General features: G+C 38.5%; 237 protein-coding genes, 1 tRNA gene, 3 pseudogenes, 4 riboswitches and 1 other annotated feature (1 of these 246 only partly in view). Of the genes and pseudogenes, 159 read left to right on the top strand and 82 right to left on the bottom strand.

Annotated elements, in window-relative coordinates:
• The 3 genes from AC1DEF_RS04685 to AC1DEF_RS04695 all read left to right on the top strand — a co-directional run.
• Positions 1-500, top strand: the 3' portion of a protein-coding gene (locus AC1DEF_RS04685) for a glycosyltransferase family 2 protein (protein ID WP_043978303.1). 490 nt of this gene lie to the left of the window's left edge; only the last 500 of its 990 coding nucleotides appear in the window; the start codon falls outside the window, past its left edge; it ends in the stop codon at positions 498-500.
• Positions 501-609: 109 nt separating this feature from the next.
• Positions 610-1050, top strand: a complete 441-nt coding sequence (locus AC1DEF_RS04690; protein WP_097824430.1) for a hypothetical protein — start codon at positions 610-612, stop codon at positions 1048-1050.
• Positions 1051-1131: 81 nt separating this feature from the next.
• Entirely contained in the window at positions 1132-1578 is a 447-nt protein-coding gene (locus AC1DEF_RS04695) for a GNAT family N-acetyltransferase (protein ID WP_477727306.1), read from the top strand.
• A 12-nt stretch (positions 1579-1590) separates the two neighbouring features.
• Here the strand turns inward: AC1DEF_RS04695 and AC1DEF_RS04700 are convergent, their stop codons facing one another.
• Positions 1591-1887 carry a hypothetical protein gene (locus tag AC1DEF_RS04700; protein ID WP_043978310.1) on the bottom strand — a complete coding sequence of 99 codons (297 nt, stop codon included), beginning with the start codon at positions 1885-1887 and terminating at the stop codon, positions 1591-1593.
• Between the two features lie 121 nt (positions 1888-2008).
• A riboswitch (SAM riboswitch) is annotated at positions 2009-2110 on the top strand.
• A gap of 63 nt (positions 2111-2173) precedes the next feature.
• Between AC1DEF_RS04700 and AC1DEF_RS04705 the strand changes: the two genes are divergently transcribed.
• The 4 genes from AC1DEF_RS04705 to AC1DEF_RS04720 all read left to right on the top strand — a co-directional run bounded on the left by AC1DEF_RS04705 (position 2174) and on the right by AC1DEF_RS04720 (position 5578).
• Complete coding sequence (locus AC1DEF_RS04705) at positions 2174-2518, top strand: hypothetical protein (RefSeq protein ID WP_237074190.1); 345 nt, start codon at positions 2174-2176, stop codon at positions 2516-2518.
• Between the two features lie 100 nt (positions 2519-2618).
• On the top strand, positions 2619-2777 hold the full coding sequence (locus AC1DEF_RS04710; RefSeq protein WP_016765258.1) for a DUF1540 domain-containing protein: 159 nt from the start codon (positions 2619-2621) through the stop codon (positions 2775-2777).
• A gap of 317 nt (positions 2778-3094) precedes the next feature.
• Complete coding sequence (gene alaP / locus AC1DEF_RS04715) at positions 3095-4498, top strand: alanine permease AlaP (protein ID WP_028410948.1); 1404 nt, start codon at positions 3095-3097, stop codon at positions 4496-4498.
• Positions 4499-4738: 240 nt separating this feature from the next.
• The gene (locus AC1DEF_RS04720; protein ID WP_097824428.1) at positions 4739-5578 is read left to right on the top strand and encodes a GNAT family N-acetyltransferase; all 840 of its coding nucleotides are present in this window, start codon (positions 4739-4741) and stop codon (positions 5576-5578) included.
• Between the two features lie 29 nt (positions 5579-5607).
• Here AC1DEF_RS04720 and AC1DEF_RS04725 read toward each other — a convergent pair whose 3' ends face one another.
• On the bottom strand, positions 5608-6006 hold the full coding sequence (locus AC1DEF_RS04725) for a GNAT family N-acetyltransferase (RefSeq protein WP_097824427.1): 399 nt from the start codon (positions 6004-6006) through the stop codon (positions 5608-5610).
• Between the two features lie 112 nt (positions 6007-6118).
• Here AC1DEF_RS04725 and pdxR point away from each other — a divergent pair, with 112 nt between their 5' ends.
• Positions 6119-7522, top strand: coding sequence for a MocR-like pyridoxine biosynthesis transcription factor PdxR (pdxR, locus tag AC1DEF_RS04730; protein WP_097824426.1), 1404 nt, complete (start codon positions 6119-6121; stop codon positions 7520-7522).
• Between the two features lie 136 nt (positions 7523-7658).
• On the opposite strand, the gene AC1DEF_RS04735 is transcribed toward pdxR, so the two are convergent.
• Both AC1DEF_RS04735 and AC1DEF_RS04740 read right to left on the bottom strand, forming a co-directional pair.
• Positions 7659-8378 (bottom strand): poly-gamma-glutamate hydrolase family protein, encoded by a 720-nt coding sequence (locus AC1DEF_RS04735; RefSeq protein ID WP_097824425.1) that lies wholly within the window; start codon positions 8376-8378, stop codon positions 7659-7661.
• Positions 8379-8433: 55 nt separating this feature from the next.
• A pseudogene (locus AC1DEF_RS04740) lies at positions 8434-8532 on the bottom strand (class I SAM-dependent methyltransferase); the annotation flags it as partial.
• A gap of 112 nt (positions 8533-8644) precedes the next feature.
• On the opposite strand from AC1DEF_RS04740, the gene AC1DEF_RS04745 reads away from it, so the two are divergent.
• Positions 8645-9307 (top strand): MgtC/SapB family protein, encoded by a 663-nt coding sequence (locus tag AC1DEF_RS04745; RefSeq protein WP_097824424.1) that lies wholly within the window; start codon positions 8645-8647, stop codon positions 9305-9307.
• Positions 9308-9350: 43 nt separating this feature from the next.
• Here AC1DEF_RS04745 and AC1DEF_RS04750 read toward each other — a convergent pair whose 3' ends face one another.
• Positions 9351-9533 carry a hypothetical protein gene (locus AC1DEF_RS04750; RefSeq protein WP_097824423.1) on the bottom strand — a complete coding sequence of 61 codons (183 nt, stop codon included), beginning with the start codon at positions 9531-9533 and terminating at the stop codon, positions 9351-9353.
• Positions 9534-9707: 174 nt separating this feature from the next.
• Here AC1DEF_RS04750 and AC1DEF_RS04755 point away from each other — a divergent pair, with 174 nt between their 5' ends.
• Together AC1DEF_RS04755 and AC1DEF_RS04760 are read left to right on the top strand one after the other, a co-directional pair.
• Complete coding sequence (locus tag AC1DEF_RS04755) at positions 9708-10349, top strand: NAD(P)-dependent oxidoreductase (protein WP_097824422.1); 642 nt, start codon at positions 9708-9710, stop codon at positions 10347-10349.
• A gap of 67 nt (positions 10350-10416) precedes the next feature.
• Positions 10417-10812 (top strand): GNAT family N-acetyltransferase, encoded by a 396-nt coding sequence (locus tag AC1DEF_RS04760; RefSeq protein WP_230184491.1) that lies wholly within the window; start codon positions 10417-10419, stop codon positions 10810-10812.
• Between the two features lie 120 nt (positions 10813-10932).
• Here AC1DEF_RS04760 and AC1DEF_RS04765 read toward each other — a convergent pair whose 3' ends face one another.
• Positions 10933-11682, bottom strand: coding sequence for a sulfite exporter TauE/SafE family protein (locus AC1DEF_RS04765; RefSeq protein WP_097824421.1), 750 nt, complete (start codon positions 11680-11682; stop codon positions 10933-10935).
• Positions 11683-11837: 155 nt separating this feature from the next.
• On the opposite strand from AC1DEF_RS04765, the gene AC1DEF_RS04770 reads away from it, so the two are divergent.
• The 4 genes from AC1DEF_RS04770 to AC1DEF_RS04785 all read left to right on the top strand — a co-directional run bounded on the left by AC1DEF_RS04770 (position 11838) and on the right by AC1DEF_RS04785 (position 15633).
• Complete coding sequence (locus tag AC1DEF_RS04770; RefSeq protein ID WP_025750140.1) at positions 11838-12737, top strand: LysR family transcriptional regulator; 900 nt, start codon at positions 11838-11840, stop codon at positions 12735-12737.
• Complete coding sequence (locus AC1DEF_RS04775; protein WP_097824420.1) at positions 12734-13372, top strand: hypothetical protein; 639 nt, start codon at positions 12734-12736, stop codon at positions 13370-13372. The genes AC1DEF_RS04770 and AC1DEF_RS04775 overlap by 4 nt, the downstream gene beginning before the upstream one ends.
• A 119-nt stretch (positions 13373-13491) precedes the next feature.
• Complete coding sequence (locus AC1DEF_RS04780) at positions 13492-14058, top strand: TetR/AcrR family transcriptional regulator (protein WP_097824419.1); 567 nt, start codon at positions 13492-13494, stop codon at positions 14056-14058.
• A gap of 348 nt (positions 14059-14406) precedes the next feature.
• A complete protein-coding gene (locus AC1DEF_RS04785) occupies positions 14407-15633 on the top strand; it encodes a DUF819 family protein (RefSeq protein WP_097824418.1) in 1227 nt (408 codons plus the stop codon).
• A gap of 42 nt (positions 15634-15675) precedes the next feature.
• Here the strand turns inward: AC1DEF_RS04785 and AC1DEF_RS04790 are convergent, their stop codons facing one another.
• Positions 15676-17046: an amino acid permease gene (locus AC1DEF_RS04790; protein WP_097824417.1), complete on the bottom strand. Its 1371-nt coding sequence runs from the start codon at positions 17044-17046 to the stop codon at positions 15676-15678.
• A gap of 67 nt (positions 17047-17113) precedes the next feature.
• Positions 17114-17345 (bottom strand) — a binding site (T-box leader).
• A gap of 237 nt (positions 17346-17582) precedes the next feature.
• Here AC1DEF_RS04790 and AC1DEF_RS04795 point away from each other — a divergent pair.
• The 7 genes from AC1DEF_RS04795 (at position 17583) to AC1DEF_RS04825 (ending at position 24931) form a co-directional block, all read left to right on the top strand.
• On the top strand, positions 17583-18467 hold the full coding sequence (locus AC1DEF_RS04795) for a DUF4405 domain-containing protein (protein WP_477727307.1): 885 nt from the start codon (positions 17583-17585) through the stop codon (positions 18465-18467).
• Between the two features lie 108 nt (positions 18468-18575).
• Complete coding sequence (locus AC1DEF_RS04800; protein WP_034649488.1) at positions 18576-18761, top strand: Fur-regulated basic protein FbpA; 186 nt, start codon at positions 18576-18578, stop codon at positions 18759-18761.
• Positions 18762-18955: 194 nt separating this feature from the next.
• The gene (locus AC1DEF_RS04805; RefSeq protein ID WP_097824415.1) at positions 18956-20083 is read left to right on the top strand and encodes an NADH-dependent flavin oxidoreductase; all 1128 of its coding nucleotides are present in this window, start codon (positions 18956-18958) and stop codon (positions 20081-20083) included.
• A gap of 151 nt (positions 20084-20234) precedes the next feature.
• On the top strand, positions 20235-21134 hold the full coding sequence (locus AC1DEF_RS04810) for a DMT family transporter (RefSeq protein ID WP_097824414.1): 900 nt from the start codon (positions 20235-20237) through the stop codon (positions 21132-21134).
• 52 nt (positions 21135-21186) lie between these two features.
• Entirely contained in the window at positions 21187-21546 is a 360-nt protein-coding gene (locus tag AC1DEF_RS04815; RefSeq protein WP_097824413.1) for a cupin domain-containing protein, read from the top strand.
• Between the two features lie 406 nt (positions 21547-21952).
• Positions 21953-23875, top strand: a complete 1923-nt coding sequence (gene ltaS, locus AC1DEF_RS04820; RefSeq protein WP_047930691.1) for a lipoteichoic acid synthase — start codon at positions 21953-21955, stop codon at positions 23873-23875.
• 324 nt (positions 23876-24199) lie between these two features.
• Positions 24200-24931, top strand: a complete 732-nt coding sequence (locus AC1DEF_RS04825; RefSeq protein WP_425262922.1) for an LCP family protein — start codon at positions 24200-24202, stop codon at positions 24929-24931.
• Positions 24932-24968: 37 nt separating this feature from the next.
• Here AC1DEF_RS04825 and AC1DEF_RS04830 read toward each other — a convergent pair whose 3' ends face one another.
• Positions 24969-25550 (bottom strand): YitT family protein, encoded by a 582-nt coding sequence (locus tag AC1DEF_RS04830; RefSeq protein ID WP_097824412.1) that lies wholly within the window; start codon positions 25548-25550, stop codon positions 24969-24971.
• 200 nt (positions 25551-25750) lie between these two features.
• Here AC1DEF_RS04830 and AC1DEF_RS04835 point away from each other — a divergent pair, with 200 nt between their 5' ends.
• On the top strand, positions 25751-26248 hold the full coding sequence (locus AC1DEF_RS04835) for a GNAT family N-acetyltransferase (RefSeq protein ID WP_097824411.1): 498 nt from the start codon (positions 25751-25753) through the stop codon (positions 26246-26248).
• A gap of 26 nt (positions 26249-26274) precedes the next feature.
• Here the strand turns inward: AC1DEF_RS04835 and AC1DEF_RS04840 are convergent, their stop codons facing one another.
• Together AC1DEF_RS04840 and AC1DEF_RS04845 are read right to left on the bottom strand one after the other, a co-directional pair.
• Positions 26275-26988, bottom strand: a complete 714-nt coding sequence (locus tag AC1DEF_RS04840) for a YoaK family protein (RefSeq protein ID WP_097824410.1) — start codon at positions 26986-26988, stop codon at positions 26275-26277.
• A 123-nt stretch (positions 26989-27111) separates the two neighbouring features.
• A complete protein-coding gene (locus AC1DEF_RS04845; protein WP_097824409.1) occupies positions 27112-29154 on the bottom strand; it encodes a catalase in 2043 nt (680 codons plus the stop codon).
• Between the two features lie 172 nt (positions 29155-29326).
• Between AC1DEF_RS04845 and AC1DEF_RS04850 the strand changes: the two genes are divergently transcribed.
• A complete protein-coding gene (locus AC1DEF_RS04850; RefSeq protein ID WP_013084601.1) occupies positions 29327-30298 on the top strand; it encodes an NAD(P)H-dependent flavin oxidoreductase in 972 nt (323 codons plus the stop codon).
• Between the two features lie 70 nt (positions 30299-30368).
• Positions 30369-30764 carry a hypothetical protein gene (locus AC1DEF_RS04855; protein WP_097824408.1) on the top strand — a complete coding sequence of 132 codons (396 nt, stop codon included), beginning with the start codon at positions 30369-30371 and terminating at the stop codon, positions 30762-30764.
• A 26-nt stretch (positions 30765-30790) separates the two neighbouring features.
• On the opposite strand, the gene AC1DEF_RS04860 is transcribed toward AC1DEF_RS04855, so the two are convergent.
• Both AC1DEF_RS04860 and AC1DEF_RS04865 read right to left on the bottom strand, forming a co-directional pair.
• The gene (locus AC1DEF_RS04860; RefSeq protein WP_097824407.1) at positions 30791-32143 is read right to left on the bottom strand and encodes a cation:dicarboxylate symporter family transporter; all 1353 of its coding nucleotides are present in this window, start codon (positions 32141-32143) and stop codon (positions 30791-30793) included.
• Positions 32144-32376: 233 nt separating this feature from the next.
• The gene (locus AC1DEF_RS04865) at positions 32377-33141 is read right to left on the bottom strand and encodes a sulfite exporter TauE/SafE family protein (protein WP_043978369.1); all 765 of its coding nucleotides are present in this window, start codon (positions 33139-33141) and stop codon (positions 32377-32379) included.
• A gap of 271 nt (positions 33142-33412) precedes the next feature.
• On the opposite strand from AC1DEF_RS04865, the gene AC1DEF_RS04870 reads away from it, so the two are divergent.
• From AC1DEF_RS04870 to AC1DEF_RS04900, 7 genes are all read left to right on the top strand, one after another.
• A complete protein-coding gene (locus tag AC1DEF_RS04870; protein WP_097824406.1) occupies positions 33413-34687 on the top strand; it encodes an ATP-binding protein in 1275 nt (424 codons plus the stop codon).
• A gap of 147 nt (positions 34688-34834) precedes the next feature.
• Positions 34835-35851 carry a LacI family DNA-binding transcriptional regulator gene (locus AC1DEF_RS04875; protein WP_097824405.1) on the top strand — a complete coding sequence of 339 codons (1017 nt, stop codon included), beginning with the start codon at positions 34835-34837 and terminating at the stop codon, positions 35849-35851.
• Between the two features lie 85 nt (positions 35852-35936).
• Positions 35937-38057: an amylo-alpha-1,6-glucosidase gene (locus AC1DEF_RS04880; RefSeq protein ID WP_097824404.1), complete on the top strand. Its 2121-nt coding sequence runs from the start codon at positions 35937-35939 to the stop codon at positions 38055-38057.
• A 72-nt stretch (positions 38058-38129) separates the two neighbouring features.
• Positions 38130-39371 carry an ABC transporter substrate-binding protein gene (locus AC1DEF_RS04885; protein ID WP_097824403.1) on the top strand — a complete coding sequence of 414 codons (1242 nt, stop codon included), beginning with the start codon at positions 38130-38132 and terminating at the stop codon, positions 39369-39371.
• Between the two features lie 23 nt (positions 39372-39394).
• Positions 39395-40297 carry a carbohydrate ABC transporter permease gene (locus AC1DEF_RS04890; protein ID WP_097824402.1) on the top strand — a complete coding sequence of 301 codons (903 nt, stop codon included), beginning with the start codon at positions 39395-39397 and terminating at the stop codon, positions 40295-40297.
• 15 nt (positions 40298-40312) lie between these two features.
• Positions 40313-41134 carry a carbohydrate ABC transporter permease gene (locus tag AC1DEF_RS04895; protein ID WP_013058617.1) on the top strand — a complete coding sequence of 274 codons (822 nt, stop codon included), beginning with the start codon at positions 40313-40315 and terminating at the stop codon, positions 41132-41134.
• Between the two features lie 127 nt (positions 41135-41261).
• Positions 41262-41396 carry a hypothetical protein gene (locus AC1DEF_RS04900; RefSeq protein ID WP_290368874.1) on the top strand — a complete coding sequence of 45 codons (135 nt, stop codon included), beginning with the start codon at positions 41262-41264 and terminating at the stop codon, positions 41394-41396.
• A gap of 78 nt (positions 41397-41474) precedes the next feature.
• On the opposite strand, the gene AC1DEF_RS04905 is transcribed toward AC1DEF_RS04900, so the two are convergent.
• The gene (locus AC1DEF_RS04905; RefSeq protein ID WP_043978374.1) at positions 41475-42377 is read right to left on the bottom strand and encodes a TetR/AcrR family transcriptional regulator; all 903 of its coding nucleotides are present in this window, start codon (positions 42375-42377) and stop codon (positions 41475-41477) included.
• Positions 42378-42642: 265 nt separating this feature from the next.
• Here AC1DEF_RS04905 and AC1DEF_RS04910 point away from each other — a divergent pair, with 265 nt between their 5' ends.
• Positions 42643-44166 (top strand): DHA2 family efflux MFS transporter permease subunit, encoded by a 1524-nt coding sequence (locus AC1DEF_RS04910; RefSeq protein WP_097824401.1) that lies wholly within the window; start codon positions 42643-42645, stop codon positions 44164-44166.
• 34 nt (positions 44167-44200) lie between these two features.
• Here the strand turns inward: AC1DEF_RS04910 and AC1DEF_RS04915 are convergent, their stop codons facing one another.
• On the bottom strand, positions 44201-45253 hold the full coding sequence (locus tag AC1DEF_RS04915) for an aromatic ring-hydroxylating oxygenase subunit alpha (RefSeq protein ID WP_097824400.1): 1053 nt from the start codon (positions 45251-45253) through the stop codon (positions 44201-44203).
• 210 nt (positions 45254-45463) lie between these two features.
• Between AC1DEF_RS04915 and AC1DEF_RS04920 the strand changes: the two genes are divergently transcribed.
• The 5 genes from AC1DEF_RS04920 to AC1DEF_RS04940 all read left to right on the top strand — a co-directional run bounded on the left by AC1DEF_RS04920 (position 45464) and on the right by AC1DEF_RS04940 (position 50012).
• Positions 45464-45536 (top strand) — tRNA-Thr (locus tag AC1DEF_RS04920).
• 265 nt (positions 45537-45801) lie between these two features.
• Entirely contained in the window at positions 45802-46752 is a 951-nt protein-coding gene (locus AC1DEF_RS04925) for an ABC transporter ATP-binding protein (protein WP_014458647.1), read from the top strand.
• Positions 46752-48275, top strand: coding sequence for an ABC transporter permease/substrate-binding protein (locus tag AC1DEF_RS04930; protein ID WP_043978380.1), 1524 nt, complete (start codon positions 46752-46754; stop codon positions 48273-48275). Before AC1DEF_RS04925 ends, AC1DEF_RS04930 begins: the two co-directional genes overlap by 1 nt.
• Before the next feature lie 331 nt (positions 48276-48606).
• On the top strand, positions 48607-49353 hold the full coding sequence (locus AC1DEF_RS04935; RefSeq protein ID WP_097824399.1) for a YwaF family protein: 747 nt from the start codon (positions 48607-48609) through the stop codon (positions 49351-49353).
• A 140-nt stretch (positions 49354-49493) separates the two neighbouring features.
• Positions 49494-50012, top strand: coding sequence for an NAD(P)H-dependent oxidoreductase (locus tag AC1DEF_RS04940; RefSeq protein WP_097824398.1), 519 nt, complete (start codon positions 49494-49496; stop codon positions 50010-50012).
• A 27-nt stretch (positions 50013-50039) separates the two neighbouring features.
• On the opposite strand, the gene AC1DEF_RS04945 is transcribed toward AC1DEF_RS04940, so the two are convergent.
• Both AC1DEF_RS04945 and AC1DEF_RS04950 read right to left on the bottom strand, forming a co-directional pair.
• Complete coding sequence (locus tag AC1DEF_RS04945; protein WP_477727308.1) at positions 50040-50405, bottom strand: cupin; 366 nt, start codon at positions 50403-50405, stop codon at positions 50040-50042.
• Between the two features lie 213 nt (positions 50406-50618).
• A complete protein-coding gene (locus tag AC1DEF_RS04950; protein ID WP_371264487.1) occupies positions 50619-51575 on the bottom strand; it encodes an LCP family protein in 957 nt (318 codons plus the stop codon).
• Between the two features lie 312 nt (positions 51576-51887).
• On the opposite strand from AC1DEF_RS04950, the gene AC1DEF_RS04955 reads away from it, so the two are divergent.
• The 3 genes from AC1DEF_RS04955 (at position 51888) to AC1DEF_RS04965 (ending at position 54540) form a co-directional block, all read left to right on the top strand.
• Complete coding sequence (locus AC1DEF_RS04955; protein WP_097824397.1) at positions 51888-52562, top strand: hypothetical protein; 675 nt, start codon at positions 51888-51890, stop codon at positions 52560-52562.
• A gap of 75 nt (positions 52563-52637) precedes the next feature.
• Positions 52638-53738 carry a M24 family metallopeptidase gene (locus AC1DEF_RS04960; protein WP_406884516.1) on the top strand — a complete coding sequence of 367 codons (1101 nt, stop codon included), beginning with the start codon at positions 52638-52640 and terminating at the stop codon, positions 53736-53738.
• A 223-nt stretch (positions 53739-53961) separates the two neighbouring features.
• Positions 53962-54540, top strand: a complete 579-nt coding sequence (locus AC1DEF_RS04965; RefSeq protein ID WP_013084584.1) for a suppressor of fused domain protein — start codon at positions 53962-53964, stop codon at positions 54538-54540.
• A 41-nt stretch (positions 54541-54581) separates the two neighbouring features.
• Here AC1DEF_RS04965 and AC1DEF_RS04970 read toward each other — a convergent pair whose 3' ends face one another.
• From AC1DEF_RS04970 to AC1DEF_RS04980, 3 genes are all read right to left on the bottom strand, one after another.
• Positions 54582-55523, bottom strand: a complete 942-nt coding sequence (locus AC1DEF_RS04970) for a DMT family transporter (protein WP_377576667.1) — start codon at positions 55521-55523, stop codon at positions 54582-54584.
• Positions 55520-56200, bottom strand: a complete 681-nt coding sequence (locus AC1DEF_RS04975) for a GntR family transcriptional regulator (protein WP_097824395.1) — start codon at positions 56198-56200, stop codon at positions 55520-55522. Before AC1DEF_RS04975 ends, AC1DEF_RS04970 begins: the two co-directional genes overlap by 4 nt.
• A gap of 75 nt (positions 56201-56275) precedes the next feature.
• Entirely contained in the window at positions 56276-56794 is a 519-nt protein-coding gene (locus tag AC1DEF_RS04980; protein WP_034649541.1) for an acyl-CoA thioesterase, read from the bottom strand.
• 150 nt (positions 56795-56944) lie between these two features.
• Between AC1DEF_RS04980 and cuyA the strand changes: the two genes are divergently transcribed.
• Positions 56945-57937 (top strand): D-cysteate sulfo-lyase, encoded by a 993-nt coding sequence (cuyA, locus tag AC1DEF_RS04985; protein ID WP_097824394.1) that lies wholly within the window; start codon positions 56945-56947, stop codon positions 57935-57937.
• Positions 57938-57972: 35 nt separating this feature from the next.
• Here the strand turns inward: cuyA and AC1DEF_RS04990 are convergent, their stop codons facing one another.
• Positions 57973-59322, bottom strand: coding sequence for a sensor histidine kinase (locus AC1DEF_RS04990; RefSeq protein WP_097824393.1), 1350 nt, complete (start codon positions 59320-59322; stop codon positions 57973-57975).
• Complete coding sequence (locus AC1DEF_RS04995) at positions 59319-59990, bottom strand: response regulator transcription factor (RefSeq protein WP_097824392.1); 672 nt, start codon at positions 59988-59990, stop codon at positions 59319-59321. The genes AC1DEF_RS04990 and AC1DEF_RS04995 overlap by 4 nt, the downstream gene beginning before the upstream one ends.
• Positions 59991-60212: 222 nt before the next feature.
• Here AC1DEF_RS04995 and AC1DEF_RS05000 point away from each other — a divergent pair, with 222 nt between their 5' ends.
• Both AC1DEF_RS05000 and AC1DEF_RS05005 read left to right on the top strand, forming a co-directional pair.
• Positions 60213-61487, top strand: a complete 1275-nt coding sequence (locus tag AC1DEF_RS05000; protein ID WP_013084577.1) for a S1C family serine protease — start codon at positions 60213-60215, stop codon at positions 61485-61487.
• Positions 61484-62386 carry a peptidyl-prolyl cis-trans isomerase gene (locus AC1DEF_RS05005; protein ID WP_097824391.1) on the top strand — a complete coding sequence of 301 codons (903 nt, stop codon included), beginning with the start codon at positions 61484-61486 and terminating at the stop codon, positions 62384-62386. The genes AC1DEF_RS05000 and AC1DEF_RS05005 overlap by 4 nt, the downstream gene beginning before the upstream one ends.
• A 274-nt stretch (positions 62387-62660) precedes the next feature.
• On the opposite strand, the gene AC1DEF_RS05010 is transcribed toward AC1DEF_RS05005, so the two are convergent.
• On the bottom strand, positions 62661-63116 hold the full coding sequence (locus AC1DEF_RS05010) for an Lrp/AsnC family transcriptional regulator (protein WP_097824390.1): 456 nt from the start codon (positions 63114-63116) through the stop codon (positions 62661-62663).
• A 120-nt stretch (positions 63117-63236) separates the two neighbouring features.
• Here AC1DEF_RS05010 and AC1DEF_RS05015 point away from each other — a divergent pair, with 120 nt between their 5' ends.
• The 4 genes from AC1DEF_RS05015 to AC1DEF_RS05030 all read left to right on the top strand — a co-directional run bounded on the left by AC1DEF_RS05015 (position 63237) and on the right by AC1DEF_RS05030 (position 66468).
• Positions 63237-63695, top strand: a complete 459-nt coding sequence (locus AC1DEF_RS05015) for a carboxymuconolactone decarboxylase family protein (protein ID WP_097824389.1) — start codon at positions 63237-63239, stop codon at positions 63693-63695.
• A gap of 115 nt (positions 63696-63810) precedes the next feature.
• Positions 63811-63955, top strand: a riboswitch (cyclic di-AMP (ydaO/yuaA leader).
• 124 nt (positions 63956-64079) lie between these two features.
• Entirely contained in the window at positions 64080-64739 is a 660-nt protein-coding gene (locus tag AC1DEF_RS05020; RefSeq protein ID WP_013058591.1) for a potassium channel family protein, read from the top strand.
• A 3-nt stretch (positions 64740-64742) separates the two neighbouring features.
• Positions 64743-66062, top strand: coding sequence for a TrkH family potassium uptake protein (locus AC1DEF_RS05025; RefSeq protein WP_043978418.1), 1320 nt, complete (start codon positions 64743-64745; stop codon positions 66060-66062).
• 325 nt (positions 66063-66387) lie between these two features.
• Complete coding sequence (locus AC1DEF_RS05030; protein WP_016765202.1) at positions 66388-66468, top strand: YjcZ family sporulation protein; 81 nt, start codon at positions 66388-66390, stop codon at positions 66466-66468.
• A 187-nt stretch (positions 66469-66655) separates the two neighbouring features.
• Here the strand turns inward: AC1DEF_RS05030 and AC1DEF_RS05035 are convergent, their stop codons facing one another.
• On the bottom strand, positions 66656-66742 hold the full coding sequence (locus AC1DEF_RS05035; protein WP_016765201.1) for a YjcZ family sporulation protein: 87 nt from the start codon (positions 66740-66742) through the stop codon (positions 66656-66658).
• A 174-nt stretch (positions 66743-66916) separates the two neighbouring features.
• Here AC1DEF_RS05035 and AC1DEF_RS05040 point away from each other — a divergent pair, with 174 nt between their 5' ends.
• The 5 genes from AC1DEF_RS05040 (at position 66917) to AC1DEF_RS05060 (ending at position 72903) form a co-directional block, all read left to right on the top strand.
• Positions 66917-67414 carry a tetratricopeptide repeat protein gene (locus AC1DEF_RS05040; RefSeq protein ID WP_230184466.1) on the top strand — a complete coding sequence of 166 codons (498 nt, stop codon included), beginning with the start codon at positions 66917-66919 and terminating at the stop codon, positions 67412-67414.
• A 408-nt stretch (positions 67415-67822) separates the two neighbouring features.
• The gene (ggt, locus tag AC1DEF_RS05045) at positions 67823-69901 is read left to right on the top strand and encodes a gamma-glutamyltransferase (protein ID WP_080781592.1); all 2079 of its coding nucleotides are present in this window, start codon (positions 67823-67825) and stop codon (positions 69899-69901) included.
• Positions 69902-70046: 145 nt separating this feature from the next.
• The gene (locus AC1DEF_RS05050; RefSeq protein ID WP_141425881.1) at positions 70047-70247 is read left to right on the top strand and encodes a hypothetical protein; all 201 of its coding nucleotides are present in this window, start codon (positions 70047-70049) and stop codon (positions 70245-70247) included.
• A 90-nt stretch (positions 70248-70337) separates the two neighbouring features.
• On the top strand, positions 70338-71237 hold the full coding sequence (gene rocF, locus AC1DEF_RS05055) for an arginase (protein WP_097824387.1): 900 nt from the start codon (positions 70338-70340) through the stop codon (positions 71235-71237).
• A 232-nt stretch (positions 71238-71469) separates the two neighbouring features.
• Positions 71470-72903 (top strand): amino acid permease, encoded by a 1434-nt coding sequence (locus AC1DEF_RS05060; protein ID WP_043978423.1) that lies wholly within the window; start codon positions 71470-71472, stop codon positions 72901-72903.
• A gap of 51 nt (positions 72904-72954) precedes the next feature.
• Here AC1DEF_RS05060 and AC1DEF_RS05065 read toward each other — a convergent pair whose 3' ends face one another.
• Positions 72955-74130 carry a hypothetical protein gene (locus AC1DEF_RS05065; protein WP_097823174.1) on the bottom strand — a complete coding sequence of 392 codons (1176 nt, stop codon included), beginning with the start codon at positions 74128-74130 and terminating at the stop codon, positions 72955-72957.
• Positions 74131-74294: 164 nt separating this feature from the next.
• Positions 74295-74519 carry a YczF family membrane protein gene (locus AC1DEF_RS05070; RefSeq protein WP_097823173.1) on the bottom strand — a complete coding sequence of 75 codons (225 nt, stop codon included), beginning with the start codon at positions 74517-74519 and terminating at the stop codon, positions 74295-74297.
• Positions 74520-74832: 313 nt separating this feature from the next.
• Between AC1DEF_RS05070 and AC1DEF_RS05075 the strand changes: the two are divergent.
• Positions 74833-75159 (top strand): annotated as a pseudogene (locus tag AC1DEF_RS05075) (GerAB/ArcD/ProY family transporter); the annotation flags it as partial.
• 28 nt (positions 75160-75187) lie between these two features.
• Here the strand turns inward: AC1DEF_RS05075 and AC1DEF_RS05080 are convergent.
• Positions 75188-76597, bottom strand: a complete 1410-nt coding sequence (locus tag AC1DEF_RS05080; protein ID WP_097823172.1) for a polysaccharide deacetylase family protein — start codon at positions 76595-76597, stop codon at positions 75188-75190.
• Between the two features lie 158 nt (positions 76598-76755).
• Here AC1DEF_RS05080 and AC1DEF_RS05085 point away from each other — a divergent pair, with 158 nt between their 5' ends.
• The 3 genes from AC1DEF_RS05085 (at position 76756) to AC1DEF_RS05095 (ending at position 78846) form a co-directional block, all read left to right on the top strand.
• Positions 76756-77256 carry an RNA polymerase sigma factor gene (locus tag AC1DEF_RS05085; RefSeq protein ID WP_043978734.1) on the top strand — a complete coding sequence of 167 codons (501 nt, stop codon included), beginning with the start codon at positions 76756-76758 and terminating at the stop codon, positions 77254-77256.
• A complete protein-coding gene (gene rsiV, locus AC1DEF_RS05090) occupies positions 77253-78116 on the top strand; it encodes an anti-sigma-V factor RsiV (RefSeq protein WP_043978433.1) in 864 nt (287 codons plus the stop codon). The genes AC1DEF_RS05085 and rsiV overlap by 4 nt, the downstream gene beginning before the upstream one ends.
• A gap of 196 nt (positions 78117-78312) precedes the next feature.
• Complete coding sequence (locus tag AC1DEF_RS05095; RefSeq protein ID WP_013084563.1) at positions 78313-78846, top strand: HTH-type transcriptional regulator Hpr; 534 nt, start codon at positions 78313-78315, stop codon at positions 78844-78846.
• Positions 78847-78886: 40 nt separating this feature from the next.
• Here the strand turns inward: AC1DEF_RS05095 and AC1DEF_RS05100 are convergent, their stop codons facing one another.
• Entirely contained in the window at positions 78887-80176 is a 1290-nt protein-coding gene (locus AC1DEF_RS05100; protein WP_097823170.1) for a globin-coupled sensor protein, read from the bottom strand.
• Between the two features lie 185 nt (positions 80177-80361).
• Here AC1DEF_RS05100 and AC1DEF_RS05105 point away from each other — a divergent pair, with 185 nt between their 5' ends.
• From AC1DEF_RS05105 to AC1DEF_RS05140, 8 genes are all read left to right on the top strand, one after another.
• Positions 80362-81036 carry a C40 family peptidase gene (locus AC1DEF_RS05105; RefSeq protein ID WP_097823169.1) on the top strand — a complete coding sequence of 225 codons (675 nt, stop codon included), beginning with the start codon at positions 80362-80364 and terminating at the stop codon, positions 81034-81036.
• 246 nt (positions 81037-81282) lie between these two features.
• Positions 81283-81630, top strand: coding sequence for a DUF2642 domain-containing protein (locus AC1DEF_RS05110; protein ID WP_097823168.1), 348 nt, complete (start codon positions 81283-81285; stop codon positions 81628-81630).
• A gap of 18 nt (positions 81631-81648) precedes the next feature.
• Positions 81649-81849: a hypothetical protein gene (locus AC1DEF_RS05115; RefSeq protein ID WP_097823167.1), complete on the top strand. Its 201-nt coding sequence runs from the start codon at positions 81649-81651 to the stop codon at positions 81847-81849.
• 2 nt (positions 81850-81851) lie between these two features.
• Complete coding sequence (locus AC1DEF_RS05120) at positions 81852-83378, top strand: glycosyltransferase family 2 protein (protein ID WP_097823166.1); 1527 nt, start codon at positions 81852-81854, stop codon at positions 83376-83378.
• The gene (locus tag AC1DEF_RS05125; protein WP_097823165.1) at positions 83371-84594 is read left to right on the top strand and encodes a nucleotide sugar dehydrogenase; all 1224 of its coding nucleotides are present in this window, start codon (positions 83371-83373) and stop codon (positions 84592-84594) included. The genes AC1DEF_RS05120 and AC1DEF_RS05125 overlap by 8 nt, the downstream gene beginning before the upstream one ends.
• Before the next feature lie 44 nt (positions 84595-84638).
• Positions 84639-86060: a glycosyltransferase family 2 protein gene (locus AC1DEF_RS05130; RefSeq protein ID WP_097823164.1), complete on the top strand. Its 1422-nt coding sequence runs from the start codon at positions 84639-84641 to the stop codon at positions 86058-86060.
• A 160-nt stretch (positions 86061-86220) separates the two neighbouring features.
• Complete coding sequence (locus AC1DEF_RS05135; protein WP_097823163.1) at positions 86221-86616, top strand: DoxX family protein; 396 nt, start codon at positions 86221-86223, stop codon at positions 86614-86616.
• 169 nt (positions 86617-86785) lie between these two features.
• Positions 86786-88000, top strand: a complete 1215-nt coding sequence (locus AC1DEF_RS05140) for a cytochrome P450 (protein ID WP_043978453.1) — start codon at positions 86786-86788, stop codon at positions 87998-88000.
• Between the two features lie 23 nt (positions 88001-88023).
• On the opposite strand, the gene AC1DEF_RS05145 is transcribed toward AC1DEF_RS05140, so the two are convergent.
• Positions 88024-88392, bottom strand: a complete 369-nt coding sequence (locus tag AC1DEF_RS05145; protein WP_013084552.1) for a winged helix-turn-helix transcriptional regulator — start codon at positions 88390-88392, stop codon at positions 88024-88026.
• Positions 88393-88634: 242 nt separating this feature from the next.
• Between AC1DEF_RS05145 and AC1DEF_RS05150 the strand changes: the two genes are divergently transcribed.
• From AC1DEF_RS05150 to AC1DEF_RS05165, 4 genes are all read left to right on the top strand, one after another.
• On the top strand, positions 88635-89150 hold the full coding sequence (locus tag AC1DEF_RS05150) for an enoyl-CoA hydratase/isomerase family protein (RefSeq protein WP_043978456.1): 516 nt from the start codon (positions 88635-88637) through the stop codon (positions 89148-89150).
• Positions 89151-89289: 139 nt separating this feature from the next.
• Positions 89290-89415, top strand: a complete 126-nt coding sequence (locus AC1DEF_RS05155; protein ID WP_016765178.1) for a hypothetical protein — start codon at positions 89290-89292, stop codon at positions 89413-89415.
• Positions 89416-89659: 244 nt separating this feature from the next.
• Positions 89660-91978: an RNA polymerase recycling motor HelD gene (gene helD / locus AC1DEF_RS05160; RefSeq protein ID WP_043978457.1), complete on the top strand. Its 2319-nt coding sequence runs from the start codon at positions 89660-89662 to the stop codon at positions 91976-91978.
• A 230-nt stretch (positions 91979-92208) separates the two neighbouring features.
• Positions 92209-92622 carry a lysostaphin resistance A-like protein gene (locus AC1DEF_RS05165; RefSeq protein ID WP_368484538.1) on the top strand — a complete coding sequence of 138 codons (414 nt, stop codon included), beginning with the start codon at positions 92209-92211 and terminating at the stop codon, positions 92620-92622.
• A gap of 101 nt (positions 92623-92723) precedes the next feature.
• On the opposite strand, the gene comJ is transcribed toward AC1DEF_RS05165, so the two are convergent.
• A complete protein-coding gene (gene comJ / locus AC1DEF_RS05170; RefSeq protein ID WP_097823162.1) occupies positions 92724-93131 on the bottom strand; it encodes a competence protein ComJ in 408 nt (135 codons plus the stop codon).
• 35 nt (positions 93132-93166) lie between these two features.
• Complete coding sequence (locus AC1DEF_RS05175) at positions 93167-93541, bottom strand: NucA/NucB deoxyribonuclease domain-containing protein (RefSeq protein WP_223269005.1); 375 nt, start codon at positions 93539-93541, stop codon at positions 93167-93169.
• A 292-nt stretch (positions 93542-93833) separates the two neighbouring features.
• On the opposite strand from AC1DEF_RS05175, the gene AC1DEF_RS05180 reads away from it, so the two are divergent.
• Both AC1DEF_RS05180 and AC1DEF_RS05185 read left to right on the top strand, forming a co-directional pair.
• A complete protein-coding gene (locus tag AC1DEF_RS05180) occupies positions 93834-94094 on the top strand; it encodes a metal-sensitive transcriptional regulator (RefSeq protein ID WP_013058561.1) in 261 nt (86 codons plus the stop codon).
• 156 nt (positions 94095-94250) lie between these two features.
• On the top strand, positions 94251-96200 hold the full coding sequence (locus AC1DEF_RS05185) for an FUSC family protein (protein ID WP_318331439.1): 1950 nt from the start codon (positions 94251-94253) through the stop codon (positions 96198-96200).
• Between the two features lie 35 nt (positions 96201-96235).
• Here AC1DEF_RS05185 and AC1DEF_RS05190 read toward each other — a convergent pair whose 3' ends face one another.
• Positions 96236-97054, bottom strand: a complete 819-nt coding sequence (locus tag AC1DEF_RS05190) for a squalene/phytoene synthase family protein (protein ID WP_097823160.1) — start codon at positions 97052-97054, stop codon at positions 96236-96238.
• A 325-nt stretch (positions 97055-97379) separates the two neighbouring features.
• Here AC1DEF_RS05190 and AC1DEF_RS05195 point away from each other — a divergent pair, with 325 nt between their 5' ends.
• From AC1DEF_RS05195 to AC1DEF_RS05220, 6 genes are all read left to right on the top strand, one after another.
• Positions 97380-98051: a response regulator transcription factor gene (locus AC1DEF_RS05195; protein ID WP_097823159.1), complete on the top strand. Its 672-nt coding sequence runs from the start codon at positions 97380-97382 to the stop codon at positions 98049-98051.
• Position 98052: 1 nt separating this feature from the next.
• Complete coding sequence (locus AC1DEF_RS05200; protein WP_097823158.1) at positions 98053-99087, top strand: sensor histidine kinase; 1035 nt, start codon at positions 98053-98055, stop codon at positions 99085-99087.
• 87 nt (positions 99088-99174) lie between these two features.
• Entirely contained in the window at positions 99175-99531 is a 357-nt protein-coding gene (locus tag AC1DEF_RS05205; RefSeq protein WP_097823157.1) for a DUF1093 domain-containing protein, read from the top strand.
• Positions 99528-100295, top strand: coding sequence for an ABC transporter ATP-binding protein (locus AC1DEF_RS05210; protein WP_043978480.1), 768 nt, complete (start codon positions 99528-99530; stop codon positions 100293-100295). The genes AC1DEF_RS05205 and AC1DEF_RS05210 overlap by 4 nt, the downstream gene beginning before the upstream one ends.
• On the top strand, positions 100282-102192 hold the full coding sequence (locus AC1DEF_RS05215; RefSeq protein WP_097823156.1) for an ABC transporter permease: 1911 nt from the start codon (positions 100282-100284) through the stop codon (positions 102190-102192). Before AC1DEF_RS05210 ends, AC1DEF_RS05215 begins: the two co-directional genes overlap by 14 nt.
• 127 nt (positions 102193-102319) lie before the next feature.
• A complete protein-coding gene (locus AC1DEF_RS05220) occupies positions 102320-103252 on the top strand; it encodes a patatin-like phospholipase family protein (protein WP_013084539.1) in 933 nt (310 codons plus the stop codon).
• Positions 103253-103263: 11 nt separating this feature from the next.
• Here the strand turns inward: AC1DEF_RS05220 and AC1DEF_RS05225 are convergent, their stop codons facing one another.
• Complete coding sequence (locus AC1DEF_RS05225) at positions 103264-103629, bottom strand: DUF3221 domain-containing protein (RefSeq protein WP_097823155.1); 366 nt, start codon at positions 103627-103629, stop codon at positions 103264-103266.
• 174 nt (positions 103630-103803) lie between these two features.
• On the opposite strand from AC1DEF_RS05225, the gene AC1DEF_RS05230 reads away from it, so the two are divergent.
• From AC1DEF_RS05230 to AC1DEF_RS05240, 3 genes are all read left to right on the top strand, one after another.
• A complete protein-coding gene (locus AC1DEF_RS05230) occupies positions 103804-104412 on the top strand; it encodes a hypothetical protein (RefSeq protein WP_013084537.1) in 609 nt (202 codons plus the stop codon).
• A 136-nt stretch (positions 104413-104548) separates the two neighbouring features.
• Positions 104549-104809, top strand: coding sequence for a hypothetical protein (locus tag AC1DEF_RS05235; protein ID WP_016765166.1), 261 nt, complete (start codon positions 104549-104551; stop codon positions 104807-104809).
• 195 nt (positions 104810-105004) lie between these two features.
• Positions 105005-105343: a hypothetical protein gene (locus AC1DEF_RS05240; protein ID WP_097823154.1), complete on the top strand. Its 339-nt coding sequence runs from the start codon at positions 105005-105007 to the stop codon at positions 105341-105343.
• Positions 105344-105386: 43 nt separating this feature from the next.
• On the opposite strand, the gene AC1DEF_RS05245 is transcribed toward AC1DEF_RS05240, so the two are convergent.
• Positions 105387-105860: a YtxH domain-containing protein gene (locus AC1DEF_RS05245; protein ID WP_097823153.1), complete on the bottom strand. Its 474-nt coding sequence runs from the start codon at positions 105858-105860 to the stop codon at positions 105387-105389.
• A 327-nt stretch (positions 105861-106187) separates the two neighbouring features.
• On the opposite strand from AC1DEF_RS05245, the gene AC1DEF_RS05250 reads away from it, so the two are divergent.
• Complete coding sequence (locus tag AC1DEF_RS05250; RefSeq protein ID WP_097823152.1) at positions 106188-107663, top strand: glycoside hydrolase family 32 protein; 1476 nt, start codon at positions 106188-106190, stop codon at positions 107661-107663.
• A gap of 50 nt (positions 107664-107713) precedes the next feature.
• On the opposite strand, the gene AC1DEF_RS05255 is transcribed toward AC1DEF_RS05250, so the two are convergent.
• The gene (locus tag AC1DEF_RS05255) at positions 107714-107995 is read right to left on the bottom strand and encodes a hypothetical protein (RefSeq protein ID WP_028414975.1); all 282 of its coding nucleotides are present in this window, start codon (positions 107993-107995) and stop codon (positions 107714-107716) included.
• Positions 107996-108081: 86 nt separating this feature from the next.
• On the bottom strand, positions 108082-108270 hold the full coding sequence (locus AC1DEF_RS05260) for a hypothetical protein (protein WP_013058545.1): 189 nt from the start codon (positions 108268-108270) through the stop codon (positions 108082-108084).
• 122 nt (positions 108271-108392) lie between these two features.
• Here AC1DEF_RS05260 and AC1DEF_RS05265 point away from each other — a divergent pair, with 122 nt between their 5' ends.
• Positions 108393-108683 carry a hypothetical protein gene (locus AC1DEF_RS05265; protein WP_016765164.1) on the top strand — a complete coding sequence of 97 codons (291 nt, stop codon included), beginning with the start codon at positions 108393-108395 and terminating at the stop codon, positions 108681-108683.
• A gap of 49 nt (positions 108684-108732) precedes the next feature.
• Here AC1DEF_RS05265 and AC1DEF_RS05270 read toward each other — a convergent pair.
• Positions 108733-109977: pseudogene (locus AC1DEF_RS05270) on the bottom strand (MFS transporter).
• Complete coding sequence (locus AC1DEF_RS05275; RefSeq protein WP_097823151.1) at positions 109974-110717, bottom strand: MerR family transcriptional regulator; 744 nt, start codon at positions 110715-110717, stop codon at positions 109974-109976. Before AC1DEF_RS05275 ends, AC1DEF_RS05270 begins: the two are co-directional and overlap by 4 nt.
• 83 nt (positions 110718-110800) lie before the next feature.
• Here AC1DEF_RS05275 and AC1DEF_RS05280 point away from each other — a divergent pair, with 83 nt between their 5' ends.
• Both AC1DEF_RS05280 and AC1DEF_RS05285 read left to right on the top strand, forming a co-directional pair.
• Positions 110801-111481, top strand: coding sequence for a CPBP family intramembrane glutamic endopeptidase (locus tag AC1DEF_RS05280; protein WP_097823150.1), 681 nt, complete (start codon positions 110801-110803; stop codon positions 111479-111481).
• Positions 111482-111708: 227 nt separating this feature from the next.
• Positions 111709-112671: an aldo/keto reductase gene (locus AC1DEF_RS05285; RefSeq protein WP_097823149.1), complete on the top strand. Its 963-nt coding sequence runs from the start codon at positions 111709-111711 to the stop codon at positions 112669-112671.
• A gap of 36 nt (positions 112672-112707) precedes the next feature.
• On the opposite strand, the gene AC1DEF_RS05290 is transcribed toward AC1DEF_RS05285, so the two are convergent.
• The gene (locus tag AC1DEF_RS05290; protein WP_043978502.1) at positions 112708-113094 is read right to left on the bottom strand and encodes a MerR family transcriptional regulator; all 387 of its coding nucleotides are present in this window, start codon (positions 113092-113094) and stop codon (positions 112708-112710) included.
• 184 nt (positions 113095-113278) lie between these two features.
• On the opposite strand from AC1DEF_RS05290, the gene AC1DEF_RS05295 reads away from it, so the two are divergent.
• From AC1DEF_RS05295 to AC1DEF_RS05320, 6 genes are all read left to right on the top strand, one after another.
• Complete coding sequence (locus AC1DEF_RS05295; RefSeq protein WP_162871439.1) at positions 113279-113449, top strand: hypothetical protein; 171 nt, start codon at positions 113279-113281, stop codon at positions 113447-113449.
• A gap of 62 nt (positions 113450-113511) precedes the next feature.
• Positions 113512-113670: a hypothetical protein gene (locus tag AC1DEF_RS05300; RefSeq protein ID WP_162213596.1), complete on the top strand. Its 159-nt coding sequence runs from the start codon at positions 113512-113514 to the stop codon at positions 113668-113670.
• Positions 113671-114094: 424 nt separating this feature from the next.
• A complete protein-coding gene (locus AC1DEF_RS05305) occupies positions 114095-114574 on the top strand; it encodes a hypothetical protein (protein WP_477727309.1) in 480 nt (159 codons plus the stop codon).
• Positions 114575-114638: 64 nt separating this feature from the next.
• Positions 114639-115157 carry a GNAT family N-acetyltransferase gene (locus AC1DEF_RS05310; RefSeq protein WP_097823148.1) on the top strand — a complete coding sequence of 173 codons (519 nt, stop codon included), beginning with the start codon at positions 114639-114641 and terminating at the stop codon, positions 115155-115157.
• Complete coding sequence (locus tag AC1DEF_RS05315; protein ID WP_318331445.1) at positions 115154-115642, top strand: DinB family protein; 489 nt, start codon at positions 115154-115156, stop codon at positions 115640-115642. The genes AC1DEF_RS05310 and AC1DEF_RS05315 overlap by 4 nt, the downstream gene beginning before the upstream one ends.
• Positions 115626-115793 carry a hypothetical protein gene (locus tag AC1DEF_RS05320; protein WP_176521208.1) on the top strand — a complete coding sequence of 56 codons (168 nt, stop codon included), beginning with the start codon at positions 115626-115628 and terminating at the stop codon, positions 115791-115793. Before AC1DEF_RS05315 ends, AC1DEF_RS05320 begins: the two co-directional genes overlap by 17 nt.
• Positions 115794-115804: 11 nt before the next feature.
• Here the strand turns inward: AC1DEF_RS05320 and AC1DEF_RS05325 are convergent, their stop codons facing one another.
• Both AC1DEF_RS05325 and AC1DEF_RS05330 read right to left on the bottom strand, forming a co-directional pair.
• Positions 115805-116446, bottom strand: coding sequence for a pyridoxamine 5'-phosphate oxidase family protein (locus tag AC1DEF_RS05325; RefSeq protein ID WP_097823146.1), 642 nt, complete (start codon positions 116444-116446; stop codon positions 115805-115807).
• A 124-nt stretch (positions 116447-116570) separates the two neighbouring features.
• Entirely contained in the window at positions 116571-116816 is a 246-nt protein-coding gene (locus AC1DEF_RS05330; protein ID WP_013058531.1) for a hypothetical protein, read from the bottom strand.
• Positions 116817-117122: 306 nt separating this feature from the next.
• On the opposite strand from AC1DEF_RS05330, the gene AC1DEF_RS05335 reads away from it, so the two are divergent.
• The 3 genes from AC1DEF_RS05335 (at position 117123) to AC1DEF_RS05345 (ending at position 119468) form a co-directional block, all read left to right on the top strand.
• Entirely contained in the window at positions 117123-118133 is a 1011-nt protein-coding gene (locus AC1DEF_RS05335; protein ID WP_043978513.1) for an aldo/keto reductase, read from the top strand.
• A gap of 197 nt (positions 118134-118330) precedes the next feature.
• Positions 118331-118434: riboswitch (purine riboswitch) on the top strand.
• Positions 118435-118531: 97 nt separating this feature from the next.
• Positions 118532-118669, top strand: a complete 138-nt coding sequence (locus tag AC1DEF_RS05340) for a hypothetical protein (RefSeq protein ID WP_477727310.1) — start codon at positions 118532-118534, stop codon at positions 118667-118669.
• The gene (locus AC1DEF_RS05345; protein ID WP_477727311.1) at positions 118635-119468 is read left to right on the top strand and encodes a 5'-methylthioadenosine/S-adenosylhomocysteine nucleosidase; all 834 of its coding nucleotides are present in this window, start codon (positions 118635-118637) and stop codon (positions 119466-119468) included. The genes AC1DEF_RS05340 and AC1DEF_RS05345 overlap by 35 nt, the downstream gene beginning before the upstream one ends.
• Before the next feature lie 139 nt (positions 119469-119607).
• On the opposite strand, the gene AC1DEF_RS05350 is transcribed toward AC1DEF_RS05345, so the two are convergent.
• The 5 genes from AC1DEF_RS05350 to AC1DEF_RS05370 all read right to left on the bottom strand — a co-directional run bounded on the left by AC1DEF_RS05350 (position 119608) and on the right by AC1DEF_RS05370 (position 122829).
• Complete coding sequence (locus tag AC1DEF_RS05350; protein WP_097823145.1) at positions 119608-120342, bottom strand: class I SAM-dependent DNA methyltransferase; 735 nt, start codon at positions 120340-120342, stop codon at positions 119608-119610.
• Between the two features lie 251 nt (positions 120343-120593).
• Positions 120594-121319, bottom strand: coding sequence for an AbrB/MazE/SpoVT family DNA-binding domain-containing protein (locus tag AC1DEF_RS05355; protein WP_097823144.1), 726 nt, complete (start codon positions 121317-121319; stop codon positions 120594-120596).
• Positions 121320-121787: 468 nt separating this feature from the next.
• On the bottom strand, positions 121788-121943 hold the full coding sequence (locus tag AC1DEF_RS05360; RefSeq protein WP_014458731.1) for a hypothetical protein: 156 nt from the start codon (positions 121941-121943) through the stop codon (positions 121788-121790).
• 144 nt (positions 121944-122087) lie between these two features.
• Positions 122088-122288: a hypothetical protein gene (locus tag AC1DEF_RS05365; RefSeq protein WP_141425866.1), complete on the bottom strand. Its 201-nt coding sequence runs from the start codon at positions 122286-122288 to the stop codon at positions 122088-122090.
• Positions 122289-122310: 22 nt separating this feature from the next.
• Entirely contained in the window at positions 122311-122829 is a 519-nt protein-coding gene (locus AC1DEF_RS05370) for a ferritin (protein WP_097823143.1), read from the bottom strand.
• Positions 122830-123110: 281 nt separating this feature from the next.
• Here AC1DEF_RS05370 and pgaC point away from each other — a divergent pair, with 281 nt between their 5' ends.
• From pgaC to AC1DEF_RS05395, 5 genes are all read left to right on the top strand, one after another.
• On the top strand, positions 123111-124367 hold the full coding sequence (pgaC, locus tag AC1DEF_RS05375) for a poly-beta-1,6-N-acetyl-D-glucosamine synthase (protein WP_097823142.1): 1257 nt from the start codon (positions 123111-123113) through the stop codon (positions 124365-124367).
• Positions 124325-124786 (top strand): poly-beta-1,6-N-acetyl-D-glucosamine biosynthesis protein PgaD, encoded by a 462-nt coding sequence (gene pgaD, locus AC1DEF_RS05380; RefSeq protein WP_097823141.1) that lies wholly within the window; start codon positions 124325-124327, stop codon positions 124784-124786. The genes pgaC and pgaD overlap by 43 nt, the downstream gene beginning before the upstream one ends.
• Positions 124783-125649 carry a polysaccharide deacetylase family protein gene (locus AC1DEF_RS05385; RefSeq protein ID WP_097823140.1) on the top strand — a complete coding sequence of 289 codons (867 nt, stop codon included), beginning with the start codon at positions 124783-124785 and terminating at the stop codon, positions 125647-125649. The genes pgaD and AC1DEF_RS05385 overlap by 4 nt, the downstream gene beginning before the upstream one ends.
• Before the next feature lie 378 nt (positions 125650-126027).
• Positions 126028-127743, top strand: a complete 1716-nt coding sequence (locus AC1DEF_RS05390) for a putative bifunctional diguanylate cyclase/phosphodiesterase (RefSeq protein ID WP_043978537.1) — start codon at positions 126028-126030, stop codon at positions 127741-127743.
• Between the two features lie 82 nt (positions 127744-127825).
• Positions 127826-127975 carry a hypothetical protein gene (locus AC1DEF_RS05395; protein ID WP_016765142.1) on the top strand — a complete coding sequence of 50 codons (150 nt, stop codon included), beginning with the start codon at positions 127826-127828 and terminating at the stop codon, positions 127973-127975.
• A gap of 24 nt (positions 127976-127999) precedes the next feature.
• On the opposite strand, the gene spoIIP is transcribed toward AC1DEF_RS05395, so the two are convergent.
• Complete coding sequence (gene spoIIP, locus AC1DEF_RS05400) at positions 128000-129184, bottom strand: stage II sporulation protein P (RefSeq protein WP_097823139.1); 1185 nt, start codon at positions 129182-129184, stop codon at positions 128000-128002.
• A 189-nt stretch (positions 129185-129373) separates the two neighbouring features.
• Between spoIIP and AC1DEF_RS05405 the strand changes: the two genes are divergently transcribed.
• The gene (locus AC1DEF_RS05405; protein WP_013058513.1) at positions 129374-129526 is read left to right on the top strand and encodes a hypothetical protein; all 153 of its coding nucleotides are present in this window, start codon (positions 129374-129376) and stop codon (positions 129524-129526) included.
• Between the two features lie 26 nt (positions 129527-129552).
• Here the strand turns inward: AC1DEF_RS05405 and AC1DEF_RS05410 are convergent, their stop codons facing one another.
• Positions 129553-129939: a VOC family protein gene (locus AC1DEF_RS05410; protein WP_043978541.1), complete on the bottom strand. Its 387-nt coding sequence runs from the start codon at positions 129937-129939 to the stop codon at positions 129553-129555.
• 172 nt (positions 129940-130111) lie between these two features.
• On the opposite strand from AC1DEF_RS05410, the gene AC1DEF_RS05415 reads away from it, so the two are divergent.
• A complete protein-coding gene (locus AC1DEF_RS05415) occupies positions 130112-130639 on the top strand; it encodes a YcxB family protein (RefSeq protein ID WP_097823138.1) in 528 nt (175 codons plus the stop codon).
• A 62-nt stretch (positions 130640-130701) separates the two neighbouring features.
• Here AC1DEF_RS05415 and AC1DEF_RS05420 read toward each other — a convergent pair whose 3' ends face one another.
• The 3 genes from AC1DEF_RS05420 to pruA form a co-directional block, all read right to left on the bottom strand.
• Positions 130702-131505, bottom strand: a complete 804-nt coding sequence (locus AC1DEF_RS05420; protein ID WP_097823137.1) for a YwqG family protein — start codon at positions 131503-131505, stop codon at positions 130702-130704.
• Positions 131506-131677: 172 nt separating this feature from the next.
• The gene (locus AC1DEF_RS05425) at positions 131678-132592 is read right to left on the bottom strand and encodes a proline dehydrogenase family protein (RefSeq protein WP_097823136.1); all 915 of its coding nucleotides are present in this window, start codon (positions 132590-132592) and stop codon (positions 131678-131680) included.
• Between the two features lie 73 nt (positions 132593-132665).
• On the bottom strand, positions 132666-134234 hold the full coding sequence (pruA, locus tag AC1DEF_RS05430) for an L-glutamate gamma-semialdehyde dehydrogenase (RefSeq protein ID WP_097823135.1): 1569 nt from the start codon (positions 134232-134234) through the stop codon (positions 132666-132668).
• Positions 134235-134766: 532 nt separating this feature from the next.
• Here pruA and AC1DEF_RS05435 point away from each other — a divergent pair.
• From AC1DEF_RS05435 to AC1DEF_RS05445, 3 genes are all read left to right on the top strand, one after another.
• The gene (locus AC1DEF_RS05435) at positions 134767-136161 is read left to right on the top strand and encodes an amino acid permease (protein ID WP_028409796.1); all 1395 of its coding nucleotides are present in this window, start codon (positions 134767-134769) and stop codon (positions 136159-136161) included.
• A gap of 40 nt (positions 136162-136201) precedes the next feature.
• On the top strand, positions 136202-137590 hold the full coding sequence (locus AC1DEF_RS05440) for an amino acid permease (protein ID WP_016765133.1): 1389 nt from the start codon (positions 136202-136204) through the stop codon (positions 137588-137590).
• A 372-nt stretch (positions 137591-137962) separates the two neighbouring features.
• Positions 137963-138076, top strand: a complete 114-nt coding sequence (locus AC1DEF_RS05445) for a YjcZ family sporulation protein (protein WP_080781593.1) — start codon at positions 137963-137965, stop codon at positions 138074-138076.
• A 40-nt stretch (positions 138077-138116) separates the two neighbouring features.
• Here the strand turns inward: AC1DEF_RS05445 and AC1DEF_RS05450 are convergent, their stop codons facing one another.
• Positions 138117-138791, bottom strand: coding sequence for a hypothetical protein (locus AC1DEF_RS05450; protein ID WP_097823134.1), 675 nt, complete (start codon positions 138789-138791; stop codon positions 138117-138119).
• A gap of 97 nt (positions 138792-138888) precedes the next feature.
• Between AC1DEF_RS05450 and AC1DEF_RS05455 the strand changes: the two genes are divergently transcribed.
• The 4 genes from AC1DEF_RS05455 to sigH all read left to right on the top strand — a co-directional run bounded on the left by AC1DEF_RS05455 (position 138889) and on the right by sigH (position 141245).
• Positions 138889-139449 (top strand): histidine phosphatase family protein, encoded by a 561-nt coding sequence (locus AC1DEF_RS05455; RefSeq protein ID WP_097823133.1) that lies wholly within the window; start codon positions 138889-138891, stop codon positions 139447-139449.
• 326 nt (positions 139450-139775) lie between these two features.
• Complete coding sequence (locus AC1DEF_RS05460) at positions 139776-139976, top strand: cold-shock protein (RefSeq protein WP_013058502.1); 201 nt, start codon at positions 139776-139778, stop codon at positions 139974-139976.
• A 77-nt stretch (positions 139977-140053) separates the two neighbouring features.
• A complete protein-coding gene (locus tag AC1DEF_RS05465; protein ID WP_162837669.1) occupies positions 140054-140209 on the top strand; it encodes a DUF3934 family protein in 156 nt (51 codons plus the stop codon).
• A gap of 385 nt (positions 140210-140594) precedes the next feature.
• Positions 140595-141245 (top strand): RNA polymerase sporulation sigma factor SigH, encoded by a 651-nt coding sequence (gene sigH, locus AC1DEF_RS05470; protein ID WP_013058500.1) that lies wholly within the window; start codon positions 140595-140597, stop codon positions 141243-141245.
• 21 nt (positions 141246-141266) lie between these two features.
• Here the strand turns inward: sigH and AC1DEF_RS05475 are convergent, their stop codons facing one another.
• Positions 141267-141695, bottom strand: coding sequence for a hypothetical protein (locus AC1DEF_RS05475; protein WP_230184428.1), 429 nt, complete (start codon positions 141693-141695; stop codon positions 141267-141269).
• A gap of 252 nt (positions 141696-141947) precedes the next feature.
• Here AC1DEF_RS05475 and AC1DEF_RS05480 point away from each other — a divergent pair, with 252 nt between their 5' ends.
• The 3 genes from AC1DEF_RS05480 to AC1DEF_RS05490 all read left to right on the top strand — a co-directional run bounded on the left by AC1DEF_RS05480 (position 141948) and on the right by AC1DEF_RS05490 (position 144998).
• Complete coding sequence (locus AC1DEF_RS05480) at positions 141948-142400, top strand: MarR family winged helix-turn-helix transcriptional regulator (RefSeq protein ID WP_013058498.1); 453 nt, start codon at positions 141948-141950, stop codon at positions 142398-142400.
• On the top strand, positions 142369-143568 hold the full coding sequence (locus AC1DEF_RS05485) for an MFS transporter (RefSeq protein ID WP_075419291.1): 1200 nt from the start codon (positions 142369-142371) through the stop codon (positions 143566-143568). Before AC1DEF_RS05480 ends, AC1DEF_RS05485 begins: the two co-directional genes overlap by 32 nt.
• A 179-nt stretch (positions 143569-143747) precedes the next feature.
• Positions 143748-144998, top strand: a complete 1251-nt coding sequence (locus AC1DEF_RS05490) for a C40 family peptidase (RefSeq protein ID WP_097823131.1) — start codon at positions 143748-143750, stop codon at positions 144996-144998.
• Positions 144999-145036: 38 nt separating this feature from the next.
• Here AC1DEF_RS05490 and AC1DEF_RS05495 read toward each other — a convergent pair whose 3' ends face one another.
• A complete protein-coding gene (locus tag AC1DEF_RS05495; protein ID WP_097823130.1) occupies positions 145037-145576 on the bottom strand; it encodes a DUF2199 domain-containing protein in 540 nt (179 codons plus the stop codon).
• A 152-nt stretch (positions 145577-145728) separates the two neighbouring features.
• On the opposite strand from AC1DEF_RS05495, the gene AC1DEF_RS05500 reads away from it, so the two are divergent.
• The 3 genes from AC1DEF_RS05500 (at position 145729) to AC1DEF_RS05510 (ending at position 147794) form a co-directional block, all read left to right on the top strand.
• Positions 145729-146394, top strand: a complete 666-nt coding sequence (locus AC1DEF_RS05500; protein WP_097823129.1) for a sigma-70 family RNA polymerase sigma factor — start codon at positions 145729-145731, stop codon at positions 146392-146394.
• A 29-nt stretch (positions 146395-146423) separates the two neighbouring features.
• Entirely contained in the window at positions 146424-147005 is a 582-nt protein-coding gene (gene clpP / locus AC1DEF_RS05505; RefSeq protein ID WP_013058493.1) for an ATP-dependent Clp endopeptidase proteolytic subunit ClpP, read from the top strand.
• 144 nt (positions 147006-147149) lie between these two features.
• Positions 147150-147794: a Bax inhibitor-1/YccA family protein gene (locus AC1DEF_RS05510; RefSeq protein WP_097823128.1), complete on the top strand. Its 645-nt coding sequence runs from the start codon at positions 147150-147152 to the stop codon at positions 147792-147794.
• A gap of 39 nt (positions 147795-147833) precedes the next feature.
• Here AC1DEF_RS05510 and AC1DEF_RS05515 read toward each other — a convergent pair whose 3' ends face one another.
• Positions 147834-148076 carry a hypothetical protein gene (locus AC1DEF_RS05515; protein ID WP_074893018.1) on the bottom strand — a complete coding sequence of 81 codons (243 nt, stop codon included), beginning with the start codon at positions 148074-148076 and terminating at the stop codon, positions 147834-147836.
• 121 nt (positions 148077-148197) lie between these two features.
• On the opposite strand from AC1DEF_RS05515, the gene AC1DEF_RS05520 reads away from it, so the two are divergent.
• Positions 148198-148740 carry a hypothetical protein gene (locus AC1DEF_RS05520; protein ID WP_477727312.1) on the top strand — a complete coding sequence of 181 codons (543 nt, stop codon included), beginning with the start codon at positions 148198-148200 and terminating at the stop codon, positions 148738-148740.
• 148 nt (positions 148741-148888) lie between these two features.
• Positions 148889-149566 carry a hypothetical protein gene (locus tag AC1DEF_RS05525; protein ID WP_097823127.1) on the top strand — a complete coding sequence of 226 codons (678 nt, stop codon included), beginning with the start codon at positions 148889-148891 and terminating at the stop codon, positions 149564-149566.
• A gap of 106 nt (positions 149567-149672) precedes the next feature.
• Here the strand turns inward: AC1DEF_RS05525 and AC1DEF_RS05530 are convergent, their stop codons facing one another.
• The 3 genes from AC1DEF_RS05530 to AC1DEF_RS05540 all read right to left on the bottom strand — a co-directional run bounded on the left by AC1DEF_RS05530 (position 149673) and on the right by AC1DEF_RS05540 (position 152375).
• Positions 149673-149834 carry a hypothetical protein gene (locus tag AC1DEF_RS05530; protein ID WP_165575905.1) on the bottom strand — a complete coding sequence of 54 codons (162 nt, stop codon included), beginning with the start codon at positions 149832-149834 and terminating at the stop codon, positions 149673-149675.
• A gap of 67 nt (positions 149835-149901) precedes the next feature.
• Complete coding sequence (locus tag AC1DEF_RS05535) at positions 149902-151218, bottom strand: CitMHS family transporter (protein WP_013084478.1); 1317 nt, start codon at positions 151216-151218, stop codon at positions 149902-149904.
• Positions 151219-151514: 296 nt separating this feature from the next.
• Positions 151515-152375: a LysR family transcriptional regulator gene (locus tag AC1DEF_RS05540; RefSeq protein ID WP_025750019.1), complete on the bottom strand. Its 861-nt coding sequence runs from the start codon at positions 152373-152375 to the stop codon at positions 151515-151517.
• A 184-nt stretch (positions 152376-152559) separates the two neighbouring features.
• Here AC1DEF_RS05540 and AC1DEF_RS05545 point away from each other — a divergent pair, with 184 nt between their 5' ends.
• A complete protein-coding gene (locus tag AC1DEF_RS05545; protein WP_097823126.1) occupies positions 152560-153687 on the top strand; it encodes a 2-methylaconitate cis-trans isomerase PrpF family protein in 1128 nt (375 codons plus the stop codon).
• 102 nt (positions 153688-153789) lie between these two features.
• Complete coding sequence (locus AC1DEF_RS05550) at positions 153790-154632, top strand: GNAT family N-acetyltransferase (RefSeq protein ID WP_097823125.1); 843 nt, start codon at positions 153790-153792, stop codon at positions 154630-154632.
• A 27-nt stretch (positions 154633-154659) separates the two neighbouring features.
• On the opposite strand, the gene AC1DEF_RS05555 is transcribed toward AC1DEF_RS05550, so the two are convergent.
• Complete coding sequence (locus AC1DEF_RS05555; RefSeq protein ID WP_097823124.1) at positions 154660-155244, bottom strand: YjgB family protein; 585 nt, start codon at positions 155242-155244, stop codon at positions 154660-154662.
• A gap of 332 nt (positions 155245-155576) precedes the next feature.
• Here AC1DEF_RS05555 and AC1DEF_RS05560 point away from each other — a divergent pair, with 332 nt between their 5' ends.
• The 3 genes from AC1DEF_RS05560 to AC1DEF_RS05570 all read left to right on the top strand — a co-directional run bounded on the left by AC1DEF_RS05560 (position 155577) and on the right by AC1DEF_RS05570 (position 158558).
• Positions 155577-157187, top strand: a complete 1611-nt coding sequence (locus AC1DEF_RS05560; RefSeq protein ID WP_097823123.1) for a putative polysaccharide biosynthesis protein — start codon at positions 155577-155579, stop codon at positions 157185-157187.
• 13 nt (positions 157188-157200) lie between these two features.
• Entirely contained in the window at positions 157201-157569 is a 369-nt protein-coding gene (locus AC1DEF_RS05565; protein WP_097823122.1) for a hypothetical protein, read from the top strand.
• 144 nt (positions 157570-157713) lie between these two features.
• Positions 157714-157820: riboswitch (SAM riboswitch) on the top strand.
• 75 nt (positions 157821-157895) lie between these two features.
• Positions 157896-158558: a sulfite oxidase-like oxidoreductase gene (locus tag AC1DEF_RS05570; RefSeq protein ID WP_097823121.1), complete on the top strand. Its 663-nt coding sequence runs from the start codon at positions 157896-157898 to the stop codon at positions 158556-158558.
• Positions 158559-158591: 33 nt separating this feature from the next.
• On the opposite strand, the gene AC1DEF_RS05575 is transcribed toward AC1DEF_RS05570, so the two are convergent.
• Both AC1DEF_RS05575 and moaC read right to left on the bottom strand, forming a co-directional pair.
• On the bottom strand, positions 158592-159104 hold the full coding sequence (locus tag AC1DEF_RS05575) for a MogA/MoaB family molybdenum cofactor biosynthesis protein (RefSeq protein ID WP_097823120.1): 513 nt from the start codon (positions 159102-159104) through the stop codon (positions 158592-158594).
• A 12-nt stretch (positions 159105-159116) separates the two neighbouring features.
• On the bottom strand, positions 159117-159605 hold the full coding sequence (gene moaC, locus AC1DEF_RS05580; RefSeq protein ID WP_477727313.1) for a cyclic pyranopterin monophosphate synthase MoaC: 489 nt from the start codon (positions 159603-159605) through the stop codon (positions 159117-159119).
• Positions 159606-159719: 114 nt separating this feature from the next.
• On the opposite strand from moaC, the gene AC1DEF_RS05585 reads away from it, so the two are divergent.
• A complete protein-coding gene (locus AC1DEF_RS05585) occupies positions 159720-160985 on the top strand; it encodes a molybdopterin molybdotransferase MoeA (protein ID WP_097823118.1) in 1266 nt (421 codons plus the stop codon).
• Positions 160986-160997: 12 nt separating this feature from the next.
• On the opposite strand, the gene AC1DEF_RS05590 is transcribed toward AC1DEF_RS05585, so the two are convergent.
• Positions 160998-161141, bottom strand: a complete 144-nt coding sequence (locus AC1DEF_RS05590) for a YvrJ family protein (protein WP_308115066.1) — start codon at positions 161139-161141, stop codon at positions 160998-161000.
• 678 nt (positions 161142-161819) lie between these two features.
• Here AC1DEF_RS05590 and AC1DEF_RS05595 point away from each other — a divergent pair.
• Positions 161820-162092, top strand: coding sequence for a WGxxGxxG family protein (locus tag AC1DEF_RS05595; protein ID WP_028409822.1), 273 nt, complete (start codon positions 161820-161822; stop codon positions 162090-162092).
• Positions 162093-162499: 407 nt separating this feature from the next.
• Here the strand turns inward: AC1DEF_RS05595 and AC1DEF_RS05600 are convergent, their stop codons facing one another.
• Positions 162500-162643: a hypothetical protein gene (locus tag AC1DEF_RS05600; protein ID WP_427075080.1), complete on the bottom strand. Its 144-nt coding sequence runs from the start codon at positions 162641-162643 to the stop codon at positions 162500-162502.
• 253 nt (positions 162644-162896) lie between these two features.
• Between AC1DEF_RS05600 and AC1DEF_RS05605 the strand changes: the two genes are divergently transcribed.
• Complete coding sequence (locus AC1DEF_RS05605; RefSeq protein ID WP_097823117.1) at positions 162897-163160, top strand: DUF3973 domain-containing protein; 264 nt, start codon at positions 162897-162899, stop codon at positions 163158-163160.
• A 47-nt stretch (positions 163161-163207) separates the two neighbouring features.
• On the opposite strand, the gene AC1DEF_RS05610 is transcribed toward AC1DEF_RS05605, so the two are convergent.
• Positions 163208-163849, bottom strand: a complete 642-nt coding sequence (locus AC1DEF_RS05610) for a DUF1232 domain-containing protein (RefSeq protein WP_097823116.1) — start codon at positions 163847-163849, stop codon at positions 163208-163210.
• A 119-nt stretch (positions 163850-163968) separates the two neighbouring features.
• Here AC1DEF_RS05610 and AC1DEF_RS05615 point away from each other — a divergent pair, with 119 nt between their 5' ends.
• Together AC1DEF_RS05615 and AC1DEF_RS05620 are read left to right on the top strand one after the other, a co-directional pair.
• Positions 163969-164550, top strand: a complete 582-nt coding sequence (locus AC1DEF_RS05615) for a manganese efflux pump (RefSeq protein ID WP_043978600.1) — start codon at positions 163969-163971, stop codon at positions 164548-164550.
• 425 nt (positions 164551-164975) lie between these two features.
• Positions 164976-165545, top strand: coding sequence for an MEDS domain-containing protein (locus tag AC1DEF_RS05620; RefSeq protein ID WP_097823115.1), 570 nt, complete (start codon positions 164976-164978; stop codon positions 165543-165545).
• Positions 165546-165682: 137 nt separating this feature from the next.
• On the opposite strand, the gene AC1DEF_RS05625 is transcribed toward AC1DEF_RS05620, so the two are convergent.
• Both AC1DEF_RS05625 and AC1DEF_RS05630 read right to left on the bottom strand, forming a co-directional pair.
• Positions 165683-166135, bottom strand: coding sequence for a DUF4288 domain-containing protein (locus AC1DEF_RS05625; RefSeq protein ID WP_097823114.1), 453 nt, complete (start codon positions 166133-166135; stop codon positions 165683-165685).
• Positions 166136-166150: 15 nt separating this feature from the next.
• Positions 166151-166336 carry a hypothetical protein gene (locus AC1DEF_RS05630; RefSeq protein WP_097823113.1) on the bottom strand — a complete coding sequence of 62 codons (186 nt, stop codon included), beginning with the start codon at positions 166334-166336 and terminating at the stop codon, positions 166151-166153.
• A 109-nt stretch (positions 166337-166445) separates the two neighbouring features.
• Between AC1DEF_RS05630 and AC1DEF_RS05635 the strand changes: the two genes are divergently transcribed.
• The 3 genes from AC1DEF_RS05635 (at position 166446) to AC1DEF_RS05645 (ending at position 167527) form a co-directional block, all read left to right on the top strand.
• The gene (locus AC1DEF_RS05635) at positions 166446-166631 is read left to right on the top strand and encodes a hypothetical protein (RefSeq protein ID WP_025749995.1); all 186 of its coding nucleotides are present in this window, start codon (positions 166446-166448) and stop codon (positions 166629-166631) included.
• A gap of 80 nt (positions 166632-166711) precedes the next feature.
• Positions 166712-166993, top strand: coding sequence for a hypothetical protein (locus tag AC1DEF_RS05640; protein WP_025749994.1), 282 nt, complete (start codon positions 166712-166714; stop codon positions 166991-166993).
• A gap of 15 nt (positions 166994-167008) precedes the next feature.
• Entirely contained in the window at positions 167009-167527 is a 519-nt protein-coding gene (locus AC1DEF_RS05645) for a YfiT family bacillithiol transferase (protein ID WP_097823112.1), read from the top strand.
• A gap of 204 nt (positions 167528-167731) precedes the next feature.
• Here the strand turns inward: AC1DEF_RS05645 and AC1DEF_RS05650 are convergent, their stop codons facing one another.
• The 5 genes from AC1DEF_RS05650 to AC1DEF_RS05670 all read right to left on the bottom strand — a co-directional run bounded on the left by AC1DEF_RS05650 (position 167732) and on the right by AC1DEF_RS05670 (position 171028).
• A complete protein-coding gene (locus tag AC1DEF_RS05650) occupies positions 167732-168202 on the bottom strand; it encodes a hypothetical protein (RefSeq protein ID WP_097823111.1) in 471 nt (156 codons plus the stop codon).
• Positions 168203-168206: 4 nt separating this feature from the next.
• Positions 168207-168995: a hypothetical protein gene (locus AC1DEF_RS05655; RefSeq protein WP_097823110.1), complete on the bottom strand. Its 789-nt coding sequence runs from the start codon at positions 168993-168995 to the stop codon at positions 168207-168209.
• Between the two features lie 523 nt (positions 168996-169518).
• Complete coding sequence (locus AC1DEF_RS05660; RefSeq protein ID WP_013058453.1) at positions 169519-170031, bottom strand: DUF3231 family protein; 513 nt, start codon at positions 170029-170031, stop codon at positions 169519-169521.
• A 286-nt stretch (positions 170032-170317) separates the two neighbouring features.
• Positions 170318-170527, bottom strand: a complete 210-nt coding sequence (locus AC1DEF_RS05665) for an alpha/beta-type small acid-soluble spore protein (protein ID WP_013058452.1) — start codon at positions 170525-170527, stop codon at positions 170318-170320.
• A 345-nt stretch (positions 170528-170872) separates the two neighbouring features.
• The gene (locus AC1DEF_RS05670) at positions 170873-171028 is read right to left on the bottom strand and encodes a hypothetical protein (RefSeq protein WP_477727314.1); all 156 of its coding nucleotides are present in this window, start codon (positions 171026-171028) and stop codon (positions 170873-170875) included.
• 126 nt (positions 171029-171154) lie between these two features.
• Here AC1DEF_RS05670 and AC1DEF_RS05675 point away from each other — a divergent pair, with 126 nt between their 5' ends.
• The 7 genes from AC1DEF_RS05675 (at position 171155) to AC1DEF_RS05705 (ending at position 174841) form a co-directional block, all read left to right on the top strand.
• The gene (locus AC1DEF_RS05675) at positions 171155-171361 is read left to right on the top strand and encodes a hypothetical protein (RefSeq protein WP_025749973.1); all 207 of its coding nucleotides are present in this window, start codon (positions 171155-171157) and stop codon (positions 171359-171361) included.
• Positions 171362-171900: 539 nt separating this feature from the next.
• On the top strand, positions 171901-172644 hold the full coding sequence (locus tag AC1DEF_RS05680) for an HAD family hydrolase (RefSeq protein WP_097823109.1): 744 nt from the start codon (positions 171901-171903) through the stop codon (positions 172642-172644).
• A gap of 130 nt (positions 172645-172774) precedes the next feature.
• Positions 172775-172963, top strand: coding sequence for a hypothetical protein (locus tag AC1DEF_RS05685; protein WP_097823108.1), 189 nt, complete (start codon positions 172775-172777; stop codon positions 172961-172963).
• 186 nt (positions 172964-173149) lie between these two features.
• Positions 173150-173488, top strand: a complete 339-nt coding sequence (locus AC1DEF_RS05690; protein ID WP_097823107.1) for a CotD family spore coat protein — start codon at positions 173150-173152, stop codon at positions 173486-173488.
• Between the two features lie 201 nt (positions 173489-173689).
• On the top strand, positions 173690-173797 hold the full coding sequence (locus tag AC1DEF_RS05695) for a YjcZ family sporulation protein (protein WP_016766356.1): 108 nt from the start codon (positions 173690-173692) through the stop codon (positions 173795-173797).
• A 287-nt stretch (positions 173798-174084) separates the two neighbouring features.
• Positions 174085-174234, top strand: a complete 150-nt coding sequence (locus tag AC1DEF_RS05700) for a YjcZ family sporulation protein (RefSeq protein WP_097823106.1) — start codon at positions 174085-174087, stop codon at positions 174232-174234.
• 190 nt (positions 174235-174424) lie between these two features.
• Positions 174425-174841: a helix-turn-helix domain-containing protein gene (locus AC1DEF_RS05705; protein ID WP_097823105.1), complete on the top strand. Its 417-nt coding sequence runs from the start codon at positions 174425-174427 to the stop codon at positions 174839-174841.
• Between the two features lie 11 nt (positions 174842-174852).
• Here the strand turns inward: AC1DEF_RS05705 and AC1DEF_RS05710 are convergent, their stop codons facing one another.
• Together AC1DEF_RS05710 and AC1DEF_RS05715 are read right to left on the bottom strand one after the other, a co-directional pair.
• Entirely contained in the window at positions 174853-175032 is a 180-nt protein-coding gene (locus AC1DEF_RS05710; RefSeq protein ID WP_097823104.1) for a hypothetical protein, read from the bottom strand.
• Positions 175033-175072: 40 nt separating this feature from the next.
• Entirely contained in the window at positions 175073-175243 is a 171-nt protein-coding gene (locus tag AC1DEF_RS05715) for a hypothetical protein (RefSeq protein WP_477727315.1), read from the bottom strand.
• 126 nt (positions 175244-175369) lie between these two features.
• On the opposite strand from AC1DEF_RS05715, the gene AC1DEF_RS05720 reads away from it, so the two are divergent.
• Complete coding sequence (locus tag AC1DEF_RS05720) at positions 175370-175840, top strand: DinB family protein (RefSeq protein ID WP_097823103.1); 471 nt, start codon at positions 175370-175372, stop codon at positions 175838-175840.
• Between the two features lie 92 nt (positions 175841-175932).
• Positions 175933-176346, top strand: a complete 414-nt coding sequence (locus tag AC1DEF_RS05725; protein WP_097823102.1) for a general stress protein — start codon at positions 175933-175935, stop codon at positions 176344-176346.
• Positions 176347-176429: 83 nt separating this feature from the next.
• Here the strand turns inward: AC1DEF_RS05725 and AC1DEF_RS05730 are convergent, their stop codons facing one another.
• The 3 genes from AC1DEF_RS05730 to AC1DEF_RS05740 all read right to left on the bottom strand — a co-directional run bounded on the left by AC1DEF_RS05730 (position 176430) and on the right by AC1DEF_RS05740 (position 178708).
• Positions 176430-176711 (bottom strand): YrhK family protein, encoded by a 282-nt coding sequence (locus tag AC1DEF_RS05730; protein ID WP_097823101.1) that lies wholly within the window; start codon positions 176709-176711, stop codon positions 176430-176432.
• A gap of 238 nt (positions 176712-176949) precedes the next feature.
• Positions 176950-178119: an MFS transporter gene (locus AC1DEF_RS05735; RefSeq protein ID WP_097823100.1), complete on the bottom strand. Its 1170-nt coding sequence runs from the start codon at positions 178117-178119 to the stop codon at positions 176950-176952.
• Between the two features lie 40 nt (positions 178120-178159).
• Entirely contained in the window at positions 178160-178708 is a 549-nt protein-coding gene (locus AC1DEF_RS05740) for a cyclophilin-like fold protein (RefSeq protein ID WP_097823099.1), read from the bottom strand.
• Between the two features lie 178 nt (positions 178709-178886).
• Here AC1DEF_RS05740 and AC1DEF_RS05745 point away from each other — a divergent pair, with 178 nt between their 5' ends.
• The 8 genes from AC1DEF_RS05745 to AC1DEF_RS05780 all read left to right on the top strand — a co-directional run bounded on the left by AC1DEF_RS05745 (position 178887) and on the right by AC1DEF_RS05780 (position 185967).
• Entirely contained in the window at positions 178887-179789 is a 903-nt protein-coding gene (locus AC1DEF_RS05745) for a LysR family transcriptional regulator (protein ID WP_097823098.1), read from the top strand.
• Between the two features lie 293 nt (positions 179790-180082).
• Positions 180083-180238 carry a hypothetical protein gene (locus AC1DEF_RS05750; protein ID WP_025749955.1) on the top strand — a complete coding sequence of 52 codons (156 nt, stop codon included), beginning with the start codon at positions 180083-180085 and terminating at the stop codon, positions 180236-180238.
• A 279-nt stretch (positions 180239-180517) separates the two neighbouring features.
• Positions 180518-180847, top strand: coding sequence for a PadR family transcriptional regulator (locus AC1DEF_RS05755; protein ID WP_014458816.1), 330 nt, complete (start codon positions 180518-180520; stop codon positions 180845-180847).
• Positions 180834-181397: an HAAS signaling domain-containing protein gene (locus AC1DEF_RS05760; protein ID WP_097823097.1), complete on the top strand. Its 564-nt coding sequence runs from the start codon at positions 180834-180836 to the stop codon at positions 181395-181397. Before AC1DEF_RS05755 ends, AC1DEF_RS05760 begins: the two co-directional genes overlap by 14 nt.
• Positions 181387-182250: a DUF4097 family beta strand repeat-containing protein gene (locus tag AC1DEF_RS05765; RefSeq protein WP_097823096.1), complete on the top strand. Its 864-nt coding sequence runs from the start codon at positions 181387-181389 to the stop codon at positions 182248-182250. The genes AC1DEF_RS05760 and AC1DEF_RS05765 overlap by 11 nt, the downstream gene beginning before the upstream one ends.
• 376 nt (positions 182251-182626) lie before the next feature.
• Positions 182627-183793, top strand: a complete 1167-nt coding sequence (locus tag AC1DEF_RS05770; protein WP_097823095.1) for an alanine dehydrogenase — start codon at positions 182627-182629, stop codon at positions 183791-183793.
• Positions 183794-183814: 21 nt separating this feature from the next.
• On the top strand, positions 183815-185233 hold the full coding sequence (locus AC1DEF_RS05775) for a sodium/glutamate symporter (protein ID WP_097823094.1): 1419 nt from the start codon (positions 183815-183817) through the stop codon (positions 185231-185233).
• Positions 185234-185580: 347 nt separating this feature from the next.
• Positions 185581-185967, top strand: a complete 387-nt coding sequence (locus tag AC1DEF_RS05780; protein WP_097823093.1) for a hypothetical protein — start codon at positions 185581-185583, stop codon at positions 185965-185967.
• Positions 185968-186120: 153 nt separating this feature from the next.
• Here AC1DEF_RS05780 and AC1DEF_RS05785 read toward each other — a convergent pair whose 3' ends face one another.
• Both AC1DEF_RS05785 and AC1DEF_RS05790 read right to left on the bottom strand, forming a co-directional pair.
• Positions 186121-187233 (bottom strand): type II asparaginase, encoded by a 1113-nt coding sequence (locus AC1DEF_RS05785; RefSeq protein WP_097823092.1) that lies wholly within the window; start codon positions 187231-187233, stop codon positions 186121-186123.
• A 552-nt stretch (positions 187234-187785) separates the two neighbouring features.
• Positions 187786-188619, bottom strand: coding sequence for an STAS domain-containing protein (locus tag AC1DEF_RS05790; protein ID WP_097823091.1), 834 nt, complete (start codon positions 188617-188619; stop codon positions 187786-187788).
• Between the two features lie 338 nt (positions 188620-188957).
• Between AC1DEF_RS05790 and AC1DEF_RS05795 the strand changes: the two genes are divergently transcribed.
• From AC1DEF_RS05795 to AC1DEF_RS05815, 5 genes are all read left to right on the top strand, one after another.
• A complete protein-coding gene (locus tag AC1DEF_RS05795; protein ID WP_043978700.1) occupies positions 188958-189155 on the top strand; it encodes a hypothetical protein in 198 nt (65 codons plus the stop codon).
• A 17-nt stretch (positions 189156-189172) separates the two neighbouring features.
• Positions 189173-189463 (top strand): spore coat protein, encoded by a 291-nt coding sequence (locus AC1DEF_RS05800; protein WP_060747271.1) that lies wholly within the window; start codon positions 189173-189175, stop codon positions 189461-189463.
• 217 nt (positions 189464-189680) lie between these two features.
• Positions 189681-191258 (top strand): FAD-dependent oxidoreductase, encoded by a 1578-nt coding sequence (locus AC1DEF_RS05805; protein WP_097823090.1) that lies wholly within the window; start codon positions 189681-189683, stop codon positions 191256-191258.
• 393 nt (positions 191259-191651) lie between these two features.
• Positions 191652-191852, top strand: a complete 201-nt coding sequence (locus AC1DEF_RS05810; RefSeq protein ID WP_097823089.1) for a hypothetical protein — start codon at positions 191652-191654, stop codon at positions 191850-191852.
• Positions 191824-192039: a hypothetical protein gene (locus AC1DEF_RS05815; RefSeq protein WP_368484537.1), complete on the top strand. Its 216-nt coding sequence runs from the start codon at positions 191824-191826 to the stop codon at positions 192037-192039. The genes AC1DEF_RS05810 and AC1DEF_RS05815 overlap by 29 nt, the downstream gene beginning before the upstream one ends.
• Before the next feature lie 198 nt (positions 192040-192237).
• Here the strand turns inward: AC1DEF_RS05815 and AC1DEF_RS05820 are convergent, their stop codons facing one another.
• Positions 192238-192822 carry a YitT family protein gene (locus AC1DEF_RS05820; RefSeq protein ID WP_080781595.1) on the bottom strand — a complete coding sequence of 195 codons (585 nt, stop codon included), beginning with the start codon at positions 192820-192822 and terminating at the stop codon, positions 192238-192240.
• Between the two features lie 522 nt (positions 192823-193344).
• Positions 193345-194058 carry a hypothetical protein gene (locus AC1DEF_RS05825; protein WP_097823088.1) on the bottom strand — a complete coding sequence of 238 codons (714 nt, stop codon included), beginning with the start codon at positions 194056-194058 and terminating at the stop codon, positions 193345-193347.
• Positions 194059-194991: 933 nt separating this feature from the next.
• Between AC1DEF_RS05825 and AC1DEF_RS05830 the strand changes: the two genes are divergently transcribed.
• From AC1DEF_RS05830 to AC1DEF_RS05845, 4 genes are all read left to right on the top strand, one after another.
• Positions 194992-195912 (top strand): CPBP family intramembrane glutamic endopeptidase, encoded by a 921-nt coding sequence (locus AC1DEF_RS05830; protein ID WP_097823087.1) that lies wholly within the window; start codon positions 194992-194994, stop codon positions 195910-195912.
• A gap of 43 nt (positions 195913-195955) precedes the next feature.
• Positions 195956-196102, top strand: a complete 147-nt coding sequence (locus AC1DEF_RS05835) for a hypothetical protein (protein ID WP_169305188.1) — start codon at positions 195956-195958, stop codon at positions 196100-196102.
• A gap of 333 nt (positions 196103-196435) precedes the next feature.
• Positions 196436-196819, top strand: coding sequence for a hypothetical protein (locus AC1DEF_RS05840; protein ID WP_097823086.1), 384 nt, complete (start codon positions 196436-196438; stop codon positions 196817-196819).
• Between the two features lie 198 nt (positions 196820-197017).
• Positions 197018-197185: a hypothetical protein gene (locus tag AC1DEF_RS05845; RefSeq protein WP_176521207.1), complete on the top strand. Its 168-nt coding sequence runs from the start codon at positions 197018-197020 to the stop codon at positions 197183-197185.
• 397 nt (positions 197186-197582) lie between these two features.
• Here the strand turns inward: AC1DEF_RS05845 and AC1DEF_RS05850 are convergent, their stop codons facing one another.
• A complete protein-coding gene (locus AC1DEF_RS05850) occupies positions 197583-197774 on the bottom strand; it encodes a hypothetical protein (RefSeq protein ID WP_013058411.1) in 192 nt (63 codons plus the stop codon).
• Between the two features lie 715 nt (positions 197775-198489).
• Here AC1DEF_RS05850 and AC1DEF_RS05855 point away from each other — a divergent pair.
• From AC1DEF_RS05855 to AC1DEF_RS05870, 4 genes are all read left to right on the top strand, one after another.
• Positions 198490-198828 (top strand): hypothetical protein, encoded by a 339-nt coding sequence (locus AC1DEF_RS05855; protein WP_097823084.1) that lies wholly within the window; start codon positions 198490-198492, stop codon positions 198826-198828.
• 31 nt (positions 198829-198859) lie between these two features.
• A complete protein-coding gene (locus tag AC1DEF_RS05860; RefSeq protein WP_097823083.1) occupies positions 198860-199390 on the top strand; it encodes a GNAT family N-acetyltransferase in 531 nt (176 codons plus the stop codon).
• Between the two features lie 155 nt (positions 199391-199545).
• Positions 199546-200055, top strand: coding sequence for a GNAT family N-acetyltransferase (locus tag AC1DEF_RS05865; RefSeq protein ID WP_097823082.1), 510 nt, complete (start codon positions 199546-199548; stop codon positions 200053-200055).
• A 67-nt stretch (positions 200056-200122) separates the two neighbouring features.
• Positions 200123-201325 (top strand): iron-containing alcohol dehydrogenase, encoded by a 1203-nt coding sequence (locus AC1DEF_RS05870; RefSeq protein ID WP_097823081.1) that lies wholly within the window; start codon positions 200123-200125, stop codon positions 201323-201325.
• A 180-nt stretch (positions 201326-201505) separates the two neighbouring features.
• Here the strand turns inward: AC1DEF_RS05870 and AC1DEF_RS05875 are convergent, their stop codons facing one another.
• Positions 201506-202453 (bottom strand): DMT family transporter, encoded by a 948-nt coding sequence (locus AC1DEF_RS05875; protein WP_097823080.1) that lies wholly within the window; start codon positions 202451-202453, stop codon positions 201506-201508.
• Between the two features lie 157 nt (positions 202454-202610).
• Here AC1DEF_RS05875 and AC1DEF_RS05880 point away from each other — a divergent pair, with 157 nt between their 5' ends.
• Positions 202611-203453 carry a TrmB family transcriptional regulator gene (locus tag AC1DEF_RS05880; protein ID WP_097823079.1) on the top strand — a complete coding sequence of 281 codons (843 nt, stop codon included), beginning with the start codon at positions 202611-202613 and terminating at the stop codon, positions 203451-203453.
• A 152-nt stretch (positions 203454-203605) separates the two neighbouring features.
• Here AC1DEF_RS05880 and AC1DEF_RS05885 read toward each other — a convergent pair.
• A partial coding sequence (locus tag AC1DEF_RS05885) for an IS3 family transposase (protein WP_477727317.1) occupies positions 203606-203723 on the bottom strand: 118 nt, incomplete at its 5' end.

Genomic DNA, 203723 nt, shown 5'->3' on the forward strand with positions numbered 1-203723 from the left:
CCGATTTTCGTCTCATGAGCAAACGTGCTCTTGGTGAACTTATGAAATATAAAGAAGGCAACGTCTTTTTACGAGGCCTTGTACCATTAGTAGGATTTCGCTCCACGGAAGTCACATATGACCGCAAAGAACGGACAGCGGGCGAATCAAAATATCCGTTAAAGAAAATGCTTGCTTTTGCATTTGATGGAATTACATCTTTTAGCGTAGCGCCGATACGCTTATTGACGCTGCTTGGAGGAGCTTCTTTTCTCTTTAGTATTGCGTTTGGTATTTATGCGCTGATTCAAAAATATTTAGATCATACGCAAATCGGCTGGACGTCTCTTATTTTATCAATTTGGCTTGTAGGCGGCTTGCAGCTAATGGGAATGGGTCTTGTCGGAGAATACATTGGCAAGATTTTTAACGAAGTGAAACAGCGTCCTAAATATGCGATTGAAAGAGATTTATATACAAAACACTCATTAGACAAACAAAAAGATTTGCTTATGCATTAATTTAAGAAGCTTCTCCTAAATGGAGAGGCTTTTTTTGTTAAAGCGTTTATCATAATTTTTGAGTGAACAGGAAATGCTACTACTAAAATTTCTAAGGAGATCAAAATCTATGAAAAGACTATTTTATACAGTCAGCACTTTTTGTTTTGTTTGGCTTGCTTTTGCAGCCATTCATGTCAGCGCTCTTTCGATTGAGAAGCTTCCAATGAAGAAATCATCTGAACAATGGTCGGTTGAACTGACAAAAGCGAGCATGACGGGAGATAATCAGCTAAAGTGGAAAAATAACGTCTATCATACATATGGATTAACCGTTGAAAACATTGGAAAAGACGTAGAGCGCGTGCAGGTCCAAGCTTTTCGGCACGAAGGAAAAAACAAGGCGAAATACAGCTTGTTTTCTCCTATTGAAAGGTCTAACTTAAGCAAAAGCGGTCAGCGTTTTCGCTACGCGAATTTTGCTGTTCCTGGAAAAGCGGCAAGTTTAGACATTATGATTAACTGGACGGACGAACGAGGCAATCATCAACAACATTTTGAATTTAAATAAAAGTCTTCGCTTAGGCGAAGACTTTTTTTGCAGGAATTTATCCTCGCATGTGGAAAACGAACACGAAAGGAGAGATCCATAATGATTGCAAAAGCTACTGAAGAAGAATTACAGGAAATTCGGATGAAATCTGCTGATGCGCTGTTTGAAGGAACGATGAAGCAGTTTCATCCGTCAGCTGAACGCGTAAATGAACTAGTTGGTAGTGCCTTTGAAAAAGGCTGTTATTATTTAGTTTCAAGACAAGAAAATAAACTCGCAGGCTGGGGTCTTATCGGCCCATCTACCGACTTCTTTTCAAAAGAAGAAATTGGCTTTATCTACGAATTATATGTTGTACCCGAATACCGCGGGCAAGGTTTAGCCAAGCCGTTAATGCAAAAAGCAATTGATGAATTGTCTATCAAAGGATACCCTGAAATCAGACTCAGCGTTCATGCTGGGAATTTTGCACAGCATGTGTATCGTGAACTTGGCTTTGTAAATAAACAAATATCAATGAGCTTCCAAGTGGCAAAACGTCCGTAACGTTGATGAATGTCAGCGAGTCCATAAAACATAAGATGTTATACATGCGATGAGGTTCGGTAATGAAAGTAAAAGTAAATAAGTAGCCCAAACAGCGCCTTTATCTAGTACTTCAACGGCTCCTCCAGCTGTATTGTCTGAGGAGGGGGGGGCTTCAAGCGCGTTCATAATCAAAGCCGCTGCTGCTAAAATAATCCCTCCAATACTTCCGGTTGTTTTGACAATTGCAATATGGAAAGTAGATGAAAAGGCAATGCTGAGAAGCAGCAGCAAGCTTCCCAAAAAAGCAGATAACATATATCGTTTCATGTGCTCACCATCCTTTATGAAAGCATACCATATTTTACTTCTTTTTTCTTTTTATTGAAAAGCTATTGACGTAACCTATAAAACATATTAGAATAGTCAGAAATAATTTAAAAACGAAATATTCTTATCTAGAGAGGTGGAGGGACTGGCCCTTTGAAACCTCAGCAACCACAATTATTGAATGGTGCTAATTCCAGCATAGCCTAGCTCTGACAGATAAGAAGAGGAATCTTTTTCTATGATGAAATCCTCTTCTTAGGAAGAAACATTTCGTATAGAAAAGGTGATGACATTGAATAATACACAAACGAATTTATGCATTAATGATTATTTAGATCTATACTTATTAGCAAAAGAAATAAAAGACGAAACGTGGCAGCAGGAAATTTTAGCCGCGCTAAAAACGCATCAAAATCGTTCATTTGAAGAAAAACAATCCGCCCTAGTTCAAGAGATATGGGAAGATTTTAAACAGTTAAATGAAGATATTTCTTTTACGTATCGCTTAATTCAAGAAGAGCCAACTAACGAACAATTTCAGGCTAACTTAAGGCACTTGAGAGAACGGCGGATTACGCTGAGCCGTGAGTTATATTTAGCTAAAAAACAGTATGTTGAACACACGCAATAAAAAGATCCGCTTGAGAAACAAGCGGTTTTTTTGCGTAAAAATGTTAGAATCGTTATATTTCGGGTAGTAAATAGATAAGACAAGCAAAGGAGGGATAGCAGTGGCCCAAGGTGTATTGTGTGAAGTGAATGAGTGCATGTATTGGAAATCCGGAAATAAATGCAGTGCAGAGTCCATTTACGTTGTGAGTCCTGAAAGTAGTCACCATGTTTCTGAAACGGAAGAACCTGGCTGTAAAACTTTTGAACCCGCGAGATAAATGCTAGTTTTTATAAAAAAGCATAAAATGAACGATGCGCTGACGGAATTGAGTCGGCGTTTTTCTATTTTTTTAAAATACTATTACTTAGGTGCAATAATAAATACATAGTAAAAAAGCAGTGCCTATGTCTAATTGTGCGTTTAAACAAAATGATAAGATAATTTTTTTGTTTTTCGACAAAAGAAAAGTGAGAGAAAGGTGATAGAATACAAATATACAGCCTAGCTGTCTTTTAGCACAAATTTATATGAAAGCGCTAACAAAAAAGGCTGTGTTCATCTCGTTTTGACAGATTGGAAAAAGGGGAGACGTTTATGCAGGGGAAAACTCAGGGGAAAGAATTGAAACGCGGGTTAGAAGAAAGACATGTGACGCTGATGTCCTTAGGAGCAGCCATAGGGGTAGGACTGTTTCTTGGATCTGCATCTGCTATTAAATTAGCAGGGCCAGGAATATTATTGGCGTACGGATTTAGCGGAATGATTATGTTTTTTATTATGAGAGCACTTGGAGAAATGGCGATTCAAAAACCTGTTGCAGGTTCATTCAGCAAGTACGCACGCGACTACTTAGGGCCGCTTGCTGGTTATTTAACAGGTTGGAACTACTGGTTTTTATGGGTTGTAACATGTATGGCTGAAATTACAGCCGTTGGTATTTATATGGGGTATTGGTATCCGGATGTACCAAACTGGATTTGGGCGTTATCGGCGCTTGTCATTATGACAACGGTTAACTTCTTAGCTGTTAAGGCATATGGTGAACTGGAATTTTGGTTTGCACTTATTAAAATTTTAGCGATTGTATTAATGATTGCCGTTGGATTATTAATGATTGTGTTCGGAATCGGCAACGGCGGCGTTGCGACTGGTATCAAAAACTTGTGGGACAACGGCGGACTGTTCCCGAACGGATTCAAAGGTATTTTGCTGTCGCTGCAAATGGTCATGTTTGCGTATTTAGGAATTGAAATGATCGGCGTTACCGCGGGAGAAGTGAAAAATCCCGAAAAATCTCTAGCAAGAGCGATTGATTCTGTCTTTTGGCGTATTCTGATTTTCTACGTCGGTGCGTTATTTGTCATTATGTCCATTTATCCGTGGCAAGAGATTGGTTCACAGGGAAGCCCGTTTGTATTAACATTTGAAAAAATCGGCATTCCAGCGGCGGCTGGTATCATTAACTTTGTTGTACTAACAGCAGCTCTTTCTTCTTGTAACAGCGGTATTTTTAGTACAGGCCGTATGCTGTTTAACTTAGCAGAACACGGAGAAGCACCAAAAGGATACGGTCAGCTTACAAAGGGCGGCGTACCGGGAAAAGCTGTTTTGGCATCAGCAGGTGCGCTATTAGTCGGAGTAGCGTTAAACTACATTGTGCCTGCCAAAGTATTTACGTGGGTAACAAGTATTGCAACATTCGGTGCGATTTGGACATGGGGAATTATTTTGCTTTCTCAAATTAAATATCGCAAAACGTTAAAAACAGGTGAAGAGGCAAAGCTGAAATATAAAATGCCTTTATTTCCGTTAACATCTTATGTGTCACTTGCGTTCCTAGCGCTGGTAGTGGTTCTCATGGCATATAATCCAGATACAAGAATTGCAGTTGTCATCGGACCATTATGGTTTATCGGTCTTATTATCGCGTACTACGCAAAAGGATTTCATAAACGAAGTCAAAGTTCAGCTGCAGCTGAGCAAAAGCTAGTGAAATAACAGAAAAGACCTCTTTCTTGGAAAGAGGTCTTTTTTTATTAGTTTATGTGTGAATGATTAGTTTATTTTAAGGGATCATTGGTACGGATAAATAATGTAGAAAATATTCTATTTATTCTGTACTATTTAGTTAGAGAATTCGTTAATGATTAAACGGTAATTGAAAGTGGATGAGTATGTTAGTTTTATGCTTTTTAACGCCACACAGTGCATCGAAAAGTTGGGAGGACATATGCAGAAATGATTGAAACATTTAGTGAAAAAGACATAAAAGGTTTGCTGCTGTTATCGCAGCTGGAAAAATGGGATTATAGTGAAGCAGATTTACATACGATTTTTTCATCTGGAGACGTATTTGGTCATAGAAATGAGAACGGAGACATCGTATCAAGTGTGGCCGTAATTTCGTACAAAAATCAGTCAGCTTTTATAGGAATGGTGATTGTGAGAAAAGATTACCGAAAACAAGGGTTAGCCGGGCAGCTCATGAAGCATTGTCTGCAAGTTCTTTCCCCTGAGATGAATGCCTACTTAATTGCGACAAAAGAAGGTGAGCACTTATATCAAACAGCAGGGTTTAAAACCGTGGACTATGTAAGTAAATATATAAGCAGTGAATACACACCAAGAGCATTTAAAGTTTCAGGATTGTATACACGACCCTTAAAGAGAAGTGACTTCAAAGGGATTGTAAAGCTTGATGAAGCAGCATTTGGAGATAATAGAAAGCTATTTTTAAAAAGTAGAATTCAGCAAGCTGAAAAAGCAGTTGTCTTACAAAACGAACAAAATAAAATGACGGGCTATGGTTTAGCGGTTCGTACGCCGAGCAATATCGTGATTGGTCCCGTAGTTGCTCCAAACGCTGAAGCAGCGATGCTAGTCATTGATGAACTAGCGAAGAATTACAAAGAAAAGCTGAGAATTGACCTGTCTTCTCATGAGGAAACGTTAAAGAAACTTGTGGAAAATCACGGATTTCAGCTTCAAAATGAGCCTCCTGTTATGGCGTATGGTGTCAATCCTCTCCCTGCTAGACAGGGCAATCTTTTTGCTATAGCAGCTCAGGCGTTTGGATAAAAAGAAAGGAGAAGCTCCTTTCTTCGCGTCTACCGAATTCTATCAATTTTAAATCCATTATCAATGTGATGAAAGCCGGCTTTTGGATAGTAGTTCATAGCAGAAGGAGCGGAAAGTAAAATCAGCGCGGTTTCTTCGCCGATTTCTGATTGAACGTGTTTGATGAGCTGTGTACCGATTCCTTGCTTTTGATAGTCTTTTACAACAGCTAAATCCGATAAATAGCAGCAGTAGCTAAAATCTGTTAACGCTCTGGCTATGCCAATGAGTTCGCTGCCGTTCCAAGCGGTAATAGTAAGAGAAGCATGATCGAGCATTCTTTGAATGCGATCAAGATCTTGTACAGGACGTTTAATACCGGAATGTACAAATACTTCAGCAGCTTGTTCCGCACGGATTAAGACGTTGGTTTTATAAATAATGGTCATTGCGTCATCTCCTTGATTTATAAGATATAGTCTAGTATATGAAGAACCTGAACTGAGAGTAAGTGTCAGAAACAGCGAATTTAATAGTATCAGTTAGAAAGGAAAAAACACTATGTTAGAGCTAATGCCTTTGCTTGATAAAAGAAAAACAGATCCCTTATACATGCAGCTTTATATCTACATAAAAAAACAAATTCAAAAAGGTACCATTCCGCCTCATGAAAAATTGCCTTCCAAACGAAAGCTAGCTCTTCATTTAAGCATTAGCCAAAATACGGTTGAAGCAGCTTATATACAGTTAGAAGCTGAAGGCTATATCGAGATACTAGCCAGGAAAGGAGCATTTGTAAAAGAGATAAAAAATGAAGTCGTGCTTCAAAAACAGCCTCCCGCCTATGTCTCTTTCCCGCAAGAAGAACGGAAATCGACTGCTATTGATTTTAGCCACGGAAAGATAGATGTGGAGAAATTTCCGTATAATACATGGAAAAAACTAACGGTGCAAGCTATTTATCATGGTGAAAGCCAGCTTTTTTACAGCGGACATCCACAGGGCGAACTGCTTCTTCGCCAAGAAATTGCAGCATACCTTTACCACTCAAGAGGAGTGCGTTGCACAGCGGAGCAAATTGTGATAGGTGCAGGTACGCAGTATCTTATGTGGCTGCTTTCTGTCACGTTGGGGAAAGAAAAAATAATTGGGTTTGAAAATCCGGGTTTTCACCGGACGAGGCACGTTTTTCAAAAGCAAGGTATGTCAGTGATCCCTGTTTCTCTTGATGATTCTGGCTTGAAAGTGAAGGAACTGAAAGAAAGCGGAGCGGATGCCGTATACATTACGCCGTCTCATCAATTTCCCATTGGTATGGTCATGCCGATAGCAAGAAGACTTGAACTACTAGAGTGGGCGGCAGAAACGAATGGCTATATTATAGAAGATGACTATGACGGGGAATTTCGCTATAAAGGAAAACCCATTCCCGCACTTCAAGGATTAGATCAAGACGATCGCGTTATTTATACGGGAACGTTTTCAAAGTCTTTGATGCCTTCTCTTCGAATAAGCTATGCCGTGCTGCCACACCGGCTTCGTCCAAGCTATGTAAAGCACTGTGAACTTTTTAAACAGCCTGTTTCAAGACTTCATCAGCATACGCTTTTTCTGTTTATGAAAGAAGGACACTGGGAACGTCACTTGAATAAAATGAGAACAGCATACCGCAAAAAACAAGCGCTGCTGCTAGATTGCTTGACTACTACTATGGGAGAACGTGTAGATGTTATTGGAGAACATTCTGGGTTGCATATTCTTCTTAAGGTGAAAAACGGAATGAATGAACAGAAACTAATTGAAGCAGCTGCCAAGCAAGGGGTATCAATTTATCCAACGTCTATTTATTATCATAGTGCCGGTGGCAACAACACGCCTTATGTATTGCTTGGATTTGCCGGACTGTCTGATGAAGAGATAAAAACGGGCATAGATTCGCTGTTTAAAGCTTGGTTCGTCCAATAAGAAGTGAAATTAAAGAGTTCTTTAAACAAAAAGACTTTAAACGGTCTATTTTAGCGAGAGAAATAGATAAAAACCAGCGCGTTTGATTACACAGACTGCGCTGGTTTTTTGTCTGAAAATCGAGAGTTTGTGAAAATTAGTGAATCTGTAGGTAGAGGAAAGTTTGATAGGAAGAAGATGCTTCTTGTAAGGAAGATACAAATGTATGAAAAAGCGGCGTTACATTCATGCGGTTGTTTCTGGACCAGTCATGGTTTGCGAAAAATGATTTTCTTAGTTCGGCCGTCAGTTCAAGCTGTACTCCGGCTTTTAGCAGATTATCATTCACAATATTTTGTTCGCTTGTTCCGGCAATGTCAGAAGGGGCGTCACGGACTGTAAAGCCGTGTTTGCGCAGCGATTGCTTTACCAGCTCTTTATAAAGCTGATTTTTTCCGCCTACATATACGATAGGCTGACTACCGCTATAGCCGTGAATCGTCATGACGGACATACTTTGCTGAGCCATTTCTCTAGCAATCGGTTCGTCAAAGTTTTCTGAGGTTATGTGCAGAACTCCGTTGTTAGTGGACTTGATGCCTTCGAATAAATAATAAGAAGCGGAAAAACGATCGGCGAGTTCTTTGACGACTTCTGATGTGCCCGGTTCAATTCCTCCGCCGTGAATAGCCATAATGGATAGATAGCTAAAGCGCTGTTCGTAGCGAATATCATAGTCTTGATGGAGAATCTCGTGCTGCTGCAGTTCTTCATAGGAAGAGTAAGAGTCACTGCTTGCATAAGAGGGAGGGAGAATCAAAAAGTAGCACATCAAAAGCAACAAAATGCTTGTACTCCATTTCAATAAACGGTTCATTAATAATCACCTCTATTTATCCTATGATAAATAGAGGTGATTATTAGTGTTTTCGCTTTTTGATAAAATGCCAGTTTACTTGAAACTCAATAGGCTCGCGTTCTAATCTTCCCCACTCATCAAATCTGCTGTAATAATCGATAACTTTATCCACTTTGATTAGCCTCCACTTCAAAAAAAAAGTTATAGTAAATTATAACGAAAATAGAAATAGTTAATAGGTGCGTTTATGAAAAAATGAAGATTAAGAGAAAGGAGGGGGGAAAATGACCGCAGCTTTTATTAGTCGTCTCGCCCTATCAGGTCTGTTAGGAGCTTTGGTTGGATTAGAAAGAGAATTTAGAGCAAAAGAAGCGGGCTTTCGCACTCATTTTTTAGTTGCTGTCGGTAGCACGCTGATTATGCTAATTTCGAAATATGGCTTTTCAGATGTGCTTCATCAAGATCATATGGCCCTTGATCCGAGCCGGGTTGCAGCACAAGTAGTAAGCGGTATTGGTTTTTTAGGAGCAGGTATGATTATTATTCAAAAGCAGCATATTAGAGGGCTCACAACAGCCGCAGGCGTATGGGCAACGTCGGGAATTGGTTTAACCATTGGGGCGGGTATGTATACAGTCGGCATTAGCGCAACTATATTGGTGCTGATTGGCTTAGAAATATTGAACGTAATGTTTACATCTCTTTCTACTCATTCCCTTTTAATTAAGTTTCGTGCAGCGAATCAAGAGGATATTTATGAGCTCCTTGATAAGATTGAAAGGGAAAATATTATGATTTCATCCTATGAAATTCACCGAGATCATCATCAAGGTGAACCGCTTTATTTTGTTAAAATAAAAGGAAAAGCAAAAAAGAAAGGGAATAAAGTAGAATTGATTAAATCGATTCACTCTATGGCTCACGTGTTATTCATTGAAATTGAATAAGCATTTATTTATTTTTTGTTAAAGAGATTAAGGCATAACTAAATTAATATAAAATCAAACAAATGAATAAAGGGGCCAGTATGGATCGTTTATACACCGCAGTTGATTTTCGTGCAAGGCTTCGCTTTCCGCGGGCGGCAGGTGAGCCTCCTCGTCGCTTGCGCTCCTGCGGGGTCTCACCTGCTCCGCTTTTCCCGCAGGAGTCTTCGCCTTGCCCTTCAATCAACCGCTAGAAGTATCGACATATATATAACCTACGTTCGGATCTTCCTTCAACTAAAAAACTTACGCTTCAGCCTCTTTATTCGTTCTCTATCTTACTTAAATCGTTTCGCAGTGTTTTAGCATAGCAAAAAAAGGCTATTACCTAAATATAGAGAATTTTACTGGAGGTTATAAAATGAAAATTGGAGTCGTAGGTGCTACAGGAAAAGCAGGAAGTTTTATCGTGAAAGAGGCTTTAAATCGCGGGCATGATGTAACGGCAATCGTACGTGATGCGGGCAAAGTAGAAGAACGGGATGTTCGTACATTGGAAAAGGATATCTTTGATATTACGGCAAACGATATTGAAGGTTTCGACGCAGTAGTGAATGCGTTTGGAGCTCCTGAAGGAAAAGAACATCTGCATGTAGAAGCGGGGCAATCGTTAATCAATGTATTTAAACAAGCTCCGGACGTTCGTCTTCTTGTTGTAGGAGGAGCAGGCAGTTTGTTTGTCGATGAAGAGAAAACGACGCGTCTAGCAGATACGCCTGATTTTCCAAAAGAGTACAAAGCGACAGCTGACAACCAAGCTCAAAATTTAAAAGACTTAGAAAGTACAAGCGATATTAATTGGACGTTTATTAGCCCAGCAGCATTTTTTAATCCTTCAGGAAAACGAACGGATGCTTATAAAACAGGGAAAGATCATGTTATTTTAAACTCAGAAGGAAACAGCCATGTCAGTTATGCTGATTACGCCATTGCAGTCATTGATGAGATTGAGCGAGGAGAGCATATAAACGAACGCTTTACCGTTGTATCCGACGCTAGATAAAGGAAAAGCCGCTTTATGCGGCTTTTTTTGTGCATGTTATACTATGGAAAAAGGGGTAAGGTATAGAATGGATAATACAGTAAACGTAGCACTAGCGTTTTATAGTCAAGCCTACGAGTCATCTATACATAGCTATACGCTGCCTAAAGAGCAGCTCATTTATACGGCACTTCCCGCTGAAGCCTTAGCTAAGTGTAAGGAGAAAAGAGACAGAACGCCCGTTTTGATTTTGACAGAAAACAAAGTAGCCGGCTTTTTCGTGCTCGACGCAGGAAAAGCTGTTAAAGAATATACCGAGAGCTCCGGCGCGCTTTTAATACGGTCGTATTCCATTCATCCTGATTATCAAGGAAAGGGAGTTGGCAAAAAGTCATTAAAGCTTCTTTCTTCTTTTATCAACCATCACTTTCCGACTAAAAATGAAGTGGTGCTAGGGGTGAACCATAAAAACACGGCGGCGTAGCATCTGTATAAACGAAGCGGCTTTGTTGATACAAACCGGCATATTTTTGGAAGCCAAGGAAAGCAGTTTGTTTATCAGATGGACATAAAAAAAGCTTGAACAAGAGTTCAAGCTTTTTTCTTATATAACAAGTAGGAAGCTAGAGAAAATAGGCAGCGCTACAAGGGACGTTTTTAATACGGGAGTAGGTACACGATTTGTAAACTTTGCTCCAATATAGGAACCGACCATTGTGCCGACCACTACTTGGATCAACAGTGGAATATCTAAAAAGCCCTGCTGATAATAGCCCATTCCCCCGCCGATGGCAATCGGAATAATAACGAGCATCGTTGTGCCAGCTGACTGACGAATTGACAACCCCAATACCATCATAAGGCCAAGCTGGATAAATGGAGTTGACCCAATCCCAAACATTCCTGACAGAGCGCCGGTAATCAAGCCGATTAGTAAAGAATAAACGACAAATTTAGCTCCTGTTGGAACAGTACGTTCTTTTTGCTGACGGGAAAATAAAAACATTCGCAGCCAAAGTAAAACACCAGATAATAAAAGCATACCGGCTGTTAGCCACTTTAGCTCGCCTTCTGGGATAAAGGATGAAAGGTTAGACCCAATCCAAGCGCCCAATGCACCGAGGATACCAACAGAGATACCGGATTTTAAAGATACGTTACCTTCGCGGTAATGACTGACGGCACCAGATAAAGAAGAGAAAATCATTGCGGTAAGAGCCGTTGCGAGAGCAACGTGTACAGATACGCCGTACAGCAGCGTTAAAATTGAAATAATAAAACCTGATCCGCCTGCTCCGACAAATCCTAAGATCAGTCCGACGGCTAACATTGTTAAAACAATTGAAACATCCATAAACTAATTCCTTCTTTCAACACTTATTCTATGCAGACACATAACATTTTTAGCAAGTGCTACGTTCTTCATTTAAACATGAATTTTTTATGACGTCCAATGTATAATTTATATGAAATTAATAGTATTATGTAATAAGTAAAGGGTGTGAAAAAATGGAATGGCAGCAGCTCGAATATTTTAATGTTGTAGCTCAAACGGAACATTTCACAAAGGCCGCAGAAAAATTATCAATCGCACAGCCTACGCTCAGCCGCTCAATTTCTAAATTAGAATCAGAGCTTGGCGTGCCGCTATTTGAACGAAAAGGAAGGCAAGTTATTTTAAATCGATACGGACGGCTTTTTTATGAACGAACGGCTAAAGTATTAAACGAAATGGAAGAAGCTAAACGTGAGCTTTCAGATTTGATTCATCCTCATCGCGGCAGTATTTCGTTTGCTTTTTTAAAATCATTAGGCGCTTCGTCGGTCCCAAAACTAGTTCATGCTTTTTTACAAGAGTATCCGAACGTTCAATTTCAAATTTTTGAGAACGCCACGAACATCATGCTCGATCAGCTTCAAACAGGAGAAATTGACTTTTGTATGTCTTCCGTAACGGAATCCAGGGCAGGAATTCAGTGGGAATATTTATGGAAAGACGAGCTGTACGCGTATGTCCCTGATACGCATTCTTTTGCCTCAAAACAAGTGCTTTCGATTTCAGAGTTGGCTCATGAATCGTTTATCGCATTAAAAAAAGGATACGGAAGCCGAACAATTTTTGATCAGCTGTTTGAAGAAGCGGAGATTGTCCCAAATATTACGTTTGAAGGAGAAGAATTTTTGACGGTGATTGGTTTTGTAGCGGCTCATTTAGGGGTTGCCTTGCTTCCTGAAATAAAGGGAGTAGACTTGCGAGGCATTAAAAAAATAAAGCTCAAAGAAGACACAGCTTCAAGGGTAATTGGGATTGCGTGGAACAAGGATAAATATTTAACTCCTGTTGCGAAAAAGTTTCAGGAATTTTTAATTCAGTATTTCAAAGACCATCATACAGGAGGAAAACGATGAAGAAAATTGCTTGCCTGCACGCTCATCATTCGAACATCTCTTATATAGAAAAAGCGCTACCGTTTGCGAACTGTATGCATTTCGTAGACCCTGGACTTGTACATCGGGTAACAACCGACCCTAAGTTTGCAGCGGAGTCAGCAGCTGCAGAAGTAGAAAAGCAGTTAAAGTGGATGGAAGAATGTTCAGCGGATGCCATTTTACTTACGTGCACGAACTACATTGCTCTTTTACCAGAAGCATTTACAAGCGATATTCCAATTATTAAAATTGATGAGCCTTATTTTCGCCGAATATGTGAAATAGAAGAACCGCAGCTTATCGTGTTTACAAATCCGGAAACCGTAGAAGGAACAATGAAGCGTCTAGACGAATTTGCATTTTATCAAAATGTAAAGATAAAGGCTCGCCCTGTTGTGATAGGAGGTGCTTTTGAACTAGTAATGACTGGAAACCTAAAGAAGTATAAACAGAAGGTAAAACATGTCTTACATGAGCTAGTAAAAGAGCACAACACTATTGTTTCAGTGGCGCAGCTCTCGATGGTAGAAGCGGCGGCGGAGGTAAGCGACCGTATTATTACGCCTCTTCAACCGTTAACGGAAGAAGTAAGAAAAACAATTATTAGGTCATAAGAAATGAAAAAAGAAAAATAAATGGTAAAATATTCACTTTATTTTGACAGAAATTTCATTTCCTTATATGATAAGTAGTGTTATAGAAACCACTTATTATATAGGGGAGGCATCGTTTTGTGAAGAAAGCAAATGCACGCGATAAGATTTTAGAAACAGCATCGCGGCTTTTTCAGCTGCAAGGCTATCATGCAACAGGATTAAATCAAATTATTAAAGAGAGCGGGTCGCCAAAAGGGTCTCTTTATTATTATTTTCCAAAAGGGAAAGAAGAACTGGCGATTCACGCTGTTCAATATACGAATAAATACGTCCAAGTTCAAATTAAAGAAAGTCTAAATAAATCTTCTGACGCAGCGCAGGCTATTCAGTATTTTATTGAAGAATTGTCCAAGCAGTTTGAACACGAAGAAAGCATTGCTGGTATGCCTGTTGGACTGCTGGCTGGAGAAACAGCGCTTATTAATGAACCGCTGCGCGAAGTCTGCTACGCAGCGTTTCAAGATTGGGAAAAACTTTTTAGAGAAAAAATGATAGAGAGCGGATTTCAAGAAAAGCAGGCAGGAGAGCTCGCAGTTGTGATTAACTGTATGATCGAAGGGGGAATCTTGCGTTCGTTAACAGAGAAAACAGGCGCTCCTTTGCAGCAGATTCAGCAGCAGATTCCAGTTCTTGTTCGTAAATAAAAAGTGAGGCTGGGACATAACGAAATGAATCTAATCTAAAGACTAACAATCGGAATACATGAGCTGGACTGCTTGTGACACCGCAGTTGATTTCCGTGCAAGGCTTCGCCTTGTCCTCCAATCAACAGCTAGAAGTAGCTACCTACATAAAACCTACGTTTACCATAATCATAAAAAAACACGAACTATTCATCCTTTGTGATAGATAGTTCGTGTTTCACTTTAACTAGACTATTTTGTCCTCGACTCTTTTTTATAGATTGACGGAATTTGGCATATATTGATAAAATTTAAAGTATATTTTCTGAAAATTCTATTTCTTGAAAAAGAGAAAGAAAGGAGTAGCTTGTGATTTTTACTATTATTCAAGCTGATGATACGTGGACACTATGGGGAATTCTAGCGATTTGGGCTTCTGTTAGCATTTTTCTCGAACAAAAGTATAAGTGGGCTTCTTTTCTGTCAGGAGCTATTATTGCGCTAGCGGGAGCGCTTATCCTATCAAATTTAAAAATCATTCCAACAGAGTCTCCGGTTTATGATGCGGTTTGGGCGTATCTAGTACCGCTTGCCATTCCATTATTGTTATTTCAAGTCAACATGAAAGAATTATTTCAAGAAAGCCGGAAGCTGCTTTTTATTTTCTTAATCTGTGCAGTAGGAACGGTTATAGGGAGCACGGCAGGCTTCTTGTTATTAAAAGATTATATTCCTGAACTAGCAAAAATTGCAGCTGCTATCGGCGCTTCTTATGTAGGCGGAGGGGTTAATTTTGCTACCGTTACGGCTAAATTTGAACCATCAAGTCAAATGGTTTCCGCGACGGTGGTTGCTGATAATATGGTCATGGCTTTGCTGTTTGCCGTGTATATGTTTGTTCCTTCTATGAAGTTTTTTAGAAAACATTTTAAGACGCCTCATATTCAAGAAGTAGAGGCTAGGCAATATGGAGAAAATGATCGCCATACGCTTGCAGAAAAATATTGGGCAAAAAAAGAAATTTCGTTAAAAGACGTGGCGGCTTCAATTGGTACATCATTTTTTCTAGTGGTTGCATCGTTTAAATTAGCCGAATGGTTTGGAACAATCATTCCAACCGATCCAAATGTTTCGGTAGTTCAAACATTATTACATACTATTTTGAGCGAAAAATACTTATTGCTTTCCACACTTACGTTTCTTGTCATTTATCTATTTCCTTCTTATTTTAAAAACATTAGCGGAAGCCAAGAAATCGGCACGTACTTCATTTATATTTTCTTTGTTGTCATTGGAGTGCCAGCGTCCATTCCGTTAATTGTTGAAAAAGCACCTCTTTTGATTCTATTTGTACTCATTGTGGGACTGAGTAATTTAATAGTGGGGCTGCTTTTAGGAAAAGTATTTAAAATTGATTTAGAACATATTTTATTGGCGAGCAATGCAACGGTAGGGGGACCTACGACAGCAAGTGCAATGGCGATTGCTAAAGGATGGGGAAGTTTGGTTGGTCCTATCTTGGTAGTAGGAACGCTTGGCTATATTATTGGTAACTATATCGGCTTTGCACTTGGCTATTGGTACTTATCATTTTAAATAAAAAAACGCCTCCTCTGATGACTCAAAGGAGGCGTTTTTTTATTTAGCGTGCTTGACTGCCGATGATCGATAAAAGCGGCCTTTAAAGATATACGTAGCTGTAATAAATAAATAGATAGCTAGTGTAATAGTCGTAATAACAACGGAGGTTGTGCAGATAACACCAATTAAAATAGCGCTTAGTGCAATTAGGGCAGCCCACGTCGTATAAGGAAACCATTTAACAGAGTAGCTGCTCGATGCTTCTGGCTGAACTTTGCGGGACTTTAAGTGTGCGATTGCAATAATCAACCAAATAAACAACACGGTATATCCTAAGGATCCCATCAAATAATCAAATGTTTTACTTCCTGCAAATAAGGAAATCAACACGCCTACATAAAGAGATGATGTACACATTAAGATTGCATAGACAGGAACTTTGTTAACAGAAAGTTTCGAAAATATCTTCGGCACTCGACCGTCTACTGCTTGCGTATACAAAATACGTGATGAACCGTAAAGCCCTGAGTTCATTGAAGAAATAACGGCTAATAAGATCACGGCATTCATAATATGATCTGCTCCGGGAATTCCAATCATTTTAAATACCATCACAAAAGGGCTTTGAGAAACGCCGTTCACTTCATTCCAAGGAATTAAGCTCACGATGATAAAAAACGGGAACAAATAAAAAGCAATGATGCGCGTTAATGTGCTGCGCACGGCTTTTGGTACTACTTTTTCAGGATTTCTTGTTTCAGCTAGCGTCACTCCGATGATTTCAGTTCCACCGTAAGAGTAGATGACCACTAGCATCGCCGTAATTAACCCAGTTGGTCCTTTAGGGAAGAAACCGCCGTGATCGCTCAAGTTTGAAAAGCCCGCTGCGGTATGGTGACCAAATGATACAAATAGTAACAGAAGTCCAGCGATGATAAAAATCACAATGACCGTAATTTTAATTAAGGCTAACCAGTATTCCGTTTCAGCAAATGCTTTGACCGAAAGCAAGTTAATAACTGTGACAATAACGGATACGCCTAAAGCAAGCATCCAAATTGGATAATCAGGAAGCCAGTACTGAATAAAAATAGCTGCTACAACAGCTTCAGCTGCAATGTTCAATACCCACATTTTCCAGTAAATCCAGTCTAAAAAATAAGCGGGGTAGCTTCCTAAAATCGACTGAACTAAATCACGAAACGTTCGTGCGTCACTGTTTCGAACCGCCATTTCAGCAAGACCTTGCATAATGAATAGTAAAATAATTCCGCCAATTAAATAAGCAATGATAACTGATGGTCCTGCCATATCAATAGCTGAGCTGCTTCCTTTAAATAAACCAGCGCCAATTGCTCCACCTAGCGCCATCATCATAATGTGACGTGAAGTCATTGTTCGCTGCAAACCTTGGTTGTCCTTCTTCATGACTTTTCCCTCCACTTTTTTATAAAATAAAAAAAGCTTATCGTCTCCTACCTCATTATCAAATGAGAGAAGAGACGATAAGCTTTAGCTAACCGCGGTACCACTCTTGTTGGCTCTTAAAGAACCCTGCTTAAAACCTGATAACGAAGGTTAGACGTTAAAACTTAGAGAATACTTCTGCATTCTTTCTGAATTACCACTCCTGGGCGAGTTCAAAGTATTATTGGACTACGTTGCACCAACCCGTAGCTCTCTTGACCGAATAATAAGCTTCTACTACTCCCAATCGCTGTGTTTTTGATTAAAATCTGAAAGTTCTTGATGAATAACCATTACTATACGTGCTTCTTTTTTCTTTGTCAACAGCTATTTTCTAAAAAATAAAATGATGGAACTTTGTTTTTTATAGAACTCATGACTGGTTATTCTGGTAAAAAAATCAGTCGTTTCACCTAATTTTCACCAACTCTGCTTACATTAAGAAATATAAAAAAGAGGTTGTTTTGACAAATACATAGGTGAGGAGAATGAATAGAGTGAAAAAGATGATGTACGTCCGGTTTGGACTGGATCTTTTAATGGCCGTTACGTTTGTTTTATTTTTTAACAAACAAGTATTGGGAGGGTTAACGTTTCATGAAATTGCGGGGCTAGCGATTGCCGTCGCCTTTTTTACCCACGTGCTGCTAAACTGGCAGTGGGTAAAGAAAGTTACGGTTAAATTATTTGACCGCAAGCTTCCGCGCAGAACAAAGTTTGGTTACTTTTTAAATATCATGCTGTTGATTACGATGTCATTTATTATGATTAGCGGTATTTTTATTTCAAGAGTAGTATTTCCAAATATTAATGTGGGCAATGAACAATGGTTTAAGGTTTCGCATATTTCGGTATCATTTTTAGTGTTAATTTTAGTAGCCGCTCACATAGGTCTTCGTTGGCAATGGGTTATAAATGTATGTAAAAACATGACGAAATTCAAAAAGTCAAAGAAAAGTTTAAGCATAGCAGCTAAGCTCGCAACCGTTGCACTGTTAGTCGTTGGTATATACGAAATAAATGAGACGAGTTTTCTTGGAAAGCTTGGAGGAGTAGCGAAAGTACTGAATTTAAGTTCCTCAGATATGCCGCAAAAAGGCGGTGGGAAGCCGGATTTTGGTCGCCATTCATTTGGCGAGAACAAATCTTCGGCGACGGCATCTGCTGGTCACGAACGTCCGAACTTTGAGCACGATGGCAGAGGTCCGGAAAGAGGGATGAAAGGAAAAGAAGGCGGTTTTGAACGTCCTAATCCTTTTGTTGTAATCGGTACTTATTTTGCTATTATGTCGGTTTTTATTATTGTTATTTATTATATCGAAAAAATATTATCAGGAGTGAAAAGACGCAAAAAAATGGCGGGTGCGGCTGCAGAAATTTAAATAAAAAAACTTTCTATTTCACTGTTTTTTCATCGTACAGAAGTAAAATTGTTTATGTAAAAGCGAATGCTTTGCAAAATTAATATGAGATAAACTTAGGTGGTGGAAATGGTGAAACAACACACACAGCCTGAAACGGAACATAAGAGAAATTGGTTTATTAATGCGCTATTGAATTTTGGTATTTATAAAAAAGGAAATCGGCACCTATACGAACTGACACTTCAAGAGTTAGAAGCTCAATATGTAAAAGTAAAAGCATTCATGTATAATCAGGGACCTCTTTCGCAATGATAAAAAGGCACTCAGTATATGAGTGCTTTTTTATATGAGAAAGTCTTATTCTTTGACAGGTAAAACTGTACAGATTAAAATAACAGTATATTTTAAAGTTACAGTTTTAAATGAAACATATCATAGGAAGGAAAACAGTTTCTACCTATAATATGCCAATATTTTTGACCGTATCATTTTTGGAGGGAAACAAAATGACAAATAAAAAGTATGAGCCGCTTTTACAGCCATTTACTTTTTCAAATGGCATCAAATTAGATAACCGCGTTATTCTTGCGCCTATGACAAATTTTTCATCAAATGAAGATGGAACAGTATCAAATGCAGAAGTAGACTACTATGTACGACGTTCAAACGGTGTTAGCATGGTCATTACAGCATGTACATACGGAACGCCGAACGGCAAAGGATTTCACGGAGAGTTTGCTGCAGACAGCGATGAAATGATTCCTAGCCTGCGCCGTTTAGCAACAGCCATTAAAGATCAAGGAGCAAAAGCAGTTCTTCAAATTTTTCACGGAGGCCGCATGTGTCCGCCTGAGCTTGTTCCAAATGGAGAGGTTGTTAGCGCAAGTGCTGTTGCTGCAGAACAAGAAGGAGCACCGGTGCCTCGAGAGTTAACAAATGAAGAAATCGACGGCATTATTCATGATTTTGGTGAGATGACGCGCCGTGCTATTGAAGCAGGATTTGACGGAGTTGAAATCCACGGAGCAAATAACTATTTAATTCAGCAGTTCTTTTCTCCGCATTCTAATCGCCGCCAAGATAAATGGGGCGGTAGCGTAGAAAAACGCTTAACATTCCCGCTGGCAATTGTAGACGAAGTAAAGCAAGCCGTTTCTAAACATGCAAAAGAGCCATTTTTAGTAGGCTATCGCTTCTCGCCAGAAGAGCCTGAAACGCCTGGAATTACAATGGCTGATACGTTGAAGTTAGTTGATGCACTAGCAGAAAAAGATCTTGATTACCTTCACGTATCGCTAATGGAATTCTGGTCAAAACCTCGCCGAGGCGTGGAAGATACTCGTTCACGTATTGAGATTATTCAAGAACGCGTAGGAAGCCGCGTACCTGTGATGGGCGTAGGTTCTATTCATACAGCAGACGAAGCAGCAGCAGCTCTTGAAACCGGCATTCCACTGCTTGCGATTGGCCGTGAATTAATTATGGATCCAGACTGGGTTCAAAAAGTCAAAGAAGGCCGTGAAAATGAAATTGTGACAACATTAAGCAAAAAAGATCAGGAAAAGCTTGTCATTCCTGACCCGCTGTGGAAAGCCGTTATTAACACACCAGGCTGGTTCCCGGTTGAAGATTAAAAGAAAGACAGAAAAGCGCAAAGACGATGGGACTGACCCCGTGTCTTTGCGCTTTTTGCGTTTTCATGGAACAGAGCTTATGAACCATTAATTTACAAATAGACTTCTTTATGTTTGAATAATAATAGTTTTCTGAAAGTGAGGTGGAAAAATGAAAGCAGGCCCAATGGTAAAAATGATGGTTTCAATGAGTATTTTTGGTTCAATTGGCTTTTTCTCCACACAAACTGGACTTCCTTCTTTTGATTTAGTATTTGTGCGCTGTATTTGTGCAACGCTTTTTCTCGGAATGTGCTGGTTTGTAACCGGTGAATATAAAAGGGAGAAATGGAATGCCAAAGAAATAAAGCAGATTTTACTGTGCGGCATATTCCTTGTGTTTAACTGGGTGTTTCTATTTAAAGCATTTGAAATGATGTCCGTTACGGTAGCTATTTCTATTTATCATCTTGCACCCGTCTTAGTATTGCTTCTGGGAAGCTTTATCTTTAAGGAGAAATTAACGGTTCTTGGCGTTATGTCTATTTTCACTTGTTTTGTGGGAACACTTCTGATTATTGGGGTGAAGGAACTTACGATTGATGGCTTCATGTCTTCAGGAATACTGTGGGCGCTTTTAGCCGCTTTGTTTTATGCATGCACAACGCTGCTTGGCAAAGGGATTATTCATACGAGTGCTTACGCTGTTACATTTCTTCAGACTTTTTTAGGGGTTTTTTTATTATTACCGTTTGTTCATTTTAGCGATTTTCATTTCTTAACAGCGTCCAATTGGACAGCTATTTTGATAACGGGCTTTGTACATACTGGTTTAGTGTATTATTTGTTTTTCGACAGCCTGCGCTACTTAAAAACTCAGGTGATTTCAGTTCTAGTGTTTTTAGATCCAGCCGTTGCTATTTTATTAGATACAGCATTCACGGGATTTCGCCCGACGCTTTTTCAGCTGGCAGGCATTGTTTTGATCTTTTTAGGAATGCTTTTTACTTTGAAGCCAAAACCTTCATCTAAAAAAAGTATTTCCAATAGCAAGATTAAAAAGATCACATAGAATTTCTATTTCATCTGCAGGTCTTCATTTATTAGAAAAAGGGGAGCAAGTCATGAAAGTCAGTAAGCAAAACGCAGAACACTACGTGTGGGGAGGAAAATGCGATGGGTGGCACCTAGTGAAAAATAAAGACGTAAGTATTATTCATGAGCGCATGCCTCCTCATACGAAAGAGGTAAGACATTATCACACGAGAGCACAGCAATTTTTCTTTGTGCTAAAAGGCACAGCTGCTCTAGAAGTAGACGGAATTATTTATGATGTAAAAGCACATGAAGGAATAGAAGTGCTTCCGTCCATTCTTCATCAAATGATGAATCGTTCGAGCGAAGAGATTGAGTTTCTAGTTATTTCACAGCCCTTTGCACACGGAGACCGCATAGCTGTTGATGAAGATAAAGACAAAGACTAAGCATAGATAAGTCTATTTTTACTAGTCCTAACAGTAAGCGAAGAATACCGTCCAGTACAATAGTACCTTTTCATTCAGTATGTGAAATATTATGCCTAATAAAATAAAAATACTTTTATTGCAGAGCAGAAATGTGGTAAATTAATATGTATGCAATATAGGGAGAACAAAATTTACAAATTAACAATTGTGTAATATTAACATCACGATAAAAAATAAGAGATTACAAGTTGAAATGTAAATTTTGTAGATGACTAAAAAAAGAGATGAAGATGATATTGTTTGACAAATTGAATCATTTTCAGGTAATCTTTTGCAGGACGTAACCGTTACGATTTAATGTAGGGGACTTGCCTGAGGTTAGCTGAACATGAAATCTCTACTTTTTAGTGAAAGGAATTTGAAAATGAAAAAACTATTTTCAAAGCCGTTGTTTTACTTTTTTATAGCGGTTTTATTCATGTGGATCAAGTCTTACATGTCTTACAAAGTGGAGTTCAACTTAGATATAAGTGACTCAATGCAAAAAACGTTATTGTTTATTAATCCAATTAGTTCAACTTTGATCTTTTTAGGGTTAGCATTGTTTGCAAAAGGGAAAAGAGCCATCGTTTGGACGCTTATCCTTAGTACAATCATGACGGTCATTTTGTACAGCAATATTTTATATTATCGATTCTTCAATGACTTTGTGACATTGCCTACTTTAACGCAAACAAGCAATGTGGGTCATTTAGGAGGCAGTATCGCTGATTTAGTAAAAGCTCACGATATTTTTTACTTTGTAGATATCATTTTACTGATTGCGCTATTGTTTGTTAGAAAAATCGAATGGCCAAAAGCACGCCTTAAATTCCGCTATACGTTCATGGTATTAGCGGCAGGAGCTATCGCTTTTGCAATTAACTTGCACTATGCTGAAAAAGATCGCCCTGAATTACTAACAAGAACATTTGATCGCAACTACCTAGTGAAATATTTAGGAGCATACAACTACACGGTGTATGATGCAGTTCAAACGTTTAAAAACTCAAAGCAGCGAGCATTCGCAAGCAGTGATGACTTAACAACAGTGAAAAACTTCAGTACAAGTCACTATGCAGCTCCAAATATTGAGTATGCCGGTAAAGCAAAAGGAAAAAACATTATTAAAATTCATCTAGAATCATTTCAGTCATTCCTGATTAACTACAAGTTAAACGGGCAAGAAGTAACGCCGTTTTTAAACTCATTAGCAAATGGAAATGAATTTATGTATTTTGATAACTTCTTCCATCAAACAGGACAAGGTAAAACAGCTGATGCAGAGCTTATGATGGATACGTCATTATACGGCTTGCCTCAAGGATCAGCTTTTAGCTTAAAAGGCCGCAACACGTACCAAGCAGCACCAGCGATCTTAGATCAAGAGGGCGGCTATACAAGTGCCGTTTTACACGGAGACTATAAAACGTTCTGGAACCGTAATGAAATTTATAAACAGTTCGGTGTGGATAAATTCTTTGACGCAAGTTATTACAATATGACTGGTGATAACAAAGTAAACTATGGATTAAAAGATAAGCCATTCTTCAAAGAATCTATGCCAATGCTACAGTCATTGAAGCAGCCTTTCTATGCGCATATGATTACATTAACAAACCATTTCCCATTTGTCCTTGATAAAGGCGATGCTAGCATTGAGCCAGCAAACACAGGAGATGGAACGGTAGACCGTTATTTCCAAACGGCTCGTTATTTGGATGAATCACTGCAAGAATTCTTTACAGAGCTAAAAGCTTCAGGCTTATATGACAACTCAGTTATTATGATTTACGGTGACCACTACGGTATTTCTGAAAATCATAACAAAGCAATGGAAAAAGTTCTTGGCGAGAAAATTACGCCATATAAAAACGCTCAGCTTCAACGCGTACCGTTCTTCCTTCACGTACCAGGCGTAAAAGGTGGAGTGAACCATACGTACGGCGGTGAAATTGACGTAGTACCTACGCTTCTTCACTTAGTGGGAATTGATAGTAAAGAGTATGTTCAATTCGGTACAGATTTATTATCAAAAGACCATGATCAGGTAGTAGCATTTAGAAACGGTGATTATGTTTCTCCGAAATACACGTCAATTGACGGCAAGTATTACGATACAAACACGGGAGAAAGAATCACAGCAACAGACGAAGCGAAAGCTTATAAAAAGAAAGTTGGAAGAGAGCTAGAACTTTCTGATAAAGTGTTATACGGTGATTTATTACGATTTAATAAATTAGATGACTTTAAACCGGTCGATCCATCAAAATACATGTATGGAAAAGACCAAGAAACAGAAAAGTAATGTAAGCTTTCACACCATACAATCCAAACAAGCAAGTAGAGGAGCTTTTTAAAAGCTTAGCTACTTGCTTATTTTATGAGAACTTCATTGAAAAAGAAAGCTGGTGACAGAAACGTGGAGCGAACAAGACGCAAAAGAAGAAGAAGAGTTCGATGGGGCAGAGTGTTCTTTGCTTTGTTGTTTCTTTTTATTATCGTTGGAGGCATATACAGCTATTTCCAATATAAGCAAGGGCTATCGATGGCAAGCGATGGTAAATTTGCGGATGACGGCACGACATTTGAACAGTTTCAAGGCAGTCTCCCAAATAACGGAGAAGTAAATATGCTGCTGTTAGGAAGTGACTCGCGCGGGGAAAAGCATTCTCGTACAGACTCTATTTTAATTGCTCACTACGATTCTAAAAGCAAACACCCGAAAATTGTTTCCCTTATGAGGGATATGTATGTGGATATTCCAGGACACGGCAAGCAAAAGCTGAATGCTGCTTACGCGTTCGGAGGTCCTGAGCTGCTGCGTAAAACGATCAAACAAAATTTTGATATCGATATTAACTATTATGCAGTTGTGGACTTCGAAGGGTTTTCAAAAATTGTAGATACGATTGCACCTGATGGCATTAAAGTAACCGTGCCTCACGACATGTCTTCGGGAATTGGTATGACGCTTCACAAAGGTACCCAAGTTTTACACGGTGAACAACTGCTTGGCTATGTACGTTTTCGTCATGATAACATGAGTGATTTTGGACGCGTTCAACGCCAGCAAGAAGTCGTTTTAAAGCTTAAAGATGAAGTAGCAAGCCTAAACAGCGTGTTTAAAATACCGAAGCTTCTCGGCGTAATGGATCCTTATATCGATACAAATTTAGATACAAAAAGCATGATGCTTCTGGCTAAAGATGTGGTAACAGGAAACATGAAAGATGTTCAAAGCCTGCGACTGCCGTTAGACGGATCGTTTGAAAACAAAACGTATAGCGGTGTTGGTATGGTGCTTGCTATTGATTTAGATAAAAATAAAGAAGCGCTGCAAGAATTTTTAAATGACAAATAAAGAAAAGCCTCGAGATGCATGTCTCGAGGCTTTTTCCCTATACATAGACGATAATGCGTTTGAATGATGTAATTAAACTGGTCACTATACCGGAGCATACAACAATGAATAATGAATAAATAGCTGTATCGTTTTGAAGCAGTAAAATACCTGAAATAATAATAGATGCGTCAATTACTAAAATAATGATGCCGGGGTTTAAAGATAACCATTTCGCAAGTATCAGAGAAAATAAGTCGACCCCGCCTTGACTTGCGTGCTGCCGGAGCATGATGCCGGTTCCGATTCCGTTAAAAACACCTCCAAGGCAAGCGCTTAAGATAATGGGAAGGTGAAAAATCCCATGAAGCGGAAACAGCAAATCAATCATCACGGCTGAGAGAACCATGCCATAGATAGCATTTAAAAAATAAGAGCGGTTAAAACCTAGAGCGAGAAGGTAAATAGGGAAGTTTAAGCAAAAAATCATCACGCCTACTTTATAGCCAAGTAAATAATTAAGAATTAAGCTAATTCCCGTAATGCCTCCTGTTACAAGCTGAAGCGGAAGAATAAAAACGTTAATTCCAATACTAACAAACACACTGCCAATTCCAATTGTAATTAATTTTTTATACATGCTGTCTCATCCTTGTCTCTGAATCTCTTTATATGTATATGAAGACAAGCAGAGTTTCAGCACAAAGACCGCTTCAGAAACCATAATGAACGGATTAAATATATGCAAAGGAAGCTGTTTTAAAATGCAAATGTGTTGCATAAACATGTTTCACCATAGACAATAAGAACTAATGAAGAAGGTAAATGGAGGAGAAAAAATTGATCGTTCGAAAAGCTAGAGAAGAAGAAACATCATCTGTTGAAACAGTTACGCTTGCTGCTTATGAGCAATATGCAGCTGTAAAATCAGAAGCACACTGGAAAAGATATCGAAAGGGAATTTTACATACCCTGAGTGAAGAAAAGAAATTTGAGTGCATTGTAGCTGAAATCGATGGAGAAATGGCAGGAAGCGTTTTGTTTTATCCGCCGAATACGGATGTATACGGAGGGTTGTTAAAGCCATTTCCATGGGCCGAAATTCGTCTGCTGGCAGTTGCTCCGACGCATCGCCGAAAAGGAGTCGCGAATGCGCTTCTTGAAGCGTGTGAAAAAAAATCTCGGGAGCTAGGGTGTTCTTATTTAGGTTTACATACAGATCATTCAATGGAACATGCCATTAAGCTGTACACTAAAAGAGGTTACGTTCGCTTTCCTGATAACGATTTTTATCCGGTAAAAGATTTGCATGTTATGGCATTTAGAAAATCAGTTTAATAAAAAAGCCTTTGAAATCATTGATTTCAAAGGCTTTTTTGAGATTCTGAATTTAAAATGACAAAAGCAAGAAAAAGAATAGCAGAAGCTAGCCAAACTGCTTTTGTCCCCAGGGTAAAAGTAGAAATAGAACCTAACAATGCCCCGCTCAAAAAAGAGAGGATAATGGCGGTAAAACGAAGGCACTGATAAGCAGCGTTTTCATCGCGTTTGAATATAGCATAGTATGCTGCTTGAGAAGCAGTACGAAGGTTTCCGGTTGTCATGGTTGTATTATATGACCATTTTATCAAAGTTCTAAATGAAGAAACTTGAAGAGCAGCAACAAATGAAATTGTTACTGTAACCAACATATTAGAAACACTAGACGGTAAAAAACCAACGATAATGAGTACGACAATTTCTAAAAGCAATACGATACGAGAAGTATCAGGGAGTACAGATATAAATCGCGGTTGCTTAAATGTTTCGGTTACAGCAACACCTAGGATAAAGGCTACAATAGGGGGAATATGAAGAAAAGCTTCTGTCCATTGACCTTGCGCTGCCTTTACACCTAATAAGACGATATTTCCACTTTGTGCATTTGCGAATACTCCGTTTCTGCTTATATACGTATAAGCATCAAGAAAACCTCCCACAATAGCTAACAAAATTCCAAGAATAACTGAATTTGCCGTTGCAGCTTTTTTGAATCGTTTCGTTAATTGTAAAAAGTAAGATGATTTATTTGTGAGCATGTCTTCTTTCTGCCTCCTGAAAATCTAAGGTGCATTATCTAGTATAAGCAAAAGAGAAGCTTTTCTTCAATTACTGTGATTTCATAGAAAAAAGATAGGGTAGGTCCCTATCTTTTTTGTAAGTTATATAACGTGACGATTCCAGTGGCGGTGAGCTGAAATAGCTTCAATAAATTCATCTGTAAAGCGTGTAGTTTCTCCAGTTACGACACCGGGACTGCTATCTAAACCAGCAGCTTTTAGCCACTTAACACCTTCATCCGTCGCGCCAATTGGTTTAAAATGCTCGAATGCTTCTTGAGCAAACGTCAGTGCTTCTTTACGAAACTTCTCATCAGCCGAGGCGCTTCCGACAACATAAACCGCATCGAATAAAACAGAATCACTTGTTAAGAACGTGTGCTGTACTTCAAGTTCTGACCCGTCTGTTCCTTTTACGTTTTGGAGGGTTGTGCTTACAATTTCAGGCTGAATGCCCTGTTGTTTTAAACTGTTTAACACTTGTGGTAGGTCACTGCTAAAGTCATTAGCTGCAATGACAGCTACTTTACGCGTATTCGGCTTTTTAATCGTCTGTTCCTGACTAAGAGCCGGAGATGACTTGGTCACTGGCGCGTCTTCTCCTGATGGAGGCGTTGCACCAATTGCTTGTGCTACTTGTCTAGCTAGCACTGTACTGACGTTGGCAAACATATCAACGACCTGCTGCTGAACAGACTTGCTTTTCACTTTTCCAAGCTCAAAGCTGAAAGCACTGATAATATGCTCTTTTTCAGTGTCGCTCATGCTATTCCAAAATAGCGTTGCCTGTGAAAAGTGGTCTTTAAAACTTTCGCTTCGGCTTCGAACTTTTCTTCCTTCCACTTTTTCTTGATAGTGAGCATAACCGCCCTCTGACTCTGGTACAGGAGCCGGGGTATTGGCTGCAAGAGAGTTTCTGTGATAGCTGACAGGCCCTTTGTTAATCGTTTGACGTCCGTAACCGTCTCGTTGATTGTTATGAAACGGGCATACTGGACGGTTGATTGGAAGTTCGTGAAAATTCGGACCGCCAAGACGAATAAGCTGGGTATCCGTGTATGAAAACAATCTTCCTTGTAAGAGAGGATCATTGGAAAAATCAATTCCCGGTACCACATGTCCCGGATGGAATGCGACTTGTTCCGTTTCGGCAAATACGTTGTCTACATTTCGATTTAAGGTCATTTTTCCAACCAATTTGACGGGAATGTCTTCTTCAGGCCAAAGCTTAGTTGGATCGAGAATGTCAAAGTCGAATTTAAATTCATCTTCCTCATCTATGATTTGAATACCTAGCTCATATTCAGGATAGTCTCCGTTTTCAATCGATTCCCATAAATCGCGGCGATGAAAATCCGGGTCTTTCCCAGAAATTGTTTGAGCCTCGTCCCAAACAAGGGAATGCGTTCCGAGCACAGGCTTCCAGTGAAATTTGACAAAATGAGCTTTTCCTTCTGCATTAACTAAGCGAAAAGTATGTACGCCGAAGCCTTCCATCATACGCAAACTGCGTGGAATTGCACGGTCTGACATTGACCACATGACCATGTGAGCAGACTCTTGGTTATTGGCGACAAAATCCCAAAACGTATCGTGTGCTGAAGCCGCCTGCGGCATTTCGTTGTGAGGCTCAGGCTTAACAGCGTGAATTAAATCCGGAAATTTAATCGCATCTTGGATAAAGAACACGGGAATGTTATTTCCAACTAAGTCATAGTTTCCTTCTTCTGTATAAAATTTTGTTGCAAAACCACGGGCGTCGCGCACCGTTTCAGCTGAACCTTTAGAACCTGCTACAGTAGAAAAACGGACAAATACAGGTGTTTTTACAGATGGATTCTGTAAAAATTTAGCTTTTGTATATTCACTGAGAGAGTCATACAGTTCAAATTCTCCGTGAGCAGCGAAGCCTCGTGCATGAACGATGCGTTCAGGAATGCGCTCGTGGTCAAAATGCGTCATTTTTTCACGGAAGTGAAAGTCTTCCATAAGGGTTGGACCACGTTCACCTGCTTTTAAAGAAAATTCATCTTCGGAAAGCTTTAACCCTTGATTGGTTGTGAGCGCTTGGTTTCGATCATCTGTTTTAAACTGCTCGAGCTGTTCTTGCTTGCTTTTTTCATTTACAGAGTGCTTTTTTGTCATACCTGTCTTCCTCCTTGATCTTCAGTTAATAATCATTACAAAATGTGTACCCTATCAAAAGTTGAAGCAAACAGAAATGTTGGAATTTTTTCGTAGGAAATCCGTTATTTTCTTGTTATGATTATGAATAAGTATTCATAAATAAGAAAATAAAAGGAGAGGGGATACATAGATGAAAACACGGGTAACAGATTTATTAGGAATTCAATATCCAATTGTACAAGGAGGTCTGGCTTATTTAGCGTACGCAGAACTTGCTGCTGCTGTCTCAAATGCAGGAGGGCTTGGACAAATTACAGCTATGACGCTCCGAACACCTGAGAAACTTCGAGCTGAAATTAAGAAAGTACGTTCTTTAACTGAGCGTCCTTTTGGCGTTAATTTTGCTGTTGGAGGTCAAACAGAAGGTTCTTATAAAGAACTTCTCGACGTAGCAGTAGAAGAAGGTGTGCCGGTTGTTTCCATAACAGGAGCAAATCCCGCACCTATTTTTGAGAGATTAAAAGGAACAGGAATTAAAACGCTCGTGCTGGTAGCCAACGTGCGTCAAGCTCAAAAAGCTGAGAAGTTAGGAGCAGATGCTGTCATGGCAGTGGGGCAAGAAGCAGGAGGACATATCGGACGTGAGGATCTCGGCACAATGGTACTAATTCCTCGAGTAGCTGCGGCTGTGTCAATTCCGGTCCTGGCCAGCGGAGGGATTGGAAACGGCCAAGGATTATTGGCGGCGTTATCATTAGGCGCTGAAGGAATTGAAATGGGAACACGTTTTATCGCGACAAAAGAATGTGTAGATGCCCACGATGCGTATAAACAAGCTATTGTAGAAGCAAAAGAAACCGATACTGTGGTTATTAAACGTTCGTTCGGAGCACCTGGACGCGTATTGAAGTCCCACTACACTCTTGACATTATCGAGCGTGAGCAGCAAGGAGAGAGGTACGAAGAGTTAAAAGACGTCATTAGCGGAGTAGCAAACTGCCGGTATATTTATGAAAATAAAATCGATGAAGGCTATGGGTGGGCAGGTCAAGTCGTTGGACTGATTGATAGTATCCCAACGGTGCAAGAGCTTTTTGACAGTATGATAGAAGAAGCAGAAGCTGGTTCTAAACGACTGCTGAGTATAGTGGAAAAGAAGTAGAGATACAAGCCGTCATACTGCAGCAATTATTCGCATATTTATAATCTATATCTCTAAATGAGGTGAGAGAATGAAAAGGATGCGAGCATTTGCTATTATGACGTTTTTAGTAGTAGGTTCAGGGTATGCAGTTTTTACTAAAAAAGAAGAAGTTTCCAAGACTCAGCAAGCACAAGTGTACGAAGAAGCAAAGCCTGTTATTAAACAAATGGACAAACTGGATATTTGGCATAAAATCAGCAGCGGTTTAACTGAAGCAGGCTATGAATCAAAGGGCGTGAATTCTTCCCTTTACTCAAAAGACAGAGTAGAACTGGATGTGTATATGGAGCCTTCCGTTTCAGCTGATGCCAAAACACAAGAAACGATTAAACAAATCGTATATAAAATACTCGAAGAAAATAAGTTTCAGCAAAAGGCCTTTCATGTAACAATTAAATTCCTGCCCGAAAAACAAGCAAAATAGACTTGTCTCGGCCAGGAAATTTTTTGTTAAAATGCTTTTTCATTGGCTGCTGGAATACTCTCTGGGAGAGAAATTTCAGCGTTTTTGGGCTGATATGCAATTTTTCCGTCCAGCACATCATTTGCTTTTTGTAGATCTAATAAATTTTCCCATCGTGCGATAATAAAAGCAGCTACCGCATAACCAATAATATTAACTGTGGTCCGGTAATTACCCATAAAGCGATCAGGAGCGAGCATCAGAGCCACGGCTGCTACCGGAATGGATCCGGTTGCTGCTGCGGTAGCCGAGAGAGCAACAAAAGCTGATCCTGGAATACCAGCCATTCCTTTAGACGTAAGAAGAAGAACACCAAGCATTAAAAGCTGATCAGTGAGGCTCAAATCCACGCCTGTTGCTTGTGCTAAAAAGACGAGGGCAAGAGACAAGTAAATGGAAGCACCGTCTAGATTAAACGAATAGCCCGTAGGCACAACAAGGCCCACGACTGCTTTGTTGCATCCTGCTTGTTCGAATTTATCCATGAGCTGCGGCATAACGGCTTCAGTGGAACCCGTAGCAAATGCCAGCATAATTTCTTCTCGTATATATAGAATGACTTTCCACAAACTTAATTTTAAATAGATTCGTAAAATAACAGCTAAAACAAGAACAAATGCTAGACAGGCAATTGTCATAGCGATAAATAGCTTTCCGAATGCAGCAAGTGTTCCAAGACCGTACTGACTAACTGCGAATGCCATGGCACTAAAGGTGGCAAAAGCCGTTAATTTCATAATGTATCCCATAATTTTAAACAACACATCATTTACTTTTTCCAATACATTTAAAAGGGTCTCTGCTGTTTTTCCACCTATATGAACAAGCGCGATGCCAAACAAACAAGAAATTAAAAGCACTTGAAGCATGGAGTTGCTTGAAAAAGCACCAACTGCACTGTCTGGAATCATATTAAGAAAAAAATCACCTTCACTCGGAAGTTCGGAGCCGTTTGTCTTCGCGTCCACTTCGCTTGTGCTTAAGCTTGAAGGATCAACATTCATACCGGTGCCGGGGTTCATTACGTTTGCTACTAATAGACCAATCAATAGAGCGAATGTTGTGACAATTTCGAAGTAAAGAATGGTTTTTCCGCCGATACGCCCAACTGTTTTAATGTTTCCAACCTTGGCAATTCCAACAACGACTACTCCAAAAATAAGAGGAGCAATCAGCATTTTGATAAGCTTAATAAAACCGTCTCCAATCGGTTTCACAGCATTTCCAAAGCTTGGCCATAGATATCCTATGGCTATGCCAAGTACAATTGCCATCATAATTTGAAAGAAAAGACCTTTATAAAAAGGTTTTTGCTTACTTTTTGCTGCTGTTTGTGTCATGTGTTCTCCCTTCGTCATACAATTTTTTGGATATCACAACAGATGTTATGTTTTTTTACATTTTAACGTAAGGTTGTTTGAGGTGTCATTGGTCTCTTTGACTAAAATTCAATAAAAATATTAGTTGAAGTGTATAAGAAGGGAAGGGAAGTGGTTTAAAACATTATTATTTTTAATGTAGATCTTTAAAAAAACTAATAAAGAGCACATGCAAAGGCATGTGCTTTTATTTGTTAAATTAATTTAATTCCGCTAATTAGAATGATGGTTGCCATAATGGCTTGAAGCGGTCTTGAAGGCACTTTCGTTGATAAACGGCTTCCGATTAACACACCTGGAATAGATCCAATTAATAGGTTAGCAGTCAACATGTAATCCACGCTTCCAAAGCTTGCATTTAAAATACCAGCCACCGTAACGAGAAGAAACGCATGTGCAATATCAGTTCCAACCAGCTCAGATGTTTTTAGCTTAAATAAGTACAGCATCGCAATCGCAAATAATGAGCCTGAGCCAATCGATGTTAGTCCGACAATGAATCCAAAGACTACGCCAATTCCGATTGTTAATCCTTTTTTCTGATTTAAGTCCATTTCCTGAAATCGGTTGGGACGAATTAATTTATCAAAAAAGACGCGAAAGATAATTGAAATGGCAACCAGCGTCATGACATATCCAAGAGCGTGCTTAATAATCGTTTCTTGATGCTCGTGAAAAGATGGAAATGCATGAAGTGTGACAATAGCCAGCACAGCGCTCGGAATACTTCCGAAGGCTAAATATTTTGCTAATTTAAAGTTAATGGTTCGCTGTTTGTAGTGCTGAGCGACTCCGAATAATTTTGTGATAGAATTGTAGACAAGATCTGTTCCTACGGCAATGGAAGGGTTAATGCCGAGTACAATCAGTAAAGGTGTTAATAAAGCGGCACCTCCAACCCCAGTTAAGCCTACAAGGGTTCCAACGAATAATCCCATTAAGGTAATTGATAGTTCCATATTTCGTCCTCCTACTCTCAAAACCAAGTACATTGATCTGATTATAGAGCATTGTAACTCATATGTAAATAAAATTCTGAATATTTTTAGTGAAGTTGAAAAGGTTTTCTTAGCCTTCACTATTTTAGGGAACGGACGATAAAGTCATAGGAAGTTATAAAAAAGTAAATAGAATACGTTTATTTATCTATGATTACGCTCTAAATTGTGTTACAAATGTAAATGCAATAAAAGAGTTTATTTTTATCTCATTTGAAAGACCGGTGAATGCATGAGTTTTGTCACGAAAGATTTGTTAATTAATTTTTTGTTTATTTTATTGGCGCTGTTTTTAGTGCAGATGTTTTATTTAATCAAGTATGCTAAAAAAATTCATTGGTGGAAAGATCGTTATATCGCGGTATTTCCGATTTTAGCTATTACCTTTTGCCTTTTGTTTCCGGTTAACGGAGCTTATGTCCCGGATGACTATCGGATGGATCTACGAAGAATTCCTTATATTTTAGGAACGTTATATGGAGGCTGGCCGCTAGGAAGCTTGCTTTTTGTCTTTATTTTACTGCTGCGCTTGCTAATTGGCGGGTACGATGTAGGCTTTTTATCAACACTAATTTCTCTTCCGATTTTATCCATTCCTTTATTTTTCATAACAAAATACTTTTTGCATTTCTCATTAAAAAATAGAATTATCGTGAGCACCTGTCTTAGTCTGATCGGTTCTTTATTAGCTATGCTTGTATCTATTTTTGTCTTGCACGTAACAAGCATTCCTATTAGCGTGTGGGTTCAATTCGCAATTTTAGATGTAGCAGGCATGTTTGTAATTACCATACTGTGGGAAGCGATACGGGCAAATTTACTAGTGCTGCAGCGCCTGATGAAAGCAGAGAAACTAGAAATTGTCAGTCATTTAGCTGCCAGCATCTCTCATGAGGTGCGAAATCCTCTAACGGCAAGCAGAGGATTTATGCAAATGCTGCAAGAAGATGAAAAAGAACCTGCTAAAAAACGCTACATTTCCATTGCGATTAATGAACTAGATCGTGCAAAAGAAATCATTGATGATTACTTGCTGTTTGCCAATTCTGCTCCGGAACGAAATGAAAAAATGAATATTTCAGAAGAGATTCATCATGTCACCCATATTATGACGCCTCTTGCCAATATGAATGGAGTCGCTATTGATTTTACATTTGATGAAGAAGTGAAGTTCTTCGTAATGGGAGAAAGAAGAAAGCTTCAGCAGTGCCTAATCAATTTATTTAAAAATAGTATTGAAGCCATGCAAAATGGAGGCACTTTAACCGTTAAAGTAACAAAAGAAGGCGAAGCTGTTATTGTGGATATTATCGATACAGGCTGCGGTATGACGCAAGAACAAATCAACCGGTTAGGCGAACCGTATTTTACAACAAAAGAAAAAGGTACGGGGCTTGGAACGATGGTATCTTTCAGCATTATTCATTATATGAAGGGAAAAGTGAGTGTGTCTAGCACAAAAGGAAAAGAAACGTGCTTTTCACTTCAATTTCCACTTTGTGAATAAAAAGCAGTCTTAGGGCTGCTTTTTTTATACGCAAAAGTTTTAGAGATAGATAAGAGTAAACTGATTATTAAAAAAAGTATTGAATTTAATAAATGAAAGCGTTACAATCTATTTAAAGTTATCCGAAACGTTTTGGAGGAATTTTGAGTGACAACGATTAAAGATATAGCGCGAGTTGCTGGCGTATCTGTAACAACGGTCTCTCGGGCTTTAAATGGTTATTCAGATGTAAATGAAAAAACACGGCAAAAGATTGCAGCCGTAGCAAGAGAGCTGAACTACAGCCCTAATACGTTAGCTCGAGGACTGGTTATGCAAAAGTCAAAGACTATTGGACTACTAGTTTCAGGCATCAGCAGAGAGAGCGTAAAAGATAATTTTACATTTGAAGTGCTGTGCGGTGTAAATGAGCGAGCATCTACTTTAGGGTATGATTTGATTTTATTCAATACAAACACGATGATGCAACGAGAAAAAACGTATACTCAGCTTTGTCGAGAGCGAAGGGTAGATGGGGCAATTATTCAAGGTATTAAAAAAGAAGATCCCTATTTAAAAGAAGTAGTAGAAAGTGATATTCCCTGTGTTTTAGTTGATATTCCAGTTCATTCTAATTCAGTGGGCTATGTCACCACTGATAATGCCTTGGGAGCTAAAAAAGCAGTTGAACACTTAGCGAGTCTTGGCCATACGCATATTGGGATGATTAACGGACATGAAGACGCATTTGTCAGCCAAGAACGTCTCAACGGATACAGAGAAGCGCTCAAAGAATGCGGTTTTTCTTTTCGTTCTGAGTGGGTTGTAAGCGGGAATTTTGAAGAAAAGAAAGCAGAGAAAGCTGCTCGGGAGCTTATAAATCGACATAAAGAGGTCACGGCTATTTTTTGTGCAAGTGATTTAATGGCACTTGGAGCACTAAAAGCATGCAAAAAACTTGGCCTTCATGTACCGAAAGAGATGTCGATTGTTGGATATGATAACATTGTCCTTGCCTCTTATTCGTCTCCAAATTTGACGACAGTAGGACAGGAAGTATATCAGATTGGCTATGAAGCTGCAGATTTACTAATTGAAATGCTAGAAGGAAAAGAAACAAATATGAAGCGATATCTTGATACAAATCTGATTATTCGAGAATCAACAGCTAAAAACCACAATTAGTGGTTTTTATATAATGTAAAACCGAAACGTTTCGGATATTATGCGCTTTTTCCAAAACGTTTCGGTAAAACTTAGGGGGATGGAAATGGATTACCGTGTTATTAAAGAAAATGACTTATTTTTACTGACTGATTCAGTAGGAAATATCAATGCAAACCATCAGTATGGTTTAGGGCTATATATGAGAGATACGCGTTTTCTGAGTGAATTTCGCTTGAAGATTAATGATGCAGATCCTGTATTATTGTCCTCAAGTGCAGAGGAGAACCTATTAGCTACAATTCTTCTTACTAATCCGCATATGGAAAAAGAAGGAGAGCTTGTACTATGGCGAGAGTCTATAGAAATAGAGAGAAAGCGCTTTATATATGGAGGAGTTTTCTATGAAAAAATAAAGTTAAAAAGCTATTTTCCTAAAAAAATTGCTTTTACATTAAGTATCCAAACAGATGTCGATTTTAACGATATGTTCATCGTAAGAGGTTTTCAAACTGGAAATGTCGGAAAACGAACGGGGGAAATAAAAGGGGAAAGCAGCCTAACATATACATACAAAGGAGCAGATGATATCAAGCGGGCGACACGGATTCTCTGGGATAAAGAAGCTTCATATGTGGATGAGCAAGGAGAGGTTACATTTTCTTTTGAACTCAATCATCAAGAAGAAGAAGAAATTACATTAATGGTTCAGCCGCAAATCGGAGAGGACACCAATGGGGATATTTTATCAGCCGGTGAAGCATTTAGTTTACTAAGCCAGTCATATAAAGAATGGGAAAAATCTTCTACAAAAGTAACAACTGATCATCCGACAATGCAGCGTCTTATTACAAGAGGACTTAACGACCTGCGCGTACTGCTAACGGATGTAGGATTCGGTGTCTTTCCAGTAGCAGGATTGCCTTGGTTTGGTGTACCGTTTGGAAGGGATAGTCTAATCGCAGCGTTTCAAATGCTGGCTTTTAATCCTGAAATAGCAAAAGGAACGCTGCGTACGATGGCAGCGTATCAAGGAACGGCACATGATCCATGGCGTGATGAACAGCCGGGTAAAATCATGCATGAAATACGTTACGGAGAACTTGCCAACACTAATCAAATCCCTTTTACGCCGTACTATGGAACAATTGACGCGACGCCATTGTTTTTAATTTTATTAGCGGAATACGTAAAGTGGACGGGAGACTTAGAGTTTGTACAAGAAATGCAAATGACTATTGATGGAGCTTTGAAATGGATCAACGAATATGGGGATCGAGACGGCGATTTATTTCTTGAATATCATCAAGAGTCAAGTAAAGGAATTGCTAATCAAGGCTGGAAAGACTCAGGAGATTCTGTTGTCCATCGCAGCGGTGAATATGCAAAAACCCCCATTGCTTTAGTGGAAGTACAAGGCTATGTATATCAAGCAAAAATGGGTATTGCTTCTGTATACAATAAGTTGAGCAAAACAAATCAAGCAAACAAGTTACGTGAAGAAGCAAAGCAGCTGCGTAAAAAATTTAATGAATCCTTTTGGATGGATGACGTATCATTCTACGCAATTGCACTCGATGAATGTAAGAATCAAGTAGGAACGATTACGTCAAATCCAGGTCATGTACTTTTAGCAGAGATAATGGATGAGGAGAAAATAAACAAAGTAACCGAAAGACTAGTGTCGGACTCTATGTTTTCGGGATACGGTATCCGCACAATGGCAGAAGGAGAAGCAGGCTATAACCCAATGAGCTACCATGACGGGAGCATTTGGCCGCACGATAATAGTTTAATTGTTCTCGGTTTGAGTAAAGCGAACAAGCAAACAGAAGCCAATAAAGTTATAAAAGGGCTGGTTGATGCAGCTAGGCATTTTGAGTACGACCGTCTTCCTGAATTATTCTGCGGCTATTCAAGTAAACTTGGCAAGCCTGTTAAATATCCCGTTGCCTGCTCACCTCAAGCTTGGGCAGCCGGTACGCCTTTAGCTTTCATACAGGCGATGCTGAGACTGTTTCCTGATAGTACAGCCGGTACAATCCAGATAAATCCTGTACTCATAGACGATATGAATGAACTCTCTGTAGAAAACCTTGCGATTGGCAGTGGGAAACTGTCATTAACGGTTAAAAAAGAAGGAAGCGAAACGATTATTCACGTAAAAGAAAATACGACAAAGTACGAGCTTCTATCTCAATGTAAAGTAAGAAATTATGTAGGTTAATATTAATTCGACTGCGACTTATTAAGGGTCAATTAATAAGTCGCAGGTCAATGAAATGAAAGGAGACACCTAATGAAGAAGTGGATACTCGCTTTAAGCTTGCTTCTGGCAGTAGCCGGAGCAACTTTAACTGGATGTTCAAATGTACAAGAAGTTTCCGGGAAAAATGGTCAAGTCGAAATTGTATTAGCCGGCTGGGGAGGCAACCCAACAGAGACGAAGCTGCTTAATCAAACTATTCAAGACTTTGAAAAGCTCCATCCATCGATTCATGTGAAGCATGAAGTGATCACTGATCAATACATGGATATTTTAAAAACGCGTTTAATAGGTGGAAATGGTCCAGATGTTTTTTATCTTGATGCACTTGAAGCGCCTGGTCTGATTAATACAGGAGTTTTAGAACCTTTGAATTCTTATGTAAAGCCTGATTTTGATGTTAAAGATTTTGAGAAACCATTATTGAAAGCGTTTCAAAAAAATGGAGAGACATATGGTTTTCCGAAAGATTACTCCACGATAGGCTTATTTTACAATAAAAAGCTGTTTAAAGAAGCGGGAGTAGAAGTACCAACAACATGGGATGAGTTTGAAGAAGTTTCAAAAGTATTTAAAAAGAAAGGGATTCAAGCGTTTGGTGTCACGCCGGAATTAGCACGTGTCTTTTATATGGCGCAGGCAAGCGGAGGAGACGTGGTAAAGAACAATAGGGCAAATTTTGCTACGAAAGAAGTCGTTGACGCTCTTCAGCCGCTCATCGATCAGCATTTAAAAGATAAAACGTCTGTACAACCCTCTGATGTAGGTGCAAACTCAGGTACGGACATGTTTGCACAACAAAAGGTGGCTATGGTAATTGAAGGAAATTGGATGATTCCGTTTTTACAAGAGTCCTTCCCAAAACTTGATTACGGTACAGCGGAAGTTCCGACAATAAACGGTCATAAAAATACAATGGCATTTACGGTCGCGTATGTAATGAATGCTGACTCAAAAAAGAAAAAAGCATCTTGGGAGCTCATTCAGTACTTAACTGGTAAAGAAGGAATGGAAACTTGGACAAGCAAGGGCTACGCATTGCCAACAAGAAAATCCGTAGCGGAGAAGCTTGGTTTTGCTGAAGACAAAAAACGAGGTCCATTAGTAAAAGGAGCTGCTTATGCTACTGTCTGGCAAGACGGCCCGTATTTACCTATTATCATGAATAACTTTAATAACCAGTTTTTAAGCGCCTTTTTAGGACAAAGTGATTTGGAAACAGCTTTGAAAAAAGCACAAAAGCAGGCAAATCAAGAGATTAGCATTTATGAATAAGGCTTGGCGGGGGAGTGGAGGAAATGAAAAAAGGAAAAATACGAACGTACAAACCTCGTGATGTAGGGCAAGGGTATGCTTTTATGACACCTACACTGTTTGTACTGTTGCTGTTTGTGATTGCACCTATTTTTTATGCCATCTTTTTATCTTTACATAAAGTTCAATTGTTGGGAGGGACTGAGTTCCACTTTCGAGGGCTTGAGAACTATATGAAAGTTCTTGAAGATGATAAAGCTAAAATTGCTCTTTGGAATACGGTGAAGTATGTAGTAATTGTTGTACCGGTACAAACCGCATTGGCACTTATACTGGCTGCCACATTAAATGCAGGGTTAAAAGCAGAAAAAGTTTTTCGTATTATTTATTTTTTACCTACACTTACATCATCGGCTGTATTAACGCTTATTTTTATGTGGATGTACAATCAAAATGGAATTGTGAACGAATTTTTAAAGTTTGTTGGCCTTCCGACTTATAATTGGCTTGGAGATCCGCAGGTCGCTTTGATTGCCATTATGATTATGAACATTTGGGCAACAGCTCCATTTTTTATGGTTATTTATTTGGCAGCTTTGCAGGACGTACCCGATTCGCTGTATGAAGCAGCTCAGTTAGACGGTGCTAATGTGTTTCAACGATTTTGGCATATTACAGTTCCGAATCTGCGTCCGGTTACATCTTTCGTGGTGATCATGGGACTAATTGGTACGTTTCAGCTGTTTGATCAATCGTTTATTTTTTCAGGAGGTTCAGGGGGACCTAATAACTCGACTCTAACTGTTGTTCTTCTTATTTATCAATATGCATTTAAAAATTTAGGAACCATGGGATATGCTGCAGCACTAGCCTTTATGTTGGCGCTCGTGATTTTGGTGGCAACGGTTATTCAGCGAAAGTTTTCAAAAGAAGAAAGTATGTACTAAGGGGGGAAGAAAAAGATGAAGAAAAAAACGGGGGTCCTCATTTTATATGCTATTTTAAGCATATACGCACTGATTACGCTAATTCCATTTATTTGGGCGCTGTCAGCTTCTTTTAAAACGCTTGAAGAAATTGTGTCAGGTACGGTGAACTTTATTCCAAAACACTTCACGCTAGACAACTATAAACAAATTTTTGTGGAACAAAAGCTGTTCCCGCGCTGGATGTTTAATAGCTTATTTATTGCTGTAGTAGGAACAGCACTGAATTTGCTATTTAACTCAATGGCTGGTTATGCCCTTGCACGCCTCAGTTTCCCGGGAAAGAAAAGTTTGTTTATTATTATTTTAGCTGTGCTTATGATTCCTGGACAAGTAACCATGATCCCTAATTTTTTAATTTTGAAAGAGTTAGGCTGGTTAAATACCTATCAGGGAATGATTGTACCCGGAATGGTGAATGCGACATTTATATTTATGATGCGTCAATTTTTTATTAATTTCCCAAAAGAGCTTGAAGAAGCAGCGGAGTTGGATGGGTTATCAAAGTTTGGAACATTCTTTAAAATAGTCCTTCCACTTGCAAAACCTGCCCTAGCAGCACAAACGATTTTTGTATTTATGGGATTTTGGAATGATTTTATGAAGCCTTTAATTGTGATGTCTGATGAAAATATGTTTACATTAACTTTAGGGCTCAACACATTTAAAGGTCAGTACATCAGTTATTGGAACTATATTATGGCAGCTTCCATGGTTTTTACACTTCCCATTTTACTCATTTATGCGTTTTTTAATAAATATTTTATTAAAGGAATCTCGTTTACTGGAGGAAAATAAAAAAGAGGCTGGGATAAAAATATTTTAGTTAGAATTATAAACGAACGATTAATTTAAAAATATTAATCGTTCGTTTTTTTGGTATTATGATGAACGTGAATTTCATAAGTTTAGTCGCTTTTAGCGGTTGATGAAAAGGCAAGGCGAAGACTCCTGCGGGAAAAGCGGCACAGGTGAGAGCCCTCAGGAGTGTACGCGACGAGGAGGCTCACCGGCCGCCCGCGGAAAGCGAAGTCTTGTACGGAAATCAACAGCGGTGTAACAAGTAACTTATACTAACTCCTTTATTCAATTTATTCGTCTGTAAATTGTATGGATTTAGTTATGTTTTAACCTCTTTTTAATGACGTTCACTCACATACTGATCAATCATCGTTTGCAGTTCCTCTAGGGTCGTTTTACCGTTGTTAACAGACAGCTGCTTTAACGATTGAAGGGCACTATCTACAACAAACTTCCGGGGATTTGACTGTTTAAACAGCTCTTCTTCAATAAAACTAATAAGCTCTGTGCATTTTTGACGTTCGAATTCATCAGTAAATTGTTTGTGAACCTGTTTTTTTAAATCGATAAGTGCTGCAGAAATGTCCTGTTCTATTTGATTTTTAGTATTTGGGCAAGATGGAAGCCATTCTTTAATCGTTTGCGGATCGAGCAAAATGTCTCCTGAATTTGCTACTTCGTCTACAAGAGGAAGCAGGCGCTTGACACTGTAGCTTATGATCTCATGGGGGTCAGTATTTGTGCCGTTAACCATAAAATTATAGTGAAAGTTGCGATGAAGCATGCCAAGAAACATAATTGCACAATCTAGCAGGTACGGTTTCTTTTCTTGTCCAAATAAATCAATGAACCGCTTGTAAACCCAGTTTACTTCAACAAACTGGGTTTTTTTTATGTATGCTTTTAAATCAGGATCATTGGAAACAAATACTTCTTCAAGTAATGTGAAAAATTTATGTTTATGATGGTTTTTCATCTGTGCATCAATCTGTTTAACAAATACATCTACATCGGTCAGGCTTTTACCAACCAGCAGCTGATTTCGCTCTTGTTCAATTGTTGTATGAAGCCAGGTAAAAACAGCGATTAATAATTCATTTTTTGAAGAAAAATAGTTGTAGAATGTTCCTTTTGAAATGCCGCTATAATCAATGATGTCTTGAATAGATGTAGCTTGAAATCCTTTTTCAACGAAGAGATGGTGTGCATTTTTTACAACTTGCTGTTTTCGGTTATTCATTATTATCACCTAAATATAAAATTAGACTCATGGTCCAACTTTATGATACATGATTTAAAGCGTTTACACAAATGTTCTTTTCAAAAAAATAGACGATATCACGACAATGCATTGATATAAAAGGATTATAGGACTGAAAAAGTCGATAAAATAAAGAACATGAACGCAAGATTTTTCACTTGCATAAATTGAACTCACAGTATAATATACTCTATGTAGAACATGTGTCTAAAAAAATGAACTTAAAGTATAAGGAGGTACAATAATGAGTGAATCGATAAATCAAATTGAAAAGCCCCCTTATGGCATAATTGCTATTTTGTTAATTGGCGCTTTTATCTCATTGTTGAATGAAACGTTATTAAATGTGGCGCTTCCGTCTATTATGAAAGACTTAGATGTGACAACGTCAACTGTCCAGTGGCTTTCTACTGGTTATATGTTAGTGAATGGTATTATGATTCCAACTACCGCTTTTTTAATTCAGCGCTATTCTGTCAGAGGCTTATTTTTAACGGCTATGACTTTATTTACAGCGGGAACAATACTTGCGGGTGCTTCGCCCGTATTTTCGGTCTTGTTAACCGCTCGTATTATTCAAGCATCAGGCGCAGCCATCATGATGCCGCTTTTAATGAACGTATTGCTCACAAGTTTTCCGTTAGAAAAACGCGGAGCTGCGATGGGAATTTTCGGTTTAGTTATGATTTTTGCTCCGGCAATTGGTCCTACCTTATCAGGATGGCTAATTGAACACTATGAGTGGAGAATGCTGTTCCACCTTGTTACGCCAATCGCGGCAATTGTATTAATAGGCGCTTTCTTCCTATTAAAAGACAAAAAAGAAAAAGTGGAAATCAATTTGGATTTCCTATCGCTTGTGTTATCTACAATTGGATTTGGGGGACTTCTATACGGATTTAGCTCAGCAGGGGATAAAGGCTGGGATTCTGTGGAAGTATACGGCACCATTATCGTAGGAGCCGTGGCGCTGATTTTATTTATTACGCGTCAGTTCAAGCTTAAAACACCTATGCTTGAATTCCGCATTTTTAAATATCCAATGTTTGCTTTATCATCAACGATTTCAATGGTGATTACAATGGCATTATTCTCAGCCATGCTGCTAATGCCAATTTATGTTCAAACAGTACGAGGCATTTCTCCGCTTCACTCAGGATTACTAATGCTTCCGGGTGCGCTACTCATGGGTGTAATGTCTCCGATTACCGGAAAATTATTTGATAAATTCGGAGCGCGTGCACTGGCTGTAACGGGTCTAACGATTACAGCCGTTACGACGTATTTCTTCAGTAACTTAGAGCTTGATACGACATATACAACGCTCATTACGCTTTACACGCTTCGCATGTTCGGAATGTCTATGGTGATGATGCCGGTTATGACAAACGGATTAAATCAGCTGCCGCAGCGCTTTAATCCTCATGGTACTGCGATGAATAACACGCTTCAACAAGTATCGGGAGCTATTGGTTCGGCTCTTTTAGTAACGGTGATGTCAAATCGTACAGCTACGCATGCAAAAGAGCTTGCTCAAGATGCAATGAGCGGAGCAGGAGCAGCGAATGCAACGGCAGCCGGGGCAGCTCAAATGAAAGAACAAATTGGGATGCAGGCAATGGTACAAGGAATTAACGATGCGTTTGCCGTCTCAGTAGTACTAGTGGTGGTTGCTTTAATTCTTTCATTGTTTATGAAACGCGCCACGCCGGCAAGTGAAGATGAAGTGATAAAGGAAAAAGCAGGACGCGAGCAGTTTGCTAAATAAAAAAGAAATCCCCGCTGAAACAGCGGGGATTTCTTTAGCTTGTATATCTAAAGCTTAAGCCCATTTTCTTTAATAATTTCCGGTAGCCGATGGACGTTTGATCAGCCATAATATGCGCTTCCATCTGCAGGTCTAAAGGCAAGTCTTCAGGCTTTTGGTTTTCAACCATTTCACGGTCTTCGTCAAAGACGCGAAGGTTAAAGTCATACACACCTTCAACGGGAGAATCTTTGTCAAAGTTTCGAGCGATTGGTGCGAATAAACGTGTTTCGCGGGCTGAAATAGGAGAGACTGCATTCATAATCCACAGTTCTGCGCCTTCTGGGAAGTATACTTTTAGCGTAGCTGTAAACGGCGGATAAACATCAAAGACGCGAAGCCATTTAAAATCAGGTGGATTTAAATGCTGCTGTTCTTTGGAATAATTGCTCACGGTGCTCGTATATTCTACATGAAGCCCATACTCTGTATCGCTTACTTTATATTTAGGCACAAAGGCGTTGTTTCGATCACCAAATGTGTCCGTGTGAACCCAAGCAAAATGAGCTACGTCTAAAAAGCCTTCCATTTGACGACCGGCCGAACCCATGATATCAAAGCTCGGACAAACAATTTGCTGAAAATCAGGGTCCTCCCACGCATCGAAGTAAGGCAGGTTATCTTGTTCTCCTGTCAGGGAAGTCCACACTAATCCAAATCGTTCAATAACTGGATAGACGGCCATACACAAGCGGGGAGAAATATTGGCATCAGGGTGAGCTGGAATCGACGTGCATGCACCGTCCGTTGCATAGCGGAAGCCGTGGTAAGGACAGACAATTTCATCATCTTCCACCCAGCCCATGCTAAGAGGGGTGCCTCGGTGAACGCATAAATCACGAGCCGCCACTACTTTGTGTGTGGTACGGTATAGAACTAGATTTACATCTAGCAGTTTTACGGACGTTGGTTTCTCTGTTACATCACTGCAGCGTGCGACGGGGTACCAATACTTAGCGAGCGTCGTCCAATCTTCCAGGCTGAACGTGCAGTCTCTTGGGTAGGGAGTTGCCGTTTTTGATTTGGTCATGGTTGGTTGTTGTTCCATCTATTTTCTTCCCTTCTTTTGTAAGCTCTTTTACTAAGGGTAATATAAAAAAAGAAAATTCACACAATTTATGTAAGGAGTTCTAACATGAAATATGGAACTTTGTAAAAAGTGCGAATTTCAGAAGACGTAAATTAGAGAATATACCAATAAAAAAATTTAAAAAAGCGCTTCCTAAATGAATTTAAACGTGATATAATTTTCCAAGACGCTGGTGTAGCTCAGTAGGTAGAGCACTTGCATGGTAAGCAAGAGGTCGCAGGTTCGATCCCTGTCGCTAGCATACTAAAAAACCTTCTTTCTTGTTGAAAGAAGGTTTTTTTATTTGTGTCGGCTTTAAAATTATTCTCCGAATTATTCTTTCCCTTCTTGTGAAAACTTTAACAGTTTGATAGCCTTATTAGGAGGTTTTGAGAAAATATGTGTATCTTTTCCCCTGTGTCTTATGAATCATATTTAGAAATATTCTTAAAAGAATGTTTATTGTCTCTAAATATTGGGTACACGAAACTAGGGGTTAAATTTCAACAGGGAGTGTGAACGATAATTTGATTACGTTTAAGAATGTGTCAAAGCAATATCCAGACGGTACGACCGCCGTGAAAAATATTAATCTAGAAATTAAAGAAGGAGAGTTTTTCGTTTTAATTGGTCCGAGTGGGTGTGGGAAAACAACCACTTTAAAAATGATTAACCGTCTTCATGATATTACCGAAGGAGAACTATACATAAAAGATAAGCTCGTATCGGACCACAACATACATGAGCTACGCTGGAACATTGGTTATGTTCTGCAGCAGATTGCTCTTTTTCCTCATATGACCATCGCTGAAAATATAGCCATTGTACCCGAGATGAAGCATTGGAAGAAAAACAAAATCAAAACGCGCATTGATGAACTGCTTACCTTGGTAGGACTAGACCCAAAGCAGTATCGAAACCGAAAGCCGTCTGAGCTCTCAGGTGGCCAGCAGCAACGTGTAGGTGTAGCACGTGCCCTCGCAGCTGATCCCCCCGTTATTTTAATGGACGAACCCTTTAGTGCCCTCGATCCGTTAAGCCGCGAACAGCTTCAGCAAGATGTTATTAGCTTAAAAGAAAAAATCAAAAAAACATTTGTGTTTGTTACGCACGATATGAGCGAAGCGATGACGCTTGGAGATCGTATCTGCCTCATGAAAGATGGGGAAATTGTTCAAGTTGGAACCCCGGAGGAATTCATCCAAAAGCCTAAAAATGAATTTGTAAAAACATTTATTGGAAATCAAGGCAATGCTTTATTTGAGACATTGGATATGTTTGTCAAAGAAAGTGAACAGCCAGACGTAGAACCTACTGAAGAGTTAGCTTCAACCGCCACTGTTCAGCAGGCAATGGACGCCCTTTACGACCATGAAGCAATAGCCGTGAAAAAAGGGAGCAAACGTATTGGCGTTGTAACGCGCAAAACTCTATTAGCGTTTCTTTCTGATAAAACGAAAGAAGGAGGAACGCTGTAATGAATGCACTAAGCACATTATTAGATCAACGAGGAGATGCACTGTTTCAAGCTCTTCTTGAACACATTCAAATTTCAGTACTGGCTCTTGTTATCGCCGTATTAATTTCAGTGCCGCTCGGACTGTACTTAACGAGGCATGACCGCATTGCTGAACCAATCATTGGCGTAACAGCCGTACTGCAAACCATTCCTTCACTCGCTTTATTAGGATTACTGATTCCTCTTGTCGGAATTGGAACCTTTCCCGCGGTTATTGCACTGTTTTTATATTCGCTTCTTCCTATTGTACGAAATACATATACCGGAATTAAAGAAGTGGACCCATCTTTAATTGAAGCATCCAAAGCCATGGGGATGAACTCGTGGAGACGATTAATTAAAGTAGAACTTCCTCTAGCACTTCCTGTCATTATGGCCGGAATTCGCACAGCGATGGTACTCATTATTGGCACAGCGACAATCGTTGCTCTTATCGGAGCGGGCGGACTCGGAAGCTTAATTTTGCTTGGTATTGACCGAAGCGATAATAGTTTGATTTTATTAGGAGCCATTCCAGCAGCATTATTAGCGCTTATTTTTGATGGAATTCTGCGAACGATTGAACACTCAGCTAAAAAAGGGTCCAAAAAACGCTCGTTTATTATGATCATCGTATTAATACTTATTCTTGTTTCTCCGTTTGCAGCGATGAGCGCAACAAAACCAGACCTTGTTATCGGAGGGAAAATTGGTGCAGAACAAGACATTTTAATTAATATGTACAAAGAATTAATTGAAGATCAAACCGATATGAAAGTAAATCTTCGTTCGTCGCTTGGGAAAACGGTATTTGTATTTGAGGCTCTGCGTAACAAGGAAATTGATTTGTACCCTGAATATACGGGTACAGCCATTGTGACGCATCTAAAGGAACAGCCGGACAGCAAAGATGAAACAGAGGTGTACAAGCAGGCAAAAGAAGGATTTCAAAAGAAATTCGGCCTTGTCTATTTAGATCCAATGAAGTTTAATAATACGTACACATTAACCGTAACAAAGGAATTTGCCAAAGAAAATAATCTAACAACTATTTCAGATTTGGCAAATGCAACAGATAAAGTAAAAGCAGGGTTTACGCTTGAGTTTAAAGATCGTGAAGACGGCTATGTAGGCGTTCAAAAAGAATATGGTCTTACCTTCCCGAATATTAAAACGATGGAGCCGAAGCTTCGCTATCGCGCTGTAGAAAAAGGCGATATTAACATGCTTGATGCTTACGCAACGGACCCTGAAATCAAACAGTTTGGTTTGAAAGTCTTAAAAGACGATCAGCAGTTCTTCCCTCCGTATCAAGGAGCGCCTGTGCTTCGTGAAGATACGCTAAAAGAGCACCCTGAACTGAAAAAAATCTTAAATCAACTGGGCGGTAAAATCAGTGATGACGAAATGCGTGAAATGAACTATCAAGTAAATGCGAAAGGAAAAACAGCTGAAGAAGTTGCTCATCAATTCTTAGTGAAAAAAGGATTAATTAAAGAGTAAAAACGAAGAAAAAAGTTAGGACAACAGTATGTTAGTTGAAAGAAGATCCGAATGATGAATCGTTCGGATCTTTTTATTTTAGTTGTTTCTAGCAGTTGATTGGAGGGCAACGCGAAGACTCCCGCGGAAAGAGAAGTCTTGCATGGAAATCAACTGAGGTGCAAGAAGTGATTCATGCTCGATTATTTACTCCATTCGTCCATCTTTAGATTGGCGTGATTTCGTTATGTCTCAATCTCTTTTTAATGCGAGAGAAGCATTAATGAAAATGAGGTCTTATGAACAAGCTAAAGGTACCAAATTTGTTTTCTGATGGAAGGAAGGCGCTTTTATGAATTCATTTTTTACGTGTCATCCTGTACAACATTCCTTTCAGCTTTTTTCAGTTGAACATCTTGTAACTTTAGCTATTATCGTGATCATAGGAGCATTTATTTTTTTGTGTCGAAAGCATCTGGGAAAAAAGAGGTTTGTGTTCATTTTGCTTTCACTCATTCTAATTGCTTCAGAAACAGCCTACCAGGCTTGGGAAATCGGATGTCATCGGTGGTCTGCTGAAACTTCCTTGCCTCTTCAGCTCAGTGATATAGTCGTGCTGCTGGCTGCTGTTATGCTGATAACCAAAAGCAGGTTTCTTTTTTATTTTGTGTACTTCGCAGGAATCAGCAGCTCTGTTCAAGCGATGATTACCCCGGACCTTGGCGGCTATGCGTATGCCCAGTTTCGCTATGTGCAGTTTTATGTATCGCATGGCGGTGTGGTACTTGCTTGCTGTATGCTAATTGCTGCCTGCAGATATGAGCCGACGTTTCGTTCTTTGTTGGTAAGCGTAGTATTTGTTAATCTGTACGGGGGTTTTATCTATGTCATGAATCGTTTATTCCATGGGAATTATTTATACATGATGAAAAAGCCAGAGCACGCTTCCTTGCTGGATGTTCTTGGACCTCATCCTTGGTATTTAGTATGGATTGAAGGAATCATGATTCTTAGCTTTCTTGTCCTTTATCTGCCGTTTTGGGTACATAAAAAAATTAAAGGTGATAAAAGCAAAGTCAATTTTGTTGAAGCAAAATGATAATACTGGTAGTTTATAAGTGTAAACTAACTCGGATTTCCTAAAGGAAAAGGAAAGAATGACTGAACGAGCCGTGAGAGGCAAGCATAAAAAATAGAAAAGAAAAAAGCAAGCACAGACATCAGAAGGAGAGTATCAAAATGAAAACACTGGTTATTTTAGCACATCCAAACTTAACATCTTCTCGTATTAATAAAGCGTGGGCAGAGCGAGTAAAAAAAGAAGAGAATGTGTACGTTCATGATTTATACGCAAACTATCCCGATTTCAAAATTGATGTAGAAAAAGAGCAGGAGTTAGCTGTTCAATTCGATCGTATTGTTTTTCAATTTCCATTTTACTGGTACAGCTCACCAGCACTCTTAAAAGAGTGGCAAGATGTTGTCTTAACATACGGATGGGCTTATGGAAGCAAAGGTACTAAACTTCAGGGAAAAGAGTTTGTCGTAGCTACTTCAACAGGAGGCCCTGCAGAAGCTTATCAAGAAGGGGGATACAACCGTTACCCAATGAATCATCTGCTTCTTCCGTTTCAAGCTACGGCAAATTTAACAGGCATGAAGTTCCAAACGCCATTTTTATTTCAAGGAGCAGGCGGTGAGCTGAGCGACAAAGTCATTCAAGATAGTGCTGAAAGCTACGCTCAATTACTAAGGTAATAAAAAAAGCCGCGTTAACGCGGCTTTTTAATTTACATTTGTTCGTGAAAAAGAAGTAAGCAGCTTTTGAGGAGCGATATCTAATCCTTCAATGAGTAATCCTGTCATAGCAGTTAGACTCCCGACTTCAAATGATTCCCCCGCTCTCCAAAATGCGGATTCACCTTGTTTGATATAAATTTTCAGTCCGTTATCGCCAGCTACCCAGCCTTCCCCGTGAACGACTAATAGAAGCTGTGGAATCGTAGCTTCTTGACGGGGAGTATAATCATTTTCTTGAAAAGATAAAAAGCTAATTTTGACATCTCCAGTATGAGAAAGCAATGGATTTACTTTATAGGTAGAATGAAGAAAGGAACGCTCTTCTTTAGATTGAAAACCATATAATTTCATACGTTCATCTCCTTGAATCAAAAATATAAAAAAGAAGTCCTTCTCCTTTCATATACGCATGTAGTAGAAAAAATAGAACTTCAAAGAAATAGCTGTTTTCTGGAAAATGGCTTCATTTTTGTCGAAACTCAAATTTTTTTGAGAGATAGGGAGGAAAAACAGAAGTTTTTTTGAATAGTATAAAAAAAGGTGTCCGCTAATGGACACCTTTTCCTAATTTAAAAATGACTGTAACGCTTGTTTGTTTTCTTCAAGGTCGATGCTTAAAACAGCACCAATACCGGATACTCGTTCATTTGAATAGGAACCTTCGACCGGTAAACGAAGAGATTTTAAATCTGGCTGATTCCCAACTAAGAAATCTTTTCCTATCACGATAAATGTTTTTGGAGGAATATTTGTATCCACATATGGATCAATGACGCCCCATAGCTTAGGAGCTTTTGCCAGCGTCTTTACTTGAAGAGCTTCATCCATTAATTTACCGATCACTTCTTGTTGACGCTTCACGCGCCCGAAATCACTTTGGCTATCATGTCGGAATCGCACGTATCCTAGTAATTTATCTCCGTGAAGAGTTTGTTTTCCAGGTTTTAGCGTCATGCCAATTCCTGATGACATTTCGTGCGGCACGGTAACCGTAATTCCCTCAGGGGCAATTGTATCGGCAACTTTAGAAAAACCTTTAAAATCAACAACGGCATAATAGTTTACATCTACGCCGAAATTTTCTTTAATTGTCTTACGCATTAATTCGGGCCCGCCAAATGCATAGGCTGAATTTAATTTGTTTTTGCCATGTCCAGGAATATCCACATATGAATCACGCATCAAAGAAATAATTTTAGGCTGATTGCTGTCTTTGTCATAATGAGCAATCATGATTGTATCGGCACGCGAATGTTCTTCACCTCGAGAGTCAATTCCAAGAAGCAGCACATTCATGCTATCTAAATTGGCACTTGCACCATTAAAATCAAATTGTCCATCTTTCCCAAAAGCTCCGTCTGCTTCTGCTAACCCTTGTTGGTATTGATAATACACATACGCACCAGCGGCGATTACAAGAATGAGAAAGAAAAGAAGTAGCTTTCTAAAGCGTTTCTTTTTTCTTTGCTTTTTTCTTTTATGTTGTTTACGTTCTGTACGTTCTTCCAAATGTCTCACCATCGCATTCAAAAATATTAATACTTTTTTGTTTGAAACCAATTATGCAAAAAATTATAAAACGACATAATAAAATTAACACTAAGGAATTAGATTAGCAAGTACGTTCACTAGTAAATCTGCGAAGACAGCTAAAATAAGAGAAGTGTACAAATAGAAGAAAGAGGAAATAAAGGTTATTTTTTTCAAGGATCTTTGTTATAATCTATCATAGTTAGGGGAAAAGTTCTGTCTTTTAAGAATGGAATAAGAGGAAAGTCTCTATTTGGGGAGAATCAAATATAGGTCTAAATGTAGAAAAAAGGAGTGAAGCGAATGAGTATATATGTGTCATCTTCGAACCTTGTGCTGATTCCAGAAGCGACGTTAAGTCATTGGAAACCTTATGGCGCGGGGGAATTGACCGGAGCTATTATTTCAGGTAAAGATAGTGCTGAAATAATTAAAGAGCTTAATCAATCGTCTATTCTGCCTTTTACAAGTTTTTTCTATCGAAAGCATTTTGTTATTCTGTTTGATAAAGAACAAGTGAAAAATCATTTTGAACAGCTGCTTTTATTATATAAATCTCAGGGATATATTTTTTATTCTTCTACTTTATACGATGATCACTGGTCCCAGGTCCTTGAAGGAACGAAGCAGCTGCTAACGGTAAATGGACAAGTGGTGCCAGTGCTTGAGCTTGAACAAAACGGTGAATTTGATGTTGTGCGTGATGAAGGCGGTCTGCACATAGTGATAGATGATGACGAAGACGAAGAGAAGCAGCTAGAAAAAAAAGTTCATGAGCTTCCGCTTGAAGAAGGTACCTATTTTATTGGCGATCCGGGATTTGTTGAAAACCGGGACATGCTGGTGAAAGAATATTTTCCTAAAGGTACGTACGAATTTATTTATAGATACGGAGAAAATGGCTGGCTGATGAAAGTAAGTATTCAGCGAAAAGCGATTAAAGAGCAGCTTACTACTCTTCACGCGGCTTTGTCTTAACCTCTATTCATTGTACAATATTGCTAAATAACTATGTTATAATAGTAATATTGTACAATGAAAGGGGTTTTTTTAATGGAAGCACGTTTACAAAAAGTCGTATCGTGGCTAAAAGAAAAGAATGTAGAAGCAGCCTTTATTTCGTCAACCGAAAACGTATTTTATTTAACTGGATTTCACACGGATCCGCATGAGCGTTTGCTTGGCTTATTTGTGTTTAACGAAGCGGAGCCGATGCTTGTTTGCCCATCAATGGAAGTGGGACAAGCAAAAGAAGCGGGCTGGAAGTTTGATGTGATTGGATATGAAGATCATCAAAATCCTTGGAAACTTATTAAAGAAGCTTTACATAAACGAAACGTAATAGATGTGAAAAAGGTTGCTGTAGAGAAAGAGCAGCTGCTGTATGCGAGAGCTGAAGAACTGCTTAGCCTATATCCAAACGCTGAGCTAGTCGGAGCAGAAGAGAAGTTAAATCAGCTGCGTTTAATTAAAGATGAGCGTGAAGTTGAGATTCTTCAAAAGGCAGCTGCCTTAGCTGATTTTGGTGTAGAAGTAGGTGTAGCTGCTTTAAAAGAAGGCGTTACGGAAATGGATGTTCTGGCTAAAATTGAATACGAGCTAAAGCGAAAAGGAATTCGTGAGATGTCGTTTTCAACGATGGTTTTATTTGGTAAAAAAACGGGAGAAGCGCATGGGAACCCAGGTCTTCGCACGTTAAAGCCAGGAGATATGGTTCTGTTCGATTTAGGTGTAGTGCTAGACGGATACTGTTCAGATATTACACGTACAGTCGCTTACAAGTCTATTAATGATAAGCAAAAAGAAATCTATGAAACGGTACAGCGCGCTGAGCAGGCAGCACTTGAAGCTTCCAAGCCCGGAACTCGCATTGGCGACTTGGACATGGTAGCACGCAATATTATTACAGAAGCAGGATATGGAGAGTATTTCTTGCATCGTCTTGGTCATGGTCTTGGCATCAGCGTGCATGAGTTTCCTTCAATGAGCCGCAACAATGACGATGTGCTTCAAGAAGGCATGGTATATACAATTGAACCGGGTATCTATATTCCAGGACTCGGAGGCGTGCGTATCGAAGATGATGTAATCATTACAAAAGATGGATACGAAACGTTAACGAAGTACCCAAAAGAATTACAAATTATTTCATAATAATGTCATAAAAAATAGAGGCTGCCATGGTGCAGGCTCTATTTTTTATGGGAAAAGAAAAAATTGGTTAAGGTTTCTCGTTTGCTTCTTGATACAATTTCATAGTATGTTACGAAACGATAACATTTCTATCACATTTTCTAAAAACTATATCGTAAGCGAGTGCAGTAGTATATGCTGTACAGTAGGGAGCTTTTTAAGGTCGCAAGCAAGGAGGTTTTTTATGAGTAATTTTACAAAAGATGAAGAATTAATTATACATAAAGCAATAGATGTATTTGGTCAAAAGGATCGAATTGAAGATTATTCAGATGAAAGAAAAAAGCATGGTATTCACGTTGTGGCGTGTGAAAACCATCCGCGTCAAGACGTAACCGCGTATGCAACGCTCGGTGGACATCAATGTCCGACAGGCTATACAGTTGGAGGAATCCCGCTTCGAATTGAAATCGTTGGGGCTTGTCATGAGGAATTTGGTATTTATTCTGCTATTTTAGCAAACTGTATTTTCCATATGATGAAATCTCATGTGTCCATCTTCCCAGGAGCTATTTATAAAGACGTTATTGCAGTGCTTGATGACAGCTTTCATATGCAGCACATTTTGCTGATTCCGCCGTTTTTATGGGATAATTTTTCAACGATTGAACTATCTGATAAAAAAGTAACGTTCCTGCAGGCCGTTCCGATTTCAGAAAATGAACGTGCTTTTGCACTTGAGTACGGAGTAGATTCGTTGCTAAGCCGCTTTGATGCTGAGCAGGTGAATGTCTTCAATTTAGAAAGAAGATCTGTTGTATAAACAAAAAGAGCGCCGACTAAGACGCTCTTTTTTGTTATTAATTAGTAGGTCAATTCTTTTTGCGGTATAGCTTTTTTATGACTTGTTTGGTAGCTGTGAAGGACCATGCCTGCTATGATAACTCCCATTCCAACCCAAGAAAGAATCGATGGCAAAGGACTTGATAGAAGGGAGACCTCTCCTAGCAGGGCAAATAAAACTTCCATCGATTGTGTAGCTTCAACTGCACCTAGCTTTTGAGAATCTTTTTTAACAAGGTCGGTTGCTGCAAAAAATAGAACTGTTGCACATACTCCTGAAAGTAAAGCAACTAAACTGCTTTGATAAATCTGAGTTGTTTTTGGTAGTCCATCGGTCACGCAGGCATAGACAGAAAGAATAATCCAAAACGGCAGGCTTGAAAGCGTCATTCCAAGCACGCGCTGAAACGTATTAAGTGACGACACTTCCATCATTTTACGGTTGCCAAGCGGGTACGCAAAAGAGGCAATTAAAATGGGAATGGTACAAAGCAAGGCAGTAACGGCTGACAGTTCAGTCGCATGCTCAAGCTGCATGAGCACAACTCCTATTAAAATAATAAACGAAAAACCTAGCTGCTTGAAGGGAATGCCTCCTCGCTTCTTTCCTTCCTTGTAAAACAAAGGAGCTAGGAGAGACCCCGATAAAATTGTGATTTGCCAAGTTCCTGCAATAAGCCAGCCGGGACCGTAGGCTGAAGCAAAACAAAGAGGAGCGTAAAATAACCCAAATCCAACCGTGCTCCAAAGCAGCCATTTTTGAGGCTGGGCTTTTATTTCTGCCACCACAGGTTTAATACCACCCCAAAAATAAACGAGCACAAGTAAAAGAGGTACCATAAAAAAATAGCGCAGCGACGCGCTCCACGCCCAGCTGCCTCCGGATAAATCCATCGCTCGATTTAAAACGAATGTAAAAGCAAAAAAGAATGAGGCAGCAATGCCTAATAAAAGAGGCTTCACTTGGATTCCTCCTCACTTGTCAGCGCTTCACCTAGCGTCAGCCAGTTCGTTTCGACAAGCTGCGATGTCAGTGCGGCATCTTTTTGACCGCAAGCGTTCATGATTTCTTTGTGCTGATCAACCGAAGCAAGGCTAGCAAGAGACGAAAAACGAGCGATTTCCAGACGCTGAATTTTGGCGCTTGTTTGTTTTACAACACGTTCTAGCTCTATATTGTTCGCCCGTTTTAAAAAGACGGAATGAAATGCTTCATCCGCTTCGATCGCTTTAAGGACATTTCTTGTTTTGATTGCATGTTCTAGAGATTGATTGTGTTTGATTAGTTCGCCCATATCTTCTTCTTGTAACGAAGTACAAGCCAGCTTAGCAGCAAGTGCATGAAGAGCTGCGACGACAATAAAAGATTGTTTTGCCTCCTCAAGGTTTAATGGAGCCACTTTTGTAGAAGAGCCAGGTGTCGTTTGGACAAGGCCTTCATCTTCAAGCCTTTTTAATGCTTCTCGAACAGGAGTGCGGCTAACTCCAAACTGCTCAGCCAGTTCTTTATCCTGAAGCTTTTGTTCGGGCTGAAATTCAAGCATGACAATATTGTGTTTAAGTGTTTGATAGACTTCTTCCCTTAAAGAAAGTCGTTTGAGAGGTTGAATGTTATTTTTCATAAAACCAATATATCGCATATTACATTAAATAACAATGTGAAAACTAAAAAAACTTCGTCTAAAAAGCAGACAGCTGCTTTTTAGATGAAGAGCTTAATTACTGCTGCGCAAAGATTTAGATAAAATGCTCGCAATCGCTTTGCTGTGCTCAACCTGCGTTTTTTTGGATTCTTTTCGTTCAAGAGCTACTTTTTGAAGGCTTTTTTCTTCTTCAGTTTGAGCAATAACTTGAGGAACGGAGGCAGGTTTCCCGTTTTCTAATGCAACAAAGGTGAGAAAAGAAGTAGCTGCGATACGCTTAATGCCCGTTAATAAATTTTCGGCAATCACTTTAACAAAAATAATCATGGAGCTTTTTCCTGTAACAACAACGAATGCTTCATATGAAATAAAATCTTCTTCGGTGACGGGTTCGATAAAATCAACGTGATCAATGGAAGCCGTAACACACGTCTTTCGTGAATGTTTAGCTGCTGAAAGAGAAGCCGTCATGTCCATGTCAGCGACAATTTTTCCTCCAAAAAGGGTGTGGTGATTGTTTAGGTCATTTGGAAAAATGTGCTGTGATTTGACTACTCGTGAGACGCTGCAAAGTACTGCTTTTTCACTCATTGAAAACACTCCTTCAAACTGTTCATATGGTTTAATGTATGTTGACTACTTGTTCTTATGTATACAAGTTATAGAGAGCCCTTTCGTAAAAAGCTCTTCAAAAGCTTCTATATGGTAAAATAGAACAAATATGAAAGAGAGGATGAGAGCATGAACTTAACTCAATTTTCTAGAAGAAAATATACAGATTCCCCTACACCTTTAGAGAAGCTATCGGTTTTATCTCAGCAGTTAAATGGACCTTCAATTTATATGAAGCGAGATGATATGCTTGGACTGACAGGTGGCGGAAATAAGACACGCAAGCTTGAATATTTAGTAGCTGATGCAAAGGCGCAAGGAGCAGACGTGCTTGTAACGTGCGGTGCGATACAATCCAATCACTGTCGTTTGACGCTCGCTGCGGCTGTAAAAGAACAAATGAAATGCGTGCTCGTATTGGAAGAAGGCGAAAATAAAGCAAGTGATCAGCCCACAGGAAACTATTTTCTTTATCATTTATTAGGCGCTCATGACATGCGGTTTGTCGCTGAAGGTTCTGATTTGACAGCCGAAATGAAAACAGTAGAGCGAGAGCTAATTGAAAAAGGTCATAAACCGTATTTAATTCCAGTAGGAGGTTCGAATGTTATCGGTGCAACCGGATACGCTGCCTGTGCACAAGAGCTGCTTATGCAAAGCTATGAGCAGCAAATAAAGCTTAGCCATGTGGTTTGCACAAGCGGAAGCGGAGGCATGCATGCAGGATTAGTGGCAGGATTTCAAGGTCTTCAAAGTGACGTATCTGTTATTGGAATGAATGTCAGTCGTGCTAAAGAAGAGCAAGAAGTAAAAGTTGCCAAACTGACTAGTGAACTTTATGATCATTTACATAGTAAAACGCCTTTTAAAAAAGAAGAGATTGTATGTATGGATGAATACGTAGGTCCAGGGTATGCTGTTCCGACAGAAGAGATGGTGGAAGCAGTTAAACTTGTGGCCAGTACGGAAGGGATTTTATTGGATCCTGTGTATACGGGAAAAGCGATGGCTGGTCTAATTGATTTAATTCGAAAAGGTTATTTTAATAAGGATGAAAATGTGGTGTTTGTCCACTCAGGCGGTTCACCGGCTCTTTATGCCTATACATCAATTTTTTCATAAAAAAGCAAGGGATTCGAATCCCTTGCTTTTTTAGTTTATATAGGGATAGTAAGTGAAAACGTTACTCCGGTGTTCGTGTTTTCAGCCGTAATGGCTGCATCGTGCATCGTAACAATACGCTTTACGATACTTAAGCCAATACCGAATTCACCGTTTGCTCCTTTTTTAAACGGTTCAAACAAGTGTTGAAGTACGCTTTGATCAATCGGCGGACCATCGTTGCTGATTGTACATTGAACGTTCGTTGGGTGTTTAGCAAGTGAAAGTGAAACCTTCGTCTCGGCATAGCGCAGCTGATTGTCGAGGACATTTTCAAGAACTTTTGTCCATAGTTCTTTATCTCCTTTAATCGTTGCGTTTGCGTCGTCAAATTCCCACTGTATTTCAGGGCGCCTCCACCGCAAGCGATCCACTACTTCATGAAGAAGTGCAGTAAAATCAAAGTCATCTTGTGCAAGCTGATGAGTGGACATATAGTCAAGCTTGGTTAAGTAAAGCAAATCGCGGATTTTTTTCTCAAGATTTTTGGATTCATCTTCAATAACTTTTACCGTTTGCGATAAATCACCTTTTGGATAAATGCCGTCTTGAATTGACTGAGCGTAGCTTTGAATCACCATAACCGGTGTTTTTAAATCGTGTGAAATATTTTGAAGCAGCGTTTGCTGTGCTTCATCTTTAGATACGAGCCTTTTGCGCATTTGCTCGATGGAGGCGCCTAGCTTGCCAATTTCATCGGAACGGTTGACTGTAACGGGCTCATGCCAATTTTGTTCGGCAATTTTTTTCACATCTTTTTCAAGTGATACAAGCGGCTTGCTTAAATATCTTGATAGCCAAATAGATGGAAGCCAGCTGAATAGAAATACAATTGAAATTACAAGAAGCAGCTGTTTAAACAGAGTAGAAGTGAGCGCGTTGCGATACGTATCCCACGAAAATGAAAGTAAAAAAGCAGGCTGTCCGTTTACGCTTACTTTTCGAATTACATAAAAAAGCGTCCGGTTGCCAAGATCTTTTTCATAGCGAGCGACGATTTTTCGCTGACTGATTGCATCTTCCTGTGCTTTTCTCAAAAAGTCTTGAGGCAACACCCGTGATGAAAAATACGAGATATCCGCATGTTCAGGCAATAAAATATGATCCACGGTTCGATTTCCAAGTGTTGGTTCACTGTCTTCGTTGCTAAAGTAGTATTCACCTGAGCGGCTTGGCAGTCCGTATTCTTTTAAAATATGCTGTTCATTTTCAATAGTGGTATAAATTTCATTCGTGAAGAACTGCCTGAGCGTCGTTGGGAATAAAATAGCGAGCAAAATTGAAATAAGCAGTAAAATACCGGAGATGACGAGCCAAATTTGAAATGCAAGCGACTTGTTTTTCATGCTTTCATCATCCGGTATCCATATCCATAAATCGTTTCAATTCGTGCTTGCGGCATTTTTTTACGCACGCGCCTTACTAAATCATCCACCACTCGGTCTGTGCCAAAATAATCTTCTCCCCAAATGAGATTCAGCAGCTGCTCCCGTGAAAAAGCCTGTCCAAGGTCTTTTGAGATAGTGACAAGAAAATCAAATTCTTTAGACGTTAAATCAATCGGCTTTCCATCTTCACTGACTGTACGGGTATGTAAATCGATTTCATAAGGAGTCAGCATAATGGTATCGGTTTTCTTTTGATTGGAACCATATACGCGGTTTAGCAGTTTGTTTGCTCGAATAACTAGTTCACGAGGCAAAAAAGGCTTTGATAAATAGTCGTCGCTGCCCATTTCAAGCCCAAGAACCCGGTCAATATCGGCATCGCGGGCTGAAATGAAAATAACAGGCACATGCGGCGTTTGCTGCTTGATTTCCCGAATGAGCTGATACCCGTCAATATCAGGCAGCATAATATCTAAAATCCACAGATGCGGAGGGGTTGCAATCATTTCTTTGGCGTCCGTGCCGTTAAAAAATGAGCGAACGTCCCAGCCTTCTTTTTGAAGGTAAAGGGTTAAAACTTCGTTTAAATTTTGTTCATCCTCTACTAAATATAGTGTAAAGCTCAAATTTGACACCTTCCTCTGAATATATGAAAATTAAGGTAAATAAAGCATATTAAGCCATATGTGCGCATTTCTTTAAAGGTCTATGTACCCGCTATTATACTACGTGTTTGCTGTTATAAAGAAATTTTTCACAATTTCACACATTGTTTTGATACTTATCCCAAACTTTTATTTTATAGTATAGATAACATAAAATTTGCTACGTTAAAAGGAGTGTTTTTCATGGATCCACGTGATTATGAAAGAGAGCAAGAACGAAAAGAAGAATATGAAAACCGCCAGCAGCGCTACGATCAGTATCAGCCTGCGTCATCATCACAGCCTCCAAGAAGACGCTTATTTCCAGTGATTGCGTCTTCTATCGCCGGAGCAGTGCTAGGTGGAGGAATTGTGCTATACGGTGCTCCCCAGCTGGGGTTAATGGATTCAGCTGATACGCAAACAGCGAATCAAACAACGCAGACTCAAACCGCAACAACAACGAGCACAACGCCTCGAACAGTAAGCACAACCGTGAATCAGTCAGATCTTGTTTCAGTTGTAAATAAAGTATCAGCTGCTGTTGTAGGCGTGAACAATATTCAACAGCAAACAAATCCATTTTCTGGAGATACCCAAACGCAAGAAGCAGGAACGGGTTCCGGTGTTATTTTCAAAAAAGAAAATGGAAAAGCCTACGTTGTGACCAATAACCACGTTATTGACGGCGCAAGCGAAGTAGAAGTGTCACTTTCAAACGGACAAAAAGAAAAAGCTAAAATTGTCGGAGCTGACGCGCTAACGGATTTAGCGGTGCTTGAAATGTCTGACAAAAATGTTGAACAAGTGGCGAAGTTCGGAAAATCATCGGATTTAGTAGCGGGTGAAACGGTGCTTGCAATCGGAAATCCTCTTGGTGAACAGTTTTCTCGTACTGTCACACAAGGTATCGTGAGCGCAGCAAAACGCTCTGTCCCTATTTCAGAAAATTGGAACGTAGATGCAATTCAAACGGATGCGGCGATTAATCCAGGAAACAGCGGCGGTGCACTTATCAATTCTTCCGGTGAAGTAGTCGGCATCAACAGTATGAAAATTTCAGAAGACAATGTAGAAGGCATCGGCTTTGCTCTTCCAAGTGATGAAGTGCAGCCGACGATTGAACAGCTGATGAAAAATGGGAAAATAACGCGTCCATATATGGGGGTAGGTCTTCAAGATGTAGGTCAGCTTTCAGCTGCAACAAAACAAAACCAGCTAGGCCTAACAAGCGATACGTCTGAAGGAGTTGTCGTAACGACGGTTGAACCATTCTCTTCTGCTTCTGATGCAGGTTTACAATCAAAAGACGTGATTGTTGCCATCGATGGAAACGAAGTCAAAACATCCAGTGATTTACGTCAATATCTATATACAAAACGTAAAGTAGGAGACACGGTAAAATTAGACGTGTACCGAAATGGAAAAAAACAAACTATTTCTCTGAAGCTTTCAGAACAGCAGGATAACAATGGATGAGTTCAACACCGTTAAAGCTGCTGCTAGCAGTATTAACAGCGTTCGGATTTTTAACCGGCTGCGGAGGGAAGCATTCAAACACGATGTTTCCTTCTGTAGAAATTAGTCAGCTATCTTCTACCAAAGAACTGGCAGCGTATGAGGGAGGCAAGGTGACAGGAGCTGAATTCAACCGTTTTTTAGCCGTTGAAGGGTTCTTAAATCCAGATGCTCCGCTAAATGATACAAGCTACCGCAAAGAGTTATTGCGGCAGCTTGTTATGCAAAAAATCTTAATTTCACATCTAAAGACAAGCGATAAAGTACAAAAACAAGTCGAGGATATGTGGAAGCAAATTAAACGCTCATATGACGAGGATACAAGAAAACAAGGTTATGAAGTGTTAAATATTCGTTCCAGTGATGTAACCAACCAGCTAACGAATCAGTTTAAATTAGAAGAATATTTCCGCAAACAAATTACGTCTGATGAACTAACTGCTTACTATAAACGTATTGAAAACGATCTAACGCGCGTATCTTTTACGCAGCTGGCTTTTTCCACTTTACATGATGCCGACGCCGCTGCGGCTGAACTGCAAAAGGGAACATCTCTTCAGGACGTTCAAAAAAAATATGCTGAATTCCAGACAGTCAGCAAAATAGAGAATGCTGATAATCTAAAGCTTTCAAGTCTATCTCCTTCTTTTATAGATGTTTTAAAAAAACAGCACATCGGAGAGAGTAGTGAGCCCATTAAAATGGGTAAAGTCTATTATATTCTTATTTTAAAACAAAAAGATAAAAAAACGGAATCAGAAGTCAAAGAAGAAATGATGAAAGAACTTGTTTTGAATCATATCAACCGGTATATCCAGGATCAACTGCCAAGGTTTCACGTGACTTTTAACCTTAGGTAGTTTCCTTTTATATAGATTGATTGTTTTCAAAAAACAAGCAGGTAAAAGAGCTTTCTATTAATAGAGAGCTCTTTTACATTTTTAAGTAGACAGAAATGTCGGCACCTGATAAAATGAAGTTGTAAAACTTTCATTATTCGGAAAATTTATACCCTCCAGCTTTGGAGGGTTATTTTTTATGCTGTTGGACGAATAAAAGAGGCTGGGACAAAAGTAGTTTAATGGAAAGAAGATCCGAACGATGATTCGTTCGGATTTTTTCGTTACGTTTCAATCACTTTTCATCTTTTAAATGACTCAATAATGCAGGAGCCATCTTCACATGAGAAAGGGCGATGTGTGAAATCGTTTTGGCATAAGGTGTAATTTCGTTAATAAATTGTTCGAGTATGTGCAGGTGAGGAAGCTGAAGCTTTGTAATAAAGCAGGCTTGCCCGGCGATGCGTTCACAGAATAAAGCGTAGGGATACTGAGAAATAAATCGTTTAAAACGCTCGTGCTCTCCGTTTTTCATCGTTACTTCAATAAAACACGACACGGGCAAATGCAGCTTTTCATAATCAATATCAATCGTATACCCTTTTATAACGCCAAAGCTCTCTAGCTGCCTTACTCGCTCTGCCACCGAAGGAGGAGACAAATTAATTTGTTTTCCTAGCTCTCGTAAGGAAAGGCGGCTGTTTTGCTGCAGCGCCTGCAAAATCGATAAATCAATTTCATCAATTTTCAATTGAAAACCTTCTTTCTCATTAACGTTTCATTTGATTAGTAATAGTAGATAAAATGTTTTATATGTAATCTGAAATTTCCATTTTTCTTACTATAATAATTAAAAAGGAGTGAGTGAAAAATGGCAAGAGTTTTATTAGCAAACGAAGAGGGAACAAATTTTGAAAAAGCATTGAATTTAATTCCGCATGTAAAAAGATTGTACGATGAGCTTTACGAAACGCTTTGGAACAGCGGTATAGTAGAAAAAGAGACTAAGGAAAAAATGAGGCTTTACCTAGCAGGTGTTAACGGCTGTGAGACATGTATGAGCATGTCATATGTAGGCGATGAGACGCTTAATCAAAAAGTGTTAAGAGAAAAAGAGCTGGAAGAAAAAGATCGACTGCTGTTTCGATTTATTGATGTATACCGGGTGCGTCCAAGGGAGTTGACGGATGCTGATATGGATCAATTAAAGAAATTTTACAGTGATACGCAGCTGTTAGAGCTTTTAGCTGTTATTAATTTATTTGATCAATTTCACAAAATGATTGTCAGTTTAGATTTATATGATTTTTGCAGCTTGCAGGGCAAGTGAGGTCTTCCCTAAAAATATCTTGACAGACAAAATCCACAGGAGTAAGATAGCTTTCGTGAAGTGAAATGTATCATGAATCGAATCGATTATTCTAAAAAATAGATCATAGACATTTGAATAAAAATCGCTTAATCCATTACGGAGCGGAGGACCCATTATTTACGCACATATTGTGCTCCGGGGTGAATCCTTAAAAAGGTAGGGTTACTCTTAAAACCCGAACCCGACAGCTAACTTCGCAAGCGTTTTGAGGGGGAAGAGTGTGAAAAAACACAGGAGCCTTCCTGTGTTTTTTTGCGCTTTTTTTAAGAAAAAGATGTAATTTTTTAGAAAAAGTATAAGCTAAGAGAACACACAGCAGTTGAAGAAAGGAATAAATACATTATGAAAAAACAGTTTGCTGTATTGGGATTAGGTCGTTTTGGAGGCAGTTTGGTTGAAGAGTTTGCTAATCTGGATGTGGATGTGCTCGCTATTGACCGCAATCAGGAGGTAGTAAATAAATTTAGCAACTCAGCTACATATGTTGTGCAGGCGAATGCAATTGATGAAGCTAGCTTAAAGGGGCTAGGTATTCGCAATGTTGATCATGCTCTTATTTCGTTTGGGGATGATATCGAAGCGAGCGTGCTCGCAACGATGCTTTTAAAAGATATGGGCGTTAAGCAAGTATGGGTAAAAGCAGTGAATATGTATCATCAAAAGGTGCTGGAGAAAATAGGAGCGGACAAAGTCATTCATCCTGAGCGCGATATTGCTAAGCGTATTGCTCATCACGTGGTGTCAGAAAAGATCATTGATTACATTGAACTGTCAAAGGATTATAGTATTGTCGAAATTGTCGCCTCTAAGAAACTTCATAATAAAACGCTGTTTGATTTGAACATTCGTGCCAAGTACGGCTGCAACATTATCGGCTTTCAGCGAAAAGACGGGGAAATGGTGATTTCGCCTACCGCGCATGAAATAATTGAACAAGGAGATATGCTGATTGTTATCGGACATAATCGCGATTTGAACCGTTTTGAAGAAGAAGGAGTTTAACTTATGAAAAAACAAATCATTAAACTCACCCCTCCGCAGCTGCTTGTCTCCATTTTTGGCGGAGGAATTATTATAGGTGCTCTTCTATTGATGATGCCTGTTTCTACTACTGAGCCCATCCGGTGGGTAGACGCCCTTTTTACGTCTACTTCCGCGATGACAGTAACCGGCTTAGCCGTCGTAGATACAGGTACACGTTTTACCGTCATTGGTCAAACGATTATTATGCTGTTAATTCAAATAGGCGGTCTTGGCATTATGTCATTTGCCGTGTTGATTTTTATGATGCTAGGTAAAAAAATTGGATTTAAAGAGCGTATGCTCGTTCAGCAGGCATTAAATCAAACGAGCATCGGCGGAGTTGTCCTGCTAGTTAAAAGACTGTTTATCTTTTCATTTTTAATTGAGTTTGTTGCACTTATCTTTCTAGCGATACGCTGGGTTCCGGAGTTCGGATGGTCTAAGGGGCTGTTCTTTAGCTTGTTTCATTCGATTTCGGCTTTTAATAACGCAGGGTTCGGACTATTATCTGACAGCCTGGTTCAGTATGTAGGAGATCCCATTATTAACATAACGATTTCTTTTTTGTTCATTATCGGTGGATTAGGGTTTACCGTCCTTGCAGATATGTGGGTAAAAAAATCCTATAAAAAGCTAACGCTGCATTCGAAAATTATGATCATCAGCACGTTTGCGATTAACGTGGTTGCCATGCTTTTTATTTTTTTCTTGGAGTACAGCAATCCACATACGCTCGGAAGTTTGTCATTAGGAGACAAAGTGTGGGCATCTTATTTTCAAGCTGTAACGACACGTACAGCAGGTTTTAATAGTATCGATATAGGAAGTTTGCATGATTCCACTATATTTTTAATGGTTATGTTAATGTTTATTGGTGCAGGAAGTGCTTCAACAGGAGGCGGTATCAAACTCACGACGTTTGTGGTGATTATTTTTTCTGTATGGGCATTTTTACGAAGCCGGGAAGATATTGTGCTATTAAAGAGACGACTTCTTCCTCTTCACGTGTTTAAGGCACTAGCCATCACGATGATTTCAATTATGTTTGTATTTGGGGCCATTTTCCTGTTAAATATTTCGGAAAACCTGCCGTTTGTAAAAATTATGTTTGAAGTTGTTTCTGCATTTGGAACAGTAGGTTTATCGATGGGAGCAACTCCTGAACTTTCGTACTTTGGACGCGTGATTATTATCTTTATCATGTTTTTAGGAAAAGTGGGGCCATTAACGCTTGCGTTTTCATTATCTAAGCAAAAGCGTGAAGCCGTTCGTTATCCAAATGAAGATATAATGCTGGGGTAGAAAAATCGCCTTCGATGAGGCGATTTTTTATATTATTTATACGTTCAAGACATATAAGAGGTTACGCACAAAACAGTTGCGATGAATAAAAAGAAGGCAAAGACAAGAACAATGGGCAATTTAGAATGTCGGCGCATTAAAGGCCCCCCTTTTTTATAGTAAAAAAATCTCTTACTATATATAACGAAAGAAACAAAAATATGATTCACTTTTTTGACGAAATTTGAAGGTTTTTCTCGTTAAAAAAATCCGCACCCCTGTCCTAAACATTTTGCCAAGCTGTTGCATACACTAAAAGCAGATAACAGGAAGTGAGGGATGGTACGTGGGAAAACAAAATTTTGCGTTAATCGTTGTGTTATTTGTTTTACTTGTTATTGTAGGTGCGTCTGGCTTTCGCTTTTAAACGTTAACTTTATTTGCGCATAGCCCCCGTCAAAAAGGGCATACTAGGCGGAAGTAAAAAACAAAAATTTCTTCAATATTGCCGAACAATGAGTTCCTCTACTCATTCATCTAATCGGTATGTAGCCATGCGAAAGCATGGTTTTTTTTGAAATAAGAGGATGAATGATGTTCATCCCCTCTAAAAATTAGTAGTAGCAAGAACATCCTACGATTACTAATAGAATAAATAAAACAACGATAAATGAAAAACCAAAACCGCCTTTTGCGCCCATATGTGTAACCTCCTTTAATAAAATTCTCTATATCCTATGTACTAATTGGGTTAAGTGATTGAGAAATTTGCCTATTTTTTAACGGTAACGATCTTTTGAGAAAAATGAAGAACACTTACTTTTTTCATTTGTGCAGAAATCCTTTATGATAAAGAGGAAAAGGAGGGCAAAGTGGTGGGAATACATGTAGAATACGTCATGAATCAGCTAGAAGAGGGTAAGTGGAAAGAGATCAAACGTGAAATTCAACAAGAAATGAAGAAAAAACCTCAAGCATCTGATTTGTACTGTTACTTAGCGGTTTGTTTAGCAAAGCAAATCGAAGAATCAATTATTTTTGAAAAAATGGTATTAAATTTAGAAATGGACAGAGCTCTTCATCAGGCACTAACATTAAATCCATCTTCAAGCTTGGCGCACTTCGTTCGAGGAATAAAATACCGGGAAACTCCGCTTATGTTTGGAGGGAATTACGAAAAATCGCTGTCTTACTTGCAGCGGGCACAAGATCTTGGTTTTGAAGGGGTTATGCTGCCGCTCGAACTCGCAAAAACCTATATTCAATTAAAAGAAATGGAAAAAGCGAAAGAACAAATCGCTTATGCCCGGGAAATCAATCCTACTCACGCGGATATTAAAAAAGTCGAAAACATGCTGCAAACAGGACGGTGAATCAAAAGTCCTGTTTTATTTTTGGTTTTTAGGAAACATATGCTGATTTTCATAAAGAATTGCTTTTTATATAACAATAAGAATATTTATAGAAATTTTAAGAAGTGCATGTAAGTCCAACGACTTCTTAACTGCTAGATTTTCTACATTATTAGAGCGTTCAGTCTACATAATTCCAAAAATAGTAAGAAACTATCAGCCTATGGATAAATTGTTAGAAAATATAGATAATTGTAAATGAATAGAGAAAAGTTAAACATGCGACTAACTAAAAAAAGCAAAGGTCTGATTTACTTTGCTTTTTATTTATACACATATGTAAAAAATATCATAATAAACCAATTTATTCTTTGTGAAATCCATCGTTTCAGACGATGTGAAATAATGTATTTGAAGGAGGAGACCCAGGTGAAGGTTATGAAGATGTTGGTTATTGCATTATTTAGTTTAAGTTTAGTTGTCACACCAGCTGCTGCTGAAGTTCCGGGTGTCGACCATTCAATGAAACGAGGTGCTACACAAGGAATTGTAGCGGCATCTCACCCGCTGGCTGCTGAAGCGGGCAGGAAAGTTTTAGCTGAAGGCGGAAATGCTGTGGACGCGGCAGCTGCCATTCAATTATCTCTCAACGTTGTGGAACCGATGATGTCAGGTATCGGCGGCGGCGGCTTTATGATGATTTATGAAAAAAAGAAAGATAAAATTACGATGCTAGACAGCCGTGAAATGGCACCAGCTGATGTCACGCCTAAGCTGTTTTTAGATTCAAAAGGAAAAGTCATCCCTTTCAGTAAGCGTCACATAACAGGAAAAGCAGTTGGAGTTCCTGGTACGCTAAAAGGAGTAGAAACAGCCCTTAAAGATTATGGAACAATGGACTTATCAGATGTTATTAAACCAGCTATTGCTCAAGCAGAACAAGGAATCAAAGTAAATTGGTCGATGGCTCAGTACATTGATGAAAATGTGGACAAGCTTGAAAGATACCAAACGGCCGGTAATGTATTCGTGCCGAATGGCAAGCCGTTAAAAGAAGGAGATAAGCTTGTTCAGCCGGATCTTGCTAAAACATTAAAGCTTATTCAAAAAGAAGGATCAGACGCTCTTTATAAAGGAGAAATTGGAAAAGCGCTTGTTAAAGAAGTTCAAAAACGCGATGGAAGCATGACCATGGATGATTTGAAAAATTACGTTGTAAAAGAACGTGAGCCGGTTAAAACAACTTACCGGGGCTACGATGTGGTTAGTGCGGCTCCTCCTAGCTCCGGCGGATTAACCGTTCAGCAGATTTTAAAGCTAATGGAAGGTTATGATGTAGAAAAAATGGGTTCCAATACGCCTCAGTATTTGCAGCATTTAACGGAAGCGATGCACTTAGCTTTCGCGGATCGCGCGGCGTATATGGCAGATGAAGACTTTTACGAAGTGCCGAAAAAAGGACTGTTAGATGAAGATTATATTAAAGAACGTCGTAAATTAATTAATCCAAACAAAGCAACGCCTAATGTCAAAGAAGGAGACCCTTGGAAATATGAAGGAAAAGAAAATCCAAATAAAGCAACAGTAAAGGAAGAAAATCCAATCGGCCAAACGACTCATTTCTCTGTTGTAGACAAATGGGGAAACATGGTTTCTTACACGACTACCATTGAACAAGTTTTTGGTTCAGGAATTATGGTTCCTGACTACGGATTTATGCTCAACAATGAAATGACGGATTTTGATGCCACTCCGGGAGGCGTGAACCAGGTTGAGCCTAAAAAACGTCCTCGAAGCAGCATGTCTCCAACTATGCTGTTAAAAGACGGAAAGCCGTTCATGGCAATTGGCTCACCGGGAGGCCCAACCATTATTGCGTCTGTAGCAGAAACGATTATGAATGTTATTGACCATAAGATGCCGATTCAAAAAGCGATTTTAACACCTCGTATTTATTCAGGCGGCTATCCAACCGTAAGATGGGAACCTGGCTTTAGCCAAGATACACTTCTTGAAATGATGGCTAAAGGACATGCGTTTGAAGAAAAGCCTGAGCATATTGGAAACGTTCAAGCGGTTATCTATGACTATGAAACGGGGAAAATGTACGGAGGCGCTGATAATACGCGCCAAGGCACGGTATTAGGAGTAGACGCAATTAAATATGTATCCAAACAGCCAAAACCAATTAAAGAAGAGAAAAAAGGAGAGTTTACAGTTGAAGTCAACCGTGCCGTTTATCCATTTACTGATAAGCAAGTGAAGCTGATTGATGGAAAGCCTTACGTTCAATCCGATCGCCTGCTGTTAGGCTTAGGCGTCATTGATTCGAGTGACTTAAAGCTGTATAAACCAAATCATCACTCTTATTTATCAGTTATCAAAGTAGCCAAATCACTTGGCTACAAAGTGAAATGGGATGACAAAAAGAAAGTGGTCTCATTAGAAAAAGATCCTGGTGAAGACGATACAGGCGATGATGAAGACGGAGACGTTATTACAAATTAAAAAAGAGACTGGGACAAAAGTATTTTAGGTGAAGAAAAATCCGAACGATGAATTGAGATTCTTGATGAAGAATCCAACTCGTTCGGATTTTTTTATGGGTATGACAAATGTAGGTTTTCTGTGTGTAGTTACTTCTAGCTGTTGAATGGAATTTATTATGTCGCATCTCTTTTTTATGAAAGCAAATAAAATTGGCGATTTTAAACCAAACGACAAAAAAATTGGCGTGTTTTGCCAAAAAGTTGTAGAAATCGACAGTTTTTTTGGCGCATGTAAGAAAACCCGTGATAAAAAGACTGATAGAATGCTACAAACAAAGTTGGCATCATTTTTGCATAAGAAATAGATGAGGGGCTGTATCAATGAAAAAAATACATAGTTAAATAAACACCTATGTTTACTTCACACAAAATAAAATGCAACGGAGGTATAGAAAATGAAAAAAGACATTTCAATTATCGGTGTACCCATGGATTACGGACAAACAAGAAGGGGTGTAGACATGGGGCCGAGCGCGATTCGCTATGCAGGCATGAATACACGCTTAGAAGCTCTTGGCTATACCGTACACGATGAAGGCGATATTAAAGTAGAAATTAAAGAGCGGGCAGACGTAGATAAAAATACGAATTTGAAAAACTTAGCGGCTGTAGCCAGCGGAAATGAACAGCTTGCTGCACGAGTTGGAGAAGTGAGAGAGCAAGACCGCTTTCCGTTAATATTAGGCGGAGACCACAGCATTGCAATTGGAACGCTTGCAGGAGTCGCGAAAGGTTCAGAAAATTTAGGCGTTATTTGGTATGATGCTCATGGTGATTTAAACACCGCTGAAACATCTCCATCAGGCAATATTCACGGCATGCCGTTAGCGGTGAGCCTTGGTATTGGACATCCTGTACTTTTAAATATTGGAGGGTATACCCCAAAAATTAAACCTGAAAATCTAGTTATTATCGGTGCACGCTCATTGGATGATGGTGAAAAAGAGTTAATTAAAGAAAAAGGAATTAAAGTGTATACCATGCATGAAATTGATCGTTTAGGTATGACGCAAGTGATGAAAGAAACGATTGATTATTTAAGCGGTACAGACGGCGTGCACCTGTCGCTGGACTTAGACGGCTTAGATCCGGATGATGCACCAGGCGTAGGTACACCTGTAAAAGGCGGCATCAGCTACCGAGAAAGTCATTTAGCAATGGAAATGCTAGCGGAAGCAGACATGGTTACATCTGCTGAATTTGTAGAAGTGAACCCCATTTTAGATCAGCATAACAAAACTGCAGAAGTAGCGGTTGCGTTAATGAGTTCATTGTTTGGCGATAAGCTTTTATAAGAAAGAGCTACTTAATAGGTATCGTGTAGAAGAAAATCTGTTATGATCTAATAAACGTTCATGCAGGGCTAAGCGGCTGCCATCCTCGCTACGGGGCTGGCGCCATTTGAAAAACATCCGGCATTAATGGACTTCAGCCATGAAGAGCTACCTAGTAAGCGGCTATAAAAACAAAATAAACCTAAAAAAATGAAAGCGATTTCATTTTTATGCAGCAAAGGGAGGAAATGGGATGAATATTCCACAGGGACAGCCAGGAGAATTAAAAAGAACGATGAAAACAAGGCATCTTTTTATGATATCACTAGGGGGATGTATTGGTACCGGTTTTTTCCTTGGTTCAGGTTATACCATCAATGAAGCAGGTCCGATGGGAGCAATGATTTCCTACTTAGTAGGAGGGATCATTATGTATCTAACGATGCTGTGTCTTGGAGAATTATCCGTTGCTATGCCAGTTGCAGGATCGTTTCAAACGTACTCCACTAAATTTATCGGCCCTGCAACCGGTTTTGCGATTGGATGGCTGTACTGGCTAGGATGGGCAGTAACGGTGGCGCTTGAGTTCTTAGCTGCCGGACAATTAATGCAAAGATGGTTCCCAGACTCGCCCGTTTGGTTATGGTGCGCCATTTTTGGAGCGTTAATTTTTTCACTAAATGCACTTTCAGCTAAAGCATTTGGTGAAACAGAATTTTGGTTTTCAAGCGTTAAAATTTTCGCCATCATTATGTTTATTGTTGTAGGCGGAGCGGCAATGTTTGGACTCATTGATATGAAAAGCGGACAGGAAGCACCGCTTCTATCAAACTTCTTTGCCGAAGGGCTGTTTCCAAATGGCGTAACTGCTTTGCTGATTACAATGATTACGGTGAACTTTTCGTTCCAAGGAACAGAATTGATTGGAATTGCGGCAGGGGAAAGTGAAAATCCAGAAAAAACAATTCCAAAAGCGATTAAGCAAACGGTTTGGCGTACGCTTTTCTTTTTCGTCTTATCCGTGTTTGTCCTAGCAAGCATGATTCCTCGTGAAAAAGCAGGCGTCGTAGAAAGCCCATTTGTTGTTGTGTTAGACAGTGTAGGTGTACCTTACGCGGCGGATATTATGAACTTTATCATTTTAACAGCTCTTCTTTCAGTCGCAAACTCTGGATTTTACGCGGCTACACGTATGCTTTATTCTCTTTCAAGAGAAGGAATGGCAAGTCCTGCGCTTGGAAAAGTTAACAAAAGAGGAGTTCCGTTTAATGCACTATTAATTACGCTTGTGATTTCATGTTTTTCGCTGCTTTCAAGCGTAGTGGCAGCTAAAACCGTTTTTGTATGGCTGATTTCACTCGCTGGACTCGGTGCTCAAATTGGCTGGATTGCGATTACCGCTTCACTGCTTGCATTTCGTCGTGCTTACGTGGCTAAAGGTGGAAAAGTGGAAGATCTGAAATTTAGAACACCTCTTTATCCGGTTCTTCCTATCGTAGCGCTTATTACGAACTGTATCGTTATGATCAGTCTTGCGTTTGATCCCGAGCAGCGAATGGCGTTATACTGCGGAGGTATTTTCTTTATAGGCTGCTATGTTTATTATTATTTGAAAATTCGAAAACAAAATCAGTCAAAACAAGAGCAAGAAGTTCAGCTTGCGGAAAATAAACGAATGATTATTTAACATAAAAAACCCGGAAAATCACGATTTTCCGGGTTTTTTATGTACTCGTTTTTAGCTATCTAGTGTTGTGTCTTCATTTTTACGTCGGCGGAGCCTCCATAGTGTGATAAGAGCAACCAGTGTAAGAACAATACCGCTGCCGAGCAGGATATGACTCACTGTTTTATCCTGCTTTTTTTGGCCTTGCTCAAAATATTTCTTGTACATTGCCACCGCAGCTTTATTTTGCTTGTATTTTCTGGGAACGCTCACTTCTTTTCCGAGTTTCCAGCCGTCTTTATAAGCTTTTTGCTGTAAAGATTTCACATCTTTATTCGAATAAAAACCTGCTTTGTACCATTTTTCTAGCTCGGGCTTGTCCTGAAGACTTTTAGGCGCTCTATAGGTCTGATAAGTGAAAGCTGAGTCGTATCCGTCTGCTTTTACGTCTTTTTGCTTTTGTTTCTGTCCTTTTTCATATCCTTGCTCAAAGGCTGTTTGCAATTCGCCTTCTGCTTCTGCAGGTACTTCTAATGAAAGGACGTGATAGCCTTGTACGTAGCCCTGCTTTTCAAACTGCTTTTTTTGCTGCTTCAGCACTTCGGCTTGAGCGGTTTCAAAGCCTTCTGTAAAAGCCTGACGTGTGACATCCTCATCATCATACATGCTCGGAACACTCATTGAATCATTTTCAAGACCTCGGTCATAGCCTTCTTTTTTTGCTTTAACAGATAAGTCCATTAAAGAAATAGCTTTTTTGTAGCCTTGAACATACCCTTTATTCCAGTCGGATGACTTAGAAGGAAAAGGGTCGATTTCTGACTGAATAGTAGCATGTTTGTAATCAAGGACGCCTTGCTGATAGCCTTCCTCTTCGCCGGCAGCCATTTCATTTTCTTGTTCAGTCTTGAGTTCTTCCTCTTTTTGCTGCTGTCCTTTTTTATATCCTACCGTATACCCCATCATAAACCACGTGAATTCTTCAGAAGATTTGTCCAGTCCTGTTGTTTGATCAAACTGTTCGAATTTTTTCTGTGCGTATCCATCTTCTTCTCCAAGCGAATAGCCTTCTTGATAGAGGGAGTCAAAAATTGCTTTTACATCTTCAGTTGTATCCACGTCTGTTGACTGGTCCAAAACGTCGGAAGAGGAGTCCGGGGAATCGGGAGTAGCATAAGAAGGGATGGGATCACTTGCAAGAATAAGTAAGCAAGCTGTACTAATAACGGCTAATTTTTTTTTCATCATTTCTTCACCTTTTAGTTCAAAGTCAATGTTTATTTTGTAGTTTAAGCGTACAGCTTTCCATGTAGAAAGGCGTGTAAAAGTTTTTCCAATTATGAAAATTATAACATTTAAATGAGAAGGAGAATAGGTGGTAAAAAGGAGAAATATGTGTTTTTTACAGAGTTTTATTTTTGTCGCTGTTTTGCTTTTTTCACTTTAAATGAACGATAAAATACTTCAGCTACAAAACAGAACAAAAGGACAAATAGTTCAGCGAACTCCATAACCCGAAACGGACTATAGGCATTTTGCACGGCCATGGAAAAACTAAATCCTTGTATCATATCCACTCCGATAGAAAATCCCATTAAGCATCCTAACAGCAAAGCTGATATCCAAACGATTTTCATACGTCTCACTCTCCGTTTTTGTTTTTTTTCTTGAAAACATTCTACCGATAGTTTTTGTTATTTTTTTTGTCTTACGCTTTGATTGCTCTATTAAAAATTGCATACAAAGCATTTATTTGGAAAAAGCTAAAAAAAGAAAAGAAAGGTGTTTTTAATCGTGCCTTCTTTATTTAAAAATAAAAAAAGCAAAGACAATACAAAGGAAACAGAAGGTTCGGCGTCAGAGGAACAAGCGACAGTCCTTTATTTGTAATGAATGTGATGCTGATGCTGTTAATTATTTATACGGTGCACAAAGGATTTGAAGTAATAGCTAGAACGGCTGGACGTGTTTTTTATGATTGCATTAGTCATCGGAGGATTTGTTAAAATCAGCGTCTTTTTTTACGCCGTGATTGTTGGACTTTCCACACTGTTTAAGGTGAAACGACCTTCTGCGCTGACATATCCTGTGGGCACGGTGATTTTATTTTTTTCTTTGACGATTGCAAGTAATTTTCAAGAGCATTTAAAAGAAGGGCTAACGATTATGCCGGTGTTGCTTTTTATCCCTTTTCACGTAGTGATTCCGTTTACGCTGCTCTGTATAGCATTTATTAAACATCGCATGAAAAAAACAAACGCGCTGCAGCCATCCTAATGGCTGCAGCGCGTTCGTCTGCTATCTGCTACTGCACATGCAGCTGCTCCCGCTCTTTTTTTACTTGTTCTAGCTGTGAAATCGTAACAAGCTGATACCCTTGTGCGTGAAGCTGCTTCATAATTTCAACCGCTGCTTCGGCGCTTGTTTGGTAAATATCATGCATTAAAATAACTTTTCCGTCTCCGACTTGGCTCATAACCGCTTGAACGGAGTGAGGAACGTTTCTATATTTCCAGTCTTCGGGATCGATATCCCATAGAGTCACGCCAACATTTCCGATATAACGTCTTACATTTGCGTTGACGGCTCCATAAGGAGGGCGTACGTGCAGTGGTTCATAGCCGCTCACTTGTTTAATGAGCGCTTGGGTATCGCCTATTTGGTGTTTGACCTGGGCTTCGTTCAAACGTGTGAGCTGAGGATGATCCCAAGAGTGATTTCCAACTTCGTTGCCTTCCTTGACCATACGTTCGATTATTTCAGGATAATATTGAACGCGGCTTCCTAACACAAAAAAGGTAGCGTGCCCGTTCACTTCTTTTAATCCATCTAAAATCACATTGGTAGATGCAGGGTTAGGTCCGTCATCAAAGGTCATCGCAACGACTTTTTTAGTTGGATCAATAGGCGCTCCTTGCTGCGGCATTTCGTTAACGATATGTTTTGGAGGCGTTTCCTTGACTTTATTTTTATTTGCTGCTTCGTCTTTGTAAGCATCGCTCAGCACGTCTTTAAATAAATCTTTTTGGATAGCGATTGTTTTGGTTTTTGTTTGTTCAGCACCTAGCTGATAAGGCTTAAAATAGATCACAATACTGTTTTCAAGCAGCGCAAACTGACTGAAATTTTGATTAGCTGCCTGAGTTCCTTTTTGAAGGTCCGGGTCAAAATCAGCTGTTTTCATTTGTTTTTTTAATTCAGCATATGAAATAGCCGAAAGGCGATCTAAATAGTTTGCATTTTCTTTAAATAAATTCTTTAACGTCATTTGTTTTTGAGCAGGCAGGTCAAAGGTAAAGGTTTTGAGAGAAGACGTTCCTTTCTCTCCATTTACAGATTCATATTCATCAAAGACAACGCTTAGCGTTTGCTTGCTGTAATGGACGATTTTATATGTAATCGTTAATTCAGATTTTTTCTTTTTTGACTGCTTCTTTAGCTTTTTTTCATAGTGTGCCACTTGATCTGTTACGTAAGCTTGAATAGATTGATCGATTTCTTTTTTACCAAAGGAAGGGTAGCTAATAGCATAGCCTCCGTCGGTAAGGTCTTTCACTAGCGTTTGAATTTCAACGTTTGGATAGGTTTGATCTGTTTGAATACTTGCCGTTTTTTTCTCTGTACTGTTTGCTTTGACGATATACCCTGCTGTACCAAGAAACAAAATACAGCATCCAAGCAGTGTCAAAATACGTTTGTAGCCCATGGTTTTCATGTGGTAATATTCCCCTTTTTATATAAATCTACCTAATAGACGCATGAGACCATCATTTAGTTTTACTTTTTTTAAAAAAAACCAAACTATTTTTCTACTCATTCCGTCTACCTTATAGATGTACTTCAGCAAGAGAAAATAGAAGGGTATGAAAGATGATGAAAAAACATGATGCACATCAGATGCTCGTAGCGTGCATAACCGAGCATAAAGAGGATTTTTACCGGCTTGCTTTCAGCTATGTAAAAAATCAAGAAGATGCGCTTGATATTATGCAAGAATCGATTAAAAAAGCACTCATTTCAATAGACACTATCAAGGATATTCAATCGATTAAAAGCTGGCTTTATAAAATTGTTGTACGAACAGCAATCGATTTCCTGCGCAAGCATAAACGTTTAACGCTTATGGACGATGAAGCGCTTGAGTACTTGAGCAGCGGACGTGAAGACCAGTATGAAGATATCGATTTAAAGCAAGCAATGGATCACCTGCCGGTTAAATATAAAACCATTATTATTCTGCGGTTTTTCGAAGATTTAAAAATGGACGAAATTGCGGAAATCATTGAGGAAAATGTAAACACGGTAAAGACAAGGCTCTATAGAGGGTTGAACCTGTTGCGGATTAAGATGACGGAGGAGGACTTAGAACAATGAATGAAAAAATAGAAAAGTTAAAGAAGCAGTATCATGACATTCCTATTCCTGAGGAATTAGATGATGTTGTTGCAAAGGCACTTTCTTCACATCCTCGTAAAAAGAAATCCTATATTTGGCCGAGCGCAATTGCCGCAGCAGCGGTTATTTTTATCACAACGGTGAATGTGAGTCCAGACGCGGCAAATGCAATGGCGAAAATTCCTGTAATTGGAAAAGTGGTAGAAGTGATCACATTTGATGAACTAAAGCAAGAAGAAAAGCATTCTCGTATTGACGTGAAAACACCATCGATTTCAGGCTTGGAAAACAAAGGTCTTCAAACAAGCTTGAATGAAAAGTATATAAAAGAAAACGAGCAGCTGTATGAACAGTTTAAAAAAGAGATGAAAACATTACAAAAAGGAGAGAAAGGAAACGTGGCTGTCAGCAGCGGCTATGATATTATGACGGATACCGATGATTTGCTTGTGGTTCATCGATATGTGGAAGAATCGAGAGCTTCAACGTCGAGCGTCAATCAGTACGACACGATTGATAAAAAACATGAAGTGCTCGTCACGCTTCCAAGTTTGTTCAAAGATAAAAGCTATATAAAGGTCATTAGTGAAAATATTAAACAGCAAATGAAAGATCAAATGAAACATGAAGAAGGCAAAATCTACTGGCTGACTGAAGAAGATATGGATCCTTTTAAAGAGATTGCTGAGAATCAAAGCTTCTACATTACGAAAGATCACAAGCTTAGAATTGTATTTGATAAATATAAAGTCGCCCCAGGATATATGGGAAACGTTGAGTTTGAAATTCCAACGGACGTTATTTCAAACCTTCTGGTTGGTAAACGGTATATTCATTAAAAAACAGGTGTGAACGCTGAACGTTCACGCCTGTTTTTTTACATAAAGAAACGTTTAAATTTATTTTTATGCAAAATAAGTTGAAATATATAAGCAATCATGTATAATATTTTGTATATATTTTCATCCTTTTTGTTTATAAAGTCTTACGGGAAAATGATGTGAACGGTTGCATTTCTAGAGAGGAAGTGAAGAGGTGAAACGCACGTTAAATCAAGATACGATTAAAGATGCCATGCTGTTTAATCAGCTTGTGATGCAAGTAAGCAAAGCTCTTTGGAAGTCTACTGAAAAGGATTGGGAGCAGTGGGTTAAGCCGTACGATCTGAGCATTAATGAGCATCACATTTTGGGGATTGCTTATCAGCTGGAAATTGCATCGATGACTGACATTTCAAAGCTAGGCGTCATGCATTTATCCACAGCTTTTAACTTTGCAAAAAAATTGCACTTGCGGGGCTATCTTACCCTTTCTAAAAATGAGAAAGATAAGCGGAATACATACGTACAGCTCACAGAAGAAGGAAAAAAGATGTTTTTAAAAACGCTCGAGGATTATAATCCTCTTGAAAATCCTTTGTTTCAAGGAGCAATGCCGCTTCGAGATGTTTACGGAGAGCTGCCTGACTTTGTTGAGCTGACGGCTCTGATTCGAAGCATATACGGAGAAGATTTTGTCCAGTTTATCGAACGTTCTTCTCAAGAGCCCGCTGCTAGCTTGAAAAAATAAAAAAGCCTTCTTGTGCAAGCTGAGAAGGCTTTTTTGCATATCAACTTTTTTCAGTTAACCGTTCAAGTTCTTCTGAGGAATGGGCCATCTTCTCAATTCGCAGAGACAGTTGCTTCATTACATCCGCTATTTTTTCAAGCTCTTTTTTGGTTAGCACGGTTTGCTGTTTGTTCTCGGTTGTTATGCTAAGAACGTTCGTGAAAAAAGAAGTAATGTTGTTCATATTGTCAGCCGTATCTTTTGTTAATGTAGCGACTTCTCCGCCTAGCGCCGAGACGCTTTCGATTTGTTTTTGAATGTCTCCGATAAAAGTGGAAATATTAGCAATAGATTTCTTCGTTTCTTCTGCAAGCTTCCGTACTTCCTGTGCCACCACTGCAAATCCTTTTCCATGCTCGCCCGCTCGAGCAGACTCAATCGAAGCGTTTAATGCTAATAAATTCGTTTGCTCCGCAATAGAAGTAACAATCGAAACGATTTGATGAATTTGCTGTGATGTATGTTCGAGCGTTTTCATTTTGTTTTGAATGAGCGACGTATTTTTTTGTATGCTTCCCAGCATGTTTTGTTCTTCTTTTAATTTTGCTTGACTCGTAACGGATTCTTTCTCAATGACTTCTGCTAGTTCAGAGCTTTTGTTTGCATAAGAAACGACGTCAGAGGACTGGTTGTGCATTTGATTCATAAATGTCTTCGTTTCTTCAGATAGCGAAGAAAGGATAGATGATGTACGAGAGATTTCTAGCTGAATTTTCTCTTTTTGAGTCTGAAGTCCAGCGCGCTGCTCGTCATATTCAAGCTCATAGGCTTTTAACACAATTTGCTGTTCTAGACTAATAAGCTTTGTCATACTTGCAATAAAAGCCAGACATTCTTCTTTTGATTCCATCCTACGTTCACATACTGAAAGAAGCGACGTAAATAAATTTTGAAATGCGCACAAATACCAGTTTGGCTCAAGTCCAATTTTAACGTGCATCTTGGAAATTTTTTGACGTTTTACCACAAAAGCATCATCTATTTGTCCATCAAACATTTCTAAAATATGCCGCTTTAACGTTTGTTTTAATGCATGGACGCTGCTGTTCTTTTCGATAATCGCAACCAAATGGGCCTGTTCACCAATAGCTTTGTAAAAATCGTTCACGATCTCTTCGATGGCATTCAGCGCGTGAACTTGAAATCTGGCAATCCGTTCGAGATCCTCTGCTGTTAAGGAAATCATGTTAATCTGCTTTTTTATCATCGGGTCCGATACATGAAGCTTTACAGTGATGGATTCGACAGCGGCTGCTTCGGCGTGCGCTTTGTTTCGTTTAAACCAATTCATGTTTATCACCTTTATTTGCTAGAATAGTTGTTTTTCTCTTCTTCTTATATTTCGGCGTTTTACATCCAAGAGTTGAGGCTGTTTAAGAAGATTGTTATCAAATTGTTATCTTCTATTAATTGAATTGTTATCCGCAGATGGTATGGTTGTACGGTGCTTAAAACATGATTCGGGGAGGAAACGAAATGAAAAAAATGCTATCGGCGCTTCTTGTAGGAGGAGCTTTATTTGCAAGTCCGGCAATGGGACACGCTGCGTTTGGCGACACGGTTTTAAAACAAGGGATGACAAATGATGATGTTGAACAAGTTAAAACGGTGTTAAAAGATAAAGGATTTTTAAAAGGCGAAGTATCGCGTTATTTTAATTATGAAACGAAAAAAGCGGTTATGGCTTTTCAAGAGAAACATAACCTAGAAGCAGATGGAGTTGTTGGAGAGAATACATACAATGCATTAGGTAAAGGCGGCGTTGTAGAAGGCGAATCGGAAGTGAATACGGATAAAGTAATCAGCAAAGCAAAATCCTTAATGGGCACGCCGTACAAATGGGGCGGCACTACACCTTCAGGATTTGACTGCAGCGGATATCTTCAGTATGTATATAAAGAAAGCGTAGGCGTTGATATTCCCAGAAAGGTTGAAGATATCTATAAAGCAGGTGAAAATGTAAGTGAACCGCAGGTAGGAGATCTTGTGTTCTTTGAAACGTACAAAGAAGGTCCTTCTCATGCAGGCATTTATCTTGGAGACGGAAAATTTATTAACGCATCGTCTTCTAAAGGCGTGACAATTAGCGATAAAAATTCAAGCTATTGGAAAGAGCGCTATATAGGAGCAAAGCGTATTGCAGCTAACTGATTTATCATTTAATAAATAAAAAAGGCAAAGCCTGAGGGCTTTGTCTTTTTTATATTGGTTTCAGTAGGTAGGGGATTATCCTATACAAAATGGGCTAGTCAAGTGCGTATTTGTATGGAAATACGACAAAAGTTCTGTCACCTTTCTGATACAGCTTGTATATATTGATAAAGTAATCTCTCAGGTTGCGTCAATTGTTGTAGGTAATTTGAAGGGATAGCAGTATAAAAAGGAGGAACAAACTTTATGTTTTTTTGTTGTTACCGTCGCTATGTAGAAAGGATAAGACATCTGTTGTTTTCCAATCGATTTGCTGAATTTATTCAGGAAAACACAAAAAAAGCAGTAGAAGACGTTGTTTATTCCGACACGTTTAAAGAATATGTGATCAGTATTATTAAAGAAGCTCAAGAATCACCTTTTAAAGAAATTGCTAAGCAGTATATCGGACAAGAAGTTGTAATTGAAACAACGGCTGGTCCGCTTGAGGGCGTCGTGACGTTTGTTGGGGATAACTATTTAGAATTGATAGAGTCTTCCACATCAACGGTATTACTGCCATTTACAAGCATTGTCACTATTCAAAGTGCTTAAACGAAAGGAGAGAAAAGTATGTTTCAAGATGCATTAAGAGAAAATGTGGGTTCATTTGTGCAAATTATCACAGCTATTGACGTTATTAATGGAACACTGCTTGCTGTTACGGACGCAGCGGCTGTTGTGCGTACATCAAGCTCATATGGTGAGCCAACGGACGTAACAATTCCACTAGTAGCCATTACGTATGTTCGAATTTTTAACGGAGTTGAGTGAGTTTGAAAGTATCAGTGATTATTCCAGCCTGTAACGAAGCCGATTCTTTGTTACCTGTTATTAAAGAAGTTCAGAAAATGAAGCCGTTTGAGATTATTGTCGTCGTAAATGGATCTAGTGACGCAACTAAGGCAATAGCCAAGGATGCAGGCTGCCGCGTCATTTATTATGAGGAAGCTCTTGGCATTAATATCGGAAGAGCCATTGGGGCTAAAAAAGCAAAAGGAGACATTTTGCTTTTTTTGGACGGAGATATCGCGGTTCCTCATCAAGAGCTGATAAAATATACGCAAGCTATAGAAACCGGTCATGATATCGCCTTGAATAACCTTACGTGGATTATGAAACGAAAGGTGCATCCTCATCCTGTTTCTGTTGCAAAATATATGCTGAACTTGTGCTTACAGCGCGAAGATTTATCCGTTCAAGCATTAACAGCCATTCCTCATGCCATAAAAAAAACATCGGCTGCTGAAATTGGATATGAGAATTTAGCTCATCCCCCGCTCGCTCAAACGATTGCTCTTTTAAAAGGAATGTCAATCGTTGCACCGTGTTCTTCAGACGTTATTTATACAAATAAGATTAGAACCACCCACAAAACAATTCCTACCAATTCACCTTTTCCTATTTCCACTAATTATATTATTGGAGACCACATTAAAGCGTTAGCTCATCTTATCGAAGAAAAAGGCATAAGAGGAGGACTAACAGACGGCGATCGAAACCGAGAAGTTGTTTCCGCTTACACACCAAGCGTGAAGCGGAAAGCAGGCGTTAAGTACAGTGCTGTTATTCCAGTAGGTGAAGAAAAAGAAACGATTGCAAGCGTGATTCAAGAAGTGAAAAAAGCCGGAGTGGAAGAAATCATCGTGGTTGCCAACGGGGCAGACGAAGTGACGGTTAAGCGAGCAATTGAAGCGGGTGCTACTGTTCTTCATTACAAGCAGCGGCTTGGACATAATGTACCTCGAGCAATCGGTGCGATGTACAGCAGCGGTGAAGTTTGCTTGTTCATAGATGGAGACATTGTGATTTCCGCGGAAGATTTACGGCGGTATTTAGAAGCAGCTGAACAAGGCATTGATGTAGCGCTTAATAATTTAGAGTGTCTGCTTGACGAAGTGCATCCTATTCACTCGGTAAGTACTGCCAAATATTTTCTGAACCTTGTCTGTAAACGTCCTGATTTAACAATTAATACAACAACGGCTATTCCCCATGCCATTAAACGAGATGTAATGGAGAAAGTAGGCTACGAATCTCTTATTATTCCGCCTTTATTTCAATTAAAAAGTATTATGTACGGCTTTAATGTCCAGCCTGTTCATTTTGTGGATGTGGCGCGAACAAATCGGATTCGAAAAGAGCATATGAAAGTCAAAGGTCTAGCAGCATCAACTCAGCGAATTTTAGGAGATTATGTAGAGGCCATGGCGTACTATATTAGCCAAACTAGCGAAAGAGGCGAATTTCTTCCCGACATACGAAGACATGATCTTTTGTTTGAGGTGTTGAAGAATGAATAAAAAAGTTGCCGTTATTGGTCTAGGGTATGTGGGACTGCCGCTTGCTCTTTTGTTTGCTAAGAAAAACTACACCGTGATTGGACTTGATATTGACGTCCGGAAAATTGAAGCGCTAAAACAAGGGGAAAGCTATATTCCAGATGTACGTAATGATGTGATTCAAAGAGAGAAAAACTTTCAAGCATATGAATTAAAAAAAGGTATTTCCGCATTTCAAGCATGCGATTATGTAGTGGTGACCGTGCCAACTCCTATTACAGAGAATCATAATCCGGACTTAGGACCCGTTATTAGCGCATCTACGTTTTTGAAAGAACATATGGTAAAAGGACAAACCGTTATTTATGAAAGCTCTACCTATCCAGGCACGCTTGAAGAAGTTGTTTTACCTATTTTAAAGGAGTCTGATTTGCAAGCGGGAGTTGATTTTTATTTAGCTTACTCTCCAGAACGAGTCGATCCAGCAAACAAGTCGTACGACATTGAGTATATTCCAAAAGTGATTAGCGGCTACAGCAAAGACTGCCTTTATCACGTGCAGACGTTTTATAAAAGTATTTTTCAGCAAGTCGTACCTGTTTCTTCTCCAAAAGTAGCGGAAATGTGCAAGCTGTTTGAAAACATTCAGCGTCTTGTCAATATTTCGTTGGTGAATGAAACAAATGAACTGTGTGAGGAATTAGGGATTGATTTTCATGAGGTCTTACAGGCGGCATCTACTAAGCCGTTTGGGTTCACGCCGTATTATCCAGGTCCCGGAATTGGAGGACATTGCATACCCGTTGATCCGCTTTATTTTTTATGGAAACTAAAGCAAAATGGGTTAACAAGCGAACTTATTGAAGCTGCTCATCATATTAATGAAGAAATGCCGAATAAAGTAATTAAACGTGTTGAAAAGCAGCTCGCAGCAAATGAGAAACGCGTGTTTGTTGTGGGCATGGCGTATAAAAAAGACGTAAATGATATGCGTGAATCGCCGGCGCTGACGGTATGTGAAGGTCTTTTAACAAAAGGATATGAGCTGACGTATCATGACCCTTACATTGACTCCGCTATATTAAATAAGCAAACGTATTTCTCAGTCCCGCTGACAAAAGAAGAAGTTAAAAAAAGCGATGTTGTACTTGTGTTAACCGATCACAGTCAAATCGACTGGTCGATTGTAAAATACGCAAAAAAAGTTGTGGATACAAGAGGTATTTTAAATGAATGAAGCCGCTGAATTGTTCAGTGGTTCTTTTTTTAGGGGGGATATCAATGAAAACTCTTTCTGTCGTGCTGCCCGTTTACAATGAAGAAGAAACGCTAAAAACTGTGCTTAAGCAAATTAAAAAAGTAAACGTGCTTGAGATTATTGTGGTCGCAAATGGCTGTACAGATGCTTCAGTAAAAATAGCGAAAGAAGAAGGGTGCACGGTAAAAGTAATAAAAAAGCGTATGTCTCCACATGAAGCGAGAATGGAAGGAGCAAAGACTGCCAAAGGAGATGCCGTCTTGTTTGTAGACGGAGACATTATTCTTTCGGCTTCCGAGCTTGAGCGTTTTGTTCAGCCTTTGTTATTTGGACATAGCGATGTTGTGCTAAACAAGTGGGGGAAAATGAAAATGAATGCTTTTAACCGCAGCGAGCTGATGTGGAGTAGGGTTTTGCATCATGCGATTGGGAAGCCTCACCACGCCAACGCTTATTTAAAAGCGCCTTACGGGGTACAGTTAAGCGTGTTGAAGAACTACTGGGAGCTGCCGCCTCTTTCGTTATTTGTGACATTTTTAACACAATACCGCGTAAGTATGTCTATGTCGATTGAAACACAGGGGAAAGGAAACTTTCGTCCATTTGATCGCCCGCTGCGCACCAAAGAGCGAATTCAATCCTACCAGCAGCTTCTTCAAACATACTATACGCTTGCATCAAATCGTAAAGGGCGAGTGGATATACTTACGCAGCCCATTTCAGTTGTTGAGCACGGCTGGGGGAAATTATCTTCTTTTTATGGAGGAAAACAGCTGTCTGTTATTATTCCAGTTTGCAACGAAGAACAAACAATCAAACAAGTGATTGCAGAAGCAAGAAAACTTGAGCCGTTAGAAATCATTGTCGTGATTAACGGTTCCACTGATCAGTCGGAGGCTTATGCCAAAGAACAGGGTGTCAAAACCCTCGTCTACGATGAGCGGTTAGGGCATGACTGCGGAAGAGCTGCGGGGGCCCTTGCAGCAACGGGAGATATTCTTCTCTTTATAGACGGGGATTTTGTTCTTTCAGCTCAAGAGTTGTATCCGTTTGCTTCAGCGGTAGCGAGCGGCTTTGATGTAGCTTTAAACGTATGTGAAGATGAAGCGAAGCTCACGCATGTTGTGCAGGGGTGGAAGTACGTATTGAACGAGACAATAGGAAGAAAAGATTTATTAATGAGCTCCATGACTGCTGTTCCTCATGCCATAAGTAGAGAGTGCCTGGAGAAAATTAAGCCCGAATCTCTTGCTGTACCGCCTTTTGCCCAAATAAAAGCCATCATAGAAGGTTTTCATGTGCAGGCCGTTCACCATGTTGATGTAAATAAATTTAACCGATTTCGATATTCTGAACACCTATTATTAAAGAGCCATTCTGCTACAGCAGAACTCATTATTCAGGATCATATTTTTGCATTTCTCTCGTATCTTCAGCGCGACTGAGTAGGGAGTGTGGGTGGGTGCTCACTTACAAAAGAAACGTTTAAGATAAGGAAAGAAATTTGCTGATATCTTGTTTTTCTGTTCTAACCCCTTGAATTTGTTCACAGTTGTAACTAAAATTGTTACATGTGCAGACAAAAGTAAAAAAGGAGGAAAAGAAATGAAAAGCTATCAGCTTGGAACGTTTTTACTTCGTCTTATGTTAGGGCTAACGTTTTTTATTCATGGCCTTGGCAAATTCCAAAGTGGTATTGATAATACGGTCGGTTTTTTCCACAGCATGGGCATTCCTGCGTTTTTCGCTTATGCGGTTGCGGTTATTGAATTCGTAGGGGGAGCCGCTATGATTCTTGGATTTCAAACGCGTTTAATCGGTGTCTTGTTTGCGGTTGTGATGATTGGCGCTATTTTTACAGCGAAAAGCGGTGCTGGTTTTACAGGCGGCTATGAGCTTGAGGTTGCCCTTTTTGTCGTTTCGCTTCATATGATTCTAGCAGGAAGCGGCGCGTACGCGTTAGACAACCGATTACAAAAACCAGAAGAACATTATTCTTAAAAAGGTAGGCGCTATGCGCCTACCCTTTTTTGTAAAAAATATCCTTCTATCGATTCATTTTTACTAAAATATACAGCTATCATTTTTAAGAAAATTCGTATATATGGTACTATTTGGTCATAGATGACTACATAGTCATTCTATTTGAACGATACGGGGAGGTTTTAACATGAAAACCGAAAGAGAAAACGGAATTGTCCGTCAAGTGAATACAATTCAAACAAAAGAAGAGCGCTTTAATCCTTTTTCATGGTATGAAGAGATGAGAAACACCGCGCCTGTGCAATGGGATGAAGAAAGGCAGGTATGGGATGTTTTTCACTATGACGGGGTCAAAGAAGTGCTAGAACAAAAGAATATTTTTTCTTCTGATCGAAGACCTCCACAAAACCAAAGACAAACTGCTCTAGGAACGAGTCTAATTAATATTGATCCGCCTAAGCATGCTGAAATGAGAGCACTTGTTAATAAAGCTTTTACGCCTAAAGCAATGAAAGCATGGGAGCCTAAAATTGCGCGTATTACAGCTGAATTATTACAAGAAGTTGAGCATCTTGAAGATATTGATATAGTCGAGCATCTGTCCTATCCGCTTCCGGTTATGGTAATTGCCGATATTTTAGGCGTGCCGATAGAAGATCAGCGTCAGTTTAAAGATTGGTCCGATATTATCGTAGCCGGTCCTTCTAATAATGAACGTGAAACGCTCGAAAAATTGCAGCAAGAGAAAATGAAAGCAAATGATGAGCTAGAAACTTATTTTTATCGAATCATTGAAGAAAAACGCACGCGTCCAGGAGATGATATTATCTCCGTGCTTCTTCAGGCAAAAGAAGAAGGGAAACAGCTAACGGATGAAGAAATCGTCGGTTTTTCTATTTTGCTGCTGATTGCTGGAAACGAAACAACCACAAATTTAATTTCAAATACGATTTATTGTTTAATGGAAGATAAAGCTTCTTTTGAACGACTCAAACGAGAGAAAGAACTTTTGCCTTCTGCGATTGAAGAAGTTCTTCGCTATCGTTCACCCGTTCAGGCTCTTCACCGAATCGTAAAAGAAGATGTGACTCTTGCAGGCAAGAAACTAAAAGCGGGCGAACACGTGGTTCCATGGATGGGATCTGCGCATCGAGACGCGGAGTATTTTGAAGACCCGGATGTATTTAAAATCGATCGAAAGCCAAATGTGCACATGGCATTTGGAAGAGGCATTCATTTTTGCTTAGGAGCACCCCTTGCTCGAATAGAAGCAAAAATTATGCTGGCCGAGCTGATTGACCGCTATCCGCAGATGGACTGGAGCCCGTCATTTGAGTTAAAGCCGATTGAAAGCACGTTTGTGTACGGATTAAAAGAATTATTGATTCGTAAACATGTATAAAAAAAGCACGCTTTGCGTGCTTTTTACTCTTTCTCTGCTTGAATTCTCGCTTCAGCAATTTTATCGGTATGATCATATCCCCATTTAAACATCAGCTCGATAATAGGGATGAGCGTTTCTCCAAAGGGTGTTAAATAATATTCTACTTTAGGCGGAACTTGTTTATAGACTTCGCGGTGGATAATTCCGTCGCGCTCGAGTTCGCGAAGCTGCAGCGTGAGCATTCGCTGCGTCACGCCAGGAATGAGTCTGCGCAGTTCATTAAAGCGCCGGCGTTCCTTCGATAATTGATACAAAATGACGCTTTTCCATTTGCCTCCGACTACATCAACGGCTGCTTCCACAGGGCAAGAATAGCCGTGAGGCTCCCATTTTGTTAAGTCGTATTTCATAGTGATTACTCCTTTTATCAGTGAGTTCAGCTGCATTTGTGCTGTTTATACTATAGCACGTCTTATTTGATAAAAAAATGGAAATGATTCAGGGGATTATTGACGGAAAATTAAAAAAGTAATGGAAATAATTATGAGTTTGTTGTATGATGAAACTATGAAAATAACTTTTCTATCAAAAAGCGAAATATTTTGAAAGCGCTTTATTTATAAAGAACAACAGGGGAAAGGGCGGAGGAACGATGAAAAGGTTTATCAAAGTAGAAAAAAGAAATCATGTGGCGGTTGTACGAATGAATCAGTCAATGCTTAATCGTTTGAACAGTGAAGTCATGTATGAGCTGCAAGAAACGATGAATGAGCTGCAGCACGATGGGTCGGTTGGATCTATTGTATTTATGGGAGAGTACTATAAAATGAACGGAGATCATAGAACAACCTCTTTCCTACGTGAAGAAACAGGAAGGCTTTATCAGCCAATTCATGCAGTAGCAGCTCGAGCGATTTTTCAGCGTATTTCATGCAGCTCCAAACAAACGATTGCGCTTCTTACAAACTTTACGTTTGGCGGAGGATATGAGTTAGCTTTAGCATGCGATGTACGAATTGCGGAAGAACCTGTGCAGCTCAAGTTAACAAACGGCATGACCGTTAGTGCGCAAGAAGCGTGCAACATGGGCAAAGTGCAGCACGTTGTGCAAAAAGGAAAAGGATTAGAATATTCACTTACGCTGAACGCATTAGAAAAGGAAGCTTAAAAAACGCTTTCACTTTATAAAAATAAAGTGAAAGCGTTTTTATTTTATTTTGTTGATAAAAAAGTATTGAAAATTCTGAAAAAAGGAGTAGAATGATAACAAATCTACTTATTTTAAATAAGCAAAGGAGCTGGTATCAATGCCATTCATTTTTAAAGAAGCGGTAGTCGGATTGTTTACAGCGGCAGCAGCAGGTTTACTGGCGTTTCAAGGGGTAGAAGTGGTGTCAGCCATCATTCATCTGCTAACTTTTTGGAAACAGTAATAGCTAATAAGTAGAGGAACGACCTATGAAGATAAGGGGCTTGAGACTTTCTCAGCCCTTTTTGTTGTGGAGTTCATTATTTTTCAGTATACTAACGGTGGAAATTAAGACATAATATGGTTACATAGCAGGGATTTACGAACTCAGTAGGGAAGTATGTAGACTCTGAAAAAAATAAACAACGATCGCTTTTACCCGGTAACAAGTTTTGTTATCGGGTAACGTGTGTAAGGGGTGTGGATAAGTGAAAGACAAAAATTTAACAGAAGAACAGCAGCGAGTTGATTGGGTAGTAGAAGAAATCAGCCAAAAAGCTGAAAAAATAGGTAAAAGCGTAGGAAACGTAAAAGGCGAAATTGTCGATTTGCGAAGCACGTTTTGGGACGATGTTACGGTTAATATGGATGAGCCAGATGACGTGATTGAGACATTTACGAGCATTAAGCAGCAGGCAGAACTTTTAGCTGAACGTGAAATTACCCATAGACAAGCGTATGATCAATTAAAAACATTAAAAAAATTAACGCAATCCCCTTATTTTGGACGTTTTGATTTTATAGAAAATGGTGAAAAAGAAGCAGAAGCTATTTATGTGGGCGTGGGCTCTTTAATGGATCAAAAAGATGAAGAGTTTTTAATTTATGATTGGCGTGCGCCTATTTCGAGTCTTTATTATGATTATTCACCGGGAAAAGCGCAGTACGAAACGCCAGGTGAAGCGATTAAAGGCGAGATGAAGCTAAAGCGTCAGTTTATTATCGAAAATAGCGTAATTAAAAGCATGTTTGATACAGGGATTACCATTCGCGACGAGCTGCTTCAAGAAGTGCTCGGACACAATGCAAGCAGTCAAATGAAAAGTATTGTAGCGACCATTCAAAAAGAACAAAACCAAATTATTCGAAATGAAAAAAATAAAGTGCTGATCGTTCAAGGAGTAGCAGGGAGCGGTAAAACGTCTGCGGCTCTTCAGCGCGTGGCTTATCTTCTCTATCATCACCGAAAGCAGCTGACTGCAGAAAACATGATGCTGTTTTCACCAAATCCGCTTTTTAACAGCTACGTCTCAACCGTTCTTCCGGAGCTTGGAGAAGACAATATGAAACAAACAACGTTTCAGCAATATGCCGATGGCCGGTTAGGAAACGAGTTTGAAGTGGAGGACTTGTTCGTTCAAATCGAATATTTGCTAACGGAAAAAGATGCTGCGGCAAAAAAGCAAAAAATGCAGGAAATTCGCTACAAAGCAAGCCGTGAATTTAAAAAGCAGGTAGATGCGTATATTGAAGAACTGTCTACTAAAGACATCATTTTTAAAAACATTAAGTTTCGCGGCGAAATTGTTTTATCTGCTCGGCGTTTGCTGTCTTATTTCTATTCGCTTGATACGGGAATTTCCATTCCTAACAGGATGCAGCTCGTAGCCGAGTGGGCGCTTAAACTCATTAATCAGCTTGAAAAACTTGAGCGCAAAAAAGATTGGGTTCAAGAAGAAATTCAGCTCTTAGAAAAAGAAGATTATGTAGAGGCCTATCAGCATCTGCAGAAAAAGGAAGGCTATACGGAAAGCTCATTTGATGATTTCGACCGGGAACAAGCGTATTTAGCCAAGGCCGTTGTAGCTAAGAAAATGAAATTTATTAAGCAGGCGATCAAGCAGCTTAAATTTATCGACATTCGACGTATCTATATGCAGCTGTTTGAAAGGAGTCACCTTTTTCTACATGTAGAAGGATGGGAAGACACTGCTAAAAACACGGTGCAAAGAGTCATGAACATGAAGCTGTCTTATGAAGACGTAACGCCTTACTTATATATAAAAGATCAAATTGAAGGGCGCAAAGCTAATCCTGTCATTCGCTATTTGTTTATTGATGAAGCACAGGACTATTCACCGTTTCAGCTGGCGTTTTTAAAAGAGCTGTTTCCGCATGCCAGAATGACGCTGCTTGGAGACTTGAATCAAGCGATCTATGCGCACGCCTTGAACGCACCGACCATTCTTTCAAGCGAACTGTACGAAGAGAAAGAAGCAGAAACGCTGACTCTTACGAGAAGCTACCGATCAACGCGTCAAATTGTCGAGTTTTCAAGAGATATGGTGGCAAATGGCCATTTAATCGAGCCGTTTAATCGAGACGGTGCGAAGCCAACCGTTACGGCTGCAGATAACGTCCAAGACCTGCATGAGGCAATCATACACAAAATTAATGAATTGAAGCAGCAAAACTATAAAACGATTGCCGTTATTGCCAAAACAGCTGAGGAAAGTCTTCAGGCATTCCAAGCACTTCCTGAAGCGATGTCTGCAAGGCTGCTGACAAAAGAAACAAGTTCATTTGAAAAAGGCATGCTTGTTCTGCCAGCTTACTTAGCAAAAGGAATTGAATTTGATGCCGTCATCATTTACAATGCGTCGAGTGAATGTTACCAAGATGAATACGAGCGTAATTTATTTTATACGGCATGCACAAGAGCGATGCATGAGCTGCACCTATTCTCGCTTGGTGAAATCAGCCCGTTTATATCGAATAAAGAAACTTATGAATATCAAGCACAATAAAAAGAAGACGGCCAGTGTTTTGATTATCTGAGAAAGTAACAGTAGGATTAGTAAAGGAAATCGAGGATGAAATCGCAAAGGTTTTATCCTCGATTTTTTGTTTTTATGGATGGATTCAGCTTATTCTCATTGCTTAAATAAAAATTGTTTGGTTAAATTTCCGCTACTATAAAACGAATCAGAAGGTATTTCTTTTTGCATCATTATCAGACTGGCAGAAACATATAGTGATGCCATATCATTCGATTAAGCTAACGTACTTTTTAATGTTTGGTCTGATTGGTTCGGCTACAATCTTTGTACCGTTACTGTTCGTTGAAGATATAAGCTATACAAAATCATTCGTCATATACGGTATAGTATTCTCCGTTATAAACGCTATCTTAGAAGAGTTGCTTTGGAGAGGGATCATGTTATCTCATTTAAAGAGTAATCTTCCCACTTTTTATGCTGTTTTCATTACGAGTATTGGATTCGGTCTTTTGCACATATCAATAGGAATTCCTGTAATCATGAGTTTACTTTTTTCTCTTGGTGGGCTTTTCTATGCATTTGTCGTTTTAAAGACGAAAAGCATATACCCAGCCATAGTTTTTCATTTTATTATTAATTTAGGTATGGTTTTTAACGGATGGATATTTTAGCATCTTGCACCAAAAAGCTCAGAGCTATATATCGCTCTGAGCTTTTATGAGTTATTACTGTTGTATATTACCTGAACTGTTTACAGTAGGCTGCCTGCTTTTTATTGACTTTCAAAATGCAGCAAATACTTCACTAGATAAAGGCCTGAGTTTGTTTTTTCTTGAAGAGGAATAGTCAGGGATGTGACGTAATAATACCCGTTTGGAATGTCATAGCTTAAGGTTTCAGATAGGACGCTTTTAATTTCGATCCCATCGCTTTCGACGTGAAAAGGAAGGCGAGTGGTCTTTTCAGCCTTTGATGCGTCTGGAGTTTCGTTTACCCATACTTCAATAATGGCTTTGGTGTTTGATACGGCTTCAAATGAAATAGCTTTATCGTCTGCGACATATCCTTTTTGAATATCTTCATCGCTCCAGTCGTGATGGGGCTTTGGCTGTCCTTTTTGAAACAGCGTAAACTGATGATAAGACATGGTTAGCTCTTGTTCTTTCCATTTTGTTTTCATGATTTCACCTCTTCAAAGTAAAGCTTGTTCTGCTATTATTGAACGATAAATTGTACGCGTGTACCATCTGGATACTGTTCTAACTGATTTCCAACCCATGAGCCGGCTCCGCGGTTATCAGAAGGTGAAATATAGCGAATGTCAGCTCCTGCTCCGCCTTCTTCGCACATAGCCATTGGCCATTCATCACGGTCATAACCTGTTTTTGTCGGATATCCTTTCAGGGATTCTTCTCGGTTCGCTTCAGCACCGTCGCGATCAATTGTACAAACGGAAGAGTGCCCAGCGGCAATCGCGTCACGAATATGATCACCCGTTTCAGGATATCGGTCTAACGGAAAATAAAGTGTCGCATCATAATTTACTTCAGCTTCCGTTTTTTCAGGAGCTAAAAAAGCCGCATGCCCCATAAACCCTAGAATACATGCCATGATAATGAATAGACTTGCCATTAATTTTTTCCCGTATGTAGCCATCTCAAACCTCCAGTGTAAGTCGTTTTTACAGCTTAACTATACTGTCAGATTGCTAAGTTTAGATTACAGGACAATAAATACGTTGTAAACAAGTATTAACATTTATGTTAAACTTCCTTTACTTGACATCATACCCTAATAGGTATAAAGTTGTGTATACATTTACTTCTTGCGTACAGCTTAAAAGCAAGAAGCGCAATCATGCATGAGCGGAGGTAGTAGTATGATGGAATATGATAAGCAAGTTAAAAATCGTTTGAAACGTATTGAAGGTCAGTTAAAAGGTGTCTTAAATATGATGGAACAAGGAAAAGACTGCCGTGACATTGTGACACAGCTCTCAGCAGCCAGAAGCGCAATTGATCGCACGATGGGTGTTATTGTCAGCACCAATCTTGAACAATGTGTAAGAGAAAGCATTGAAAAAGGCGAGAATACCGAAAACTTAGTAAAAGAAGCAGTAGAGCTGTTAGTAAAAAGCAGATGAGACATTCGTTTCATCTGCTTTTTGTTTTTACTGTACGCTGCTTATAAGGATAAAAACCGCTGTTCCTAAACACAATACGGATAGGAACAGCGGTTTTTTAGGTTTATCTCGTTTTAAGAACAGGAAAGATATATGGAGAGAAAGGAGGAGGTCAAGGTGAGTGATGACAAAAAGTCACCAACATATAATCATACGGAAATTCATCATAAAATTGAGGCTTCTCCAAAAGCGCCGGGAATCAAAGCCGCTTTTCGCTTTAACCACGCTTCTTCTCCGTGGGTAAGAGGAATCAGCTCAGGCTTGTCTTCAAGCCTGCCGATTTTGATAGGGATTTTGTTTGATCATTTGCAGTACGGACTCATTGCAAGCATTGGCGGCTTTACATATTTGTATACAAAAGATGAGCCTTATGCGCAGCGTGCTGTTAAGTTATTTTTAGCTTTGCTTGGCGTTACACTGTGCTTTACACTCGGCTCGTTATTTGCTGACGTAGCTTGGATGAAAACTATTTTATTTGGTGTTATTGGAGCTGTATCGGTTTATGTTTTCGGAGCGTTAAAAATTCCAGGACCTTCTGCCATGTTTTTTGTCCTTTCATTTGCTGTGAGCACGAGCATTCCAGCGCCGAATTTGCAGGCTGTTTTTTTGCACGCAGGACTCGTTTTTTTAGGAGGGACACTATCTTGGTGTATTAGCATGAGCGGCTGGCTTATTAACCCGCGCGGACCTGAAACTGCCGCTGTGGCGAAAGCGTACAGGCAGCTAGCTTCATTTGTCGGGTCTCTTGGTACGGAATCATTTCACGCCGAGCAGCATAAAACGGTTGTCGAGCTTCGAGCAGCGGAAACAGCGATGAAGCAAGCGAAAATTAATCGAAAAAAATCATCGTTTGCGCATCGTCTGTTTTTATTAAATCAAAAAGCCGAAGGGCTGTTTATCTTTGTGATGGCCGCTGCGAACGATTTTAATCCAGCTGTTTCTAAAAAAGCACAGGCGGTGATTGAAACGTTCGCATCTGAAATGGCCACGTTAAAAAAGCATAAAAAAATTCGAGACGTTCGAGAAGAAATTGAAGAGCTGTCCATCAAAGAAGAGCTGCGTACATTGCTATTGGATGTAAATGACGTTCTTCAAATGAAAGAATTAAAAGAAACGGAGTATATTCAATTTTCACAAGGCAGCGTAAAAACACGCTTAAAAGCTGCTTTTCACAAACGTTCTTATGTGCTTAAAAATGCTTTGCGCTACGGAATTATTATGATCATCGCCGCAGCCGTTGCCTATACGACAAATATTCCAAGGTCTTACTGGATTCCGCTTACGTGCGCGGGAGTGATGCTTGGAGCAACCGTTCGTGCAACGGTTCAGCGAGGTATTCAGCGCTCTGTCGGAACCATTTTAGGTATTTTAATTGGAACCGGGATTCTGATGCTTGAACCAACGGGAATCGTCATTGCGCTCATTGTCTTTGTGCTTCAGTCGACGATTGAAATTGTAATTGTTAAAAACTACGCGCTCGGCACGCTCTTTATCACACCAAATGCTCTTTTAATTGCTGAAAGCGGTCATCCAGATAAAGCGATTAGCTACTTTACGTCTGCTCGAGTGATTGATATTGTCATTGGTTCTGTTATTGGAGTAGTCGGCACGGTAGTGATTTTTAAACGAGCTTCTTCACTTCGTTTGCCATATTTGCTGGGAGATGTGATACGAAAAGAAGGACAGTTTTTAGAAATGCTAAGCACCGAACAAGATGAAGAAAGAATTAAACGAGAAAGAAATAAGCTTCAAGGAGAACTCGTTAATCTTCGGGCCCTGTACGATAATGTGATTGGAGAATATTCTAAAACGGCCGTCAAACTAGAAGGGTTGTGGCCTGCAGTTGTCGCTACACAGCAGTTAGGTTATATGCTTCTTGCGTCGTTTGAAGGATATGAGCTGTTAGAAACGGAGAAACGAGAGCTTCAGGAAACATTTGCTCAGCTAGCTGCAGCAGCTGAGCAAAAACGAGCGCCAAAGCTTTCAAGTGTTCCGACCCTGAAACACTACCCTATTATTGAAGGAGAAATAGTCGCTTTATATGAAAGTCTGCAGGTAGAGATATAAAAAGCACGGAACCCAGGGGCTCCGTGCTTTTGTTTTTACATATCCACAACTTCATTTACCGTTTTATTTACATCGTCACGCGTCATTTTTTCTTTTCCTTTCATCAAGGCGTTTAATGTTCCATCAGCAAGCGCTAACGGAATTTTACAGAAATGAAGGATCGGAAGCGATTTGACATCTTCTAAATATTTCTTTCCTAGTGAAAGATTGCGGCGAGCGTAGGCAAACATATCTTCTCTGCTCCAATTGTTAGGAAAGAAGCTGACTCCGCGTTCTGAATCTTCCGAGGTATTACGCAGGATATTAACAGACTGCAAGCCGCGTCCAAACGCAATAGCTAATTCTTTGTCTGTTTCCGTGCCGTCATACCATTTCCAAATGTCATTAAGCATCACACCTACTAGACCAGCTACGTAGAACGTATAGTCATCTAAATCTGCTTCATTTTGAATATGCCAGTCTTTTTCTACCCAATCGGCCATTCCTTTGGCCATAATAGAAGTTGCATCTAATACTTGATCTGCAACTCCAGTCGGACAAAGCGCAATCCAGTTGCCGAGCTGAAGCGTTACGTCAGGTAAATCAGCTTGATAAGGACCTACTAATGCCATGTACTTGTCTTCGTTAAAAGACTTTTTTAACAGGTCACTAATGGCGTAAAGCAAGCGGCTTTTTACACCGGCTTCTAGCTCAGGGTGATCTTCAATTTCATCAATTGCCCTCATACATAAGTAAGCAGATCCTACTGCATCCTGCAATTCTGCCGGCAAGTGGCTAATTGGAATAAAAAATGTTCGGCTTGTCTCTTTTAACATCACCATTGCGTTGTCGCGTAATTTGTTGGGTACACTCATTGATAACTAGCTCCTTTTTACATATCCACATGTCAAATTAGTTTAAGTTTTCATCTTATATACTATAGTAACAAAAAATGAGCATTTAATGGAGTTTAAAGATTACTTATTAACGATATTGTCATTATTTTGTAGTATTTGTACAGGGAAACTTGTAACATATACAAGTTTACACTACGATAATACTCGTTCAGTCTTCGTTTTACAGAAATAAATGGTTTATTTTTAAGAAAATTGCTGTCATGCTAATGAATTAGATGAGCTTTTAAGAAAGTATTCAACAGTGGGTTATACATAATATATCGGACAATACAGAGGTGAATGTATGAAAATTTTAATTGTAGAAGACGATGATAAAATATATGAATTAGTGAAAGAGAAATTTGAACAGTGGTCATTTGAAGTGGCTGGAGTAGAAGACTTTCAAAAGGTAATGGAAGTATTTATTGGAGAAAGCCCAGAGCTTGTTATTTTAGACGTGAATTTGCCTGTATATGACGGGTTTTACTGGTGTCAGCAAATACGTACGGTTTCAAAAATTCCTATCGTCTTTCTTTCCTCTCGTGAACATCCAATGGATATTGTTATGGCAATGAATGTTGGGGCAGATGACTATATTCAAAAGCCGTTTAACTTGGATGTTCTTGTTGCTAAAGTGCAGGCCCTTCTGCGCAGAACGTATTCATATGGAGATACGATTTCAGACGTTATCGAGTGGAACGGCGCGGTGCTAGACTTAAAAAAAGGAAGTTTGCATTACAACGATCAAGAAATTCATTTAACGAAAAATGAATTTTTTATTTTACGGCTTCTTTTGGAAGAACGAGGCAAGATTGTATCGCGAGAAGAGCTTATGCGAAGGTTATGGGAAGATGAGAAATTTGTAAGTGACAATACGCTTTCTGTCAACATCACACGCATTCGCACCAAGCTGGAAGACATCGGGCTGAATGATAGAATTGTGACCAAAAAAGGCCAAGGATATTTGGTGAATTAAGATGTGGAAAAGTTTTTTAAGAGAGAGACTAAGCTGGATTTTATTTGTTCTTATATGGCTGAGTGTAATCGATGCTCTGCTGCTGCTTGAGTATGATATTAAGGTGTCCTCCACTTCGTTTTGGTATTTGAATCTATTAACGCTGTGTCTGCTGATTCTGTTTATTTTATGGAGAGGAGTAAAAGAAAGAAGATTTCTAAAAAAGTTGAGCTTAATGCTGCGGAATGATGCGTACGATTTGCAAGAAATGCAGCCATATGTTCGAACAAAAGCAGATGAAGATATGCTGAGTTTGCTGCAGCATATAGATCGTGTGTATCGCAGACAAACTCATGCTCTTCACGTACAGCAGCGAGAGCAGCAGGAATATGTAACGACTTGGGTTCATGAGATCAAGACGCCGCTTACTGCGATGAAGCTGCTTATTAATGCTCATCGTACAGAGCTTTATAAATGGCCTTGGCTAAAGGATATTGAAGATGAGTGGATGAAAATTGACGGATTAGTAGATCAGAATTTATATTCTGCACGCCTGCAGTACTTAGAAAAAGATTATCAGGTGCAGGCAGTGTCGCTAAGCGAACTTGTTTTTCCAAACGTTGCGTACTTCTCAAAATGGTGTATTGAAAAGAAACTGCATATTGATGAAAAAAATCTAGACATACTGGTGCACACTGATCCAAAGTGGGTGCAGTTTGTTGTGAGGCAAGTGCTGTCTAACGCCATTAAATATAGCCCTCTAGAAGGAAAGCTTTCTTTTTTTAGTGAAGAAACGCCAAAGTACGTAAAGTTATTTATCACTGATCAAGGAAAAGGGATTCCAACTCAAGATCTTCCCCGGGTTTTTGAAAAAGGATTCACAGGAAATGCGGGAAGAAAAACGAAGGGAGCTACGGGGCTAGGGCTGTATTTTTCAAAAAAAATTACAGATGCTCTTGGCCATCGAATAGAAGTGAATTCACTTTTACACGAAGGCACCACGGTGATCCTGACCTTCTACAAACTGAATTCTTTTGATAACCTTTCAAAAATGTAAGATTGCACGCTGAGATTGTCATCTGCTTCAAACGAATCTTTCCTTGTTTCAAAGTAAGATAGAGCTATACACAAGGAGGGAAGGTACATGAAGCGAAAGTGGATTAGCCTTTTAGCTCTGCTTTTGGTTGTAGGAGCAGGTATAGGAGGAATAAAGATTTATCAAAAAGCCGCAACGGAGCATCAATACGGGATTATCCCAAAAGAAGCAAAAAAAGTGGATGAGTATGGACGAGTTCAATATACAATTTCAGTGATAAACGAAAAAGGACAAACAACGTTTCAAACATTTACAACGATTAAACAGTTAAAAGAAGGAACGGCTATTGACCTTTTCGTTCGAGGCAATGAAGTTCGGAAATATGACATTATAACAAAGAATGAGCTGCCGCAGCGAGTGAAAAGCGTGTGGCCTACAAAAGAACGAAAGGAGGAGGGAAAGTGAGCATTGTTCTTGAAGGAAAAAATGTAACTAAAACGTTTGGAGCAAGAGGAAATGTATACGAAGCGCTAAAAGGAATTGATTTTACAATCGAAGAAGGAGAGTTTGTCGGTATTATGGGACCATCTGGAGCGGGAAAAACGACGCTGATGAACATTCTTTCAACGATTGACCGTCCCACCGATGGCGAGATATGGATTCAAGGAGAAAACGTGGCGCTCATGAAAGATAAGAAGCTGTCTGCTTTCAGACGCAATCATTTAGGGTTTATTTTTCAAGATTATAATTTATTGGATACGTTAACGGTAAAAGAAAATATTCTTCTGCCGCTTACGGTTACAAAAATGTCTAAGAAAGAGATGGAAGCGAAGCTTAAAGACACCGCAACGCGACTAGGCATCTATGAGCTGGCGGATAAGTATCCTTATGAGATTTCTGGCGGACAAAAACAGCGCGTTGCAGCAGCGAGAGCAATGATTACGAATCCAGCTGTTATTTTCGCCGATGAACCTACCGGAGCTCTTGATTCCAAAGCTGCTTCAAGCCTTCTTGAAAAGCTGTCGCAATTAAATCAAGAAGACCGTGCCACGATTATTATGGTGACGCATGATCCGCTGGCTTCAAGCTACTGCAGCCGCGTGCTGTTTATTAAAGACGGACAAATTTACACGGAGCTGTTTAAAGGCGAACAAACGAGACAAGCATTTTTTAAACGAATTATGAACATTCAAGGCGCATTAGGCGGTGAAGGCTATGACCGTATTTGATCTTGTTAAAAAGAATATGCGCAAAAATATTAGCCGGTACAGCCTTTATTTCTTTTCAATGATTTTTAGTATTATTGTGTACTATGTGTTTGCTACGCTTCAGTACGACCAATCGATTTCAAAGTTTATTGGAGAAGAGCTGAGGCTGCAGGGCATTTTTAATGCTTCAAACTACGTTCTGCTTACCTTTATTGTTGTCTTTATTTGGTACACAAACTCATTTTTTATCAGGCAGCGTAAGAGAGAGCTCGGACTGTATCATTTAGTCGGCATTGAAAAACGTACGATTGGAAAAATGATTTTTTATGAGAATATGCTGCTGGGGATTTTTTCTTTGGTGGTCGGTATTTTACTAGGTACCGTGTTTTCAAGGCTGTTTGTGCTGTTTTTACTAAAGCTTATGGGACTGTCGCTTTCGATTACGCTCACATTTTCTTTTCAAGCGGTTTTAAAAACAGCCGTAGTGTTTTTGATTGTTACCATTTTTATATCGTTTCAAGGCTATTTTATTATGTACCGCTATACGCTATTAGATCTGTTTCAAGCAGAAAGCAAAAGTGAACGCGTAAATAAAATGAATTCGAAACGCTCAATTGTAGTGGGAGGACTGGGTATCTTACTCGTTGGCTACGGATACTACCTTTCATCTGGAAACATTGTGACACCTAAGTTTTTTCTAATTGTAGCCGTTGTACTGTTCTCGGTCATTTTCGGTACATTTTTACTTTTTAAAGCCACAATTGAGTGGCTGATGGGGCTTTACCGAGAGCATGCAAACCGATATTATTCGTTTGCAAATATGCTAAGCGTTTCTACTATGATGTATCGAATTAAAGCAAATGCACGAGTGTTAACCCTAATTACGATTTTGTCGGCTACTACACTTGTAGCAGTTGGTGTGACGTATTCCTCGTACTACAATACAAAAGCCGACGCCAGAAGCATGCAGCCTTATGACTATACGCTGCACAGCAAAAAAGCAGCGCAAGAATTTATGGATGTACTGGATGAGCTAGATATCCAATCAAATCGGTACGTCTATCATATCGTGAAGCACTCTGCTGATTTATCGGATTTTCGATTTATTACATCGGGCTACTATAAAGATAGGGAACAAATCAGCTTTTTAGATGAAGAAGAAGTACGTAAGAATGGCGTTTCGGTCCCTGAGCTAAGCGCAAACGAAACCGTTATTTTTGATTCAATGGCAAAAGGAAAAGTGTTTAAACCTAGTACAGGTAAAACCGCAGCTGTGGAGCTGAGCAAATCAGAACAGCTTGCTTTAAAAGTCGTTAAATCCGAGCCTTTGCTCATTCTTGATTCTGACAGTGCCGGCTATCAGTTTGTAGTCAACCACGATACATTTAACAAGCTTTTAAAAGCTGGACAAAAGCAAGCGGTGTACGTATTTAATACCGATGATGGAAACAAACAAAATGAACTTACTAAGAACTATCATCAAATCGCAAAAGTGGCTGGAGAAAGCCGTACTTCATACTATGATGTGTTTCAGGCAGGCTTAATGAGTAAAGGATTGTTTATTTTTATTGGAGGATTTTTAGGGCTCGTCTTTTTGATGGCAACGGGCAGTATTATTTATTTTAAGCAAATCTCAGAAGCTGAACAAGAGCGCAAAAGATTTGAAGTACTGCGTAAGCTTGGGTTTTCAGTGTCTCAAATGATGAGCGCCGTGCGAAAGCAGCAGCTGTTTACGTTTGGTTTGCCTTTAGTAATTGGTATCTTGCACAGTCTATTTGCGCTGAACGTCATTACGAATCTAACCGGTGAAAGTCTGATAGTCCCTGTTTTAATAGCGGATGCAGTATACGGGATTATTTATTTCTTTTTCTACTGGCTGACAATGAATTACTACCGAATAGTAATAAAGCGACTGTAAAGAAAAGACTGTTTCGATCAAAGAAACAGTCTTTTTTTGTTGGGAAAATAAAAGGTATGGAGTAATGAAACCCTGAATATAAAAAAAGGGTATATAAAAAGTAGAGAGTTGTATTGGAGGGGAAAATGTGAAAGCAGATGCTGTATTTGAAGGGGGAGGCGTTCGAGGAATTGCATTCACGGGTGCGATTGAAGCGATGGAAGAAAGCAATGTAGAATGGCAGCGTCTAGCAGGTACGTCAGCTGGAGCGTTAATTGCGGCACTTTTAGCGAGCGGCTATAAAAGCGGTGAAATTCGCAGAGAGCTTCAAAACATGGACTATGCTAAGTTTCGCGGGAAAACGATCATTAACCGAATTCCTCTGATTGGAAACTTGATTGAACTGATGGTTCATTTAGGCTTTTATAAAAATGATTATTTAGAAAAATGGGTGTATGGTCTATTGCGTGAAAAAGGAATCGAAACGTTTGCGGATTTGCCGGCAGATAAGCTGAAAATTATTGCCTCAGACATTTCGAACGGACAGATGCTTGTGCTGCCTGACGACTTGCCACGATATGGAATGCAGCCAAGCGACATGAAGATTTCACAAGCTGTGATGATGAGTGCGTCCATTCCTTTTTTCTTTCGTCCCGTCATCTGGAAATCCAAAGGGTTCAAGAGGTCATACATTGTCGATGGAGCGCTTTTAAGCAATTTTCCGATTTGGCTGTTTGATACGGAGCATCCGCGTTTCCCGACGTTTGGCTTTCGATTTGTAAAAGAAGAAATTGATACAGCCGCTATTATTCCGACGCCAGTCCATCTATTTAAAAGTATGTTTACCACGATGCTGCAAGCTCATGATTTGCGGTATTTGAACGCGGAGACAAAAGAACGAACGGTGCAAATTCCAACGGGGGTGATTACGGCAACGGATTTTGCCTTAAAGGAAGAAGAAATCGAATTTTTATATGAATCTGGTTATATATCAGCAAAGCGCTTTTTAGAAAAGTGGGATTTTGAACAGCATAAAATGAATCGGACCGGACGGCAGCTGACAAGAAGAAAGCTCCCGTAACAGGAGCTTTTCTACGGCTGTTTTAAAATGTTGACTTCAACAGCTTCGCCTTTTGCCGGAACGGAATACTGAACGCTTTTGTCTTTTTTGAGCCATGCTTTAACGAGCTGTCCTTTTTTGTATGTTTGATCATCCGAAACTTTTACATAAATAGGCTGTACATCGCTAGAACCAAGTATTTCTTTTGTTGTATAGTCAAGCGCAGTATCTCGCGGAATGACGTTTGCAATAAGAATTTCATCCTGTTTCACTTCTAAAATGCGCCCTTGAACTAAATAGCCGGCCGGCTTTTTTGACTGCTCGGCGTTATCAGAACAGCCGCTTAAACAAATTAAAAAGAGAAGAAAAAGTGCAGTTGATTGAACGGTAAACTTCATAAAATCTCCTTTCCGTTTCAACATGACTACCATTATAACGCGTTTGACCATTTCTTTTCCAGTTTTCGGAGAAAGCAAGAGGTAATCGTTGACGTTATTTCAGCACGCATGATATGTTTTAACTCATAAACGCTATTTTTACTAGAAGTCACGCTTAGTACGGGAGGTCCTTATATGGATGTTACCTTTTTAACCAACGTTATTCGACATATATTAGAACGAGATAATTTTGTCATTGACTTTGAAGAATCAGATGAACAAAATATCCACTTTTGGCATCGAGACGAGCCGTTTCGCCTTTTTATTTCAGAGCAAACGGAAAGTTATTTAGTATGGACCGTTTTTGAAGATGAAAAGGAACAGTGGAGCGGAAAAACATTTCTCCAAGAAGTGACGAATACGTGTAAAGACTGCAGTGAGCCAATTGCGCACTGGATTTATAAAGATGGAGGCAAAGCAGGTTATTGCGATCATTGTCTTCAAACGTTTGGAAATGCGTATTTTACAAATGCTGATGATATCAAGCAAAACCTTCATTTAATTGACGGTTCTATTTGTTTTATTACCGATGAAACCGGAAGCGATTGGTGGATTGCATATGAAGGATTCAAACGAGTAATTGCAAGATTAGAAGAAAATCCCGATCAGAAAGTCGAAATGTACAAGCCCGAATATCCGGTCTTTAAATGGGAAATACATTTTCTAACGGAAAACAATTCTGCTAGCTTTAAGTTCAAAGATGACTTTGCATCTGGAATTGTACCGAAGGGAAGAATACTCTAACATCCTTGTTATAAGGGTGTTTTTTCTTATAATAGGAAGTTTTTTTGAAAAAAATAATTAATTTAGGTTAAAAAGAAGGAATTAAAGGGTAAAGAGTAGAAGATATATCACTATAGGAAGAATGGGGGAAATAATTATGACAACTACAACAAATTTAACACTGGGGTACAAAATGTACACGATTGATTTTAGCCGTCCAACGCAGTCTAACGAGGCACTGCTTGATTTCTTTAAAGATGTGCAGCACAGACAGGGAAATAATGCAGAAAGCTTTTCTAAAACATTAATGGAAATCGAAGAAATCAAAACAAAATATGTAGATCATGAAATCGTACTGCTAGCTAAATCGCTTGAACAGCAAATAAGCCGCTCAAATGCAGAAAAACTTGAGGTCTGATAATCACCAGAAATGGTCGATTTATCAGACCTTTTTTATTTCTATCGATGTAGCACTTTTGGGGTGAAGTCAAGGGGACAGGATATCTGGTAGTATAGGTTTTTGGTGGAGGATAAAATTCTGTACATGTCAACGGATGTTTGATTTCATCAAAAGTTGTAGATGAATAGACTATCAAGTCGTTGGAGGCGTTGTATGGTTGGAATTTGCAGCTGGAAGTGTGCAGTGAGTGGAATAAGTATTGCGAGTGTCTACAGTAAACAGCCGTCGTGGCAGCGGGAGTGCTATTTGGTGATACCTGGTAAAGTTTATTATGAGTCGTGCTATCAAGGGTACGGAGAGTTTGCGGGAATGGATATTTTTTGTTTGATGAGAGAAAGCGGAGCGGGGAAAGAAGACAGTGAAGGAGTAGCGGCTTTTAAGCCTAAGATTGTGCTGGCGAAGTATTACAGCGGACAGCGTTATGAAGAACTGCCGGAATCAGAGCCGTGTCCGTACGGAGGCTATTTTTTTGAAGGGTGGAAGGAAGGATAGCGAATATACATAAAAGCTGTAGAGATATCTCTACAGCTTGTTATTAACGTCTTGTTTCATCGACAGATTGTTCTAAATCACTTACTTCTTGCGTAATTGTATTTAATTCTTCTTGCACTGCTTCAGCTTCAAGAACAGGATCTTGAACGATTTCTGTCGTTTCAAGCTCTTCTGCTGCAGCCGTTTCTGCAAGCGGCTGTTCTTTAGCAGTGCGCAGAGATTTCACTTTGTTGACAACTTGCGAAGATTGTTCGGAGACTTTTTGTGAAAGGCGGGCCGTGCGCTGTTTGAGGTCTTGGCCTTTTGCATATACCGTTTCTTTCACTTGACCTGTTTTAGCAAGTGCTTGATTCGCTCCGTCTTGAATAGAAGCACGCAGCTCTTTTCCAGACTTTGGCGCTACTAGTAAAGCTGTTGTGACACCGACTACGCTGCCTACTAACGTGCCGACTAATAACTCTTTGCTTCCACCTTTTGTTTCTTTACCCACTGTTTCTTTTACGTTTTCTTGTGTCATGACATTTCCTCCTTTTATAATATGTAATATGAAGGGTTTACCATTTTGTTGAATACTTCCTGTAAAACGCAAATGATTCGCTAAAAAAATGTGCAAGTGCCGTCGGACGCTCGTACAGGCTGGTGAAATTTGATTGTATATAGTATTCAACCACCTGACAGAAAAACCTTCTTTTCTGCTATAAAAACAGAAAAAAACTTATCTATAAAATCCGACACAAGAAAACGACAACATTCGTTCTTTGGTAGCATTTTCACTTAAAATTTTATATCATAGAGGGCAAGGAGAATACGTTCTCTTTTTTTAGATGCTGGAGGGATTGAAGAAATGGCTGAATCGAAGTACAGAACGATTTTAGAAGCAAAATCTGGAGAGTTAGAAGCATTAAAAGACAAAGCAATCAAAGACACCTGGCAGCCGATTTATCATATTCATCCACAGTACGGGCTGATGAATGATCCAAACGGATTGATTCAATTAAACGGTGAATATCATGTGTTTTATCAGTGGTATCCGTACGGTGCGATGCATGGAATGAAGCACTGGGCTCATGTGAAATCTACGGATTTAGTAACGTGGGAACGCCTTCCGGTTGCGTTAACGCCAATGGAAGAATATGAATCGCACGGCGCATACTCAGGCGGCGCGATTGAAAAAGATGGTCAAGGGCTGCTGTTTTATACGGGGAATGTAAAATACGAAGACGGCTCACGTTCAGCTAATCAATGTATCGCGATGCTAAACAGGGATGGAAGTGTGGAAAAATACACGCATAATCCAGCGGTACAAGGCGTTCCTGATGGGTATACAGGACATGTGCGTGATCCGAAAGTATGGAAAGAAAATGATACATATTATATGCTGCTAGGCGCTCAGCGTGAAAACGAAACGGGCGCGTTAATTGTGTATGAATCAAGCGATGCGCTTCAGTGGTCATTTAAAGGCGAAGTTAAAACATCGCTTCCTGACTTTGGCTATATGTGGGAGTGCCCGGATTACTTTAAACTGGACGGACAAGATGTGTTTGTCTTTTCGCCGCAAGGAATCAAAGCAGATGGCCACGATTTTCATAATATTTACAATGTAATTTACGCGGTGGGAACATTTGATGTGGAAAGTTTAACGTTTGAAATGGAGTATTACCGTGAAATTGATAAAGGGTTTGACTTTTATGCACCGCAAACGTTCCAAGATGAAAGCGGACGTCGCTTGCTATTTGCATGGATTGGAAACCCGGACGTTGACTATCCGTCAGACGAATACGGATGGGCCCATGCCTTAACGCTTCCTCGTGAGCTTTCGCTTGAAGGAAATGAACTTGTTCAAAAGCCTGTAGAAGAGTTACATAAGCTTCGAGATCAAGTAGTTCATTTTAGAGGAACGCTAAAAAATGAAGAAGTGATCATTGATGAAGCAACAAACAATGCATATGAAATCAATATGACGTTCCGCGAGATAGGGGCCAAACAGTTTGGTTTAGAGCTATTTAATAGTAAAGAAGAAGAGCTTCGCCTCGTGTTTGATACAGAAAAGCAAGAAGTGCGACTCGACCGTTCTTCATTCCACCATCAATATGCAACGGAATACGGTGTGGTTCGCTCTGAAAAATGGACAGCGTCAAATGAAGTCGATGTTCGCGTATTTGTCGACAAAAGCATCGTCGAAATTTATATAAACGGCGGCAAAATTGTCTTCACTTCCCGGGTATTCCCGAAAAAAGATTCCAAATCAGCTGTAAATGTATTTGCAGAAGGGGCTGTGGATTACCGTATTGATTATTACGGTATGTCGCGCGGTATTTAACATAATAAAAAAGAAAAGCCAATGAAGATCATTCATTGGCTTTTTGATTTCTATAAAAATAAGATACAAATACATGAAGCAACTAAATGAGGGACAGCTGCAATAATAAAACGTTTCATCCATTCGGTATCCTCTCGCTGCCGGACCGGGGTAAAGTAAGGTCCTCTCGTTTCAAATCGAAATGTGTCCAGTAAGGTTACGAGTGCAATTGCCGTAAGTAATATGCCAAGAGGGCCTGAAATATAGTAAATATACTGCCAGTTGCCTGCTGTAATAGAAATGATAATCACAATAATTAAAGATATAATGCCAGATATTAATCCTGTTTTCAAACTCAAAATCTCCTTACATCCAGTTTTTGCTTATCTATTTTACCATAACCGAATGAAGGTTTGTATATACGGCTCAGGGCGGATATTTACTTCTTAATTGACCTTCTATGTAAGTATCTTCTCGTATAAAACGAGTTTCCTAACAAAAGCAGTGTTCCTAAAATCCACCCGGCTGCAGGGGAATAAGGAAAGATATTTTTTAAAGCCATCCCAAAAGAAATAGAGGCTGCTCCGAGTATAAATAAAAGCAGCGTGATTCCTTGACGTTTTTTCACATGTACCACCTCTCTTACTAATTTTACCATAAGGTGGGAGTATAGTAGAGTGAAATGTAAGATATCTTACAAAAAAGAAGTATATGGTAAAATTTAAGGGGCAGGAAGGGAAGAGGGATGCAATGATTAAAAAAGGATTTATAGCAGGTATCGTGACGGTAGGGATTGTTCTTGCCCTTGCTGCTTTTACAGAAAAGTGGAGCTATCTCTATTTTGTGTCAGGCACAATGGGAGCAGTATCACTGGTTTTAGCTTTGGCATACCTTATTGATAGTATCGTGCTAGGAAGTACAGGCACATTCTTTTCAGCCAAAAAGACGCGCAAGGTGAGCCGAGTTGAAGATGCAAAACGATTTGGAGCTATTGCAGTACCGAACATATTAGCTGCTTTGATTTATGTAGCCGCTGGTTGATGAATAGGAGTCTATAAAAACAGCTTGAGGTATAACCTCAAGCTGTTTTTTATGCGTCAATCTGAACGTTTCTTTCCCGTTTATCACGCAGAGGCATCAGCATACTCACAAATCCAACGCTTACGATGATGATTGCGGCCGTTAAAAAAGTCGTCTGAGCACCTGCAAGCTTTACGACCATGCCTCCAAGAAGAGGAGCAGTAAGTAAAACGGCACTCGTTAAGGTGTTGATGAATCCGTACACTTTTCCGAGGTGTTCCTTGTCGCTGTGTGTTTGAACGATATAGTTAAACAGCAGTAAATTAAGCCCAACTCCAGCTCCTCCAATAGGTGCAGCAATCAAAATGAAATAGCGTGACATAACGGCTGGATTAAAGCAGCTAATGAAAAATAAAGCCCCTCCAAATAGAAGCAGTCCAAGTGATAACAGTCTAAATGGATGGTGAACTTGTTTTTTTCTATTAAGATACACTCCTGTTGCTAGCGCCCCCAGTCCGATTCCAGAAAGCAGCCAGCCGAGCATTTCCGGATGGTGAGGCAGCACATCTCGTAGAAAGATGCTAATTTGAGCGTCAACAAGCATCACTACAAAATACGAAAGGTGAAACAAAATAACGACGCGTAAAAGGAGTGAGTGCTGAAAAACGATTTTCCAGCCGTTTGAGTACGTTTCTTTCGCTTGATGGGAAGAACGAGCAGCTTTCCCTTGAATGTTTTTACCTGCTTTTTTAAGTGAAAACAGCACGCCAATAGAAATCATACAAGCTGCGGCATTAACTAAAATGCATGCTTTTGGCGTTGCAATCGTCAGCGCGGCGGCTCAGAGAAACGGCCCCACAACTTTGGCAATTTGAAACATAATGTTTTGTAAAGTAGAGGCCTGCAGCAGCTGATCTTCTTTGACCACTTCTCGAACGCAAGCCAGCTGTGCGGGCACTTTCATAACAGAACTCATAGAGCGCAGCATCAGCACCCCAAGTGCCAAAAGCGGTTCATTTGTGAAAAATAACAGACATGTGAACAGAAGACGGACTAGTTCAGACAGAAACAGCAGCTGTACTTTATCATAGCGGTCCGCTAAATTTCCTGCTGCTTGACTTAGCAGGATGCTAGGTAAAGCGTACGCGACAGGAATAAGCGTAATCCAGAGGGAATTTGCGTGCCACACGTATGTAAAAAGCGTCATCACCGCAAACATATCAAATAAATCTCCGAAGCTTGCCGCAGTGCTTGAAATAAATAATTTTTTATAAGAAGAATTAGCAAACAGCTTTTCTCTTTTCAATACCTTCATTCCTTTATGTGTTGTTCGTAAAAAATAATCGCATCTTCAATAAATTGAAGGACTTCGCTGTCAATAGGGTAGAGATTAAGTGAACTTGATGCCTCAGGAGATTTGCGAGCATCCCAAAAGGCTTTTTCTAAAGCCGTGTGAGGGCCAAATAGCTCACTGGATAAAAGCAGTATATCAGCTGCAATTAGCTGTCCATCTTCAGATTGAGGTGCACGCTGATGCTTTAAGCAAAGCTGAACTCGTTTTATCATGTTAATCCATTTATCGGCACTCGCATTCTCCATTTTAGGCAAATCATGCTGCAGAATCTCACTTTCTTCTATTGAAACCGAAAGTAGATCAGTCCAGCTGCTTTTAGTAGTAGACTGATTTTGAACTAAAGGAAGGAGCTGCTTCCAGTTTAATTCACCTTCTATTTTTATACTGTTGCGAAGAGTATGAGTATGTTCTAAAGCTCGTTGAATTTCTGAAGTTTTTTGCTGAAGTTTTTGCTGGTGAATCGCTAGAAGTTCATCAATACTCACTTGATGAAGAATAAGTTCAATATCTCGCAAAGGAACGGCTAAGTTTTTTAACAAAGTAATTTTCTCTAGTGTGAATAAATCTGTTTCTGAGTAGGAGCGTTTTCCATTTTCTGATTTTGACGATGGATGAAGCAAGCCAATTTGATCGTAGTAACGAAGTGTACGCACCGTGAGGCCTAATTTTTTAGCGGCTTGCCCAGTAGAAAAATAAATCATTTTTAATCCCTCCAAAAAAATGCTTGCAGGTAACGTTACGTCACCTTTTATACTGAATATATGTAAAAGGGAGGCGAAGTAAATTGAAACAAAAAAATCAAGGATTATGGACAATAAAATCATTCGTAATTATGCTGGTCGTCACGTTTATTGGGGTGCCTATCTTAATTGAAGGCATATTGCAGGATGCTTTACATTCCCTGTTTAAAAATGACCTTTATGCTGGAACAGCTACTGGGTTTGTTATGGCAGCTGTGTTTTTATCAGCTCTGTATGGGCTGATGGTTCAGGCTGGTGATAGAAAAATTGGTTTTCAATGGTTTTCAAAACGGCACTGGCCTCGCATTCTTTTTTGGCTTTTTGTGCTGATCTTAGGAAGTGTGGCAATTGTTGTGCTAATGGAATGGTTTGGTATGACGTATGAAAATAAAAAAACAGCCAGTTTACAGCAAGACCTGTCGCTGTTTTCATTTATACTTGCTTTTGTTTCAGCCGCTGTGATCTCACCTTTTTATGAAGAGATTATCTACCGAGGATTTTTTTATACGTGGCTGAAACGTAAAGGAGGGATTGTCGTTGGATTAGTGGGAAGTTCGTTTATCTTTATGCTGGTGCATATTCCAACGTACAATACCTTGCCCGTTAACTTTTTATCAGGTCTCGTGTTTGCATGGGTGTACGAAAAAACAAAGTCGCTGCTTCCAAGTATGATCATTCATGCTTGTTTTAATGGAATCGCCGTTATTTTAACAGCGGTAGCCTAATGTAGTTTCGATAAGGAGTAAGCTATGATTTATCTTACCATATTATGTCTACTGAAGAAGCGAATTGCAAAAAAATAAGTGGAAAATGAACCCAGAAACGGCTAGAAGCACTGCCTGTTCCTAGCCGTTTTTTGTATATGCACGCACGCTTAAGGCTTGTCTTAAAGTGGACGTTAAGGTGTATGATAAGAGAGAGTAAAGACAGCCATACAAAGGAGAGGGTATCGATGCAATATCGAAAGCTTGGAACAACAGGTCTGGAAGTATCAAATTTATGTCTAGGTACCATGGCGTTTGGACGATGGATTGACGAAAAAGCGTCGGCAGCTATTTTACATAGCGCCATTGAAAACGGAATTAACTTCATTGACACAGCCAACTATTACGGAAAAGGGCAGGATGAAGAGTTTAGATATGGCACAGGGGAATCTGAAGAAATTATTGGGCGCGCGTTGAAAGGAAAACGAGATGATGTTGTGCTCGCAACAAAAGTCGGCATTGCCGTAGGAAAAGGCCAAAATGATAAAGGCCTTTCACGCACACATATTATGAGAGAAGTGGATAATCAGCTGCGACGACTGCAGACAGACTACATTGATCTTTATCAAGTTCATCTTTTTGATCCGAATACACCTATGGAAGAAACGCTTCGCACGCTAGATGATTTAGTTCGTCAAGGCAAAGTTCGTTATATTGGCTGCTCCAATTATGCCGCGTGGCAAATCGCAAAGTCTCATCATATTAGTGACAAAATGAATCTTGAAAAATTTATTTCCGTTCAGCCTCAGTATAATCTTCTCTCTCGTGAAATTGAACAAGAGCTGCTGCCGTTTAGTCAATCTGAAGGTGTAGGCGTCATGGTATACAGTCCGTTAGCGCGCGGCATGCTTTCAGGCAAATATAAAACACCAAATGACGTGCCGCCAGAAAGTCGCGCTGCGCATGGTGAAAAGCTGCTGCGAAACTACTTTACAGACCAAAACTTTCAGCTGGTGGAGCAGTATCGCAAGTTAGCAGAAAAAAATGAAGTAAGCTTGTCTCAGTTTGCTCTTTCATGGGTATTGAATCAGCCCGCTGTAACATCAAGCATTATCGGAGCTAGTAAATTGCATCACGTAACAGATGCTGTTGAAATCAGCGATTGGACATGGTCAGAAGAGCTGTTGAATACCGTGAATTCACTGCATTAATAAAAAGTCCGCAGGTGCACCTGCGGACTTTTGTGTTTAAATTTTAATTTCTTTTTGCGTTAATTTTGCTTCTAGTGAGTCGTACAAAGCGAGCTTATAGTTGATTTGTTCAAGGTATTTAAAAGTTTTGGCCATTTCTTCTTCGACCGCTTCTTTGTGCTGAAGCATCATGTTTTTTCGTTCTTTAATTGTGCTTTCGCCTTGTTCATAGAGCTCTACATAGCGCTTGATTTCTGCAAGAGGCATGCCCGTTGAGCGCAGAGCTAAGATAAAACGGATCCATTCAATATTCGTATCATTATAGAGGCGTTTTCCATGTTCATCACGCTCTACAAAAGGAAGGATCCCTTCTTTTTCATAGTAGCGTAAAGTCGGTGCGGAAAGCCCGGTTTTTTCATTCATTTCTTTCATGCTATAAGACAAGATTGTTCACTCCCACTTATGAATCGTAAAGCTTACTTTAAGGTATATGATAATCGATAGTTGAACGTTTTATCAAATTCTTTTTCGTTTTTTGAAAAATATGGAACTTTTATACAGTTTGTCCGTAATAACAAGTAGACAATAAGAAACTTACTGTAAAAGGTTAAGTAAAGGGGATAGAGTAATGAAAAAAGTAAAATGGATTAGTTTTATCCTGCTGCTGATTTCAAGCGGAGTCTTTTTTATCAATCATCAGTACGCCATTTTACTAGCGGCTTGGACCGTGTATGGAATGGCTTTATCAATCCTAGTTTATTTCTTTTCATATGATATGAGTGATTCAAACAAAGAGTAAAAAGCGTATACGCGTTTCTTATTGTCTTCAAAATAAAAGCAGAAAATGAAAGGGTGGAAAAAATGGGAGAACTTTTTTGGATGATTTTGTTCGGAGCGTGTATTTGGGTGCCACTAATTTGGAATAAAATTGCGATTGGCAAGCGCATCGCACACGAAGAAAAGAAAGCAGGACGTGATTTAACAGGGGAAATCAATCCGTTTACCGGAGGAAGAATGTAAATAGGCGTAAAAAAAAGCTGTGACAAAAGTATTTTCGTTGAAAGAAGATCCGAATGATGAATTGAGATTCTTAATGCAGAATCAACTTCGTTCGGTTTTTTTATTAGTATGGTGAACGTAGGTGTCATGTATATAGTAGTTTCTAGCTGTTGATTGGAGGACAGGGCGAAGACTCCTGCCGCCCGCGGAAATCGAAGCCTTGCATGGAAATTAACAGCGGTGTAACCAGCAGTCCAGCTTATTTATCCCATTTGTTCGTCTTTAGGTTGGAGTAATTTTGTTATGTCTAAGTCTCTTTATTAGTAAAGAAAACAATAGTTTAATTTTGTTATTAATAGTATAATTAACCATATTTATTTTGGATAGAAAGGCTGATAAAAAGGTGTTCATATTCTTTTTAGCCGGCACTGTACTTGTGCTGGCGATGATTATTTTTTCGCGTACGCTGTGGGTGCCCAGCGGAATGGTAGAACGTCTCAGCAAGAAAAAGTGGTTTCAAAACCATTGGCTAAGCGGAGGCTATTTGTTTGGCATTAATGCTTTATATTTTGGGACTACGATATGTTTACTCTTCCTTCCTATCTTTACTAATATCCCTTATTTGCATCTTGTTCTTATGTTTTTAGCGACGATTGTAAGTATTTTCACGTGGAGCGCCTTTAGTACAGCGTGGACAGGATCATTTAAAAACCGTCTTAAAATGGCTTTAACGGGAAGCAGCTTTTATTTAATATTGGCATTAATTATGATGATCCAGTGGGTAAGCGTTAAGCCCCTGTATCCCAATGAAGATACGTTTATGCGAGCTTTAGGGTGGATGCTTGGCTTTTTCGTTTCAGCCGTCGCTTTTAGTGTATGTTTTATCTTCACGGCGTTTCTTGGAAAACGTTCGGCACGTGTGTAAGGATATCATCCGTTTTTTAGCGTTTTTTTCTAGTTAACTACTATTCACGAAAGCAGGGGTAAACGTGATTCGAGAAATTTTAGCTTCCGATGCAGCCGCTTTTTTAGCGTTAAATAAAGAGCTTGATCGAGAAACAGCATATATGCTGTACGAGGAAAATGAGCGTGCGATTACACTCGAACAGCAGAAAAAAATGATTACAACTTTTTTAAAGATGCCGAACTCGACCATTTTAGTGGCGGAACAAGACGGACAGCTTGTCGGACATTTATCTGTGATTGGCGGAAGCGTTAATCGAAAAAAACACAGCGCATACTTAGCTGTTGGCGTACTGCGTTCCTATGGAAACCAGGGCATTGGTACTTCATTGTTTGAAGAAATGGAGAACTGGGCGGCGCGTATCGGCATCAAACGAGTAGAGCTAACCGTTATGACCCACAATGAAACGGCCATTTCGCTGTATAAAAAGATGGGTTTTAAAATAGAAGGAAAAAAAATATGTTCGCTCGTTGTAGATGGAAAATCAGTCGATGAATATTATATGGGGAAGGTTTTTTTAAAAACATGTTTAAAGGGGAAATGAACGTGAAATCGACGGTTATTGAGTTAAATGAATGGATGATAAAGTTTCCTAAAAAGCTTGAAGTATTCTCTGAAGCAGCGGCGTCAAACCGTCCTGCTCCTAAGAAGTGGTCCCCGAAAGAAATTGTGGGGCACTTATGTGACTCAGCCCTTCACAATTTGCAGCGTTTTATCAACGTGCAGCATGAAAAAACACCTTTGGTCCTGACGCCTTACAAACAAGATGAATGGGTAGAACTGCAGCACTATCAAGATATGCCCATGGAAGAAATAGTTGCCCTATGGCGCAGTTTAAATAAGCAAATTGCTTCCGTTCTTTTGCATATACCAACAGAAAAGCATATGTATCAATTCGAATTAAAAGATGGAAAGTTCGTTTCGCTGCAGTGGTTGGCTAAAGATTATATTGCTCATTTAAAGCATCATATTAAGCAAATTGACGCTCAAATGCCGCTAGGAGGCAAAGAGGATGAAAAAAGAACATAAAAAAGAAGAATCTCAGGTGAAAGCAGATTTTAGAGCAGGCCGCGCCTATGGTGATCATGAATACATAGGAAGTTCGAAAAAAGGGGTGCTTCTTGCTTTGTTACCAATTCTGATCATTGCCGGAAGTATACTGTTTCTGATGGTAAAATGATAAAAGCCGCATTATAGCGGCTTTTTTTCATAGAGGTGCTGAGTTTTGCTTTCTTCGGGATTGTTGCGGCTTTCTAGGGTAGAAAAGCCTGCGTGTTCTGCGACTATTTTAGCTGCGGAAGGAAGCGTTTCGACTCTTTCCCAAGATGCTGGATTCCACAGCTTTGATCGCTTGAATGCTTTGCTGCAGTGGAGAAAGCATTCTTGTACTTCGACGCCGATAGCGAGCAGCGGAGTTTTATTGTGAACCGCCATTGTTTCAAGCAGCGCTTTTTCTTTTACAATGCAAGCTTTGCCGTTAATCCGCAGTGTTTCTTCTATGCCTGGAATCAAAAAAAGCAGCCCTATTTGAGGATTAGATAAAATATTTTCCAATGAATCTACTTTTTGATTGCCGCGCCTCTCTGGAATCAATAGCCTTTTCTCATCGACGACTTGTACAAAACCAGGGTGATCCCCCCGCGGAGAACTGTCGCAAATTCCTTTATAATCAGCTGTAGCGATGATAACAAAAGGAGAATGTTTAATAAATTCCCGGCAGTGTCGATCTAAATAAGAAATTATTTTTTGATGCGCCAATTTGTTAGGCGCGCCGACTATATGGCGAAGCTCTTCCTTCGTTTTGACTTGTTCTTTAAAATGACTGTTTTCCATTCCTTTTTTCACTCCTACTTTTTGCGTATACTGAAAATACCATTTTTACATGTGAAATACTATATTTTTATATTTAAAAAACAGAAAAATCAGTATATTAAAATGGAGTAGAAGTGCTATAACGCTAGCTTCGGTCTTTTTTTAAATTTTTGATTGCGTTATCAAATATGTCATTAACCGTCTTCATATGTTCGCTGACGAGATGATTCGAGTCTTTTTCTCGCTGGCGCATGTCTTTCAACAAATCATCCATATCATCTAGCAGACTTTGAAAATATTCATCTTTTTGTTCTTCTTTCATTGTGGAATCGTCCATTTCATCAAGCTTATCGAGCTTATCTTCAATTTTTTTGAAGTATTCATCTCTCAAGAATCTCACCTCATTTATAAAGTAGCTTTCTGCTTATTGTATGCAAAATGTTTGTTTGCATGAGTAAGAAGTAGAAAGTACATAAATAAAAGGAGAGTCTGAAAAGCTCATTTACTCCTTAGTAGGTTACTTTTTAGTTCCCATATTACTTTGAAGTGCGTACTTTTTTTTATTGTGTATATGCTTCATAATAAATTTTGTCAGGAGATAATATGACATTTAATGAATAGATCAGTCGTTGAGTTTACCTTCATACTGATCAATTTCTAAAATAGAATTATAAAAATTTCAGGAGGTTTTATGAATATGAGAGAGATACTACAAGGAAAACTAGGTTTTGGAACGGCACCTCTGGGCAATATGTATCGTAATATTCCAGAAGAAGAGGCCATTGCGACGGTCGATGCAGCTTGGGAAAGCGGCATCCGTTACTTTGATGCAGCTCCTCTTTACGGAGCTGGCTTAGCCGAGATACGCCTTGGTGAAGCACTATCAAAAAGAAATCGCGATGAGTATGTGCTAAGTACGAAAGTAGGTCGCGTTATTTCAGATGAACTAGAAGACACATCTTCACGTGATATGGGAGAAAAAGGCGGGCTTTTTGAATTTGGCCGTAAAAATAAAATTATCAATGACTACAGCGCAGATGCCACTCTTCGTTCGATCGAGCAAAGCTTAAATCGTTTAAAAACAGATCGCTTAGACTTTGTGTATATTCATGATGTTGCGCAAGATTTTTATGGAGATGAGTGGGTAGGACAATTTGAGTCTGCTCGAACGGGCGCATTTCGTGTGCTTACACGTTTGCGTGAAGAAGGAGTTATTAAAGGATGGGGACTTGGAGTAAACCGAGTAGAGCCAATTGAAATCATGCTGGAGCTGGAAGAAGCAAAGCCGGATGTCTCGTTGCTAGCTGGCCGTTACACGTTATTAGATCATGAGCGTGCGCTGCAGCGAGTAATGCCCGAAGCCGTAAAGCATAATATGGACATTGTTGTCGGCGGACCATACAGCTCAGGCGTTCTTGCTGGAGGTACGCACTTTGAATATCAAAAAGCATCTTCAGACATTATGGCAAAAGTAGAAAAAATCAAAGCTATTGCAGATCGTCATCAGATCAGCATTAAGGCTGCTGCTGTCCAATTTTCACTGGCTAATCCAGCGGTTGCCGCTGTTATTCCTGGTGCTAGTCGTCCTGAGCGTATTGCTGAAGATAAAGCAGCATTAAACACAGTAATTCCGGCAGCCTTCTGGGAAGAAATGCGTGAACAGAAGCTTGTAGCTCCTCATGCACCGCTGCCAATTAACGTGAAGTGAAGGTGGAAAGATAAATATAGGTTTTCAGTAAGTATAAAAAGTGTCTCGAAGTTTCGGTTTTGAGACACTTTTTTTGTATTGAGATAGAAATTAACAAAAGATTCAGCAGGTTTCAATCATAAAAACGAACGTTTAAACAATTTTTTAATTAAAATATTCGTCTATGTATTGAATAACCATTTTGTATTTGATACATTTAGAAAGTGAAAAATATTACTCGTATATGCTTGGAAATATGGTCTGAGTGTCTCTACCTGGTTCCCATTCAAAGAACTGGACTACGAGTTAAAGTGTAAAAACGTTCGGTTTATCAATACATACATGTTATTCCGTGCTTAACTTCTTATACTTTGACTCTAAAAAGCTTAGAAAATCAAAAGTGTTATAGGTTTTTTCTTTTGTCCAATCATCGAGTGTATGAAACAACAAAACGAAATGGAGTGAAAGTAACAATCTATGAAGAACAAGATGCTAAAAACAGGGGCTTTACTTACTATTGGTATGATTTTATTATTATCTGTACTTGCCGGGTGTAACGCAGCTTCAAAAAAGGAAGCCGGAGATAAGCAGAAGCAGAAGCCTATTATTGTTCAAGGGCCGATGCCGATAGAAGCGCAGAAATTCGCTAAAAAATTAGAAAATGTAAAAGAAGAAAAGTCGGGGAATTTTGTTTTTTACAAAGGAAGTGTCGATAATTATCCGGTTATTGTAGTTAAAACGGGAAAAGGAATGGAAAACACGGCAGCTGCTACAGCGATAGCTATAGAAAAATACCATCCTAGAGCAATTATCAATCAAGGAACATCAGGCGGACATGATGAAAATCTGAACGTGTTTGATATTGTATTAGGAAAGAGAACAACGAATATAGGCTCTTTAAAAACAGGCGATAAAAAAGAAGGCGAAGGAATGGATCCTGCTGCGTGGAAGCCGATGGATTTAATGGCTTCTGAAGGAAGCGCTGGTGAAGATCCTGATGCTGAAAAAGCTCGCTATTATGAAGGAGATAAGAAGTTACTGGCGGCTGCAAATGCAGTAAAAGATACATATAAAAAAGGAAAAGTGGTAGAAGGAACGATAGGATCAGCGGACACGTGGAATAACGAAGTGGATCGAATTAAGTGGTTCCATACTAAGTACGGGACGTCTGTAGAAGAAATGGAAGGCGCAGCGGCAGCACAAATTGCAGGAAGCTATGACGTTCCATTCTTAGGTATTAGAGTGCTATCTAACAACAAAGTAAACGGTGGAAAATATAATCCAAACACAGCAGCAGCTTGCCAAGACTATGTTTATGAAGTAATTAAACATTATATTAGCACAAACGCTAAGTAAATCTTTCTTTAAAAAAGCATCAGACCCTTTGTTTCCTTAACAAAGGGTTTGATGCTTTTTTGGTCAAATAATTGAAAATGACTACGCATGGATTCTACCTATAGAAAGACTAGTTAAGATCTTTCTTAGTATTTTTAGTTTATCTGTTCTTCACGCCGCTCATCAGTAAAAACAAAGGAATACGCATTCGCCGCTCGTAAGTTTCAGCGCTGTCGAAATGTTCTTTTTGAGGGCATGCTTCTTTTAAATTTGTAACGGTGAATCCGCTTTGCTGCATCAAAGAAAAGTACTCTTCAAGCGTGCGATGATACTTTTGAACGTATCCGCCCATCCAGTGCTGCTGACGGAATCCCATTGAGAAGTAGTTATCCACGGTCCAGTTTGTGCGCAGAGCAGAAGGCTGCAAAGTGGAAGTAATGACTGGATGTTCCACAGAAAAAATAAATCTTCCTTCAGGTTTGAGTGCTTGATTCACTTTAGCGAAAATGGAGGATAAGTCTTCCATGTAGTGGAGAGACAGTCTTGCAGTAACCAAATCGTATTCGGTGCGTGGTGGAGTATAATGCTCCATCGATTCATGGAGCACTCTTGCATTTGGATAGTTTAAAAGCTGTTGCTGAGCCGCGTTTATCATATTGATAGAGCCGTCTACTCCGGTATAAGAGAAACATCCCTGTTCAAGAAGCTCCGCACCAAATCCAGCGTTTCCGCACCCTAAATCTAAAACGTTTGCATCTGTAACATCACCTAGAAGCTGTAAAATGGCCGGTTTTTCAATCGTATCGTTGGCATTTTCTTTTTGCTGCCGACGTTTTGTATAGGCCAAAAACGTCTCGGCGTTATCGTAAAATTCAGCTCCTGTTGAGATCTTCAACTAAATCAGCCTCCTCTATGCAAAGTACCTCATTATACACATATATTGAAATTATTTACAAATATTTTGATAGATATGGAAATGGTTTTTTTATTTTGGAAGTAGTGCTATTATGTGGAGTAACCGGCTTGTACACGTTTACGGAAGATAAGTCTAAAAGCTAAGAGTTGAGTATAGAAAGGGTCAGTCTATGCGTAACTCTTAGCTTTTGCTTTGAAGCCGTAGGAAACCATTTGTTTTTGGCGTCGTTCTTATTTCGGTGATTTTTCAACAATTGCTGCGTCTATTTGCTGAGATAATACGCTGCTAATCTCTTTTTCACTCTCCACTTTTTCTAAAATGAGCTGCTTATTACCTGTCTTGATTTTTAACATCGTACCTGAGTGGATGGAGAAATCATCTCGCAGCTTTTTAGGAATAGTAAGTCGAAAACGGTCATCAATTTTTCGAGATTGAGCCGTAAATGTTAAAGTCGTTTTCTTCCCAAAACTCATTTCATATTTTTGAATCACAATGTTATTTTCTTTGTTAATAAAAAATTGAACCTCCATGTTTGCATCCAATTCCACGGACGTTAAAAGTTCAGAAGTGAGCTGAATCTGCCGGCCGGTTAATGTTGCATAATAAGGAGGAGCCACCGCAGGTTTTTGTGAAAGCGCTATCGATTTTTCGTCTCTTTTTTTCATAACAATTTGCTGTTCTACCACGTATAGTTCTACATAATCAAAGGGCTTAAGTTCATAGTCATCTCGCAGGGATTTTGGGATGACTATTCTACCCATATGGTCAATTGTTCGAATGAAGATATGAGAAGGAACCGGGACATTTTCATCATGATGATCGATAATAATCCAATCATCACAGCTCCGCAAAAAAACTTTGTCGTTTGTCTCGAGTTTTGTTAGTTGCATAAACAAAGAAGGAAGGGATACTCTTCCCATTTCGTCAATTATACACTCTTCTTTTTTTGTACGCATCTTGCTATTTAATCCTTTCTAAAAACATTTTAGATGGGGTATGTTACTTAAATTACACAGCATTTATTTCTTTGTCAAATGAAGCAAATGAGTATTTATTCATCCTACAGATTGAGAAATACAGGAAGTTTGACATCATTCAGTAGATGCACAGCTGTCCCATGTAAAAGGTAATCATCTGAAGAAAACAGTTAATCTGTTAATTAGAAAAGCATAGAATAAAAGCGTTTTTCTTTCTTTTGATTTTATTGTCAGAAACAAAGGTTTAAAAAGGAGCTTCCTTCCTTTTCTAAAGAGTAGGTTTTTTATTAACAAAATGCAGCCCGATTTACGCTGAATGATGAATAGATTTATGCATATTAAGTCGAGAAAAAAATTTCAAGCGGAGCTTTTTTTACTTGTTTTGAAGAGCAGTTATAGTCGAAGGATAAAGAAAAAAGCTCAAAAAAATGAGCTTTGAACCAATTTTTATCGTTTTTCAACCAGCAGTAAGATGAAGGTAGCAAGCGGTCCTAAAGCAAGAGATAATAAGAACCAGTTCAGACCCGTTCGATTTTTACCTTGTGCTAATCCGGCATTAATTAAAGCCAGCGTTCCCCATCCTACAACGTATTGATTATCCATATGACACCCCGCTAATAATTGTTTCTTTATTTGATTAACAAAACCTATATTAGCATAAATATCCATATTTTTGATTGGAATTCCTGAATTAGGGTGGAGAAACGGTGAATTTCTTCAAGAAGCAAGGTTCTTATTCTCCTTAACTTAGTGAAGGTAGTAGTGAATAAGAGAAGGGTGCACGTAGTAGACGTGAACATATTGAGGTCGATGATAGTGAAGCTGATGCATATATTGATTCATAAGCCTTTGAATGGCGTTATACACATTAGGCGGATAGCCATAATAGCCGTGGTGAATACCAACTCGAAACAAGGAAACGGGCGTCGTGTTATTGGTTCTGCACATTGTGCTACACTCTTCTGCGCTTTTAACCTTGCGCAGTTGCTCCACCCGCTGGTGCAGCTTTCCGCTGTCCTAGTTCTTGATCGAGTATAAAAATAGCTGCAGGGTTATTTTGGGCGATTTTTAGACGGTCTACAATCGTTTGAGCTTGAGCTTCTTCGTCGACTTGTTCTCGTAAAAAGTCCTGCACGATGACTAACGTTTGAGGGTCATTCGCTTGGCTGATAAATTGAAACGCTTGACGATAAGAATTCGTGACGAACTTCTCATGCTCCAATACTTTTTGAAACGTTTCTAACGGTGACCCAAACTCACTTGGCTGAGCAGGCAAAGAGCTTAATTCTACCGTTCCGCCGCGGTCAACTAAGTAGTCAATAAGTTTTAGCATATGAGTGCGTTCTTCTTCAGACTGCAGACGCAGCCAGCTGCCCATTCCTTTATAGTTTAATCGATTCATATAGTTAGACATAGCTAGGTATAAAGTCGAAGAGACGTGTTCAAGTTGAATTAAGTTATTGAGCAGCTTTTGAATTTGTTCGTTCATATTTGTTATTCCTCCTTAGGGAAAAGGGTTCTTTCATATACTACCTGCAACCATCACGCTTTTAATCTATAAAGATACTATATGTCACTTCTTTAAGTAGGTAACTTGCCCATCCTTTATTGGTGCTTCTTACTTACATTTAAGGGTTGTATAATATAGGAATAAAAGTAGTTTAAAAGTATCTTTTTTTAGATGGTTAAAATTACTATGTTCTATTTAACCAATTTAGTGATAAAATTGTCACTCTGTGCAATTTTAATTGGTGTGAAGGAGTCAGAAAAATGAATATGCAACACGTATTAATACCTGGATTTGAAAAGCTTGCGAGCTTTGTTTTCTGGTATCCATTTATTATGTCTTTATTTTGGATTGCAGGCACGCTTATTTACATACGCTATCGCGACCGAGATCCTAAAGTTGATTTTTCAACAATTGAATGGCCGCTAGTGAGCTTTTTAGTGCCTTGCTATAACGAAGAAGAGACGATTGAAGAAACGCTTAAGCACCTTTTGGCGTTAGATTATCCGTCTAAAGAAATCCTCCTTATTAACGATGGCAGTACGGATGGAACAGCTGCTATTTTAAAGGAAATCAGCAGAAATCACCCTGAAGTTCGTGTGATTCAGCTTTATGAAAATAAAGGAAAAGCCAACGCGTTACATTTAGGTGCGCATGCATCTAAAGCTGAGTTTTTAATCTGCTTAGATTCCGACGCTATTTTAGATCAAGACGCTCCATATTATCTAATCCATCATTTTCTTCATAAAGGGGAACGGCTGGGAGCCGTTACCGGAAATCCGCGCATTCGAAACCGTAATACGCTGCTGAGCCGCATTCAGCTAGTTGAGTATTCTTCTATTATCGGTTCTATTAAACGAACACAGCGAATTTTAGGAAAAGTAATGACGGTCTCAGGCGTAGTAGTAGCTTTTCGAAAGAAAGCACTTGTGGACGTCGGGCTGTGGGATCGTGACATGATTACGGAAGATATCGCCGTGAGCTGGAAGCTGCAGCAGCGCTTTTGGGATATCCGCTATGAACCGCGGGCATTGTGCTGGATGCTTGTGCCCGAAACCTTAAAAGGAATTTGGAACCAGCGAGTACGCTGGGCTCAAGGCGGACAAGAGGTAATGCTTCGCCACTGGAAAGTGTTATTAAAATGGAAGCAGCGCAGAATTTGGATTGTATACCTAGAGCAGTGGATCAGTACCCTTTGGTCATTCGCATGGCTGTTTGTGACTATCATGCTGCTTGTTACGGCGAGCAGCCCCCAAGACATGCTGTTTTGGTTTACGTTTACGTCATTTTCCCTGGTGTTTATGAGCTTAATTCAACTGTTTATTGCGCTGAAAATTGATTCAAAATACGACAACGTGAAGCGGTATTACGTATGGGCTGCATGGTACCCGGCGCTTTATTGGATTGTGAATACGATTGTGGTAGTGGGCGCATTTCCTCGTGCTATCAGATCTAGAGTGAAAGGAGGCTATGCTACATGGAGCAGTCCAGACCGCGGCTTAACGAAGAGCAAATCATGATTCAAGCCAAACAGCCTCTTGCTCGATTAGTGATAAGCATCATTGTTTCCTCTGTTTTTTGGCTCTATTGTGCCATTGTTCTTTGGTTTTTCCTTTCAGCTGTTATCGGCGTAAATGACCGTTACAGCGGGGTATTAAAAATTGCGTTCAAAACGACGAACGGCGAAATTCGAACATTTTTAGTAATTGGACTCGCTATTTTTTGCTTCTTTTTCCTGGCTCTGTTTTTATGGAGATCCTACAACAAAAAGAGATTTGGAAGCTTAAACCGACGAAAAGAGCCGGCGTATACGAGTATTAAAGATTTAGAGCGTCTTGAGCTTTTATCCAAGGATCAAATTCAGGAGCTTCAGCGTGCACAGTACATCGAGTTTGACGTTAATCCGTTAAAACATACTGAAGAGAGGAAGCACGTATGAAGAAATATGTATTCTTTCTTTTGATTGCGGCAGCGGTAGTTAGCTTTATTTTCTTTAAAGTAGTGAACTGGGAAGACAAGGCGAAAGCAACAACGACCGTGGAGCCAGCGCTTGGGACGAACGGATGCTTAGGCTTAAATTATCATCGTGTGCGCAAGCATAATTGGTTTAATCGAGTTGTCAGCTCAGTTACAAAGTCTGACGAACTGACAGAGTACAGCGTCTACAGCAATGATTTTGAACATCAGTTAAAAAAGCTGAAGGAACTTGACGCTACGTTTGTTACGCCAAAAGATATTGAAGCGTATCAGCAAAAAGGCACGTTTCCAAAACGCTGCGTATGGATTTCATTTGATGATATTGACCGTACTGTTTATCAAAACGCGTTTCCCATTTTAAAAAAGGAAAACATTCCGTTTACGCTATATGTAATCGCAGGACAAGTGGGAGCAACGGATTTTCAAAATTTAAACATGGCTTCGTGGAGTCAGCTAAAAGAAATGAAAGACAGCGGCCTTGCGACAATCGGTTCGCATACATATGATATGCACCGTTTAGAAGAAGACAAGCCTTTATTTCTGACGCCTGCTAAATACAGCGCGTTTGCTGAAGACTTACGAAAAAGCAAAGAAACGATTAAGAACCATTTAGGAATAGACCCAGTTTACTTTGCATATCCATACGGCAATACAAATGATGACGTAGCTAAGATTGTGAAAGGTGCTGGTTTTCACCAAGCAGCTATCTTAGCGCCGCATCTTATTACAAAAGATAACGACCCGTATTATCTGAACCGAATTGTTGTATACAACAAAACCTTTCAAAACTTTATTCTCCCGTGGCTGACGCGTACGAGCACGTAAGAAGAAAGTGTGAAAAGCCTCTGTCTAAAGCAGGGGCTTTTTTTGTTCACCATCAAAAGGTATGTCGATTAAGTGAAGAAAGTACACTTTCATTTCTATAAAAATCATTTTAATGGTACCATAGAAAAGTTGTGATAAAAGACATGGATAAACGAAACAATCTATCAATTTTTTCACGAACTTCTTGTAAGAAGTTTGTGAAGGTGAAAAGAGGAAAACAGTGATCCTACGCTTGCTATTTTAATAATGTAAGGTAACCGGACAGATTAATTCGTTATCCGTTACTGGTTAATTTGTATTCATTATTCACGATTCCTCTCTATCATTTCGTCATGGGTTTTGTTTTATCGTTAAAATTTTGATAAAGGTGTATAGGCTATGGAAAACAGGCATTTTGAATATAAATTTAAAGAAGCGCTGAAAAAACTAAATGATATTGAACTTGCGTTAAATGAATCATCAATTGTAGCGATTACGGATAGTCGCGGATTCATCAATCACGTGAACGATAAATTCTGTGAAATTTCTAAGTACGAAAGACATGAGCTTCTCGGTCAGGATCATCGTATTATTAATTCGAAACATCATTCAAGCTTGTTTTTTAAAGAGTTATGGAGCACGATCAGATCCGGTAAGGTATGGCACGGAGAAATAAAAAATAAGGCAAAAGACGGTTCGTACTACTGGGTGGATACAACCATTGTTCCTTTTTTAGATGAGCGGGGTAAGCCGTATCAGTACGTATCGATTCGCAATGATATTACAAAACGAAAAGCATATGAAGAAAAAATTAAGCAAATGGCTTATTATGATCCGTTAACCAATTTGCCTAATCGCTATTGGTTAAACAAGCAGCTGAAAAAACTGCTTTTAAATCGGGAATCTCCTGAACTGTTGGCCATTTTATTTTTGGATTTAGACCGCTTTAAATCAATAAATGATACGCTTGGCCATCATCACGGCGATGTGCTGCTGAGGCGCGTAGCAGAAAGGTTAAGAAAATGTATTCCTTCCTCTGATTTTATCTCGCGGCACGGGGGCGATGAGTTCATTTTAGTGCTGCATTCACTACAAACTGTTGAGGAAATTGAAGAAATGACCGAGCAGATTGTAAAAGAAATGTCGCTTCCTTTTTATATAGACGGAGATAAAGTGCTAACCTCTACAAGCGTTGGTATCAGCCTATTTTCAAAGGAATGTCAGCAGCATATTATTCCAAAAGACGCAGATGAACTAATCGACCGGCTGATCAAGCAAGCAGATATTGCGATGTATGTAGCAAAACGGAATGGACGAAACACATATGAAATGAGTTCGTCTTCATCTAATGAACGAATAATTAAAACAATCAGCATGGAGAATGAGTTAAAGTATGCGCTAGAAAGAGAGGAATTTCAGCTCGTTTATCAGCCGTTAATCGATTTGAAAACGTCTGATGTCATAGGGGCAGAAGCGCTTATTCGCTGGAATAGCGCAAAATTTGGTACCGTCTATCCAAATGAATTTTTGCCTATTTTAGAAGAAGTGGGTCTAATTGTGCCGGTTGGCAAGTGGGTGTTGGAAGAAGCGTGTAAGCAGATGAAAGCATGGACGGAGCTGAATTCACAAGCGAGTAAAATAGGAGTGAACGTATCACCTATTCAGCTGAAGTCCTCACGATTCGTAGCGGAGATGGAACAAATTTTGAAAAAAACGGGCCTTGAGCCGCACTTTCTGGAACTTGAAATCACTGAAAGCGTTATTCAAAACAGTCAAGAATCAAAAAAAGTGTTAAACCGTCTGCGGAGTCTAGGCGTAAAAGTGGCGATGGATGATTTCGGAACGTGCTATTCATCCCTTAGCTATCTCAAACACTTGCCGATTAATACGTTAAAAATTGATAAATCATTTATTGACGACTTAGACGAAGTTGGAAAAGTACTGGTGGAAACGATTATTCAAATGGGAAAGAAACTTAACTTTGATCTAACTGCAGAAGGAATCGAAAACGAAGAACAGCTGCAGTTTGTGACGGAGCAAGGCTGTCATATCGGTCAAGGCTATCTATTCGATAAGCCGCTTTCTCCCGAGGAAATGAGCCGTTTGTTGAAATGAAGGAAAATCCTATGTACGGAAAGAAGCTCTTTAATAGAGCTTTTTTTATGGTTTTTAATCGTATGTAAGGAGTGAGGAATTTGTGAAAGAGTACGTTGGAATCTGCACAGTATGTCAAAAGAACGTGTACTGTTTAGAGGGATTTTTAAACGGTGTGGTTGTTGAAGGGAAGCTGGTGTGCTTTGCGTGTGAAAAAGAGGAGAAGCGTGACTCTCATAAAAACAAAAACTAGCTACCTGGGGTAGCTAGTTTTTGTTTACTGCGCATTCACTTTTTCAGCTTGCCAGTAATACTCGCTGAACACATCAGAAAAAGCTTTGACGGTATTTGTGAGTTCTTCCATATTGTTATCGACGCCCCCTACTTCAATTAAAATGGAGCGGTCGGATAAGTCTTGATTATATAGCCCGTTATTGCCGCTTGTTTTCTTTTTGCTTAATACTCCGCGGCTAAGGCCTGGATATTTTTCCTCTAGTTTTTCATGGATCGCTTTGGCCATTTTCACGTTTTCATCAAATTTCGGGTTCGCTTCACCTAATACAATCATCATTTTAGCGTACGATTTGCCGTTGATAGCGGCCGTTGTTTTTTCTTGGCGCAGTGAATCACGATGAATATCAATTAAATAATCGACGTCTTTGTTTTGCTGAAGAGCCGTTTCCACGACGTTGCGAGACATCATATAGGCTCGTCCCGTACCCCAGCCTTTTTCATTCAGCTTTTGCGTCATATTAGTTGTATCTACTTCCGAACCGATTCCGTCTGCTTTTAATTCCATTCCTAGCATTTGACCAACGAGCGTGATGTTGGTTTTGTTATCAACGGCTTTATTTTCATTCGCTTCACCTTGCATACCAAGTAAAGGGAAATAAGATTCCCAGCTGTGCGTGTGGTAGATGTACACAACTTTTCTGTCTCCCGTACTTTGCTTGGCCTGTGCTTGAGACTGTTTTTTGCTTTCTTCGTACGTTTTGCTTTCAGCAGGATCCAAATCACGCTCCCCGGAAATGCTTTCGAGAGGAGGAGCCGATTCATGGGGAATCGTCGTATAATCCGTTCCTTCACCGGCTAATAGAATATGAGAATCAAAAATAGAAAAGCCGGGCAGTTCTGATCCAAATAGACTTCTTGTATCTGCCACGCGAATATTCGTCGCCAGCTGCAGGGCGACAGAAGAGAGAGGAGGCGGGGAGAAGTCTTCTTCAAAGGCATGAGAGAAATGATGGTTTTCCGTATGCATGAAGTAGAACAAGCTTTGGGCTTTATAATTTGATAGTGCTTGATAGACAACGTTTGAGCGCAGCGTATGCTGAAGGGTTGAATACGTGACGGTAAAAATAGCAGCTGATGTTAAAAGAACAAATAGTATAGCGATAATTAATGATTTATAAGAAAGGATCCAAAAAAGCTTTTTAGGCTTTTTAGTAAACTTGTTTTTCATAGAGTAAACCTCCTCTAATAAAATTTTGAAATCAGCGGATGAAAACTCTAAGAGGAGAATGTTATGTATCTACTATTTACTCTATTAAAAAGAAATAGAAATATGATAGAAACCATGATATTTCACACAACATAAAAAAGTTTATATTAGGGCATACTGTAAAAAACGATGCGTATTGGAGCTGGTTAGATGAACGACTCATGGGTTTATCATCATTTTATTAATACATTTTTATTTCCTTTAACAATGTTTGGTGTGGCATTTTGTGTGCTGGGGGTGTTGCTATACATGCTGTGGAAAGAAAAGCAAAAAGAAGGACCAAAAGAAAACAAGAGCTCTTAAATAAGAGCTCTTGTTTTGTCGAACATTCAGTTAGAAAAAGGGAGGTTCACTTTCTCTAAGAACTCCATTCGGTTGCCAAAAGGATCATCCACGTAAATTCTTTCGACATCGGGAATGTTTTTGTCTTCTATAAAAGAAATACCGAAGTTAGTCAGATGATCTTTGAACGCAGGGAGATTTTTAACGTGAAAGCCTGGATGCGCTTTTTTTGCGGGTGAAAAGGCAGGTTCAACACCAATATGCAGCTGATAAGAACCAAATTCAAACCACACGCCGCCGCGCTTTTTTAGACTTTCCGGCTTTTCGATTTCTGTTAAGCCAAGAACGGTTCCGAAAAAATGTCGTGCTTCGCTTTCTGAATTTGGGGGTGCAGCTAGCTGAATATGATCAATATGCGTCAGTGTAAAAGTCATAAACATTCCTCCTTAAATAGTAGAGTACTAGTTAAGTTTATGTGATGTATACGTGTAAAAAAATGACAAAAAGATGATGCTTTTCATAAGAAAAACTTATTATTTTATATACATATAACACCAAATGAGGTATATTTTATTTTGTTGTTATTTAGGAGAATTGGAGATTAATATGGAATATCACTATACGTTAACCAAAGATGATTACGTAGCTTTTAACATGCATCACGCTCAACATTCGGAAAGAGTACAAAAAGTGCTGAGAGTTCAGCGATGGATGTCGCTTATTTTTCTTCTTATTCCTTTGCTTGTTTCGTGGGTTGAAGGAGAATTTTTACTTGGCATGTTCGTAGCGTTTGCACTGTTTGCGGTGCTGTGGTTTTTATTTTATCCGAAGTACTTTTACGGAAGTATTAAAAAGAACATTGTAAAGGTAATAAATGCAGGAGATAACAGCAGTCTGACGGGTAAGCATACTATGATGGTTACGGAAGATGGCTTGGTAGAGAAAAGCTCAAAAGGAGAAGTGAAGACTCCTTGGTCAAGCATCACTCAAATTAGAGAAACCGATGAACATATCTTTATTCTTGTTAGCGCAATGAGCGGATACGTTATTCCTACAAGCACCTTTGCAGATGCAAAAGCGCTACAGCAGTTTAAAGAAACGCTGAATGCTGCAAGAGACGAAAAAACAGGCTGAGTAGTAAATAATAATAATGTGGAAAAACGCCCTCCTAGATACTTTTCTAAGAGGGCGTTTTTTTAACAGCAGTCCCAGTTGTATAGAACATCTCTAAAGTTGCGGTTGCGAAGGTCTTTTTCTTTAATAAAGAAATTCGCCACACCCGTATCACCAAACATAATATCCGCTTCGTCGTCCATGGCGAATTGAAGAAGCAGAACATCGTATGCTCGCAGCGCTTCCTCGTAGTCTCGAGGATCGCTTTGAGTGAAAAAAGCGTATCCGCCCATTTTATGATACTCGCCCGTAAGCTCATCCCAGTAGATTTCTTCCGTTTCTTCATCGTCAAATAAATCTGATTCTATATCATTATATCGATAGTCAGTAGGGGAAACGGGTTCGATTTTTATTTCAAACTGTAAGCCTACTTCTTGAGGAATAGGGAACATATCCCGGTCAATGTCTTCAAGATACGTAAAATCGGTTGTTAGCTTTTTTTCATCTGTGGTTACGTCTTCATAAAAAACGACGCGAAAGTCTTTTTGAACCGTAGGATGGTCAAAATCAAGGCCGTACATATCGCCCGTGCTTTCGTTATTAGCTCCGCAAATGAAAAATTGAAGCATGCCTTGAACGGGCATATTTTCATAGGAAGGTACTTCAGAAAAATTGATTTGTGCCATCAGGAGCATCGGCTTACCTTGAGAATCAAGAGGATGATTTGCTTCTAGAGGAAGGTAAGGGTTGCCGCCAAACTTGCTTTCATATAATTTTGGACTGTTCATAACCGTATTGATGTGGATGTAAGGCTTACATGTTTTTTCGATTTCTTTTCGGTAAGGTTCTAGCTTAGGAGGCAGTTCTAATTTTGATAGAGGATTCATATGTACTCTCCTTTTTGTTTGGAATAAAAAGAACGTTTGTTCGTATTTTTATTTTACCTTAATACACACTGAAAGAGAAGAGAAATCGTATAAAAAATCCCTTTGCAGGAGCATCTACAAAGGGCACAAAGAAATGATAGCGTTTTCATTAAGGGACTTACTAAATGACTGCTTATTTAGAAAAGAATCCTTTTAAAGCAAATGCGACGTTTTGCGGTCTTTCCGCTAAGCGGCGCATAAAGTAGCCAAACCAGTCGTTGCCAAATGGCACGTATACGCGCATTGTATAGCCTTCTTTTGCAAGGCTAAGCTGCATGTCTGTGCGGAATCCGTACAGCATTTGAAATTCAAACTGCGTGCGCGGGATGTTGTTTTTGTGAGCGAACTCTTTTACTTTTGCAATAATATTGTGGTCATGAGATGCAATAGCCGTGTACGTCCCGCTCAGCAAATGCTCTTCAATAATTCGCATATAGTTCTCGTCAATTTGGGCTTTGTCTTGAAACGCCACGGTTGGTGATTCTTGATACGCGCCTTTTACCAATCGAAGAGGAACGCCTTTTAGCTCTTTTACGTCTTGTTCAGCGCGGAACAGGTAAGCTTGAATAACCGTTCCAACATTATCAAACGTCTCGCGAAGCTCTCGTAAAATATCTAGCGTCATTTGGCAGTGAGCGTAGTCTTCCATGTCGATTCGGACAAAGTTGTCGTATTTTTTCGCCGTTTCAAGAATGCGGCGCATGTTCTCAACGCAAAAACTGCGGTCAATATCTAAACCAAGCTGCGTCATTTTGACAGATAAGTTGCACGCTACACCGGCTTGCCCCATAGCTTCCAGCGTTCTGACATTATATTGAGTCGCTTCGATAGCTTCTTCTCTGCTTGAAACAAATTCCCCTAAATGATCAAGCGTACAAACAAGTCCTTTTTCATTCAGTTCCCGTACTTTTTTGATCGCATGTTCAATCGTGTCGCCAGCTACCACTTGAGCTGCACCAAAGCGAAGACCCCATTTTTTCGCTGCTTTGTTTAGCGCTTTATTTTGGGAAGCGTGAAGAAACACATTTTTAGATACCTCTGCTAACATAAATATCTCCCCCTATAGAAAAAAATCCCTTGTTGTTTTAAGATAGAGCAGCCTAAGGCTGCTCTACTGAGTATTAAAGCGTCGTGCTTGTTGTTTTTGCTTGCAGGTGCAGAATCAAGTAATCAGGACCGCCAGCTTTTGAATCTGTTCCTGACATATTAAATCCGCCAAACGGCTGGTACCCAACGATGGCACCTGTACAACCGCGGTTGAAGTAAAGGTTTCCGACGTGGAACTCTTCTTTTGCACGTTCGATGTGCTCAGGCGTATTTGAAAGAAGGGCACCTGTTAAACCGTAGTCTGTATTATTAGCAATTTCCATCATATGATCGAAGTCGCGCGCTTTGCAGAATGCTACGACTGGGCCGAAGATTTCTTCTTGCATTAAACGTGCTTTTTCATCTACATCTGCAATGATCGTAGGCTGAATGAAGTAGCCTTTTGAATCATCTGCTTCTCCGCCCGTCATTAAACGGCCTTCTTCTTTACCGATTTCAATGTACTTTGTAATTTTGTTGAAAGAAGCCTGGTCAATAACAGGTCCCATATACGTGTTCACATCTTCAGGACTGCCCATTGTTAATGTTTTTGTCAGCGCAACTGCTTTTTCAAGAACGATATCGTATACGTCTTGGTGAACAACTGCACGAGAGCCTGCTGAACACTTTTGTCCAGAGAAGCCAAATGCTGAATATACAATAGAAGAAGCAGCTAAATCTAAATCAGCATCTTTATCTACAACGACCGTGTCTTTACCGCCCATTTCAGCAATAACGCGTTTTAGCCAGATTTGACCAGGCTGTACTTTTGCCGCGCGTTCATAGATGCGGCAGCCTACTTCACGTGAACCTGTAAATGAAACGAAGCGTGTTTTTGGGTGATCTACTAAATAGTCGCCAATTTCGCTTCCGCTTCCCGGCACGTAGTTCAGTACGCCGTCTGGAAGGCCAGCTTCTTTCATTACTTCTACAAATTTTGCTGCGATAACCGGTGTGTTGTTAGCCGGTTTTAATAGAACTGTATTTCCTGCTACGATTGCTGCTGCTGCTGTTCCTGCCATGATCGCTAACGGAAAGTTAAACGGTGAAATAATAACACCGACACCAAGCGGAATGTAGTTGAATTTATTTTCTTCACCGTCGCGGCTCTCCACAGGCGCACCGTCTTTTAGCTGCACCATTTGGCGAGCGTAGTATTCAAGGAAGTCAATTGCTTCTGCTGTATCAGCATCTGCTTCTTTCCACGGTTTTCCGGCTTCTTTCACAAGGTAAGCTGAAAATTCATGCTTGCGGCGGCGAATAATATCCGCTGCGCGGAAAAGAATATCTGCTCGTGCTTCCGGCGCTTCTTTTTTCCACGTATTAAAGGTAGAAAGTGCTACTTGCATTGCTTTTTCAGCCAAGTCTTGATCTGCTTTTGACACGCGGCCGATAACTTCTGTTTTATTTGCTGGGTTAATGGACTGAATTTGATCTTCTGTTGTAATTAATTCTCCGCCAATTACAAGAGGATAGTCCTTGCCAAGCTCTGATTGTACAAGTTCTAATGCAGATTCAAATGCATCTTTGTTTTGTGCAATCGTAAAGTCTGTGAAAGGCTCGTGTTTGTATTGTTTGATTTCGTTGATATTCATTGTGTTCATTTTCATTACCCCTTTTTTTAGAAAATTTTAAACATAATTAATATTCCAACACCCTATACCTGTATTATAATCACCTTATTATCGTTTTGTACATAGTTTTTTAACAAAAATGTTCAAAAAAATTTAAAAATAAACACTTTTGTTTAAAGAACCAATGAATCTATGGTTTTTATAGTGATTTTGAACAAAACGAAAAGAAAGGAGTGTCGGTAAAGTATAAGAAAAGATGTTTTGAAGTAAAGAATTACGATAGGGGAAAGAGTTTATCGGCAGTAAATAAAATGATCTTCCTCTCAAAAAAACAATAGACAAAGTTGTTCAATATAAATTATCATATAATTCGAAAAGTAATTTTTGTCGAATGAAGCTATCTTTTTCGTCAAGTGAAGGCTTCATTTGAATGTACAGATAGAAGGAGGGTAGAAAAACAGCAGTTATTTGTCCATATTGTTGTAAGGGCTTACATATTTAACGCGCGATGCGAAGAACGTGTAATTCTTTAAATGACGGTTCCTATAAGGAGGATTTTAACATGAGTCATCAACCGCCTGAGTTAAAAAAAGAATTAAAAATTCGACACATAACCATGATTTCTTTAGGGGGAATCATTGGTGCCGGTTTGTTCATTGGAAGCGGATCGCTCATTAACGCAGCGGGTCCTGGTTCCATTTTTTCGTACGCGTTTGCCGGTTTGCTGGTGATTTTAGTTATGCGAATGCTGGGGGAAATGTCTACGGCTAATCCTTCAAGCGGCTCGTTCGCCACATATGCCAGAGAAGCGCTTGGACCGTGGGCCGGCTACACAATCGGCTGGCTGTACTGGTTTTTCTGGGTAATTGTTATTGCAGTTGAAGCGATTGCGGGTTCAACGATTATTCAATATTGGTTTCCGTCTTTACCGTCTTGGGGCGTGAGTCTCATCCTGACGTTTTTATTAACGTTAACGAACTTATACTCTGTTAAATCATTTGGTGAATTTGAATACTGGTTTTCACTTATTAAAGTGGTTAGTTTAGTGCTGTTTTTACTTTTAGGAGGAGCGATCATCCTCGGTTTAATACCGGGAGTAGAGTCTCCAGGAGCGTCAAACCTTCTTCATAGAGGAGGATTTCTTCCAAATGGAATCAGCTCCGTCTTTTTAGGAGTGGCGATTGTCATGTTTTCTTTTATGGGGACAGAAATTGTCGCAACAGCGGCTGGAGAATCGGCTCAGCCTGAGCGAGCAATCACCATCGCAACAAATACCGTTATTTATCGTATTTTATTTTTTTATCTTGGGTCTATTTTAATCTTAGTAACGATCCTTCCGTGGGATTCTTCAAGCTTGATGAAAAGTCCGTTTGTTTCGATATTGGAGCTGGTAAACGTTCCGGCAGCGGCTCAAATTATGAATTTTATCGTACTGACTGCTGTTTTGTCTTGCCTAAATTCAGGTCTATACACAAGTTCTCGTATGCTGTACTCAATGGCGCAAAAAGGAGACGCGCCGCGCATGTTTTTGAAGGTGAGTAAAAAAGGCATTCCGTTTAATGCCATTGTAGGATGTACCGTGATCTCTTACATCAGCGTTGGTTTTAACTATCTTTCACCTGATAAAATCTTTTTATTTTTAGTAAACGCATCGGGAGGCGTAGCGCTTCTTGTGTACCTTGTTATTGCTTTTTCACAGCTTCGCATGAGAAAGAAATACGAAAAAGAAAAGCCGGAAGCATTAAAAATCAGAATGTGGCTGTATCCTTATTTAACGTATGGAACGATTGCGGCAATCACAAGTATCTTTATTGCGATGGCATTTATTGATTCACTTCGCACTCAGTTTTATCTCACGCTGCTGATTGCTGTATTTGTGGTATGTTCGTACTTCTTTATAAAAAAGAAAAAAGATGATAGTTCTCTATCAGGACAAGGGAATAAAAGAATTTCTTAATAGAAGAGAAAATCATCACGAGGGGCTAGGGGGAAGTGAATTGGCAAACAAAGAGTTAAAAAGAGGGCTTGAATCTCGTCATATCCAAATGATTGCTCTTGGAGGAACGATTGGGGTAGGGTTATTCATGGGTTCAGCAAGCACTATTAAATGGACGGGGCCATCCGTCCTGCTTGCGTATGCTATTTGCGGCGTTTTTATTTTCTTTATTATGCGTGCAATGGGTGAGATGCTTTATTTAGAGCCAAGTACGGGTTCGTTTGCGACATTCGGTCATAAATATATTCATCCGTTAGCGGGTTATATCACGGCTTGGAGCAACTGGTTTCAATGGGTGATTGTGGGCATGGCAGAGATTATTGCAGTCGGAGCTTATATGCAGTACTGGTTCCCGCATTTACCGGCGTGGGTTCCGGGAATTGTCGCCATGGTCATTCTTGGTGGGGCCAATTTAATTTCGGTGAAATCGTTTGGAGAGTTTGAATTTTGGTTTGCAATGATTAAAATTGTCACGATTGTTCTCATGATTATTGCCGGTCTTGGCCTTATTTTTTTCGGTCTTGGAAACGGCGGCGAAGCGCTTGGCCTGTCGAATTTGTGGGCAAACGGCGGTTTCTTTACAGGCGGATGGTCAGGCTTTTTCTTTGCCTTGTCCCTTGTTATTGCTGCCTATCAAGGAGTAGAGCTTATTGGAATTACAGCAGGAGAAGCAAAAGATCCTAAAAAAACGTTAACAAGTGCAATTCAAAGCTTAATTTGGCGTATTTTAATTTTTTATATCGGCGCCATCTTTGTGATTGTAACGGTGTATCCGTGGAACGAGCTGGATTCACTCGGCAGTCCGTTTGTTTCTACGTTCGCTAAAGTAGGAATTACAGCAGCGGCGGGCATTATCAACTTTGTCGTCATCACAGCGGCCATGTCTGGGTGCAACAGCGGAATTTTCAGTGCGGGACGTATGCTTTACACGCTAGGTGTAAACGGTCAGGCTCCAGCCTTTTTCACAAAGGTCTCTCGAAACGGTGTGCCTATTTATAGTACCGTTGCGGTGATGATTGGCTTAGCGGCGGGCGTTGTCTTAAATTATATTGCACCGCCAAACGTTTTCGTGTACGTGTACAGTGCGAGCGTGCTTCCAGGTATGATTCCGTGGTTTGTGATTCTCATCAGTCAAATTCGTTTTCGAAAAGCAAAAGGAGCGGCGATGGATCAACATCCGTTTAAAATGCCTTTTGCTCCTGTGACGAACTACGTAACCATCGCGTTTTTACTTATGGTGCTTGTAGGCATGTGGTTTAATGATGAAACGCGCATATCGCTGATTGTTGGCATTATCTTTTTAGCTATTGTTGTGCTGAGCTACTATGTATTAGGTATCGGTAAGCGTACGGAAGTAAGGTCTTCTGAAAGACGTAAGCTAGTGAAATAAATGATTTTGTAAGAGAGGCTGAAAAGCATTTTAGTTTAAGGAGAAGGTCCGAACGATGAATGTAACGCGTTCGGATTTTCTTATTGATATGGTGAACGTAAGTTTCAGCTTATGGATCTCATTTCTTCGTCTTTAGATTGAATTAATTTTGTATGTCTTAATCTCTTTTGGACAGAAAAGAAGAACCGAAATCAGCGCTTTTCTTAGGCTGTTTTCTTCTTTTATTAATGAGGTGCATGGCAAGAAGGAAAAAGAAAAAAGAAAAAACCAGAGTCAAAAGGGCGTGTTCAGGCATAAGATAATCCAACTCAAGCGAAATGCAAGCGGCATTTTTCTTGAGGAAAGAGTAACTAAAGAAAAGGAAGTGTTCGTATGTCTGGAAACGCTGGATGTGGATATGGATCTGGTTTTGCTTTATTAGTTGTATTATTTATTTTATTAGTGATCATCGGCTGCAGCTGCTACGGCGGAGGCTTTGGCTGGTAATTCACTCATTTAAAAAGCCCTATAAGGGCTTTTTCTATGCTTATAAATAACGTTTTTTTCCGTTTTGATAAATGTTGACGTGAAAGCCATTCATTTCCCCGATATAGAGTTCAGAGGGTAAATCAGCTACTTGGATAGATGAAGTAATTTCTACAGTTTGATACCCCTTTGATTCTAGCGTAACGGTATGAAGTTTAGGCTTATTCATCATTTGTAAAAAAGGCTGTTCATCTTCAAAAAAAGCGCGCTTATCGATTGCTACTTCAAACGTAACAGGCTTTGAACGGTTATTTTCAAAGGAAAGCTTGCAATTTCCCGTTAATATGGTTTCTCTTTTATTAGTCTCGAATGTGCAGTTGCTGTTTTCAGCATCGTAAGAAACAGCATACATTCCTGACAACACGGTCTTTTGCATGACTTCAATCATACACCCAGGGCCAGAAGTAACGATGAATGCAGCTAAAATTGTTAATTTTAAACGATGACGGTTTAAACTTTTATAAAGTAAAAAAAGACTTATTAAAAGCATGATTGCCCACGCATTGTTAGCATAATAGAATCCCGTCATTGTTTCTTCATTTGCATAGAGGGGAAGACCTAAAAGAGAAAAGACAGAATGACTGAGCGGCGTTGAATTAGGAAAAGGGATGTTTAAAATAAAAACAGCTAGTAAAAAGGTGAGTCCTTTTATCAAAAGTGATCGTTCACGAATCATGTTGTTCCTCCTTAGCTATAAATCACGTATCATTATATACTATTATTATCTTATTTTGTAATTAATGGTTATTTAGATGCGCCTGGAGGGAAGATGTATGAAAACTTTTTTATTAGTTAGGCATTGTGAAGCAGAAGGGCAAGAAGCAAAAGCATCACTGACGGAACAAGGCATACAGCAAGCCCAGCAGTTAATGGATTATTTGAACAAGCTGAGTTATCCCATTGATAAAATTATTTCAAGTCCGTACAAACGAGCCGTTCAAACAATTGAACCTTATGCAAAAGATACCGGTCTGCCTCTTCATATAGATCAAAGGCTAGAAGAAAGGCGTTTAAGCGGACAGCCTCTTTTCAACTGGATAGAAGTATTGAAAAGAACTTTTGATGACATAGACTTTAAGGTAGACGGAGGAGAATCGACCAAAGAAGCCACGGTACGTGTTTTAGAGCTGTTTAAAGAAGTAATGAATGAAAAACAGAAAATGACTCTGTTTGTTACGCACGGCAATTTGATGACGTTAATCCTCAGATATTTTGATCCGAAATTTGGCTTTGGTGAATGGTCGCGTTTAACAAATCCCGATGTATATCAAATCGATTTCCAAAAGAAGAACGTTTCCATTACAAGGCTTTGGAATGAGCAGAAAACAAATTGATGAAATAAAAGATTTTTTGTGCATTTGTGCAGATGATAAGTTTAGCTCAATATAAAACCTTCTGCCGCATCACAATCCAGAAATGTTGGTAGCCTCAAAGTTACCCCGTAGGCTTTTAGCAGATACATAATTAGGATAAAGCCTGTCTTAGAACAGGAACTTGCTATTTCTAAATTGATATGTTACACTAAAGTTAATTATTTTTGTTCGGTATGAAATTGAAAGAAGAGAAATATTCTTCAATAGAAATTTTTATCTGGAAATAGTACGATTGAGCAAGGGTAGTAATATATGCGTGGATTAATTCCACCACTGGAGGAAATAGTATGACTGAAGGTACAGTAAAATGGTTTAATGCAGAAAAAGGTTTCGGTTTCATCGAAATTGAAGGCGGAGAAGATGTATTCGTACATTTCAGCGCAATTCAAGGCGACGGATTCAAATCTTTAGACGAAGGTCAAAAAGTGACTTTCGACATCGAGCAAGGTCAACGCGGTGCACAAGCTGCTAACGTTGTAAAAGCATAATTTTATGCAATCCAAAAAAGACTCCGACTTTGGACGGGGTCTTTTTTTATTGTAGCAAACACGCAGGTAACGGAGGAATACGTATGAGTAAAGCAAAAGGTAAAGGCGGCACAGGGCGAGGCACCGGCAAAAAAGGGTGGAACCGCTGGCAGGCGAGTGCAAAAAAGAAGAAAAATGCAAAGCCTTATAAAAGCAAGGGAACAAAAAATGCTGATAAGCCGGAAGGCAACTAATCCTATATGCGCAGTATCATCTGCAACTTCGACTTACTCTGCTTGAGTAAGTTTATTTCATATGGAATTATTTTTTTATTGCTTTTTTGACAGATTGCTGTCACTATATGAAATAATAAAGTGATTTGTGTGAATTTTCTATAAAAATTGATTTTTTTTGCAACCACTTTCATATTTCGACAACCTTTTTGATTTTTATCGGTTATACTTCTTTATAATAGATTATAGAAAGATGCAGGGGAGCATAAAGTGAGAGAGGAAAGCGACAGTTTACTCTGTACGCTTTTTACGTTTCTGGACCGTATTGCAGTAGCGTCGTAACAAGTAGATCATGCATCAGTTTAGAACACATCAAAACTCAACTAAGTGTAACGGGGGGATATGAGTGAGCGTAGGCATCGTAATTGAAAAAGTTCAAAATTATGCTATGTTAGAAGATCATGTTTTGGTTGAAATGGTTCACAGCGGAGATGAAAAATCATTGGAGTATTTAATCAACAAGTATCAAAATCTTGTGAGGGGTAAAGCAAGAAAATACTTTTTGATTGGTGCTGAAAAAGAAGATATTGTCCAAGAAGGAATGATTGGACTGTACAAAGCAATTCGCGACTTTAATGAAGACAAGCTAACATCGTTTAAAGGGTTTGCGGAGTTATGTATCACAAGACAAATCATTACGGCGATTAAAACGGCTACTCGTCAAAAGCACGGTCCGTTAAATTCGTACATTTCATTGGACAAGCCTCTGTATGATGAAGAATCAAATTATACGCTGATGGATATGATTCCTGGCGATCAAATTGCTAATCCGGAAGCAGTGCTGATTCATCAAGAAAAAGTGGAAGACCGCGAGTTAAAAATTGCGGAAACACTTAGTGAATTGGAAAGAAAAGCATTGACGCTGTATATGGACGGCCATTCATACGCTGAAATTTCGAAAGAATTAAATACGCACGTCAAGTCAATTGACAACGCGCTGCAGCGTATCAAAAGAAAGTTAGGTCGAGACGTAGAAAGCAGACAAGCTATTTCATAATAGGTAAAAAACAGCCGGACCTCAAAGGGGTTTCGGCTCTTTTTCACGGTCTTTTAAAATGTCTTGAATAATTTCAATATGAACAGAAGCCCACGATTGTTCACGGAAATGAAGAAACACGCTTGGAATGAGAATAAAAACATACAGCACCACAAAAATGATCCAAAGCCAGCTGCCGTCTTTAAATAAAAATTGCTGCAGCCGCTGCGAAAATAAAAAAAAGAGCCAAGGCAAAGCAGAAACAAGGATGGGAATGACGCCGGAGCCGTTTTTTTCTTTAGTCATTCGGTAATACACTTTTCGCAAAATAGCGCTGTCTAGCGTAAGGTAAAGCTGCCGGATTTCTTCCATTTCCGCTAATTCATCAATTTCTTCTGCGTTTTGGTTTTGATGAGCTGCTTTTTTTAGTTTAAGGTAGACTTTATGAGCATCGCCGCGCAGTGAAAACATATACCAGCCTCCCGCATATTGTTTCGTCTTCTTTAACAGAGTTTGCAGGTGCATGTAAATATATACAAAAAGTTTCGTGATACGAAAGAATAAGAAAAAGGAAGTGAAAGCGTAAATCATTAGTAGAAAATAAGAGAAAATAGCTGATTTTTGCCCTTTTTAGCCGCCTTTACACATCAAGTAGCAGCACATATACTAATAAAAGAACAATTAGTTACCTAGGTAAATAAAATGAAAGATGAGGTGGGAAAAGTGAATAACTTGGTGTTTCATGAGCTTCATCAAAAGTCGAGATTGTCTATTAAAGAAGTAAATGAAGTGTTAAAAGCGTACGGGCTATACAGCTCGCAGTATTCAATTTTATTTTGTTTAAAGCGATTCGGCTCGATGACGCAAACGGAGATTTGGCAGTATTTAAATGTCGAAGCGCCAACGGTGACCCGCACGTTAACAAGGCTTGAAAAAAGCGGATGGATCGTTCGAAAAGCAGGCAGTGATAAACGAGAGCGCATCGTTTATTTATCTCCTCAAGCGAAGAAAAAACTTCCAGAAATTCAGCAAGAAATTGAACGTTTGGAAGAAAATTTGCTGATTGCTTTATCCGACAGCGAACAAGATCAGCTTATTTCGTTATTAAAGAAAATTTGTAAATCTACAGAAAAGGGTGAAATGAATGACGAACCAGCAGGAGCCAATCTGGACTAAAAGCTTTATCAGCATTGCGATTACCAACTTTTTTATTTTTGTCGTGTTTTATGCATTGCTGACGCTGCTGCCGATTTATGTATTAGACGCCTTAGAAGGCACGAGTACGCAGGCAGGGCTTGTTGTTACTATCTTTTTATTATCTGCGATTATTGTTAGACCATTTTCAGGGAAAGTCATTGAAAACATTGGAAAGAAAAAAACGCTCGTATTTAGTACCCTCATTTTTGCGCTTTCTTCCTTCTTATATATGTTCATCCACCATTTTAACGTGCTTTTATTACTGCGCTTCTTTCAAGGGATTTCATTCAGCTTAGCAACAACTGTCACCGGAGCGATTGCAGCGGATTTAGTTCCCGCTAAACGACGAGGAGAAGGGCTTGGCTACTTCGGAATGTCAATGAACTTAGCCGTTGTTGCAGGGCCGTTTTTAGCACTAACGCTTCATCAATACATGGCATACAACATTATTTTTCTTGTATTTGGCGTGATTATGCTCGTTGGCTGGCTGTGCGGAATGATGGTCAAAAATCTTCAAGAAAACGCTGCTCCGTCAGTAAAGAAATCATTTTCACTGAGCGATTTGTTTGAAAAGAAATCCATGCCGATTTCATCTGTAGGTATTCTCGTTTCTTTTTCGTATGCAAGTATTATTTCTTTTATTTCTGTGTACGCACAGTCGCTTGGATTGATTAAAACAGCAAGCTTTTTCTTTGTCGTGTTCGCAGCTGCGATGCTGATTTCACGACCGTTTACAGGAAGATTATTTGATAAATCGGGCCCAAACATTGTGATTATTCCATCATGTATTGTCTTTGCGATTGGTCTATTTAGCTTAAGCCTTACACATTCTTCTTGGATGCTGCTGTTTTCAGGTGCATTAGTAGGACTAGGCTATGGAACGCTTCTTCCTAGCTTCCAAACGCTTGCGATTCAAGCGGCGCCTGCTCACCGAAGCGCATATGCAACTGCTACATTCTTTACGTTTTATGATAGCGGTATTGCGGTTGGTTCATTTGTATTAGGAATTGCAGCAGGTGCTTTAGGATATTCAAAACTGTACTTTGCGCTTGGTATTTTTGTTCTTTTGATTACACTTTACTACAAGTGGATTGCAAATTTACGTCAAAAACAAAAAGCAGCAAATATCCAGGTGGGTATGAAATAAAAAAGCTCGGCGTAATATGCGCCGAGTTTTTTTCTGGATTTTTTACAGGACTTTGGAAGGGAAGCATATTTAAGTCAAAAGGTACTAGCCAATTCCTATCCATCTGCACCATACTTTAACAGAGGAACCATTTACATATAAAACTTCTTGGATGAAATAAAAAACAAAGGAGAACAAAGATGAAAGTAATGAAACCTCTTATGGTCACAGCGCTAGGGCTTAGTCTTGCCACTTTTTATGAAGGCGCTTTTCCTGCAGAAAAAGCTGTGCAAGTACAGGCTGCTACAGATGAAAATGTGATTGCTGACAAAGCAAAAACGTATGAAGGAGCGGATTATACGTCTGGAGGAGAGACGCTAAGCGAAGGGTTTGACAGCTCTGGCTTCGTTCAATATGTGTTTAAGCAAGCGCTCGATACAACGCTGCCTCGTTCCGTGAAAGAACAGTCAGAGCTTGGAACAGCCGTCGATAAAAACGAGCTGCAAGCGGGCGATGTATTGTTTTTTAACACCAATGAAAACGGTGAAGTGAACGTAGCTGCTATTTATATCGGAGACGATGAGATGATTTATGCATCTTCTTCAGACGGAAAAGTCGTGGTGAAAAACATTTCAAGCAGCGCGTATTGGTCATCACATTTCGCCAAAGCAAAGCGCATTACAGGAGCACCGGAAATTGCAAAAGATAATGAAGTTATTGCAGAAGCGCTAAAACATCTCGGCACACCATATGTATTTGGAGGCGAGTCGCCAACGGACGGTTTTGATTGTTCCGCATTTGTTGCATATGTATTTCAACACGCATCGGACGTCTACCTTCCGAGATCAACCGATCAGCAGTGGCAAGTTGGAGAAGAAGTTGCTCGCGCAGATTTAAAGCCAGGAGACGTTATCTTTTTTAAAGACACGTATCGTGAAGGGATTTCACACGTCGGTATCTATGTAGGCGGCAATCAGTTTATTCATGCCAAGCGCAGCGAAAATGTGACGGTTGATTATCTGACAAGCAGCTACTGGACGTCTAAGTACGCAGGAGCAAGGCGCTACGATGACTTATCGCTGTCAAAAGACAACCCATTTGTGACCGAATCTCTTAAATATGTAGGAGAAGTACCTTATGCACAAGGTGGGACAAGTCCTTCTACAGGCTTTGATACGGCTGGTTTTGTTCAATACATTTATAAAGAAGCAGCTGGAAAAGACATTCCGCGCTATGCGAGTCAGCAGTGGGAAGCAGGAGAAACCATTTCACAATCTGACTTGAAGCCAGGAGATCTCGTCTTTTTTGAAGGAAGTTCACTTATTCCATCTATCTATATTGGAAATGACTATGTCGTTCACGTATCCACATCTGAGGGCGTGAAAATTACAAACTATAAAGTAGACAGCTACTGGGCTCCTAAATACTACGGAGCAAAGCGCATGCCATAAAGGTAAAAACCAAGACAGTCTGGGGCTGTCTTGGTTTTTTAATAGGTAGCCAATTGTTTTTGTATGTCTTTGATTCGCTCTAGCGTTATCCCTTCCCGCTGCTCGACGGCTAAAGGGTGATTCGTTGGCTCTAACTCGATGAGTGGTCTTGTTCCAACAGATCTTGTATGCACATTTGTTTTTAAATTTAACGTTTCCGGATAGCCTGGAATTGAAACTGAAAACCAGCCGAAATAAGGCGGTTCATTTTCTCTTTTGTCACTTTCCCATAAATCTATCATTCGATGAAAATTTTCTTCGCTTAAAGAAACCCATATGTTCCAAGTGAAAAATTTTTCTTCATTAAAAACAGGAATTTCAACACAGCCTCTTACGAAAAAATGTTCTTGATTCATGATACAAATCTCTGAATATAGTTCAAAGTCGTTTTGTCTTTCATCGTCTGACGCGTCATAATAGTAAAAAGGAGCTTCACTTGTATAGCTCATAGGCAAAGCAGGCTGAGGGTGTTCACAGGTTAAGTCTTTATAGTGAAGTTTGTTCGTTTTCTTCTTGCCGTATAGTTTTCTTCTTCGCATATTATTTTACACTCCTCAGATAAAAGTATCTTCATTATAATACAAAAAAATGACTGTTTAAGCGTATAATGTGTAAAAAAGTTTGATCCCCCGTATCTTTTGAACTTCCTTTAATCGTTTAGTAAATAGAGAGTGCAAAAGGAGTGAAAATCATGTCACATTCAAAAAAAATCGAAACACAAACAGAAAGCTTTGACGATGCATGCTGGAACGAGCATTACCCAAAATTGCAGCAGTACTGCCGCTTTTTAGCGCAAAATGCGTGGGACGGAGACGATATTGCCCAAGAAACGTTTTTAAAAGCTCAGCGATATAAAGGTGAAGAGCACAATCTGTCTTCCGCGCTGTTAAATAAAATTGCGTATCATCACTGGATTGATCTGCTGCGAAAAAGAAAGCGTGAAGGAATAGTCGAAGAAAAAGCTTTGGAACAACAAGCTGAAAAGCATACGTTTGATAGTAAGGGACACTCGGTCGAGCTGCTGATTAGCCAATTTACGCCGAAGCAAGCGGTAATCTTTTTCTTAAAAGAAGGATTCCGCTATCAGCTGAAAGAAATCGCTTCGATTTTACAAACGTCAGAAACAGCGGTAAAAAGCAATTTGCATCGTGCCAAGCAGCGGTTAGAAAAAGACGGGGAGCCATTTTCCACAGATTCTTTTTGGAATGAAAAAGAACGAAAAGAGCTGTCAGAGCTTTTTTATAAGACGCTAGAAGCGCAGGATCCAGCACTTTTGATTCAGGCTTTGCCTTCCTTAAAAAGTGTCATTCAAAAACCAACGTATACTCCGACGTGCACTCTCTGCATGGCTGCATAGCCGTATTACGTGTGATAAGGAGGATATATATGAGCACGATTCCATATGTAATTGAACAAAGTAACCGCGGTGAACGTTCGTATGATATTTATTCGAGGCTGTTAAAAGACCGAATTATTTTAATTGGTGATGAAATCAATGATCATATTGCCAACAGCGTGGTCGCACAGCTCTTATTTCTTGCGGCAGATGATCCTAAAAAAGATATTTCACTTTACATTAACAGCCCTGGAGGTTCGACTTCAGCAGGGTTTGCGATTTATGATACGATGCAGTATATCGAACCGGATGTTCAAACGATTTGCACGGGCATGGCTGCTTCTTTTGGCGCACTGCTTCTCCTAGCAGGAGCAAAAGGAAAGCGCTATGCACTGCCGAATAGCGAAATTATGATTCATCAGCCGCTAGGAGGAGCTAGAGGTCAGGCAACTGAAATTGAAATTAGCGCCCGGCGGATTTTAAAATTGAAGCAGCATATTAATGAAATCATATCAACACGAACGGGACAGCCGGTTGAAAAAGTGGCAAACGATACGGAACGAGATTATTTTATGAGTGCTGAAGAGGCAAAGGAGTACGGAGTTATTGACGGTATTCTGTTGCCGAAATAAAGAGGTGACAAGGAAGCATAGACGGCAGCGTCTATGCTTGCTTTCTATAGAAATAAGAAAAAAGACCTTAGTATTATCTTTATTTTTCTTAAAAAGGTAGGTATTATATAAAATATAGCAGATTTTAGAAAGAAGGTTTTACACATGCAAGAAGTGATTGGAGTAGAGCAGCGGTCTCTGTTTCAAAAAGTATTAGTAACATTTATTTTTTCGTTATTTATTTCAACAGTTGGCTTATACGCAGGTCAATATGTGCCGCCGGCTTATTTTATTCCGTTAGCGATTGCTGAACTTGTGATGCTGGTTGCGGCATTTATGTTACGAAAGAAAAAAAGCGTAGGATACGGTTTTACATATGCGTTTTCGTTTATATCAGGCATCACGCTGTTTCCGATTGTTAGCCACTATGCCTCAGTAGCGGGAGCGCAAGTCGTTCTTTATGCGTTTGGAAGTACGTTCGTTATTTTTACGGTGATGGGTGTAATTGGCGCAAAAACAAAAAAAGATCTAGGGTTTTTAGGCAGCTTTTTATTAGTGGCGCTGTTAGCATTAGTGTGCATCAGCATTTTCTCGCTGTTTAGTCCATTAACAACGCCTGGACTGATGGCATTTTCAGTGATTGGTACCATTGTTTTCTCACTATATGTGCTGTATGATTTTAATAAAATGAAGCACGGTGAAATCACTGAAGAGCTTGTTCCGATTTTGGCATTGTCTTTGTATTTAGATTTTATTAATCTATTCATCAACTTGCTTCGCTTTTTCGGTATTTTAGGCAGCGATGATTAATAAGAAAAACCTGTTGTCACAACAGGTTTTTTCTTTTATTTATTCTCCGCCGTCTCCATCTCCATCCTCGCTAACGTCATCCTCTGTTTTTTCATAGTTTGGTCCGGTAGCGTAAGGTTCTTTAAAAAACTTGTCAAACCACGTGGAGCTTGTAGCGACCGCGCCGTTTTTAGCGTGAATAAATTCACTGATTGTATATATTTCAACGACTTGTTTTCGATATTTCCGAAATAAAAATGCGCTGGCAACAACGCCAATGCTGATGATTATATACGTATTCATGAAATCCTCCTTATAAAAGGGTTAGTGTTATGTATGCCACATAGCAAACGTGTATTATCCTTAATAGATTGATGTAAATCATAATTGTGATGATTTTTAATGGTTTCTCTTATGGTTATTTTTGGTATTGTGTATTTATGATGAAAAACAAGCTGAGGAGAAGATCCAGTCTGAAAAGGAGGGTAAGTATGAACAAAGTAGCTATTACATCGTTATTATTTTTCTTACTAGCTGGTTGCAATCAAGAAAAGGTACTGGTTGCAATCAAGAAAAGGTAAATGTATCTACACCTAATGATGAACAAGTTCCAGTGTCAGGAAGCATTGTGGTTAATGACAAAGAGTATGAAATGCGAGTAGGAGAATATGAATGGAACGGTGACGATGGTGCGCATATAACCAAAACAGATTCTTACTCACCAAAAGAGGTTGCTAAAGAATTTGATGACCTTACGCTAGAGAAAGATACCAGAGTTCAAATTCTACTAAAAAACAATCCAAAACTTACTGTCTATCAACTGAATCAAAACAACCAAAAAGAAAAAGTTACGATAAAAAATAATCGTATTGAAGTGTCTTCAAAGAGTGGTTACTATCTTTATGAAGTATCTGGGAAATGGCCTCATGGAAAGGCAACTTATTTATTTGATGTGAATGTAAAATAGCTAGCTAATTGCACATTGGTGAGCTATAGTAAATTGTTATACATGCACGAACCTAAAAGAAGTTCGTTTAGTGGTGCGAGCCTTTGAAAAAATGGTAGTATAGAGCAGGTACATAGCGAACGTAAATTTTTTGGAAGGATGCATGTTAGTGGTGAATTTTAACGAGTTTTTTACTATTTCTTCGTATGAAGTAATGGAGCATTTGAGTCGAAAAGAAAATGGAAAGAATATAGATGAATATGAAGTGATGTTGTATAACGAAAACGTCAGTCAAACAGAAAATGTGATGATTAAGTTTAAAAAGGTGAGCGATGAAATAGCAGTAGAAAAGGTCCAAACGTTCTCTTACTTTGATCAGCAGAGTCCCAAACATCCCTGTAAGATTTGCGGCAGTGAAGTGATGGTAAAAGAGAACAGCACTGAAGAACTAAATGTTTACGCACATAATTGTTCATTTAACTATGAAGAAATAGAGTGCTGTTTAAGAGAACTAGTACAAAATGAACTTTTACAGGATAGATTTACTCAAGAAGAATTCGACCGGAACTATGGAGTTAACTATCGTGATGACGCTAACCAGCAATACAGCTTTTACGATGCCCAGCAACGAAATACTTTTTATACCATCTTTAACGATAGTGTTTATCACACTTCTTACGCAGGACCACAAGAGCTGCGCTGTAAGTTTTGCGGGATGGATGAAGAGCTGCTTGTTGTAGACGGAGCTTTCTATCAAAAATGCGCTGTGCTAACTCCACATACAAATCAAATTATTAATATGATTGAAGCAAGAAAACAAAACGAACCAGACGTAACAAAACGTTGAGGAGAGAAAAGGGACCGAAGTCTCAGAAGAACATAAAAAAAGAAGCTTCCTTTTGAGCGAAAGGAAGCTTATCAAGTTTGTACCTATAGGGTTGAGTGGTGCATAATTAAATAGCTACCGGAATAACCGATGAATCATTAAAGTAAACAACTTCTGAAAGAATGGTGCAGCCTTTCAGGTTTTTGAGCTGAGAAAGGGCTTCTTCTTTGCTATCAAACTCGTACATTCTCATTTCACCTTTTCCTACATAACACGTAATTACATACATTTTAGAAGTACCTCCACCTATCATTTATCAATTTATTAATAAAGAGCCATAACGGCTTTTATTCCTATTAAAATAGCGTAAGTGCACCTGTGACAATAGCAAGGACAATTAGAACAAGAGACGTTAAAATGGCCCATTTAAATGCAAAGCGCTGATGTTCACCAAGATCAACACCTACCATACCTACAAGTAAGAAAGTAGACGCAACGAGCGGGCTTAACAGATGAACAGGTTGTCCGAGCACTGAAGCTCGCGCAATTTCCATCGGATCAATTCCGTAAGAAGCAGCTGTTTCAGCGAATATTGGTAAAACACCGAAGTAATAAGCGTCGTTACTCATCACGAATGTAAACGGCATGCTTGTTAAAGCAACGATTGTCGGTAAAAATGAACCGAGTGAATCAGGAACTAAATGAATTAACAGGCTTGCCATTTCATCAACCATTTTAGTGCCGGATAGTATTCCTGTAAAAATACCGGCTGCAAAAACAAGTGCTGCAACGGTCAGTGCGTTGCCTGCATGAGCCATTAAACGTTCTTTTTGATCCTCAAGTTTTGGATAGTTAATCATAAGAGCAAGCGCAAAGCCAATCATAAATAAAACAGAAACTGACCAAATGCCTGAAACCAATACGACCATGAGTGCAATGGTTAAAGCTAAGTTGATCCAGATTTTTTTAGGCTGTGTAATATCTTCTTGAGAAGTTAAAGATGCGTCTTCAGCAAACGCAAGCGAGCTTTTTAATTCAAACTGCTCGATGTCAATAGCACCAAGTCGTCTGCGCTCTTTTTTTCCAAGAATATAGCCTGTAAAAACAACCCACAAAGCTCCGCCAATTAGCGTTGGAAGAAGTGGAATAAAGAACTCTGATGCATCAAGGTGAAGGGCAACAATCGCACGAGTAGCCGGGCCTCCCCAAGGCGTCATGCTGCTCATAATACTAAGAGAAAGCATCGCAACTGTCGTTAACACTAACGGACTCATATTCAGGCGTTTATAAAGTGGAAGAAGAGCAGAAACCGTAATCATATAAGTGGTTGTACCGTCTCCGTCTAGTGCAACTAAAAGCGATAGAAGAGCCGTTCCGATGACGATTTTAAGCGGATCGCCTTTTACGATTTTTAACAGCTGCTTAATTAATGGATCAAACAGTCCGGCATCAATCATAACCCCAAAATATAAGATGGCGAACAGCAGCATCGCAGCTGACGGAGCTACTTGTTTTAGACCTTCTAGCATCATGTCTCCGACGCCTTTGCCAAACCCTCCAATCACCGCAAAAAGAAGTGGAATGACCATTAAAGCTACGATAGGAGACATCCTTTTTGACATAATGAGATACGTAAAGACAATAATCATTGTAAAACCTAGTAGTGCTAGCATTCAAACAACCTCCTTTATTTTCCCTCTTTTCTCTGAAAGCGTTTTCTTTTAGAGTAAAAAAACGTGACTAACATCTCTCATCCCCATGTATGAGCCATAGTTTGATTATTAAGAATTTTTAAAGCCGCTCTTTACTCCCGCTGATGTTTCTTGTTTTCATGTTAGTACATTTTTAAAAATAAAGGAAATATAGGTTTTTTTAGAAAGTTCATAAAAAATTTTTATAATGGTAGTCTAGAAAAAAGCTTGGTCTAAAAGAGAGATTCTTCCAAGACGCAAACTTTTTAGCTTTGGCTTTATTTTTCACTTAGCTTTAAAAAGTCAATAAACGCTTTCACGACCGATAGATTCAAGTAAGAAGGATCATACATGAGCCACGTGTTTCGAAGCAAAGGTGATTCATCTCGGTACGAAAGTCCGTATGTATATAAGTTGTCGCTGGAGTGAAGGCAAATTTCAGGTAAAATGGCAAAGCCTAAATCATTTTTGACCATTTCTTTGGCCGTTTCTTGCCGGTCAACTTCCATTGCCACAAACGGAGGCTCTGAAAACTTGTCATGCCACCAGTCTTGAATGAGATCTTTTAATGACGTATCGGTTTTATAGTTAATATAAGGCAGGTTCGGCAAGTCGTCGATCGCAATCTCTTTTTTCGAAATTAAGCAGAGTCGTTCTTTCGTCAGCAGTGATTTTTCTCCGTTCCACGGGTAATTGCCTCGTAAAATACCAACGTGCACACGCGAAGAGTCTAATAGATTCATAACTTGCGTACTCCAGCCCGTATTGACGCTGAACTGTACATTTGGGTAGTGAAGAGAGAACTGCTTTAAAATTTTAGGAAGCTTATGCTGTGCAAAGTTACTCGATACCCCTAAGCGAAGCGTTCCCGTAACGGTTTCGCTCATATTACGCATGCTGTCTTTTGTTTCCTGCAGCTGTTTCCACATATTTTCCGCATAGCGAACAAGATGCTCACCTTCAGATGTAAACTCAATTCCTTTTTTCGTTTTGAAAAAAAGCGACACGCCAAATTCTTCTTCAAGATTTTTAAGGCGGTAGCTTAAAGAAGGCTGCGATACGTAGAGCCTTTCAGCCGTTCGCGTAATGTTCTTTTCTTCGTGAAGCGTTTTAATTAATATCCAATCTTTTTGATCCATCCCGATTCCCCCTTGTATTTAGATTATAAAAAAATTTTTAAAAAGACAATAAATTTTATGTATTTTACTTATGACCACCTCTATTATACGATAAATGGCAAATGAACCGGTTCTAAATAGTAAAAAAATAAAATGGTTTGATGAACGCCTCGGCGTTTGTTAGTAGGGGAGAAAGGTGATTAAGATGACGCGTATTCCTGTAACGGTTATGAGAGGTGGAACGAGTAAAGGGGTCTTTATCAATCATGAAGAAATGCCTGTGAACAAATCGGATTGGGAACCGTTTTTGCTAGATATAATGGGAAGTCCGGATCAACGTCAAATTGACGGACTCGGCGGAGCTAATTCGCTGACAAGTAAAATCGCGATTATAAAAGAATCAGATCTAGAGAAAGCTGACGTAGATTACACGTTTGCGCAGGTTAGCATCAGCGAATCTCTCGTTGATTTTAAAGGAAACTGCGGCAATATCTCTTCAGCGGTCGGACCTTATGCAATCGAACAAGGACTTGTGCAACCTGTGGAACCGGTGACCAAAGTGCGGATTTATAATACGAATACGAAAAAAGTAATTGTAGCGGAAGTAGAAGTAGAAAACGGAAAAGTGAAAACAGAAGGATCCTGTATGATTCCTGGAGTGCCGGGTACGGGTTCACCCATTTATCTTTCGTTTGAAAACGGAGAAGGAGCCGTTACTGGAAAACTGCTTCCTACCGGGAACGCTATCGATCTTCTGCAAACATCCATCGGGACGATAAAAGCATCAATTGTTGATGTAGGAAATCCGCTTGTATTTGTTAAAGCAGCGGATATTGGCCTAAAGGGAGCAGAACTTCCGCATGAATACACGGACAAACAGCTGAAGCTATTTGAAGAAATTCGCTCCATTGCAGCGGAAAAAGCGGGGCTCGCACCTCAAGACAAAGCAACTAAACTATCACCAGCGGTTCCAAAAATGACGATTATTTCTCCTCCTATGGACCATCGGGACGGGACTGGCAGAGAAAAAGCTGCTTCTCAAATGGACGTATTAATCCGCATGATGTCGATGCAAAAACCGCATCAAACGCTTGCGATTACAGGAGCAATTTGTACAACGGCGGCTATCTATACAAAAGGCACGCTTCCGTCAGAAATGGTTCAATTAAAAGATGATACCGTTCGACTTGCTCATCCAATGGGAATTATGGAAACCAGTGTGGATCTAAAAGATGGACAGGTTAACGGAATCAAAGTAGTGCGTACAGCCCGTCTTATTTTTGAAGGATTTGTTTATACGAAGCATACGTACGATGTATGTTTATCAAGTTAATAACGTTCTCTAAAAAACCTCTTTCTAGGAAACTAGGAAGAGCTTTTTTATGTTAGAATATTTTTACTGAAAAATGGAAAATCAGATGGAGGTACAAAGAAAATGATTGAGCTATGTAAATATAGAGAAGTGCAGGAGTTTAAAAACCATGTAGAACCGCTTTTAGCGAAAAATGAAATTCTTCATAACTTAGCGCTTGGCATTTTACACAGCTTAAATAAAAGCAGCAAACCAAATTTTATGGGTGTTATTTTAAAAGACAGCTGTGCTGCGCTTGTATTACTGCAAACCCATCCTAAGCAAATCATCCTGTCTCAGATACAGCAGCTAACGGAGGTTGAACTAAGCGAAGCGGCAGAGCTGTTACAAGAAATCGACATACCGGGCTTAGTTGGAGAAAGACAAATGGTTTTATATCTTTCTCAAAAGCTAGCAGATTTAAAAAATCAAGAAGCTTCTTTAAAAATGGATCAGCGCATTTATCGGTTAGACAAAGTAAAAAAAGCTGCGGACGCTGACGGAGTGCTGGTAAAAGCAAGGTTGAAGCATCTTCCGCTCGTGACAGAATGGGTTTGGGAGTTTATGGGCGTCATTGGAGACCCTGTATCAAAAGAACAAGCTGCCAAAACAGGAGAAGCTTTTATTAAAGCAGGACGGTTATTTTTATGGGAAGTGAACGGTGAGTATGTGTCGATTGCCAATGCTACGCGTCCAACGGCCTATAACATTACGATTAACTTTGTATACACGCCTCAAAAAGAACGTAAAAAAGGCTATGCCTCAAGCTGTGTATCCACGCTTTCTCAGCTTATGCTAGACGAAGGATTTCAAACAACAAGTTTATACACAGACATGACAAATCCTACGTCTAACAAGATTTATATGGAGATTGGGTATGAACACGTAGCGGATTCAGCATTGGTTTTATTTCATGAAAAAAAGTAGCAGGCTGCCTGCTACTTTTTCTATTACTTAAGGTTTTTTAACTAAATTAACGTGATTTAACGTTTTGCTATCATCAAAAATGAATTCAAGATCATAGGCGCCGGCGTGATAGGTGTACTTCGTTTGAGTAGTACCATCACCTTTTACTTTGCCTGTAAAGTTCGGCTGACCTAATTCTTTCTTTAAGTTAGCTTGGGTGATGGAGCCTAGATTTGTTTGACGCTCTACATTTGTACCAAAATAGCGGATTTCGTTAATGACGTTATTTTGATCATAGCCAAATGCGTATCCAGGGTGACCCATTTCCGCGTGATAGTAGTCAAAGTTGTTTGATGAACCTTCAGGCGGGGGACCGAACTGATCGCGAACGTCTTGACGCAGTGTTTTGCCAATTTTGAAGTCTGCTGTTAAGCGTGGCACTTCACCTTTTACTGCGGCGTTGTAAATTTCATTAATGTTTTTTACAGCTGTTTGACTTTGACTGCTTGTTTCTTGAGATGTAGCTGCATGTGCTGGTGTATCAAGCTGAGCGACAGGAGCAAATCCAAACGCAGCAATTCCTGTAATCGTTGCAGCCGCCGCTGCTTTTGATAGTCGTTGTTTCATTTTCATGATTTTTTCCTCCTATATATAACGATTTAGAAACTTCAGTCTACCTAAAAGAACAGGTAGGCCAGAATAATCAAGGAGTCTTAGTTGAGTTGGTAACTGATATATATAATGTAACACGTCTTTTAGAATGTAAACGTCAGATAAAGTAAAAAGCAAAAAACGATTCATTTATCATAGGTGAAAAGATTGGTTTATATTCCTTTATTAGGTAAAAAAACGTAATATAGAGAGGGTTCTAATGTTTTATAAAAAACTAGATAATAATTGTAAGTATGATACAATAAATCAAGTATTTGTTAAAAATACAATATTTATTTCTGGAGTTTTGATGTATGGAAAAAAATTTGATGAGAGGTACGCTTTTATTAACAGCGTCTTCTTTGTTAACAAAGATTCTAGGCTTTATTTATATTATTCCTTTCACAGCCTTAGTGGGAACGTCAGGTTACGCGCTTTATAAGTATGCATACGGTCCATATACCTTGATGCTAAGCTTGTCGACAATGGGTCTTCCGCTTGCTGTTTCGAAGTATGTATCGAAATATAACGGTCTTGGAAACTACCGTGCGGGACAAGATTTGTTAAAAGCAGGACTTCTATTAATGACAATAACGGGCATAATAGGTTTCTTAGTCCTCTATACGATGGCACCGTGGCTCGCTGAACTAGTCATTAACGGAAAAGATTCCTCGGGAAATAGTCAAAAAGACGTAGTGTATGTCATCCAAATGGTAAGCTTTGCTTTAATTGTTATCCCGCCTATGAGTCTATTACGAGGCTACTTTCAAGGTAACCAGTCTATGGGACCGTCCGCGCTAAGTACGATTATTGAACAAATAGTGCGAGTGTTGTTCATTTTAGCAGGAGCATACGCTGTTATTCACCTTTTTCATAGCACAATGACAAAAGCTGTTGGAATCGGCACGTTTGGAGCGTTTATTGGAGGCGTAGGGGGAATTGGGATTCTTGGAGCGGTTTATTTGAAGCGCAAGCGGTTGATTATGAAAGAAGTGAACAGCGGAAAGAATAATAAGTCCGTTTCGTTCTCTTCAATGTCCAAAGAGCTTGTAACGTACGCCGTTCCGTTTGTATTAGTTGGTTTAGCTATTCCTATCTATCAAAATATTGATACGTTTACGATTAACATGCTCTTTCAATCAATAGGATATGGACAAGCTAAAGCTGAAACGATCAACTCCGTTATTGGATTAGCCCAGATTTTGGTGATGGTGCCAGTATCGTTAGCGACTGCCTTCAGCATGTCACTGATTCCGGGCATTACGTCTTCCTTTGTGCAAGGAAATTTACGGGAAGTAAAAGGGGAAATTACAAAAACGCTGCAGCTGCTGTTATTTTTTACTCTTCCTGCTGCCGTGGGGCTTTGTTTATTAGGCAAGCCGGTATATATGATGATTTTTGGAGAAAAAAACAGTCCTGAAATCGGTGGAATTGTTTTACAATGGTACGCGCCTGCTGCCATTTTATTTGCTCTTTTTACAGTAACAGCCGCAATTCTCCAAGGAATTAATCAGCAAAAGAAGCTAATTTTAGGCTTGGGCTTAGGAATTGTTGTGAAGATAGTATTAAACGTACTGCTGGTTTCAAGCTTAAGAGAAATTGGACCGGTTGTCGCGACTTACGGAGGGTATGGTGTATCGGTTATATATAACTTTTATTTAATTGAAAAATCCATTTCTTACCGAGTTCAATCACTGGGACAAGCTGCGTTGACACCTGTTTTATTAGTAAGTGTAATGTCAGCCGCTGTGATTATCGGCAATTATACTTCTCACTATTTTTTAGAAAATAAGCTGTCTGTATCTTCACTTGCGATGAGCACATCTTGTATTTCAATTGCTTTAGGTGCTGCCGTGTATCTAGGGCTTGGCGTAAAAACAAGTTTAGGGCAATCCGTTGTATTAAATAGAAGAAAAAGAATGTAAAGGAGAGAAAGTAGTGTCAAAGCGATTTGTACTAACCGTGGCGGCTGGAGGGTGTATAATAATTTCCGGCGCGCTGCTGCTATTAAATTGGGAAAGATTGTTTGGAGATTATCGTCCCGTTCAAACAGCAACAGCTGTATTCAAGCTAGAAGTGGGAAGTCAAGATGTAGCGAGGACTACAGATTCAGATGATGCTCTTCACTATATGGTGAAAAAAGGACATTTAGATGAATATATTCATATGATGAATGAAAAAGGCTATATGTTAAAAGAAAAAGATATTGATCATAACCGACTTGTTTTTAACGATGGACAAGAGGATGAGCAAATTTATTCTAAGCGCTTTGCCAAGAAGTATACGATGATTGATGGAGAAGGGTAAAGGTTTTACATGGTATTTTAGTCTACTAAAATCTTATAACCCTACCTGTTTTTAAAGTTTTTTTGCGGAAAAGAAAAATAATATTGACAATTATGACAAAAAGCTTAATACTGACTTTATTACATAAAACAAATACAATTTGTTTCCTTATCAAGAGAGGTGGAGGGACTGGCCCTGTGAAACCCGGCAACCGCTGTCTATGACAGAATGGTGCCAAATCCTTAAGAGTGTACTGCTCTTAGAGATAAGGAAGAAGCTGAAACAAAGCTCTTCCTTATTTATTTAAGGAAGGGCTTTTTATGTATAAAAAACAATGAGGTGATAATTTGAACAAAGCAGACCGTATCAAACGAATGAAAACACCAGAAATTGATCCAAGGTATGAAGGACGAGTGCCTCCGGGTCAGGTAGTAACGGAGCGCTTTCCGATTTTACATGAAGGCGACGTGCCGGAGTATAACTTAGAGGAGTGGACGCTTCGAGTGTTTGGATTAGTAAACAAAGAAGTGACGCTTTCGTATCAAGATATATTGGACATGCCGCAAACAACGGTGAAATGTGATATTCACTGCGTAACGAGATGGACAAAGCTTGATAATGAATTTACGGGCGTGCTGTTTACAGACTTTTTAAAAGCAGTTGGCTTGGAGTTAAAAAGTAAATACATCATGCTACATGGAGATAATGACTATACGTCAAACATTGAGGTAAAAGATTTACTGAGAGACGATATTCTTCTCGCTCATTCCTTTAACGGAGAGCCGCTTACAGCTAAGCACGGATATCCGCTGCGATTGGTTGTTCCGCATTTGTACTTTTGGAAAAGTGTTAAATGGCTTCGAGGCTTTGAAGCTATTGATGAAAATCATCCTGGCTTTTGGGAGCAAAACGGCTTTCATCTTAGAGGAGATCCGTTTAAAGAAGAGCGTTTTTCTGGAGAAGATTTAGGCATTCCAGAAGATGAGTGGGTACATAAAGACTATGATTAATGAAAATGCCTATGCGTGTGCATAGGCATTTTGTCAGCGCTGCCGGTTTAATTCCCACACAACGTGGCGAAGTTCAGGCAAAATCAGCTTGGTCATAGCTAGACGAACAGCACCGCTTGATCCTGGTGTAGAAAAAACGGCTTTTTCGTTAATCGTCCCGGCAATTGCCCGGCTCATAATTGCTGCGCTGCCAATGTCTTCGGTGTAGCTCAGCATGCGAAACAGCTCGCCAAACCCAACGATTTCTTTATGAATCAGCGCTTGAACGGCTTCAATTGTGACGTCTCGTTTTGTAATGCCAGTCCCGCCGTTTGTGAGAACAACGTCAATGTCCTCAGCACTGCATCCGGCAAGTATCGCTTGTTGAATCGACGTTTGGTCGTCTTTTACAATTTCATAGGAAGCGACCTGCATGTCGTGTTCTTTCAGAAGTTGGATCATTAGCGCGCCGCTTTTATCGGTTTCTTTTGTGCGTGTATCTGATACCGTAATGACTTTGCAGCGAACGGGCTGTGTTGCTTTGGCTTTATGTTCATGTACGCTCATTATGTACCTCCTTTACGCTTCCGTACGCTTGTAGTCACCGTTTTTGCCGCCAGATTTTTCAAGCAGATACGTTTCGCCGATAATCATGCCTTTATCAATGGCTTTACACATATCATAAACGGTTAGAGCGCAGGCAGAAGCAGCGGTTAAAGCTTCCATTTCAACGCCCGTTGAGCCTTCCGTTTTAACAGTTGCTTCTATTAATAAACCGTACTGATCATTGCTTGTATCCCAGTCAAATGAAAGGTTTACGCCTTTTAATAAAAGAGGGTGACACATCGGAATAATGTCAGACGTGCGTTTTGCTGCCATGATTCCCGCTACTTGTGCGACAGCAAGGACGTCGCCTTTTCCAATTTTATGTTCTACAATGGCTTCGTGAATTTCTTTGTTAACAAGTATGCTTGAACGAGCTGTTGCGACGCGGCGCGTGATAGATTTTTCGCTAATATCGACCATATTGGCACGGCCCTGGTCATTAAAATGTGTAAAAGAAGACATCGGTGTTTTCATCCTTTTTCAGTAAATTTTGTTGTATGATAGAAATAGTGAGATATGCTATGATTTTACACCATAGCGTAAAAAGTGAACAGACATAAAGGAAGTGAAGAATGTATGTTAGAAAGCAGAACACCTATTTCAATTCCTGAAGCAATTGAAAAAGTCATGACTTATAAAAGAAAAGGAAGCATCGAACGCGTATCGATCACCGAAAGCTACGGACGCTATTTAGGAGAAGATATTATCGCCGATCAAAACGTTCCTCATTTTAATAAATCGCTTTATGACGGCTTTGCGGTTCGAGCGCAAGACTGCCTAGAAGTCTCAAGTGAACATCCTATGGAGTTCGAAGTTGTAGGTGAAATCGGTGCAGGCTTTGTCTTTGAAGAAGAAGTAAAGCCGTTTCAAGCGGTGCGTATTATGACGGGAGCGCAAGTCCCTCATTCGTGTGATGCGGTTGTGATGCTTGAAGTAACGAAGTCGTATGAAAAAGAAGGCAAAACGTATATGGCGTTAAGCCGGCCTGCTTCAAAGTGGGAACACATTGCATTAAAAGGAGAAGAAACAAAAAAAGGAGAGGTGCTTGTTTCCAAAGGGGCGCGAATCAATCCGGGCGTCACGGCTTTTTTAGCTACGTTTGGCTATGCGGATGTCGCTGTCGTGAAGCAACCGGTGGTTGGCGTGTTAACAACAGGAAGCGAACTGCTTGATGTGAACGAGCCGTTAGAACCAGGAAAAATTCGCAACAGCAACTCCTATATGGCACTTGCGCAAATTGTAAGAAGCGGGGGAATTCCGAAATACTTAGGAAAGCTTGAAGATGATTTTGACCGCTGCTATGAAGCGGTAGAAAAAGCGCTTGAAGAAGTGGACATTCTACTAACAACCGGCGGGGTATCCGTTGGCGACTATGATTATTTGCCGGCTATTTATGAAAAGCTTGGTGCGAATGTGCTGTTTAACAAAATTGCGATGCGCCCAGGAAGCGTCACAACAGTCGCAGAACGAAACGGACAGCTGCTGTTTGGACTATCAGGAAATCCATCTGCTTGCTATGTCGGGTTTGAACTGTTTGTGCGTCCGATTGTTCGCAGCTTTTTGTATTCACCAGCGCCTCATTTACATAAAACAAAAGCGGTATTAAACGGCCGTTTCAAAGAACCTAATGCTTTTACGCGAATGGTGCGAGGAGAGGTTTCAGACGAAGGCGGAAAGCTTGTTGTGACGCCTGTTGGCATGGACAAGTCAGGGGCTATTTCATCATTAGCTGCAGCAAACGCGCTGATTGTTCTTCCAGGTGGAGAGTATGGATATGACAAAGGAACAGAAGTGAACGTGCTGCATCTTGAAAACGAAGGAACGAGTTCGCTTTGGGTATAAATAGCATTCTGCTTATTGCTTGTCCTTTTTTTCAATAAGAACTTGAAGCAGTTCTGTAATTCTATCTAATTTGCTTTCAATGCGAACAAGTAAGTAAAAAGATAGGGCAATTGGAAAGCCTAAATCTTTAATATAGCTAACTAAGTTTTCTATAATAGCATACCTCCTTCACTTAGAAGATATATTATAATATGTGATTTCTAAGTATTTGTTCGCGGGTGATATGCCCATTTTTAAGACAAAAGTCCTTGAAAAATAAGGAAAAGCAGCCTCGGCATTGGCAAGCGAGGCTGCTTTTTTTAAAGGGTTCATTTATACGTATCTCAGCATAAATGACTACTAGATTTTAACATGTTTTTAAATGTAAATACTACTTTTGATTTGCTTTAACATAGGTATAAACGGCAGGCTTTTATGCAGCCTTCTCTATCCCTATTGATCATAGCCTATAAATAAGAATTGTATAAAAACTGCATATTCTATAAAAGTGAACCATCTAGAACCCTTACTCTCATTAGGGTTCTTTTTTTGATTTGTTCTGGAAGAAGCGGTTATGTAAAATAGTTATTTATATAATATTTAAGGGACAGAAATGAAAAAACTACCTTAGAGTTAGAAAAAAGGAAGTTTTTTCTATGATGTAATTAGATTTCATGAGTGATGCTTCATTGCATTTTAGTTAATTTGCTTAATAAATTATAAATATATTCATATTAATTTGGCTTCTTTAAGGTAGGTATTAATGAGCAGTTTCAAACAATAAATCTACTTAGCGAATAGTAACCAATAACGTTGGGAACTTTATCTATTAACAAAAGGAAAGGAGGAGAAAGTATGCGAAAAAAGTGGTCTGTTTTATTATGTACGTTAGCTTTAGCTATGATGACTTTCATCTTGCCGGTTAATGCTGAAAACAATAACGTAGATAGAGCGAATTATAATGATAACGTAAATACTTATAACGATGACGTAAATACTCGAAATGTCACTACAGCAACTGATGTGGATGATGACAATGATTCACCTTGGGAACTACTTGGATTATTAGGACTAGTTGGTCTTTTTGGTCTTAAAAGAAGAGATGATCGTGAAGAAAAAGTTCGTTAATATCTATTTTGCATGAGTAGAGATAAATAAAGGTTATCAAAGATTAGCTTTCTCTAGAGTCCACAAAGGTGTCTTCTAGCAATCAGGGGCACCTTTGTTATCTCCTACAAAGTACATTATGTTTACTGAATCCGTGTGGGCTTTACATAAAAAGCAGAAAAAACTCCCTATGTATTTCCGTAGGGAGCTTTTCTGCTAGGAGAATTATTCTCACATAGTCGATACATTGCGGTATCTTGAGTAGTTTAAGCAAAAAGTGGAATATTATTCGTTCTTTAACTAACAGTGTTTAGTTTTGATTTAGAGTTCAAGCTCCATAAGCTAAATAGTATGATCATTAATTAAAGTATAATGCTAGACTAAAGCGCTCCATCTGTTAATGAATAAATAAAGGGAAAAAGAACAAATCATAATCCAGTAATAAGCGAAATCCAGTTTTGTTGTGACTGCCACTCTAGTTTGTTAGTTCCCCAAAAAGACATGATCACTTGAAGGGTCCCAAATACAATGCTCGCTGAAGTAACTCCTGCATCGTATGAAAACCCAAGCATCTAAGGGGCAGTAACGAGCCAAATCCCCATTACAGCGTTCACAACACCTCTTGCTTTCATCATTCTCCCTCTTCAAAGTATGAAACTCTTCATGCTGTCATGATTAAACTATATGTTTGTAATTGACGTGTGTTGAGTATTCTTCAACGCCTGTTGAGATTTTTTCAACTTTTAATGTAGAAACAAGCACTTCTGTTGATGAGTTCTCATAAGATGTTTCAAAATCAAATATAAGAAAGAGAGTGGAAAACGAATGTACTATTGCGTTACTTGCTGCAGATTGCAAAATGAAAATGTTATTAAGAGTAAGCTGTTTGAAAATGGATTTTATATAGATCCATTTTTCGGAGAGAAAATCCCTTTAGGTATGTGTGCACATAGGTGTAACCATGAGCTATGCAAAAAAGAAAAAGTGATTAAAAAGATTGCGCCAAAGAAAGTATTTAAATTAAAGAAAGCAATAGAATATGTACCTGCTCATCGTCATGATCAAGAAAAAGTTCCATTTTCACAATAAATAGAGAACGGTATGCCGCGTTCATTTCACTTAATAGAAATCCATTGTTATTCCGTAAGTTGATTCATTACCAGTTGTACAGCTATTGCATCGTCTAAATAGCCGATTGGAAAGACATAGTCTGGGATAATATCGGTAGGCAAAATAAAATACAGTAGCGCACTTCCCAATATTGAGCGCTTGGAAGCTGATGTTTTTTCATCACAATATTCAAGGTACATTTGCTTTAATTGATCAATAAAGGTTCCGACGCTGCCGACTTGCTCTATTTTGGTTTGAAAGTTATTACAAATCATGCTGTGTCCTTCGTCTGTCTGTGCATATTGCTTATATTTTGTTAGTTCTTGTTCGACACGTTCAATCGTAAAGTTTGTATCTACTATATTAAAAGATTTAAGTATTTCTTGAATTTTATCAATGGAGTAATGAATGCCTGTTTCTAATTCATTTTCTGTATTGTTTGAAGCAGCTCCAGCAGGGTCAATTAATGCTTCAAGAGGAGTATTTAAATAGTGCGCAAATTGTTTTAAATGGTGTAGATTTGCTTGCTGTTTTCCATTTATAATCCGTGAGATAGTTGCCGTATCAATCCCCGTAAGTGAGCTAAGTTTCCGCATAGATAAAGCATTTTCCTTTAATAAAGACCTTAATAACAAACCAAGGCTTTGATCATTTTGGATGTTAGACATAGCGGTTCACCTCTTTATATTTTTCAACGCGCAGTAATCATTTTATTGAAGGTTTATCAACAATATATGCAACAAGGAAGCAAATCTCCTCAACATTATCAATAAAAGGAGAGTACAAAATGGAATGGTTATTCATATTAGGTTTTGCACTATCATCGAGTATAGATAACTTCGGTGTGGGAATATCATACGGAGTTCGAAAGGTAAGAATAAAATGGCTTTCTAATTTACTGATAGCGGCTATTTGTTTCCTCTTTAGCATGGTGGGGATTATGTTTGGCAGGTGGATTTCAACCATCTTGCCAGGGGTGTTCCATGTTATTGTAGCCGTCGTATTATTAACGCTAATCGGGATTCGCATTATTTTATTAGTTGGATCCCAAAGAAATAACGGAAGTGATGAATTAGATAGTAGTGGTCAAGAAAACGTACGATATATTGGTTGGATCGAAAGCAGTGTCCTAGGTGTTGCACTTTCAGCAAATGCACTTACAAACGGTCTGGGAGCAGGCTTGCTTGGTTTATCGCCTTTAGCTATTTCGCTTACATCAGCCTTTGGCAGTTTTATAACCGTATGGCTAGGAGTAATGGTGGGGAAAAAAGCCGCAAATGTTCAAATTGGAAAATTTACATTGAGTCAATTTGGAACGTTAATAAGTGGGATCACGATTTTAATTGTAGCTTTTACTCAAATATTTTAAAAGAAAAGGCGCCACTTGCTAAAGCAAGTGGCGTTTTTTCTTTGTATTTTGTAGTAACTAGTTTTAAAAGTTATACAAAGTAAAAAACAAATGGCTAATACTCCTATCAATGCTACATGAGAATTTATCGAATAAAGAGATAAATGAACTTAATTCTTTCATTATTTCTTATTAAGTTTTAATTGTATTTGAGAAGGGTACAGTATTCTTTAGCCAAAGCGCCAAAATAACTGGCGCAAACGTTATCTCATTTACCACATAGGCATACTATTCTAAAAAACAGCCGTATACCCTAAAACAAAGGGGAAACTATCTAATTTTGACAGATAAGAATGCAAAGCGTAGAATTGTTCTAATGAACAGGCAATTTACCAGTTTAAGAGTCTTAAAATTTAGGTTGATTTTATATAAGGGAGCGTACACACTTGAAAAATCAGTTTGCTCAATTGATACAGAATAATGAAAGCGTTCATATTTACTATAATATTGACGATATGAGAAGTTACTTAGACAATCTTGTGTCTTATATTGTTTCGGGGATTGAACAGGAGAGACATACCTTAGTTATAGAAAGTGAAAGACTAATTCCGCTGATTTTCAAAAGATTAGAGGGAATTTTAACTCAAGATCAATTAACATATATACATACCATTAATAATTTTGATTATTACTGTTCAAGTGGAAGTTTTCAGCCTGCCATAATTTTTGAACATCTTTCTAAACATTTAGAGCCTTTCTATAAAAACAATACGTCTTTTCAAATATGGGCTCATGTAGAGTGGGGACAGCAAGAAGGGATTATACCTATTTTAGAAGAGTTTGAAAATGAAGCAGACAAATTGGTGAATAACGGCGGATTATATTTAGTATGCGCGTATGATGAAGAGAGAGTACCAGAAGTTCTTAAACTGGCTTTAATGAAGTGCCATCCATACTTAATTTTAGAAAATGAAATTACTCCGTCTAATTTATATGTAATGACAGATGCAGTGTAAGTAATAATGGCCTTGGACATTATTTTTTAAAAGCAAAAGGTAAATAGAGAACAAATAAGGAGCCTTATTTAAGGCTCCTTATTTGTTGTTTCTCCAGAGTATGTATACCATAGTATCTTTATATCTAGTGTGAGTCTTCAATTAAAATCTCTATTCCTTAAAATGAAGCTTTTTCGTATCCGCTCTGTTTCATCTTCCGTAACTTCTGGATAGTGCCTAGATAAGACATTAGCTAAACTTTCTTCTTTAGGTATATGTAAAAAACGTGAATATACTTCCGTACCACTTGGGAACTCATCTTCTTCACATAAGAGGAAGGCATCTAAACTCTCAATCAATTGGAAATTCACAGTCTGATCATAAACGTTGGTATAGCTGTCTTCACATTCTTTTGCTTTCTTTTCTGCAATTTCATAGGCTTGAGCAAATGATTGGGCTTTAATTAATAAAATACTTTCTTCAAATATCTGATGTTCTTCATAATTTTCGTCAATCTTTTCTATATTAGGTTTACCGACTATTAAGTACTTATAAAGAATCTTTACCCCATACCATTGGACGTCTAACTCTTCGCTATTAGTTGTTTTCATATCAACTCTCCATTCTTAACTAAAGAAACCATAAGGAATTCCTAATATAATTACAAACGGTGCAATATACATAAATCCAAACATTATTTGGTCTAGAAAATGGTTTAAGCTCATTTGCTCGTAACCATCAGAAAAAGATAGTCCAGAAAGAACTAAGCTACCGCACAAGGTAGAAATCAAAAACGATATAACTTTTTTCATGATTCTATAATCTCCCTGGTTATTAATAAGTGTATTTTAACATTTAAAAGTAAAACAAGTGTAATTATGTTAAAATATAACTATATTTACTTTTTTGGTGGTGAAATAGATGGATAATCGAAGCTTGGGATTAGTTCTAGTCGGTACAGGAACAGTCTTTTTGATTTTGACTTTAACATTACATATTACGGGATTACTATATGGTGTTATTTTAGGTAGCAGCATCGTATTAAATGTTTCAGGTGCAGGTATACTTATGAAGTTTATAGCTGATAAAAAGCTGGCTAATCTGTAGAGGCGTTATAAAGTAAGGTCTCTTTTTTATGAATTTTATGTTGGGATTTATTTTATGGGAATGTTTGGGGGTATCCTACTTTGGAAATGAACTTTTTTTGGTTAGCGTTAGGATTGGCTGCCCTTGGTTATTTTATAGGCGACGGTTTAAAGAATTTCAGCAAACCTCAAAGAAAATCAAAATATCCTTATTTGATTAAAGAAAAAGATCTACACTATCACTTTCACTTAAGCAAAGGTGAAATTGAAGAACTGTTAACTAAATATCCCGGAGCTCCAAAGATAGAGCTGAAAGGGACTACCTATTATCCGTATCATCAATTCGTTGACTGGCTATCGTCTAATGAAATTTATAAGGTGTAAAGGAGAGGAAGAAATATGTTTAATCAATATCCTATTGGGAACTTTATCGTGAAAGAAAATATTCAGCCAGAAGATATTCAAAGGTGGATTCATGACATTGGATATGCACCAAAGCAATTAGCTGATGCTGTAGAAGGACTGACCAAAGAACAATTAGCTACGCCTTATCGAGAAGGCGGTTGGACATTAAGTCAAGTTGTCCATCATTTAGCTGACTCACATATGAATGCTTATACTCGTTTTAAATTAGGCTTAACAGAGCAAGCACCTACTATTAAGGCCTATGATGAAGTAGCTTGGTCAACTCTGCCTGATAATGATTTACCGATAGAAGTTTCTCTTCAACTTTTTTCAGCTTTACATAAGCGTCTTCATAAAGTTTTAAACTCACTTGATGAAAAAGATTTGAAGAAAATGATCCACCATCCTGAAAACGGGGAAGTGACGATTGAGCAATTAATAGCTACTTATGCCTGGCATGGAAAGCATCATGTTGCTCATATTACCACATTAAGAAATCAAAGAGGATGGTAGAATGGCATTTAACATATGTTAGAACTAAAAAAGCTCTTTTTAAGAGCTTTTTTGGTTCTAATAAATGAAATTATGCTAATTAAAGAGTATACAGCTTAAAAACAGGAAAACTCCCTCAATCCGTTAAGGAAGTTATCTCTAATCCTGAATAGTAATTCATTCATCCTGTATCTGGCCATTATATTGTACGGTGATGACTTATTTTTATAAGCCATCAGGTCTAACTTTTGAAACACCTAAGGCAAGATTTTTCCACAAAGTTTGTTCAACCGCTTCGGCGTCCGCAGCATGACAATCAACAATGAGTATGACTTCGGAATGTTTGCCACGTAGAAGCCGTTGATTTTTCCTGATTACTTTAAACATAAATAGTTTAATTCCTAATCCTAAGATAAATCCGCTAAAAGCACTAATAATCCCCCAATAAATAGGTCCCCAGCTTAGTTTAAAACCAATACTTGCACCAATGACTGAAAAGGCTGTGGCTAGAGCCATTCCTAAATCAATAAGAGAAACACCATCTGCTCGATGAAGGCTATCAAAAATCCGGCGGTCTTCCGTTCTATTATTAAGAGGAACGATAAATATGTCCTCTTTCTTTATTCCTTTTTTTTCTAGATCGGAAATAGCTAATTCTATGTAACTGGAGTATTCAAATGTAGAAAAGATTTGCATATTTTCACTCCACCTTTTTTCCTTTCACAATACAAAAGCTTGGGTGTTGATACATTTTCTCGAAGAAGTTTTTCTGCACTCTTTCAACAAGTTTATTATTCTCAACGGTATTCATATAGGAATCAAAGGTAGCAAAACCATATAGAGAAGGAAAAAATAACAACCATTCTTTATTTAAAACGGAAGTAGCCTGTTTTATTTCTCCTAAAAATAGAAGAGAAATACCCTCAAGTAGATGAGAATAATAAAAGAAAACGACTGCCCAAATGATAACAAAGAAAGCACCAATGATCCGATGAATATAGAGTTGTCCTAGACCTGGCATCAACAAGGACCAGATAACGGATAAGATGGGATTCCGTTTATCTAAATAGTTTATTTCCATGGATCCTATACTAAAGGAGTTGAACTGATGATTTTCTCTTTCAGCTAACACGTATATTTTATTTAAATCAACGGTTGTTCGGTAACTATCCCATATAGCAAAAATATAAACGGGAATATAAATAAGAAGCCATCTTGTATCAAGCACGTCTTTGGCCATATCAATGTTTCCTTGAAAAGAATAAATCATGGCTAAATTCACATGAGATTTAAGGTTTATAACGACCTCCCATATAAATAATACAAAGCCGCGAAGGTATTTAGACAGTAGCAAGTGCCCAAACCCTGGAAAAGCTGCTGACCACCAAGCAACAATATAGGGGTTTCTTAAATGAATTTGAGTCGTTCCAAAGGTACTAACATGAGCAATATAGCGTCTTGCAGTATTGTCATTTTTATAATTATCCATATACAATCTCCTATGGGTTGGAAGGAAATATACTTTTTATACCTATCATTCATATTTAATATGGTCTTGTTTACTTATTTTATGCAATCCATTGATATACACTTAATCTTTGTCAAAATGGAGAATTCGTTGATAAGAAAAAGCTCTTTATTTTTCCATAGAGAGCTTCTTTACATGTTATTTTTGAAATTTGGTATTATGTTAATGAAGAAGTAGTTCGATGCTTCACGGCCTCTTGGCTCGTTTGTTCAAGATCTAGCATTATGTTCACTAAGTTTTTATATTCTATACAACATAAAAACGGGAAAACTACTGCTCCTGTGCAGTAGTTTTCCTAGTCGTTAAAATATAGATGTTATGTTGATAATTCTCTATTGCATCTTGAGCAGGTTGCTCAAATTATCAATAACTCATGTACTAAAAAGAAAAACACACCTTAAATAAGGATTTCCAAACAATGTTTCGTAGAATGTGGTATGGTTCACTTAAATTGAAATCTTCACGTTTTATAGCAATTTTATTATCAACAATCCGTGTTTTTTGACTTGTGAAGAGGTGGTGGAACTAACCAGCCTTTTTCTTTGTTAAGTCGCAAAAACTTTCCACCAAGGGCTACTTTTTGCATGTGAATTTGACCAAACATTGCTGCAATATCTTCACGAATAGATTGGCCAATCAGTTGACTACAAGCAACTAGACCAGCAGCTATATCCAGTGAAATAGCCGCAGCAACTTCGGGATCTTGAACACGTGCACCTACTGGAATATCATCTAAACAAGCTTCTGGACGTTCAGGCGGAGTTGGAGGTAAAGCCACTCCATTTTCTTTTAATAGCTTTTCTACACCTTTCATTTCCTGCTGACATTGTTCAATCGTTTCTTGTACCAACTTATGTAGATCCTTGTCCCCTACATGATTTAGAAACGTTTGATAACCAGCTACTAATCCTTTTGAAGCAGAAAGAAACGACCATGTTCCAAATACTTCACCGTAATGCATCGGTTCATCTGTAGGATTTCCACTTAAAATACCCATTGTTATCCTCCTTAACATATTCATAATAATGTGCCACCTTTCTTACTATGCACACACTTAACGTCTCCATATCATGTTTTATTATTCTTCTAGATATAAAAAAGGAATTTTATCAGTGAATACAATCTACTATTTTACGTATACTATTCAAGCTGCCTTCTTTGGCAGTTTTTTGTTTTATCATGCTTTATGTGGCTTTCTGCTTATGACGATAAATAGAAAATGTCCATAATAAAAGGAAGAGTGGATACCCACTCCTCCTTCAGCCATCAATTATAAAGTTGTCTTAGAAACGTCCGCCGCCAAGTTGTTGCTCAGCTAATTGCACAAGACGCTTTGTGATTTCGCCACCTACTGATCCGTTTGCACGTGCAGTTGTATCAGCACCAAGGTTTACACCAAATTCGCTAGCGATTTCGTATTTCATTTGATCGATTGCTTGTTCAGCACCGTATACTAATAATTCATTGTTGTTGCTGCTTTTGTTGTTTGCCATGTTGTGTCACCTCCTTGTTTTTTTTAAGTTTCCTATTGTGGAAGAAATGCATTCGTGGTAAAAAATGGATTTTTTTATTTCCTCATCAGTGTGACAGACTAATTTTTTAGAAACAATCGATACTGTAAAAAGTGGGATTAGATGTTTCATTTCCTTCTGACTAAAAACTAAACGTTTGCCATGTGGAGGAGAGAAAATGACATTTCGTTTGTCATTCTTTTTTCATGTTCATGTGTATACTATTTGAATGACAAAAGACTAACTCTATAAAGAGTTAGTCTTTTGCTTGATGAAAACGATCAATATCCAAGGAGCAGCCTCAAAGGATTGCTTTTTATATCTATTTTAAGAGTTAGGTTTATTGATTCTAGCCATTGCTTCTTGGACTGCATTTACGATAAAAGGATCTTTTTCCTTCAAGTTATTCACGCTGATTTCACCTGAATGTAAACCTCTGCAAATTAAATTTTGACGCTTTAGTTTCCCCAGTTCGTAAAACAATTAAGCATGTTGTACATGGCTCTTTGCAACAAATATCTAATTAATTCTCGGGAAATAAAAATATAACTTAACCTTCCACTTATTTTATCTTCAAATTTTCAAACAATAGGGCTAGGAGGTGTTTTTATGCCAAAGAAAGACTTTACAGGCGTTGATAATTCAGGAATTGCAGAAAGAGTTGATTATAACAACTATAAAAATAAAGATAGCAATAATGACCCTACGCTTAACCGTATTGTCGAAGAAGATGGGCGTGCTCTTGATCCGAGGGAAACCTTAGAAAATTTCTTCACTGACCTTGAAGGCGAAGATCCACAAGAAATTACAACTTAATAAAAAAAGTAGAAAACGGCGGATCTTTTTTAGCGAAAAGACCTACGAAACGTAGATATTTTCATTAAAGAACCTGCTGTAAACGAGTTAACATGATTTGAAAAAATGAGGGCTATTAATAGAGGTGAAGTTAATGTCGCACACAGAAACTGAACGAACAACGTATATGTATGATCCTTTCACTATACAAGGTCTTGAAATGAATATACCTAAAGAAGGCGAAGGTAGCCAACCACTAATAAATCGTTCAGGACTGAGTACCTCTACGTTCAAAACCAACATGAATAGAAAACATTTTGAACGTTATATTTATTAGCAGGAATATCCTGCAGCTTTTTATCTTATAAAAAGATCCTTCTATTTTATACGCTAGAAGGGTCTTTCCACTAAATATTCTCATTTCAGTATAGTAAATCAACTGCTTATTCCTAACGTATTGGAGATTTTATCTTAGTTTTAGGTGTGAGTAGGTAACAAAAATGGTTAGTGTTTTTTCATATATACTGTCTGTACATCCATTGTAGAAAGGATTTAACGAAATGCAGAAGCAAACCTTACTTTTTAATTTAGACGATACGCTTGTTCACTGTAATAAATATTTTAGAGACACCATAAATGCTTTTGTGGCTCAATTGCAGGAATGGTTTGAGAATCTGACTAAGGAAGAAATAAAACAAAAGCAGTTAGAGATAGATTTAAAAAGTATCGAAAAGCATGGCCTTCACTCTTCCCGTTTTCCAGAATCATTAGTAGACACTTATTTATTTTTTAATGAACAAAATCATCAAGATATCCATGACGATAGAGTTGAAAGAGTCAAAAAAATTGGTCAAAGTGTATTTGAAGTACCGATAGAGCCTTTGCCAAATATGTATGAAGTATTAGATAAGCTTAAAGAACAAGGACATGATCTCTACTTGCACACAGGTGGAGACGAGAAAAATCAAGGTAGAAAAATTGTTCAGCTAGAGCTAGCTAAATACTTTGAAAAAAGGGTATTTATTTCTGAACAAAAAGATACATGTGCATTAAAAGAAATACTAAACCAAATTAAGTACGATCCAAAAAAGACTTGGATGATTGGCAATTCATTAAAAACCGATATAAGGCCGGCAGTAGAAGCTGGAATACATGCGATTCACGTACCTTCTGAACTGGAGTGGAGCTACAACCAAGTTAAAATTGATGTTGCGCCAAAAGGTAAATTGCTAACCGTTAATTCATTGGTGGAAGTTCCAGAAATCATCCAAAAGCATGCTCAAGAAACGGTTGTGTCCACCTAATATTAGGTCATATGTAAACACAATATACAGAAACAGCCAACCGTTGATTAAACCTTACCCAACAGTAGCCAGATAAAGTTCTTATGTTTCTTCTAATCAACTCACATACTATACAGAGGAGGTGACTGATATGGCAGATCAATCCAAAGAATCAGAAAAGATGATATGTGAAGATCATAATTCTCCAGTTGATGAAAGAAGCTATGATTTATACGAAGCGACGCGTAATTCACTTTTACGTAATGAATTAGACGATAAAAACACAACCATTTTAAATAATATTGATAACGCAGCGATGGATGTTAATCTTGAGGAATAATGGACATTAAAAAAACTTCTATTTCTTAGTCTCATAGCTATGTTACTAAGGATACACATTTCTTTTTCTCTTAGTAAAAAAGACCCTAAATAATTAGGGTCTTTTTTAGGTATTTGTCCAAACATTCTATGGTTGTTTCACATACAGTAATAGGAGTCTACTAACAGAAAGGAGAAGGTTTTTAATATGAGAAACAACTACCCTTATCAGCACTCTAATTACGGTGGTTATCAAGGGGCTATGTATCCTCAGCAAGGTAGCTGCGGTTATCCTCAAGCTAAACCTTGTGGTCAATTGCCTCCTCAAACCATGCCTGCTCAGTACGACCCAGTTAAACAAAATACATCTTTTACTGGTCAAGATATGTTTGTACCAGTGGTGCATCCTAGTCATACCACAAATGTTTATCAAAAAAATTATAAATATATGCACTCATTCCCGCATACAGAATCCGTTGTATGTCAGGAAACGCATCAACATTTTTGTGCTCCAAGCTGCCCTCCTAGACCTCGTCCTTGGTGCTGATAGGCAAAAAAGCCCCTTCATTTTAGCAATGAAGGGTTTTTACTATGTGAAATTTAGGATGTTATCTAGCTATCGTTAAACAAAGTAGCCTATTTTTGACCAAAATCCAATCGATATGAGCTATGTCTACATATAATACCTTAACCCATGTATATTTAAAGTTTTTTCCTTTAGTTAAATACCACGAAAAGAGGTGTTTGTATGTCTAGTTATGGTGGAGCTGGTTCTGGTTTTGCTTTATTAGTTGTCCTGTTTATTCTTCTTGTCATTATTGGATGCAGCTGTTACGGCCGCGGATTTGGCTATTAATAACAATAAAAAAGTCTTTCTCTAATTTGAGAAAGACTTTTTTATTCTAGGTTGTGCGGGGCTGCTTTTATACGCAATAGAACTGATTGGGCGGAATTCAAACAATCTATTGCAGAGGGAGTAAAACTCATATATGGGATCTGAGGATGCTTCATTGTATGTAAAAGAAACTAAAAGGTTATTGTTTTTTTATCTATAGTGATATAAAACGTAGTCTATCCACTTGGTGGAGCAAATTTCGTTTTTCATCATATGATAAATGTATGAACGAGAAGGAGGTGAAGTTTATGTTCTTTGGCGGTTATGGCGGAGGTTGTGGCTATGGTTATGGCGGCGGCGGTTACGGCGGTGGCAGTGGTTTTGCTTTAATTATCGTGCTGTTTATCTTATTAATCATTATTGGCTGTGCTTGTTGGGGAGGATTTGGCGGTTGCTAATTATTAGCCTGCCTTTCTCTCTAACTTAAAAAAGTTAGCTTTATGCTAGCTTTTTTTATTTATTAAATGAGGACATGTATAGTGATTAGTACTAATACCTGCTGTGTTAACCAGTGGTTTACAGCTTGTTACTAAGCGTTTATGGATTTTTTACATATTTATTGTAAGCTAAGCCTTAGAGGTGATGAAGGTGACTTTAGGGGAACAGCTGCAGAAGTTAAGAAAAGAGAAAAAGATGTCCAGGGAAGAATTAGCTGGGAAAATGAATGTATCTAGACAAGCTGTCTATAAGTGGGAAAATAATAAAGGGTATCCTGATATTGAGAACCTTATTAAGTTAAGCGAACTTTATAATGTGACGCTGGATGAATTGATTAAAGGGGATCAATCTTTTCAAAGCAAAATAGCAATCGATCGAAAAAAGGGTGAGGATTTATCAGACCCTGGTTTTATTATCGGAATCATTCTTGTATTTGCAGGACTATTTTTAGATTTGGGTACATTTTCAGCTGGTGTTACCACACTAGGTTTTCTAACGATGTTTTTTTATGACGATGTGAAGAAAATGTTTTGGTATATTAAAAAGGGTTTTAAGGAAGAAAGGTAAGTAAACAGGCTTTAAGTTCTCTTAGAGCCTGTTTTTGTAACTTCAGTTTTCATTAAGAAACCTGCCAAGATGATAAAGACAGCAGATAAAAGCAATGCGGTTAATCCTTGTTTTAAAATAAATTCAAAAATTGTTATAGAAAATGATCCTAAAAAGAACATTAATTTGACTAAAATATTTCTTTTACTCATTTATAACCATCTCAATTCTACATACAGACAATCTATAAAGTTACTGATATTGCTTTCTTTGTCCAACACTCCACGCTAAACCTAAAACAGAAACAGTTATAACTATCGCTGTTAACATAACTATATTCACCTCTTTTTCCTTATAATTACATTGTAACATAGCCTCAGCGCGCTGTTTTAAAAGAGATGTGAGAATGACCAATATATTCACTGCTTAAAGGATGAAAGTTATTATACTCAGCATAAGAACCATGAATATTTAAAATAAGTTTAGTTGAAAATTCACCTCTTTGTTTTGGGGAAATGATGTAAAATGATGATAAGAGGAGGGATGGAAATGAATGGAACAGATGCAATAGTATTAAATATAAAAGAGATTAGAAGAAGAAGTATAAAGGTTTGGCAAGCAATTCCTGATGATAAACTCGATTGGAAGCCAGATAAAGAAGCTATGACATGCATAGAAATGGTTCGTCATGTCTTGGAGTCAGAATACTATTATTATCTAGCTATCGAAAATTTGGGCAGCTTAAAGGAATTTGATTCTCCTTTTGAAAAAAGACCCTTACAATCTATAAAGGATGAATTGGAGTTTGCAGCATCCTACCACCAACAATTTTTAGACATGGTTACTACTTTTTCTGAAGAAGATTTAACTAACATTCAAATAGACCGTTCAGATGTTGGTTATATTCGTTCTTTAGGGGATATGTTGATGCGGATAGGCTATCATGAATCCGTACACGCTGGACAACTCTTACAGTATTTGAGGATCATGGAGGTTGATCGACCTAGAATATGGGATTAAATCAATTAACTATGGATCTATTGTTAATAAGGGTAGAATAGCGGGTACATAAAAAGTAAGGAGAAAAGATCTTAATGAAGGAGGAAAGCTCTATGAGTAAAAGTGTTATAGGTGTATATGAGTCGCCGGAAGAAACATTAACTAGAATTGAGAAATTAAGAATGATAGGGTATGAGGATAATGAAATTACAGTTCTAACTAATCAAGAGACCGCAGCGGGCAATCTAGCTTATAGAACGAATGTAAACGTGGATAAGCTATCTGCTGCTGACCAAGATAAAGTCACTCAGGAAGATATGACTGGAGGGGCCCAGCAGGATTCTTTTTTAGATAAATTAAAGAAATTTTTTGTGGTGCAAAATTACTCAAATGAAGAAGATCGTGCAACAAATTTAGGTATTCCCACAGAGGAACTGACCTCTCATAAAAAAGATTTGGATGATGGAAAGTTTGTAATTGCTGTGACTTCTCATAAATTGAATGAAAAAGGGTTAGACCTAGAGTGATATATTCGATTCAAAAAGGGGGTGTACGCGTACACCCCCTTTTGATATATAGAATTCACAAGAAAAATTGTTTGCAAAGAAGATTATTTATTCCGATAACCTTCCTTTAAATATTTTCGTAAGTGAAAATCGTGTACTAATTTAATCGTTGGACGAATGAGCAATTGCACGCTCCCAAGAATAAATAACCAAATCCCTATATTTTTTAAGGAATCATAGAAGAATAAAATACTGCCAATTAGGAACCAGATGCCTATCAAGAAGTCGTTAATCGTATTTATAACTTTATAACTCTTTTTGAAGAACAATTCGTGTCTACCTATTTCAATCTCCCCGTAGTCTTCTTTTCTTCCCATTTCTGACATTGTAACTCCCTCTTTTTCTTGAATTTCCTTTTTTTATTCCCTTAGCAAGTCATAAAAAAACGTCTTTTGTGACAGGTATATGATGGTAAAGGAACAAGCGTAACTTTAGTGTATTTTTCCATCTCAAATCTCTATTTCTATCTATTAATGGTGTAAGCATTGACTAGAATAGATTTCTGCTCTTCATAGATGCAATAAAAGAAAACAAAGGGATCCGAAAAAGGGTTGAATTGATGCCTTATTTAGAAAGCTGTTTTATAGGACGATTCATGTAGCTTCTTGGTAAAATAAATACTACGCTCAATACTAATGACAAGATCCCCACTAGTACGACGTATTCTGTACCCAGTCCTGATATAAATAGTCCACCTACAGCTGTACCAATCGTTGTTCCTAAGTTAACGGATGCTAAAAATAATCCATTTGCGAAATCAGGAGCTTCCGGAGCTGCTGATGAAATCCAATATTGATTAATATTCGTTCCTATACCAGCGAATATTCCCCAAACTAAAGTCATAATAGCCATAGGCCAAGTGAACTGTCCGGTGAAGAATAAAATGATGTAAACGACTCCCAATGCGAAAGGGAAAACTACTACCGTTTTGATAGCATTTTTCGTAAGCAGCTTCCCTGCGATAATGTTTCCAATAATGTTTGCCACACCGAATAGAATTAACATGAAGCTGATTAATTTTCCAGAGATGTTCGTAACGGTTTTAAGATACTCAGCAAGATAGCTGTATACCCCAAATACTGCTGAATTCAGTAAAAGGACGGCCATAATGGAAAGCCAAGTAACGGGGTCTTTTAATACGCTGAGCTGCGTTCCATAGGAAAGTCTTTCTTTAATAGGCATAGAAGGGAAGAATGCCCATGTAGCAATAAATACTATAGCGTTAATGACAGCGAAAAATGTCATTGATAGTTGAAATGAAACTGTGCTTGCAAGAAAGCTTGCGATTGGTACACCAAGTACCATACCTGCAGATACGCCAATAAAGACTTTGGAAACAGCTTTTGGAGCGTCTTCCTTGCTGACTGAGTTTGCAGCCATTGTAAAAGCTGCTGAAAAATAAATTGGATGAAAGATAGCTGGAATCACACGCGCAATTATGGCAACAGCAAAATTAGTGGTGAATATAGAGATAATGTTACCTAAAACGAAAATACCAAGTACAAGCAACATCGCTTTCTTACGATTGACTCCTGAAAATAATAACGGCATAGTTGGACCGGATATTGATACAGTAAGAGCAAAGAGACTCACCAGCCACCCGGCCTTTGATACACTGATATGAAAGTGATCCGCAATGTAGGGCAGTATCCCTATAACCCCCATTTCGGTATTTATAATACTGAAAGCTCCTAAGGTTAAGACAAATATAAGTAGCTTATTTTGTTTAGACATAAAATCAATTTCTCTCTTTCTAAAAAGTGTTCTAGCTGCTTCAAAGCGGGCTGTTTAAAGACCAATTGTTATGTTTTTTAGTCACTTTTTCAATGGTAACTGTAAAATCACCATGAATATTTTCAACGTTTTCTTTTCCTGATTCAATTTGACCTAGTATGATAAGGTCATTTGTGGCATCCTCAAAACCTTTATAAAAAATAGCAACATTGCCCCAAGGAGCGTAATAAGCAAAGTCGCCTTTTTTTGATAGATCTCCGGCTTGTACATCATCTGCTGATAATCTTTTTTGTAAAATACTAATTTTCTCTTTACCTATATAATCTTCAAAAATGACTGTTAAAGGCAATTGAGCTAGAAAAGCCATACTTGCTGGGTTATCATACATCCTAATCAAGACTTCTTTATCGTTAAACGTTAATTTTATTTTTGTATCTGAAATATGTTCTTCTTGTGGCTGTTCTGGTGCTTGGTTTAAAAGATTACTTGTATTATGATCTCTGTCCGCTGCAGATGAATTATTGTTGCTGCAAGCAGCGAGGCCAAGGCTTGCTACTAAGATAGCAGACAGACATAAAAGTTTTTTCATTTTAAGCTCCTTTCCACTTTGAATAATTAAAAATGGTGCTTTTGTGATATGAACTTCGTTGCTATTTATTCTACTGGCTCCTTTTAAATATAGAAAATGCTTATATCTTATATCGTGGTATGCTTGATAAGCATTTCTGAGACGTATACACTAAAGATTGTGAAAGGAGGAGGGGTATATGGAATTTCGAGTTTTACGCTATTTTCTTACGGTTGCAAGAGAAGGAAACATCACGAGAGCTGCTGATTTTTTGCATGTGACACAGCCAACTTTGTCGAGACAATTAAAAGATCTTGAACAAGAGTTAGGTAAAAAACTATTTGTTCGCAGCAGTCACAGTGTCATCCTGACAGATGAAGGAATGCTTCTGCGAAACAGGGCAGAAGAAATCGTTAATATGATGGATAAATTAGAGGCTGAGTTTAGTTCTATGGAAGAAACAATAGGTGGTGACGTCTATATAGGCGGCGGGGAAACTGAAGCAATGAAACATATTGCACGAGTAGCAAAAGATGTACAGGTACGTTATCCCAATATACGATATCACCTCTACAGTGGAAACGAAGAAGATATAACGGAACGGCTTGACAAGGGTCTGCTTGATTTTGGTATTTTAATTCAGCCAGCCGATATTTCAAAATACAATTATCTTAATATGCCTGCCAAAGATATTTGGGGCGTCGTTATGAAAAAAGACAGCTCCCTTGCCGTCAAAGAAAGCATTCAAGCTGCGGATTTAGTAAACGTTCCACTGATTTGTTCACGACAAGCCGTGAAACAGACTTTTTCAAAAAATGAATTTGCGGATTGGTTCGGCGAAGATTTTCATAAATTGAACATTGTCACTACATACAATCTTGCCTATAATGCGGCGATTATGGTTGAAGAAGGCGTTGGATATGCCATAACACTTGATAAAATCGTCAACACATCTACGACTAGCAACCTTTGTTTCAGACCGTTACAGCCAAGACTTGAATCAGGTTTAAATATTGTGTGGAAAAAGCATCATGTTCTTTCAGCTGCGGCGGCTGCGTTTTTAAAAGAACTGCAGGAGGAATTTGCACCATCTAGAAAATGAAATTTTTGATAGCAGTCTACTTTAAAACAGCTATAAAATTGGCTGTTTTTTATTGTTTGAAAATGTAAAATAACGGCTTCTTTTTTCTTTAATTTATTACAAAAAAATCAAATACACGTAAGACATTTCTATCAAATGCGATAACAGCTGTTAAATTTTATCTTAAAAGTGATATTCTTATAAACATTCAATCAGTATGCTTTTAAAGCTATTTATGGATTTAATGTTAGGGTATGAAACAAGTATGGAGAGCCAAGATTACTTTATTATTTTAAACGAAGGATGAGTGATGTATGAACAAGCTTATAATACCAGCCATACTAGTAATCTTCGCTTTATGGATCTTATTGCAATTGGCTTTAGGCGGGGATATTTTCAAAAATCCGCTAAATTATTTTATCTTAATAACGGTTTTCTTTTTATTTATCCAACAAGCAAAAGAAAAATAGCCTGGCATGATTGCTGCTGTGTAGTCTATAGTTATAGGCTGCTTTTTCTTTTGGGTACGTTAAAATAATTTTATCTACAAGCTAATTAGAAAAGAAGGTTGAACCTTGCTTTATAAAAAACACCTTACGACTGTAAAAATGACTAAAATTTAAAAAATATTAAACAGTACCTTGCAATAAACAATAGCTGGTGATATATTGTAATTATTAGGAAGAAATTATAAATCAGTACTATACAATAAACAGTAGTGGACTGTGAAAAGAAAAGGGTGAAGAACAGTGAACGTACAATTTAAAAAAGGAGTTTTAGAGCTTTGTGTCCTTGTGTTGCTTGATAAAAAAGACCGCTATGGATATGAATTAGTTCAAAAAATCTCCGATCAAATTGAAATATCAGAAGGGTCAGTATATCCTCTTCTGCGCCGATTAACAAAAGAAGAATACTTCACAACGTACCTAAAAGAATCTACAGAAGGTCCCTCAAGGAAATATTATCAGCTTACCGATAAAGGAAGAGATTATTTATATGAACTTGTCGATGAATGGAATGAGTTTTCAAGAGGTGTTAATCAATTAATTAAAGAAGGTGTGAACAATGTCGAAGAGTAAATTTTTACAGCAATTAAATGAATCCTTAAAACCATTATCCGCAAAAGAACGGGCAGATATTTTACAAGATTATGAAGAACATTTTTCCATTGGCTTAGAAGAAGGAAAAACAGAAGAAGAAATTGTAACGTCGTTAGGTTCTCCGAATCAAATAGCTAAAGAATTGCTCGCAGATTATCACGTTGAGCAAGCAACAGCTAAGGCAACAACTCAAAATATCTTAAGAGCCACGTGGGCCGTAATTGGGTTAGCCTTTTTTAATGTAGTGATTGTTCTTGGACCCGCCGTCGCATTAGCTGGCTTCATTTTGTCAGCTTGGGCCATAGGTCTATGTTTCTTGCTATCTCCGATTCTAGTTCTTGGTGAGGCTATTGTACATTCGAGCGGCTTTTTTCTCTTTAATTTATTTATGTCTTTAGCATTTTGCGGAATTGGATATTTTATTATGTTAGGTATGTTAGTTGTGACGAAGCTAGCTATAAAAGGCTTTGTACGTTATCTAAAATACAATGTATCACTTGTGAAAGGCGGTTTAAAACGTGCTGAATAAAAAGAAACTCTCCATTCTTGCAGGCATTCTCATCCTTGTTGGGATTATAGGAGGCCTCCTTACGTATCGTGCTATTGATCCTGAACCTATTTCAAAAGAAAAAGTTATTAAAAGCAATCAAGTATCAAAGGTAAACATCGATACGGATAATACTCGTGTTCATGTATACCCTATCAAAGGCGATAATATCAAAGTAACATTAAAAGGAGAAACATCTCCTAATATAAAAAGAGACTTCACTACTGACGTTAGAAATTCAACGCTTTTCATCTCCTATAATGAACAACAGCGCAGCTGGGTCAATTTTGACATTGTTAGTGTATTAAAACCGCTATCTATCAACGTTTATTTGCCTGAAAAACAGTATAATTCATTGGGGATTTCCAGCAACAATGGGTATGTGTCTGTTAAAAAATTACGCGCAGCAGATGTTTCCATTCGCGCAAACAACGGACGTGTAGAATTAGAGAACATTGATTCACAAAACTTGAATACCAGCGTACACAATGGACTTACAAGCATAAAAAATGCTGCAGCAAAAACGGTTCAAGCAAAAGGAAATAACGGGAAAATAACGCTGAGTAACGTGGAAGGTAGTTTAGAAGGCGAAACGCATAATGGAAGTATCGCCTTAGAAACAAAAGAACTTGATCGAGATATTGACCTTAAAACGAACAATGGAAAGATTAAAATTAAGACGGAAAAAGAACCAAGTAACGTTCAATTTAATGTTTCCGTGGACAATGGAAAAGTCGATATTCTAAATAAATATGATAGGGACGCTGTTATTGGAAAAGGAAAGAATATTATTAAACTAGCCACTCATAACGGCAGTATTTCCGTAACAAAGTAGCCTGTTAGCTCTACGGCATAAAGCTCATCTGCAAAAAAGCAGAGGCACAGCTAGCCGCAGATAATCAAAAAAAGGTTTCACTCATTGAACGTTGATGAGTGGAACCTTTTTTCTATGCAAGATTAATAAGGTAACAGCTTGTCATGACATACATAAACAGGTATTAATTTCAGATCCTTTTGAATTTTTATTCATTTTAATTTATACTTTGGTAAGTAAATGCAGAATAAGGTTCTATTAGAACAATCTCTTCAAAGTTTGTGTGTAGCAAGATAAGGTACATTTGCTTTAATCTGAATATTTCTAATAATTTCTTTAATCTTAAGATCACGCATGAAGGAGAGGCATTTACAAAAATGAATTTAGGGGGATCAACATGATATTTGGTGTATTAAAAGACAATAAAGTGGGAGAGTATCGAGTCATTATGACACCTTTAGAGGTTGCTACTATTAAAGACGATGGCCATACGGTCCTTGTTCAAAAAGATGCGGGCGCATTAGCGGGATTTACGAATGAACAGTATGAAAAAGAAGGGGCCGAAATAGTAGAAACAACAGAAGAGATGTATGAAAGATGTGACTTTATAGCAAAAGTTAAAGAGATTGAAGAAAATGAGTATAAGTTGCTCAAGAAAAATCAAATTATCTATACGTGTATACATCCAGCTGCACATAAAGAGCAGGTACAAGCTATCCTCGATAGCAAATGTATCGCGTTCACTGCGGAAGATTCACATCGATTTGGTTCAGTAAACTGTGAAGCAGCAGGAAAACAAGGCGCACTAATGGGGCTTCAAGCCATGCTGACGATTAACGGAGGAAAAGGAAAATTTGTTAGTGGCTTAGCTGGAGCTCCCGGTATGAAGGTACTGATCCTTGGAGGAGGACTAGTAGGGAGGTCTGCTCTGCAAGTTTTACATTCATTAGGTGCGTGGTGTACGGTTATGGATATAAATTACGGAACATTAAGAGATATCGGCAAAACGTATAATGAAAAAGTGAATACTCAGCTATCAACTAAGCAAAATATTAAAAAACTGCTTCCTGAAACTGATATGGTAATTAACTGTGTGAAATGGCCAAAGGAACGCAAAGATTATTTAATAGAGTGCGATATGCTCAATTTAATGGAAAAAGGATCAGTTATTGTAGATATTAGCAATGACACTGACGGTGCAATTGAATCTTTCCGTGAAACAACTCATGAACATCCTACATATATTGAAAATGGTGTCGTTCATTACTGTGTCAGCAATATTCCTGGAGCGATTGCTAACTCTACTTCTGTAGCTTATGCAGCGTCCGTGCTGCCACATATTCAGTCCATCCTAAATTCGGGTGTAAAATCAGCCTGTATCAAAGATGGATTTTTAAGACGCAGCTTAACCGCTTATAAAGGATACCTCACACATGAAGAAACAAGTTCTATACAAAATAGACCTTGGATCAGACCAGAGAACGTATTACATATACAAGGGGAAAAGCTAGACCTAGCACCACCCGCTACATCAACAAGATCAGCTAATTTGTTAAGCATTTAAAGTTGCAAAAGGAGGATATGAATGACTGTATATACGATACTAGTAGATTTTGCTTGTGCCAGTGTTCTGATTTTGATAGGCATGCTGCTTCGCGCAAAATTTAAATTTATCCAAAGAAGTTTTATTCCAGCAAGCTTATTGGCAGGTTTTTTAGGTTTAGCATTAGGACCTAGCTTTTTAAACATCCTACCTTTTTCTGAAGATATTAGCTCCTATGCAGGGATTATTACCATTTTTGTATTTGCGGCAGTTGGAATAAACGGGTTTTCTTTTTCACCCGGCAATATGAAAAAGGATATCAATCGAATGGGCGCATATGCCACTTATAAAATTCTTTGTATAGGCCTTCAAATGTCTATTCCGATTGTCTTTTCTATTTTAGTGATTTCAAAGTTTGCTCCAGAAATTAATAACGGATTTGGTTTACTTTTAGCAGCCGGATTTTATGGAGGACATGGAACAGCGGCAGCGGTAGGTACAACCTTTGAAAATCTAGGCTGGGAAAATGCAACGGACTTAGGGATGACCGCTGCTACCGGCGGTATTTTAGCAGGTATTTTTGGTGGACTTATTTTTATAAAATGGGCAACTCGAAAGGGATACACTCATTATGTAAAAGACTTCTCGGAAATTTCCGAGGATTTAAAAACGGGATTAGTTCAGCCTAAAAATAGAACAGCAATGGGGGATGACACTATTTCACCAATTGCGATGGATCCATTAGCCTTTCATTTAGCATTATTAGTTGTGCCATCAGGTTTGGGATACTTATTAAACAATTATATTGCGACTGCTTGGGGACTAGAATTCCCAACGTTTACAATAGCATTTTTGATAGCGCTGCTTATGTACATATTGCTAGGCAAAGGAGAAAAAGGGGTTTATAAATACGTTGATAGTAAGGTAGTCGATCGTTTAGGCAGTGCAGCAACCGATTTTCTTGTATTTTTTGGAGTAGCTTCAATCAAATTACCTATTGTTGTGGAATATGCACTTCCACTGGGTTTATTAATGCTTTCAGGTATAGCAATAGTAGTGGTGATGCTAGTCGTAATTGGACCGGCCATGAACTATGAAAGCTGGTTTGAACGTTCCATATTTGTGTATGGCTATTCAACAGGTGTGTTTGCAATTGGGCTTACATTACTAAGAATTATTGACCCTAATAACAAATCAAAAACACTTACAGATACAGCGGTAGTTGGACCGCTTAATACACCGTTAGAATTATTTGCGTGGTCAGCAGGGCCTGTTATGCTCTTAAGCGGACAGCACTGGACGTTTGTTGGGATTTTTGCAGGCATATCGATTCTATGTTTCGTCATCGCTAGAATCTTCAAATGGTGGCACTGGAAGGTTCCTTTAGGGGCGCGTCCTCCTGTTCCATTAGATAGAAATGAAGGGGTTATTCGAATAACTGGAGAACATATTGAAAAATAACGTAGGTTAAATAAAATATGCATACTAAACTCATTCTATTTATATCTTATGAATGAGAGACAAGAGCCCGTAAACGTATGTTTACGGGCTCTTACAATGCAATGAGAAGCTTGTGATAGAGAAGGGGAATTCTTTAGTTTTCTAACAGGATTTTTCTCTTGTCTTTCCTCCTGAACGAATTGTTCGCAAGGGACTTACATTAAGCTCGTGATAAGTCCTATTGTACTCTCCGTAAGCAGAAAACTTTAAAAAATATACCTTCTTTTATGCTGAAAAAGGAATATTTCTTTAAATAAAACGATACTATTTTCTGATACAACCTATTCCTGCGAAAGGAGCAAAAATAAATGAAACGATATGTTGCGTACGGCTTGTTACTCACAGTGTCTTTAGTATTTGCAGTTTTTTTAATTGTTGATTGGCGCCAATACGAAACTGGGTTAGAACATGCTATTAAGCCTGCTGCTAATAACTATGAGAACAGCAAAAACTATGTTTCTGACAAACGTATGATAGATGTCATTGTAAAGCTAACGAAAGAAAGCCCTGCAACATTTGGAACAAGATTAAAAAGTGCGCAAAGAATAGATGAGGGGCGTGTCCATGTGAATACCAATAAGCTAGAGGGCATTATTGAGTTAAAAGATATAGAAGGCAAGACCTTGGTATGGCGTGTACTAGACAACACATCAAATCATTTAATTATAGAAAGCAAGAACTGGGGAAATGAATAAGGGACCTGCGGATGGTTTCTTTCCTAATTAAAAGAGGGTGAGACAAAAGTATGTTAATGATGTCTCAACCTCTTTATGTCCTTCTTATAAGCTGTCATTGCCAATTGTTCTTGGAAAATTCAGCTAAAACAGAGGATGAAAGATATTTTTGATTTAATACTCATTAAAGTAGGTTTGAATCTTTTGAGGGTCCTTTGTTTTCGTTAAAGCAAGCATTAAAAGAATACGGGCTTTTTGTGGATTTAATGAATCGGATGTAACAAACGTATCTTTATCATCTGATTCTTCATGTGTCACAACTCCGCTTCCTACCCGGCTAGATCTGACCATAACTACGCCTTTTTTTACCGCATCTCTAGCACCTGTTAGAGCAGCATCGGATAGCAGTCCATTTCCTGCTCCTGCAACGACGATTCCTTTTGCTTCAGTTTTTACGGCTGTGTCATAAAAATCCCTAGAATCGTTTTGATACCCATATATGATGTCTACTTGAGGAAGTTTATCTAATTTTGATACATCGAATATTGATTGTGTTGTATGCTTGCGAGTTGGTTTGTTATAAAATATTATCTTATCTCCAGCTATTTCTCCTACATATCCTTGTTCAGGGGATTTAAACGTATCTACTGCCGTTGTATGTGTTTTTGTTATATAACGAGCTGCACCAATTCGATCGTTAAGCGCTACTAAAACGCCGGTATTTCGTGCGTCTTTTGTAGAAGCAATTTTCACTGCATTATACAAGTTTAACGGTCCATCTGCACTTATAGCGGTAGCTGGTCTCATTGAACCAACCACAACCACAGGTTTGTCACTCTTTACTACTAAATTTAGAAAATAAGCCGTTTCCTCCATCGTATCAGATCCGTGTGTCACGACAATTCCATCAACATCCTTAGAAGCTAATAGTGTATTAATCCGCTTCGCTAACTTTAACAAAATACTGTTATCTATATTTTGACTTCCGATATTTACGACCTGTTCTCCGCTTACATTCGCTATTTTTTTCAACTGAGGAACAGCTTTGATAATTGTTTTAATGTTAAGAGCTCCTGATTCATATCCAGTTGTGTCTGTGCTGCTTTCAGAAGAGCCTGCAATCGTACCTCCAGTGGCCAAAATCTTTATATTAGGCTGCTCTTCTTTCACTGAATGTTTTACAGTCATTTTAGAATCATTTACCGATGCATTGACCAATGATAAAGGTCCCGAAAATAAGATAACGCTTGATAAAAAGGTGATGCCTATTATTTTTTTCAGTTTCATCTTTATTTAGCTCCTTTTGTTGAAAATACATGTAATGGTATTATTGGTGATTTAATTTTAAAATATCCAATCATTTGTCCATACGAAGAATAAATAGATAAATGAATTATTTTTATAAGCTACTTTACTATCAAACGGATTATAAGAATGGGAAACCCTTAATGAAAAATGTGCAAACCATTTAAATATGTTAAGATTGATTTCATCATTTACATAACTTATAGAAGAAGCTCGTCAAAAAGAAGCCTTTGCTATGATTAGCAAAGGCTTCTTTTTGACAAGAATTATGATGAATATGACTAGCTTAAAAGAAATGCACCCAATACTGCTTTTTTTATTTCTATCTGTCAATATTAGGGGTCCTAAAAGCTAACTCACAGTAGAATAGAACTCAAAAATATACAGTTCTTTTTCTTCATATTAGTATGTTAGCAATGGAAGAACAAATAAATTATTTGTTCTCTTTGTACCTGAAGTTTCCTCCTAATGGGACGGGTACGTCTATTTATGATATAACCGACATAAAAAAATGCTTAATACTTTGATTCAATATCACTCCTGCAAAAGCTTATTTACTGCATCTTTTAACTTTCCATAAGTTTTCAATTTGCTCATATCTATTCCTAATTGAACAGCAGTTAAGGCTATTTCCGGACGGATACCTGTGATAGTTGTATCAATGCCAAGTAGGTCCAACATCTTTATAACCTGAAATAATTCATTGGTCATCATAGTATCAATCGAAGGTGCACCTGATAAGTCAATAATTAAGCAAGACAGATTTAGCTCTTTTGCTTGCAGCATAACTTTCTTTGCAAAATCACTATTTTTATAATCATCAACCTGACCAATTAGAGGCAGCACACCCACTGTATCGGAAATACTGATGACAGGCGTGCTAAGCTCAGAAATCAACATTTTTTGAGCTTGAGACTGCGCTTCTGAAACTTGTCCGTAATAAAGCGTAAAAAGTTCTATCATCCGATCAAACGCTTCATTTACTACTTTATTCCATAAAAAAAGCTCTTCATATGTAATGCTAGATGAATGAAGGTGAAAAAAAGATTCAATCTGTTTAAAAAAGATTAAACGAAACTTTTTAAAATGATGAATACTATGATAAAGAGAATCGCCTCTTTGAGCCCTTTTTGAGGCAACTTCCTGTGCCCAGTCACTAAGAGTATCTAATGACTCTCCTATAAGAACTTTTACAATTTTACAAGTGAAATATTGATTTTGTACTCGAAGATATTCGGTTGTTTGGGAAGAGGCATCAGCTGTGTAGATTGAATCCTTTTCCACTTCCCGTGAGTCTAGCCATTCTTGAGACATTTCATCAATATGTTCTAGTAAAAAGTCATGTAGCTTTTCTGTCATTTCCTGCATAACATGTTCTCCTTTATTGTTATCTAACGTTCCGTTTCCCGGTTTACTTGTATGAAAAACTTCTACTTGTTTATGAAGCATCTTGGATATGTAATTGGTAACTATTTATTTAACGTTTCGTTATGATTTAATGTCAGAGGACTCTCTTGATTTTTAATATCTCTTTCTTTTTCCTTTTGATATAGAAAATGGTTTATATAAATAGACTCATTTATGCTAGTTGTAATACCTGGGCATATTTTTCTGAAACATTAAAAAAATTAGATAATTACTGTTTAAATGGAAACAAGCTGGGAATATAGTTCACAAGCCAGAAAATTCTAAGGAGGAATTGAGATATGTCAAAAAAATTAGCTATGCACGAGACGCTAGAAGTTCATGAAATCTTAACGCTTAAAACGTCATGTGTAACAAAAGGCACAGCAATGCTGGAATTGGTAGAGGATGAAAAATTAAAAAAGATTCTGGAAGAAGACGTCCAAACGTCTACTGAAGCAATTAATGAATTAAAAAAAATCTTAAAGAAAGCTCAATAAACAGGAGGGATTTAGGAATGGCTGCTAAAAGTACGCTTAACAAAACATTAGATGATCTTGCTATTGCAACTGATTTGTTGTTATCAGCGAAAAACGGTGTACGAACATATGCCGTAGCTCTCACGGAAACAGCAACTCCAGAAGTTCGGAAAGTATTAAAAAAACAATTGGATGAAGCCATCGAACTTCATGAAAAGATTGCTCAATATATGATTGATAATGAAATGTATCATGCCTATGATGTTGAAGAGCAAGTAAATCACGATTTAAAAAAAGCAGATAAAGCGTTAGAGTTAGCAAAAGGTTAAAATCAATATTCGTAGATATATATTTTCTATAAAAAAGAGAAAGTCTAATTCAAATAGACTCTCTCTTTTTTTATCTATATTAAAGACTTTTTGAATTAAGATTATAAAATAATACAAGTCCACATATCGAAGGCTGTATTCCTCATATAAGTATGAACTTTAAATAAATGGAAATCCTGATAACACTACTATCAAAATATTGAATGGAGGTCGTAATGTGACTCATAATGAACACAAGGGAGAACAGCTTCCGCAGACGCCTGAACCATACTGGAGAGATTTTATTGATTTGCCGGAGTTTCCCGCTTTAGATAATGACATGGATGTAGATGTTGTAGTTGTAGGCGGAGGGATTACAGGTCTTACTTCTGCGTACCTCTTAGTCAATGAAGGTCTAAAGGTAGCCGTTTTAGAAGCTGGAAGACTATTGAATGGCACAACGGGGCATACGACAGCAAAAGTTACTGCCCAGCACGATTTGATCTACGATGAGTTTATTCGGAATTTTGGAAGAAGTAAGGCAAGATTATACTATGAAGCTAATGCGGATGCTTTGAATTTTATTAAGAAAACAGTTGAAGAACATCAAATTGATTGTGATTTCATCATGCAAGATGCTTACATATATGCTACTACTGATGAGTATGCTCTAAAACTTGAAAAAGAGGCAGAAGCTTATAAGGAACTTAACATTGATGGTGAATTGGCAGACCATATTCCTTTTAACGTAAAAATTAAAAAAGCCCTTGTGATGAAAGACCAGGCACAGTTTCATCCCATTAAATACCTCGTTCACCTCGTTCAAGCTATTAAGCAAAAAGGCGGACTTATCTTTGAACATACAGCGGCAGTGAATATTGAATCTGGGGATAAGCAAACAGTTCTTACACGAGAAGGGATGCGTGTTACAGGAAGCTACGTTCTTTCTTGCTCGCATTTTCCTTTCTATGAAGGGCTGGGCCTTTACTCTGCTAGAATGCACGCTGACCGCTCATATATCCTTGCTGTTAAAGCCAAAGAAGCTTATCCAGGTGGAATGTATATTAGCGCTGATCAACCAACACGTTCCCTGCGTTCTACAGTCATTAACGGTGAAGAAATGGTTCTTATAGCGGGAGAAAGCCATCAAACAGGCCAAGGAAAAGATACAATGGAACATTATAAAGCGTTAAAGAATTTTGGTGAACAAGTTTTCGACATAGAAAATATTGTATATCGCTGGTCAGCACAAGACTTAGTCACGCTTGATAAACTTCCTTATATTGGAGAAATCACCTCTAGTCAACCTAATATACTCGTCGCTACTGGTTATAGGAAATGGGGAATGACAAATGGAACAGCAGCAGCCCTCTTATTCAGAGATATAATTCTAGGCAAAGAGAACGCCTATCAACATTTATATTCGCCATCGCGTTTCTACGCAAACCCCAGCTTGAAAAATTTCTTAGTAGAAAATGCTGATGTCGTAAGCCATCTCATCAAAGGTAAGCTTGAAATCTCTGATGTAAGAGCTGAAGATCTATCTAATGATGAAGGGGCGGTAATTACGGTTCGAGGTCATCGAAAGGGAGCCTACAAAGATCAAGAAGGAAAAATCCACATTGTAGATACAACCTGTACTCACATTGGCTGCGAAGTCGAATGGAACAGTGGAGATCGTTCTTGGGATTGCCCTTGCCATGGATCTAGATTTTCTTATACAGGAGAAGTTATAGAAGGCCCAGCAGAAAAGCCTCTGCAGAAATATGATTACACAATGCTCGATAACCTTACATCAGAGGATTCTGGGTATTAAAGACATTCTTTCTTTATGAAAATTATTTAAAACGGCAGGCTAGATCATGAACTCTCAGTTGGATTTGAAATTTCTGACTGCAGGGTTCTTTTTTTACTGTTTTACTAAAGGCATGATAATGATGAACTACAATTTCTTTTATGTAAACCTCCTATAATTAATTTGACTTCTTCTATAATAAATATCACATACTTTTTTCCATTTTAATTCACACTGAATATATGTTTTTATTCCTCACAATCAGCAGAAAACCATACAAAATAAACATTTTTCTACCAGTTATAATAAATAGCTTGCGAACAAAAAATTGTTCATTTTTGCCAAACATTTTTCTTAAAGGAACAGACGATTATAAACAAGTACGTTCTATCTACTTTAAGGAGGTTTTTAAGAATGACTAAAAACAATCAACGCTATAAGCAAAAAGATGCTCAGCTACTTGGAGGGAATATTACTGATACTGAATTAGGACAAGAACTGGGAAGCATTCATCAAGCAATTTCCCAGCTAAGTCAAAACTTTTCTCAACTACTTGCCGTGGGACTTATTTTTATTACCCATCTCCATGATATTTTTTATACAAGTAAAGCCTAAAATTAACCCCGTAATCAAAGCACTGATTTATTCAGCAGTAGGTGCTTTTATTGGCCTTCCACTACTTAATTGGATTGGTATTTATAAACCGCTGCACTGGAGGTACATTTATTCCTTTCCTATTCTAATTATTATTTACTTAGCTGCATCTTACATAGCTTCTAGAGGAAAGTTTGAAAAATTATAGGTGGAAATGTTAAGGCTAATGTTTAATAATTAGAGCAAGCTACTCAAGATGCAATAGAGCATCCGCTAACGATTATTGTTAATGCAACTTATAGAAAAAGACTATCCCTTATAGTTGAAAAGAGATGGTCTTTTTAATTTATAAAAAACAGGAAGAGGCAAAAACAGGAGATAGAAGATACTAATTTTATAATTCAAATTACTCTTTTTTAGTAATTAACCAAGTCGTCAATCCCCCTATAAAAATTGTTGAACATGAAAAAAGAAACGTTTTAGGTCCTAGTAAAGGAAGACCTGCTGTTATAATCAAACCGTCTATAATTAAAATAACCATCCCTATGTTCAAAGAAAAAGCTTTTGATATTAGTTGAGCTAGTAAATCTGTTCCTCCAGTGCTTGTCTCATATCGAAGCATAAGACCAACTCCTGTCCCAATAAATATCCCTCCAAGGATTACACTAGAAAAAATAGAAAATTGAAACTGGTTTTTAATAGGTTCTAGCCAGTCAATCAATAAAGAAGAAATAATTAGCCCATAAAAACTATTATAAAAATAATGCCGTTCATAAATCCAAGCAAACCAACATAGTGGGAGACCTAAAATGATCATCGTTACACCTGTGGGGAATTCAAAATAATAGTGAAGGATGAGAGCAATTCCAATTGTTCCTCCATCCAACAAATAATGAGGAACTAAAAATCCATTAATTCCGATGCTTAGCAATAAGCTTCCCACAAAAACAACCGGTATTTTTCGAAAAATAATAATCACCTTTTTAGTCAATTTATCTCTTACTATATTTATATGTTTTTATTACCTGTTATGAATTTTTTTTTGTAAATGAATAAAGGCTTATCTCTTGAGCAAACTAGCCAAGACGCCGTGAGGGCATCATAAAATAGCTCTCGACTCCTTACGAGGAAAGAAAAAGCCACTAATTAGAGGGAAAATCCCTAATTAGTGGCTTTTTTATTTTTAAACTGTTTAGATCTTTACTTATTGTTTTAAACCTAGATAATTTACGAAGTGATAGAGTTCATACAACTTTTTGGCTGTACAGTTTAAGTGAGGAATTCGGAGAGAGAAAAGTAAGTTTCATAAGTCAGTGTTATCAACTTGTTTTATTTCTTCTAACAAAGAAAAATTTCTAGGGAGCCAGAGACTCAGTCCAGTATGTCCCCATAGATACAACTAAGATGTTCAAAGGCCTTCTTTCTTGATTTCAGTAAATTGGCCATTTACATATCACATCTGTTGGAAAACTTCATTTATTAGGCGAAAAATCTATTGCTCTACTCTACTTAATTACCAATCAAAAAAAGCTTTTAACGCAATCATTGTAGCGGCGTAGACAAGAGATGAGATTAAAAAGGTTGGCAAGTGCGCGTGTTTTTCAAAAGGGAGTTCTTTACTGATAACGTTAAATAACATTGCACCTGAACTAAATGCAATCATCGACTCAATAAGCAGGCCGGATGAGGGCCCGAAGACGCCCATGATTGATCCAAGAAAAGTTGCCCCTGCAAGCATATAGCGACCTCTGTTTTTGTGCAAGCGATGATGTTTTTTTCCTAGATGGTAGGACCACCCCATAAAGTGAAGGCTGATAGCCAATCCATAGAATAGTGATTCAACTCGCTTGACATCGGTTGAGAACACAACATAAGAAATGATAAAAGAATAAACCATAAAGAAACTCGCCTGTACCATATAAACGGTCAGTTCCTTCAGGTGTGTGGCTGCCTTCGTCTGAGCAAATGAATACACAGAAAAATAGACGAGTAAGCCGAGAAGACCAAGAAAATATAGTTCAGTATCAAGGGCCAAGGATCCTCCAAACTCTTCTTGTTTTTTATGAAGTGTCGGTAAGATATAAATAAACACATAAGCAATAGCTACACCGCCTGATAATGAGAGCAGCTTTTGCTCCCCGATTGGAGAACGTTCGACAATCGTTAATGCGTATAGTTGAATGAGGATAAATACAATGCCTATTATAATTGATTCAATTGTAACCATGATTGTCTCCTTTTAAGGTTGAACTTTACGGTTTAGTTCCCTTTAAAAGAAAAAGAGAAACCATACTTTGAGTAGATACTTCTTAAAAAGGCGCATTCATTAGGGGAATATTGTACCTTAATTATGTTCTTAAAACGTATTATCTCTATACTAAATGAGATGAAAATGGTTATAAAAACTCTATCTGAGATTTAAATAAAAGAAGCAAACTCCTAATGATAGGGAGTTTGCTTTTTGGTTTCTATAAATATTTCTGCAGGGGAACTAACACCCTTTTTCCGAAAGTTTTTGATTTATTTACACGTATGATACGAATCTAGCAATTTTATCTGTTTTACTAGACACTTCATATTGATTATCCTATTTTTCTTGGTTATAATATTGTTGTTACATTTGTAATAATAATGTAATATTATTGTAACTTATATACGTTTGTATGTTGTTATATGAGTTGATTGTTAATTTAAAAACTGAAAAAGTTGTTTATGGATAAACTCTTAAGTGTTGTGGTAACAGCCATGAGGGTAAAAGTTTGAATAAAAAGGTGAGGGAAATGTTGAAAAAAATATTTATTTTAGTTGTTTTAGGATATATATTCTTGAGTAGCAAGTACTTTCTTCAAAATTATGTGTATGCGGGCACGTATGAGCAAGATATAAAGGTTAACGATGACTTGGTGTCGAGTCTTCTTTTAGAAAAAGCTGTTTTTTAACGGCTTTTAAGACGCTAAATTTTATATAAAGAGGTAATGGGTAGAGTTGTGATTTCTTAATATTGTCAGTCTCTTTCCTTATCTTCAAAGGTAAAAAGCAGGCGGTAGTTAAAATGATTGCAGGACTTCGGATCCTGATAGATTTTTACATTGCCTAGACAACAACAAAGTAGAGAAGAACGGTATAATTGAGAAGAGAAGGCTGAGGGAGTAAGAAGAAAATGAAAAACTATTTAAATGTGGAAGAAGGAAAAAATAGCTGGAAGCGTTATGTAAGTACAACAATCCTTGCTTCTGTGTTTATGCTGTTAGGATCAGTTATTTATATTATTGCTGAAATGATAATGGTTGCAGCTGATGAAAGTGGAAAATCATATTTTGATTTTGATAGCGGAGTAGCTGTAGGAATCAATGCTAATCTTGATTTTTTGTTGTCTCATATTATGTACATATGCTGGATTTTTGGTTTATGGATCGGGATTCGTTTTATTCACAAACGAAAAATGAAATCATTAATCACTGCTAACAAATGTGTGAATTGGAAGAAAGTAATATGGTCTTTTGGAGCTTTTAGCCTGTTACTAATCGTTTCACAATTAATTGATGTCGTGTTTAACCACTCGGATTATTCATGGAATCATGTAAGTTTAAAAGAGTATGCCCTGTTAGTACTGATCACGCTTTTATTAGTACCTATTCAAACAACAACAGAGGAGCTGTTTTTTAGAGGGCTTCTTCTTCAATGGGTGAGTAAGAAAGTGAAGCGTCCAATCTTACTTGCGATTATTGTCGGACTAATGTTTTCAATAGGACATTTTGCTAATCCTGAAATGAATAAATCCATTATATTAGTCGGACTGGATTACATTGTAGCTGGTTTTGCTCTTACATATATCGCGATTAAGACAAAAAGCTTAGAAATTACCATTGGCGCACACGCAGCCAACAACATGTTTCTCGCTCTGTTCCTTACAACGGACGATTCTGTTTTCGGATCTATACCGAGTTTGTTTAAGGTAGCTAACACTGAGCCAGGAGCTAATCTTATTTGGTCGATTGTTATGTTTAGTGTTTTCTATATCTTATGTAGAGGGAAGATAAAAAAGGAAGAAGCAGCTGACAAAGATCAGCTTATTGCTTAAATTGGCAGAACCAATAACTAAACAGGATAGGAGATGTAACAGAGTGAGTGGAAATCACGATGAAAATAAACCATTGACTCGTGCAGAAATGAAGCGAGGCCACTTAGCTACTCAACATCGCATTTTGAATGTACTTATCGTTCTTGCATCGATTGCTGCAGTTTATCTAGCTATAAAAACAATACTTTAAAAGAGCAACCGTTATGGTTGCTCTTTTTATTCCTGCAGTATCTTAGCTAAGAATATATATAAAATCAAGATATAAAATATAGAAAAAATGTTATTATATAGATATTGATTTAAAAATAAAATAATGTATAGGGGATATCAGCTAATATGTTTTTTGTCATTATAGGATTTATAGCCGTCTTTATCACGTTATGTTCGTTAGAAGCTAAGCTAAGAACGATAGTGAATCAAAATAATAGATTAATTAAATTACTTGAAAAAATGAACAGGTACTAGCACAAAAATTATCTAATAGGGTATTTGGGAACTTTTGTACTGTGTAGGAGGATTTAAATTGAAAAGGAAGTTTTTGTTTTTAGGAATTATATCTATTTTTTTATTAGTATTGGGTAGCTGTGGTAGCAAGGAAGAAAGTGTGCGTTTCGAAGGTGAAGGAGATCATTGGAAAGGTTTATATCTTTTAAATAAAGGAGAGAATACTCAAAACGGGCAAGGAAGTATCATTTATGAAGGAAAAGACAAGGAGAAAGTAGGAAAAGTTTCTTATGTTGTGGAATCGGAAACAAGTAAATTATCAGGTACGGATGACGAGACAGAAGGGAAAATTAATTTAAATGGGAGTTGCAGCGGGTGTTCGACTCAAAGCAGTAACGCTCCTTTTCACGTGACAATAAAATGGAATGGTAAAGAAGATAAATTTGATTTAACATCAAAGTAGAACGGTAAAACGTTGTATGTATATGAAACTACAAATCTGGCCACACTAATAACGTATTCTCCCTATTCTAATAAAGTTAAAAATCCTTTGCCTACATCAGGGAAGGATTATTTTTTTATAAATCCTGCTTTAATTGGTTGTTAATCTAAATAAAGGGGAATTACATCTATTAAGAGCACACAAAGGGGATAAATATTAGTGACAAATCATAGGTACTATACGGGATCCCTGTTCGCCAGGGAATTAGAACGTTTAAAAGAAGAATATATTCAACTTGATTTCGACGATGTGAAAAGAATGGTTGAAGAAGATATTTTACTGTTAGAAAAAGCGGTGAATATGTTGTCTACGAATACAGTTTATTAAATTAAGCAACTTACTCAAGATGCAATAAAGCATTATCTAGCGACTACTGTAAATTCAATTTTAACAAAAGCTACCTCTTTTGACTGGGAAGAGGTGGTCTTTTTCAATTTCTAGACTGGATAAGATATACTAAGTAAAAAAGCGTTTGAAAGTATTCTATAATATTTCCTAGTTTCTAAGAAATGTTGCCCAAACAAAAAAGGACATTTCTTCTATGTCCTGTTCCCTCGTATCAGCCCCGCCTACGCTAAATACTATGACAGCCACTCATGCCATCCAACCTATACTTAGTATAAACGAAAGCGTTTACAAAGTAAAGATATTAATGAAATATTCTGTCTATTTTTATATGAAACTTATCTATTTCGAAAAATATCAAATATGATAGGTGACGTTTTTAATGTCTGGAGATTAACTCACTCATTAACCTGTTTAAAGCAATGTGTAATATATCATGTTCTGTATACTCTTGTTCAAAAGCTAGACTTCTTTTTTCTTTTTTCTTCAGCAACTTTTTAATTTCATCACATAAATAAATTTGAGAATCCAAAAGTTTTATTTCTTTTCTATCCTTTATTTGTTTAGACATGAAATCAACTCCTTTATGATTCTTTAAGGAACTATTCTATTTTAAAAAGTAAAATCCTTCTTCTATTACATCGGAATAACGTAATAGGGTTTATCAGAAGGAATCATCTTAGATTAGAGAAAAATGGATCCTGTTTTTTGAGAAACAATGTGTCAAAAACGCTACAAAAGGATTCTTTTTCTGTTTAAATATTTCTTAAGGTGCAAATCCTTAAAAAAACTTCCTTTAATTATAATTAATGGTAAAATAATCAATAAAAAGGAGGTTAAAATGTATTCACCACAGGAATCCTTATTGGCTAGTTCTCTTTATTTTGTATTTACTATTCTATCTTTTATAATTGGTTTCTTTGCTGGAAGGATACTTATTATAAAATCTCATAGATCAGTAGGGGAAGTTCAGGCAATTTCTCTTTTTATTCATTTCGTTTTGTTTGGAACCAATTTTAGATATTGGTGGTGGGAACACTCTATGTCTATCCTTAACATCTTTGAGTTTTTAGGGACTACGTTTATAGGCGTTCTTATCTTTATAATTAGCGAATGTATTCTTTATTTCTGTTTGAAAAAGCTATATAAGACGAATATACAAAAGGGTGCTTAAATCTAAAATAACAGGTATCAAACTAATAATCATTTCCAACAGAAAGTTTAATGCTTTTACAAGTTATAAGATCTACCGCATTATAAAATGTCATTGAAAGAAGGGCAATAAGTTGAAAAAAACCGTGACGATCACTGTTACTGGGATTTTACTAATGGGAGCGGTAATTTTCTATTTTGTTACATTCTTTGCCTATATCCCATCTGATAAATTTTCCGGTTTCCCTGTCCCTAAAAATGCAAAGTTAGTAAAAGGAAAAGAACATGTAAACATATATGAGTGGTCTAAAGCTTCTGAAGAAAACGGCATACCATTAGGATATAAATTGGTGATTAAAACAAAAGGATGGAAGGAAAGAGACCGAGAAGGTGCCTCTACTTATTATGAAAAAGCAAATAAGAAAATTGATTTAATAGCTCAAACCAATGAATTAACCTTAATTAAGGATTAAACATACGTAAAATGAAAGAGAGGGGTTTTTATTGATTCCAGAATTATATACAAAAAGGTTATATTTAAGAAAGATGCATGAAGCCGATGCGTCTCATTTATTTAAAATTTGGTCTGACCCTCATGTTACTAAGTACATGAACATTGACAATTTTATCAAAGTAGAACAAGCAAGAGATATGATTAACTTTCTAAATAAACTAGCCTCTGAAAAAAAGGCTATTCGCTTTGCTATTATTGAATTAGAAACAAATAAAATTATTGGCTCATGTGGCTATAACATGTTAGACTTCGAGCATTCAAGAGTTGAAATCGGATACGAGCTTTCCAAAGCAGCATGGGGAAGAGGATACGCGTCTGAAGCTATTAGCAGTCTATTAAACTATGCTTTTTTAGATTTGGACATGAATCGAATTGAAGCAAAAGTAGAGCCTTTAAATATTAATTCAATTAAGACTCTACATCGGTTGAATTTTATATTTGAAGGAACACTTAGGCAAGTAGAGAAGTCAAAAGGAAAGTTTATAGATCTTAATGTATATTCAAAATTAAAAACAGATTAATGGTTTAATTCAATTCTGCATCTACTTAGTTTAATTTGACTGTTGTATATCGTAAGTAGAAATACACATTTATCTTTATCAGTGATATTTATTGAATCAAGTGTGGAATGAATTGTAATTTGTGGTTAACTTTTTTAGAAGGAGCAGATAAATAAATGAATACCAAAAGAATACACCTTACGCCATTTGAAACAACTCACATTCAATACTTACATAAATGGTTAAATGATGAACAGGCAATACGAATGATAGGCAGGACACCTTTAACTTATGAAGAGGTAGTACAAGAAGTAGAAAAGAAAAGAATGAACAACGATTTAATTTTAGGAATTGAAAGCGATGAAAAAGAATTAGTTGGATGGGTATTTCTGAAGGATATAGACCACGCGCATGGAAGAGCTAGTATAGGCCTTCTTTTATCTTCAGAATCTAGAGGTCAAGGGTATGGTCGAATGGCTATGGAGCAAATGATTGATCTAGGGTTTAAACAGCTCCGTCTAAACAAAATCTATTTAACAACAAGAGGAATAAACGAACAGGCGATTGCGCTATATAAAAAAATTGGTTTTGTTATTGAAGGAAAATTAAGAAATCATGCTTATGTGGAAGGGAAGTACGTAGATACATATTTTATGGGTATATTAGCTTCGGAATGGAACAAGTAAGCTTACCGGCTATGATGAAATGAAAATTAAGATAGGTATTTAATTTTAGACAACGGGAGGGGTATAAATGAAATCCTATAACTATTTTTGTTCTACCCAAATCGAGGTAGGGATGGGGAAAGTTAGAGAATTACCAGAAATGCTAAAATCTTTAAAAATTGGTTCATCCATTTTAATTGTAAGTGATCCAGGTGTGGTTCGTACAGGACTAGTTTCACCAATTATAACGGCCCTGGAGGCTTCTAAATATCGAGTATTGTTATTCGACTCCATTGAACAAAATCCTCGAGATACAAACTGCTTGGCAGGTTCTAAATTATTTTGTGACTTTGGTGCAGATGCAGTCGTTGCCATTGGTGGTGGAAGTGCAATGGATACTGGAAAAGCTATTGCATTGTGCGGTCCAAACGGTGGGATACCATCTGACTATGCAGACGGCCGACTTCCGTATTCAAACATTGCACCAGTTATTTGTATTCCAACTACTTCAGGTACAGGGTCAGAGGTTACTCGTTCCGCCGTTATTACCGAGGCGTCTACACACCGAAAGATGACACTCAAACATAGTTCGTTAAGACCTGTCTTGGCGATTCTTGATCCTGAACTAACATTAAGCCTTCCTCCTTCTGTTACTGCTGCGACTGGTATTGATGCATTAGTTCATGCGATTGAAGGTTATACATGTAAAGTAACAAATCCTATTTCACAAGCGCTTGGGGCTCAAGCAATGAGAACCATCGTTTCGGCATTGCCTATCGTTTTCCGCGATGGCACAAATGCAGATGCTCGTCAAGATATGCTGGAAGGAAGTCTCTTAGCAGGCCTTTGTTTTGGATCTGCAGATGTTGCCTCAGTACACTGCTTAGCAGAAGCGCTTGGAGGACTTTATGATACCCCGCATGGAGTTGCCAATGCAGTATTTTTACCATATGTATTAAGGTTCAATTCTATGGAGAACAAGCAACTACATGCGACATTAGCAAGGTATATGAACTTTGCCAAGGATTCAGACCCTGATGAAATAGCTGTTGAAAAATTAATTCAAGGGATTATAGAATTAACAGAATCATTAAACATTCCTAAATTGAAAGATTTAGAGGGTGTAAAGAAAGAAGACTTTCCGAGCATTGTAAGGTTGGCCATACAAAACAACTCAACATCAAGTAACGTTCGTTTAATTACCGAGGGCGATTACATGCAAATTCTTGAACAAGCTTACTTTAACCGTGTAGATCAAAATTGGGATTCTGAAGTAGAGAGCTTAAATTAAAAGATAAAGATTAAATACTGTCCCCCAATCATCAGGCTGTGTCTAACGATTGGGGGACAGTTTATAAATAGTATCTATTTATTTTTAATAAGAAGATACGTAATACCAGTTTTTATGTACTTTTTTATTGAAAATAAAAAGCCCTACTTTGACTGAGGACTTTTTTTAGGTTTATACTTTTTACTTATTTTCTAAAACATACTTTTTCCTCGTTTCCCTCATGCTCAAAACTACACCCAAAAGTACAATGATTCCACCAATAAATTGGTTTATGCCTACCACTTCATGAAGGAGTAGAACAGAAAAAAACACACCAAAAATAGGAACAAGATTCATCAGCGTCATTGCAGAACTAGAAGATAATTTGCGTAATCCAAAATTATATAATAAAAAAGCGATAACCGAGCAGAAAACGCCTAGGTACAATAAGGTTAGAAATGATCGTATATCTGGTGTTTGCCAGCTTGACTTCTCTATAAAGGCTAATGGAATAAACGTAATAGCTCCCGCCAAAGTTTGATAAAAAGAGATAGTAATCATGGAATATTTTTTGACAACTTTACGAGTTGTGAAGTTATAGAGAGCAAAAATAAAACCTGCTACAATTAATATAATATTACCAATTAATTGCTTATCATCTGTCTGAGTTTCAGGACTATAGGATATTTGATATACACCTATCATCGCTACTCCAATTCCTAGGGCCTTTACCCATGATGTCTTTTTTCTAAAAAAAAGAAATTCCATCAAAACCGTTATAGCAGGATACGACGCTACAATAATAGCGGCATTAGATGCTGTTGTTAGTTCAACTCCTATGTTCTCCAGAGAAAAATAAAGGGTAGTACCTAGTACACCACTCATAGACATTAACCCCATATCTTTGAATGAAGGCTTTGTTTTATCTTTCCTGATTAAGAGAATAAGCCCTAAAATAACAGCAGCTATAACAAAACGAGCCGCTCCTAATGTAAGGGGTGGAAAAGAGGTATAGGCTATTTTTGTTCCAACAAACGATGTACTCCATAGAAGGACGGCTATTACGGAAGCACTTATGTATAAACCATTTCCACTTCTAACCTTTCTTATTTTTAAGCTTTCTTGTTGTTTCGCTATCATTGTATCCATTATTACACCTCCAAGTAGGATTAAAAACTATATAGTAGCTACTTTTGTAGCAACTAGAATTAAGTTATAATTTTTAACCCAAACTGTCAAGGGTACTAATGGTATACTTAATTTAAAATTATTGACTTTATCCGGGTATTATCAAGGAGGACCAATCATGACACTAGATATAATAAAAATTTTGAAAGATGTAAATTTTACTGAATATGAGGCAAAAGCATATTTAGCTTTACTAGAAAAATCTCCTCTTTCAGGGTATGCTATTTCGTTAAATTCTGGAGTGCCAAGATCTAAAATTTATGAAGTATTAGGAGGACTAGTGGATCGAGGAGAAGTCATGATCAGTCATGAAAATCCCGCTCTATATACACCGTTACCTCCTAATGAATTAATCAACTTGAAAAAACGTAAAGCTGAATCCTCGTTTGAAGTAGCTGAAGAAGCTCTCGAAAATTATTCTTATGTATCTTTAAACAGAGAAAACATCTGGAACATTACAGGTTATGAGCCTATACTAAATCGTACAAAGGAAGCTATAAAAGAAGCTACAGGGCGTATTCTATTGGAAATATGGGCAGAAGATGCCCAGGAACTAAAAGAAGAATTACAAGTAGCAGCCAAAAGAGGCGTAGAAATTTTAATTGTATCCTATGGAGATTTAGTATTTGACTTTGCGCAGGTTCATCAGCATGATGCAAGCGAAGAAATAACCAATGAATATGGCGGACGATGGATTGTTCTAAGTGCTGATGATCGAGAAGTAGTTGCAGGTATATTATCACTTGGTAAGGATAGCCGTGCTGCCTGGACGATGCATCCGGGATTAGTTATGCCAATTACAGAAGTTATCATTCACGACTTGTATATCTATGAAATGATGAAAAAACATCGAGAGATCCTAGAGTCAAGCTTTGGTCCGAACCTTATTGAACTTCGTAATCGATTTAAATTTAACTCATCAGGTTATAGCGTAGCAGCAAAATTAGGTTTGATTAAATAGCCAGTATTAATGCATATATACTAATAATAAAATTACTTATCATATGATTTTTGGATAAACTACTCAATATAGATGAAGCATTATTTGGCTACCTTTTAATAAACAGAAAAACTACTGATTATGAACTGAACCCAAAAAGTTAGACACATTATTTAGGCAGCTAATGAGGATTGAATTCTGTATTCTACAGGGGTCAATCCTTTTAATTTTTCTTTTATTCGTAGATGGTTGTAATAGAGGATATAGGCCTCTAATTCCTGTTTGAACTGT

This window comes from Priestia sp. 10L35 (assembly GCF_056395685.1).

What these genes read in the sequence shown, in the direction of transcription:
- AC1DEF_RS05080 (WP_097823172.1), bottom strand. Translation starts at nt 76,597, where the DNA reads ATGAAAACCATGGGCTACAAACGTATTTTGACACTGCTTGGATGCTGT.
- AC1DEF_RS05265 (WP_016765164.1), top strand. Translation starts at nt 108,393, where the DNA reads ATGATTAAAAAAGGATTTATAGCAGGTATCGTGACGGTAGGGATTGTT.
- AC1DEF_RS05750 (WP_025749955.1), top strand. Translation starts at nt 180,083, where the DNA reads ATGAACAAGCTTATAATACCAGCCATACTAGTAATCTTCGCTTTATGG.
- pgaD (WP_097823141.1), top strand. Translation starts at nt 124,325, where the DNA reads ATGGAGCAGTCCAGACCGCGGCTTAACGAAGAGCAAATCATGATTCAA.
- AC1DEF_RS05285 (WP_097823149.1), top strand. Translation starts at nt 111,709, where the DNA reads ATGCAATATCGAAAGCTTGGAACAACAGGTCTGGAAGTATCAAATTTA.
- AC1DEF_RS05335 (WP_043978513.1), top strand. Translation starts at nt 117,123, where the DNA reads ATGAGAGAGATACTACAAGGAAAACTAGGTTTTGGAACGGCACCTCTG.
- AC1DEF_RS05555 (WP_097823124.1), bottom strand. Translation starts at nt 155,244, where the DNA reads ATGAAAATGAAACAACGACTATCAAAAGCAGCGGCGGCTGCAACGATT.
- AC1DEF_RS05780 (WP_097823093.1), top strand. Translation starts at nt 185,581, where the DNA reads ATGAAACGATATGTTGCGTACGGCTTGTTACTCACAGTGTCTTTAGTA.
- AC1DEF_RS05815 (WP_368484537.1), top strand. Translation starts at nt 191,824, where the DNA reads ATGATATTTTTTATACAAGTAAAGCCTAAAATTAACCCCGTAATCAAA.
- AC1DEF_RS05870 (WP_097823081.1), top strand. Translation starts at nt 200,123, where the DNA reads ATGAAATCCTATAACTATTTTTGTTCTACCCAAATCGAGGTAGGGATG.
- AC1DEF_RS05195 (WP_097823159.1), top strand. Translation starts at nt 97,380, where the DNA reads ATGAAAATTTTAATTGTAGAAGACGATGATAAAATATATGAATTAGTG.
- AC1DEF_RS05420 (WP_097823137.1), bottom strand. Translation starts at nt 131,505, where the DNA reads ATGAATCCTCTATCAAAATTAGAACTGCCTCCTAAGCTAGAACCTTAC.
- AC1DEF_RS05125 (WP_097823165.1), top strand. Translation starts at nt 83,371, where the DNA reads ATGAATAAAAAAGTTGCCGTTATTGGTCTAGGGTATGTGGGACTGCCG.
- AC1DEF_RS05320 (WP_176521208.1), top strand. Translation starts at nt 115,626, where the DNA reads ATGAAAAAAGAACATAAAAAAGAAGAATCTCAGGTGAAAGCAGATTTT.
- AC1DEF_RS05425 (WP_097823136.1), bottom strand. Translation starts at nt 132,592, where the DNA reads ATGTTAGCAGAGGTATCTAAAAATGTGTTTCTTCACGCTTCCCAAAAT.
- AC1DEF_RS04845 (WP_097824409.1), bottom strand. Translation starts at nt 29,154, where the DNA reads ATGACAAAAAAGCACTCTGTAAATGAAAAAAGCAAGCAAGAACAGCTC.
- AC1DEF_RS04905 (WP_043978374.1), bottom strand. Translation starts at nt 42,377, where the DNA reads ATGAATAACCGAAAACAGCAAGTTGTAAAAAATGCACACCATCTCTTC.
- AC1DEF_RS04765 (WP_097824421.1), bottom strand. Translation starts at nt 11,682, where the DNA reads ATGGATGTTTCAATTGTTTTAACAATGTTAGCCGTCGGACTGATCTTA.
- AC1DEF_RS04945 (WP_477727308.1), bottom strand. Translation starts at nt 50,405, where the DNA reads ATGAAATTATATGGTTTTCAATCTAAAGAAGAGCGTTCCTTTCTTCAT.
- AC1DEF_RS04720 (WP_097824428.1), top strand. Translation starts at nt 4,739, where the DNA reads ATGATTGAAACATTTAGTGAAAAAGACATAAAAGGTTTGCTGCTGTTA.
- AC1DEF_RS05635 (WP_025749995.1), top strand. Translation starts at nt 166,446, where the DNA reads ATGGATAATCGAAGCTTGGGATTAGTTCTAGTCGGTACAGGAACAGTC.
- AC1DEF_RS05275 (WP_097823151.1), bottom strand. Translation starts at nt 110,717, where the DNA reads ATGATTTATTTTTCTACTGGGCAAGCCGCTAAAAAATTAGGCCTCACG.
- AC1DEF_RS05390 (WP_043978537.1), top strand. Translation starts at nt 126,028, where the DNA reads ATGGAAAACAGGCATTTTGAATATAAATTTAAAGAAGCGCTGAAAAAA.
- AC1DEF_RS04990 (WP_097824393.1), bottom strand. Translation starts at nt 59,322, where the DNA reads ATGAAAAACAAGTCGCTTGCATTTCAAATTTGGCTCGTCATCTCCGGT.
- AC1DEF_RS04975 (WP_097824395.1), bottom strand. Translation starts at nt 56,200, where the DNA reads ATGCGATATATTGGTTTTATGAAAAATAACATTCAACCTCTCAAACGA.
- AC1DEF_RS05630 (WP_097823113.1), bottom strand. Translation starts at nt 166,336, where the DNA reads ATGAAAAAAGTTATATCGTTTTTGATTTCTACCTTGTGCGGTAGCTTA.
- comJ (WP_097823162.1), bottom strand. Translation starts at nt 93,131, where the DNA reads ATGAAAACAAAATGGAAAGAACAAGAGCTAACCATGTCTTATCATCAG.
- AC1DEF_RS05710 (WP_097823104.1), bottom strand. Translation starts at nt 175,032, where the DNA reads ATGAGTAAAAGAAATATTTTAGTCAAATTAATGTTCTTTTTAGGATCA.
- AC1DEF_RS05875 (WP_097823080.1), bottom strand. Translation starts at nt 202,453, where the DNA reads ATGGATACAATGATAGCGAAACAACAAGAAAGCTTAAAAATAAGAAAG.
- AC1DEF_RS05060 (WP_043978423.1), top strand. Translation starts at nt 71,470, where the DNA reads ATGAATATTCCACAGGGACAGCCAGGAGAATTAAAAAGAACGATGAAA.
- AC1DEF_RS05315 (WP_318331445.1), top strand. Translation starts at nt 115,154, where the DNA reads ATGAACGTGAAATCGACGGTTATTGAGTTAAATGAATGGATGATAAAG.
- AC1DEF_RS05615 (WP_043978600.1), top strand. Translation starts at nt 163,969, where the DNA reads ATGGAATGGTTATTCATATTAGGTTTTGCACTATCATCGAGTATAGAT.
- AC1DEF_RS05345 (WP_477727311.1), top strand. Translation starts at nt 118,635, where the DNA reads ATGATTTTATTATTATCTGTACTTGCCGGGTGTAACGCAGCTTCAAAA.
- AC1DEF_RS05595 (WP_028409822.1), top strand. Translation starts at nt 161,820, where the DNA reads ATGCGAAAAAAGTGGTCTGTTTTATTATGTACGTTAGCTTTAGCTATG.
- AC1DEF_RS05460 (WP_013058502.1), top strand. Translation starts at nt 139,776, where the DNA reads ATGACTGAAGGTACAGTAAAATGGTTTAATGCAGAAAAAGGTTTCGGT.
- AC1DEF_RS05785 (WP_097823092.1), bottom strand. Translation starts at nt 187,233, where the DNA reads ATGAAACTGAAAAAAATAATAGGCATCACCTTTTTATCAAGCGTTATC.
- AC1DEF_RS04825 (WP_425262922.1), top strand. Translation starts at nt 24,200, where the DNA reads ATGCTGCTGTTAGGAAGTGACTCGCGCGGGGAAAAGCATTCTCGTACA.
- AC1DEF_RS05250 (WP_097823152.1), top strand. Translation starts at nt 106,188, where the DNA reads ATGGCTGAATCGAAGTACAGAACGATTTTAGAAGCAAAATCTGGAGAG.
- spoIIP (WP_097823139.1), bottom strand. Translation starts at nt 129,184, where the DNA reads ATGAAAAACAAGTTTACTAAAAAGCCTAAAAAGCTTTTTTGGATCCTT.
- AC1DEF_RS05545 (WP_097823126.1), top strand. Translation starts at nt 152,560, where the DNA reads ATGACGCGTATTCCTGTAACGGTTATGAGAGGTGGAACGAGTAAAGGG.
- AC1DEF_RS04745 (WP_097824424.1), top strand. Translation starts at nt 8,645, where the DNA reads ATGACCGCAGCTTTTATTAGTCGTCTCGCCCTATCAGGTCTGTTAGGA.
- AC1DEF_RS05880 (WP_097823079.1), top strand. Translation starts at nt 202,611, where the DNA reads ATGACACTAGATATAATAAAAATTTTGAAAGATGTAAATTTTACTGAA.
- AC1DEF_RS05100 (WP_097823170.1), bottom strand. Translation starts at nt 80,176, where the DNA reads ATGAATTGGTTTAAACGAAACAAAGCGCACGCCGAAGCAGCCGCTGTC.
- AC1DEF_RS04915 (WP_097824400.1), bottom strand. Translation starts at nt 45,253, where the DNA reads ATGGAACAACAACCAACCATGACCAAATCAAAAACGGCAACTCCCTAC.
- AC1DEF_RS04895 (WP_013058617.1), top strand. Translation starts at nt 40,313, where the DNA reads ATGAAGAAAAAAACGGGGGTCCTCATTTTATATGCTATTTTAAGCATA.
- AC1DEF_RS05360 (WP_014458731.1), bottom strand. Translation starts at nt 121,943, where the DNA reads ATGGATAATCAATACGTTGTAGGATGGGGAACGCTGGCTTTAATTAAT.
- AC1DEF_RS05020 (WP_013058591.1), top strand. Translation starts at nt 64,080, where the DNA reads ATGAAAAAACAGTTTGCTGTATTGGGATTAGGTCGTTTTGGAGGCAGT.
- AC1DEF_RS05300 (WP_162213596.1), top strand. Translation starts at nt 113,512, where the DNA reads ATGGGAGAACTTTTTTGGATGATTTTGTTCGGAGCGTGTATTTGGGTG.
- AC1DEF_RS05585 (WP_097823118.1), top strand. Translation starts at nt 159,720, where the DNA reads ATGTTAGAAAGCAGAACACCTATTTCAATTCCTGAAGCAATTGAAAAA.
- AC1DEF_RS05725 (WP_097823102.1), top strand. Translation starts at nt 175,933, where the DNA reads ATGAGTAAAAGTGTTATAGGTGTATATGAGTCGCCGGAAGAAACATTA.
- AC1DEF_RS05490 (WP_097823131.1), top strand. Translation starts at nt 143,748, where the DNA reads ATGAAAGTAATGAAACCTCTTATGGTCACAGCGCTAGGGCTTAGTCTT.
- AC1DEF_RS05760 (WP_097823097.1), top strand. Translation starts at nt 180,834, where the DNA reads ATGTCGAAGAGTAAATTTTTACAGCAATTAAATGAATCCTTAAAACCA.
- AC1DEF_RS05720 (WP_097823103.1), top strand. Translation starts at nt 175,370, where the DNA reads ATGAATGGAACAGATGCAATAGTATTAAATATAAAAGAGATTAGAAGA.
- AC1DEF_RS05140 (WP_043978453.1), top strand. Translation starts at nt 86,786, where the DNA reads ATGAAAACCGAAAGAGAAAACGGAATTGTCCGTCAAGTGAATACAATT.
- AC1DEF_RS04735 (WP_097824425.1), bottom strand. Translation starts at nt 8,378, where the DNA reads ATGAACCGTTTATTGAAATGGAGTACAAGCATTTTGTTGCTTTTGATG.
- AC1DEF_RS04855 (WP_097824408.1), top strand. Translation starts at nt 30,369, where the DNA reads ATGAAAAGGATGCGAGCATTTGCTATTATGACGTTTTTAGTAGTAGGT.
- AC1DEF_RS04865 (WP_043978369.1), bottom strand. Translation starts at nt 33,141, where the DNA reads ATGGAACTATCAATTACCTTAATGGGATTATTCGTTGGAACCCTTGTA.
- AC1DEF_RS04910 (WP_097824401.1), top strand. Translation starts at nt 42,643, where the DNA reads ATGAGTGAATCGATAAATCAAATTGAAAAGCCCCCTTATGGCATAATT.
- AC1DEF_RS05110 (WP_097823168.1), top strand. Translation starts at nt 81,283, where the DNA reads ATGTTTTTTTGTTGTTACCGTCGCTATGTAGAAAGGATAAGACATCTG.
- AC1DEF_RS04850 (WP_013084601.1), top strand. Translation starts at nt 29,327, where the DNA reads ATGAAAACACGGGTAACAGATTTATTAGGAATTCAATATCCAATTGTA.
- AC1DEF_RS04770 (WP_025750140.1), top strand. Translation starts at nt 11,838, where the DNA reads ATGGAATGGCAGCAGCTCGAATATTTTAATGTTGTAGCTCAAACGGAA.
- AC1DEF_RS05740 (WP_097823099.1), bottom strand. Translation starts at nt 178,708, where the DNA reads ATGAAAAAACTTTTATGTCTGTCTGCTATCTTAGTAGCAAGCCTTGGC.
- AC1DEF_RS05645 (WP_097823112.1), top strand. Translation starts at nt 167,009, where the DNA reads ATGTTTAATCAATATCCTATTGGGAACTTTATCGTGAAAGAAAATATT.
- AC1DEF_RS05410 (WP_043978541.1), bottom strand. Translation starts at nt 129,939, where the DNA reads ATGACTTTTACACTGACGCATATTGATCATATTCAGCTAGCTGCACCC.
- AC1DEF_RS05085 (WP_043978734.1), top strand. Translation starts at nt 76,756, where the DNA reads ATGAAAAAACATGATGCACATCAGATGCTCGTAGCGTGCATAACCGAG.
- AC1DEF_RS05830 (WP_097823087.1), top strand. Translation starts at nt 194,992, where the DNA reads ATGAAAAACTATTTAAATGTGGAAGAAGGAAAAAATAGCTGGAAGCGT.
- AC1DEF_RS05610 (WP_097823116.1), bottom strand. Translation starts at nt 163,849, where the DNA reads ATGTCTAACATCCAAAATGATCAAAGCCTTGGTTTGTTATTAAGGTCT.
- AC1DEF_RS05065 (WP_097823174.1), bottom strand. Translation starts at nt 74,130, where the DNA reads ATGATGAAAAAAAAATTAGCCGTTATTAGTACAGCTTGCTTACTTATT.
- AC1DEF_RS05035 (WP_016765201.1), bottom strand. Translation starts at nt 66,742, where the DNA reads ATGGGCGCAAAAGGCGGTTTTGGTTTTTCATTTATCGTTGTTTTATTT.
- AC1DEF_RS05550 (WP_097823125.1), top strand. Translation starts at nt 153,790, where the DNA reads ATGATTGAGCTATGTAAATATAGAGAAGTGCAGGAGTTTAAAAACCAT.
- rsiV (WP_043978433.1), top strand. Translation starts at nt 77,253, where the DNA reads ATGAATGAAAAAATAGAAAAGTTAAAGAAGCAGTATCATGACATTCCT.
- AC1DEF_RS05295 (WP_162871439.1), top strand. Translation starts at nt 113,279, where the DNA reads ATGAAAAAAGTAAAATGGATTAGTTTTATCCTGCTGCTGATTTCAAGC.
- AC1DEF_RS04935 (WP_097824399.1), top strand. Translation starts at nt 48,607, where the DNA reads ATGAATTCATTTTTTACGTGTCATCCTGTACAACATTCCTTTCAGCTT.
- AC1DEF_RS05000 (WP_013084577.1), top strand. Translation starts at nt 60,213, where the DNA reads ATGGATCCACGTGATTATGAAAGAGAGCAAGAACGAAAAGAAGAATAT.
- AC1DEF_RS05865 (WP_097823082.1), top strand. Translation starts at nt 199,546, where the DNA reads ATGAATACCAAAAGAATACACCTTACGCCATTTGAAACAACTCACATT.
- AC1DEF_RS05700 (WP_097823106.1), top strand. Translation starts at nt 174,085, where the DNA reads ATGTTCTTTGGCGGTTATGGCGGAGGTTGTGGCTATGGTTATGGCGGC.
- AC1DEF_RS05515 (WP_074893018.1), bottom strand. Translation starts at nt 148,076, where the DNA reads ATGAATACGTATATAATCATCAGCATTGGCGTTGTTGCCAGCGCATTT.
- moaC (WP_477727313.1), bottom strand. Translation starts at nt 159,605, where the DNA reads ATGTCTTCTTTTACACATTTTAATGACCAGGGCCGTGCCAATATGGTC.
- AC1DEF_RS05155 (WP_016765178.1), top strand. Translation starts at nt 89,290, where the DNA reads ATGCCATTCATTTTTAAAGAAGCGGTAGTCGGATTGTTTACAGCGGCA.
- AC1DEF_RS05625 (WP_097823114.1), bottom strand. Translation starts at nt 166,135, where the DNA reads ATGAAAACAACTAATAGCGAAGAGTTAGACGTCCAATGGTATGGGGTA.
- AC1DEF_RS05810 (WP_097823089.1), top strand. Translation starts at nt 191,652, where the DNA reads ATGACTAAAAACAATCAACGCTATAAGCAAAAAGATGCTCAGCTACTT.
- AC1DEF_RS05150 (WP_043978456.1), top strand. Translation starts at nt 88,635, where the DNA reads ATGAAAAGGTTTATCAAAGTAGAAAAAAGAAATCATGTGGCGGTTGTA.
- AC1DEF_RS05225 (WP_097823155.1), bottom strand. Translation starts at nt 103,629, where the DNA reads ATGAAGTTTACCGTTCAATCAACTGCACTTTTTCTTCTCTTTTTAATT.
- AC1DEF_RS04870 (WP_097824406.1), top strand. Translation starts at nt 33,413, where the DNA reads ATGAGTTTTGTCACGAAAGATTTGTTAATTAATTTTTTGTTTATTTTA.
- AC1DEF_RS05735 (WP_097823100.1), bottom strand. Translation starts at nt 178,119, where the DNA reads ATGTCTAAACAAAATAAGCTACTTATATTTGTCTTAACCTTAGGAGCT.
- pgaC (WP_097823142.1), top strand. Translation starts at nt 123,111, where the DNA reads ATGAATATGCAACACGTATTAATACCTGGATTTGAAAAGCTTGCGAGC.
- AC1DEF_RS05790 (WP_097823091.1), bottom strand. Translation starts at nt 188,619, where the DNA reads ATGCAGGAAATGACAGAAAAGCTACATGACTTTTTACTAGAACATATT.
- AC1DEF_RS05240 (WP_097823154.1), top strand. Translation starts at nt 105,005, where the DNA reads ATGGTTGGAATTTGCAGCTGGAAGTGTGCAGTGAGTGGAATAAGTATT.
- AC1DEF_RS05535 (WP_013084478.1), bottom strand. Translation starts at nt 151,218, where the DNA reads ATGCTAGCACTACTAGGTTTTACAATGATTATTGTCTTTACGTATCTC.
- AC1DEF_RS05215 (WP_097823156.1), top strand. Translation starts at nt 100,282, where the DNA reads ATGACCGTATTTGATCTTGTTAAAAAGAATATGCGCAAAAATATTAGC.
- AC1DEF_RS05190 (WP_097823160.1), bottom strand. Translation starts at nt 97,054, where the DNA reads ATGAGTGTACCCAACAAATTACGCGACAACGCAATGGTGATGTTAAAA.
- AC1DEF_RS04940 (WP_097824398.1), top strand. Translation starts at nt 49,494, where the DNA reads ATGAAAACACTGGTTATTTTAGCACATCCAAACTTAACATCTTCTCGT.
- AC1DEF_RS05070 (WP_097823173.1), bottom strand. Translation starts at nt 74,519, where the DNA reads ATGAAAATCGTTTGGATATCAGCTTTGCTGTTAGGATGCTTAATGGGA.
- AC1DEF_RS05130 (WP_097823164.1), top strand. Translation starts at nt 84,639, where the DNA reads ATGAAAACTCTTTCTGTCGTGCTGCCCGTTTACAATGAAGAAGAAACG.
- AC1DEF_RS04830 (WP_097824412.1), bottom strand. Translation starts at nt 25,550, where the DNA reads ATGTATAAAAAATTAATTACAATTGGAATTGGCAGTGTGTTTGTTAGT.
- AC1DEF_RS05530 (WP_165575905.1), bottom strand. Translation starts at nt 149,834, where the DNA reads ATGTATGTAATTACGTGTTATGTAGGAAAAGGTGAAATGAGAATGTAC.
- AC1DEF_RS04805 (WP_097824415.1), top strand. Translation starts at nt 18,956, where the DNA reads ATGACAAATAAAAAGTATGAGCCGCTTTTACAGCCATTTACTTTTTCA.
- AC1DEF_RS05600 (WP_427075080.1), bottom strand. Translation starts at nt 162,643, where the DNA reads ATGCTTGGGTTTTCATACGATGCAGGAGTTACTTCAGCGAGCATTGTA.
- AC1DEF_RS04810 (WP_097824414.1), top strand. Translation starts at nt 20,235, where the DNA reads ATGAAAGCAGGCCCAATGGTAAAAATGATGGTTTCAATGAGTATTTTT.
- AC1DEF_RS05145 (WP_013084552.1), bottom strand. Translation starts at nt 88,392, where the DNA reads ATGAAATACGACTTAACAAAATGGGAGCCTCACGGCTATTCTTGCCCT.
- AC1DEF_RS04880 (WP_097824404.1), top strand. Translation starts at nt 35,937, where the DNA reads ATGGATTACCGTGTTATTAAAGAAAATGACTTATTTTTACTGACTGAT.
- AC1DEF_RS05415 (WP_097823138.1), top strand. Translation starts at nt 130,112, where the DNA reads ATGGAATATCACTATACGTTAACCAAAGATGATTACGTAGCTTTTAAC.
- AC1DEF_RS05230 (WP_013084537.1), top strand. Translation starts at nt 103,804, where the DNA reads ATGGATGTTACCTTTTTAACCAACGTTATTCGACATATATTAGAACGA.
- AC1DEF_RS05050 (WP_141425881.1), top strand. Translation starts at nt 70,047, where the DNA reads ATGGAATTTATTATGTCGCATCTCTTTTTTATGAAAGCAAATAAAATT.
- pruA (WP_097823135.1), bottom strand. Translation starts at nt 134,234, where the DNA reads ATGAACACAATGAATATCAACGAAATCAAACAATACAAACACGAGCCT.
- AC1DEF_RS05660 (WP_013058453.1), bottom strand. Translation starts at nt 170,031, where the DNA reads ATGGGTATTTTAAGTGGAAATCCTACAGATGAACCGATGCATTACGGT.
- AC1DEF_RS05235 (WP_016765166.1), top strand. Translation starts at nt 104,549, where the DNA reads ATGACAACTACAACAAATTTAACACTGGGGTACAAAATGTACACGATT.
- AC1DEF_RS05455 (WP_097823133.1), top strand. Translation starts at nt 138,889, where the DNA reads ATGAAAACTTTTTTATTAGTTAGGCATTGTGAAGCAGAAGGGCAAGAA.
- AC1DEF_RS05175 (WP_223269005.1), bottom strand. Translation starts at nt 93,541, where the DNA reads ATGGGGCATGCGGCTTTTTTAGCTCCTGAAAAAACGGAAGCTGAAGTA.
- AC1DEF_RS05245 (WP_097823153.1), bottom strand. Translation starts at nt 105,860, where the DNA reads ATGACACAAGAAAACGTAAAAGAAACAGTGGGTAAAGAAACAAAAGGT.
- AC1DEF_RS05445 (WP_080781593.1), top strand. Translation starts at nt 137,963, where the DNA reads ATGTCTGGAAACGCTGGATGTGGATATGGATCTGGTTTTGCTTTATTA.
- AC1DEF_RS05825 (WP_097823088.1), bottom strand. Translation starts at nt 194,058, where the DNA reads ATGGTTACAATTGAATCAATTATAATAGGCATTGTATTTATCCTCATT.
- AC1DEF_RS05695 (WP_016766356.1), top strand. Translation starts at nt 173,690, where the DNA reads ATGTCTAGTTATGGTGGAGCTGGTTCTGGTTTTGCTTTATTAGTTGTC.
- AC1DEF_RS05540 (WP_025750019.1), bottom strand. Translation starts at nt 152,375, where the DNA reads ATGGATCAAAAAGATTGGATATTAATTAAAACGCTTCACGAAGAAAAG.
- AC1DEF_RS05795 (WP_043978700.1), top strand. Translation starts at nt 188,958, where the DNA reads ATGTCAAAAAAATTAGCTATGCACGAGACGCTAGAAGTTCATGAAATC.
- AC1DEF_RS04695 (WP_477727306.1), top strand. Translation starts at nt 1,132, where the DNA reads ATGATTGCAAAAGCTACTGAAGAAGAATTACAGGAAATTCGGATGAAA.
- AC1DEF_RS05305 (WP_477727309.1), top strand. Translation starts at nt 114,095, where the DNA reads ATGATTATTTTTTCGCGTACGCTGTGGGTGCCCAGCGGAATGGTAGAA.
- AC1DEF_RS05655 (WP_097823110.1), bottom strand. Translation starts at nt 168,995, where the DNA reads ATGGATAATTATAAAAATGACAATACTGCAAGACGCTATATTGCTCAT.
- AC1DEF_RS04965 (WP_013084584.1), top strand. Translation starts at nt 53,962, where the DNA reads ATGAGTAATTTTACAAAAGATGAAGAATTAATTATACATAAAGCAATA.
- AC1DEF_RS05650 (WP_097823111.1), bottom strand. Translation starts at nt 168,202, where the DNA reads ATGCAAATCTTTTCTACATTTGAATACTCCAGTTACATAGAATTAGCT.
- ltaS (WP_047930691.1), top strand. Translation starts at nt 21,953, where the DNA reads ATGAAAAAACTATTTTCAAAGCCGTTGTTTTACTTTTTTATAGCGGTT.
- AC1DEF_RS04960 (WP_406884516.1), top strand. Translation starts at nt 52,638, where the DNA reads ATGGAAGCACGTTTACAAAAAGTCGTATCGTGGCTAAAAGAAAAGAAT.
- AC1DEF_RS05775 (WP_097823094.1), top strand. Translation starts at nt 183,815, where the DNA reads ATGACTGTATATACGATACTAGTAGATTTTGCTTGTGCCAGTGTTCTG.
- AC1DEF_RS04840 (WP_097824410.1), bottom strand. Translation starts at nt 26,988, where the DNA reads ATGCTCACAAATAAATCATCTTACTTTTTACAATTAACGAAACGATTC.
- AC1DEF_RS05800 (WP_060747271.1), top strand. Translation starts at nt 189,173, where the DNA reads ATGGCTGCTAAAAGTACGCTTAACAAAACATTAGATGATCTTGCTATT.
- AC1DEF_RS04775 (WP_097824420.1), top strand. Translation starts at nt 12,734, where the DNA reads ATGAAGAAAATTGCTTGCCTGCACGCTCATCATTCGAACATCTCTTAT.
- AC1DEF_RS05605 (WP_097823117.1), top strand. Translation starts at nt 162,897, where the DNA reads ATGTACTATTGCGTTACTTGCTGCAGATTGCAAAATGAAAATGTTATT.
- AC1DEF_RS04690 (WP_097824430.1), top strand. Translation starts at nt 610, where the DNA reads ATGAAAAGACTATTTTATACAGTCAGCACTTTTTGTTTTGTTTGGCTT.
- AC1DEF_RS04705 (WP_237074190.1), top strand. Translation starts at nt 2,174, where the DNA reads ATGACATTGAATAATACACAAACGAATTTATGCATTAATGATTATTTA.
- alaP (WP_028410948.1), top strand. Translation starts at nt 3,095, where the DNA reads ATGCAGGGGAAAACTCAGGGGAAAGAATTGAAACGCGGGTTAGAAGAA.
- AC1DEF_RS04885 (WP_097824403.1), top strand. Translation starts at nt 38,130, where the DNA reads ATGAAGAAGTGGATACTCGCTTTAAGCTTGCTTCTGGCAGTAGCCGGA.
- AC1DEF_RS05690 (WP_097823107.1), top strand. Translation starts at nt 173,150, where the DNA reads ATGAGAAACAACTACCCTTATCAGCACTCTAATTACGGTGGTTATCAA.
- AC1DEF_RS04930 (WP_043978380.1), top strand. Translation starts at nt 46,752, where the DNA reads ATGAATGCACTAAGCACATTATTAGATCAACGAGGAGATGCACTGTTT.
- AC1DEF_RS05495 (WP_097823130.1), bottom strand. Translation starts at nt 145,576, where the DNA reads ATGCGAAGAAGAAAACTATACGGCAAGAAGAAAACGAACAAACTTCAC.
- cuyA (WP_097824394.1), top strand. Translation starts at nt 56,945, where the DNA reads ATGAACTTAACTCAATTTTCTAGAAGAAAATATACAGATTCCCCTACA.
- AC1DEF_RS05485 (WP_075419291.1), top strand. Translation starts at nt 142,369, where the DNA reads ATGACGAACCAGCAGGAGCCAATCTGGACTAAAAGCTTTATCAGCATT.
- AC1DEF_RS05850 (WP_013058411.1), bottom strand. Translation starts at nt 197,774, where the DNA reads ATGTCTAAACAAATAAAGGATAGAAAAGAAATAAAACTTTTGGATTCT.
- AC1DEF_RS05405 (WP_013058513.1), top strand. Translation starts at nt 129,374, where the DNA reads ATGAACGACTCATGGGTTTATCATCATTTTATTAATACATTTTTATTT.
- AC1DEF_RS05365 (WP_141425866.1), bottom strand. Translation starts at nt 122,288, where the DNA reads ATGTGCAGAACCAATAACACGACGCCCGTTTCCTTGTTTCGAGTTGGT.
- AC1DEF_RS05500 (WP_097823129.1), top strand. Translation starts at nt 145,729, where the DNA reads ATGTCACATTCAAAAAAAATCGAAACACAAACAGAAAGCTTTGACGAT.
- AC1DEF_RS05675 (WP_025749973.1), top strand. Translation starts at nt 171,155, where the DNA reads ATGCCAAAGAAAGACTTTACAGGCGTTGATAATTCAGGAATTGCAGAA.
- AC1DEF_RS05165 (WP_368484538.1), top strand. Translation starts at nt 92,209, where the DNA reads ATGCCATATCATTCGATTAAGCTAACGTACTTTTTAATGTTTGGTCTG.
- AC1DEF_RS05115 (WP_097823167.1), top strand. Translation starts at nt 81,649, where the DNA reads ATGTTTCAAGATGCATTAAGAGAAAATGTGGGTTCATTTGTGCAAATT.
- AC1DEF_RS05180 (WP_013058561.1), top strand. Translation starts at nt 93,834, where the DNA reads ATGGAATATGATAAGCAAGTTAAAAATCGTTTGAAACGTATTGAAGGT.
- AC1DEF_RS05730 (WP_097823101.1), bottom strand. Translation starts at nt 176,711, where the DNA reads ATGTCAGAAATGGGAAGAAAAGAAGACTACGGGGAGATTGAAATAGGT.
- AC1DEF_RS05005 (WP_097824391.1), top strand. Translation starts at nt 61,484, where the DNA reads ATGAGTTCAACACCGTTAAAGCTGCTGCTAGCAGTATTAACAGCGTTC.
- AC1DEF_RS05370 (WP_097823143.1), bottom strand. Translation starts at nt 122,829, where the DNA reads ATGAACGAACAAATTCAAAAGCTGCTCAATAACTTAATTCAACTTGAA.
- pdxR (WP_097824426.1), top strand. Translation starts at nt 6,119, where the DNA reads ATGTTAGAGCTAATGCCTTTGCTTGATAAAAGAAAAACAGATCCCTTA.
- AC1DEF_RS04700 (WP_043978310.1), bottom strand. Translation starts at nt 1,887, where the DNA reads ATGAAACGATATATGTTATCTGCTTTTTTGGGAAGCTTGCTGCTGCTT.
- AC1DEF_RS04800 (WP_034649488.1), top strand. Translation starts at nt 18,576, where the DNA reads ATGGTGAAACAACACACACAGCCTGAAACGGAACATAAGAGAAATTGG.
- AC1DEF_RS05015 (WP_097824389.1), top strand. Translation starts at nt 63,237, where the DNA reads ATGGCAAGAGTTTTATTAGCAAACGAAGAGGGAACAAATTTTGAAAAA.
- AC1DEF_RS05745 (WP_097823098.1), top strand. Translation starts at nt 178,887, where the DNA reads ATGGAATTTCGAGTTTTACGCTATTTTCTTACGGTTGCAAGAGAAGGA.
- AC1DEF_RS04955 (WP_097824397.1), top strand. Translation starts at nt 51,888, where the DNA reads ATGAGTATATATGTGTCATCTTCGAACCTTGTGCTGATTCCAGAAGCG.
- AC1DEF_RS05770 (WP_097823095.1), top strand. Translation starts at nt 182,627, where the DNA reads ATGATATTTGGTGTATTAAAAGACAATAAAGTGGGAGAGTATCGAGTC.
- AC1DEF_RS04950 (WP_371264487.1), bottom strand. Translation starts at nt 51,575, where the DNA reads ATGGTGAGACATTTGGAAGAACGTACAGAACGTAAACAACATAAAAGA.
- AC1DEF_RS05200 (WP_097823158.1), top strand. Translation starts at nt 98,053, where the DNA reads ATGTGGAAAAGTTTTTTAAGAGAGAGACTAAGCTGGATTTTATTTGTT.
- AC1DEF_RS05385 (WP_097823140.1), top strand. Translation starts at nt 124,783, where the DNA reads ATGAAGAAATATGTATTCTTTCTTTTGATTGCGGCAGCGGTAGTTAGC.
- AC1DEF_RS05205 (WP_097823157.1), top strand. Translation starts at nt 99,175, where the DNA reads ATGAAGCGAAAGTGGATTAGCCTTTTAGCTCTGCTTTTGGTTGTAGGA.
- AC1DEF_RS05355 (WP_097823144.1), bottom strand. Translation starts at nt 121,319, where the DNA reads ATGCGTACAAAAAAAGAAGAGTGTATAATTGACGAAATGGGAAGAGTA.
- AC1DEF_RS04815 (WP_097824413.1), top strand. Translation starts at nt 21,187, where the DNA reads ATGAAAGTCAGTAAGCAAAACGCAGAACACTACGTGTGGGGAGGAAAA.
- AC1DEF_RS05665 (WP_013058452.1), bottom strand. Translation starts at nt 170,527, where the DNA reads ATGGCAAACAACAAAAGCAGCAACAACAATGAATTATTAGTATACGGT.
- clpP (WP_013058493.1), top strand. Translation starts at nt 146,424, where the DNA reads ATGAGCACGATTCCATATGTAATTGAACAAAGTAACCGCGGTGAACGT.
- AC1DEF_RS05325 (WP_097823146.1), bottom strand. Translation starts at nt 116,446, where the DNA reads ATGGAAAACAGTCATTTTAAAGAACAAGTCAAAACGAAGGAAGAGCTT.
- AC1DEF_RS04790 (WP_097824417.1), bottom strand. Translation starts at nt 17,046, where the DNA reads ATGAAGAAGGACAACCAAGGTTTGCAGCGAACAATGACTTCACGTCAC.
- AC1DEF_RS05560 (WP_097823123.1), top strand. Translation starts at nt 155,577, where the DNA reads ATGGAAAAAAATTTGATGAGAGGTACGCTTTTATTAACAGCGTCTTCT.
- AC1DEF_RS05135 (WP_097823163.1), top strand. Translation starts at nt 86,221, where the DNA reads ATGAAAAGCTATCAGCTTGGAACGTTTTTACTTCGTCTTATGTTAGGG.
- AC1DEF_RS05450 (WP_097823134.1), bottom strand. Translation starts at nt 138,791, where the DNA reads ATGATTCGTGAACGATCACTTTTGATAAAAGGACTCACCTTTTTACTA.
- AC1DEF_RS04860 (WP_097824407.1), bottom strand. Translation starts at nt 32,143, where the DNA reads ATGACACAAACAGCAGCAAAAAGTAAGCAAAAACCTTTTTATAAAGGT.
- AC1DEF_RS05685 (WP_097823108.1), top strand. Translation starts at nt 172,775, where the DNA reads ATGGCAGATCAATCCAAAGAATCAGAAAAGATGATATGTGAAGATCAT.
- rocF (WP_097824387.1), top strand. Translation starts at nt 70,338, where the DNA reads ATGAAAAAAGACATTTCAATTATCGGTGTACCCATGGATTACGGACAA.
- AC1DEF_RS04755 (WP_097824422.1), top strand. Translation starts at nt 9,708, where the DNA reads ATGAAAATTGGAGTCGTAGGTGCTACAGGAAAAGCAGGAAGTTTTATC.
- AC1DEF_RS04760 (WP_230184491.1), top strand. Translation starts at nt 10,417, where the DNA reads ATGGATAATACAGTAAACGTAGCACTAGCGTTTTATAGTCAAGCCTAC.
- AC1DEF_RS04890 (WP_097824402.1), top strand. Translation starts at nt 39,395, where the DNA reads ATGAAAAAAGGAAAAATACGAACGTACAAACCTCGTGATGTAGGGCAA.
- AC1DEF_RS05510 (WP_097823128.1), top strand. Translation starts at nt 147,150, where the DNA reads ATGCAAGAAGTGATTGGAGTAGAGCAGCGGTCTCTGTTTCAAAAAGTA.
- AC1DEF_RS05575 (WP_097823120.1), bottom strand. Translation starts at nt 159,104, where the DNA reads ATGAGCGTACATGAACATAAAGCCAAAGCAACACAGCCCGTTCGCTGC.
- AC1DEF_RS05475 (WP_230184428.1), bottom strand. Translation starts at nt 141,695, where the DNA reads ATGTTTTCACTGCGCGGCGATGCTCATAAAGTCTACCTTAAACTAAAA.
- AC1DEF_RS05680 (WP_097823109.1), top strand. Translation starts at nt 171,901, where the DNA reads ATGCAGAAGCAAACCTTACTTTTTAATTTAGACGATACGCTTGTTCAC.
- AC1DEF_RS05105 (WP_097823169.1), top strand. Translation starts at nt 80,362, where the DNA reads ATGAAAAAAATGCTATCGGCGCTTCTTGTAGGAGGAGCTTTATTTGCA.
- AC1DEF_RS05435 (WP_028409796.1), top strand. Translation starts at nt 134,767, where the DNA reads ATGAGTCATCAACCGCCTGAGTTAAAAAAAGAATTAAAAATTCGACAC.
- AC1DEF_RS04725 (WP_097824427.1), bottom strand. Translation starts at nt 6,006, where the DNA reads ATGACCATTATTTATAAAACCAACGTCTTAATCCGTGCGGAACAAGCT.
- AC1DEF_RS04980 (WP_034649541.1), bottom strand. Translation starts at nt 56,794, where the DNA reads ATGAGTGAAAAAGCAGTACTTTGCAGCGTCTCACGAGTAGTCAAATCA.
- AC1DEF_RS05025 (WP_043978418.1), top strand. Translation starts at nt 64,743, where the DNA reads ATGAAAAAACAAATCATTAAACTCACCCCTCCGCAGCTGCTTGTCTCC.